Origin of the sequence: Pontibacter mucosus, assembly GCF_003054055.1 — a bacterium.
In the GTDB taxonomy this organism is placed as follows: domain Bacteria; phylum Bacteroidota; class Bacteroidia; order Cytophagales; family Hymenobacteraceae; genus Pontibacter; species Pontibacter mucosus.
The window spans coordinates 230,076-460,761 of sequence record NZ_QBKI01000001.1 but is presented as its reverse complement, the minus strand read 5'-3'; the positions used below and the strand labels follow the sequence as shown (position 1 = coordinate 460,761).

The 230,686-nt window shown below is 53.3% G+C and carries 196 protein-coding genes, 1 tRNA gene and 1 riboswitch (2 of these 198 only partly in view); of the genes, 110 read left to right on the top strand and 87 right to left on the bottom strand.

Annotation, left to right across the window (positions count from 1 at the left end):
• On the bottom strand, nt 1-162 hold the start of the coding sequence (locus C8N40_RS02050; RefSeq protein WP_108210127.1) for a hypothetical protein. It extends 297 nt beyond the left edge of the window; 162 of the gene's 459 nt are visible here — the first part of the coding sequence; the start codon lies at nt 160-162; the stop codon falls past the left edge of the window.
• 203 nt (nt 163-365) lie between these two features.
• On the opposite strand from C8N40_RS02050, the gene C8N40_RS02045 reads away from it, so the two are divergent.
• The gene (locus tag C8N40_RS02045) at nt 366-896 is read left to right on the top strand and encodes an REP-associated tyrosine transposase (protein WP_108210424.1); all 531 of its coding nucleotides are present in this window, start codon (nt 366-368) and stop codon (nt 894-896) included.
• A gap of 197 nt (nt 897-1,093) precedes the next feature.
• On the opposite strand, the gene C8N40_RS02040 is transcribed toward C8N40_RS02045, so the two are convergent.
• Nucleotides 1,094-3,277 carry a prolyl oligopeptidase family serine peptidase gene (locus tag C8N40_RS02040; protein ID WP_108210126.1) on the bottom strand — a complete coding sequence of 728 codons (2,184 nt, stop codon included), beginning with the start codon at nt 3,275-3,277 and terminating at the stop codon, nt 1,094-1,096.
• 259 nt (nt 3,278-3,536) lie between these two features.
• Between C8N40_RS02040 and C8N40_RS02030 the strand changes: the two genes are divergently transcribed.
• The gene (locus tag C8N40_RS02030; RefSeq protein WP_108210124.1) at nt 3,537-4,193 is read left to right on the top strand and encodes a 2OG-Fe(II) oxygenase; all 657 of its coding nucleotides are present in this window, start codon (nt 3,537-3,539) and stop codon (nt 4,191-4,193) included.
• A gap of 141 nt (nt 4,194-4,334) precedes the next feature.
• On the opposite strand, the gene C8N40_RS02025 is transcribed toward C8N40_RS02030, so the two are convergent.
• Nucleotides 4,335-5,336: a sugar phosphate nucleotidyltransferase gene (locus tag C8N40_RS02025; RefSeq protein WP_108210123.1), complete on the bottom strand. Its 1,002-nt coding sequence runs from the start codon at nt 5,334-5,336 to the stop codon at nt 4,335-4,337.
• 220 nt (nt 5,337-5,556) lie between these two features.
• On the opposite strand from C8N40_RS02025, the gene C8N40_RS02020 reads away from it, so the two are divergent.
• The 6 genes from C8N40_RS02020 (at nt 5,557) to C8N40_RS01990 (ending at nt 12,921) form a co-directional block, all read left to right on the top strand.
• The gene (locus C8N40_RS02020) at nt 5,557-6,135 is read left to right on the top strand and encodes a LemA family protein (RefSeq protein ID WP_108210122.1); all 579 of its coding nucleotides are present in this window, start codon (nt 5,557-5,559) and stop codon (nt 6,133-6,135) included.
• Between the two features lie 67 nt (nt 6,136-6,202).
• The gene (locus C8N40_RS02015) at nt 6,203-6,640 is read left to right on the top strand and encodes a TPM domain-containing protein (RefSeq protein ID WP_108210121.1); all 438 of its coding nucleotides are present in this window, start codon (nt 6,203-6,205) and stop codon (nt 6,638-6,640) included.
• Between the two features lie 8 nt (nt 6,641-6,648).
• On the top strand, nt 6,649-7,431 hold the full coding sequence (locus C8N40_RS02010; RefSeq protein ID WP_108210120.1) for a TPM domain-containing protein: 783 nt from the start codon (nt 6,649-6,651) through the stop codon (nt 7,429-7,431).
• 841 nt (nt 7,432-8,272) lie between these two features.
• Complete coding sequence (locus tag C8N40_RS02000) at nt 8,273-8,662, top strand: BlaI/MecI/CopY family transcriptional regulator (RefSeq protein ID WP_108210118.1); 390 nt, start codon at nt 8,273-8,275, stop codon at nt 8,660-8,662.
• Nucleotides 8,659-10,599, top strand: a complete 1,941-nt coding sequence (locus C8N40_RS01995; protein WP_108210117.1) for a M56 family metallopeptidase — start codon at nt 8,659-8,661, stop codon at nt 10,597-10,599. Before C8N40_RS02000 ends, C8N40_RS01995 begins: the two co-directional genes overlap by 4 nt.
• Before the next feature lie 192 nt (nt 10,600-10,791).
• On the top strand, nt 10,792-12,921 hold the full coding sequence (locus tag C8N40_RS01990; protein ID WP_108210116.1) for a T9SS type A sorting domain-containing protein: 2,130 nt from the start codon (nt 10,792-10,794) through the stop codon (nt 12,919-12,921).
• 84 nt (nt 12,922-13,005) lie between these two features.
• Here the strand turns inward: C8N40_RS01990 and C8N40_RS01985 are convergent, their stop codons facing one another.
• The gene (locus tag C8N40_RS01985) at nt 13,006-13,476 is read right to left on the bottom strand and encodes an Hsp20/alpha crystallin family protein (protein WP_108210115.1); all 471 of its coding nucleotides are present in this window, start codon (nt 13,474-13,476) and stop codon (nt 13,006-13,008) included.
• A gap of 614 nt (nt 13,477-14,090) precedes the next feature.
• Between C8N40_RS01985 and C8N40_RS01980 the strand changes: the two genes are divergently transcribed.
• From C8N40_RS01980 to C8N40_RS01960, 5 genes are all read left to right on the top strand, one after another.
• Nucleotides 14,091-14,963 (top strand): DUF3667 domain-containing protein, encoded by an 873-nt coding sequence (locus C8N40_RS01980; protein WP_108210114.1) that lies wholly within the window; start codon nt 14,091-14,093, stop codon nt 14,961-14,963.
• A gap of 25 nt (nt 14,964-14,988) precedes the next feature.
• Nucleotides 14,989-16,362 carry a dGTP triphosphohydrolase gene (dgt, locus tag C8N40_RS01975; RefSeq protein ID WP_108210113.1) on the top strand — a complete coding sequence of 458 codons (1,374 nt, stop codon included), beginning with the start codon at nt 14,989-14,991 and terminating at the stop codon, nt 16,360-16,362.
• Between the two features lie 52 nt (nt 16,363-16,414).
• Nucleotides 16,415-17,005 carry a CDP-alcohol phosphatidyltransferase family protein gene (locus C8N40_RS01970; RefSeq protein WP_108210112.1) on the top strand — a complete coding sequence of 197 codons (591 nt, stop codon included), beginning with the start codon at nt 16,415-16,417 and terminating at the stop codon, nt 17,003-17,005.
• Between the two features lie 219 nt (nt 17,006-17,224).
• Nucleotides 17,225-18,562, top strand: a complete 1,338-nt coding sequence (locus C8N40_RS01965) for a M16 family metallopeptidase (RefSeq protein WP_108210111.1) — start codon at nt 17,225-17,227, stop codon at nt 18,560-18,562.
• 128 nt (nt 18,563-18,690) lie between these two features.
• On the top strand, nt 18,691-20,778 hold the full coding sequence (locus C8N40_RS01960; protein WP_108210110.1) for a M16 family metallopeptidase: 2,088 nt from the start codon (nt 18,691-18,693) through the stop codon (nt 20,776-20,778).
• A 751-nt stretch (nt 20,779-21,529) separates the two neighbouring features.
• Here the strand turns inward: C8N40_RS01960 and C8N40_RS01955 are convergent.
• Nucleotides 21,530-22,438, bottom strand: coding sequence for a DUF72 domain-containing protein (locus tag C8N40_RS01955; protein WP_108210109.1), 909 nt, complete (start codon nt 22,436-22,438; stop codon nt 21,530-21,532).
• Nucleotides 22,439-22,786: 348 nt separating this feature from the next.
• Between C8N40_RS01955 and C8N40_RS01950 the strand changes: the two genes are divergently transcribed.
• The 12 genes from C8N40_RS01950 to C8N40_RS01895 all read left to right on the top strand — a co-directional run bounded on the left by C8N40_RS01950 (nt 22,787) and on the right by C8N40_RS01895 (nt 37,517).
• On the top strand, nt 22,787-23,287 hold the full coding sequence (locus tag C8N40_RS01950; RefSeq protein WP_108210108.1) for a septal ring lytic transglycosylase RlpA family protein: 501 nt from the start codon (nt 22,787-22,789) through the stop codon (nt 23,285-23,287).
• Nucleotides 23,288-23,510: 223 nt separating this feature from the next.
• Nucleotides 23,511-25,157: a TldD/PmbA family protein gene (locus C8N40_RS01945; protein ID WP_108210107.1), complete on the top strand. Its 1,647-nt coding sequence runs from the start codon at nt 23,511-23,513 to the stop codon at nt 25,155-25,157.
• Between the two features lie 148 nt (nt 25,158-25,305).
• The gene (locus C8N40_RS01940; protein ID WP_108210106.1) at nt 25,306-26,622 is read left to right on the top strand and encodes a TldD/PmbA family protein; all 1,317 of its coding nucleotides are present in this window, start codon (nt 25,306-25,308) and stop codon (nt 26,620-26,622) included.
• A gap of 105 nt (nt 26,623-26,727) precedes the next feature.
• Nucleotides 26,728-27,345, top strand: coding sequence for a DUF4159 domain-containing protein (locus tag C8N40_RS01935; protein WP_108210105.1), 618 nt, complete (start codon nt 26,728-26,730; stop codon nt 27,343-27,345).
• A 116-nt stretch (nt 27,346-27,461) separates the two neighbouring features.
• Nucleotides 27,462-28,457 carry an AAA family ATPase gene (locus C8N40_RS01930; protein WP_108210104.1) on the top strand — a complete coding sequence of 332 codons (996 nt, stop codon included), beginning with the start codon at nt 27,462-27,464 and terminating at the stop codon, nt 28,455-28,457.
• A gap of 287 nt (nt 28,458-28,744) precedes the next feature.
• Nucleotides 28,745-29,284: a hypothetical protein gene (locus C8N40_RS01925; protein ID WP_108210103.1), complete on the top strand. Its 540-nt coding sequence runs from the start codon at nt 28,745-28,747 to the stop codon at nt 29,282-29,284.
• Between the two features lie 53 nt (nt 29,285-29,337).
• Nucleotides 29,338-29,736: a DUF1801 domain-containing protein gene (locus C8N40_RS01920; protein ID WP_108210423.1), complete on the top strand. Its 399-nt coding sequence runs from the start codon at nt 29,338-29,340 to the stop codon at nt 29,734-29,736.
• 26 nt (nt 29,737-29,762) lie between these two features.
• Complete coding sequence (locus C8N40_RS01915; protein ID WP_108210102.1) at nt 29,763-30,656, top strand: DUF58 domain-containing protein; 894 nt, start codon at nt 29,763-29,765, stop codon at nt 30,654-30,656.
• A 174-nt stretch (nt 30,657-30,830) separates the two neighbouring features.
• The gene (locus tag C8N40_RS01910) at nt 30,831-32,318 is read left to right on the top strand and encodes a BatA domain-containing protein (RefSeq protein WP_108210101.1); all 1,488 of its coding nucleotides are present in this window, start codon (nt 30,831-30,833) and stop codon (nt 32,316-32,318) included.
• Nucleotides 32,319-34,490 carry a DUF4175 family protein gene (locus C8N40_RS01905; protein ID WP_108210100.1) on the top strand — a complete coding sequence of 724 codons (2,172 nt, stop codon included), beginning with the start codon at nt 32,319-32,321 and terminating at the stop codon, nt 34,488-34,490.
• 735 nt (nt 34,491-35,225) lie between these two features.
• Nucleotides 35,226-35,726, top strand: a complete 501-nt coding sequence (locus tag C8N40_RS01900; RefSeq protein WP_108210099.1) for a DUF1905 domain-containing protein — start codon at nt 35,226-35,228, stop codon at nt 35,724-35,726.
• Nucleotides 35,727-35,735: 9 nt separating this feature from the next.
• On the top strand, nt 35,736-37,517 hold the full coding sequence (locus C8N40_RS01895) for a hypothetical protein (RefSeq protein WP_108210098.1): 1,782 nt from the start codon (nt 35,736-35,738) through the stop codon (nt 37,515-37,517).
• 65 nt (nt 37,518-37,582) lie between these two features.
• Here the strand turns inward: C8N40_RS01895 and C8N40_RS01890 are convergent, their stop codons facing one another.
• Both C8N40_RS01890 and C8N40_RS01885 read right to left on the bottom strand, forming a co-directional pair.
• On the bottom strand, nt 37,583-38,662 hold the full coding sequence (locus tag C8N40_RS01890; protein ID WP_108210097.1) for a site-2 protease family protein: 1,080 nt from the start codon (nt 38,660-38,662) through the stop codon (nt 37,583-37,585).
• Nucleotides 38,663-38,777: 115 nt separating this feature from the next.
• On the bottom strand, nt 38,778-39,689 hold the full coding sequence (locus tag C8N40_RS01885; protein WP_170113998.1) for an alpha/beta fold hydrolase: 912 nt from the start codon (nt 39,687-39,689) through the stop codon (nt 38,778-38,780).
• Nucleotides 39,690-39,787: 98 nt separating this feature from the next.
• Between C8N40_RS01885 and arfB the strand changes: the two genes are divergently transcribed.
• Nucleotides 39,788-40,201 carry an alternative ribosome rescue aminoacyl-tRNA hydrolase ArfB gene (gene arfB, locus C8N40_RS01880; protein ID WP_108210422.1) on the top strand — a complete coding sequence of 138 codons (414 nt, stop codon included), beginning with the start codon at nt 39,788-39,790 and terminating at the stop codon, nt 40,199-40,201.
• Nucleotides 40,202-40,280: 79 nt separating this feature from the next.
• Nucleotides 40,281-40,859 carry a hypothetical protein gene (locus C8N40_RS01875; RefSeq protein WP_108210095.1) on the top strand — a complete coding sequence of 193 codons (579 nt, stop codon included), beginning with the start codon at nt 40,281-40,283 and terminating at the stop codon, nt 40,857-40,859.
• Nucleotides 40,860-40,924: 65 nt separating this feature from the next.
• On the opposite strand, the gene C8N40_RS01870 is transcribed toward C8N40_RS01875, so the two are convergent.
• From C8N40_RS01870 to C8N40_RS22545, 3 genes are read right to left on the bottom strand one after another with little or no spacing between them, the layout of a single operon-like run.
• Nucleotides 40,925-41,104 (bottom strand): hypothetical protein, encoded by a 180-nt coding sequence (locus tag C8N40_RS01870; RefSeq protein WP_108210094.1) that lies wholly within the window; start codon nt 41,102-41,104, stop codon nt 40,925-40,927.
• Between the two features lie 31 nt (nt 41,105-41,135).
• Nucleotides 41,136-41,300 carry a hypothetical protein gene (locus tag C8N40_RS22550; protein WP_170113997.1) on the bottom strand — a complete coding sequence of 55 codons (165 nt, stop codon included), beginning with the start codon at nt 41,298-41,300 and terminating at the stop codon, nt 41,136-41,138.
• 58 nt (nt 41,301-41,358) lie between these two features.
• The gene (locus C8N40_RS22545) at nt 41,359-41,526 is read right to left on the bottom strand and encodes a hypothetical protein (protein ID WP_170113996.1); all 168 of its coding nucleotides are present in this window, start codon (nt 41,524-41,526) and stop codon (nt 41,359-41,361) included.
• Between the two features lie 453 nt (nt 41,527-41,979).
• On the opposite strand from C8N40_RS22545, the gene C8N40_RS01865 reads away from it, so the two are divergent.
• Nucleotides 41,980-42,810, top strand: coding sequence for a cyanophycinase (locus tag C8N40_RS01865; protein WP_108210093.1), 831 nt, complete (start codon nt 41,980-41,982; stop codon nt 42,808-42,810).
• A 631-nt stretch (nt 42,811-43,441) separates the two neighbouring features.
• On the opposite strand, the gene C8N40_RS01860 is transcribed toward C8N40_RS01865, so the two are convergent.
• Nucleotides 43,442-44,335 carry an NAD(P)/FAD-dependent oxidoreductase gene (locus C8N40_RS01860; protein WP_108210092.1) on the bottom strand — a complete coding sequence of 298 codons (894 nt, stop codon included), beginning with the start codon at nt 44,333-44,335 and terminating at the stop codon, nt 43,442-43,444.
• Nucleotides 44,336-44,673: 338 nt separating this feature from the next.
• Here C8N40_RS01860 and C8N40_RS01855 point away from each other — a divergent pair, with 338 nt between their 5' ends.
• Nucleotides 44,674-45,903 carry an OmpP1/FadL family transporter gene (locus C8N40_RS01855; protein ID WP_108210091.1) on the top strand — a complete coding sequence of 410 codons (1,230 nt, stop codon included), beginning with the start codon at nt 44,674-44,676 and terminating at the stop codon, nt 45,901-45,903.
• A 12-nt stretch (nt 45,904-45,915) separates the two neighbouring features.
• Complete coding sequence (locus C8N40_RS01850) at nt 45,916-47,358, top strand: SGNH/GDSL hydrolase family protein (protein WP_108210090.1); 1,443 nt, start codon at nt 45,916-45,918, stop codon at nt 47,356-47,358.
• Nucleotides 47,359-47,537: 179 nt separating this feature from the next.
• Here the strand turns inward: C8N40_RS01850 and polA are convergent, their stop codons facing one another.
• Nucleotides 47,538-50,384 (bottom strand): DNA polymerase I, encoded by a 2,847-nt coding sequence (gene polA, locus C8N40_RS01845; protein WP_108210089.1) that lies wholly within the window; start codon nt 50,382-50,384, stop codon nt 47,538-47,540.
• A gap of 288 nt (nt 50,385-50,672) precedes the next feature.
• Between polA and C8N40_RS01840 the strand changes: the two genes are divergently transcribed.
• The 3 genes from C8N40_RS01840 (at nt 50,673) to C8N40_RS01830 (ending at nt 53,010) form a co-directional block, all read left to right on the top strand.
• Nucleotides 50,673-51,074 (top strand): hypothetical protein, encoded by a 402-nt coding sequence (locus tag C8N40_RS01840; protein WP_108210088.1) that lies wholly within the window; start codon nt 50,673-50,675, stop codon nt 51,072-51,074.
• Nucleotides 51,075-51,127: 53 nt separating this feature from the next.
• Entirely contained in the window at nt 51,128-51,457 is a 330-nt protein-coding gene (locus C8N40_RS01835) for a hypothetical protein (RefSeq protein ID WP_108210087.1), read from the top strand.
• Nucleotides 51,458-51,639: 182 nt separating this feature from the next.
• The gene (locus tag C8N40_RS01830; RefSeq protein WP_108210086.1) at nt 51,640-53,010 is read left to right on the top strand and encodes a sigma-54-dependent transcriptional regulator; all 1,371 of its coding nucleotides are present in this window, start codon (nt 51,640-51,642) and stop codon (nt 53,008-53,010) included.
• 4 nt (nt 53,011-53,014) lie between these two features.
• On the opposite strand, the gene C8N40_RS01825 is transcribed toward C8N40_RS01830, so the two are convergent.
• The gene (locus C8N40_RS01825; protein WP_108210085.1) at nt 53,015-55,648 is read right to left on the bottom strand and encodes an ATP-binding protein; all 2,634 of its coding nucleotides are present in this window, start codon (nt 55,646-55,648) and stop codon (nt 53,015-53,017) included.
• 153 nt (nt 55,649-55,801) lie between these two features.
• Between C8N40_RS01825 and C8N40_RS22380 the strand changes: the two genes are divergently transcribed.
• On the top strand, nt 55,802-55,981 hold the full coding sequence (locus C8N40_RS22380; RefSeq protein WP_211318025.1) for a hypothetical protein: 180 nt from the start codon (nt 55,802-55,804) through the stop codon (nt 55,979-55,981).
• An 849-nt stretch (nt 55,982-56,830) separates the two neighbouring features.
• Here the strand turns inward: C8N40_RS22380 and C8N40_RS01810 are convergent.
• From C8N40_RS01810 to C8N40_RS01775, 8 genes are all read right to left on the bottom strand, one after another.
• Nucleotides 56,831-58,804, bottom strand: a complete 1,974-nt coding sequence (locus C8N40_RS01810; RefSeq protein ID WP_245904953.1) for an OmpA family protein — start codon at nt 58,802-58,804, stop codon at nt 56,831-56,833.
• A gap of 16 nt (nt 58,805-58,820) precedes the next feature.
• On the bottom strand, nt 58,821-59,789 hold the full coding sequence (locus tag C8N40_RS01805) for a PorP/SprF family type IX secretion system membrane protein (protein ID WP_245904951.1): 969 nt from the start codon (nt 59,787-59,789) through the stop codon (nt 58,821-58,823).
• A 4-nt stretch (nt 59,790-59,793) separates the two neighbouring features.
• On the bottom strand, nt 59,794-64,716 hold the full coding sequence (locus C8N40_RS01800; protein ID WP_425440651.1) for a T9SS type B sorting domain-containing protein: 4,923 nt from the start codon (nt 64,714-64,716) through the stop codon (nt 59,794-59,796).
• A gap of 624 nt (nt 64,717-65,340) precedes the next feature.
• The gene (locus C8N40_RS01795; protein ID WP_108210081.1) at nt 65,341-66,300 is read right to left on the bottom strand and encodes a PorP/SprF family type IX secretion system membrane protein; all 960 of its coding nucleotides are present in this window, start codon (nt 66,298-66,300) and stop codon (nt 65,341-65,343) included.
• Nucleotides 66,301-66,303: 3 nt separating this feature from the next.
• Nucleotides 66,304-69,939: an Ig-like domain-containing protein gene (locus tag C8N40_RS01790; protein ID WP_245904948.1), complete on the bottom strand. Its 3,636-nt coding sequence runs from the start codon at nt 69,937-69,939 to the stop codon at nt 66,304-66,306.
• 426 nt (nt 69,940-70,365) lie between these two features.
• The gene (locus C8N40_RS01785) at nt 70,366-71,271 is read right to left on the bottom strand and encodes a DUF2167 domain-containing protein (protein WP_108210079.1); all 906 of its coding nucleotides are present in this window, start codon (nt 71,269-71,271) and stop codon (nt 70,366-70,368) included.
• 304 nt (nt 71,272-71,575) lie between these two features.
• Nucleotides 71,576-71,648, bottom strand: a tRNA-Met gene (locus C8N40_RS01780).
• Between the two features lie 84 nt (nt 71,649-71,732).
• Complete coding sequence (locus tag C8N40_RS01775) at nt 71,733-73,550, bottom strand: BamA/OMP85 family outer membrane protein (protein ID WP_108210078.1); 1,818 nt, start codon at nt 73,548-73,550, stop codon at nt 71,733-71,735.
• A gap of 184 nt (nt 73,551-73,734) precedes the next feature.
• Between C8N40_RS01775 and hemW the strand changes: the two genes are divergently transcribed.
• The 6 genes from hemW (at nt 73,735) to C8N40_RS01745 (ending at nt 78,243) form a co-directional block, all read left to right on the top strand.
• Nucleotides 73,735-74,862, top strand: a complete 1,128-nt coding sequence (gene hemW, locus C8N40_RS01770; protein ID WP_108210077.1) for a radical SAM family heme chaperone HemW — start codon at nt 73,735-73,737, stop codon at nt 74,860-74,862.
• A gap of 101 nt (nt 74,863-74,963) precedes the next feature.
• Nucleotides 74,964-75,371 carry a hypothetical protein gene (locus C8N40_RS01765; protein ID WP_108210076.1) on the top strand — a complete coding sequence of 136 codons (408 nt, stop codon included), beginning with the start codon at nt 74,964-74,966 and terminating at the stop codon, nt 75,369-75,371.
• A 189-nt stretch (nt 75,372-75,560) separates the two neighbouring features.
• Nucleotides 75,561-75,974 carry a hypothetical protein gene (locus C8N40_RS01760; protein ID WP_108210075.1) on the top strand — a complete coding sequence of 138 codons (414 nt, stop codon included), beginning with the start codon at nt 75,561-75,563 and terminating at the stop codon, nt 75,972-75,974.
• Between the two features lie 79 nt (nt 75,975-76,053).
• Entirely contained in the window at nt 76,054-76,824 is a 771-nt protein-coding gene (locus C8N40_RS01755; RefSeq protein ID WP_108210074.1) for a cyclase family protein, read from the top strand.
• Between the two features lie 3 nt (nt 76,825-76,827).
• Nucleotides 76,828-77,772: a citrulline utilization hydrolase CtlX gene (gene ctlX / locus C8N40_RS01750; RefSeq protein WP_245904946.1), complete on the top strand. Its 945-nt coding sequence runs from the start codon at nt 76,828-76,830 to the stop codon at nt 77,770-77,772.
• Nucleotides 77,773-78,243: a GNAT family N-acetyltransferase gene (locus C8N40_RS01745; protein WP_211318024.1), complete on the top strand. Its 471-nt coding sequence runs from the start codon at nt 77,773-77,775 to the stop codon at nt 78,241-78,243.
• Nucleotides 78,244-78,270: 27 nt separating this feature from the next.
• Here the strand turns inward: C8N40_RS01745 and metF are convergent, their stop codons facing one another.
• The 4 genes from metF to rplU all read right to left on the bottom strand — a co-directional run bounded on the left by metF (nt 78,271) and on the right by rplU (nt 84,269).
• Nucleotides 78,271-79,227 carry a methylenetetrahydrofolate reductase [NAD(P)H] gene (gene metF / locus C8N40_RS01740; RefSeq protein ID WP_108210073.1) on the bottom strand — a complete coding sequence of 319 codons (957 nt, stop codon included), beginning with the start codon at nt 79,225-79,227 and terminating at the stop codon, nt 78,271-78,273.
• 241 nt (nt 79,228-79,468) lie between these two features.
• A complete protein-coding gene (metH, locus tag C8N40_RS01735) occupies nt 79,469-83,188 on the bottom strand; it encodes a methionine synthase (protein WP_108210072.1) in 3,720 nt (1,239 codons plus the stop codon).
• Between the two features lie 70 nt (nt 83,189-83,258).
• Nucleotides 83,259-83,363, bottom strand: a riboswitch (SAM riboswitch).
• A 257-nt stretch (nt 83,364-83,620) separates the two neighbouring features.
• Entirely contained in the window at nt 83,621-83,890 is a 270-nt protein-coding gene (gene rpmA / locus C8N40_RS01730; protein WP_108210071.1) for a 50S ribosomal protein L27, read from the bottom strand.
• Between the two features lie 70 nt (nt 83,891-83,960).
• On the bottom strand, nt 83,961-84,269 hold the full coding sequence (gene rplU, locus C8N40_RS01725) for a 50S ribosomal protein L21 (protein ID WP_092101475.1): 309 nt from the start codon (nt 84,267-84,269) through the stop codon (nt 83,961-83,963).
• Between the two features lie 647 nt (nt 84,270-84,916).
• Between rplU and C8N40_RS01720 the strand changes: the two genes are divergently transcribed.
• From C8N40_RS01720 to C8N40_RS01710, 3 genes are all read left to right on the top strand, one after another.
• A complete protein-coding gene (locus C8N40_RS01720; RefSeq protein WP_108210070.1) occupies nt 84,917-85,876 on the top strand; it encodes a ribonucleoside-diphosphate reductase small subunit in 960 nt (319 codons plus the stop codon).
• Nucleotides 85,877-86,244: 368 nt separating this feature from the next.
• Nucleotides 86,245-88,629 (top strand): ribonucleoside-diphosphate reductase subunit alpha, encoded by a 2,385-nt coding sequence (locus C8N40_RS01715; RefSeq protein ID WP_108210069.1) that lies wholly within the window; start codon nt 86,245-86,247, stop codon nt 88,627-88,629.
• Between the two features lie 142 nt (nt 88,630-88,771).
• Nucleotides 88,772-89,530, top strand: coding sequence for an abortive infection family protein (locus tag C8N40_RS01710; protein ID WP_211318023.1), 759 nt, complete (start codon nt 88,772-88,774; stop codon nt 89,528-89,530).
• A 306-nt stretch (nt 89,531-89,836) separates the two neighbouring features.
• On the opposite strand, the gene C8N40_RS01705 is transcribed toward C8N40_RS01710, so the two are convergent.
• The 5 genes from C8N40_RS01705 to C8N40_RS01685 form a co-directional block, all read right to left on the bottom strand.
• Nucleotides 89,837-90,478, bottom strand: a complete 642-nt coding sequence (locus C8N40_RS01705) for an OmpA family protein (RefSeq protein WP_108210068.1) — start codon at nt 90,476-90,478, stop codon at nt 89,837-89,839.
• Nucleotides 90,479-90,595: 117 nt separating this feature from the next.
• Nucleotides 90,596-91,006, bottom strand: coding sequence for a hypothetical protein (locus C8N40_RS01700; RefSeq protein WP_108210067.1), 411 nt, complete (start codon nt 91,004-91,006; stop codon nt 90,596-90,598).
• A gap of 106 nt (nt 91,007-91,112) precedes the next feature.
• Nucleotides 91,113-91,535, bottom strand: a complete 423-nt coding sequence (locus C8N40_RS01695; protein WP_108210066.1) for an STAS/SEC14 domain-containing protein — start codon at nt 91,533-91,535, stop codon at nt 91,113-91,115.
• Nucleotides 91,536-91,620: 85 nt separating this feature from the next.
• On the bottom strand, nt 91,621-92,028 hold the full coding sequence (locus C8N40_RS01690; RefSeq protein WP_108210065.1) for a hypothetical protein: 408 nt from the start codon (nt 92,026-92,028) through the stop codon (nt 91,621-91,623).
• Nucleotides 92,029-92,341: 313 nt separating this feature from the next.
• Nucleotides 92,342-94,009 (bottom strand): T9SS type A sorting domain-containing protein, encoded by a 1,668-nt coding sequence (locus C8N40_RS01685; RefSeq protein WP_211318022.1) that lies wholly within the window; start codon nt 94,007-94,009, stop codon nt 92,342-92,344.
• 457 nt (nt 94,010-94,466) lie between these two features.
• On the opposite strand from C8N40_RS01685, the gene C8N40_RS01680 reads away from it, so the two are divergent.
• A complete protein-coding gene (locus tag C8N40_RS01680) occupies nt 94,467-94,868 on the top strand; it encodes an Hsp20/alpha crystallin family protein (RefSeq protein ID WP_108210063.1) in 402 nt (133 codons plus the stop codon).
• A gap of 52 nt (nt 94,869-94,920) precedes the next feature.
• Here C8N40_RS01680 and C8N40_RS01675 read toward each other — a convergent pair whose 3' ends face one another.
• Together C8N40_RS01675 and C8N40_RS01670 are read right to left on the bottom strand one after the other, a co-directional pair.
• On the bottom strand, nt 94,921-95,187 hold the full coding sequence (locus C8N40_RS01675; protein WP_108210062.1) for a hypothetical protein: 267 nt from the start codon (nt 95,185-95,187) through the stop codon (nt 94,921-94,923).
• A gap of 141 nt (nt 95,188-95,328) precedes the next feature.
• Nucleotides 95,329-95,508 (bottom strand): hypothetical protein, encoded by a 180-nt coding sequence (locus tag C8N40_RS01670; protein ID WP_108210061.1) that lies wholly within the window; start codon nt 95,506-95,508, stop codon nt 95,329-95,331.
• 781 nt (nt 95,509-96,289) lie between these two features.
• On the opposite strand from C8N40_RS01670, the gene C8N40_RS01660 reads away from it, so the two are divergent.
• Nucleotides 96,290-96,595 (top strand): hypothetical protein, encoded by a 306-nt coding sequence (locus C8N40_RS01660; protein WP_108210059.1) that lies wholly within the window; start codon nt 96,290-96,292, stop codon nt 96,593-96,595.
• A 20-nt stretch (nt 96,596-96,615) separates the two neighbouring features.
• A complete protein-coding gene (locus tag C8N40_RS01655) occupies nt 96,616-97,380 on the top strand; it encodes a hypothetical protein (RefSeq protein ID WP_108210058.1) in 765 nt (254 codons plus the stop codon).
• Nucleotides 97,381-97,420: 40 nt separating this feature from the next.
• On the opposite strand, the gene C8N40_RS01650 is transcribed toward C8N40_RS01655, so the two are convergent.
• On the bottom strand, nt 97,421-97,774 hold the full coding sequence (locus tag C8N40_RS01650) for an MmcQ/YjbR family DNA-binding protein (RefSeq protein WP_108210057.1): 354 nt from the start codon (nt 97,772-97,774) through the stop codon (nt 97,421-97,423).
• 110 nt (nt 97,775-97,884) lie between these two features.
• On the opposite strand from C8N40_RS01650, the gene C8N40_RS01645 reads away from it, so the two are divergent.
• From C8N40_RS01645 to C8N40_RS01635, 3 genes are all read left to right on the top strand, one after another.
• Nucleotides 97,885-98,583: an alpha/beta fold hydrolase gene (locus tag C8N40_RS01645; protein ID WP_108210416.1), complete on the top strand. Its 699-nt coding sequence runs from the start codon at nt 97,885-97,887 to the stop codon at nt 98,581-98,583.
• A gap of 24 nt (nt 98,584-98,607) precedes the next feature.
• Nucleotides 98,608-99,045, top strand: a complete 438-nt coding sequence (locus C8N40_RS01640; protein ID WP_108210056.1) for a septal ring lytic transglycosylase RlpA family protein — start codon at nt 98,608-98,610, stop codon at nt 99,043-99,045.
• 169 nt (nt 99,046-99,214) lie between these two features.
• Nucleotides 99,215-99,565, top strand: coding sequence for a hypothetical protein (locus tag C8N40_RS01635; RefSeq protein WP_146173494.1), 351 nt, complete (start codon nt 99,215-99,217; stop codon nt 99,563-99,565).
• Nucleotides 99,566-99,862: 297 nt separating this feature from the next.
• On the opposite strand, the gene C8N40_RS01630 is transcribed toward C8N40_RS01635, so the two are convergent.
• The 6 genes from C8N40_RS01630 to C8N40_RS01605 form a co-directional block, all read right to left on the bottom strand.
• Entirely contained in the window at nt 99,863-100,618 is a 756-nt protein-coding gene (locus C8N40_RS01630) for a ZIP family metal transporter (RefSeq protein ID WP_108210054.1), read from the bottom strand.
• 10 nt (nt 100,619-100,628) lie between these two features.
• Nucleotides 100,629-101,372 (bottom strand): class I SAM-dependent methyltransferase, encoded by a 744-nt coding sequence (locus C8N40_RS01625; RefSeq protein WP_108210053.1) that lies wholly within the window; start codon nt 101,370-101,372, stop codon nt 100,629-100,631.
• A gap of 151 nt (nt 101,373-101,523) precedes the next feature.
• On the bottom strand, nt 101,524-101,823 hold the full coding sequence (locus C8N40_RS01620) for a hypothetical protein (protein ID WP_108210052.1): 300 nt from the start codon (nt 101,821-101,823) through the stop codon (nt 101,524-101,526).
• 110 nt (nt 101,824-101,933) lie between these two features.
• A complete protein-coding gene (locus C8N40_RS01615) occupies nt 101,934-102,521 on the bottom strand; it encodes a hypothetical protein (protein ID WP_245904945.1) in 588 nt (195 codons plus the stop codon).
• Nucleotides 102,522-102,598: 77 nt separating this feature from the next.
• Nucleotides 102,599-103,456 (bottom strand): carboxylating nicotinate-nucleotide diphosphorylase, encoded by an 858-nt coding sequence (gene nadC / locus C8N40_RS01610; protein WP_108210050.1) that lies wholly within the window; start codon nt 103,454-103,456, stop codon nt 102,599-102,601.
• A gap of 65 nt (nt 103,457-103,521) precedes the next feature.
• A complete protein-coding gene (locus C8N40_RS01605) occupies nt 103,522-103,935 on the bottom strand; it encodes a DUF4783 domain-containing protein (RefSeq protein ID WP_092100988.1) in 414 nt (137 codons plus the stop codon).
• Between the two features lie 213 nt (nt 103,936-104,148).
• On the opposite strand from C8N40_RS01605, the gene gpmI reads away from it, so the two are divergent.
• The 3 genes from gpmI to C8N40_RS01590 all read left to right on the top strand — a co-directional run bounded on the left by gpmI (nt 104,149) and on the right by C8N40_RS01590 (nt 107,885).
• Nucleotides 104,149-105,675, top strand: coding sequence for a 2,3-bisphosphoglycerate-independent phosphoglycerate mutase (gene gpmI, locus C8N40_RS01600; protein WP_108210049.1), 1,527 nt, complete (start codon nt 104,149-104,151; stop codon nt 105,673-105,675).
• A 12-nt stretch (nt 105,676-105,687) separates the two neighbouring features.
• Complete coding sequence (locus tag C8N40_RS01595) at nt 105,688-106,266, top strand: hypothetical protein (protein ID WP_146173493.1); 579 nt, start codon at nt 105,688-105,690, stop codon at nt 106,264-106,266.
• Nucleotides 106,267-106,379: 113 nt separating this feature from the next.
• A complete protein-coding gene (locus tag C8N40_RS01590) occupies nt 106,380-107,885 on the top strand; it encodes a M43 family zinc metalloprotease (protein ID WP_108210047.1) in 1,506 nt (501 codons plus the stop codon).
• A 143-nt stretch (nt 107,886-108,028) separates the two neighbouring features.
• Here the strand turns inward: C8N40_RS01590 and C8N40_RS01585 are convergent, their stop codons facing one another.
• The 4 genes from C8N40_RS01585 to prfA all read right to left on the bottom strand — a co-directional run bounded on the left by C8N40_RS01585 (nt 108,029) and on the right by prfA (nt 111,843).
• Nucleotides 108,029-108,460, bottom strand: a complete 432-nt coding sequence (locus C8N40_RS01585; RefSeq protein ID WP_092100979.1) for a secondary thiamine-phosphate synthase enzyme YjbQ — start codon at nt 108,458-108,460, stop codon at nt 108,029-108,031.
• A gap of 138 nt (nt 108,461-108,598) precedes the next feature.
• Nucleotides 108,599-109,972, bottom strand: a complete 1,374-nt coding sequence (locus tag C8N40_RS01580; RefSeq protein ID WP_108210046.1) for a hypothetical protein — start codon at nt 109,970-109,972, stop codon at nt 108,599-108,601.
• 34 nt (nt 109,973-110,006) lie between these two features.
• Nucleotides 110,007-110,627, bottom strand: coding sequence for a hypothetical protein (locus C8N40_RS01575; protein WP_146173492.1), 621 nt, complete (start codon nt 110,625-110,627; stop codon nt 110,007-110,009).
• 139 nt (nt 110,628-110,766) lie between these two features.
• Nucleotides 110,767-111,843 (bottom strand): peptide chain release factor 1, encoded by a 1,077-nt coding sequence (prfA, locus tag C8N40_RS01570; protein WP_108210044.1) that lies wholly within the window; start codon nt 111,841-111,843, stop codon nt 110,767-110,769.
• A 300-nt stretch (nt 111,844-112,143) separates the two neighbouring features.
• Between prfA and C8N40_RS01565 the strand changes: the two genes are divergently transcribed.
• Both C8N40_RS01565 and C8N40_RS01560 read left to right on the top strand, forming a co-directional pair.
• Nucleotides 112,144-112,464: a thioredoxin family protein gene (locus tag C8N40_RS01565; RefSeq protein ID WP_108210043.1), complete on the top strand. Its 321-nt coding sequence runs from the start codon at nt 112,144-112,146 to the stop codon at nt 112,462-112,464.
• A 9-nt stretch (nt 112,465-112,473) separates the two neighbouring features.
• Nucleotides 112,474-112,716 carry a DUF6952 family protein gene (locus C8N40_RS01560; protein ID WP_108210042.1) on the top strand — a complete coding sequence of 81 codons (243 nt, stop codon included), beginning with the start codon at nt 112,474-112,476 and terminating at the stop codon, nt 112,714-112,716.
• An 83-nt stretch (nt 112,717-112,799) separates the two neighbouring features.
• Here the strand turns inward: C8N40_RS01560 and C8N40_RS01555 are convergent, their stop codons facing one another.
• The 3 genes from C8N40_RS01555 to crtD all read right to left on the bottom strand — a co-directional run bounded on the left by C8N40_RS01555 (nt 112,800) and on the right by crtD (nt 115,704).
• On the bottom strand, nt 112,800-113,312 hold the full coding sequence (locus tag C8N40_RS01555; protein WP_245904943.1) for a TetR/AcrR family transcriptional regulator C-terminal domain-containing protein: 513 nt from the start codon (nt 113,310-113,312) through the stop codon (nt 112,800-112,802).
• Between the two features lie 228 nt (nt 113,313-113,540).
• A complete protein-coding gene (locus C8N40_RS01550; protein WP_108210041.1) occupies nt 113,541-114,218 on the bottom strand; it encodes a carotenoid biosynthesis protein in 678 nt (225 codons plus the stop codon).
• Nucleotides 114,211-115,704 (bottom strand): 1-hydroxycarotenoid 3,4-desaturase CrtD, encoded by a 1,494-nt coding sequence (gene crtD, locus C8N40_RS01545; RefSeq protein ID WP_108210040.1) that lies wholly within the window; start codon nt 115,702-115,704, stop codon nt 114,211-114,213. Before crtD ends, C8N40_RS01550 begins: the two co-directional genes overlap by 8 nt.
• Before the next feature lie 145 nt (nt 115,705-115,849).
• On the opposite strand from crtD, the gene C8N40_RS01540 reads away from it, so the two are divergent.
• Nucleotides 115,850-116,944, top strand: coding sequence for a tetratricopeptide repeat protein (locus tag C8N40_RS01540; RefSeq protein WP_108210039.1), 1,095 nt, complete (start codon nt 115,850-115,852; stop codon nt 116,942-116,944).
• A 3-nt stretch (nt 116,945-116,947) separates the two neighbouring features.
• On the opposite strand, the gene C8N40_RS01535 is transcribed toward C8N40_RS01540, so the two are convergent.
• The 5 genes from C8N40_RS01535 to rbfA form a co-directional block, all read right to left on the bottom strand.
• The gene (locus tag C8N40_RS01535; protein WP_108210414.1) at nt 116,948-117,388 is read right to left on the bottom strand and encodes an SRPBCC family protein; all 441 of its coding nucleotides are present in this window, start codon (nt 117,386-117,388) and stop codon (nt 116,948-116,950) included.
• A 409-nt stretch (nt 117,389-117,797) separates the two neighbouring features.
• On the bottom strand, nt 117,798-120,722 hold the full coding sequence (locus C8N40_RS01530; protein WP_108210038.1) for a DEAD/DEAH box helicase: 2,925 nt from the start codon (nt 120,720-120,722) through the stop codon (nt 117,798-117,800).
• A gap of 171 nt (nt 120,723-120,893) precedes the next feature.
• The gene (locus C8N40_RS01525; protein ID WP_108210037.1) at nt 120,894-122,117 is read right to left on the bottom strand and encodes an ABC transporter permease; all 1,224 of its coding nucleotides are present in this window, start codon (nt 122,115-122,117) and stop codon (nt 120,894-120,896) included.
• A 75-nt stretch (nt 122,118-122,192) separates the two neighbouring features.
• Nucleotides 122,193-123,002 (bottom strand): class I SAM-dependent methyltransferase, encoded by an 810-nt coding sequence (locus C8N40_RS01520; RefSeq protein WP_108210036.1) that lies wholly within the window; start codon nt 123,000-123,002, stop codon nt 122,193-122,195.
• A gap of 22 nt (nt 123,003-123,024) precedes the next feature.
• On the bottom strand, nt 123,025-123,420 hold the full coding sequence (gene rbfA / locus C8N40_RS01515) for a 30S ribosome-binding factor RbfA (RefSeq protein WP_108210035.1): 396 nt from the start codon (nt 123,418-123,420) through the stop codon (nt 123,025-123,027).
• 194 nt (nt 123,421-123,614) lie between these two features.
• Here rbfA and C8N40_RS01510 point away from each other — a divergent pair, with 194 nt between their 5' ends.
• Complete coding sequence (locus tag C8N40_RS01510) at nt 123,615-125,015, top strand: hypothetical protein (RefSeq protein ID WP_146173491.1); 1,401 nt, start codon at nt 123,615-123,617, stop codon at nt 125,013-125,015.
• Between the two features lie 59 nt (nt 125,016-125,074).
• Here C8N40_RS01510 and rpiB read toward each other — a convergent pair whose 3' ends face one another.
• From rpiB to C8N40_RS01470, 8 genes are all read right to left on the bottom strand, one after another.
• A complete protein-coding gene (gene rpiB / locus C8N40_RS01505) occupies nt 125,075-125,512 on the bottom strand; it encodes a ribose 5-phosphate isomerase B (RefSeq protein WP_108210033.1) in 438 nt (145 codons plus the stop codon).
• 4 nt (nt 125,513-125,516) lie between these two features.
• Nucleotides 125,517-126,320, bottom strand: a complete 804-nt coding sequence (gene tatC / locus C8N40_RS01500) for a twin-arginine translocase subunit TatC (protein WP_108210413.1) — start codon at nt 126,318-126,320, stop codon at nt 125,517-125,519.
• Between the two features lie 71 nt (nt 126,321-126,391).
• Nucleotides 126,392-127,666 carry a serine hydroxymethyltransferase gene (locus tag C8N40_RS01495; protein WP_211318021.1) on the bottom strand — a complete coding sequence of 425 codons (1,275 nt, stop codon included), beginning with the start codon at nt 127,664-127,666 and terminating at the stop codon, nt 126,392-126,394.
• Nucleotides 127,667-127,845: 179 nt separating this feature from the next.
• Nucleotides 127,846-133,950 carry an IPT/TIG domain-containing protein gene (locus C8N40_RS01490; RefSeq protein ID WP_108210032.1) on the bottom strand — a complete coding sequence of 2,035 codons (6,105 nt, stop codon included), beginning with the start codon at nt 133,948-133,950 and terminating at the stop codon, nt 127,846-127,848.
• A 444-nt stretch (nt 133,951-134,394) separates the two neighbouring features.
• Nucleotides 134,395-135,090, bottom strand: coding sequence for a metallophosphoesterase family protein (locus C8N40_RS01485; protein WP_108210031.1), 696 nt, complete (start codon nt 135,088-135,090; stop codon nt 134,395-134,397).
• Between the two features lie 96 nt (nt 135,091-135,186).
• Nucleotides 135,187-135,423 (bottom strand): hypothetical protein, encoded by a 237-nt coding sequence (locus C8N40_RS01480; protein WP_108210030.1) that lies wholly within the window; start codon nt 135,421-135,423, stop codon nt 135,187-135,189.
• A gap of 81 nt (nt 135,424-135,504) precedes the next feature.
• The gene (locus C8N40_RS01475) at nt 135,505-135,807 is read right to left on the bottom strand and encodes a hypothetical protein (protein ID WP_092100939.1); all 303 of its coding nucleotides are present in this window, start codon (nt 135,805-135,807) and stop codon (nt 135,505-135,507) included.
• Between the two features lie 80 nt (nt 135,808-135,887).
• Complete coding sequence (locus tag C8N40_RS01470) at nt 135,888-136,757, bottom strand: SDR family oxidoreductase (RefSeq protein ID WP_108210411.1); 870 nt, start codon at nt 136,755-136,757, stop codon at nt 135,888-135,890.
• 120 nt (nt 136,758-136,877) lie between these two features.
• Between C8N40_RS01470 and C8N40_RS01465 the strand changes: the two genes are divergently transcribed.
• The 7 genes from C8N40_RS01465 (at nt 136,878) to C8N40_RS01435 (ending at nt 141,128) form a co-directional block, all read left to right on the top strand.
• The gene (locus C8N40_RS01465; RefSeq protein WP_108210029.1) at nt 136,878-137,129 is read left to right on the top strand and encodes a 4a-hydroxytetrahydrobiopterin dehydratase; all 252 of its coding nucleotides are present in this window, start codon (nt 136,878-136,880) and stop codon (nt 137,127-137,129) included.
• A gap of 109 nt (nt 137,130-137,238) precedes the next feature.
• The gene (locus tag C8N40_RS01460) at nt 137,239-137,544 is read left to right on the top strand and encodes a hypothetical protein (RefSeq protein WP_146173490.1); all 306 of its coding nucleotides are present in this window, start codon (nt 137,239-137,241) and stop codon (nt 137,542-137,544) included.
• Between the two features lie 163 nt (nt 137,545-137,707).
• Nucleotides 137,708-138,418: a 16S rRNA (cytidine(1402)-2'-O)-methyltransferase gene (gene rsmI, locus C8N40_RS01455; protein ID WP_108210027.1), complete on the top strand. Its 711-nt coding sequence runs from the start codon at nt 137,708-137,710 to the stop codon at nt 138,416-138,418.
• Nucleotide 138,419: 1 nt separating this feature from the next.
• A complete protein-coding gene (locus C8N40_RS01450; protein ID WP_108210026.1) occupies nt 138,420-139,655 on the top strand; it encodes an Lnb N-terminal periplasmic domain-containing protein in 1,236 nt (411 codons plus the stop codon).
• A complete protein-coding gene (locus tag C8N40_RS01445) occupies nt 139,652-140,455 on the top strand; it encodes an inositol monophosphatase family protein (protein ID WP_108210025.1) in 804 nt (267 codons plus the stop codon). Before C8N40_RS01450 ends, C8N40_RS01445 begins: the two co-directional genes overlap by 4 nt.
• Before the next feature lie 31 nt (nt 140,456-140,486).
• A complete protein-coding gene (locus tag C8N40_RS01440; protein WP_245904941.1) occupies nt 140,487-140,663 on the top strand; it encodes a hypothetical protein in 177 nt (58 codons plus the stop codon).
• Nucleotides 140,664-140,786: 123 nt separating this feature from the next.
• A complete protein-coding gene (locus C8N40_RS01435) occupies nt 140,787-141,128 on the top strand; it encodes a hypothetical protein (protein ID WP_092100927.1) in 342 nt (113 codons plus the stop codon).
• Between the two features lie 49 nt (nt 141,129-141,177).
• On the opposite strand, the gene C8N40_RS01430 is transcribed toward C8N40_RS01435, so the two are convergent.
• The 6 genes from C8N40_RS01430 to C8N40_RS01405 all read right to left on the bottom strand — a co-directional run bounded on the left by C8N40_RS01430 (nt 141,178) and on the right by C8N40_RS01405 (nt 151,625).
• Nucleotides 141,178-142,104: a mechanosensitive ion channel family protein gene (locus C8N40_RS01430; RefSeq protein ID WP_108210024.1), complete on the bottom strand. Its 927-nt coding sequence runs from the start codon at nt 142,102-142,104 to the stop codon at nt 141,178-141,180.
• A gap of 33 nt (nt 142,105-142,137) precedes the next feature.
• Entirely contained in the window at nt 142,138-143,160 is a 1,023-nt protein-coding gene (locus C8N40_RS01425) for an SPASM domain-containing protein (protein WP_108210409.1), read from the bottom strand.
• A 119-nt stretch (nt 143,161-143,279) separates the two neighbouring features.
• A complete protein-coding gene (locus C8N40_RS01420; RefSeq protein ID WP_108210023.1) occupies nt 143,280-144,470 on the bottom strand; it encodes a baeRF7 domain-containing protein in 1,191 nt (396 codons plus the stop codon).
• Between the two features lie 946 nt (nt 144,471-145,416).
• Complete coding sequence (locus tag C8N40_RS01415; protein WP_108210022.1) at nt 145,417-146,832, bottom strand: TlpA family protein disulfide reductase; 1,416 nt, start codon at nt 146,830-146,832, stop codon at nt 145,417-145,419.
• Between the two features lie 416 nt (nt 146,833-147,248).
• Complete coding sequence (gene radA, locus C8N40_RS01410; RefSeq protein ID WP_108210021.1) at nt 147,249-148,628, bottom strand: DNA repair protein RadA; 1,380 nt, start codon at nt 148,626-148,628, stop codon at nt 147,249-147,251.
• 75 nt (nt 148,629-148,703) lie between these two features.
• Nucleotides 148,704-151,625, bottom strand: coding sequence for a CHASE domain-containing protein (locus tag C8N40_RS01405; RefSeq protein WP_108210020.1), 2,922 nt, complete (start codon nt 151,623-151,625; stop codon nt 148,704-148,706).
• Between the two features lie 429 nt (nt 151,626-152,054).
• On the opposite strand from C8N40_RS01405, the gene C8N40_RS01400 reads away from it, so the two are divergent.
• The 3 genes from C8N40_RS01400 to C8N40_RS01390 all read left to right on the top strand — a co-directional run bounded on the left by C8N40_RS01400 (nt 152,055) and on the right by C8N40_RS01390 (nt 156,078).
• Complete coding sequence (locus C8N40_RS01400) at nt 152,055-152,771, top strand: hypothetical protein (RefSeq protein WP_108210019.1); 717 nt, start codon at nt 152,055-152,057, stop codon at nt 152,769-152,771.
• A 1,134-nt stretch (nt 152,772-153,905) separates the two neighbouring features.
• On the top strand, nt 153,906-155,303 hold the full coding sequence (gene fumC, locus C8N40_RS01395) for a class II fumarate hydratase (RefSeq protein WP_108210018.1): 1,398 nt from the start codon (nt 153,906-153,908) through the stop codon (nt 155,301-155,303).
• Between the two features lie 172 nt (nt 155,304-155,475).
• On the top strand, nt 155,476-156,078 hold the full coding sequence (locus C8N40_RS01390; protein WP_146173489.1) for a hypothetical protein: 603 nt from the start codon (nt 155,476-155,478) through the stop codon (nt 156,076-156,078).
• 336 nt (nt 156,079-156,414) lie between these two features.
• Here C8N40_RS01390 and C8N40_RS01385 read toward each other — a convergent pair whose 3' ends face one another.
• Nucleotides 156,415-157,278, bottom strand: coding sequence for an SDR family oxidoreductase (locus tag C8N40_RS01385; RefSeq protein ID WP_108210016.1), 864 nt, complete (start codon nt 157,276-157,278; stop codon nt 156,415-156,417).
• 301 nt (nt 157,279-157,579) lie between these two features.
• Here C8N40_RS01385 and C8N40_RS01380 point away from each other — a divergent pair, with 301 nt between their 5' ends.
• On the top strand, nt 157,580-158,371 hold the full coding sequence (locus tag C8N40_RS01380; protein ID WP_108210015.1) for an SDR family oxidoreductase: 792 nt from the start codon (nt 157,580-157,582) through the stop codon (nt 158,369-158,371).
• 415 nt (nt 158,372-158,786) lie between these two features.
• A complete protein-coding gene (locus C8N40_RS01370; RefSeq protein ID WP_108210013.1) occupies nt 158,787-159,809 on the top strand; it encodes a hypothetical protein in 1,023 nt (340 codons plus the stop codon).
• A gap of 138 nt (nt 159,810-159,947) precedes the next feature.
• Here C8N40_RS01370 and C8N40_RS01365 read toward each other — a convergent pair whose 3' ends face one another.
• Nucleotides 159,948-160,388 carry a hypothetical protein gene (locus C8N40_RS01365; protein WP_092100900.1) on the bottom strand — a complete coding sequence of 147 codons (441 nt, stop codon included), beginning with the start codon at nt 160,386-160,388 and terminating at the stop codon, nt 159,948-159,950.
• 413 nt (nt 160,389-160,801) lie between these two features.
• Here C8N40_RS01365 and C8N40_RS01360 point away from each other — a divergent pair, with 413 nt between their 5' ends.
• The 7 genes from C8N40_RS01360 (at nt 160,802) to C8N40_RS01330 (ending at nt 164,884) form a co-directional block, all read left to right on the top strand.
• Nucleotides 160,802-161,275 (top strand): DUF1905 domain-containing protein, encoded by a 474-nt coding sequence (locus C8N40_RS01360; protein WP_108210012.1) that lies wholly within the window; start codon nt 160,802-160,804, stop codon nt 161,273-161,275.
• Nucleotides 161,276-161,327: 52 nt separating this feature from the next.
• The gene (locus C8N40_RS01355) at nt 161,328-161,873 is read left to right on the top strand and encodes a GNAT family N-acetyltransferase (RefSeq protein ID WP_108210011.1); all 546 of its coding nucleotides are present in this window, start codon (nt 161,328-161,330) and stop codon (nt 161,871-161,873) included.
• 111 nt (nt 161,874-161,984) lie between these two features.
• Nucleotides 161,985-162,761 carry an SDR family NAD(P)-dependent oxidoreductase gene (locus C8N40_RS01350; RefSeq protein ID WP_108210010.1) on the top strand — a complete coding sequence of 259 codons (777 nt, stop codon included), beginning with the start codon at nt 161,985-161,987 and terminating at the stop codon, nt 162,759-162,761.
• Nucleotides 162,762-162,863: 102 nt separating this feature from the next.
• Nucleotides 162,864-163,265: a methionine-R-sulfoxide reductase gene (locus C8N40_RS01345; RefSeq protein WP_092100892.1), complete on the top strand. Its 402-nt coding sequence runs from the start codon at nt 162,864-162,866 to the stop codon at nt 163,263-163,265.
• 7 nt (nt 163,266-163,272) lie between these two features.
• Complete coding sequence (locus C8N40_RS01340; protein WP_108210009.1) at nt 163,273-163,590, top strand: peptide-methionine (R)-S-oxide reductase; 318 nt, start codon at nt 163,273-163,275, stop codon at nt 163,588-163,590.
• Between the two features lie 194 nt (nt 163,591-163,784).
• Entirely contained in the window at nt 163,785-164,165 is a 381-nt protein-coding gene (locus tag C8N40_RS01335) for a diacylglycerol kinase (RefSeq protein ID WP_108210008.1), read from the top strand.
• Between the two features lie 242 nt (nt 164,166-164,407).
• Nucleotides 164,408-164,884 (top strand): DinB family protein, encoded by a 477-nt coding sequence (locus C8N40_RS01330; RefSeq protein ID WP_108210007.1) that lies wholly within the window; start codon nt 164,408-164,410, stop codon nt 164,882-164,884.
• 166 nt (nt 164,885-165,050) lie between these two features.
• On the opposite strand, the gene C8N40_RS01325 is transcribed toward C8N40_RS01330, so the two are convergent.
• Nucleotides 165,051-165,848 (bottom strand): DUF4382 domain-containing protein, encoded by a 798-nt coding sequence (locus C8N40_RS01325; protein ID WP_245904939.1) that lies wholly within the window; start codon nt 165,846-165,848, stop codon nt 165,051-165,053.
• Nucleotides 165,849-166,023: 175 nt separating this feature from the next.
• Entirely contained in the window at nt 166,024-169,032 is a 3,009-nt protein-coding gene (locus C8N40_RS01320; protein ID WP_108210006.1) for an AsmA family protein, read from the bottom strand.
• A gap of 143 nt (nt 169,033-169,175) precedes the next feature.
• On the opposite strand from C8N40_RS01320, the gene C8N40_RS01315 reads away from it, so the two are divergent.
• The 3 genes from C8N40_RS01315 (at nt 169,176) to C8N40_RS01305 (ending at nt 172,042) form a co-directional block, all read left to right on the top strand.
• On the top strand, nt 169,176-170,195 hold the full coding sequence (locus C8N40_RS01315; RefSeq protein WP_108210005.1) for a PorP/SprF family type IX secretion system membrane protein: 1,020 nt from the start codon (nt 169,176-169,178) through the stop codon (nt 170,193-170,195).
• Nucleotides 170,196-170,258: 63 nt separating this feature from the next.
• Entirely contained in the window at nt 170,259-171,485 is a 1,227-nt protein-coding gene (gldJ, locus tag C8N40_RS01310; protein WP_092100880.1) for a gliding motility lipoprotein GldJ, read from the top strand.
• 80 nt (nt 171,486-171,565) lie between these two features.
• Entirely contained in the window at nt 171,566-172,042 is a 477-nt protein-coding gene (locus C8N40_RS01305; RefSeq protein ID WP_108210004.1) for a DUF4265 domain-containing protein, read from the top strand.
• A 199-nt stretch (nt 172,043-172,241) separates the two neighbouring features.
• Here the strand turns inward: C8N40_RS01305 and C8N40_RS01300 are convergent, their stop codons facing one another.
• Both C8N40_RS01300 and C8N40_RS01295 read right to left on the bottom strand, forming a co-directional pair.
• Entirely contained in the window at nt 172,242-173,762 is a 1,521-nt protein-coding gene (locus tag C8N40_RS01300) for a malate:quinone oxidoreductase (protein ID WP_108210003.1), read from the bottom strand.
• 120 nt (nt 173,763-173,882) lie between these two features.
• Nucleotides 173,883-174,569, bottom strand: coding sequence for a ComF family protein (locus C8N40_RS01295; protein ID WP_245904938.1), 687 nt, complete (start codon nt 174,567-174,569; stop codon nt 173,883-173,885).
• A gap of 96 nt (nt 174,570-174,665) precedes the next feature.
• On the opposite strand from C8N40_RS01295, the gene C8N40_RS01290 reads away from it, so the two are divergent.
• The 13 genes from C8N40_RS01290 (at nt 174,666) to C8N40_RS01225 (ending at nt 189,621) form a co-directional block, all read left to right on the top strand.
• Nucleotides 174,666-175,019 carry a carboxymuconolactone decarboxylase family protein gene (locus C8N40_RS01290; protein WP_108210002.1) on the top strand — a complete coding sequence of 118 codons (354 nt, stop codon included), beginning with the start codon at nt 174,666-174,668 and terminating at the stop codon, nt 175,017-175,019.
• A 105-nt stretch (nt 175,020-175,124) separates the two neighbouring features.
• Nucleotides 175,125-175,490 carry a hypothetical protein gene (locus C8N40_RS01285; RefSeq protein WP_108210001.1) on the top strand — a complete coding sequence of 122 codons (366 nt, stop codon included), beginning with the start codon at nt 175,125-175,127 and terminating at the stop codon, nt 175,488-175,490.
• Nucleotides 175,491-175,676: 186 nt separating this feature from the next.
• The gene (locus C8N40_RS01280) at nt 175,677-176,438 is read left to right on the top strand and encodes an exodeoxyribonuclease III (RefSeq protein WP_108210000.1); all 762 of its coding nucleotides are present in this window, start codon (nt 175,677-175,679) and stop codon (nt 176,436-176,438) included.
• A gap of 143 nt (nt 176,439-176,581) precedes the next feature.
• Nucleotides 176,582-179,896, top strand: coding sequence for a DUF4175 family protein (locus C8N40_RS01275; protein ID WP_108209999.1), 3,315 nt, complete (start codon nt 176,582-176,584; stop codon nt 179,894-179,896).
• A 30-nt stretch (nt 179,897-179,926) separates the two neighbouring features.
• Nucleotides 179,927-180,352, top strand: coding sequence for an ATP-binding protein (locus C8N40_RS01270; protein WP_108209998.1), 426 nt, complete (start codon nt 179,927-179,929; stop codon nt 180,350-180,352).
• Complete coding sequence (ybeY, locus tag C8N40_RS01265) at nt 180,336-180,764, top strand: rRNA maturation RNase YbeY (protein WP_108209997.1); 429 nt, start codon at nt 180,336-180,338, stop codon at nt 180,762-180,764. Before C8N40_RS01270 ends, ybeY begins: the two co-directional genes overlap by 17 nt.
• A gap of 64 nt (nt 180,765-180,828) precedes the next feature.
• Nucleotides 180,829-182,691, top strand: coding sequence for a tRNA uridine-5-carboxymethylaminomethyl(34) synthesis enzyme MnmG (mnmG, locus tag C8N40_RS01260; protein ID WP_108209996.1), 1,863 nt, complete (start codon nt 180,829-180,831; stop codon nt 182,689-182,691).
• Nucleotides 182,692-183,579 (top strand): class I SAM-dependent methyltransferase, encoded by an 888-nt coding sequence (locus tag C8N40_RS01255; RefSeq protein ID WP_108209995.1) that lies wholly within the window; start codon nt 182,692-182,694, stop codon nt 183,577-183,579.
• A gap of 75 nt (nt 183,580-183,654) precedes the next feature.
• Nucleotides 183,655-185,268, top strand: a complete 1,614-nt coding sequence (locus C8N40_RS01250; protein ID WP_108209994.1) for an Ig-like domain-containing domain — start codon at nt 183,655-183,657, stop codon at nt 185,266-185,268.
• A gap of 910 nt (nt 185,269-186,178) precedes the next feature.
• On the top strand, nt 186,179-188,257 hold the full coding sequence (locus tag C8N40_RS01240) for a cation:proton antiporter (protein WP_108209992.1): 2,079 nt from the start codon (nt 186,179-186,181) through the stop codon (nt 188,255-188,257).
• Nucleotides 188,226-188,735, top strand: coding sequence for a DUF4385 domain-containing protein (locus tag C8N40_RS01235; protein WP_108209991.1), 510 nt, complete (start codon nt 188,226-188,228; stop codon nt 188,733-188,735). Before C8N40_RS01240 ends, C8N40_RS01235 begins: the two co-directional genes overlap by 32 nt.
• A 190-nt stretch (nt 188,736-188,925) precedes the next feature.
• Nucleotides 188,926-189,099: a hypothetical protein gene (locus tag C8N40_RS22540; protein WP_170113993.1), complete on the top strand. Its 174-nt coding sequence runs from the start codon at nt 188,926-188,928 to the stop codon at nt 189,097-189,099.
• A 63-nt stretch (nt 189,100-189,162) separates the two neighbouring features.
• Nucleotides 189,163-189,621 (top strand): hypothetical protein, encoded by a 459-nt coding sequence (locus C8N40_RS01225; RefSeq protein ID WP_108209989.1) that lies wholly within the window; start codon nt 189,163-189,165, stop codon nt 189,619-189,621.
• A 226-nt stretch (nt 189,622-189,847) separates the two neighbouring features.
• Here the strand turns inward: C8N40_RS01225 and C8N40_RS01220 are convergent, their stop codons facing one another.
• A complete protein-coding gene (locus tag C8N40_RS01220) occupies nt 189,848-190,984 on the bottom strand; it encodes a hypothetical protein (RefSeq protein WP_211318020.1) in 1,137 nt (378 codons plus the stop codon).
• 231 nt (nt 190,985-191,215) lie between these two features.
• Here C8N40_RS01220 and C8N40_RS01215 point away from each other — a divergent pair, with 231 nt between their 5' ends.
• The 5 genes from C8N40_RS01215 (at nt 191,216) to C8N40_RS01190 (ending at nt 198,401) form a co-directional block, all read left to right on the top strand.
• Nucleotides 191,216-192,718 carry a glycine--tRNA ligase gene (locus C8N40_RS01215; RefSeq protein ID WP_108209988.1) on the top strand — a complete coding sequence of 501 codons (1,503 nt, stop codon included), beginning with the start codon at nt 191,216-191,218 and terminating at the stop codon, nt 192,716-192,718.
• Nucleotides 192,719-192,871: 153 nt separating this feature from the next.
• Nucleotides 192,872-193,063 (top strand): CsbD family protein, encoded by a 192-nt coding sequence (locus tag C8N40_RS01210; protein WP_092100847.1) that lies wholly within the window; start codon nt 192,872-192,874, stop codon nt 193,061-193,063.
• A gap of 761 nt (nt 193,064-193,824) precedes the next feature.
• Nucleotides 193,825-197,178, top strand: coding sequence for an isoleucine--tRNA ligase (gene ileS, locus C8N40_RS01200; protein ID WP_108209986.1), 3,354 nt, complete (start codon nt 193,825-193,827; stop codon nt 197,176-197,178).
• Between the two features lie 123 nt (nt 197,179-197,301).
• Complete coding sequence (locus C8N40_RS01195) at nt 197,302-197,922, top strand: lipoprotein signal peptidase (protein ID WP_092100843.1); 621 nt, start codon at nt 197,302-197,304, stop codon at nt 197,920-197,922.
• A gap of 83 nt (nt 197,923-198,005) precedes the next feature.
• Nucleotides 198,006-198,401, top strand: coding sequence for a hypothetical protein (locus C8N40_RS01190; protein WP_108209985.1), 396 nt, complete (start codon nt 198,006-198,008; stop codon nt 198,399-198,401).
• A gap of 25 nt (nt 198,402-198,426) precedes the next feature.
• Here C8N40_RS01190 and C8N40_RS01185 read toward each other — a convergent pair whose 3' ends face one another.
• Nucleotides 198,427-199,032, bottom strand: coding sequence for an HAD family hydrolase (locus C8N40_RS01185; RefSeq protein ID WP_108210405.1), 606 nt, complete (start codon nt 199,030-199,032; stop codon nt 198,427-198,429).
• 135 nt (nt 199,033-199,167) lie between these two features.
• On the opposite strand from C8N40_RS01185, the gene C8N40_RS01180 reads away from it, so the two are divergent.
• From C8N40_RS01180 to C8N40_RS01165, 4 genes are all read left to right on the top strand, one after another.
• Nucleotides 199,168-200,970: an ABC transporter ATP-binding protein gene (locus C8N40_RS01180; RefSeq protein WP_108209984.1), complete on the top strand. Its 1,803-nt coding sequence runs from the start codon at nt 199,168-199,170 to the stop codon at nt 200,968-200,970.
• A 58-nt stretch (nt 200,971-201,028) separates the two neighbouring features.
• On the top strand, nt 201,029-201,793 hold the full coding sequence (locus tag C8N40_RS01175; RefSeq protein ID WP_170113992.1) for a DUF695 domain-containing protein: 765 nt from the start codon (nt 201,029-201,031) through the stop codon (nt 201,791-201,793).
• Between the two features lie 193 nt (nt 201,794-201,986).
• The gene (rnr, locus tag C8N40_RS01170) at nt 201,987-204,236 is read left to right on the top strand and encodes a ribonuclease R (RefSeq protein ID WP_108209982.1); all 2,250 of its coding nucleotides are present in this window, start codon (nt 201,987-201,989) and stop codon (nt 204,234-204,236) included.
• A gap of 7 nt (nt 204,237-204,243) precedes the next feature.
• Nucleotides 204,244-205,218 (top strand): polyprenyl synthetase family protein, encoded by a 975-nt coding sequence (locus tag C8N40_RS01165; protein ID WP_108209981.1) that lies wholly within the window; start codon nt 204,244-204,246, stop codon nt 205,216-205,218.
• Nucleotides 205,219-205,710: 492 nt separating this feature from the next.
• On the opposite strand, the gene C8N40_RS01160 is transcribed toward C8N40_RS01165, so the two are convergent.
• Nucleotides 205,711-206,382, bottom strand: coding sequence for an HAD family hydrolase (locus C8N40_RS01160; protein WP_108209980.1), 672 nt, complete (start codon nt 206,380-206,382; stop codon nt 205,711-205,713).
• A 211-nt stretch (nt 206,383-206,593) separates the two neighbouring features.
• Between C8N40_RS01160 and C8N40_RS01155 the strand changes: the two genes are divergently transcribed.
• From C8N40_RS01155 to C8N40_RS01135, 5 genes are all read left to right on the top strand, one after another.
• On the top strand, nt 206,594-207,223 hold the full coding sequence (locus C8N40_RS01155; RefSeq protein ID WP_108209979.1) for a rhomboid family intramembrane serine protease: 630 nt from the start codon (nt 206,594-206,596) through the stop codon (nt 207,221-207,223).
• A gap of 93 nt (nt 207,224-207,316) precedes the next feature.
• Nucleotides 207,317-207,781, top strand: a complete 465-nt coding sequence (locus tag C8N40_RS01150; RefSeq protein WP_108209978.1) for a fasciclin domain-containing protein — start codon at nt 207,317-207,319, stop codon at nt 207,779-207,781.
• A 140-nt stretch (nt 207,782-207,921) separates the two neighbouring features.
• On the top strand, nt 207,922-208,353 hold the full coding sequence (locus C8N40_RS01145; protein ID WP_108209977.1) for a hypothetical protein: 432 nt from the start codon (nt 207,922-207,924) through the stop codon (nt 208,351-208,353).
• A 354-nt stretch (nt 208,354-208,707) separates the two neighbouring features.
• The gene (locus tag C8N40_RS01140; protein ID WP_108209976.1) at nt 208,708-210,129 is read left to right on the top strand and encodes an FAD/NAD(P)-binding protein; all 1,422 of its coding nucleotides are present in this window, start codon (nt 208,708-208,710) and stop codon (nt 210,127-210,129) included.
• Nucleotides 210,130-210,212: 83 nt separating this feature from the next.
• Nucleotides 210,213-210,953: a DUF2490 domain-containing protein gene (locus tag C8N40_RS01135; RefSeq protein WP_170113991.1), complete on the top strand. Its 741-nt coding sequence runs from the start codon at nt 210,213-210,215 to the stop codon at nt 210,951-210,953.
• A 4-nt stretch (nt 210,954-210,957) separates the two neighbouring features.
• Here C8N40_RS01135 and C8N40_RS01130 read toward each other — a convergent pair whose 3' ends face one another.
• The gene (locus C8N40_RS01130; RefSeq protein WP_425440650.1) at nt 210,958-211,083 is read right to left on the bottom strand and encodes a hypothetical protein; all 126 of its coding nucleotides are present in this window, start codon (nt 211,081-211,083) and stop codon (nt 210,958-210,960) included.
• Nucleotides 211,084-211,278: 195 nt separating this feature from the next.
• Between C8N40_RS01130 and C8N40_RS01125 the strand changes: the two genes are divergently transcribed.
• Nucleotides 211,279-212,118, top strand: a complete 840-nt coding sequence (locus C8N40_RS01125) for a 3-keto-disaccharide hydrolase (RefSeq protein ID WP_245904937.1) — start codon at nt 211,279-211,281, stop codon at nt 212,116-212,118.
• Nucleotides 212,119-212,178: 60 nt separating this feature from the next.
• Here C8N40_RS01125 and C8N40_RS01120 read toward each other — a convergent pair whose 3' ends face one another.
• Nucleotides 212,179-214,029, bottom strand: coding sequence for an ABC transporter ATP-binding protein (locus tag C8N40_RS01120; RefSeq protein ID WP_108209974.1), 1,851 nt, complete (start codon nt 214,027-214,029; stop codon nt 212,179-212,181).
• Between the two features lie 156 nt (nt 214,030-214,185).
• On the opposite strand from C8N40_RS01120, the gene C8N40_RS01115 reads away from it, so the two are divergent.
• Together C8N40_RS01115 and C8N40_RS01110 are read left to right on the top strand one after the other, a co-directional pair.
• Complete coding sequence (locus C8N40_RS01115; protein WP_108209973.1) at nt 214,186-216,819, top strand: DUF3857 domain-containing protein; 2,634 nt, start codon at nt 214,186-214,188, stop codon at nt 216,817-216,819.
• 61 nt (nt 216,820-216,880) lie between these two features.
• Nucleotides 216,881-217,339, top strand: a complete 459-nt coding sequence (locus C8N40_RS01110; RefSeq protein WP_108209972.1) for a hypothetical protein — start codon at nt 216,881-216,883, stop codon at nt 217,337-217,339.
• Between the two features lie 549 nt (nt 217,340-217,888).
• On the opposite strand, the gene C8N40_RS01105 is transcribed toward C8N40_RS01110, so the two are convergent.
• From C8N40_RS01105 to C8N40_RS01095, 3 genes are all read right to left on the bottom strand, one after another.
• Nucleotides 217,889-218,938, bottom strand: a complete 1,050-nt coding sequence (locus tag C8N40_RS01105) for a glutathione synthetase (protein WP_108209971.1) — start codon at nt 218,936-218,938, stop codon at nt 217,889-217,891.
• 38 nt (nt 218,939-218,976) lie between these two features.
• A complete protein-coding gene (locus tag C8N40_RS01100) occupies nt 218,977-220,815 on the bottom strand; it encodes a peptidase MATCAP family protein (RefSeq protein WP_108209970.1) in 1,839 nt (612 codons plus the stop codon).
• 141 nt (nt 220,816-220,956) lie between these two features.
• Nucleotides 220,957-221,763 carry an N-formylglutamate amidohydrolase gene (locus C8N40_RS01095; RefSeq protein WP_108209969.1) on the bottom strand — a complete coding sequence of 269 codons (807 nt, stop codon included), beginning with the start codon at nt 221,761-221,763 and terminating at the stop codon, nt 220,957-220,959.
• Between the two features lie 256 nt (nt 221,764-222,019).
• Here C8N40_RS01095 and C8N40_RS22535 point away from each other — a divergent pair, with 256 nt between their 5' ends.
• Both C8N40_RS22535 and C8N40_RS01085 read left to right on the top strand, forming a co-directional pair.
• Complete coding sequence (locus tag C8N40_RS22535; protein ID WP_170113990.1) at nt 222,020-222,196, top strand: hypothetical protein; 177 nt, start codon at nt 222,020-222,022, stop codon at nt 222,194-222,196.
• A 365-nt stretch (nt 222,197-222,561) separates the two neighbouring features.
• A complete protein-coding gene (locus tag C8N40_RS01085) occupies nt 222,562-223,284 on the top strand; it encodes a head GIN domain-containing protein (RefSeq protein ID WP_108209967.1) in 723 nt (240 codons plus the stop codon).
• 109 nt (nt 223,285-223,393) lie between these two features.
• Here the strand turns inward: C8N40_RS01085 and bla are convergent, their stop codons facing one another.
• From bla to recF, 8 genes are all read right to left on the bottom strand, one after another.
• Nucleotides 223,394-224,116, bottom strand: coding sequence for a subclass B1 metallo-beta-lactamase (gene bla / locus C8N40_RS01080; protein WP_108209966.1), 723 nt, complete (start codon nt 224,114-224,116; stop codon nt 223,394-223,396).
• A gap of 12 nt (nt 224,117-224,128) precedes the next feature.
• Nucleotides 224,129-225,511 carry a M28 family metallopeptidase gene (locus C8N40_RS01075; RefSeq protein ID WP_108209965.1) on the bottom strand — a complete coding sequence of 461 codons (1,383 nt, stop codon included), beginning with the start codon at nt 225,509-225,511 and terminating at the stop codon, nt 224,129-224,131.
• A gap of 93 nt (nt 225,512-225,604) precedes the next feature.
• Nucleotides 225,605-226,162, bottom strand: a complete 558-nt coding sequence (locus C8N40_RS01070; protein ID WP_108209964.1) for an acyl-CoA thioesterase — start codon at nt 226,160-226,162, stop codon at nt 225,605-225,607.
• Between the two features lie 61 nt (nt 226,163-226,223).
• Nucleotides 226,224-227,468 (bottom strand): T9SS type A sorting domain-containing protein, encoded by a 1,245-nt coding sequence (locus tag C8N40_RS01065; protein WP_108209963.1) that lies wholly within the window; start codon nt 227,466-227,468, stop codon nt 226,224-226,226.
• 116 nt (nt 227,469-227,584) lie between these two features.
• Nucleotides 227,585-229,048, bottom strand: coding sequence for a formylglycine-generating enzyme family protein (locus C8N40_RS01060; RefSeq protein ID WP_108209962.1), 1,464 nt, complete (start codon nt 229,046-229,048; stop codon nt 227,585-227,587).
• Between the two features lie 284 nt (nt 229,049-229,332).
• On the bottom strand, nt 229,333-229,701 hold the full coding sequence (locus C8N40_RS01055; protein WP_245904935.1) for a DciA family protein: 369 nt from the start codon (nt 229,699-229,701) through the stop codon (nt 229,333-229,335).
• Complete coding sequence (locus C8N40_RS01050) at nt 229,698-230,186, bottom strand: hypothetical protein (RefSeq protein WP_108209961.1); 489 nt, start codon at nt 230,184-230,186, stop codon at nt 229,698-229,700. Before C8N40_RS01050 ends, C8N40_RS01055 begins: the two co-directional genes overlap by 4 nt.
• Before the next feature lie 50 nt (nt 230,187-230,236).
• Nucleotides 230,237-230,686: the 3' end of a DNA replication/repair protein RecF gene (gene recF, locus C8N40_RS01045; protein ID WP_108209960.1), read on the bottom strand. 660 nt of this gene lie beyond the right edge of the window; only the last 450 of its 1,110 coding nucleotides appear in the window; its start codon lies off the right edge, out of view; the stop codon is at nt 230,237-230,239.

Sequence of the window (230,686 nt, the reverse complement as noted above, 5' to 3'; positions counted from 1 at the left end):
TTGCTGCATAAACAGCCCGAACACCAGCACAAAGCCTGAAAGTATAAACCCAAGTATAGCCAGCACCCTCGCCCACCTGGCCGTGTCGTGGAGGTTGTTCAGCAGCCTTACGTCCAGGTATAGCTCGTCCTGGCCTGCGGTGTTGTTTTGATCTGGTCTCATGGGGCTAATTTATACTTGCAGCTTTATAGCAACCTATAAATATACTAAAAACCCTATAGCGTTTTTGCCTGGCTTATGTTTCGTTTTTGAAAATAGCCAAAGAAGTAACGCTCGCCTCCGGAGAGTGTGCGCTATCCCGGGCCTCTGGCCGCTTTCATACATACTGCGTAATGTTTTTGCATACCGGCCAGTTAGATTATATTATGAGCGAATATCGCAAAACGACACCCGACGACTTATACTTTATTACCCTGACCGTAGTGGGCTGGGTAGATGTTTTCTCCAGAAAGGAATATAAAGACATTCTGGTTGAGAACCTGAGACATTGCCAGCAAAAGGAGGGGTTGGAAATCTTTGCTTATGTAATCATGACAAACCACCTGCATCTGGTGGTCCGAAGGCAGGATGGCAACTTGACAGAGCTTCTTGGCAGATTTAAAAGCTATACAGCCAAAAAGATTTTGGACAGTCTTGAGAACAATCTGCAGGAGAGCAGACGCGAATGGCTGCTATACTTATTTTCATACCTCGCCAAAGCCAACAAGCAGTATGGCAAGTATCATTTCTGGAGCTACAAAAACCACCCTGTCTTGCTACACACTAACGCGATTATCGATCAGAAGGTAGATTATATTCATCAAAATCCTGTGCGAGCTGGACTGGTAACGGAGCCTGAGCATTATGTGTACAGCAGCGCCTGCACTGATAGCCCGCTAAAGGTTTCTGAGCTGTAAGCTTTAGCGGCCAGAGGCCGCATGATAACGCACACTCGCCGGAGGCGAGCGAGAGCTCATTACTCCGTCAAACACTCCGCTCGCGTCCAGCGAGAATAAGGTATCCGGTGACCTCTGGCCGCTTTAAAAAGCAAAAAGCCGCACCACCCAAAATGGGCGGCACGGCTTAAAGTATAAAGGCAGATTTATACTTGAGGTTATTGGTTCAGGTAGGGGTTTACGCCCATGTTCTGGTAGATGAAGGCATAGGTATCCGCCCACTCCTGGATCAGGAGCGAGGTTGGCTTACCGGCACCGTGGCCTGCGCGTACATCCACGCGGATCAGGTATGGGTTGCCCGGAGCGCCTTTGTCCTGCAATTCAGAAATATACTTGAATGAGTGCGCTGGCACCACGCGGTCGTCGTGGTCGGCAGTCTTCACCATCGTGGCTGGGTACTTCACACCTTCCTTGATATTGTGCAGCGGAGAGAACTGATACAGGTTCTCGAACTGGGCAGCGTTATCAGCAGAGCCATACTCCGGCACCCACGCCCAGCCAATGGTGAACTTGTGGAAGCGCAGCATGTCCATTACACCTACCGCAGGCAGAGCCACTTTGGCCAGCTCAGGGCGCTGCGTCATGAAGGCGCCTACCAGCAAACCACCGTTTGAGCCACCGGCTACGGCCAGCTTCTCAGAAGAAGTATACTTCTGGTCGATCAGGTATTCAGCAGCGGCAATGAAGTCGTCGAACACGTTTTGCTTGTTTGGCGTCATGCCGGCTTTGTGCCATTCCTCGCCATACTCACCGCCACCGCGCAGGTTCGGCATCGCGTACACGCCGCCGTTCTCCAACCACAGCATGTTGGCAATGCTAAAGCTTGGCGTCATGGAGATATTGAAGCCACCGTAAGCGTACAGGTACGTTGGGTTGGTGCCGTCCAGCTTCAGGCCTTTCTTGTGCACGATGAACATGGGCACCTTGGTTCCGTCCTTCGAAGTATAAAACACCTGCTTCGTCTCATAAGCTTCCGTGTCCACGTTTACTTCTGTCTTGCGGAACAGGCTCACCTTGTTGTTCGGAACGTCGTAACGGTAAATGGTTGGCGGATAAGTGAAGGAGGTGAACGTGAAGAACGTCTCCTTGTCTTTCTGGTCGCCGCTGAAGCCGCTCACCGTTCCCAGTGTAGGCAGTTCAACCGTGTTCAGCTGCTTGCCGCTCTGGTCGTACACCACTACCTGGCTGGTAGCGTCTTTCATGTAGGTCACGATGATGCGTCCGCCCACTGTGGAGATGCCCCGGATCACGTTCTGCGACTCCGGCACTACGGTTTTCCAGTTAGCCTCCTGTGGTTTTTTCGGGTCGATGAGCACCAGGCGGTAGCGCGGCGCGTTCTTGTTGGTCATCACCAGCAGCTTGTCGCCGAAGTTATCCACCACGTTGTACTCATTCTCGAAGTTGTCCACAATTGGTTTAATGGTGGATTTCGGATCAGCGAGGTCTTTGTAGAACAGGGCGTTGGCTCCGCTCGCGCCTTCCGATGCGTTCAGGATCAGGAAGCGCTCGTCGTTGGTAGTCTGGCCGTAGAAGTTACGCAGCGCGTGTGCCTTGTCCTCGTAAACCAGTTGGTCCTGGCTTTGCGGTGTGCCTATTTTGTGGTAGTATACTTTGTGGTACTCGTTCTTGTTGGCCAGCTTGTTACCCTCGGTTGGGGCATCGTAGCGGCTGTAGAAGAAGCCATCCTTGTACCAGCTTGGCCCGGAGAATTTCACCCACTCCAGCTTGTCGTTCAGCATTTTGCCGGTAGCCGCGTCCATTACCTGGTAGGTGTTCCAGTCGGAGCCGCCGCTGGAGGTACCCACCGCCACGTACTTGCCATCCTTAGAGAAGGCGAAAGCGGTCAGGGCCACGGTGCCGTCCGAGCTCAGTTTGTTCGGGTCGAAGAACACTTTTGGCTCCGACTCCAGGGTTTCCTGCACATACAGCACGCTCTGGTTCTGCAGGCCATCGTTTTTGTAGAAGTAGTATTTGCCGGCTTTCTTAAACGGAGCGCCATACTTTGGGTAGTTCCAGATCTCGGTCAGGCGGCTTTTGATGTTGTCGCGGAAATCGATATCGCCCAGGTAGCTTTGCGTTACCTCATTCTGTGCCTGTATCCAGCTGTCCACCTCCTCGGTGTGGGTTTCGAGCCAGCGGTACGGGTCGGCTACTTTGGTGCCGTGGTAGTCATCCACGTGGTCAACTTTCTTCGTCTCAGGGTAATTTAGCTGTACCTCCTCTGCGGAGGCCGCGGTTGTTTCTGTCGTCATGCCAGTGGCAGTTGTCTCTTTCTGGGTGGTGGTGCATGCCGATGCAGCCGTGAGGCCACCGGCCAGCAGCAATACTGTTGTCTTTTTCATAAAAAGCTTTTACCGGAAATTGTTTAAGGTGCTTTTAGAGCAGTCAGCACACAAGTTACAAAAAATACGCCAACAACTGCGCGCGCCACCTGCTCTTAAAGCGGCTCACGCGCCGGAAATGGCCGATTATAAAAATAATTTCTTCATTTCTTTACAGGAAAACAGCTGGTTTATACTTTTGTCGGCTTTATTCCTGAACTGCAGCCAACAAATACAGTATGCAGGTTGAAAGCATCAATCATAGACCTGATTTTGAAGTATGCGTATGGTGTGGGAAGACGAAGAAATGCTGCAGAAATTTGAACAAATCGCCGACAGGCTGTCGGACAAGGGCTACGCCATCATTGACAACTTCCTGGAGCCGCAGGAGGTACAGGACCTGCTGGGCGTGCTCCTGCTCCATAAGGAACAGGGGGCTTTTAAAAAAGCCGGCATCGGCTCTGCCGACCGGGTGGTAGTAGACAAGGAGGTGCGCGGCGATTATATCCGCTGGATTGAGCCTTCTGAGGCGCTGCCGCCAACCCAGGTATTTCTCGAGCGCATGAACGAACTGCTACGCTACATTAACCGCACCTGCTTCCTGGGTTTGAGAGACTATGAGTTCCATTTCACGGTATACCCGCCGGGCACCGTGTACCAGCGCCACATCGACCAGTTTAAGGAAAGCGACCACCGCCGCCTCTCCTTTATCTGCTACCTGAACGAGGACTGGCTGCCCGAGCACGGCGGCAACCTGCGTTTATACTTGCCCCAGGAGGACGGCACCGAAGAAGAAGTGGATATCCTGCCCATCGCCGGCCGCCTGGCCTGCTTCCGCGCCGACCTGATTCCACACGAGGTGCTGGCCGCCACCCGCCACCGCTACAGCCTCACCGGCTGGATGCTGGACCAACTGAACGAGCTGACATTTTTATAGGAACCGTAGCACGTAGCTCGTATCAAGTAGCACGACTGCAATATTTGACTTATAGACGATGGACTATTTGACAAGGGACCATTGGTCAACACCCGTTATGCAGCTCTTTTGTCCTTTGTCATAATGTCTTTTGTCAAGAAATCACTGTCCGAAATTAATCTCGGTACTGTCGCCGATGTTGAGGCTGTGGCTGAAGCCCTTGAAGGAGGCATCGCTGCCGATGATGGAGTCGTGCATGACGGCAAAGCGCAGCTCGGAGTAGGAGCCGATAATGGAGTTGCTGAGCACGCAGTTGGTAACGGTGGTATTGTCGCCGATGGCCACGTTGGGGCCGATGATGGAGTTGGTGATAACGCAGCCCTCGCCTATACTTACCGGCGGAATGATGATGCAGCCAGGGCAAAGCCGGCTGTAGTCGCGGTCGCGGAACTTGGGGCGGCTGAGCAAGGTGGCATTTGCTTCCAGCAGCGTTTCCTTGCGGCCGCAGTCAAACCAATGATCCACGCTCCAGGGAACCATTTTCTCGCCGTTCTTTATCATGTGCATCAGCGCGTCGGTCAGGTGGTATTCGCCCTGCGTTCTCAGGTCCTCTGTGATAATGTGCTGTAGCGAAACGAGCAGTTTCTGCGGGTGCATGATCTTGTAGAGCCCTACCAGCGCAAAGTTCGACTTGGGGATCTTGGGCTTCTCCACCACTTTCACCACGAACTCATCGCGGCCCATCTCTGTAACCCCGAACAAGGAGGGTTTGGCTACCTTTTTCACGCCCAGCACAGAATAGGGAGCCTCTATAATAGGGGTTAGGTCCACGTCCACAATCGCATCGCCGAGCATGATAAGTATACTTTCTTCCTGCTCGTAGGTATGGCGGGCCACCCAGAGCGCGTGCCCCAGGCCTTCGCGTGGCTCCTGCACTACAAACTCCGCCCTGGCCTGCGGGTACTTCTGCCGCACGTAGCGCTCCACTTTCTCGCCCAGGTAACCGATGATAAAGACAAAGTCCGTTATACCTGCCTCCAGCAGCTTGTCTATAATATGGCCCAGGATGGTGTTATCGGCTACAGGTACCAGCGATTTGGGTTGGGTGTATGTGTGCGGACGAAGCTTAGAACCAACGCCAGCTACAGGTATAATTGCTTTCATCCACTATACATTTCCTGCAATATATTGAATCTAACCTTCAATGTAAAGGCTATCAAGGAGTAACAGCCATACTTTTACACGCTTTTTCACCTCCTGTACATATAGCTGTATTCCAATTATTCGATAATAATCCCGGCTTTCTAACAAGCATTTGCTAAATTCGTACTCATATCGCCCTGGGGGCACACAAAAGCGTATAGTTGAAAAACACATCAAAACCATGAAAAGACTGTTTCTTTACTTTATCGGATTTATCATGATCAGCTCGCTCTCATCGTGCGGCTACAACACTATGGTGCAGAAAGATGAGAATGTGGAGGCACAGTGGGCCAACGTGCAGAACGCCTACCAGCGCCGCGCTGACCTGATTCCTAACCTGGTGAACACCGTGAAGGGCGCCGCCAACTTCGAGCAGGAGACCCTGACACAGGTTATCGAGGCTAGAGCCAAGGCCACCAGCGTCAACATCAGCCCCGACAACCTGACCCCAGAGAATATCGAGCGTTTCCAGCAGGCGCAGGGCGAGCTGAGCAGCGCACTGAGCCGCCTGCTGGTGTCCGTGGAACGGTACCCGGAGCTGAAAGCCAACCAGAACTTCCTGGAGCTGCAGGCGCAGCTGGAGGGCACCGAAAACCGCATTTCCGTGGAGCGGCGCAAGTTTAACGAGTCCGTGCAGGATTACAACTCCTACATCCGCTCCTTCCCGCGCAACTTCATAGCCGGCATGTTCGACTTCGAGAAGAAAGGCTACTTTGAGGCAGAGGCCAGCGCCCAGCAAGCCCCGACGGTGGAGTTTTAATTGCTGATTGTTAGTTGCTGATTGTTTTCGGAGCACTAACAACAATTAACTATCAACAATCAAACCTATGCCTAGAGACGTAATAACGCCCGCCGACGAGAAAATCATAACGGCTGCCATACAGGAGGCTGAGCAGAAAACCTCTGGTGAGATACGGGTGCACGTGGAGAGCAACTGCGATAAGGACGTGCTGGACCGCGCCACCGAGATATTTGCCGAGCTGCACATGCACCAGACCGAGCAGCGCAACGGCGTACTATTCTACATCGCCCTGGAAGACCATCAGTTTGCTGTGCTGGGCGATGCGGGCATCAACGCCTCCGTGCCCGACCACTTCTGGGAGGACATTACGGCCGAAGTGATAAAGCACTTTAAGCAGCAAAAGTATGCCGAGGGCCTGGCGCGTGGTATCCGCATGGCCGGCCAGCAGCTGCAGGCGCACTTCCCCTACGACCGCCACACCGACACCAATGAACTAAGCGACGACGTCTCCTTCGGAGAATAAGTATACTTATGAAGCACTTTCCCCTTTTTCTTTACTTCTGCCTCCTGAGCCTGACTGCCTTTGCGCAAAACAGTGATTTTCCGCCCAAGTCTGACCGCCTCGTAAACGATTACGCGGACATGCTTAGCCCGCAGGAGGAGCAGGCCCTGGAGCAGAAACTGGTAAACTACGCCGACACCACCTCCACACAGATAGCCGTGGTGCTGGTTACCTCCACAGGAGGCTACGACCCGAACCAGTATGCCGCGGAGCTGGGTGAGCGCTGGGGCGTGGGTGCCGGCAAGTATGACAACGGTATTGTTATACTTGTGTCGAAGGACGAGCGCACTGTTACCATCCAAACCGGTTACGGACTGGAGGAGTACATCCCCGACGCGATTGCCAAGCGCATCACGGAGCGCACCTTAAAGCCGGCCTTTTCGCAGGGGCAGTTCTACCAGGGCATCGATCAGGCCACAACCCTTATTATTGAGCTGGCCAGTGGCGCCTACCAGGCCGATCCTTCGCAGATTGGGGAGGGCGGCGGTGGCCCGGGCATACTTTTCTTCATTATTCTGGTGATTGTGGTAGTGATTATACTTTCCAAGATGGGCGGCGGAGGCGGCGGCAGAGGAGGCAGGCGCTATGCCCGTACTTTCGGAGGGCCCGTTATCATACCCGGAGGCTTCGGCACCTTCCGCTCCGGCGGTGGTATCTTCGGAGGCGGGGGAGGCTTCGGAGGTGGCGGCGGCGGCTTCGGTGGCTTTGGAGGAGGCTCCTTCGGCGGCGGCGGCGCCAGCAGCAACTGGTAAAGTATAAGACTAAAGTATAGGCAACCGGTCAGTGGCAAAGTATAAATCCGCCACTGACCGGTTTTCTTTTTGAGGGTGGGCAGTTTGTCTGTTCTCCAGTGGATAGGCTGCAATGCTATGTAGCCTCTAGCTCTACCCGAAAGAGCCTTCAGCAGTACCGGGTCGAACCACCCCTAACCCCTCCTTAGCCAAGGAGGGGAGCCTGTAATTGCTTTAGCTGAAGTATAAGTTTCATAGCCTTGGCTCTCGCGCGGACAGGTCGCGACCTGTCCCTACAAAGTATAAACCCAGCAGGCGATTAACATCCCCCTACCCCCTTCAAAGGGGGACTTTGGCTGAAGCTCCGTCAGCCGTGGCTATCGATTCTGTTCCCAGCCTTTGGGTTGAGCGCCTTCTAGATTTCCGGTGCCGCTGTGGCGGCATTGCGACCGAAGGGTAGCAAAGGAAATGTAGACAGCGCGATGCCCGAAGGCGAGGCCTCCCGGCCTAGGAGGGAGCCAAGTATGAAATGAAACTGTAGCTTATGTAAGGCTGGAGGATGAACAGTGGCTAGAGAAAGGATAGCTTGGTTCAAGTGGAAGGAAGCAGCGGCTATTAGAAGGCACAAGTGGACGCTTGCACCAGTGAAAGTATAAAGCATAGCCGAAGTATAAACAGACATCTGCGAAGGGAGATTTAAACTAAACACCTTATGACTCCCCAATTCCTCACACAAAAAACTGCCTTCCCCGCCATCACTCCCTATAACTACGAAAAATATCGTAAATAAAACTTTGTATTACGAAACTATTCGTATATACTTGTAGTAAACAAAACTGAACCCCCTAATACCCTCAACCTTATGACCTTATCTCAAACCCCCAAACCCACGGAAGCCGAGCTGGAGATACTGCAGGTGCTTTGGCAGTATGGGCCCAGCACCGTCCGCTTTGTGCACGAGGAGCTGAGCCAAACCAAAGACGCCGGCTACACCACTACCCTCAAAATCATGCAGCTGATGACCGAGAAGGGCATGCTGGAGGCCGACAAATCGAGCCGCTCGCACATTTTTAAGCCACTGCTGCAGGAGGAGGATACCCAGCAGCAGCTACTCAGCCGCTTCCTCGACACGGCTTTCCGGGGCTCAGCCAGCAAGCTGGTGATGCAGGCCCTCGGCAACAGCCGCACGTCTAAAGAAGAACTTGATGAAATCCGGGACCTGTTAGATAAACTGGAAGGAGGTGCCAAATGAACCTGATTGAAAACCTGTTGCCCGGGGGGCTGGTAAGCGCCCTGGGCTGGACACTGCTGCACGCGCTGTGGCAGGGCGCCTTTGTGGCGCTGCTCCTGAGCCTGGTATTGGTGCTGTTGCAGCGCCACCCAGCCCAAACCCGCTATGCGATTGCCTGCGGGGCCATGCTGCTGCAGCTGCTGCTGTCGGTGGGCACGTTTGTGCTATACTTTAGCAAGGCCGATGTGGCGGTGGCGCAAGGTATGGCGCTTGTGGTAGAAACACCTACAGCCACGCAAGCAGCCTCTTTCTGGGCCAGCCCACTCGGAACGGCGCAAGTATACTTTGAACAGCACCTGCCACTGCTGGTAACGCTGTGGTTGCTGGGCCTTACACTGATGGCGCTGCGCTTTATGGGTGGCCTGGCCTACTGCAGGCGCCTGCGTTACCATAGAACTTCTGAGCTCGGCCAGCAGTGGCAACAGCAGCTGGACATCCTGCGCCGGCGCCTGGGCGTGTCGCAGGCGGTGCGGCTGGCTGAGTCGGCGCTGGTGCAGGTGCCGATGGCCATAGGCGTGGCCAAGCCGGTTATCCTGCTGCCCATCGGCGCAGTAACCGGCCTGACGCAGGCACAGGTGGAGGCTATACTTGCCCATGAGCTGGCCCACATCCTCCGCAAGGATTACCTGCTGAACCTGCTGCAGTCGGTAGTGGATATGCTATACTTTTACCACCCGGCGATGTGGTGGGTATCGGGAGTGGTGCGTGCCGAGCGCGAGCACTGCTGCGATGATATGGCCGTGGCCCTTTGCGGCGACTCCCTCACCTACGCCCGCGCCCTGACCGAGCTGGAGGCCATGCGCATGCCGGCCGCCCCAAGTATGGCGGTGGCTTTTTCGGGCCGCCAAGGCTCGCTCATGAGTCGCATTAAACGCCTGGTGGGGCAACCGCTAAAGCCGACCTTTACCGAAGGTTTCGCCGCTGGGCTGGTGCTGGTGGTGGGCATGCTGGCGCTCTCGTTGGGGGCGGTGGCCGAGAAAAAGCCGCTGGTGGCAGAACAGCTCAAGCAACCGGAAAATAAAGCAGCCGCAGTTACCGATGAAACTGCCGAGCCTGTCGAAGCTATCAGCTACACCGCACAGGATGGGCAGGGTAACAACCGCAACATCGTCATCATCACCAACAAAAAAGGCAAGGTAAAAGAGCTCTACGTGGATGGGAAGCGCATCCCTAAAAAAGACATAGACCAGTACAAAGACCTGATAGACCAGCGCCTGCAGGCTACCAACAATGCCCCTAAAGCCACACGCGAGGAGGTAGAGGTGCTCATGCAGGAGGAGCGCGAGGCCATCGCAAACACGCCACGGCCAAACATCCGGGAAGAGCGGGTGATCATAAGAAGGCTTAACGGAGATGAAGAGCCGCCGCTGCCACCGCTTCCCCCTGAGCCGCCTTTACCGCCTGTACCAGCTCCACCAGCACCTCCGGCTCCGCCTGCCGGAGCAAGTGAGAAGGAGAAGAAGGCTTATGAGCGCGAGATGAAGCAGTATCAGGAGGAAATGAAGCGCTACGAGAAGGAGGTAGGAGAGGCCATGAAGAAGTATGAACAGGAAGTTGTGGTGAGACGTATAGGGCAGGACAGCCTGAGAATTATGGTCAACCGAGACAAGCACAGAACCGAGGAAATGAGAGCCAAAATGGAAGCGCACCGGCACGAACTGGAGGAGCGCCGCGCCGATCTGGAAGTGCGCAGGGAAGAGTTGGCCGAACGCCGCCAGAAGCACATGGAGAACATGCGCCAGATGAAGGAGGAACTGGTGAAGGACGGGCTCATTGAGAGCGACAGCAGCAACCTCAACATCCAGATAAACAACGGCGAGTTCTTTATCAACGGCAAAAAGCAGCCGCAGAAAGTATACGACAAGTATAAAAAGTGGCTCCACCCCGACAAAGAGTAAGCCACCCTGCCTAACGTATAAATAACCAGACAAAGCCTGCCTTTGAAGACAAAAGGCAGGCTTTGCTTTTTTTAACAGGATGCGGGTTATATCTTACAGCTTGCATATATATCCCTTTACAGGGTATTTTGCGTAAGTAGCGTATTGGCCTAAATGCCGTTTTACAAACTGTCATCACCCATACCTAACTTTATGGCTAACATGTTTCCGCTGCACCAGGCATGGCACCGTATTTTGCGTGTTTTGCTGCTTCTTCTGCTCATTTCTGTCCCGGCTTTTGCCTCCGACACCCAGCACATGATCCCGGTATCGCTGCAGGAGCGGGTGCAGCAGGCTGAGATGGTGGTAGAGGGCGAGGTTATCCGGCAGGAGTCTTTCTGGGACGCCCGCCAGGAAAACATCTATACTTCCAACATCATCAAAGTATACAAGTCCTTTAAAGGGGAGGTAAGGGCCGAGGAGCTGGAGGTAATTACCGAGGGCGGTACCGTGGGCCTGAAGAAGCACGTTTTCTCTACCGCCCTGAAGCTGAAGAGGGGCCAGCAGGGCCTGTTCTTCCTCAAGCGCCAGCAGCTGCTGCAGCGCACCCCCGGCAACCTGCCCCTAAGCACCCGCGCCTACGCCAGCGAGCAGGGTTTTGTCAGGTATAACATCGCAGACCGCACCGCTAACGGCGTGTTCGACAGGTATAGCAGCGTACAGGAGCTTTACAAGGCAGTAAGCGAGAGAACAGGGCAGCAGTTCCGCGTCGTTTCCGAAAACCAGCGGCTGAAGGCCGCCACCACGCAAAACGCGCAGCAGCAGGAGCAGAGCGTGATGGCCCCCGTGGTTACCAGCTTCTCGCCGAAGGTGGCCAGCGCCGGCACAGGCACTGTGCTTACCATAACCGGCACAGGCTTTGGCAGCAGCCGTGGCAATGGCTTTGTGGAGTTCAGAAACGCGGATGACGGTGGCCAGACCTTCGTGAAGCCGCTTCCATCGGAGTATATTTCCTGGAGCAACACCCGCATTACCATGTACATTCCTTCGGTGATGCAGGACGAGGGCACCGCAGGCTCCGGCACAATAAGGGTTACCACTAACGATGGCAGCTCTTTTACCACCTTACAGCCAATTACCTTAGAGTTTGCCTACTCCAACATCGATTTCAATAACAAGTCTTTCCGCCCCATACTTACCAACCAGAACGGGGCCGGCGGCTACACCATCTATTACTCTGAAAGCATGGAAAGCCGCCTGGCCGCCAAGGAAGGGTTCAGAAGGGCGGTCAATACGTGGGTTTGCGTGTCTCAGATAAACTGGACGATAGGCGGGCTCACCAGCCGTAACACCGCCGCCGACGACGGCTTTTCTGTGGTGCGGTTCGCCTCGCAGTCCACGGTGGGGGAGCAGGTGCTGGCGCGCACCATCAGCCGCTACGAGGGCTGCGCCAGCCGCGTCACCAACGACACGCTGTTCTGGGTGTCGGAGTTTGATATGGAGATCAACAGCGACATCGACTGGCAGTACGGCCCCGGCGGGCCCGGCTCTCGCCAGTTTGACTTCGAAACCGTGATATTGCACGAGCTGGGGCACGCCCACCAGCTGGGCCACGTGAACCTGGAGCGCGCCGTGATGTTCTATGCCATCGAGAGCTCCCGGCTTGAGCGCGACCTGAGCCAGCTTGACATCAGGGGTGCCAACCTGATCATGGAAAAAAGCGCCGGTGAGAACAGTTGTAACGAGCCGCCCATGGTGCCCAACCCGAACGGAGAATGTAACCTGGCTCCTGAAATCCTGACACTGGAGGCGCAGTTCAACTCCTCTAACGCCGTACAGGTACTCTGGACGAGCCGGGGGGAGCAGCAGGTGCGGGAATACATCGTGCAGCGCAGCCAGGACGGTGTAACCTGGGAGAATGTGGGCACGGTAGCCGGCAGAGGCCCAAGCAATAACGACCTGGATTATACCTTCACCGACCCGGACCCGTTACGCAACCAATCTTATTACCGCCTGGAGGTCGTCTACAACAGCGGCGACCCTGCCTTCTCGCCCCGGGTGGTGGTGGTAAATTCTGCCGATTTGCGGGTGCTGCGCTACTACCCTAACCCAATCGGGGGCGGCAACACGCAACTCACCTTAAGCTACCTGGTAAGCCGATCGGGCAACATGACGGTGCAGATCTACGATTCCAGGGGGCAGGAGGTGCGAAGTTACCAACTTAGCTTCAGCTCCGGCACCAGCGCCTACAACATAGACCTGCAGGGCCTGGCCGCCGGCATATACTTCCTGAAGTGGAAAGAGGGGGGCAGAAACGGCACCGAGCGCATCATGGTGCTGTAGCAGCTTTGGCAGATACAAAAACAGGGCGGCCGGGGAATACACCCCAGCCGCCCGCTTTCATTTATACTTTGTTATCGGCTTCTTTTAATCAATCTTTATTCTGCGGCCTGGTTTTTCCTGGGTACCGCCTTTTGGCACCATCACGTGTAGCACGCCATCCTTATAGCTGGCCTTTATATCCTGCTCCTTCACAGTCTCTGGCAGCCGGAAAGAGCGGCTAAAGGAACTGTAGTTATACTCACGGCGCATAAAGTTCTCTTCCTCTTCCTTGTTATCCTCCTCCCGCTCGCAGCTGATGGTGAGCATGTTGTTGTGCACGTCGATGTTAAAGTCCTCCTTTTTCATACCTGGCACGGCCAACTCAATGCTAAAGTCCTTTTCATTCTCGCGGATGTTGGTAGCGGGCATATTCGCCATCATCTGCGGGCCCACACGCGAGGGTATACCCCAGAAGTCAGTGTCGAAGAATCGATCCACATCGCTGAATAGATCTGAAAAAACGGAGCGGGTAGGCGTCATGCTTCCCTTGTTTCTCCTGGACATTAAGTTTGCCATAGTTCTTACCTCCTTTACTTATGTTTTAAAACTAAACTTATACCACAAAACATTGGCTTTTGCCATTATTATTTACGGGTACGTATAGGATACGTTGTGCCAAAGCAGGGGTGTTAGAGGGTGCGCAGCTTCCGGTAGAAAAGTAAAAAGGCAGGCAGCTTGTAGTCTGGGGGAACTACTGCTGCCTGCCTTTTCAGGGATTTGGCGCTGGCTTAGGCAGGTGCTTTGTGTAGCACATGGAAGAAATTTCTGCCCGGCCTGTCTGCCACTTTTGTTGGTTGGAGTATTAAGGGTTTTCTAAGCTTGGAAAGACTGTGAACGATAGCACAAAAGTGCATGCATAGTTTATGTAACACAAGGCATTCGAAGGGCCCTTTGTTACATCAGAAAACCGCTTGTTTTAACATTTATCCAAAGTCCGAAATGCGATTCCGGAGTTTAAGCGCACATTACCATGGTCCACCACCCTACAATTTGTCACATCAGCTTATGTCAGGGCGGCGTGATTTTTCAGGAATTTTCATGTGAACAGCTTTCCCATAGCAGAGGAACATTACGGCGAAACCGTATATTTTTAATATAAATTTTAAAATAAACCAGTATGCCAGAGAGCCATGGAAAAGAAACGACGCAAGCTTACCCAGTGCCCCAACTGCGGCTATACTTTTGAGGAGGTAAACAACTACTGCCCCAACTGCGGCCAGGAAAACCATGACCTGAACGTGCCGGTAAAGCACCTGGTGGAGGAGTTTCTGGAGGGCACCCTGCACTACGACGCCAAGTTCTGGGTAACCCTGAAGTACCTGCTGTTTAAGCCCGGCCTGCTGACCGAGAAGTTTATACTTGGGCAACGCGCCTCCTACGTGCCGCCTTTCCGGCTGTATGTGTTCATCAGCCTGGTGTTCTTCTTCATGCTGGCCATTAGCCCCAACACCATGCAAGTGGGCCTGAACCAGGAAGAAGCCATGAAGCAGCTGGGGCCCGAGGAGCGGGAAGCGCTGGCCGAGCTGGACTCGCTGCAGGGAAAGGTGCCCGCCCCTATACCGGCACAACGCCTGAAAGCACTGGTAGACAGGGCCCAGAGCAATGACGTGAACAGGGACGTGCTGCGCGAAAAACTGATTAAGAACACGTCCTTTCTGATGTTCCTGCTCATGCCGCTGTTCGGATACCTGCTCTACCTCTTTTACAGAAAGCTGCGCCGTAACTACGTGGAGCACCTCATGTTCTCCATCCACACGCACGCTTTCTTCTTTATCCTGTTCACGGTATACCTGGGGCTCAAGTTCTTTTTGCCTGAGGGCGTGGATATTTTCGCGGCAGTGGTGCTGGTTACGGCAGTTTATGTTTACTTTGCCATGCTGCGCGTGTACAAGCAGGGCTACCTGCAAACGCTGCTCAAACTTATACCTGTTTCGTTTATTTACCTGCTCTGCCTGGCCATCGCCCTGCTCGGGAATGTGGTGGTAAGCCTGATGCTGAGCTGATTTATACGTGCTATACTTGCCTGCCATGCCTGAAACTATACTTACCTGGGACAAGCTCCTTTCCAAAAAGCGCTTCGAGACAACTGATAAAAAGTATACTTCCGATGAGTCGGTGCGGGGCGAGTTCCAGCGCGACTACGACCGGATTGTGTTTTCCTCGGCCTTCCGGAGGCTGCAGAACAAGACGCAGGTGATGCCCATGCCCGAGAGTGATTTTGTACACACCCGCCTGACGCACAGCTTGGAAGCCTCGGTAGTCGGACGCTCGCTGGGCCGCATCGTGGGCAAAAGTATACTTGAGCGAAACCCTATTCTGGCAGAGGAGAAGAACATTCAGGAAGCTGATTTCGGGGATGTGGTGGCTGCCGCCTGCCTGGCCCACGACATCGGCAACCCGCCCTTCGGCCACTCCGGCGAGGACGCCATCTCCGCCTACTTTCAGAGCGATGAGGGGCAGCCCTACCTGCAAAACCTGACAGATGCCGAGAAAGCAGATTTATTGAGCTATGAGGGCAACGCCGCCGGCTTCCGGGTGCTTACTTATACGTACCCGGCGCACTGCAATCTGCCCGGTGGCCTCAGCCTGACCTACACCACGCTGGCTACCTTTACCAAGTACCCGAAGGAGTCGCTGCCTAAGGTGGCCGGTACCAAAAACACCAGTGAGAAGAAGTATGGCTTTTTCCAAACCGAAAAGGCCTGGTTTAATACCATTGCACAAGAGTTAGGGCTGCTGAAGAAAGGAAACGAGAGCGAGGTGTTTTACCACCGCCACCCGCTGGCCTTCCTGGTAGAGGCTGCCGACGACATCTGCTACCGCATCATCGATTTTGAGGATGGCCTGAAGCTGGGGCTGGTGCCGCAGGAGCAGGGCATGAACCTGCTTCGCCAGATCCTCAACGACGACCCCAACCGCAAATCCAGCCTCACCTTCTTCGATTGGAAAGAGGAAATCGGCTACCTACGGGCACGTATCATTAACAAGCTCATTGAAGAGACCACCGCCATCTTCCTGCAGCACGAGGAGGCGATGCTCGCCGGCACGTACGATAAGCCGCTCATTAATGAGGTAAGCAGCAAACCTGTACTGGATGAGATAAAGGACCTGTCCATCCGGCTGATTTACCAGAACCGCCCGGTGCTGGAAATCGAAGCCGCCGGTTTTGAGGTGCTCGGAGGCTTACTGGATGCAGGCATCAAAGCGGTATTCAAGCCCGAGTCGAGGCACCACCGCAAGCTGGCTGCCCTCATCCCGCCGCACTACCTGCATTTGCAGGAAACCGCCACTGATTACGAGCGCATCCTCCACATCTGCGACTTTGTGACCAGCCTCACCGACCAGGCGGCCCTGAGCCTGTACCGCAAGATAAAGGGTATTGAATTACCTAGGATGTACTAAAGTATCTTTATTTAATCACAATGCGTATGAACTAAGTCTAAAGGTTCAGCGCATGTCACAGTCTCTGTTCAAGTTTAAGACTTACAGGCTGCAGGATTGGCTATCAGCCTACCGGCTGCTGGCGGTTCCATTGCTCTTGTACACGCTGCTCAGCAGGCAGCAGACGCCCTTTTTGGTGCTGCTATCGCTAAGCTTGGCTACCGATGTGTTGGATGGCTTGCTGGCGCGCCGGCTAAAGCAGGAGAACCGGCGCGGCGCCCAACTCGATTCTTATGGCGACCTGCTCACGGTGCCGTTCATGCTGGCCAGCCTTTTTATCTTCAAGCCTGCTTTTCTGGAGGAGCAGGCGGTGCTGCTAAGTGTACTGGTGGGGCTATACTTTCTGGAGCTTGCCTCTTCCATCCTTCGCTACGGCAAACCCAGCAGCTTCCATACGTACCTCGATAAAACTTCCTTTATACTTCTGGGCATCTTCTACTTTAGCCTCTTTTTGTTCGGGTTTATCGACTGGCTGTTTTACGCGGCTATGGCGGTGGCTATACTCGGGGAGCTGGAGGAACTGGTGCTGGTACTGCTGCTACCAAGGTGGCAAAACAATGTAAAAGGCCTTTACTGGCTCTTACAGGAAAAGCAACTCAAGTAGCATTTGCCCTTTCTACCGGCCCTCTTCTGCCTGCCTCTTTTTCGTCTATAAAATCACCGGATTTATCTTTCTCCTCTTCTCATCTGTAGAAAGCGGCCGTCTGTTACCCTGCCACATTCGTTTCTTAGCGGCTTTTGAACTAATTTTAGACGTTGTGGCACCGCTGCAGCAAGGGGGCTGTTGGCCCGATACACCCTTTTTTTAAACAAACAAAAACACATGAAGAGCAAATTAATCATCTGCCTGTTGTGGTGCGTTACCAGCCTGTCGGCAATGGCGCAGAGCAATGGCAACAAGATTGAGTTTACCGAGTACACCCTCCCGAACGGCCTGCACGTTATCCTGCACCAGGATAACTCTACGCCCAACGTAGCGGTGTCGGTGCTATACCACGTAGGCTCCAAAAACGAAGTGGAGGGCCGCTCCGGCTTTGCACACTTCTTTGAGCACCTGATGTTTGAGGGCACCGAGAACATCGGCCGTGGCGAGTATAGCTCATTGGTGCAGAAAGCAGGCGGCGCCCTGAACGCCAATACCTCCTTCGACCGCACGTATTATTATGAGTTGCTGCCCTCTAACCAGGTAGAGTTGGGGCTGTGGCTGGAGGCAGAGCGGATGAAACATGCCAAGATTGACCAGGTGGGCGTGGAAACCCAGCGCAAGGTTGTGCAGGAGGAGAAGCGTGAGCGCATCGACAACCAGCCTTACGGCTCGATGGGCGAGAACGTGTTCTCGCTGGCCTATACCAAGCACCCGTACCGCTTTATGCCGATCGGCTCTTTCGAGGACCTGAATGCAGCCACTATCGAGGAGTTCCGCGACTTCTACAAGACCTTCTATGTGCCCAACAACGCTACCCTGTCGGTGGCCGGCGACATCAACATAGAAGACACCAAGAAAATGATTGAGAAGTACTTCTCGGGTATTCCGAAAGGAACCAAGGAGATTCCGCGCCCTAACATTACGGAGCCCAAGCAGACGGAGGAGCGTCGCAAAACGGTGTACGACAACATCCAGCTGCCCGCCGTTATCCAGGCTTACCACATCCCGGCACAAGGCACTGATGATTACTATGCCTTATCGATGCTGACTACGCTGCTTTCGGGTGGCGAGAGTGCCCGCCTGCCCAAGGCGCTGGTAGACAAGCAGCAGAAAGCCGTGGCCGCCGCCTCTATCCCTTTCCCGACCGAGGACCCGGGCCTGTTTATGGCCTTTGCCATTGCCAACATGGGCGTGGAGGTGGCTGACCTGGAGCAAGCCATGGACGCTGAGATTGAGCGCGTGAAAACAGAGCCGCTCACAGACCGTGAGTTCCAAAAGCTGCGCAACCAGGTAGAGAGCAGCTTTGTGCAGCAGAACCGCACCGTGGCCGGCCGTGCCGAGAGCCTGGCCAATTACCATGTATACTTCGGCGACGCCAACCTCATCAACACAGAGCTGCAGCGCTACCTGAACGTGACCAAGGAAGATGTGCAGCGCGTAGCCAGGGAGTACCTCACCAAAAACAACCGTGTGGTGCTGCACTACCTGCCAAAGTCAGCAGAAGCGAAAAAGTAGAAATTTTGGACAAAGGATGATTCGGACAAAGGACTTGATGACAAAAGACGAAGGATATACCATACATCTATAAGGTCTTTTGTCCTTTGTCACATAATCTTTTGTCAGGTTAAAATCTTAGAAATATCATGATAAAGAAATTTTATAGTACCGCCTTACTGTCGCTGGCACTGCTGTGTGTGATGCCGGCGCAGGCGCAGCAAACCACCCCTCCGGCTCCGGGCCCGGCCCCTAAAATTGAACTGGGCGAGTATAAGCACTTCACCCTGAAAAACGGCCTGAAAGTATACGTGGTGGAGAACCACAAACTGCCCGTAGTATCCATGTCGCTGGTGCTGGACCGCGACCCGATTCTGGAAGGCGAGAAAGCCGGTTATGTACAGGCAGCTGGCCAGATGATGCGTACGGGCACTTCCAACCGCACCAAAGACCAGTTCGACGAGCAGGTAGACTTTATCGGGGCTGATTTGAGCTTCTCCTCTACCGGCTTCACGGCTTCCTCTATGAAGAAGCACCTGCCCACCCTGCTCGACCTGACCACCGACGCCCTGCTGAACCCGAAGTTCACGCAGGAGGAGCTGGACAAGATTAAAAAGCAGATGAAGTCGAGCCTGGCGCAGGCCAAGGACAACCCGGATGCCATCGCCAGCCGCACCCGCAACCTGGTACTGTATGGCAAAGACCATCCGTACGGCGAGCTGATGACCGAGCAGACGGTGGATAACTTTACGCTGGAGGACATCCAGCAGTACTACAACGCTTATTACAAACCAAACATCGGCTACCTGGCCGTGGTGGGCGACGTGACGGAGAAGGAGATGAAGAAGCTCCTGAAGAAGTCGTTTGCCAAGTGGAAGAAGGCTGATGTACAGGAGGTGAAGTATGACCTGCCGCAGCAGCCGGAGCAGACGCAGGTGGTAATCGTGGATCGCCCAAGCTCGGTGCAGAGCTCGCTTATACTTACCAACCCGGTGGACATGAAGCCAGGCGCGGAGGATGCAGTGGCTGCCTCTTTGATGAACAACATCCTGGGCGGTGGCATGGATGCCCGACTGTTCCAGAACCTGCGCGAAACGCACGGCTATACGTACGGTGCCTACTCCTCTATCAACTCTGATGAAATTCTGGGCCGCTTTAACGCCAGCGCCAACGTGCGCAACGCCGTAACCGACAGCGCGGTGGTGGAGTTCATGAACGAGCTGCACAAGATACGTAACGAGCGTGTAACCGACGAGGAATTGCGCGATGCCAAGGCCTACACCATGGGTAGCTATGGCCGCGGCCTGGAGAACCCGGCTACGGTGGCTGTTTACGCCATCAACACGGCACGTTATGGTTTGCCAGCTGATTACTACTCAAACTACCTGAAGAAGGTAGAGGCTGTAACGGCAGAGGACATTCAGCGCGTAGCCCGAAAGTATGTGCAGCCGGACAAGATGTATGTGCTGGCCGTGGGCAACGCCTCTGAGATTGCCGATAAGCTGAAGAAGTTCGACAAGGACGACAGCCAAATCACTTACTACAACACGGTAGGCGAGAAAGTAGACCGTGCGGCCATGGGCGTTCCGGCTGGTTTAACCGCCGAGCAGGTGATCAACGACTATATCCAAGCGATTGGTGGCAAAGCCAACATCGAGAAGCTAAAGGATATCAGCATCACGAGCAATGCCACTATCCAGGGCATGACCTTGGTGTTTAAGCAGCAGCAGAAGGGCAACGACAAGTTTGCTGTGCAGGTGCTGATGAACAACAGCCCGATGCAGCGCGTGGTCATCAACGGCGATAAAGGTAAAATGGAAGCTCCGATGCAGGGCGTGAATCAGGAGATACCGAAAGAGCAGCTGGCCACGCAGAAGCTGGAGGCGAACCTGTTCCCGGTGCTGCTGTACGAGAAACTGGGCATCGAAACGAAGCTAACCGGCATAGAGGATGTAGACGGCACCCAGGCTTACGCGGTGGAGGTGAAGCAGCCAAACGGCCAGAAAGCCACCCATTATTTTGCCAAAGACAGCGGCCTTCGCCTGAAGGAGGTAAACAGCCTGGAGACGCCGCAGGGTGTTATCACCCAAACCAAAACCTACAGTAACTACAAGGAGGTAAACGGCGTGAAGTTCCCGTACGTGGTTGAAACAGTGGTTGGCCCGCAGACGATTAAAGCGGAGGTACAGACCATCGAGGTAAACAAGAACCTGAGCGACGATACGTTTAAGCTGTAAGGTTTATACTTGCTGATAAAGTAGAAAGCGGCTGCCCTTGTTAGGGCAGCCGCTTTTTTGTTTTTTCCCTTTTCCGCTGGGGGCATCTCGCTAAAGCATACTTCTATACTTGTCTTCACTTTCCTGGCTTCCTGCAAATCAAGCTACCCCCCATCGCTGGCGCGGGTTTGTAACCCGTGCCTTTCTATGATGTTGGATTTGCAATCCAACTGGCTTGAAAAGCCATACATTTACTTCGGCTATACTTTTTACACTTGCCAGCTTATACTTCCATAGCCAGCGCTTCCTTCTGTTTGAACTAAGCTATACTTCCATGAGTCACTGCTTCCCGCAACTCGAACCAAGCTATCCTCTCTAGCTGCCGTTCATCCTCTAGTTCGCACTTACCTATCGTTTCATTTCTGGCTTTCTGCCCTCCTAGGCCGGGAGGCCTCGCCTTCGGGTATCGCGCTGTCTACATTTCCTTTGCTCCTGACGTCGCAATGCCCTGAACGGGCACCGCAAATCTAGAAGGCGCTCAACCCAAAGGCTGGGATAAGGTCGATAGCCACGGCCATCACTGTCATCTCGATCTTTGGGAGAGATCTGTTTAGAATTCTAGTCAGATCTCTCACTGCGTTCGAGATGACAAAAAGTGTAAGTATAAATTCCCCGCCTTAGACTACCGAGAACGGGAGTTCGAAGGTAGCGAGCGCAGCTCTGAGGGGTTAGGGGTGGTTGGAGCCGGCAAAGTATAAACACAGAGAGGATATCAAAACAACTCCCCCTGCACCGGCTGCACGTACTTCTTCGGAGGCTTCAGGTCAAAGCCGCATACTTTGTTCAGCTTCTCAATGAGGTAAGTGGCAAGCTCCGGCGCCAGCGTGTTATCGGGCTCGTGCACGAAGAAGTATAACTGGCGCAGGCCGTTGGCAAACCACTCCTGCAGGCGCTCCACCCAGGCATCGATGCGGGTATAGTCTGTCGGGTGCAGGCCATTGCCCACAAAGCGGACCATGGCAGAGGGCGTGGTGAGGCGCATGTGCAGCACGTCACGACGGCCGGCCACATCGGTTAGTACTGTGCCCACTTTATACTTCTCCAGCACCTCGAAAAGCTCCAGGCTGGCCACGTTATCCACAAACCAACCCTCGTGGCGTAGCTCTACGGTAATGGGAATACTTTCGGGGATGAAAGCCAGGAAGGCCTCCAAATCAGGCAGTTGGTTGGGCGCAAAGTATGGCGGCAGTTGCAGGAAGGCTTCGCCTAGCTTATCCTCCAATCCGGCAATGGCGGTGCAGAAGGCGGTGGTTACGTCCTGGGTGCTGCGCAGGGCCGCCTCGTGGCTGATGAGCTGCGGAAACTTAGGACAGAACTTAAAGCCGCGCGGCGCCATGTTGCGCCAGCGGTCGATGGTGTCGGGGCTGGGGATGTGGTAGTGGGTGCTGTTAAGCTCGATGGTGTTAAACTGCTTGGCGTACCACAGCAGCGACTCCTTTTCGGGCATGCCGGCCGGGTAGTACTTGCCCACCCAAGCCTTGTTTACCCAAACAGGTAGCCCCACGTATACTTGCGGCTTTACATAGGAGCCCGAGCGCTGCAGCAGCGGCAGCGTGTCGGGATGGTTGGGGGGCAGCGTGAAATCTACGCGGCTGATGTCTGAAAGCTTTCCAAAGTCCATACTTCTACAAATATGCTATACTATACGTGCACCTGTTTGGCAACGGCAAATTAAGTATGATTTGCGGGTAGGCATGATCCAAAACTGGGGAAAAGTTCCACAATTAGGCCAAAATCGGCTTTGCCATGAAAAAATTTTTAATTATTTTTTATAGTCTATTTTCTATGCCTCGGATGTATGAAAATATAGCCATACGTGCTTTAAAGGGCGATTTCTGCATTATCTGACCTAGGATAAATTTACCCCGCCAGCCTGTACCCCTCCACACCAAACAGGCAATAACGCCGTAAAAGGCCTCGTTTAAAAACTAATTCCGTAATATTGCGGCTTCACCAACTATTAAGTTATATGGACCATAATAGAAAGTGCTTTATTTTTTTAGTAGCCATTTTTCTATTTATCGGCTTTAGTCAACCAACTTTTGCACTAGGCAACAACGCCAGCCAGGCTAAAGTACAGCAAGGCGAGGCATCGTGGTACGGCAGCCGTTACCACGGCAGAAAAACCAGCAGCGGCGAAATCTACAACAAGAACGAAATGACCGCCGCTCACAAAACCCTCCCTTTCGGCACGGTGGTTAAAGTAACCAACCTCGACAACAACCAATGGGTTATCGTGCGCATCAACGACAGAGGCCCCTTCGTGGGCGACCGCATCATTGATGTATCGGAGGCAGCCGCCCAGAAACTCGACTTCCATAGCCAGGGCATTGGCAACGTGAAGGTAGAGGTGCTGGAATCCAAGGCTGATATCGCTGCAGCCATCGGCTTCTCTTTTGAAACCCCGTCTTATGCTCAAAACGAGCTCGGCACCGGTATAGATTCCGGCAACTGGCTAAGTATAAGATAGGCGCACAGCAGCCTTTTTACTTCAGATGTTCGCTTATAGCGTGGTGCCTGCAAGGGCGCTGCGCTTTTTTTGTGCCTTTTTTGTCTAAAAGTATACTTGCTTCATCTATAAAAACCTCTTTTTAAGCTGATAAGCCATACTTATACTTTGAGAAATAAAATCGAATCGCTATACTTAGATAGCAAAACTGAACTCCTTATACTTTATCTAATCTTACAACACCTTGAAAAGACGAAATTTCCTTGAACTATCGGCGCTGGGGCTTGGGGGCTTGATGCTTCCTTCTATCCCGGTTTTCGGCGATGCTGTGTCGCCGGAGCGCTTGCTGGAAACCGTAGACCCGGCCCTGAAGAAGCGCCTTGCCGACGTGGCCCTGAACACGGCCAAATCCAAAGGCGCCTCCTATGCCGACGTGCGCATTGGCCGCTACCTGCAGCAGTACGTGTTTACCCGCGAGAAGCAGGTGCAGAACATCGTGAACGCGGAGTCTTACGGCGTGGGCGTGCGCGTGCTGGCAAACGGCACCTGGGGCTTTGCCGCCACCTCCGATGTAACCGACAAAGGCATTGCCAAAGCCGCCGAGCAGGCAGTTGCCATTGCCAAAGCCAACGCCAAGCTGCAGAAAGAGCCGGTAAGGCTGGCGCCGGTTAAAGGCTTCGGCGAGGTAAGCTGGAAAACCCCCATCGAGAAAAACGCCTTCGAGGTGCCGGTGGGCGAGAAAGCCGACCTGCTGCTGGCCGCCAATGCCAAGGCCCTGGAGAACGGCGCCAACTTCGTCAACTCGGCCCTCTTCCAGATAAACGAGCAGAAGTACTTTGCCTCCACCGACGGCTCTTATATCGACCAGGACATTCACCGCATCTGGCCAAACTTCACGGTAACGGCTGTAGATAAAGCCTCCGGCAAGTTTAAAACCCGCGAGGCCCTGAGCGCCCCGATGGGCATGGGCTGGGAGTACATGATTCCGAAGGCTTCTGAGAAAATAAAAGGGCCGGAGGGAACGGGCTTAACCGGTTACCGCTACGCCTACGATATGCTGGAAGATGCCGCCCTGGCCGCCAAGCAAACCAAAGAGAAACTGACGGCAAAATCGGTGATGGCGGGCAAGTATGACCTGGTGCTCGACCCGAACCACCTGGGCCTGACGATTCACGAATCAGTAGGGCACCCGCTGGAGCTGGACCGCGTGCTGGGCTACGAGGCTAACTATGCCGGTACTTCCTTTGCCACGCTGGATAAGTGGAAGAGCAAGAACTTTAAGTATGGCTCCGATAAGGTGAACATCTTTGCTGATAAGACGCAGAAGGGCTCGCTGGGCTTTGTGGGCTGGGACGACGAAGGCGTGAAGACCAAGCAGTGGGACCTGATCAAAAACGGTGTGCTGGTAAACTACCAGGCCATCCGCGACCAGGCGCACATCATCGATGAAAAAGAATCGCACGGCTGCTGCTACGCCGACAGCTGGAGCTCGGTGCAGTTTCAGCGCATGCCAAACGTGTCGCTGGCGCCGGGCAAGGAGAAGAAGAATGTGGATCAGTTGATAAGTGGTGTGGATAAAGGTATCTACATCGCCGGTCGTGGCTCCTACTCCATCGACCAGCAGCGCTATAACTTCCAGTTTGGCGGCACGGTGTTCTACGAGATCAACAAAGGCAAAATTGTGGGTCCGCTGGAGGATGTGGCTTACCAGAGCAACACCCAGGAATTCTGGAACTCCTGCGCCGACATGTGCGACGAGAGCGACTACCGCCTGTTCGGTTCGTTCTTCGACGGCAAAGGCCAGCCAAGCCAGATCAGCGCGGTATCGCACGGCTCTGCCCACACCCGCTTCAACGGCGTGAACGTGATCAACACAGCCAGAAAAATCTAGCGATTTTTTAGTTTAGAGTTAAAAGTTAATAGTTAAAAGTGGATATGTCGGAGACTGGTTACGCTTACAGCACCTCACTCTCTAACTTTCTAACCTTTTAACTTTCTAACTCCCTTAACTCATAACTCTCAACTCTTAACTTAAAACGATGGCAATATTATCAAAAGAAGAGGCTCAGGCGATACTGAAAAAGGCGCTGGGCTTTTCGAAGGCCGATGAGTGTGAGGTGACACTTAGCGGCAACACAGGCGGCAACATCCGCTACGCCCGCAACGAGGTATCTACCAGCGGCGCGGAAGAAAACACCTCGCTGGCTGTTGAGTCGCGGTTTGGCAAGCGCTCCGGCGTGGCCACCATCAATGAGTTCGACGATGCCTCGCTGGAGAAAGTGATCCGCCGCTCCGAGGAGATCGCGCGTCTGGCGCCCGAAAGCCCGGAGTATGTGGAGTTGCTCGGGCCACAGCAGTACATCACCACTAAAGCGCATTTCGATGCTACCGCTAAAATAGATCCGGCTTACCGGGCCGATGCTGCGGCCAAAAGTATAAAAGCTGCCACCGACAAGGGCCTGACGGCTGCCGGTTTCCTGGAGCACTACACCAACTTCACGGCCAAAATGAACAACAAGGGCCTGTTTGCCTACCATCCTTCCACGGTGGTGGATTTCTCCGTGACCATGCGCACGGAGGATGGCACCGGCTCCGGTTACGTAACCCAGGACTTCTCGGACGTAAGCAAGCTGGATACTGGCAAAGCCTCCGGCATAGCCGCGCAGAAGGCTGCCACATCGCGCAATGCCCGGGCTCTGGAGCCAGGCAAGTATACCGTTATCCTGGAGCCGGCCGCCTCTATAGACCTGCTGCGGAACATGTTCTTTAACATGGACCAGCGCAACGCCGAGGAGGGCCGCAGCTTCCTGAGCAAAGCCGGAGGCAAGACTAAGATAGGGGAGAAACTGCTGGATGAGCGCATCACCGTATACTCCGACCCAACCCACCCGGAGGTACCCACTTCTCCATTCGCAGGCGATGGCCGTCCGCAGAAGAAGATCACCTGGATAGACAAGGGTGTGGTGAAGAATCTGTACAATACTCGTTTCTGGGCCGCCAAAACAGGCGCTGCTTCAGTGCCTTCTCCCGGCAACGTGATTATGGAGGGTGGCAACCAGTCGCTGGAAGACATGATCAAAAACACCAAGCGCGGCATACTGGTAACGCGCCTGTGGTACATCCGCTCCGTAGATCCGCAAACCCTGCTCTACACCGGCCTTACCCGCGACGGTACCTTCTATATCGAGAACGGCAAGATCATGTACCCGGTAAAGAACTTCCGTTTCAACGAGAGCCCGGTTATCATGCTCAACAACCTGGAAGCCTTAGGTAAGCCGCAACGCATCAACGGCAGCCTCATTCCGCCGATGAAAGTACGCGACTTTACATTCACGAGCCTTTCGGATGCGGTGTAATTGCTGCTGATTTATACTTCAGATGCCGTATACAGCTCGCTGTATGCGGCATCTGTTTTCATACTATAACTCATAACTCTACACTCTTAACTCTTCACTAACTAAGTGCAACCCTTCACCTTCGTGCGCCTGCAATACCGCTCCGGCAACTGGGACACCGACCCGCGTATGCCGAGTAACCTGCTGCACTCGCTTATCCAGTACACCACGGTGCCGGTAAACGAGCAGGAGAAGGTGATTTCGTTGGAGAGTGCGGAGCTGTTTAACTATCCCTTCAGCTACCTGAGCGGGCACAAGCTGGTGCAGTTTAACCAAAAGGAGCGGCAGAACTTTGAGACTTATGTGAAGAATGGCGGCTTTGTGTTTGTGGACGATTGCAACCACGACATCGACGGGCTTTTTGCCAAGTCGTTTGAGGAGCAGATGCGGCAGATTTTCGGGGCAGGTGCGCTCAAAAAAATCCCGAACAATCATAAACTCTACCGCAGTTTCTTCACCTTCGAGGAGGGCCCGCCTACGACCAGCTTCGAGCTGAATGGCTGGGGCGACGACCTGGTGCACGACTACCTGAAGGCTATTGAGGTAAACGGACGCATTGCCGTGCTTTACAGCAACAAAGATTATGGTTGCGAGTGGGATTACGACTTCCGAAACAAGCGCTGGCTGGCCGAGGACAACACCAAGTTTGGCGTCAACATCATCATGTACGCGCTGATGAGTTAATTTGTAATGAATAATTATTAATGAGTAATGAATAGTATCTCAGTATAAAAGTCCTTCATTAGTAATCAACCATTGTTTATTACTCATTATTTATTCGTCATTAATAATTAGAACAAGTGACAGAGCAAGACATAAAACACCTGCTGGCAAAGCTGCCCCGGCTAAAGCAGGAGATACAGAAAGTAATTGTGGGCCAGGAGGAAGTACTCGACGAGGTGCTGATTACGATGATGGCGGGCGGACACGGCTTGCTGGAAGGGGTGCCGGGTCTGGCCAAGACGCTGCTCGTGCGCACCCTCAGCAATGCTATGGACCTGGGCTTTCGCAGGATACAGTTCACGCCGGACCTGATGCCGACAGACATTCTGGGTACAGAGGTGCTGGAAGAAGACCACGCCACCGGCAAGCGCTTTTTTAAGTTTAACGAGGGGCCGATTTTCTCCAACATCGTGCTGGCCGACGAGATAAACCGTACGCCACCCAAAACACAGGCCGCGCTGCTGGAGGCGATGCAGGAGCACGAGGTAACCTACGCCGGCAAAACCTATACTTTGCCCAAGCCCTTCTTTTTGCTGGCTACCCAAAACCCGATTGAGCAGGCCGGAACATACCCGCTGCCCGAAGCACAGCTCGACCGCTTCCTGCTCTTCATCAAAATAAAGTATCCCACCGAGCAGGAGGAACTCAACATACTTTCCAGTACCACCGGCACCAGGCAGGCACAGGTACAGCCCATACTTAGTGGCGACGAAGTCCTCATGCTACGCCAGTTGGTGCGCGAGGTAAGTATAAGCGAGGAGCTTCTGGGCTTTGTAAACCAATTGGTCCGCGCTACCCGTCCCGACAGCACAAGTATAGATTTCGTGAGGAACTACTGCCGCTGGGGAGCCGGTCCACGCGCCGGGCAGGCACTGATACTTACTTCCAAGGCAAGGGCCTTACTAAATAGCCGTTTTGCAGTTACTGCTGATGATATCACGACGATGGCCTACCCGGTGCTGCGCCACCGCGTGCTGGTTAACTTCGCCGCCGAAGCAGAGCGCATCACGCCGGACAAAGTGGTAGATGAGCTGCTGCAACGTATAAAGCTGCCTAAGGCGGTGCTAGTGTAAAATATCCAACCACCCCTAACCCCTCCTTGTCTAAGGCGGGGAACTAAAAAAGAATGCTCTTTCGAATTTGCAATCCGAAAGTATGAAAATCGCGGATTTGTAATCCGCAAAAGCAACGGTTATAGCTACTGGCAAGCAAGCGGATTACAAATCCGCTTCTAAACAAGCTCCGGATTGCAAATCCGAAGCAGCAGTAGAGAAAAACTGGCGCGGGTATCGAACCCGTGACGTGGAGTGGGTGCGAGTCTCCAGACTCGCTTGAATAAGTAAATCAAAAAAAGATACAGATGGAAGAGGTAGAAAACATAAAGCTGACGGAGGCTGGCACACAGCTCCTGAAGCGACTGGTGGGAGAACGGATCTGTTATTTCTTTACCGAAAGTATAAAAGTACACGCCACGGATAATAAGGTGCTGTATTGGGCGCCGGAGTTTGCGCTGGGCCTGACGAAGAACAAGCAGGACCAAAGCTTCATCAACATCAGCGCCGACTACAGGCTGTCTGCCAAGTCCTCTACCACTTATTATACTTTCGAGGTGGAGGAAAGCAAGACTCCGCTTCGCTGCGAAAAGCTGCTGCAGTCAGGGAAGCACTCGGAGATAAAGGTGCTGTCTGCGCCGGTACTCATGATTGAGGTGTACCAGGACTGGAACCAGGAGTTCGACGAAACCATCCACTACGACGCCGCCATCGTGTTCTACACCGATGCCCGAAAGTACATGCTGAAAGTGCGCGAGGAGTTAGTTGGTGGTGTGGATATCATACTGGATGAGGCAACTATAGAAGCAGAGTTAATGGACTTGAAGTTGCGGCAGAGCTTGGTGTAAAGCTCAAGACAAAACTTATAGGAGGTATCTATCAGCACGTAATGTTTCAGACTATGGAAAACGGAAGCAAAGAAGTAAGCAATTTTTTAGCAGAGCTGGAGCATCCGCTAAAAGAGCTCATTCTAGAGATTCGCAGCGCCATTACCAAGTCTAATCCTGGTTTGAAGGAGCACATCAAGTGGAACGCCCCGAGTTATGCTATCGACGGGGAGGATAGGGTGACGATGAAGCTGTTTCCGCCCAAAAACATTCAGGTGGTATTTCATACCGGGGCAAAGCCAAAGAAGCAACCCACAGAAAGATTGATAACAGATACAGCAGGTATCCTAAAATGGGTGGCAAATGATAGAGCCGTAGCGACTTTTAAAAGTAAAGAGGAGGTGCAGCGAAAAGCATCCGAATTTCAAAAAATCATCAACAGCTGGCTTAAGGCCTCGGCTAAGGCTGACTAAATTTTAAGTCACATACTTTATACTCCTTGAGCACCCACAAATTCATCGACCCGAAGGTACTGGCGACTATCAAAGACCTGCCGCTGTTGGCTAAAACGGTGGTGGAGGGCTTTTTGGCGGGGCAGAACCAGAGTTTGCGGCGTGGGGCGGGGCTAGAATTTAGCCAGTACCGCAGCTACCAGCCCGGCGATGACCTGCGCCAGCTCGACTGGAAGATGTTTGCCCGCTCCGACCGCTATTACATCCGCGAGGCTGAGGTAGACACCAACATCACGGTGCGGTTTATACTGGATGGCAGTGCTTCGATGGCGCATGAAGATGTGAACGGCCTTAGCAAGATGGAGTATGCACGGTTTCTGGTGGCCTCGCTCGCTTACCTGGCCACGACGCAGGGCGATGCCGTGGGGCTGTACGTGCTCCACGAGAACCAGCTCATCAACCTCACGCCGCGCTCCGACAACATGCACCTGCAGCGTTTCTGGCACCAGCTGGCCGAGGTAAAGCCGCAAGGCAAGTTTCCGGGTATGGAGGTGGCCGCCAACCTATTCGCCGACCGTCGGCAGAAAGAACTCACCGTTTTCCTGTCGGATTTGTACGAGCACGGGCACGAGATAAAAGACCTGCTGTACAAGCTGGGCGCACAGGGGCACGAGCTGCTGCTGGCCCACCTGATGAGCCGCAACGAGCTGGAGTTTTCCTACACCGGCACCCTCACCTTCGAGGACCTGGAAACAGGGCAAACGCTGCAGGTAAGCAGTACTGCCCATCGGCAGTTATACTTGGCCAAGCAACAGGAGTGGCTGCAGGAAATCGAAAAAGACATGCGCAACCGCCACATCGCCTACGACCGCTTCGTGACCGACGAGCCGCTGGATAAGGCGCTGAGGTCTTTCCTGCAAAAGCGGCTGCTTTATGGGTAATTTTGAATGAGCGAATGAGTGATGGAGTGAATTAGTAAATAAAAGCGGCACCTTGTCATCCTGAAAGGACCATGTGAAGGTAGGGCAAGCCATCAAACTTAGCCACCAAGATTCTTCCAGAATGACAGAAAAAACAACTTTTTAACTTTTTAACCTTCTAACTTTCCAGCTTTCTTGACCTTCCTCGCACCATACTTACTCCTCGCAGCGTCGGCTATACTTCTTCCGATTGCCATTCACCTGTGGAATAAACGGCAGGGGAAGACGGTGAAGGTGGGTAGTCTGCGGTGGCTGGAGGCCTCGGCGAGTAGCCGTTGGAGTAGTATAAAGCTCAGTAACTTCTGGCTGCTGGTGCTGCGCTGCGTCATACTTATACTTTTGGCCGTAGCGCTGGCGCAGCCGGTATGGGAGCATAGGGCACCGAAGCAACAGGGAGCAAAAGCAATCGTGGTGGGCGAAGAGTTGCTGTATACTTCAGCCCTTGCCTCTATCAAACCAACCATCGATTCACTGCTGCAGCGGGGTTATACTTTGCACGCGTACACGCCACAGTTGGAGCAAGTCACGCAGGAAGTATGGCAACAGATTAGCACTCGCACGCAGGATAGTGTAGTAACAAGCAAGTATAACTACTGGAGCCTTTTGCCACTGCTAACCAGCAAGTATAAAAACCCGCAGGACAGTGTGCTGCTCTTCACGTCAGACCAGCAGCAGTATTTTGCCGGCACCCGCCCAGAAACAATATTGCAGCACATCCGCTGGATTCCGGTGGCCACCGATAAAAGTATAACCTGGCTCCAAGCTGCCATCCAGACCTCGCCCGATAGCCTGCTGCTTCTGCTTGGCCACAGCTCCCGAGAGGGCACCAGTTATAGCAAGTATAAAGCTGCCGTATCAGCGCAAAGTATAAACCTGTCCGGCAACCAGCAACTGCAACGCCAGCAGGACTCGCTACAAGCCACTTTCTCAGGCCACAGCAGCAAGGTAAGAGTACATACCGAGCCGCTGCAGGTAGCTATACTTTCGGATGAGGCGCAACAGGCAGAGGTACGTTACCTTCGGGCCGCCATCCAGGCCATCAGCAGCTACACCGGCTTACCTATTCAGGTTAAAGCTGATACAGCACAAGCCGACTGGGTTTTCTGGCTTCGCAATGAGCCGCTGCCCCAAAGTATACATCAGCAGGTAAGGCAGGGGCTACAAGTATGGGTGCAGCAGGGGCAGAAACCTGAAAGTATAAAAACCAGCTTTACAGGAGCAGGTGGTGCAAGTATAAAAATGCATCAGCTTAACCAGCAACCGCCACAGCAACAAAACCAGGCATGGACAGCTTCGAACGGAGAGCCTATACTTTATGCTGAAGCCATCGGCCTGGGCAAGGTTTATACTTTCCGCAGCGGCTTTTCACCTGCCTGGAGCGAGCTGGGCCAGAGCGCGCAGCTACCGGAATTACTCTTACCACTGCTTTTGCCACAGCCACAGGCAACCTACGACTACCGCGCCCTGGACGAGCAGCAGTTGCTTCCACAAGCTTATATGAAGGCAGCTCCCGCAAGTACAGCTAAAACGGCGCAAACCCCGCTGCTGAAGTGGTTTGTTTTAGCGGCTTTTGCCTTATTTTTAATCGAGAGAATTATCGCCAGCCGGCGCAGCAATCTATAAATGGCCTTACCAGAGAGCATCCATATCTTACAGCGGATTCGCAGGCAGTACGTGCAGGCGAAACTGTGGCTCTATGCCTTGCAGGCGCTGGCGGCTATGTTGGTGGCAGTGGCCATACTTTGGCGCTGGCAGTTCGGGGCACCATTACTGGCTCTAACGGCCTTTGCTATACTTTCCACTGCTGTTTTATACTTTATACTTCGCTGGAGGTCGGTTTCGGAAGTTTCGCTGCAGCACGTGGCGCGCCACCTGAACCGGCAGTACCCGCAACTCGAGGACAGCACCGAGCTGCTCCTGCAGCAGCCACAAAACCTGCTGCAAAAGCTTCAGCAACAGCGCGTAACAGCAACGTTACAGGAGCTTCATCCCGATCAGCAGCAAACATTCACCCTGCGCAGCTCCGCCACCTATACTTTCCTGGCCCTGGCGCTATTGCTTTCTGTCGGGATTTTATATTTGCCGGCAGCAGCGCTCACCACACCCGAGGCAGAAAGTATACAGGTTGAGTTTCCGGAGGCTCCGGTGGCCGCTGCCGATACTGCCGCGCAGATTCAAAGTATAGACATCACTATCACGCCGCCCCGCTACACCGGCAAACAGGCTTACCAGGCAAAAACTCCGAACCTGCGTGTGGAGGAAGGTGCCACTGTTACCTGGCGTATCCGCACCAGCAAACCCGCACTCCTGCAGCTGGAGCTGAACGAGCAGTCGCCGCAGGCCTTTAAAAAGGGGCAGGAGGGTTATACTTTCTCGCGCAGCTTCACAGAACACGGTCTCTATACCATTAACCTGAACGGGCAAAAATCGGCTTTTTATACGTTAGAAATCATCCCCGACGAAGCCCCGGCCATTCAAATCAGCAAACCAAAGGAGTATACCGAAATCCGGCTGGGAGAGCAGCAGCGCGTCACCCTGCAGGCCAGCCTCACCGACGACTACGGCATCCGCGAAGCCAACATGATTGCCACGGTGGCTAAGGGCAGCGGCGAGGCCGTGAAGTTTCGGGAAGAGAAAATCAAACTGAACCTGAGCGGCAACAGTCGCAGCTACAGCATCAACCAAACACTGGATTTGCAGCAGTTGGGCATGAGTTTTGGCGATGAGCTATACTTTTACCTGCAGGCCTGGGACAACCACCGTGGCTACACCCGCTCCGAAACGTACTTTGTGCAAATCGAGGACACCACCATCGTAGAGGCCGACTTCGACATGACAGCCGGCGTGAACCCGGTGCCGGAGTACTTCCGCAGCCAGCGCCAAATCATCATCGACACCGAGAAGCTGCTGAAAGAGCAGAAAAGCATTCCTCGGGCTGAGTTTGAGGAGCGATCCAACAACATCGGCGTAGACCAAAAGCTGCTGCGCCTGCGCTACGGCAAGTTTCTGGGCGAGGAGTTCGAGAGCGGCATTGGTCCGGGAGGCGGCATCCCCGAGGGAGCGGAGGAGCACGAGGAGGAAACACACTTTGAAGGCGACGGCCACGACCACCCGGAATTCGAGAACCAGAACAGCCCCGAGGCCCTGCTGGACCCTTACCTGCACAAGCACGACATGGAGGAGGCCGCCACGCTGTTTGAGCCCACCGTGAAAGCCAAGCTGAAAGGCGCGCTGGCGCAGATGTGGGAAGCCGAGTTGCGGCTGCGCACGCACAAACCCAAAGAAGCCCTGCCCTTCGAGTACAAGGCCCTGCGGATGTTGAAGGATGTGCAGCAGTCGCAGCGGGCGTATGTGGCCAAAACCGGCTTCGAGGCCCCGCCGCTAAAAGAGCCGGAGCTGCGCCTGACGGGCGAACTGCACAAAATCACGCCGCTAAACGAGCAGCAAAGTATAAACCAGCAGCAGGAGCTGCCAAACACGCGCGCCGCCCTAAACTGGCTGGCAAAGTATAAACAGTCGGGCAAGTATAAACCGGCCGATGCGCAGCTGCTGGAAAAAGCCGGTCAGGAGCTGGCGGAACATGCCCTGGGCAACTCCGGCAAAAACCTACGGGCGCTGCAGGATGTGCGGCAGCTAATAACGGAGATAAGCGCCGGCAAAAAGCTATGTGCTTCGTGTTTGATAGCAGCGGAACAGGCCTGGGCAGAACTGCTGCCGCCGGTCAAACAAACACCACAACCGAGGCAGGCCGTACGAAGCAGGCTGGCAGAGGAGTATAGGAAGCGGATGAGGTAGAGAGTTTGGGAGTTTAGGAGTTAGAAAGTTGGAAAGTTAGAAGGGTAGAAAGTCTGGCAGTGTCGGGTCCAACCACCCCTGACCCCTCCTTGGCTAAGGCGGGGAGCCTGTAGTTACTTTGGCTGAAGCATAAGCTGCGTAAGCGACTGCTCCTTCAAAGTATGAGCCCACTCTTTCCCAAGAGGGGAATTGTCTGCAGCCGATTACACCCCTATTGAGCTTTGCTCGCAAGTTTCGAACTCCCGTTCTCACTTGTCCTCAAGGGGACAGCCTATACTTAGCAAAGGCAAAAGCTATCGAACCCTTTCCCAGCCTTTGGGTTGAGCGCCTCGAGAGGTTCCGGTGACGAGCGACAGCGAGGCAGCCCGAGGCACGAGGGCAGGAAGCGAAAGCAGCGCGATGCCCGAAGGCGAGGCCTCCCGGCCTGGGAGGGCAGAAAGTAGGAGGTGAAACGATAGGTTAGTGCGAACTAGAGGATGAACGGTTGCTAGTGAGGATAGCTTGGTTCAAATGGAAGGAAGCAATAGCTAGGAAAGCATAAACTAGCAAGTATAAGTATGGCTTTCAAGCCAGTCGGATTGCAAATCCGACATCATAAATAGGCACAAGTTGCAAACTCGCGCCAGCTGGTGAAGGAAGCAGCAGCTACAAGGGACACAAGCGGACGCTTGCGCCAGAAAAGTATAAAAGATATTAGCGGCAACAGATAAGTATAGCTGCAACAAAGAATAAAGTATGATAAACTTCCGAACCCACATCGGCTTACTCCAACACCTCCCCGGCATGCACTACCTGGAAGTGCCGCAGGACGTGGTGCAGGCCTTGGGCACGCTCAACATCCGCCTGATTTGCACCGTCAATGGTAAGCTGAAATTTCAGTGTGGCCTAATGGCCCTGGGCGAAGGCAGGGCCTACATCAGCATCAGCAAAAAGCGCATGCAACAGCTGGGAATAAAGCTGCACGACGAGGTAACGGTGACGCTGGAGAAAGACGATAGTACGTACGGCACCGAAGTGCCCGCCGAAATGGAGGAACTGCTGCAACAGGATGAAGAGGGGAACAGACGCTTTTTGCTGCTTAAGCCCGGCATGCAGCGCTACATGCTCAACCATGTGTCGGCGGTGAAGAACCCGCAGCTGCGCGTGGACCGGGCCATTACTTTAATCGAGAACCTGAAAAAGCTGCCGGAGGGCAAAGAGAACTTCCGGGCCATGCTGGGCCTGCCCCCGCGCTAAAGAACAAGTATGATGTACCCATCCTGGCTTTTAGCGATACCTGTCGTCCTGCTGCTTTTGTGGCTGGCCTGGCGCCGACCAAACCGGCAACGGCTAACCTGGCGGCTACTGGCCAGTGCCGTGGCCGGTCTGAGCCTGGTGCTGCTGATGTTTCCGCCTGCTATGAAGCAAGCCAACAGCCCCGGCACGGCTATACTTTTAACAGAAGGATATGAGGCGGATACGCTATCGGCACTGCTGCAAAAGCTGAAAGCCAAACCGCAAATTTATACTTATAAAACCGCTGCAGATAAGGGTGAGACGATAAACTCCCTAGTGGAGCTGCACCAGCGGCAGCCGGGTCTGCAGACGGTGCACCTGCTGGGCTATGGTTTACAAGAGGAAGAGCTTAAGCAAGTAAAGCACCTGCAGCTGCAGCCTCATCTGACGCCTGCTCCGGCCGGGGTATATTCTGTGAGGTGGCCATCAAGTATAAAACTTGGCGAGACCATAGAGGTGGCTGGCAAGTATAAAGCTGGACCCCAAAGTATAAAGCTCTACCTGCACGCCGCCGGCAAGGCACAGGACTCTGTAGAACTTTCTGCCGACAGTAGCCATACTTTCCGCCTTCGCTATACCCCCAAAGCACAGGGCCGCTATACGTATACGTTGCTGGCTAACACCGATACGCTGGGGCAGGTGCCAGTGCAGGTGGAGCCGCAACAGGAGTTGGGCGTACTGCTACTGGCCTCCTCCCCCAACTTCGAGTTCAAGTTTCTGAAAAACCACTTGGCGGAGTTGCAGCATCGTGTGGCACTACGCACCACCATCAGCAAAGATATGAGCCAGAGTGAGTGGTTCAACATGTCCCGCACCGACCTTAGCCGCATCACCCCAAAATTGCTGCAGGCTTTCGATGTGGTGATTACAGAGCCGCAGGCACTGCAACAAATGGGTGCCGCCGAAAGAAATGCGCTGCAGCGAGCTGTATCGGAAGAGGGACTAGGCGTACTGACGATTGCCGCTGCCCCTGTTACCAACCGCAGCACGGCCTTCTTTACCGATTTCAGTGGCAAACGGGTATCGCAGCAAAGCAGCCGCAGCACCCGCGTCCGCTGGACCTCTGAAGCCACTGCAAGCATTACCGCCGCGCCTTATACTTTGAATAACGCCGAAACTATAACAGGTTTGGTAGCCGAGCAGGGGGGGAACGTACTAGCGGGAGCAAAACGCGCCGGATGGGGGAAAGTGGCCCTGAGCCTGGTGCCGCAAACTTTCCCGTGGCAGCTGGAGGGCAAGCCCGAAGTATACGCCAGCTACTGGACTTCCCTGTTATCGGCCATGGCCAAAGAGCAGGTAAAAGAAAAGTTCTGGCAACTCGAAAAGCCGCAGGTGCCACAGCCCAACCAGCCGGTTATACTTGCCTTCACAGATTATACTTCGGATGGCGCCTCTGTGCCCACTGCCTCTGTTACAAGTATAGCTGATTCTATAAGTATACACCTGCCGCTGGCGCAGCATCCGCATCAACCCGAAAAGTATAACGCCAGCTTCTGGCCCCGCCGCAGCGGCTGGCACAAAGCAGAAATAGCCGGTACAGAACCATACTTTTTCTTTGTGCAGGATACTTCAGATTGGAAGTTTGAAAGTATAGCCAGCAGGAGAGCGGCCACCCAGGCCTTTGCCGCGCAGCAAAGTATAAAGCCTGCCGAGGCTTCCATCACTTACAAAGAAGAGCCCCTGCCGCTCATTTGGTTCTTTATACTTTTTGCGTTGAGCAGCGGATTTTTGTGGCTGGAGGAAAAGTTTTAGCGCAATGTCCTGAGTTCAGCGCTAATCTTTCACCCTAAAAACGAATAACGAGCAACCAACAACAACTACTGTGACAGCGCGGATTTAATGATGATAAACTCGTTGATATTATCGTTGTTGATAACGCCGGCCAGGCGGCCGTTTTCGAGCACGGGGTAAAGCGGGACGCGGGTTTTCTGAAGTTCGGTATAGGCGTCTGCGAGCTTGTCTTGCACGTTAAACGTCTTCACGTCCCCCGACATTACCTTGGCTACCGGTGTCTCCATCTGTTCTTCCTTCACAGCCTGTATCAGCTGCGAGCGCGTTAGGGTGCCCACCACCACCCCCTCCTGCTCCACGATAAACTCATGCTCCGATCCGGCAAGCAGCTTGTTCAGCGCATCGCGTACCGTGTCAGTTGGGGTTAAGGTCACAAAGTTGGTCATCATGCCCTCGCGCACGCTGTGGCCGCGCAGAAAATCCAGGTGCTGCACCACCATGTTCTCCGAATAGGCTCCAAAAAACACGAAAGCGCCGATTAGAATAAGGAAGGGGTTATAGAAGAATCCGACAAAGATAAAGAAGATGGCCAGCAGCTGACCCAGGTTTGCCGCAATCTGCGTGGCCCGCACCCGGCCCAGCTTAAAGGCCAGCAACGCCCGCAGCACGCGCCCCCCATCCATCGGGAAAGCCGGGATGGCGTTGAACACCACCAGCACCACATTCACAAAGAACAGCAGGTAAAAGAAGTTAGCGGGCGTAATACGCAGGAAGAATTCTTCGGTAGGCGTACCTTGCAGCGAGGGCAGCACCAGCCAAAGTATAAGCGCAATCACCACGTTAACGGCAGGCCCGGCCAAGGCAACCAAGAGCTCCTGTTTGGGCTTCTCGGGCATTTTCTCCAGGCTGGCCACGCCGCCAATGGGCAGCAGCGTAATCATCTTGGTATTGATGCCGTAATGCTTGGCCGTGAGCGCATGCCCCAGCTCGTGCAGCACCACGCAGAAGAAAACCGCCAGCACAAAACCGATGGCCAGCAGTATCGTCGGGGTGTCGCTGCCGCGCTGCGCCTCGGTAAAGGCCACCCATCCCAGCAAGAGCACAAACGTCCAGTGCACCAGTATTTTTATACCTGCCACCCTGCCTAAGTTCAGCGACCACTTCATGCGTTTACCCTTTGTTGTTCAGTAAATTAACGCATAGGGCACCGGCAATGTTTACGGGCCACTAAAACAGGCGGGGCCGGCTACGTCTGTGCAACCGGCCCCGCCTGTAGGTGTGCTAATCCAGCTTCCTGGCGAATTTGCTCACGTACTTGCGAAACTGCTCCGGCTGCTCCTGGTAGGGGCAGTGGCCGGTGTCCATCACCCGGTAAGTCGCCTTCGGAAACTTAAACGTTTTGTAATGCTCTGGGCCGATGGAGTAATCATACTTGCCTGCGATAACCAGCACCGGCACCTTTATACTCGCGGTTTTGGCTGTGAAATCCTGCGCATACTCCGGGTAGTTCCATACCTTGGAGCCGAACTGCCAGTTCAAGGTGGTGTCCATCACCGCGTTCATGGCGTCGAACATGGCCTTGTCGCGGTACATCATCTTATACATCAGCCCCTTTTCGTTCAGGCGCTGCACCACGCCGCCCAGCGCCTGCCCCACCGGCTCGCCCGGCTTCCGCAGCTCCGACACCGGCACCTGCAGGAAACGCGCCCCCTCGTTCACGTAGCTCTCCAGGGAATTGTTGATGTTGAGCGTGCTGTTCACGTAGATCAGCCCCTGCACCTGCTGCGGATGCTGGTAGGCGTACTCCGTGGCCATGGTGCCGCCAAAGGAGTGCGGCATCAGCAGCCACTTGTCGTAACCCAGGTGCTGGCGCAGCTCCTCAAAGTCCTGCACCATGCGGGCCAGGGAGTAGTTATCAGTTTCGGAGCCGCCCGAGCGGCCACAGCCGCGCTGGTCCACGTAAATCATCTGCAGGTCCTGCTCCACCACGTCACCGCCCAGGGCATAAAAGTATTTGGGCCAGGAGCCGGGCCCACCGTGGATAAATAGGCAGGGCTTGCCCTCGCCGGCGATGCGCACGTATAGCTGCACACCATCGGAAGTGGTAAAGTAAAATTGTTTCTGCTGCGCCAGGGCTAGCTGCGGCAGCACACTGCCAAGTATAAACAGCAGTGCAAGCAAGATTTTTTTCATAAGTTTAGTGTGATAAAGCCGCTCCGGCAGGCAAAACTGGTAGCCTGGCAAGGGATGTAAAATTACATTTTTAGAAGGATATTTTTTACTAACAGAGGATGAATAATTTAGAGGACAGGGGGTTGGAGCGGGAGCTGCAGTTTCAGGCATCGCGGAGCGGCGGGGCCGGCGGGCAGAACGTGAACAAGGTGAGCACCAAGGTGGAGCTGCGGTTTCAGGTAGAGGGCTCCGAGCTGCTGACCGAGGAGGAGAAGGCGCTGGTGCAGGAGAAGCTGGGCAGCCGCATCAACAGCGAGGGCTACCTGCAGGTGGTGTGCCAGACCGAGCGTAGCCAGCTGCAGAACAAGGAGCTGTGCGTGCAGCGCTTTTACGAACTGCTGCGGCAGGCGCTCACCCGGCAAAAGAAGCGCAAAGCCACCAAGCCTACCCGTGCCAGCGTGCGCCGCCGCCTGGAGGGCAAAAAGAAACAGGCCGATAAAAAGGCCAACCGGAATTTTAGAAGCGACTTTTAGTACAATTTTTCACGCACTACCCTTGCTCCTGATGCGTTAGGTAAGATATTTGCAGCATCAGCGTTTTTCACCCTTGTTTATGATAAAGAGAGTACTGTTTCTGATTTGCCTTTTTTGCGGCGTTAGTGTGGCGGCCCATGCCCAGAAGTATAGAACAGCAGCCGGTGTGCGCCTGGATGGCGACCACTTTGGGGTAACCGTGCAACAGAAACTGCACGACCAGGCTACGCTGGAGGGGATTTTTCAGATTGCGGCCCGCGAGTACAGCGGCACCGTGCTCTACGAGTGGCACCGCCCCATCCTGGGCAAGCGCTTTAACTATTACATTGGCGGGGGTGGCCACGTGGGCAACCTGAAGGATAAAGGAGCGTTTGCCGGTCTGGATGCCATCCTTGGCGTAGAGTATAAGATAAACGGCCTGCCTTTCCTGCTCTCCACCGACGTAAAGCCGGCCCTGCACTTCAACCACGACGACTGGGTGCATCTTTCCACCGGCGTGTCGGTGCGCTACGTTATCGTGAAGGAGAAAAAGGAGAAAAAGAAGCTGTGGCCTTTTGGCAAGCAGCAGGAAGACGACACCAGAAAGAGGAAGAAAAATAAGCAGGAGGAGCCTCAGCAGCCTCGCATACTTGATATCTTCAAGAAGAAGGATAATTAAGCCCCTGTTTGTGGCGGCTGAAAGTATACCTGTTTATACTTTCAGCGGAGGGGCAACCAGAGACCTCAGCCTATGGTGTAAGTATAGGCTGAGGCTGGTGCAGTGTTAGCAGAAGCGAGCAGCTGCTGGCGCGCAGCCACCTCCTGCACGGAGCAGTCCGTAGTGGGCCTGGCATCCCGCAGTATGTCTTTCCCGGTTAGGTAGAGGCTCACAAGTATGGCCACAATCAGGAACAGGATTTTCATAGTTTTATACGTTAGGCTGATGGGTTAAACACTAGGCGCGGCTGGCCACTACCTCTACCACAGGCAGCAGGTTTGGCTGCGATTTATACTTGTTCAGCTCCAGTCGCTCGCTGATTTCTTTTGTTTCGCTTACAGACTGTTTGATGGTGGCGCCGATGGCCAGCAGGATTACGAAGATTAGGACTACGATTTTCATGGTTTTATTTTGTTTTAGCGTTTTGGCAATTAGTTAAGTGTTAGCGGGTTGCAGCTCTCTACTTAATAGCGGGGGCTACGATTTCTACTTCTGGCAGCAGGTTAGGGTATTTCTGGTACTCGCTCAGCTCAAGGCGTTTCTGAACTTTCTCCACTTCTTTGGCAGATTGCTTGATGGAAGCTCCCATGCCGGATAACATTGCGAAGATGACGATCACGATTTTCATAGTAGGTATTAATTGGTTTTCTGTTTCGGTTAACTTTCTGACTTAATAGATAGCGCCTTTGGTCGTATGGTTGCTTGGGCTGCTATAATTTTTTTTATTCCTGATTGGGTTATTACACTTTGTGTGCCAACATTACCAACACGCTGATTTACAGTCAATTACATTAAAATAGCCTCTATATAGCGAAAAAATATTGTCCGCCACCGAACACTTTGCTGTGCGACACCGGACAGTTTTTTCCACTGCCCTCAGCTAAATTTCTCGAAAGTATAAGAACAGAGGAAAATTTACGCGCCCGCACCTCCGTGCGGCGGCAGGCAGAAGCATATATGTCGTTTGAACACTAACTTTCTGATACCTGATAATCAAAAAGATAAACCGGGAAGACCGAAACAAATCAACCTCATCTGAATTCTTATAGTATAAGAATTCTATTTAAGTGTGAACGTGCCTATGAGTATGGTGAAAGGAACATTGATAGCATTGGGGGGCGGTGATGACGATTGCCTGATTAAGCTGATAAAGGCCGAGATTTGCAGTTTGAGCGCGCGCATTGAGGTAATTGCCAGCGCCACACCCGAGGCTTCGGAAGCCATCAGGTCCGGCAACGCTTATAAGGAGGCTTTTGAGGAACTTGGCTGCGCGAATGCCCACTTTATGTGCATAGACGAGGACAACCCAGTTGATACGCCCGCAAATCTGGAGCGCATAAGCAAGGCTGAGGTGGTCTTTTTTACCGGCGGGGATCAGGTGCGCCTGGCCAACTTCCTGAACGGCACAGAACTTCTGCGCATACTTCGCCACCGCTACCGCACCGAGAACATCATCATATCCGGTACCAGCGCCGGCGCCGCCATCATGTCCGATAGGATGATTTACGACGGCTATGGCCATTATTCCCTCATCAAAGGCGAGATGAAAACCACGAAGGGCTGCTCCTTTATCAAAAATGTGTACATAGATACCCATTTTGCCGAGCGGGGTCGCTTTGGCCGCCTGGCACACGCCGTAGCCCACGACCCGGAGTATGTGGGCATCGGGCTGAGCGAGGAAACAGGCATCGTTATAAAGGAAGGCGACCAGGTAGAGGTGTTCGGGCCGGGAGTGGTGACCATTATAGATGCCAGCGAGATACGCTTTTCCAATACCCGGGAGGTAGAGGAGAACGAGCCCATAGCCGTGGAAAACCTGAAAATGCACCTGCTGGTGCACGGGTACCGCTACTGCCTCCGCGAGCACCTTTTCCAGGCGGTGCCACAGGAGCAAAACGGGGCAATAGTGTAGAAGGCAAGAGCATAGTTATACTTTGGCTAAAAGCTAAATTATACTTTGGTACAGCCTTACAGGGTTATTCCACAACAGCATATAGCTAGAACCCCACTTGCTGGCGCGGGTTTCCCGAAATGCTTCGGGACAAGTCAACCCGTGCCTTATTTGAGGTCGGATTTGTAATCCGACTGGGCCGGAGGCCCAACGATAGCCCGTCAGGAGCGAGGACGCTCGCGCCATAAAAAGTGAGTTTACCAGCATGCCCCCCTGGATCCTCATAGGGGCCTACCATTAGGATACCAGTATAACCTACCTCCTCTACCGCGCGCTTTCAGCTCGTGGTTATCCATAGCCGCAAGCTTTCAGCTTGCGGGAGCCGCTCTTTATACTTTCGCCAGTTGAAAACTGGCCCCATAAAAGCTCCAAGTTGCAAACTTGAAGCAGCAATGGACTTGGGTCCTAATAGTAGCCTCAGAGGGGACACTCCATAACAGAGCAGGCAGCCCAGATTGGCTATACTTCTTAACCACTCCCAGCCCCCATACTTTCTAACTTTCTAACTTTCTAACTTTTTAACTCTAGGGACGCAACGTATGGCGGCTCTACCACTCTCTAACTCCCAAACTCCTAAACTCTCTAACTCCCCTCACTTCCTGTCCTCCTCCTGCAGCTCCATGTTGATAGCGACACCGGCCTTGGCGCCCTCGGCGGCGGCTACCACCACCATCTGCATGTCGCGGGCGGCGTCGCCGGCTACAAACAGGCCGGGGATGTTGGAGTGCTGCTGCCGCCGGGTCTTAATCACGCCTTTGCTGGTAAACTCGCAGCCCAACTCTTCGCCCAGCGGCGACTGCTGCTTAGTACCCAACGAGAAGAACAGAGCCTGTTGCGGGCGTTTCTCACCGTTGCCAAGTACAATATGCTGCAGCATGCCATCCTCTCCCTCCAGCCGCGTGATTTTCTCCTTCACCACCTTTACCTCGTTTCGCTCCAGCAGCTCCAGGTCAAGCTGGCGCAGGCTGTCGGTGCCGTCGGTGTAGAGGGTCACATTGTCGCTCCAGTTTTTCATGGCCAAGGCCTGCCCGACGCCTTTACGCTCAGGCCCGTAGACGGCAATGGCTTTGTCGCGGTTTTCCCAGCCGTCGCAGTAGGGGCAGTGGTGCACGCTCTTGCCATACATTTCCTCCACTCCTTCCAGCTCGGGCAGCGTGTCCTTCAGTCCGGTGGCCAGCAGTAGCTTGCGCGAGCGGTATACTTTGCCGTGCTCATCGTTTACCACAAACTCTCCTTTCGAGTAGGTGGCGCTCTCTACTTTAATATCTGCCAGCTCGATGTTATACTTTGCTAACTCGGCGCGGCCTTTCTGTATAAACTCACGCGGGTTCACGCCATCGCTTGACAAAAATCCGTTCATGCTCTGCGACCAGCGGTTGCGCGGCTCCCCGCTGTCGAACACAATGACCTTGCGGCGCGAGCGGCCCAGCAGCATGGCTGCGTTCAGTCCTGCCGGCCCTCCCCCTATTATAATTACATCGTACATGTTTTTCCTCTTCGTTCAGGAGGTTTATAACGCAGGGCAGCTAAATAAGATAGCGCCTCAGGAAGGATAATCTTATACTTTACTGCTGCACCCCGGCCTTCTATACTTTTATACTTTGCCTGTTCAGGGGAGTAAACAAAACTGCTGATGCCTGGGAAAATTTTCAGGCGCGGCACCTGAAAAACGACTCATGCAGCTAATTTAAGCGGGAAGTGGGCAGGCAATTACCACGTTTTCGACCCATATCGAAAATTATTTGAAAAAGTATTGTGAGCCGATGTAATAAGTATATATTTGTTTAGAGCAATTATCACCCTACATTAAATTAATCAGACTTTATGAAAAGCAGAATTCTAGCCTTACTCGGTGGCACGCTTCTCTCGGCATCGGCCATGGCCGGGGGCTACCAGGTAAACCTGGCCAGCCAGCGGCAAATTGGTATGGGCCATACCGGTACCGGCCTGGTTACCGGCACATCCAGTATCTTCTTTAACCCGGGTGCCATGAGCTATGTGCGCGAAAATGGCGTGACAATTGGCGCAAGTGCACTTTTCTCTAAAATTGCTTACTCAGCGCCGGAGAGCAATGAGGTTACCGCCAGAACCGACAACCCTGTGGGTACGCCTTTCCAGGTGTACGCGGTGTATAAAATCAATGATAAGCTGGCCGCCGGACTGGGTGTGTACACGCCTTTTGGCAGCACAGCCAAGTGGGGCCAGGAGTGGAGCGGCCGCTTCGGCCTGGAGGAGCTGTCGCTTTCCGCTATTTTCTTTCAGCCTACCCTGAGCTATGCTATTACCGATAAGATTGGCATCGGCGCTGGTCTTACCTATGTAAAAGGCAGCGTGAACCTGCAGCGCGGTATACCGGTGCAAGACGAGGCGGGCAACTATGGCCGTGCCGAACTTGACGGTGACGGAACGAGCCTTGGCTACAACGTGGGTATCTACTTTAAGCCATCTGAGAAGTTGTCTTTGGGTATCAACTACCGCTCCAGAGTAGACGTGGATGTGGAAGAGGGAGATGCTACTTTTACTGTAGCGCCATCACTTAAGTCACGTTTCCCGGACACTAAATTTGGTGCTTCGTTGCCGCTGCCTGCTACCTTGTCGGTAGGTATAGGCTTTATGCCAACGGAGGCCCTGACAATTGCCGTAGACGTGAACCGTGTGGAGTGGAGCGCTTATGAGAGCCTGCGCTTCGACTATAAGGACGCTGTGAACGGCAGCAACTTTACAGAGAACGCCCGTAACTACGAGGATGCCTACATCTACCGTATCGGTGCGGAGTACAAAGCTACGGACGCTCTGGCCCTGCGTGCCGGCGCCTACTACGACAGTTCTCCTGTGCAGGACGGCTACCTAACCCCCGAGACCCCGGACGCTGATGCGCGCGGCGTGTCTGTTGGCCTGGGTTACAGTGTTTCCGACAACATCAAGCTGGATGCTTCCTTCCTGTACATCAACAAGAAAGAGCGCACCGATGCTTCTGATAAATCAGGAGGTATTGGTGGTACCTATAAGGCGGTGGCCTACATCCCTGGTCTTGCTTTAACTTATAATTTCTAATTCCTGACGAATATGAAAAACCTATTTTATAAAACCGGTACATTGGCTCTTTTTGCCGGTGTGCTCCTTACCAGCTGCGACCCAGACATCGATACACCTTCATCAAGCGCAGGCACAGCTGATTTTACTTCTTACGTTGCGGTAGGTAATTCACTGAGCGCCGGTTATGCCGACAATGGCTTGACGCTTCCGGGACAGCAGGCTTCCCTTCCGGCTATTCTGGCCCGTCAGTTCCAGAAAGCAGGTGGCGGGGAATTTGAGCAGCCGCTTTTCCCAGAAGACAAGCCAAACGGCTCCGGCTACCTGAGGCTGACTGGTTTTACCCCACAGGGGCAGCCGATTACACAGCCCGTTACGACCGACCTGGCCGTGCGCGGGCAGAATGAGAAAGGCGCGCCACTTTACACCAAGTATACCGAGAACGTCAACAACCTGGCTATACCGGGCATCAAAACCGCTGATATCAAAACAGCGGGTTACGGCAGCACGCAAGGCAATGCATACTTTGAGCGCCTGACGGACAATGCTGCCCAGACCTACCTGCAGTATGTGCAGGCGCAGGCGGAGGCAGCCAACCATACTTTCTTTAGTGTATGGATAGCTGAGAACGATGTGCTGGGTTACGCTACTTCCGGTGGTGCTTTCGAAACCGATGCCAGATACAAAATCACGCCAATTGCCGACTTTGATGCTAACTTTAAGGAGTTGCTGGATGTACTGACGGCAGATAAGCAGAAAGGCGTGTTGATAACAGTGCCGGATGTTACTTCTGTGCCTTTCTTCACGACTTTAGGCCCATCTATTAAGCAGGTGCTGGCAACGAACAACATCCCGGGCATGGTGGCGATTACGGGCTCAGGCAGAGAGCGTACGCAGTTCGCGGCTACGCAGATTGGCGCTGCAGAAAACGGTATATACTTCCCGCTTACTGCTTCTTCGTACGCTCCATTGATTGGTCAGCCAACAGGCAAATACTGGAGAGACCTGGCCAAGCAGTTAAGCCCAAGCCAGGATCCGCTCGTTGTGAGGCTTACATTGGCAGGAGTGCTGGCTAACTATGGTATAGATACTACTGCGATGTTCGGCCTTTCTGCGGGCAATCCGCTGCCAAGCGCGCTAGTGCTGGATCCGGTAGAGCAGGCTAAAATCAAAACAGCCACTGAAGGATATAACCAGATTATTAAGGCACAGGCTACTGCCCGCGACCTGGCCTTTTTCGACGCCAACGCTTACTTTAAGTCTATACAAGGAGGCTTTGCCGCTAACAACGTAGCTTATTCCCCGGCCTTTATCTCCGGCAACCTGTTCTCGCTGGATGGAATTCACCCGACTCCGAGAGGCTATGCCGTTGTAGCCAACGAGGTAATTGATGCCATCAATTCCAAGTATAACGCTAACATACCAAAAGCAGACATCACCCAATACGATGCCGTGCTTTTCCCGGGCCGCCAGTAAGCTGCCTGAAAGTATAACCCAACAAAAAAGCACCTCCTCCGGGAGGTGCTTTTTTGTTTGATCTGAATCAGAATTTGCAGGCTCTAAGGATAAACAGGGTGGTTATACTTCATATATCGCTTTCTTGAATTTATACTTTTAAAATCCCACCCATCCCCAAATCCTATAAATCCTAGTCCTTAATGCGCTTCCAGCCAGTTGTCACCGATGCCCAGGCCTACTTCCATGGGCACGCTCAGCGGCAGGGCATTGGTCATCAGCTCCACAATTTTAGGCGTCACGACCTCGATTTCCTCTTTCGGGGCATCAAACAGGAGTTCGTCGTGCACCTGCAGGATCATGCGGGTCTGCAGCTTCTCCTGGCGCAGGTACTCGTGGATATTGATCATGGCAATCTTAATAATATCGGCAGCTGTGCCCTGGATAGGGGCGTTGATGGCGTTACGCTCAGCAAAGGCGCGTATGGTCTGGTTGCGCGAGTTGATGTCGCGTAGGTAGCGGCGGCGGTTCAGCTTCGTTTCAGCATACTCCAGCTCACGGGCTTTCTCGATGGTGCTGTCCATGTACTCCTTCACAGCCGGGAACTCGTGGAAGTATGCCTCAATAATATCGGCAGCCTCACGGCGCGCAATGCCCAGGCGCTCGGCCAGGCCAAAGGCCGAAATGCCGTAGATAATACCGAAGTTTACCGTCTTGGCCTTGCGGCGCATCTCACTGTCTACCTGCTCCAGCGGCACGTGAAACACCTTGCTGGCCGTGGAGGCGTGGATATCAAGCCCTTTCCGGAAGGCCTCTTTCATGGTAGGGTCCCCGCTGAAGTCAGCCATGATGCGCAGCTCGATCTGCGAGTAGTCAGCCGAGATGAGCTGGTGCTTGTTGTCGCGAGCCACGAAGGCCTTGCGTATCTCCCGGCCCCGCTCGGTGCGGATCGGAATGTTCTGCAGGTTCGGGTTGGTGGAGCTCAGGCGCCCGGTAGCCGTCACGGCCTGGTTAAAGGAAGTATGGACGCGGCCATCCAGCTCGCACACCAGTTGCGGCAGCGCATCCACGTACGTGGATTTTAGCTTGGTAAGCTGGCGGTGGTCCAGTATAAGCCGCACAATCTCGTGCTCACCGGCCATTTTCGAAAGAATTTCCTCGCCGGTAGCATGCTGTCCGGTCTTGGTTTTCTTGATCTTGCTTTTGCCGTGCAGCCCCAGCTTGTCGAACAGGATCTCGCCCAACTGCTTGGGCGAACCGATGTTGAACTGCTCCCCGGCAATTTCAAAAATGCGTTTTTCGATGTTGATGATTTCACTCTCCAGCTGGGTAGAGAAGTCTGCCAGTGCCTCCGAGTCGATACGCACGCCCTCGTTCTCCACATCGGCCAGCACTTGCACCAGCGGGTTCTCAATTTCCCGGAACAGCTTCATCAGCCCCTGCTCCTGCAGCAGCGGCTCAAAGTATAATTTCAGGCGCAGGGTAATATCGGCATCCTCGCAGGCGTAATCTGCTACCTCCTCCGGCTCCAGATCGGCCATGGTTTTCTGGTTCCTGCCTTTCGGGCCAATCAGGTCGGTGATGGGCACCGGGCTATAGTTAAGGTAGGTCTCGGCCAGCACGTCCATGTTATGGCGCATCTCGGGCTCCAGCAGGTAGTGCGCCAGCATGGTATCGAACAGCGGCCCCTGCACCTCTACCTTATACTTTTTCAGCACCAGGATGTCATACTTGATGTTCTGCCCCACCTTGGCGATGCTCGGGTTCTCCAGCACCGGCCGGAACTCGTCCAGGATACGCTGTGCCTCTTCTAGGTTATCGTGTGGCACCGGCACATAGTAAGCCTCGCCGGGGCGGTAAGAGAACGACATGCCTACCAGCCTGGCCGTGATGGGGTCGATGCCTGTGGTCTCAGTGTCCCAGGAGAATTCATCCTGCTTCAGGAGATACCGTACCAGGCTTTGGCGCAGCTCCGGCGTGTTGATGAGGTAGTAATCGTGCAAAGTGGTTTTTATACTTTGCATGGTGGCAGGAAGCGCCTCTTCGGCTACTTCTACCGCTGCGGCGGCAGGGGCATCAAACAGGGACGTCTGGTTAACGGCGGCGGCTTTTCCCTTCCGGGCGCCTTTGGCAGCGGCAGGCGCGGCCACGGCAGCCTCTCCGAGGCTCTTGCCCAGCACCCGCTGCGTCAGCTGACGGAACTCCAGCTCGGCGAACAGCTCCGCCACGCGCTCCTCGTTGGGGCCGTCGTAGTGCAGGCCTTCCTCGCTAAACTCTATCGGCACATCGCAATGTATCGTGGCCAGCTCTTTCGACATCAGGCCCTGGTCAGCGAATTTCTCTATGTTCTCTTTCTGTTTGCCCTTCAGCTGGTCAGTGTTGGCCAGCAGGTTTTCCACCGAGCCGAAGCGCTGGATGAGTGACTTGGCCGTTTTCTCGCCGATGCCTGGGATGCCCGGTATGTTGTCCACAGCGTCGCCCTGCAGGCCAAGGATATCGATAACCTGTTCCACGCGCTCTATCTCCCACTTCTCCAGCACCTTCTGCACATCCCATACTTCAATGGCGTTGCCCATAAAAGCAGGCTTGTAGAGAAAGACATGGTCTGTTACCAGCTGGCAATAGTCCTTGTCAGGCGTCATCATGTACACGTCGAAGCCTGCTTTCTCGGCTTTGCACGCCAGCGTTCCGATAATGTCGTCAGCCTCATAGCCATCCATCAGCAGCACCGGGATGTTGAAGGCTTCTACTATTTTCTTACAGTAAGGTATGGCAATGGAAATATCCTCGGGCTGGGCCTGCCGGTTGGCTTTGTAGTCTGTAAAGTTGTCGTGGCGGAACGTTTTAGCCGCCGTATCGAAGGCGACACCGATGTGGGTGGGCTTCTCCTTCTGCAGCACCTCTACCAGCGTGTTTGTAAAGCCAAGGGCGGCGCCCGTGTTCATGCCTTTGGAATTGATGCGCGGGTTCTTGCTGAAGGCAAAGTGCGCGCGGTAGATCAGCGCCAGGGCATCTAAGAGGAATAGTTTCTTTCGTGGTTCGCTCATGGGGCTAAGTTAGTCAAATTCGGGCTAAAGCTCAGTTGGCCAGCCTGCGATTTATACTTCAACGGCAGCGCATAGGTTAAGCTGGCCACTGCTGTACCCATTCTGGGGCACCTTGCAGGCAGGCCTCCCCATACTGTAGAAAATTTCAACAATAAAGCAAATATTCGGGATAAATTTTCAAAAACCATAAACCATTGAAAACAAGCCTTTTACAACCAATATCAATTTCTGGCACAGTTATCTCATAAGGGAATGGCACAACAGAACGAAAAATAAACTGACTAAACCATGAAGAAAGTAACCTTACTAGCCTTTGCCTTTGCGGCATTCGGCCTCATATCAACTGAAGCAACAGCACAATCTCAAAATACACCTTCTACGCAGCAGTCACCTCAATCAGAGCAGGCGCAGCAGCAGGGACAGCAGCAGCAAGACGCTAACAAGCAGCAAATTACACAAGAGGAGCTGCCTGAGGGCGTAAAGCAATCGCTGAAAAGTGATGCCCTGAAAGACTGGCAGGTGAGCGAAGTATACAAAGTAGCCCCGGATGCCGCCGCTGGCGCTGATGCCAAGGCTACCTACGAAGTATACTTTACCAACGCTGAGCAGAAGCAGGCTGTCGCTCGTTTTGATGAAACAGGCAAGCCGGTTGCCAGAGCTGCAGCAGCCGAAGGCACAGTTGAGCAGTAAGCCATTATATTTTAACAAACAAGTAAGTATCATCCTGAACAGAGAATAATATTATGAAAAAGATAAGCGTATTAGCACTAGCCTTTGCACTAGCCGGGTTTACTGCCCAGGCTCAAGAAACAGCCACTCAGAACACTGAGCAGACTACACAGCAGGGCCAGGAGAAGGGCAAGCAGAAAATTGCCCCTGATGAACTGCCAGATGCTGTAAAGCAGGCTATCGTTACGAACGAGGAGTATGCCAACTGGACACTGGGCGAGGTACATAAAGTACAGGCTGCCGAGGGTGGCGCTCCGGCTACTTTTGAAGTACAGTTCATTAACGGAGAGGAGCAGCCGGTAGTGGTTCGCTTCGATGAGAACGGCAAGAAAGTAGAAAGCTAAGAACCTGATAGCTTCATAAATGAAAGCCCCTGTTTCGCGACAGGGGCTTTTTCTGTTTTAAGTCCATCAAAAAAGGAGCTATATTGCCATAATAGCAGCCGGGTAGAACATAAAGCAGGCTAAAATCGTTACTTAGTAGCTTCCTGCGATCACCCGGCAGGTAGTAACACCGAAATTCCGATATGCCTAAGATACTTCTTATTGATGACGATCCAGCTTTCTGCCTGATGCTGAGAGGCTTCTTACAGCGCCAACAGTATGAGGTAGTCACCGCTTTCACCGCTAACGACGGACTGCGACAGCTAAAGGGCCAGAACTTTGACCTGATCCTGACCGACTTCCGCCTTCCCGACAAGGACGGCCTGGAACTGCTGACCCAGATACGTGTGCTAACACAGGAAGTACCCGTTATCCTGATGACCACGTATGCGGACATCCGCACCGCGGTAAGAGCCATTAAAATGGGTGCTTACGAGTATATTACCAAGCCCATCAACCCCGACGAGACACTGCTGGTTATAAAGAACGCGCTTACCAAGAAAACCGAGCCGAAGCAGGAGGAAGTAGCTGCTGCGCCGGCCGGCAGCTTTAAATTTGTGCGCGGGCAAAGCGAGCAGGCCGAGAAGATAGAGGAATTTATCACGCTGGTGGCCCCTACCAACCTTTCTGTTATCATTGAGGGGGAGAGCGGTACGGGCAAGGAGTACGTGGCCCGCATGATACACCAGCAGAGCAAGCGCCACAACAAACCTTTTATAGCGATAGATTGCGGTGCCTTATCAAAGGAACTGGCGGGCAGTGAATTGTTTGGCTATGTGAAAGGAGCCTTTACAGGTGCCCTAAAAGATAAAGAAGGCCAGTTTGAGGCGGCTGAGGGCGGCACGCTGTTTCTGGATGAGATAGGCAACCTGCCCTACGAGGTGCAGGTGAAGCTGCTGCGCGCCCTGCAGGAGCGCAAGGTGCGCAAGCTCGGCAGTACTACCGACCAGGATGTGGATGTGCGCGTGTTGGCGGCCACGAACGAGGATTTGGTGCAAGCCGTATCCAACGGGCAGTTCCGCGAAGACCTGTATCACCGCCTGAACGAATTTAAGATCAACATACCGGCACTGCGCGAGCGCGACGGGGATGTGGTGCTGTTTGCCAATCATTTCCTGCAGCAGGCCAACCATGAACTGGAGAAGCAGGTGCAAGGCTTTGACATGGCCGCCGAAGAGGCGCTGCTAAAGTATAACTGGCCGGGTAATCTGCGCGAGTTGAAAAACGTGGTGAAGCGCGCCGTGCTGCTGGCCAAATCTGACTTCGTGACATTGCGGGAACTGCCGGGTGAGATCGTGAACCATACTCCGGCACCGCAGCCGTCGGCCAGCTATACTTCCCCGGCTGACCCGATGGAAACCGATCTGAAAAGTATAAACGAGCGCAACGAGCGGGAGATGATCATGGCGATGCTGGAGCGCGTGAAGTATAACAAGTCCAAGGCCGCCCGCCTCCTCAACATTGACCGCAAGACGCTCTACAACAAGCTTAAGCTTTATAACATAGAAATCTAAGAGCTTAGCTGGCCTCCGCCATGGCATGTATACTTTGCAGTTCCTGCTGCAAGGCTTTCAGCACCTGCCGTACCTGTGGCTGCACCTCCTCCACCGCTTGCTGCAGTTTCAACTCCTCCTGATGCCCCGTATGCAGCACCTGTTCCAGCTGTGCCAGGTGCAGGGTTACGGTGTGGGCTTTCAGGTGGCGGAAGGCGGTGAGCATTTTGTGCGCCATGTTACCGGCAGCTTCCCAGTCTTTAACACTGGCTGCCTCCACTAACTGCTCCAGGTTCTGATCCTGGTCCTGCACCAGCACTTCCAGCACGGCAGCCAGGGCCTGGTGGTCATCCCCTGTAAACAGGCGCATCTCGCTCAGGTCATACAGCTCTTCCTCCGGCTTGGCTGCGGCCGCTGGCTGCTCTGGCCGAGGGGCAGCTATACTTTGCTCAGGCTCAGCCGCCAACGACTCAGACGGCAAGGCCTGTACGATCTTCTGGTGCAGCTCCTGCTCGGTGAATGGTTTCAGCACGTGACCTGTAATTGCCGTGTTGTCGAAGAAGCCGGCATCGTTGCTCAGGATATTAGCCGTGAGGGCGATGATAGGCACCTGCTTGTCGAGTTTGCGGACGTTGCGTGCCACTGTTTTACCGCTCATGCCCGGCAGCTGAATATCGGTCAGCACGATATCGAAGGAATGTTGACGCACCAGTTCCAGGGCCTCACGTCCGTCGTTGGCCAGGTGCACCTGCATGCCCCAACGGCTAAGAATCAGGTTGCAGAGCGTACGGCTGTAGGCATCATCATCCACCACCAGCGCCTTGTAGCCTTTAAAGCCACACGGTACCGGCACGGCATCGGCTGGCTCAGCCATCGCTTCCTCCTGCGATACCTGCATTGGCAATACCACGATAAAGGTAGTGCCCTCATTCGGCACGCTGCTCACGGTAAGGGTTCCTCCCTGCATATCCACCAGCTTCTTGCTGATGGACAGGCCCAGGCCAGTACCGCCATACTTGCGCAGAATCGAATCATCAGCCTGGTTAAACTCGCCGAACACGTGCTGCAAACGTTCCTGCGGTATACCGATACCCGTATCAGACACCGCTATACTGAGCGCCAGGCGGTTGCGGCGGTGGCTACGAAGCCGCACATCCACGGTAACCTGCCCCTGGTGCGTAAACTTAATGGCATTGTCTACCAGGTTGAACAGCACCTGCTTCAGGCGCAGGGCATCTGCGTTGAGGTTGTCCGGTATGGTGGCCTCTACCCGGAAGCTAAGCGAAATATCTTTGCTGGAGGCTTTTAAGGCAAATGCCTGCTCTACCTGCGTCAGCAGCTGGCGCAGGGCAAAGGGCGTGCGGTTTATCTGCAGCTTACCCGCCTCCATTTTGGATAGATCCAGCACGTCGTTCACGATGTGAAGCAGGTGCTGCCCCGCGCCGTCTATCGCCTCCAGGTGATCGGCCTGGTCGGGGCGCAGCGGCGTGTGGCGCAGCTGCTGCGTAAAGCCCAGCACCACGTTTAGCGGTGTGCGCATCTCATGGCTCATGTTGGCCACGAAAGCCTCTTTAGCACGGGCAAGTTTTACAGCCTCCTTCTGCGCCTGTATTAGCCTTGATTTATAGTTGTTGCTGCGCGTCAGGTCGCGGAGGATGATGAGGATAAAGGCAATGCCGCTGCCCAGCCCCAGCAAGCCTATGGCCAGCAGAATAGTGGATGTCTCCTGGGCTACCTCTCTGGCGGTTGCCGAGTTCAGCTGTGCCTTTTCATGCTCATGCCGCTCCAGTTCGTGCATCATCAGGCGTATCTGGTCCATTACCTGCTTGTCCTGCTGCAGCAGCGCCAGCTCCCGGTCCTGCAGTTTCCTGGCCTGCTCATCGGCCTCACGCTGCACATTGTACAGGATGCGGCGCACCTGGTTCAGCGGCGCCACCGACACATCCGTGATGGTCGTGTCGATCTCCACCTCCTGTTTTACCTGCAGCTGTGGCATGATAACTTTGGGCACCTGCACAGGCTCAGCGGCGGGCTTCTCTTTTTTAGTGAAGATTTTTCCGAAAAAGCCCCGCTTGTCCTCTTTCTCCTCTTCCTGTTGCGGCACTTCCTGTGGCTCCTCCTGCTCTATGGTAGTTAGGTTGAGGCGGTCGGAGATGGTGGTGGTGGTGTTCTTCCGGATAGTGGTGGACAGTGGCTTCTGCTCGGCGGTGGACGCTATCTGGCGCATCGCCTTGCTGGAGTACCGATGCTCCTTCTGCTGCCTCTTCAGGGCTACGTACTGGTCCAGGCTCTTGTGCTTTTGCTGCAGCAGCAGCGAGATGGAGTCTACTTGGGCAAGCTCCCTGGGACTGTCTTTCATGAGCAGCTCTAAGGTATCAATCTGGCTCTGAATGGTGTCAAGATGGCCCAGGTACGCTCGAAAGTGCTTCTCCTCGGCGGTAAGGGTAAAGGCACGGATGGCGCTTTCGGCTGTGGCGATAGTGGAGAGGGTTTTCTGCAGCTCCATCAGTTTGTCGTTTGGCTGCGAGAGCACTTCCACAGAATCTAGAAGCTTGGTAAAGCTGGTATACGTCAGGTAAATGGCGGCCGCCACGATGCTCAGCGCCAGCGTGAAGCCCACCACTACTTTAGTCTTAATGCTATCCCCGAATATCTTCATGTAGCTAAAATACAGATTTTTAAGATGCCAGCAGGTGGCTCAGGTCTTTATAACGCCATTACAACAGAAATGATTACAGAAGGGTGCCGATTCGGGGGGTTTAGTGATTTGGATTAGCTGATTGTCCCGGAGAGGAACCTCGACTTGGCTGTCTTGAAAAGCCATACTTTTATACTTCGGTTATACTTTTGTCTGAAGCAGGATTTGCAGGATGAATGGATGAACGGGAGTTTATACTTTGGCGATACTTCCATCACTCCGCTGGCCCTGCTGGCGCAAGTCTTCAGACTTGTGTCCTACTATGATGTCGAGTCTGAGCCTCGACTGGCTTGAAAAGCCATACTTATACTTTGGATATGCTTTTATACTTTGGATATACTTTTATACTTGCTGCTATACTTCCATAGCCACTGCTTCCTTCCATTTGAACCAAGCTATACTTACTAGCCGCCGTTCATCCTCCAGCCCCACTTATCTATTGTTTCACTTCCTACATGGCTCCCTCCCAGGCCGGGAGGCCTCGCCTTCGGGCATCGCGCGGTGTGCCTGAAGCTGCCTCCGCGCTGCTCCGGCTGCCGCATCCGCGGCACCGCAACATGCACAAGGCGCTCAACCCAAAGGCTGGGAACAAGCTCGATAGCCGCTGCCCTTGCCATACATCAAGTATAAACTGTCCCCTTGAGGACAAGTGAGAACGAAAGTTCGAAACTTGCGAGCAAAGCTCAATAGGGGTGTTAATCGTTAACCGATAATTCCCCTCCTCGGAGGGGTTGGGGGTGGGTTTACATGTGTAGGGACAGGTCGCGACCTGTCCGCGAGTTACCCGGAACAATGAAACTTATACCTCAGCCGAAGCAGTTACAAAGCTCCCCTCCTTAGATAAGGAGGGGCAGGGGTGGTTGGACCCGGCATCTCAAAAACTCCCTCTACCCTTATTAGAAGAAGGCTAAAATGTGTATATATACTTTGCCCTCTGTCCATCAAATAGTCTCTCATCTGAAATCTTAGACCAGCTTCCTTCTTTCGCTGAAAGAAGGAGAATGTAGCAAGTATAGCTCTGTTCTTAGGGAAGAGTAAATCCTTCCAGGCAAGTATAAACCAGCTACTAGAAAACAACAGCGCGCCCCGCAGCAACTTGGCTGCGGGGCGCGCTGTGGCTGATTTTATACTTCAATCCTGCTGCTACCTGAGGATCTTGAACTCGGTGCGGCGGTTTTCCTGGTGCATCTGCTCTGAGCAGGATACGCCATCTTTACACTTGTTAATCAGCCTAGTCTCGCCGTAACCTGTGGCCACCATTCTGTCGCGGCTGATGCCCTTGGATACCAGGTAGTCCACGGCGGCCTGTGCCCGCAACTGCGACAGCAACTGGTTGTACTCGTGTGTCTGGCGGCTGTCGGTGTGGGAGCTAAGCTCGATACGGATCAGCGGGTTAACCTGCAGCATCTGGGCCAGTTTGTCCAGCTCCTGCGCCGCCTCCGGCCTGATGTCGAACTTATCCAGATCGTAGTAGATGTTCTCGAGCACGATAGGGATGTTCGGCGTGTTGCGCACAAAAGCCAGCTCTACCTGCACCGAGTCAGTTTTGTACAAGCACTCCGGCGTAAACGTCACGGCTTGGTCCAGGTAACCGGCTTTGCTGCCCCTTATGATATACTTTTCGCCTGCCAATATCGGGAATGTGAATCGTCCTTTCTCATCCGATTTCGCTTCTACGAACTCCTCGCTGCCATCCAAATAGAGCTTCAGGCTAGCATCTGCCACGGGAGCTTTTACAGTTTTAACGGTTCCTTCCTGCGCCAGCCTTTCAAATGTAATGCCGATAAGCACGCAGGGCACCTGGTACTCCTCAAACGTCAGGATGTCGTCGAAACCGCTGTCGGAGAGGCGGCTGGAGGATAACATGCCCTTCTTGCCGGTGCTGTCCACGCGTATGCCGAAGTCGTCCTGGGAGGTGTTGAGCGGGTATCTCAGGTTTTCCACGCTTGTCCAGGCTTTGTGCGAGCCAATGGCCTTGAACAGGTCCAGGCCGCCCATACCGGAGTGTCCGTCGGAGGAGAAGTATAACTGGCCGTCCTCGCCCAGGCTCACAAAGCTTTCGCGGCCGCTGGTGTTTACTACCGGGCCTGCGTTCACCGGAGTTCCCCAGGAGCCATCTGCCTGGCGCTCGCTATAGTATACGTCCGTCTCGCCAAGCCCCCCGGGCATATCCGAAACAAAGTATAGCACCTGGCCATCTTTGGTTACGGCAGGGTGACCGATAGAGAACTCATCCGTGTTGTTATACTTGAATGCCTCTGCCTTGCCCCACTTCTTGCCGTTATACTTTGACATGTAGATGCCGTGGCGGTTGGTGTGCGTACCGTTATCGCTGCCCTTAAACCAGCTGGTCGGGTCGGAGTTATTGCCGGGTATGGATCTTTTCTTCACCACGCGCGTTCTGGTAAAGTATAGCGTCTGCTCCTTCTCCAGGTAATCGGCCGGGCCGTTGTGGTAAGAGGTGTTGATGGCTGACGGGAGCGGCTCCGGATTAGCCCAGGTACTGTCGGTCACTTTTGGGGCAAAGTACATCTGGATAAAGCCATTGCCTGTCCAGTTACTTTTCTTGTTGCTGCCGCCCAGTCTGTCGGAGGAGAAAAACAGCCCGTCCTTGGTGCGCACCGGCCCGAAGTCGGCGCTTTCGGAGTTAATGGCCTCCAGCTGCGCTATCTCATACGGCCTGGGGTAGCGCATCCATTTGATGGCCGAGTCGCAGGAGGCGACCATGCGCAAAGCCGTCTCGCGCTGCTCGGGCACCTTCTCAGCATACTCCTGGAAGAGCTGCTTGGCTTTAGAGTAGTTGGTATTACGCTTCGCCGCCTCGGCGTAGAGGTAAATGTTGGCCGGGTCTGCGTTAGGGAAGGCCACTGCCTGCGCATACCAGAACTCCGCCTCCTTGCTGTTGTTCAGGATGCGGTAGCTGTCGGCGATGCGCTGCACCACCTTCAGGGTAGGCTCTTCCTTCTCCAGCACCTTTTTGTAGGCCTCCAGAGCCAGACTGAACTCAAAGTTGTTAAAGTGTCTATCAGCTTGCTTCATGTCCTGTGCTAGCACAGGCAGGCTCCCGATGCATGCCAGCGAGATCAGCATCAGGGCTAGGGTAAAAATGCGCTTCATATAAGGGTGGTGTAAACTACAGGTTTCGAGGCGTCAGGATACGGCCATACTTCTTCTTGAGGAAGTAGTACCCTACCGACACTTCGTGAGTAGAGAAATCTTTCAGTTCGTTGAGGCTAATATCGTAAGAATATCCGATACGCAGCTTCTTAGTGGCGTAAACTTGTGCAATTAGGGCCACGGCATTTCGCTTGTCGAGCTGCTTCATTTGCTGGTCCACGAACATCGGCACAGCCGTGCGGTAGGAGGCTCCCAGCCATAAACGGTTGTAGAGCAACACAAAAGCGTTTACATCCAGCGCGGTGGGGCTCCGGAAATCCTCTTTGATGAGTATACTTGGCTTCAGGCGCACATCCTGGCTCAGGTCAAACACATAGCCGCTGGACAGGAAGTAGTGGCGGCGCGGCGTGGCAATCTGCGTTTTGCTATCCTTGAACGGAACAAGGTTGGCAGCCGAGAGGCCCACGTAGAAGCGCTCCGTGTTATAAAAGGCACCAATCTTCACGTCTGGCAGCACCTGTGACACGCGTCCCTGCGGAATTGCCTGGTCAGGCATCTCACTGCCCGGGTCGAGGCGGGTACCGTCCAGCACATACTGCGAGGCTCCCACACCAACCCCTAAGGAGAGATCGGAGTAACGGTCCAGTCTGATGCGGGTGGCCAAGGCTCCGTAGGCCGAAGTTTGGCTCTGGGCACCTATTTCGTCGTTTACCAGGTGTACGCCCCAGCCCAGGCTTTTGTGCCCGGTTGGCCCGTCTACACTCAGTGTCTGCGAGGTAGGCGCCCCCGGCAGGCCTGTCCACTGGGTGCGGTAGGTGCCGTTGATGCTCAGGATCTCCTTACTGCCCGCGTAAGCAGGATTCACCACCAGTTCGTTAAAGATATACTGGCTATACTGCGGAGCCTGCTGGGCAAAAGCCGCCGGGGCAAGCGCAATGCCTAGCAGCACGAGTAGTTTCTGTATTGCCTTCACGTTCGTTACCATCTCCTTACCTTACTATCATCACGTAACCTTTAAACATTTTATCCTGACCGTCGCAGAGCTTCACGCGCACCACGTAGAAGTAGGTGCCCTCGCTCAGGTTATCGCCGTCCCAGCTGTTTTTGTAGGACTTGCTGTGGTATACCTGGTTGCCCCAGCGGTTTATAATTGTTACCTCGTTGTCAGGATAGTTGAGGATGTTGCGGATTTCCCACGTATCGTGCGTGCCGTCGTTGTTTGGCGAGAACACGTTCGGGAAGTGCAGCTCGCTGTTCGCAAAAGTAGGGTCAGGAGTATGGTATACCGGCTCGTCGGCACAGCCTCCGTTGCTGGCCACTACCGAGATGCTACCGTTGCCAAAGCCTGCCGTTACCGTGATGCGCGTAGTGCCCTGGCCGGACACGATGCTCCAGCCTGCCGGCACGGTCCAGGTGTAGGTAGTAGCGCCCGGCACCGGATCCACCTCGTAGCTCAGGCCAACGCATGGGGTGCTAAGGTCTCTTATACTTGTAACGCCTTCTGCTGGCATGGCCGCCACGTTCAGGGAAGCCGGCTCTGTGGTACCGCAGCCGTTGGTGCCTTTCACGGTGATAGTTCCCGCTCCCGGGCCCGTTATCACGGTAATCTCTGCCTTGCCCTGGCCGGAAACGATTTGCCAACCCTCGGGCACTGTCCACTCATAAGCTGCCCCCACGGATGGGTTCGGCACGCTGAAGGTAACAGTTGTTCCCGCACATACTTCAGGTGTTCCGACGATGCCGCTTGGCGTGGCCGGCAGGGCAGGGGAAGGTACTACATCCAGTTCAGCTGTTCCGCTAACCTGGCAGCTGTTTTTAGCTGTTACCTTTATTTTGCCTGCGGTTCCATTGGCAATTACCTCGATGGTGCTGGTGTTTTGCCCGGACACGATCACCCAATCCTCTGGTACCTCCCAGAGGTAAGTATCCACGTTGCCTGTAGCTGAGGCCGACACGCTATACGTAGTGGTTACGCCCTGGCAAGGGTTTATTGGGCCAACAGTGATCTCCGGAGTAAGTGGCGCCGTCTGAGACACGACGCTCTTACGGGCTGTACCTCCATTGCCGCAGGCATTCACAGCTGTCACGGTTACCTCGCCCGGCTCAGCGCCTGCTGTTACCGTAATGCTGGTGGTACCCTGGCCGGCTGTGATGTTCCATCCGGCAGGCACCGTCCACTCATAGGCGGTGGCGCCATCAACCGGCTGAATGCTGTACGTTAGCCCAGTGGCTCCCTCGCAGAAGGTTGTAGCCGGACCAGTGATTTCGCCAGGGGCTATCGGGGTGTTGTCTGCCACGTCTACAGCCAGCTTGGCAAGTCCGCTCACGCCGCAGCTGTTGCCGGCCAGTACCGTTACCTCACCGCCGCTCGTGCCTACTTTCACTTCTATGGTTTGCGTACCCTGACCGGAGATGATTTCCCAGCCTGTCGGAACCGTCCAAGTATAAGTAAAGGCTGTGTTGACAGGGGCTATAGTATAGGTGGCGGTGGTGCTGGCACATACCTGGGCTGACCCTGTTATCACTCCCGGTGTGGCAGGAGGGGCTGTGTTCAGGATCAGGTCTCTGGAAATGGTGTCGCTGTCGCCGCAGTCGTTCTTGCTGGTTACGCTGATGGTTCCGGCGTTATTGCCTACTAATACTTTTATACTTGCGGTGCCCTGTCCGGAGATAATGGTCCAGCCTGTTGGCACCTGCCAGAAATAGCCTGAGGCGTTGGAAATCTCCTCCACGTAGAAGGTAGCCTCTGTGCCTTTACATACATCCAGGTTACCAAGTATGGCCGCAGGAGTTGCCGGGGCCGCGTTAGTAGGGGTTACCTGCAGGGTTTGTGCGCCACCCGGTCCGCAGCCGTTTTCAGCTGTTACGCTCACGGTGCCGCCTGTGCCGTTGGTGATGACGCTAACAGTGGTGCCTTTGTTCTCTACTACTTGCCATCCAGCCGGGAAAGACCAGTTATACTGGTACGCTCCCTCTACCGGGTCAATGCTGAACGTATAAGTGCCGCCTGCACAGGTAACGGTGTTACCGGTGATTGGGCCTGGCATGGCCGGCACCTCAGAAGTCATGATAGCCGTCAGCTGAGACTCCCCGGTTACACCGCAGGCATTCTGAGCTCTAACAGAAATGATGGTTGGTGCGGAACCCGCGTTTACCACAATGCTGGTCGTACCCTGGCCGGATACAATTTCCCAACCTGCGCCATTGCCAACCGACCAGATATAGTTCGTAGCAAAGGCTACGGGCTCTATGGAGTATGTTACTTGTTTCTGGCCAACACAAACAGAAGGAGGCCCGCTGATGGCACCTGGCTGTTCTGGTGGTGACGGTACTACGGTTACGGTGATGGCCGCTGCAGTACCCTCCCCGCAGTCATTCTCGCCTTTCACAGTTACCTCTCCGGCCGTATCGCCAGCCGTTACAGTGATTTTTGATGTTCCCTGGCCGGCTGTGATGATCCATCCTGCCGGCACCGTCCAGGTATAAGTGTTCACACCGGCAATCGGTTCCACGCTGAACTCGTAGCCGGCCTGGCCTTCGCATACTTCTCTCGGGCCATGGATCGGCGCCGGAGGAAGCGGAGGCTCTGTCTGAGGCACAACATTCAGCTCACTGGAGGCACCCGTGCCGCAGCCATTTACCGCCGATACGGTTACTTTTCCGCTGTTCGCCCCTGTCTGCACCTCGATGCTGGTGGTGCCCTGGCCTGAGATAATGGTCCAGCCTGTCGGCACTGTCCAGGTGTAAGAGTTTGCTCCTGTTATTGGGTCTATACTATAAGTAGTGGTTCCGCCCACGCAGCCATACTGCGAGCCGGAGATTGGTCCCGGCTGCAGCGGCACATCATCTGCCGGCACTACAGTTAGTCTGCTTGGATCGCTAGGGCCGCAATCGTTCCAGGCCACTACCGTAATGTCTCCACCATTCGCCTTGGCGTTTACAATAATGCTGGACGTACCCTGACCAGACACGATTTCCCATCCGGCAGGCACGGTCCATTCATACCTGGTGGCATTCGGAACCGGCTCTACGGAGTATTTTAAGCCTGTTTGGTTGATACAAGTATTCACGTCGCCGGTTATGGCGCCAGGCGCCGGGCTAGGAGAAGATACCGGCTCTACATGTTTTGTAACAGGCTCGCTTACGCCGCATCCATTCTTGGCCACCACGGCTATGTCAGCGGGGGAGTTGCCCACTTTTACCAACACCTGTCGGGTTCCCTGTCCGGACACTATCGCCCAGCCGGAGCCCTGTGGCGCGGTAATCGTCCAGGTATACTCGGTGGCGGTAGGCACTGCTGGCACCTCATACGGCACGGTGGTGTCCACGCAACCTTGTATGGTACCTATAATTTCTGATGGTGCCAACGGCGATTGGTCATCCACTTGCACATACTTGGTCTGAGGCTCGCTTGAGCCGCAGGCATTTACAGCATGCACCTGTACGTTACCGCTGTTGTCGCCTGGCCTTACCACAATCTCGGTAGTCCCCTGCCCGGAGATAAACTGCCATCCGTTTGGAATTACCCAGTTATAGGAAGTAGCGTTTGCTACGGGAGCGATGCTGAAAGTAGCCTCCTCCAGGCCCTGGCAAATGGCGTCAGGGCCAGTTATAGGCCCAGGCTGGTTTGGTACGTCAGATTGGATGGTTAAATTAATTGTTCTTGAAGGACCAGGCCCACAGTTGTTCCCAGGTGTGACCGTGATCCAGGCAGAGCTGCCAGGGAAGTCTTGATTCCTTGAAACGGTGACCTCTACAGCAAGCGCATCGCTTTCTGTACCAAGCACCCTCAATTCTAACCCATTAGATGCGGTCCACTCGTAATAAGTAGCGCCCGCCACTCTTTCTATTCGAAACGTTAGGACATCACCTCTACATACCTCAGTTGGCCCGCTGATCTCGCTCGTTTCGGAAAGCAGCACGCAGAAATCTACCAGACCAGTATCGTTAGCCCCAACTTCATCTAGATCTTGCCATGTAGCCTTAACTAAGCTGGTCCAAGGGCCTGCTTGATCGGCATGGGCCTCTATTGTTATGGTTACTTCTTCCTGATACTTTAGCTCGGAAACAATTATGGTGCTACTGCTAGCATCATAAGAGGTTCTTTCCGGCATCGAAGAAGAATATCCCGTCCGCGTACCGATTAACTGACCCAGCGGAACCTTCACATTGGGAGCATTTACGGGACCGTTGTTCCGAACTTTTACTATATAAGTTAATTTTTCACCGAAGGCGTACTTATCATCCCCGCTTGCGCTGGGAAGCATAGTAAGTGTGGTAGCTAAATCTGCAGGATGGTTCAAGGTAATGTTTTCGATGTCGATATTCGCCCCTTGACTCGGAGCCGCTATTCGCCCTCTTAATCGGGCTCCATACTTCATCGTGACATTACCCTTCGTGAAGATATTACCTCTGGCTGATCCTCCGCTATTTATTGTGACGTTCCCATCAACCAACCAATACAGGTTAATACCTACGGCATTCTTCAATTCATATTTCTCTACCTGCCCTACGGTTAAATCTCCTTTTACCCTGATGATAAATACAGGATTTGAAACTGAACCACCATCTAGTTTTAATATTGCTCCATCACCTAGCGTCGCCGATCCATTGATGTCGTGCACTCCTGGTGTAATGGTTACCCCATTTAAGCTGCCACTTGGAATAGTGCCTGAAGCCTGCAGACCGTCTATGTAAGCAATAGCTGCCAGTGCATCAGTTACAGCCTGCTTTGCAAGTGCATCACTTTGATGAACTCCGCGCACCGCAACGCCCTCGCCTGCACCAGTACCGAAGCCAGTTACATTACCATTCGCCACACCTACTTTGCCTTGAACAACAGTCCTAGTGTTTTCAGTAGTGGAAACAGTGTTAGTTATCTTATTTGATGCCAAGGCGCCAAACTCATACATAGCACCAAGCGTGGGCGCCGTCTGGGCAACGGCCCCGGCAGCAAACACGCAAAAGCACACTATCAGGAGTATGACTTTTTCTAACCAGCTTACCATTCAGTTATTCGTAAAATTTCTTTATATTTTCCTCGCTTAAGGTGAAACATTGAGTTGTGCTGCGGCATCCAACATTGTACTAAACCAACTGCTTCTGAACAGCTTTCCTCTTTGAGTCAATTTTTCAGGTGCAATAATAGACTATAAAAATTACATTGAAAAATTATTAAATCAGCATTTTATACTGATCAATTACAGTACAACTAAAATTTCACATTTTTTTGTACAATACAAGTTTTGCTCAAAAGTTTAAATATTTTCATTCCCAAACAATATAACTACATATGTATAATCCTATATTATGCACATATTCAGGCCTAATCATCCTTAAATATACTAATCACGAAAGTATTACTTTTTAAATTTCGAGGGCGCAAATTAGAGTGAGGCCACTATATAACATTCCATATAGCGGCTCTTCGGCAGAGGTTTGCTTGCCGGATAGAATAAAACAAAGGCGCCCGGGCAACTGCGACTACAGCTGTCCGGGCGCCTTTCAAAGGGGGCATTGATGGGGTCAGGCTATACTTACCATACCCACTGTGGGCAGATGATGCGCCTGTCGTTTAGCAGTTTGAACCCCAGCACTACCTCATGGGTGCCTGCGCTCACTTTGTTGAGGTCGGAGGTGGTAAAATCGTAGGAGTAGGAGAGGTCGAGCAGCGGGCTGATGTATACACCCACCATAGCAGTCAGGGCGTCGTTGTGGCGATAGGCACCGCCTACCCAAAAGCGCTCAGCGTACATCACCCGCAGGCTGGCGTCTATAGAGGTGGGACTGGGGTCGGCCATTTTCACCATAACGGAAGGGATGACGTCTATACTTTCGGTGGGCTCCAGGCGGTAGCTAGCCGTAATGAAGTAGTGCCGCTGCAGGGGCAGTGTGGCCTCGTTGCTTCTGTCTGCGTTAAAGCTGCCGGCATCTTCCAGCAGCTGCGCCCCCGCCACACCAACCGAGAAGTTGCGCGAGTAGAGCCACAGCCCCAGGTTGAGATCCAGCACGGTATTATTGATGTTGCCTCCGGCCAGCAGCGGGTCGTTATCATTCGAAAAATCAAGGTCGCTGGCGTTGATGGCGTTGCGGATGAGGCCAGTGGACACGCCCCCGGACAGATTTATACTTGTGGTGAGCGGCAGGTGATAGGCATAGGACACACTAAGCCCCGTGCGGCGCAGCGGCCCGGTTTTGTCGGTGTGCAAAATGGCCCCCACCCCATGGTGCGCCAGCGCCTTGTGGTACCTGTTGCTGGCAGCCCCCTTGTTTAGCGGCGTGTGCGCAGACAAATAATAGGTGGTCGGTGCCCCCTCAATACCCACCCACTGCCTGCGATGGCTCAGCCTGATGTCGGCGTAGTCTTCTATACCAGAAATAGCCGGGTTGAGCAGGTAGTTGTTGATCATGTACTGGCTGTGCTGCGGACGCTGTTGTGCCGCAGCCTGCATTGCCACAGCCATTAACGAAAGTATAAGTATAAACGGCTTGGTCATGTCTTAACGGATAATGGTCACGTTCCCGGAAAGCGGCTCCTCGTTGGTGCTGCGCAGGTAGATGAGGTAGTAGTAGGTGGCCACCGGCAGCTCCTTGCCATTATAGGTACCATCCCACGGCACGCCATACCCCTTGGAGCTGAAGACTTTGTTGCCCCAGCGGTTGAACACCTCCACCCGCATGTCCGGGTAATTCTCATAGTTCTTGATCTCCCATACCTCGTTCACATTGTCGCCATTCGGAGAGAAGGCATTGGGCACCTCGACAGCCGGGATTACCTCCACTGTTACGCTGGCTGTGTCGGTACAGCCTTCAGCCGTGGTTACAGTTACAGTATAGGTAGTGGTTTCCTCAGGCCGGGCAATCGGGTTCTGCAGTGTCGGGTCGTTCAGGCCGGTGGCGGGCTCCCAGAGGTAGGTTGCCCCACCAGAGCCACGCAGCTCCACCGGCTGCCCCTGAATGATGGTTACATCTTCGCCTGCGCCCGCCTCTGCGGTTACCACCGTTACCGTGGCCGGGGTGCGGACGGCGCTGGCGCATTGCTGGTTATTCACGGCCTCCACGTAGTAGGTGGCGGATTGCGTCACGTTATCCACCGGGAACTCTGCCCCGATAAATACAGGATTGCCTCCGGAGGAAGCAGTATACCACCTGTACTCCAGGCCATTGGCATTGTTAACCGCCAGCGTAACCGACTCACCGAAGCAGGCGGTGGCATTGCTGACTGTCAGCGTTGGAGCCTCGGGCAGCGGAAGCACGCTTATATTTACCACGTTGGAGGTATCAGAACAAGTACCGGAGAAAACGATCCTACGATACCAGGTATCGCGCAGCAAGGCTCCTGGCTGGTAATTTTGCCCTGTATTCGTTCCGGAAGCCTCTACAAAGCCCATATCAGGCCCCGTGGTGCTGCTCTCCCACAAGTAAGTATACCCTCCGGCACCGTCTGTGGGCAGGCTCCCGTTAATCTGCGGCGGCTCCTGCGCCTGGCAGGCACTGGGTTGTGTGGCGGTGATGGTATTGTTTCGCAGGGCAGGCGCTACCCGAATCTCCAGCACCGCCGAAGTGTCGGCACCGCAGGAGGCAGAGGTCACCACACGCCGGAACCAGGTCGTGGTCGTGAGATTGCCTGCCGAGTAGTTTTGCCCGTTGTTGGTTCCGGCAGCGGCCCTGAAACCGGTAGCAGGCCCCGTGTTGCTGCTCTGCCACAGGAAAGTATAACTGCCGCTGCCACCCGTTGGCTCTGTGCCGTTTAGTATGGAGGGAGCCGTACCGATACACACCTGCGTCTGCTCGGCGCTGATCTCGTTGTTCTCCAGCCTTGGGAAAACCCTGATCCGGATGGCTTCGGAGTAGGAAGTACAACCCGCCGAGGTGACTGCCCTGCGGAACCAGGTATCGCCCTGCCGCAGCGCACCCGCTGGTATGGTATAGTTCACGTCGTCGTTGGTGCCGGGAGCTGCCGCAAAGCCTTCGTCGGGGCTTGTCGTGCTCACCTCCCACAGGAAAGTATAGGGCCTGCCACCGCCGCCAGTAGGCTCAGAACCGATGAGTTCTCCGGGTGTATCGCCCTCGCATATTTCAGTAGGCTCTGCGCTGATGGTATTGGCACTGGCGGGCACGGGCTCCACTGCAATGATGGACACTGCCTCACTGATGTTCTCGGCACAGCTTCCGGAGAATACCACGCGCCGGAACCAGGTATTGCCCGAGACCGCCTGAGTAGGAGTATAGTCTTTGGTGTTGTTTGTGCCAGGAGCCGGCGTAAAACCTGTGGTAGGACTGGTGGTGCTTATCTCCCAGCGGTAACGTGGCGGCGCACCCGGGGCTCCGCCCGTAGGGGTAGAACCGGTTATGGTTGGCGGTACCGCCCCAATACACAGACTGCCTACCTGCCCCCCCTGCAGCTCAATGGTATTGTCCGCAATGGCCGGGACTACGGTGATGGGAATAGGTGTAAAGTCGCTGATACAGATAACGCTGTTAGCCGTGTCTATGGCTGCTACATAGAACGTGATATCGCCTGTTAAAGAAGGCGTGGTAAACGAAGGGCCTGTGGACAGAGGCGTGGCGTTGGGGTCGTTGGTATCGAACCAGGCGAAGATTGGCCCCGGTCCGGATGGCGTGAGCTCGACCATATCGCCTTCGCAGGCCGTGATGGGTGTTTGTATGATAGGTGCTGCGGGTTGCTGCAATATAACCACCTCCTGCACCGGCGCCGGCTGCCCCTGGTAAATGGCGTTGGAGCTACCGCACTCGTTTATCGCCTCCAGCGACACGGTATACCTACCCGGTTGCGTAAACTGGTGCCTGTACTGGAACACATCAGAATTAAAGGTGCGCGTGGTGCTGACAGGGCCGGTAATGGTCAGCCTGACGGTGATGTTCTCCCCCAGGTTTTTATCGACAAACAAGCCGCCGCCAACCCCTCCTCCGGGACCGCTGCTGCTATAGTCTATTTCGGTAGGGCCGCACACGGTTACGCTAGGCGGCAGCTGCACCTGCGGCCAGCCTACTACAATGCCCTGCGAGGTCGTATCCGAGTCGCAGCCGTTAGTCACGATTTGCTCAATAGTATATACGCCCGACTGCGTGAACCGTATACTTGGTTCTGCCGAGGCAGAGTCGCCGGTTTCGAAAGTCCAGCCCTGCGCCGGCTGTATGGACCACTTATAGGACAAGCCTCCTCCTGTGGCGCTGTCAGCCAGGGTGACGATAATGGGCACACAGGGCGGTTGCTGTGCCTCGTCCACCCGTTTCTTTTCGGCAATGGAGAAGTTGGCCTTGGGCTCCTTGCTCACGTTGAAATCCTGTGTAAAGGTTACCTCGCAACCGTTGCCGGCAATGGCCCGGATGGTAATCGGAAAAGTACCGATGGTATCATAAGCTGTCGGGTTGGAGACAGGGAAGTCGCCGCGGCTGTACTGCTGCTCCGGGTCCCCGTTTCCCCAATTCACAAAGTAGGTGCGGATATCAGAGAGATAGGGCTCTGCCACCTCGTTGTTGATTTTAGCAAAGACCTCTATTTCACTATCCTCTATAGTATCCGGCAAGCATACCTGAAAATTGGTCTCCTCTGAGAAGCTGATTTCCGGGAGGCTGTTGATCGTAATCGTTTGACGCACGGTATCGGAGTTACAACCCAGCGCGTTGGAGGCAAAGGCGCTTACCTCAAAATCCACATCTCCCACACCAGTTGAAGTATACGTGTGCTTTACCTCCGGACCGCGGGCAGTGGCCCCATCCCCGAATAACCAAGTATAAGTTACATTTGGATCTGGCACGTTTACCGAGAAGGTGAGCTCCTGGCCGGAGCAGATGGGGTTGGCAGCGGTAGGCGTGGGCGTCACGATAAAGCCAGGGGAGGTAGGCTTGGGGTTTACAGTTATCAGGCGTTGGCTGGAAGTGTTCGTGTCGCAGGTGCTTCCGGAAACCCGCACCTGATAGGCGCCGGACGCTGTTACCTGAAGCGTTCGGCCGTTTTGGTTAGGCAGATCGGTACCATCTTTTATCCATTGATAATTAAACCCTTCAGGCGCAATTAGCTCAGTAGTTTCTCCCTCACAAAGCAGTGTTCGCCCGTTTACGGTAATCGTGGTAGGACAGCTCTGTGCCCGGCCAGTGTGACTAAGTACCAAGAGCAAGAGGAGCAAACCAGGAAACAAATGCCTTTTCAACAGAAGGTGCATCAAGATAGTAGTTAAGGGTGATCTATAGGCTCAGCGTTTTTGTATTACGAAAATCATATATATTAAGATACACAAGCGTGGCCCGGTATCGGCCCAACTATACAATGGGCGAGGGAGAAAAAAGGCACAGGAGCAACCGCAGCGGGAAACAGAGGCCACGCCGCCCTTTACCTCTAGTGCCAAACTCTTTAAAAGGTTACAACACTTCTTTGCTTTTTATAAACCTTAAAAGTATAACGGATTGATAGTGTGAAAATTGCGAACCATGGGCAGACGTTAGAAATGCTGGTTGTTTTCCAGAGCGAGTACTGTGCTTAAAAAAAGCGCCCGGCACGTTTCAGTACCGGGCGCTTTTGCTGCCTTGCAGTAAGACCACTAGCTCACTACTTTTTCCTGCTCTTCCGCTGCAACAGCCACTTCCTCTTCTTTCCTGCCTCTGAACCTCTTCCAAAGCGCGCTGCCTAACCCAACTGCTGCCACGGCTATAATTTTCCAGAACTTCAGGATCATCGTAAAGAAGCCCACTTTTGTGAGCACCTTACCAGCCACAAGGCCCCCGATAGTCCAGCTAGCCACTTCGTCAATATCCGGGTTAAAATCGAAGTAACTGTGCCCCTGCTCAAAGGCAACACTGCTCGTAATCAGCGGAATATTCTGTTTCACCGCCGGCAGGCTCTCCATGTTGGCGATGGCATTCAGCATCAAGACGCCTCTGCGTCCCAATATCCGGATGTTGTAGTTCAGGGTGTTTGTCTCTGACTCTCCAAATTTCAGCTCCTTGGCCCAGTGCAGAATCTTGCTTTCCTTGTCATAGTAGGGGCTCGAGGCCCAGCCAATAAGCTGAATTTCCTCGTAGCCGTTGGCCAGGCGCTCTTTGCTGGCGGCCAGCATGTCCTCCTGCATCGAGGCCAGCAGCTCGGTGTAATCAATATCCTCTGCGTCCTTGTCCTCAACATAGCCGATCTCGTCGAACTCAATGTCGAACACCCATACGTCGTCGTCCAACACGCCTTTGTCTTTGGGAACAAGCATGCCCATCGTTGTGCCAGTGGCGGGGTTCCCCCAAAGCTCTGTCAGCACATACTCTGATTGATCCGCATCCAGGTACTTAAAGCCCTCCGGCACCTTAATCTTAGCCAGGCCGTCCCCCAGCGATATCTCGCCATACTGGTAGTTCAGGGAGTTCTCGATTTCCTGAATCTGCAGCTGCAGGGAATCAGTTTGGGCATACGAAGCGAAGGCGCACAGGAAGAGCGCCAGAAAAGTGTAAAGTTGTTTCATAAAAATGTTGTAAAAGGGTTGGATTGATAATTTAACGAGAGGCTACCTAAAAAATACAAGTATGGCTGCTGTACAAGCCACAGTACCATCAACATAGTACAGCCTATCGCAAGATGAAGTATAAAATAGAGTGCAATATACTGGATACTATATATAGTTACAGCTTGCGGTTAAAATATAATTTCGGGGGTTATACTTTGTGGGTGTGGTTTATACTTCAGAGTCAAGATGGAGGGGATGTACCATCAAAGTATAAAAAAAACAAAAGGCCTGACTCATTTCTGAATCAGGCCTTTCTCTGAGGTAGCGGGGACAGGACTCGAACCTGTGACCTTTGGGTTATGAGCCCAACGAGCTACCAACTGCTCCACCCCGCACTGTTATGATGATGCAAAAGTATACTAAATATATTTGCCAAGCAAGTATGTGTACCCAAAAACACCGAAAATGTTCGGCTTTTTCTAAAATTTACTTGTTATGCCAAAGTGTATCTTGGAATACTTGAATGACAGCGGCTGTTGCGCTGATTGCCCCAGCGAGTAGACGAGCTGGAAGATACCCGCGCCTGTGCTAAAGCTGATACCCGCGCCTACACCGAAGGGATAATCCTCGGCCGAACTTTGCTCCAAATCTCTCCGGTAATATCCCTGGTCGTAAAACAGGAGGGCATAAGAATCGGAGTCTGTGAAGAGGCGGTATTCCAGCGTGCCCACGGCGTAGCTGGAGGCATAGAAAAAGTAATCGTCGAAGCCGCGGATAGAGGAGAGGCCCCCGAGGCGGTACATATCGTTCAGAAAAATCTGGTCGTTCAGGATGGCCTCGCCGCGCAACCTTGCCAGCAGGGAGCTGTTCTTGCTCAGCCGCAGGAAGTTCTCCAGCCGCAGGCCCAGGCTCAGCTGGGAGGTCTTCATGTCGAGCGTGTCATAAAAGCTTTTCTCCAGTTCGGCACTTCGGAGCAGCTTTTTGGTGCCTGCCGCAAACTGCAGCTCCAGCAGCCTGCCCCGGCGCGGGAAGTAAAAGTCGTCCAGGTTATTCCACAGGTAGTTGAGGCCGTAGGTGGTGGTCTGGGCGTCGGCCAGGTCGAGCTGCTGCAGCCGCTGCGGGCTTACCTCCGAGAGCAAGCGCGAGTTCCGCCACTCAGTAAACACACTGAACTTGCCATACTTTAACGTATAGTAGCCTACCTGCAGGCGCGGCTGCACCGTGATGAACGTGGAGTCTTGCTTGAGCAGGCTGAACTTGGTGCCCACCTCAAACGGGCTACCCAGGAAGTTGGGGTGCAGGTACTCCCCGTTAAGCACCACGGAGCCTGCGCTTACCCGCCGCCACTGCAGCCCCAGCTGTTTGCCCGAGCCCCTGATGTTGCGGATGTTCAGGTTTGCCTCGCCGGTTATCAGCAGCTTGCCCTCCCGGTTCGGGTCTGGCAGAAAGCCTACCACGCCATCAATCTGGTTGGCCTGCCTGTCTTCCAGGAAATAGTACACTTTGGCCTTGTCGCTGGTGAAGCGCACCTGTGCCGGCTGCGTCGATTTGATGTAGGGCAGCTGCGTGAGCATGCGCTCAGAGGCATTTATCTGGTCCTGGTTGTAGAGCTGGCCGGGCAAGAGCTGCAGGTAGCGCATCAGAAACTTAGGCTGTGTTTTGGATTTGCCCACAATTTCCAGCGTGTCGTAGGTTACGGCAAAGGCCTTCTCCACCATCAGCGTAGCCGATACTTTGTTCCCCTCTATATTGACCGAGTCGAGCCATACCTGGGCGAAAGGATAGCCGTTGCGCTCGGCGTAGTTCAGCAGGCGTTGCTGCAGCTTCACAAACTCGGCCGGCCGAAAGGGCACGTTGTGGTAAAACTTCTCCCGGAAACCGGCTTCCACCAGCAGGCCTTCGCCCAGGTTGCCGTTGCGCAGCTGCGCCCAGGCAAAAGGCTGGCCTACATGAAGTTTCACGTGGAGCGTATCGGGGCCAAAGTATAAACTGTCGGCTGAGGCAAGCAGGTAGGCGTCCTGCTGCAGCCTGTACACCAGCGCCCGCACCTCCTTCACCGCCTCGGCCGAGTCGGGCAGGGCCTGCCGGAAGTTATACTGCCGCAGCACCTGCGCCCCCTCCTTGTCGGAGGCCTTTACCGAAAGCTGCACCCTGGCCGTCCGCTCCGGCTGTTTCTCCTCCGGCTTCTTGACCTGCTTCTGCGCGGTTGTATCAGGCTGCGCCCCCTGCGCGCGCACCTGCCCCGGCCACAACAGGGGCAGCAGCAGGCAAAGCAGGAAGGCAGCTATTTTGTACATTTGTGCGGTTGAACTGTTAGAGGGCTAAATTGTTAAAGGGATGGATGTATGGTGAAACAACTGCGCCCGGTTTATACTTCATGCCTGCAAAGGTAAAAGCTTCCGGTATACTTTATACTTTGGGGGAGGCACAGTTTACAGACCATCAACAATTTAACCACCCATCAATTTAACGATTTATACTTTGTCCGGCATCTACTTACATATTCCGTTCTGCAAACAGGCCTGCCATTACTGCGACTTCCACTTCAGCACCTCCATGGGCCACAAGGAAGCCACTATACAGGCCATCGCCCGCGAGCTGGAGCTGCGCCGGAACTACCTGCAGGGGCAGGAGGTAAAGACCATTTACTTTGGGGGCGGCACCCCGTCGCTGCTGACACAGGCAGAACTGCAACTTTTGCTAGAAACCATAAAAGGCTTGTTTATAGTTTCGGAGGATGCGGAAATAACCCTGGAGGCCAACCCCGACGACCTGAAGCCGGAAAAGCTGCAGGAGCTGAGGGCTGCCGGCATCAACCGTTTAAGTATAGGCCTGCAGTCGTTTCATGAGCCGCACCTGCGCCTGATGAACCGCGCCCACAACGCCACCGAAAGCCTGCAGTGCGTAAAGGATGCCCAGGCCGCCGGCTTCGACAACATCACCGTGGATCTAATTTATGGCATTCCGGCCCCGGACCATAGCATCTGGCTAAACGACCTGGAAACCCTTTTCTCGCTTAACGTGCAGCACGTTTCCTGCTATGCCCTCACCATAGAGCCCGACACGGCGCTGGGCCGCTGGAGCAAGAAAGGCAAGTTTAAACCATCCGAAGACGACTTTACGGCGCAGCAATTTGAGTTGCTGCTGGCGCAGATGGCACAGCACGGCTTCGTGCAGTACGAGATCTCCAACTTCTGCCAGCCGGGCTATGAGTCGAGGCACAACAGCAACTACTGGCGCGGCGTGCATTACCTGGGCGTGGGGCCGAGCGCGCACTCGTTTAATGGCCACAGCCGGCAGTACAACGTGGCCAACAACCGCAAGTATACCGCAGCCATCAGCGAAAGTATAATTCCGGCCGAAATAGAGGAGCTTACGCTAGCCGACCAGGCCAACGATTACCTGCTGACCACGCTGCGCACCACCTGGGGCTGTGATTTAGCTGTGCTGCGCGATAAGTATGCGTACGACGTGCAGGCATCCCACGAAGTATACCTGCAGGAGCTGCAGCAGAAGGGTCTGGCAAGTATAGCGGCTAATGTTTTATACCTGACGGACAAAGGCAAGCTGCTTGCCGACCAGATTACGCTGGACCTGATGCTGGAGTAGCATGCCTTCTGCCGCCCGGGGAGGGAATGTGGCTGCCACCTGATTTTGGGTGTTCCGTATTTAGCAGATAGGGGTAGCCTCACTTTAAAGCTTTAGGAACCATGTTGCAAACAATTTATCTATCAGATTATCTCAAAATTGAGGCCGATGATGCGCAGGCCTACCTCAGGGCGGAATGGCTGGGGGATGTAGACAATGAGCAGTTTGTGCTTGAGGCAATGAAAGCCCATGCAATTGTCACCGCCAGGAAACCTGAGAAAACGCTGGTAAACGCGCAGCAGGCACCCAGCGTTAGTTCCAAAACCAAGGACTGGCTTGCGAACATCTACTATGATTTGTATAGCCACACGCCTGTAAAAAAGATGGCGCGGGTACTGCCAGAGAACATCTTCAGAAGACTGACACTAGCCTCTGTCCTCTCCCGCGTCAACGCAACCACCGAACTTACCTACGAAATCCGCGACTTTTCCTCCGAAGAGGAAGCTGTTCGCTGGTTACTGGAAGACTAGCAACGAGTATACTTTCAGCGCCCCAAAGCATAGCCGCCATCAGTGAAGGGATTATACCTTCTGAAGCAGGGGAACCCTGCCTGCCCGTCCAGAACGCACCGAAGCTGCTGATGAAGCAGCAGCTTAGCCGTCACTTAAGTTAACTGGCTCCGTATCAACATGTAGCCATACACCGAAACACAAGCGCTCATGCTGCAGTTACGAACGGTTTTCCTCTCAGATGATTTTAAGATAGAGGCTGACGATGCGCTTGCGCTGGTCAGAACGGAGTGGCTGCGCCCGGTGGAAGACGAGCAGTTTGTGGTAGAGTCCATGAGGTCGCATGCGATTGTCACCTCCAGGAAAGCGGAGAAAATGCTGATGAATGCACAAAACGTGTCCGTTATCAGCCCTAAAACAAAGGACTGGCTCTCCAACATCTACTACGATCTGTTCTCCCATACTTCCCTTAAAAAAATGGCCCGCGTGATGCCCGATGACCTGTTCAAAAAGCTGGCCATGGTGTCGGTGGTAACCAGAGCAGATGCTGCAGAAGAGCTTACCTACGAGATTCAGGATTTTGAGTCGGAAGAGGAGGCTGTTAGCTGGCTGCTGGAAGAGTAAGGAACGCACATTTTAAGGGTGGGAACAGAAGCCTCTCCGGATTTTCTGCTATACTTGCCAAAAGCCTGCGCACGAACCTATGGAAGCCACCATCACTTACCACAACCAAACCTATACTTTTAACCTGCTGCTGCCGCTGGACATTTCGATGCCGCTGCACGACCGCCAGCCGCAGCCGGAGTGCTTCTGGGCCGAGCCGGTAGCTTTTGATGTTATCCGGGTGGGGGATTTTGTGGGCTCGGTGGCAGAGGGCGGCAGCACCAACTACAAGCGCGTGCACCTGACACCGCACGGCAACGGCACCCACACCGAGTGCTACGGCCATATCTCCGCTGACGAGAACGCCACCATTCACCATTGCCTGAAACGCTTCCTGTTTGTGGCCCAGCTGATAACCGTGCAACCCCAAAAGCAGGAAAACGGGGATGAGGTAGTGCTGCTGGAGGATGTGCGAAAGCAACTGCAACGTATAAAACCCGAAGCCGTTATACTTCGCACTTTGCCAAACTCCGACGACAAGCTCACCCACCACTACTCCGGCACCAACCCTCCATATTTAGAGCATACCATCGGCCAGTATCTGGCCGAGGAAGAGGTGCAGCATCTACTCTTAGACCTGCCCTCCGTAGACCGGGAGCTGGACGAGGGAAAGCTCTTGTGCCACCACGCCTTCTGGCAGTACCCGGAGAACACCCGCTGCGGCGCCACCATTACCGAGCTCATCTATGTGCCGGATTACATTGCAGACGGTTTATACTTGCTCAACCTGCAGATTGCCAGCCTGCAGCTAGACGCCAGCCCCAGCAAACCCATACTTTATACTTTGTCGCCTGCAATTAGGGCACTGTAGCCTATGGCAAGTATAAAACAGACCACCGATACCATTCTGATGACGGAGCCGACTAACTTCTGCTACAACCCCGCTGCCGCTGTCACCAACAAGTTCCAAAGAGAGGCCGAAGAGATGGCGCCAGCAGAAGTGCAGGCCAGGGCGCTTCAGGAGTTCCGACAGCTGGTGCGGCAACTGCAGCAGGCGGGTGTGGAGGTAAACGTAATTCAGGATGTGGAGAACTCCTGCACTCCGGATTCTATCTTTCCAAATAACTGGCTCTCCACCCACCAAAGCGGCCGGTTGGTAACCTACCCCATGGCACCCGTTAACCGCCGCGGAGAGCGCCGCCAGGATGTGGTCAACTTCCTGGCGCGCAAGTATGGCTATCGGGAGCACGTACGGCTGGAGCACTTCGAAGATAAACCTGAGTCGAAGTTCCTGGAAGGCACCGGCAGCATGGTTCTGGACCGGGTGCATCGAATTGCCTACGCCGCCTTATCGCCCAGAACAGAGCAAGAGCCGCTGCAGGAGTTCTGCGACAGGCTAAAGTATAAACCGTATATTTTTCAGGCTTACGGCCCAACCGGTGAGCCGATCTACCATACGAATGTCATGCTCTGCATCGGCGATACTTTTGCCGTAACGAGTATGGATGTGGTGAATGCTACAGACCGGGAGAAGCTGCGCAGGCAACTGGAGAGTACCGGCAAGGAGCTCATCGAGCTTACCGCCAGCCAAATTCACAACCATTACGCCGGGAACATGCTGCAACTGCGTAATCGGCAAAACGAGAGTATACTGGTCATGTCAGAAGCGGCTTATACTTCGCTAACAGACGAGCAGCTGGAGAAACTCAAAAAACACAGCGACCACCTGCTGCACTCTCCGATACACCTGATAGAGCATTGCGGCGGTGGCAGCGTGCGCTGCATGATTGCCGAGATCTTCAAGCCCACACAAGTATAAATGACCGCGATGCAGATACGTGCCCTGGCGCCTGGTGAACCGTTGCCGGTGCCGTTGCTCCTGCTCGCCGACCCCAGCGAGGAGCTTATACTTTCCTACATCCATCAGAGCCATACTTTTGTGGCGGAAAAGGCAGGAGCGATAGTGGGCGTGCTGGTACTACAACCACAAGGCCAGCTAGCCGAGATCAGAAACGTGGCCGTGGATGCGCAGCACCAGGGGCAGGGGATTGGCAGAAAGCTAGTGGAGTTTGCTGTTGCTTGGGCAAGAGAACAAAGTATAAAACAACTGCTGGTGTGCACCGGCAACAGTTCCTTACCGGCCCTGGCGCTTTACCAGCGCTGCGGCTTTAGGGTAGCAAGTATAGACAAAGGATATTTCCTGCGCACCTACCCGGAGCCAATTTTTGAAAACGGCCTGCCATGCACCGACCGGATAAAGTTAAGGCTGGAGCTACAGCCCCAGCCTTAGGTAGTTTAGTTGTTTAAGGTGTACATGCTAAAAGAGCGCTTCGGCCACTTTTCTGACCGAGTCTGATTTGCCCATGGAGTAGTAGTGCAGGCACGGCACCCCGAACTCCATCAGCTCTTTTGATTGTTGGATCGCCCACTCCACGCCCACTTGCGCTGCGGCTTTGTTATCCGGGCAGTCCTCAATGGCCTCGGCCAGGGCGCAGGGAATCTCGATGTGGAACAGGCTCGGCAGCAAGGTCAGCTGCGTTTTGGTAGTCATCGGCTTCAGCCCCGGGATGATCGGCACTGTGATACCTTCTTCGCGGCAGCGGTTCACAAAGTCAAAGTACTTCTGGTTATCGAAAAACATCTGCGTTACGATGTAATCCGCGCCCAGCTCTATTTTCTTCTTCAGCCAGCGCAGGTCCGATTTCATGTTCGGTGCCTCGAAGTGCTTTTCAGGGTAACCGGCTACCCCGATGCAGAAGTCCGTGCCGTTGTGATAGGCCTGCTCGTCATCCAGGTAAACGCCATTGTTCATGTTCGCTACCTGCTCAATCAGCTCGGTGGCGTAGTTGTGGCCGCCGGGCTCCGGCACAAAGCGCTGCTCACTTTTCACACAATCGCCACGCAGCGCCAGCACATTGTCTATCCCCAGAAAGTGCAGGTCTATCAGCGCGTTCTCGGTTTCCTCCTTGTTAAAGCCCCCGCAAATCAGGTGCGGCACGGTGTCTACCCGGTAGTGGTTCTGTATGGCCGCGCAAATCCCTACCGTGCCGGGGCGCTTGCGTGTGGTGCGCTTCTCCAGCAACCCGTTTTCGCGCTGCTTGTACACGTACTCCTCGCGGTGGTAGGTCACGTCGATAAACGGTGGCTTAAACTCCATTAAAGGGTCGATGTGGTTGAACAGGGTTTTCATGTTCTCGCCCTTCAGCGGCGGCAGTATTTCAAAGGTGAAGAGCGTTTTGCCGTTCGCGTTTTTGAAGTGGTCTGTAACTTTCAAGTTATGTCGATATTAAATTGCCTAACTTTTGACTTGTTGGTTTTACCGGGTCCAACCACCCCTAACCCCTCAGAGCTACTCTTGCTACCTTCGAACTCACGTTCTCATTAGTCTAAGGAAGGAAACTTGTTACTACTTTAGCAACCGTACAAGCTTCATGGCTTCTGCTTAACCTCCCTTCCCGCAAGATCCTTTCAGGATGACAAAAGAAAAGGGTTAGTGTAAGCTCCCTCTCCTGTTTTTAGGAGAGGGCCGGGGTGAGGTTAACCGGCTTTGGCTCGTAGTTGAGGTTTGGCGAGAGCCAGCGCTCCAGCTCCTCTTTGGTCATGCCTTTGCGCTGCGCGATGTCGGCTACCTGGTCTTCGCCAATCTTTCCAAGCCCAAAGTACTTAGACTCCGGATGCGAGAAGTATAAACCACTCACCGATGCCGCCGGGTACATGGCCAGGTTCTCGGTAAGTATAATCCCCGACTCCCTTTCTGCATCCAGCAGGTTAAACAGCGTGATTTTTTCGGTATGATCCGGGCAGCCCGGGTAACCTGGTGCCGGCCGGATGCCTTTATACTGCTCTTTAATCAGGTCTTCGTTGGTCAGGTCTTCCTCCGGTGCGTAGCCCCACAACTCTTTCCTAACCTTGGCGTGCATCAGTTCGGCAAAGGCCTCTGCCAGCCTGTCGGCCAGGGCTTTTACCATGATGGATTTATAGTCGTCGTGCTCGGCTTCATACTTTTCCAGCAACTTCTCAATGCCAAACCCCGCCGACACCACAAAGCCACCAATATAATCCTGAACGCCGGTTTCCTTTGGCGCTACAAAATCAGAGAAGGCCAGGTTTGGCACGTTCGCGCCCTTCTTGCCCTGCTGCCGCAAGGTATGGAATTCGGTCAGCACGTTTCCACGTGAATCATCGGCGTATACTTCAATTGTGTCGTCGGCCGCCACGTTGGCAGGATAGAAACCCACTATCGCGCGCGCTTCCAGCAACTGCTTGTCCACGATTTCCTGCAGCATTTGCTGTGCATCATTAAACAGCTTTGTTGCCTCGGTGCCCAACTCCGGATCGCTCAAAATCCGTGGATACTGGCGCTTCAGCTCCCAGGTATGGAAGAACGGCGTCCAGTCGATGTAGGGCACAATCTCTGCGAGCGGGAAGTTGTGGTATACTTTCTTGCCGATAAAGCTTGGCTTGGTTGGCTTCGTAGCGTTCCAATCCACTTTATACTTGTTGGCGCGGGCTTCTTCTATCGTGGCAAAAGCGCGGTCTTTGGTGCGGCCCAGGTGGTCTGCGCGCAGCTTCTCATACTCTGCCTTTATTTCGGCAATGTAGCTATCGCGCTCGCTGCTCAGCAGGCTGCTGACCACCGTTACGCTTCTGGAGGCATCGTGCACGTGTATAACCGGCCCGCTATACTGCGGCGCAATCTTTACGGCGGTATGCACCCTGGAAGTGGTGGCGCCCCCAATCAGCAGCGGAATCTTCATGCCGCGGCGTTCCATTTCCTGCGCCACGTATACCATCTCGTCCAGCGACGGCGTGATCAGGCCGCTCAGGCCGATGATATCCACCTTGTGCGCCTCGGCCTCTGACAGGATCTTATCCAGCGGCACCATCACGCCCAAATCTATCACCTCGTAGTTGTTGCAGGCCAGCACCACGCCCACGATGTTTTTACCAATGTCGTGCACGTCGCCTTTCACGGTGGCCATCAGAATAGTACCCGCCGTGGACTTGGATGTATCGGAAGCGAGCTTCTCCTTCTCCATGAACGGCAACAGGTAAGCCACTGACTTCTTCATCACGCGGGCGCTCTTTACTACCTGCGGCAAAAACATCTTGCCGGCACCGAATAAATCACCTACTACACCCATGCCTGCCATCAGCGGCCCCTCAATTACGTCCAGCGTTTTAGTTGCCTTCTGACGGGCCTCCTCGGTGTCTTCTTCAATGAAATCAACAATGCCTTTCACCAGCGCATGCTCCAGTCGTGCTTCTACCGGAGCCTCGCGCCAGGCAGTATCGGCTGCTGTGGCTGCTTTGCCTTTGCCTTTTACGGTTTCAGCGTAAGTTACCAGTTTCTCGGTGGCATCCGGGTGGCGGTTAAAGATCACATCCTCTATCAGGTCGCGCAGCTCCACCGGGATTTCGCTGTACACGCCCAACATACCCGCGTTCACGATGCCCATGTCCATACCCGCCTGCACGGCATAGTATAAAAACACGGTATGCATCGCCTCGCGCACCACATCGTTGCCGCGGAAGGAGAAGGACAAGTTGCTCACCCCGCCACTGACCTGCGCGTGCGGCAGGTTGGCCTTTATCCATTTCACTACCTCAATGTAATCTACCGCGTAGTTGTTGTGCTCTTCTATGCCGGTGGCAATAGCCAGGATGTTCGGGTCGAAGATGATGTCCTGCGGCGGGAAGCCCACCTCGTCTACCAGGATGCGGTAGGAACGTTCGCAGATCTCTTTTCTGCGTTCCAGCGTATCGGCCTGGCCTGTTTCGTCAAACGCCATCACCACCACGGCGGCACCATACTGGCGTACTTTCCTCGCAAGCGTCTTAAAGGCTTCCTCGCCTTCTTTCAGGCTGATGGAGTTCACTATACTTTTTCCCTGCACACACTTGAGTCCGGCCTCAATCACGCTCCACTTCGAGGAGTCGATCATGATCGGCAGCTTGGCGATATCAGGCTCGGAGGCAATCAGGTTTAGGAAGTTGGTCATGGCCTGCTCCGAGTCAAGCATGCCTTCGTCCATGTTCACGTCGATGATCTGCGCGCCGCCTTCTACCTGCTGACGAGCAACGGCAAGCGCCTCTTCGAACTGGCCATTCACAATCAGGCGGGCAAACATCTTGGAGCCGGTCACGTTGGTGCGCTCGCCTACGTTCACGAAAAGCGTATCGGAGGTGATGGTGAGGGGCTCGAGGCCGCTGTAGCGTGGGAGAGGGGCAACCGGGGAGGGAGCGTGTGGTTTATACTTGCGCACTAGCTCTGCAATAACCTTAACGTGCGCGGGCGTGGTGCCGCAGCAACCACCCAGTATGTTTACCAGTCCTTCCTTCAGGTACTCCTCCACGATAGCCCCCATTTGCTGGGCCGTCTCGTCGTAGCCGCCGAAAGCGTTTGGTAAACCAGCGTTCGGGTAGGCGCTGATGTAGCAGTCAGAGATGCGCGAAAGCTCCTGGATGTGCGTCTTCAGCTGCCGGGCGCCCAGGGCGCAGTTAAAGCCCACGCTAAGTATAGGCGCATGCGAGATGGAGTTCCAGAAAGCCTCCACGGTTTGGCCTGATAACGTACGGCCACTGGCATCAGTAATAGTTCCGGATACCATGATGGGCAGTTCTTTGCCGCCGTTGTTCACAAACTCCTGAATGGCAAAAAGGGCCGCCTTGCAGTTGAGTGTATCGAACACCGTTTCCACTAACAGTATATCCGCACCGCCCTCTACCAGGCCGCGCACCTGCTCGTAGTAGGCTTCCACCAGTTGGTCGAAGGTGATGGCGCGATAGCCGGGGTTGTTCACATCCGGGGAAAGGGAGGCCGTGCGGTTCGTGGGACCGATGGCGCCGGCCACGAAACGCTTGTGGGCTGGGTCTTTGGCCTCCGCCTCATCTGCCGCCTCCCGCGCAATCCTGGCCGACTCGTAGTTAAGCTCGTACACCAGGTGTTCCAGTTTATAATCGGCCATAGCAATGCTCGTGCCGCTGAAGGTGTTGGTTTCGATAATATCGGCGCCAGCCTCCAGGTACTCGGTATGAATGGCTTTGATTACATCCGGGCGGGTGATGGAAAGCAAGTCGTTATTGCCTTTCAGGTCGGATGGGTGATCTTTAAAGCGCTCGCCACGGAAATCGGCCTCGGTAAGCTGGTAACGCTGAATCATGGTGCCCATGGCGCCATCGAGCACGAGCACGCGCTCCTGCAGCAAAGTATAAATCGGATGTGTTTTGGTCATGGCTGGTGTTCCCCTTCTCTGTATAAGTCTCTCGCATAACTTATCAAGAAGGACACCTAAGGCAGGAGCAATCTTATCTTCCCTGGCAATGCGCCAGGAGGGAGTTAGCACCAAGCTTTATACATGGTTGCTAAGACGTCGTCGGGCCCTATCCCTCAGTCTTTCTTGATAAGAGAATGCAAATATACAGGTTATCCGCAGAAAATAAAGTTTTGTTGCGCCTGCAGGGGCATACTTTGTATACGAGCAGCCTTAAAATGCGAAAAGGGACGCTAATGCATCCCTTTTCTAGAAGAGGTTTAATTTTTTAACTATAACCTCTTTGTCTTCTTATACGCCAGTGATTTTTGATGGTTGCTGTTTCTTTAAATTTAATAAAAAAAGGGACGCCGGCATGGCATCCCTTTTTTTATCTATCAGCAAGGCTTAAAACTAAGCTTCTGCCTCTACTTTAGGAATTACAGAAACGTAAGAACGGTTTTTCACGCTCTTTCTGAATTCTACAACGCCGTCAACCAATGCAAACAACGTATGGTCTTTGCCTATACCCACGTTTTTGCCTGGGTGGTGAGCAGTACCTCTTTGTCTTACAATGATGTTACCAGCAATAATCTCCTGGCCACCGTAAATCTTAACACCCAGTCGTTTAGAGTGCGACTCGCGGCCGTTATTGGAACTACCAACGCCTTTTTTGTGTGCCATTTTCTTTTAACTATTTAATTGGGTTAGTTACCTATCCCAAAAGGTTCTACGATTAATTTCTTCTTACTACTTAACCAATGCTTTCGATAAGAACTTTGGTATACTGCTGGCGGTGACCGCGAGACTTCTTATACCCTTTTCTACGCTTCTTCTTGAAAACAAATACCTTGTCGCCTTTGGCCTCACCCAGGATTTTGCCGGTAACTTTGATACCGTCCACGAAAGGAGCACCAACGGTGATTGTGCCGTTGTCGTCAGTTAGAAGAACATTGGTGAACTCTACGGCGTCACCCTCATTGCCGGAAAGCTTGTTAGCGTAGATGAACTTACCGCTCTCTACCTTGGTCTGTTGACCTGCGATTTCTACAATTGCGTACATCAGCTTCAATGTATGTTTAAAAATATTTAGTCCGCAAAAGTACGGCTTCATTTTGATATTTGCAATGGCTTGTATAACAAATTGTTCCCCGTTATACTTGCCTTACCCAGGTATGTGGAAAAGCATGTGCATATCCACATATAGAACTATGCGCTTCTCCAAGTATTCGCATAAACAGTTTTACCTCAGTCGCTTAACGCATAATCCCGCTTTTACACTTTTCCACAATGCAGCTGAGAGCAACCGTACATCTATAGCGCCACTCCTTATTATGTAAAAACTTAACATGCGTCTTTACACTCGTTTCACCATATTTACACAGGCAAATGAGCCAACGCAGCATGCATTTGTATCCTGCCCGCATGATATTTACCTATACTAATATCATCGATAATATATATATGTTGAAATGAATGTGGATAACCATGTTGGTTACACTTAAAAACGGCCTTTGCAGCGCTGTAGAGGGTTGTGCATAAATTGAACAACTTTCGCCCCGCAAATCAAGTTCATTTCTATATATTTGAAGTCAGGATATTACACGGGAGTCGACCGGCTTCCCGGCTTAGCCAGAATTTTAACGGGGTGTTTTCTAAGCTAAAAGCTAGCTTACCCCTTCAATCAATAAAACACTTATTTAAAAGATTATGGAGCCAATACTGAAAGAGAACCCAAACCGCTTTGTACTGTTCCCAATACAGCATGATGAGGTGTGGCAGATGTATAAGAAGGCGGAGGCCAGTTTCTGGACAGCCGAGGAGATTGATCTGGGCCAAGATCTGAAGGATTGGGAAGGCCTTAACGATGGCGAGCGCCATTTCATCAGCCACGTGCTGGCGTTCTTTGCAGCCTCTGATGGCATCGTGAACGAGAACCTGGCTATCAACTTCATGAACGAAGTGCAGATACCGGAGGCACGCTGCTTCTATGGTTTCCAGATCATGATGGAGAACATCCACGCCGAAACATACTCGCTGCTTATTGACACTTATATAAAGAAGCAAAGCGAGAAGGACTTCCTGTTCAACGCGCTGGAGAACGTGCCTGCCGTGAAGAAAAAAGGGGAGTGGGCGCTGCGCTGGATCGAGAGCGAAAACTTTACCGAGCGTCTGGTTGCCTTTGCTGCCGTGGAGGGTATTTTCTTCTCCGGCTCGTTCTGCTCCATCTTCTGGATGAAGAAGCGCGGCCTCATGCCAGGCCTGACCTTCTCCAACGAACTCATCTCCAGAGACGAAGGCCTGCACTGCGACTTTGCCTGCCTGCTCTACTCTATGCTGCAGAACAAGCTGCCACAGGAGCGCGTGCACGAGATTATCCGCGATGCGGTGAGCATTGAGCAGGAGTTCGTAACCGACGCCTTGCCGGTGGACCTGATCGGCATGAACGCCAAGCTGATGAGCCAGTACATCGAGTTTGTGGCCGATCGCCTGCTGGTGTCGCTGGGCTACAGCAAGATCTACAACTCCACGAACCCATTCGATTTTATGGAGATGATCTCGCTGCAAGGCAAGACCAACTTCTTCGAAAAGCGCGTGGGCGAGTACCAGAAAGCTGGTGTGCTGAGCGACAAAGACAAAAACGTTTTTAGCCTGGACGAAGACTTTTAAGATTAAATAAACCTTTGTAAGTTTAGGTGGCCAAAGGGAGAAAGCTATTTCCTCTTTCCCACCTAAACTTACCTTATTTACCAAAGTACCGGGCGGCAGTAGAAGCATTAGAGGCGACCGCACCACCGCAACCGGAACCTTAGCGGCGTTTCCGCCACTTGAGGGGAGCCTTAATCCCCTATAATTGCAAAAGCATTTGGCTTTACGCATAATTGATTGTACTGCAACGGCTTATACCTATATAGGCGTATAGCCGGAGGTGCACCCTTTTTAAAGTATAACCACCTGCTGCAGCAGCAGCGGCTTTTAATACACCAGTATATTTTATTAACCACCCGGGCATTTGACACCCGCTAATTGTATACGCTATGTTAGTAGTTAAACGCGACGGCAGACGCGAGTCCGTCAAATTCGACAAGATTACCGCACGAATCGAGAAGCTATGCTATGGGCTGCACATGGACTATGTGTCGCCGATTGAGGTGGCCAAGAAGGTGATTGACGGCATTTACGATGGCGTGACCACCGTGGAGCTGGACAACCTGGCCGCTGAGACAGCTGCCTCGCTCACCACCAAGCACCCGGACTATGCTGTGCTGGCTGCACGCATTGCGATCTCTAACCTGCACAAGGTTACGAGCAAGTCGTTCTCCAACACCATGAAGCGCCTGTATACGTACACAGACCCTAAAACCGGGGAGAACGCTTCGCTGATTGCCAAGGATGTGTATGAGATCATCCGCAAGCACGCCGCCCTGCTCGACTCCACCATCATCTACGACCGGGACTACAACTACGACTACTTCGGGTATAAGACCCTGGAGCGCTCTTACCTGCTTCGCCTGGACGGCAAGATTGTGGAGCGCCCGCAGCATATGTTGATGCGTGTGGCCGTGGGTATCCACAAGGAGGACATCGAATCTGCCATTGAGACTTATAACCTCATGTCCGAGAAGTGGTTTACACACGCCACCCCAACATTATTTAACGCTGGTACACCGAAGCCGCAGCTCTCCTCATGCTTCCTGCTCACCATGCAGGACGACAGCATTCCGGGCATCTATGATACCCTGAAGCAGTGCGCGCAGATCTCGCAGAGCGCCGGCGGCATTGGCCTGAGCATCCACAACGTGCGTGCCACTGGTTCTTACATCAAGGGCACCAACGGCACTTCTAACGGTATCATCCCGATGCTGAAGGTGTTCAACGACACGGCCCGCTACGTGGACCAGGGCGGTGGCAAGCGCAAAGGCGCCTTCGCCATTTACCTGGAGCCATGGCATGCCGACATCTTCGACTTCCTGGAGCTGAAGAAGAACCACGGCAAGGAAGAAAACCGCGCCCGTGACCTGTTCTACGCCCTCTGGACGCCAGACCTGTTTATGAAACGCGTGGAGGAAAACGGCGACTGGAGCCTGTTCTGCCCGAACGAAGCACCGGGCCTGGGCGAGTGCTGGGGCAAGGACTTTGAGCGCCTCTACGAGAAGTATGAGCGCGAGGGCCGCGCCCGCAAAACCGTGAAAGCGCAGGACCTGTGGTTCCATATCCTGGAGTCTCAGATCGAGACCGGTACCCCATACATGCTGTATAAAGACCACGCCAACCGCAAGTCTAACCAGCAGAACCTGGGCACCATCAAGAGCTCGAACCTGTGCACCGAGATTATGGAGTACACCAGTAAGGACGAGATTGCCGTGTGTAACCTGGCCTCGCTGGCGCTGCCTCGCTTTGTAAAAGAGGACGAGCATGGCAACAAGACCTTCGACCACCAGAAGCTGTTTGATGTAACCTACCATGCCACGGTTAACCTGAACAAGGTTATCGACATCAACTATTACCCGGTACCAGAGGCTCAGAACTCTAACCTGCGCCACCGTCCGATTGGCTTGGGTGTGCAGGGACTGGCCGATACCTTTATTCACCTGCGCATGCCGTTCGAGAGCGAGGAGGCACGCGGACTGAACAAGGATATCTTCGAGACCATCTACTTTGCGGCCATGACCGCTTCTAAGGATTTGGCGAAGAAGCAGGGCCCATACGAGACCTTCAAGGGTTCTCCGCTGTCGGAAGGCAAATTCCAGTTTGACCTGTGGGGCGTAACACCGGAGAGCGGCCGTTGGGATTGGGACAGCCTGCGCCAGGAAGTGGTGAAGCACGGTGTGCGCAACTCACTGTTGGTAGCGCCGATGCCTACCGCCTCTACCGCGCAGATCCTGGGCAACAACGAATCGTTTGAGCCTTATACTTCCAACATCTACCTGCGCCGCGTACTGTCCGGTGAGTTTATGGTGGTGAATAAGCACCTGCTGCGCGACCTGATTAACCTGGGCATCTGGAACGATAAGATGAAAAATGATATCATCGCGGCTAACGGTTCTGTTCAGGATATACCCAACATCCCGCAGAACATCAAGGACCTGTACAAAACGGTTTGGGAAATCAGCCAGCGTACCGTTATCGATATGAGTGCCGACCGTGGCGCCTATATCTGCCAGAGCCAGTCACTGAACCTGCACGTGATGAACGTAAACTTCGGCAAGCTGACCTCGATGCACTTCCACGCCTGGAAGAAGGGCCTTAAGACGGGTATGTACTACCTGCGCACCAAAGCCGCTGTAGACGCCATTAAGTTTACCGTAGAGAAACAAGCCGCCGAAACCCTTTCGCCGGTCTACAACCAACAAGACCAAAACCGCAACGACATGGCTTGCTCGCTAGACAACCCAGACGCTTGCGAAGCTTGCGGATCGTAAATAACTAAAGAAGGAGGGTAGTGTGCCCTCCTTCTTCTTTTCCCTAACTCTTCTCTTATACTCTCCCTATTACTGCTGGCGCCCTGCTAGCGGATGGAATACTGTTGCTTATACTTTTAGTAAAGGTGTTTAACAGAGTTTTATGCAAAACAACATATTTAATAAAGCAATGAATTTGCGAATGCTTCTAACTAGGTTCGCCACTGGAGAAGACAAAAAAGAAGATGGGGAGAATTACAAGAACCTTCGAAACGAATTTGTTGCTAACAGTTTTACTAAGGCTTTACTACCGGAGTTTGTAGTTTCTTGTAGAGTCCTAAGTGATTTCTGGCCATACATTAAGCGCCGATTTAGCACATATGCCGAAAGGCGAGATTATATTAGAGAGGAATTTGAGCCTCTTCTCGCTTATTTGGAAGGCGACAGAGTGTACCTGCATGACAGTGTGATAGGTAATTCAGTTAAAAAGTTTGACTGTGATACTGTTCATCATTTATGGAGCAAGGCCCTTGATAGAAGAGAGACTGATCCTGATGGTGCTATCACTGCAGCAAGATCCCTAATTGAATCGGTCTGCAAACAAATACTCAGAGAAAGAGACATTGAATATGATGATAGCTTTGACTTACCAAAGCTTTTTAAGACCACTGCACGATGCTTAAACCTTGCTCCACAGCTCCATAACGAAAGTATTTTAAAACAGATTCTCAGTGGAGTCCAGACAACAATTCATGGCTTTGCATCCTTACGAAATGAGCTAAGCGATGCTCATGGGCAGCCAAAAGGTGGATATAAAGTAGGGAAGAGACATTCCGAGTTAGCTGTAAACCTTGCTGGCTCGGTAGCTTCATTTCTTATCCAGACACATCAGGAGACATTACTGAAGAGCCCTATCAATTAGTAAACCCACAGACTACTGGGCTTTGCGAGGTCTTTACCTGCCGTTGTTGGTATTTCACCAACAACTTAACACAGCCACGAGACAGCGCTCCTCTACACCCTCAAGAGCCTTACCTCTGCATCAAGGAAAGTATAAGCAGCTACATTTTACAAGCTTTGTTAATCACCAAGAACGGCAGAAGGAACACCAGCTACACGGTAGGTATAAAGAGCGCTCTCTTTGATTAACATCAGCAAGAACACAAAGCAAAAAGGCTCCTGAAGTATACTTCAGGAGCCTTTTTGCTACGCTATACTTTATACTTGCTTAGCTGTTCCGTACCACGATCTCGACACGGCGGTTTTGCTGGCGGCCTTTTGCGGTCTCGTTAGAAGCTGTGGGCTTGGCTTCTCCAACAGGGTGAACTGAAATACGAGAAGCAGCGATGTTTCCGTTCTTCTGCAACCAGTTCTTCACCGCCTCAGCGCGTTTCTCGGCCAGGTCTTTATTATAGCCGGCGCTGCCCTGAGCGTCTGTATAGCCATAGACGCGTACCTGGCCATCTTTATGGCGCTGTGCAATAGAAGAACTGATCTTTCTCAGATTTTCCTCTGCACCTTTTCTAATCTCCGCTTTGTCGGTATCAAACAGCACATCCTCTCCAACTGAATACACGCTGTATCTGTTGTTACCACGCACCTCCACGTCGCTGCCTTTAAACTCAGGCCAATCCACATTCGGTAGGTTCATGTCAACGTTGTTCCAGTCAGCATCTCCACTGGCATCTACGTCAACTATGGACCCGTCTGCAGCAGAGTCAGGGGAATTTTCGTTCTCAAAAGCAACAGCCGTATCAGCAGTAGCTTCCGAGGCTTCGTTATGTGTTGCTTCTGTTTTCGTGCTCATATTGTCACAGGCACTGAAAACCACAGCTAAGACACAGGTCAGGTATAACAGTGTTTTTTTCATAGTTTATGGGTTTGTTTGGTTAATAGTACGCCATCAGCAAAGCTGAGGCTGACCAAAGAAGGGAACAGCCGTATTAGCTTAGCAGATAAAGGGAGAGAAAAAGCGAGGGGCAGTTATTTAATTTGACAACGGCTCCATTAGCCAGGCCATGGCCTCTTCCTCGCTGGTAAAATCGCGGAACACCATCTTCAGGTCATAAGTATGGCCTTTGTCTATCATGACGCCGATAGCCTCCAGGTTTTCCTCGGATTTGGAGGGCAGGCGCGCCATGCGCAGCAAAGGGCTGTTGGCCATACGCGGGATGTATACTTGCAGGCTCCACTCCAGGTCTTCCGGGCATATAGATCCCATCTCGCGGTCGTCGGCCAGCCAGCGGGCCAGCGAGAACCGGTGTATCATCTCCAGGCAAAGTAAGTAGGCTTCCCTTAACTCTGCTCCCTGCAACCGCCCCCTCCACTGCGCCACTCCGAGCCGCAGCTGCCTGTCGTAAGACAGCGAGAGGAAGTTATTTTTAAAGTATAACTGCATTTTCTTCTCCTACAGAGCCTTCAAAAGTATAATCCAACGACCTCCTCGTCAACAGAGGGGCCAAACGAAACCATCAGTATGATTGTGCTTAAGTATAGGGCAGGGGCTAACCTTGTTCCAGAGAGTGAATCGGCTCGAGAAGCCAGACCATGGCCTCCTCCCGCTTATCAAACTCCATCACCTCCATGTTGCCCAGGCTGGTGGCGCGTTTTACGATCTGATCCACCGCCATTCTGTTAAAGAAGTCTTCGGAGATAAGGATGGCATTACGACGAAGGGAGCTGGCTGCAAGGCGTGGGGTGATTTGCTCTGCAAACCAGTTTTGGTCGGCCTGCCGGATAGCCCGCAGCTTGCGGTTATCGCCCAGCCAGCGCAGGGGCCGGTGCTCTTCTATCAGACGAAGGCAGGTTTCAGAGGCCTCCCTGAACTCTGTACTACTCAAAAAACCATTCCAGACTGCTGCTCCCAGCTGCAGGTTTTCGTCGTAGGTAATGGTGACGACGTGGTTCTGGAAGTATGTAATAGGCATACTACTAATTATTTCGGTTGTAAAGGTAGTAAAGGAAAGCCACGAACCGAAACAAAACCACGCAATAAACCTGGGTAGGGAGGCGCTATAGTTCCATCAGCCAGGCCATAGCCTCTTCCTCACTGCCAAAATCCCGGACAAGCAGCTGCTGCGCATCCAGCTGGTCCTTCTTCTTCAGCATCATGGCTACCGCCTCGCGGTTCTTTTCAGACTCGGAGGGCAGGTTGGCTATGCGGAGCAAAGGGCTGGCCACTGCCTGAGGAACAAACACCTCCAGGGACCATTGCAAGTCTGCCGGATCAATGGAGTTCATCTTGCGGTTGTCCCCAAGCCATCCCCGCAGCTCATGCCGGTCAACCAAATCCAGGCACAGCAACGTCGCCTCCCGAAACTCAGCTCCCTGCACATGGCCTCTCCAAACGGCTTTCCCCAGGCGCAGCTCCTTATCATAGTAGAGACTAACATGGGTATTCCTAAAGTATAGGTTAAACATAAAACGCAAAGTATAAACTACAGCACTGAAAGAAAAAAAGGGAATTGTGGTACCAGAGGGTTAACAGTCTGCCACCTATACGATATAGCTGAAGTAGAAGAGGCAGTTTTTAAGGCCCTTGTAAGGCGACCAGGTAGTAACATTGGGCTTCCCGCCTCAGAATTGCAACCAATGATGAAAAATACGAGGCGTCCCCAAGATAGTTATCAAAAATAGCACTATTTAACCTATAAATTTTCAAATAAAAAACCCCCACACCTAAAACAGGCGAGGGGGCTGCAGACAAACAAAGTAAAAAGGTGTGGCAGGACGACTATTGTTTCACGAAGCGGTGCGTCTCCTGCTGCTGCCCGTTGTATACTTTCACAAAGTATAAACCTGGCTGCAGGTGGGCAACGGGCAATACCAGGCTTTGGCCGGCCACGCTGTGCTGCGACAACTGACGGCCTGCGGCATCAAGCACGGCCACCTGGGCGTTGCCTAAGCCAAGGCTTACGCTTACCTCGCTGGCTGCCAGCGTCGGGTATACTTTCGCGATGCCACCGTTAAGGCCATACTTGCCCTTGATCTGCACGGCTACTATCTTGGAAAACTCCTCGGCCCCGTCAAAGTCGACCTGGCGCAGGCGGTAGTAGTTGGTGCCCGAAGCAGGGTTTGTATCCGTAAAGGCGTAGGCCACTGTTGCGCTGCTGTTGCCCCTGCCCGCTACCTCTCCGATGTTGCTGAAGTTTCTGCCGTCCTGGCTGCGCTCTACCACAAACTTCTCGTTGTTCACTTCCGATGCCGTTGACCAGGTTAGGTGTGTGGCATTTCCTTGCGCTGCACCTTTAAACCAGGCTAACTCCACTGGCAGGGGGCTTGCCGTTTGGTAGCCGTTAAAGTTGCCTATGGAGATGGCTTGCCGGCCCTTATCACGGCCCTGGTTGTAGTAGCTGATGTTAATCTCCTTTATCTCCTCCGTGAATACCACCGTCACATCTCCCTGCTCGGTGCTGTTGTCTACATCGTTGAGGCCCACAAAAGAGCTGGCCTTTGGGTTGAAAGCGGTGTTGGCGGAGTTACGCACGAAGCTGTTCGTGGCCAGTACTACCTTGCCCGCATTGTTCAGGCCGGTAACCACCACGCTGTCTTTGAACTGGTTTGTGGCCAGGGTCCTGTCTATGTCCAAGATGTTGAAAGAAACATCGGCCATCATGGCGCTAAACTGTATCTTGATGTGCGTTCCCTCTGTTTTAGAGGCGCCAGCCTGCACGATGGAAAACGATGGGCTTGTTCTTGGGTGCTGGGTGTTGCTCACGGCAACTGTCTCATGCGTTACGCTGCTTTCCCTGGCCATCGTCCACGACATAGTGGCCTCGTTTAGAAGATAAGCCGTAGCCGCTTTAGGGGCAGAGGTTACAAATGGGTTTTCGCCTAAGGTTCGCGTGCTCCACTTAAACATGTTGGGGAATGCCAGAATCTCCAGGTTATCTATGCGGTAAGAGTACCCCTTAGCGGTAGTCGTTTCGAAGTAGAGGTGCACATTTTGGTAGTTATCAGACAATGGGATGGTTACCTCGTTGTTAACGGCCGTATTAAGCGTGTTGGCTGCGTCTATCTTTACCTTGCGCACCACGCCATTGCTCCCAATCTTATAGCAAAGGAACACTTCGCTGTCGAATTGCTGCACCATGCCGCCGTTTGCCTCGCGGTAGCCGGTCCAGCGCACGCGCAGGTCGGCATCCAGTGCACTTACAGGGCTTGCCACGTTAGCGCGTATCAGGGCCGGTGTCTCGTTTCCGCTGTGCTGCCTCGTGTAAAGCGCTCCGTCTTTTGTAATCCAGGCTCCGGCAGTGGCCGGCACTACATTGACCTGAGAAGGGTTGCTAAAATTCTCTGAAAGCAGTACGTGCTGCGCCTGAGCAGAAGAGGACAGCAGCAGGATGGCGATGATAAGGGTGTAAAGTGATTTCATGGTACTATACTTTGCTTCGTCTGCCAATCTTTAATGAAACAATTATGCCAGCACCAGAATGCTTATACCTATCCTCAATAATACAATATAACAAAAGCCGTACCCCCCTTATACCTTATCAGATAAGTATGCTGCTATACAACACGTTACGGATAAATGGCAAATTGCGCGTATGTTATAAACTAGATGTATATTTTTTATGGTTTAATGCAAAACAGGTCGCCAAATTCCCATTTGCGGAAAACAGAGGTTAAACAAAGAGTTTCCTTCCCAAAAGGGGAAACAATCCCAAACCCCTCCTTTTGACCGTGTGCAGGCCCATGAACAGAACATGAAAAGCACCTCCTGGAGGTGACAGCATGGCACCCGAAAAAGCAGCTAAGCATCTGATTATAGCCATTTTGACACCAAAACCGCAGATTTAATTGCACAAATGACCTGAAAAGCAATTGGCATCAGGTTTGCAAAACACAAAGTGAAAACTATGATGGAGAAAGAGATGAAATTGATAAAGGATAAAGAGTTTTTACGCAACATCGCGCACCAGATAAACCTGCTGAACACCATTGGCGGTGGCGTAAGCGAGACGTATGTGGATATTAAAAAGTATAAAAGAGGCGCAGTTATTAACGTATGGGCAGCGGGTGTGAGCCCGGAGTCTTTTAAAGTGGTGCTGCACCAAAACCAGCTTACCGTGTTCTCAGTTCTTCACAACCCGGAGAACCCGGAAATGGCGGCCCCCTTGTTTAACAGAACATTCATCCTGCCGCCGCAGGTTGACCTGGGCCGCATAGAGGCCGTGCACGAAGATGGCCAGCTGCAGGTAAGGCTGCCATACTTTGAGGACATCAACAAGCCCCGCGAGATAAAAATTAAACAACTGTAAGTATAAAGGCTACCCATTAGCGGTAGCCTTTAATGTTATGCCTGCCCCAGCGCTACTGCCTGAATTTGGCTTTGATAATGGAGGTTAGAAAATCGTGCACCTCCACTGTCTCCTGGTCATAGTCAAACGTATTGAACCCATCGGAGTCGGTTTTCTCCACACTGCAGCCGTTCTCTATCATCATAAAGATAAGCTCCCGGAGGCGGTAGGGGTGGCCGGCGATGTTCAGCACACATTCCATATCATCGTTTACCACGCGCAGAAACATGTGCTGCACATAGTTCTCATCGGCCATTATCTTCTGTTGCGTCTTGTCCATGCTTTCCTCTTTGGCTATACTTCCTTAATAAGTATAAAAAGCCGCAAAAGGTGCCCGGCATGGCAGCAAGTATACTTTACCACTAGCAACTTCTTTAATTTACCACTGTTGCCGCCCGGTACAGTGCAACTATGGACAGACTTACCGGCGCGGGTGCTCCTGGCGCCAGCCTACCACAAAAAGTATAAACCACACCGGGTAGAAAGGCGACACCACGGCGGCCAGGTAAGGATCGAAGGCGATGGACAAAACCAGCTGCAGCAGCAGGCTCAGCACAAAGCCCCAGAAGGCGATTTTATAGTATTTGTTTTTCAGGTGCATCGGGTGGAAAAATATAAAAAAACCCGTCCGGGTTAAGGACGGGTGTTCATTAATCGGAAGGCCTCAGCCCTCGTAATCCCCTTCTCAACAAGTATCGGAGGGTCGTCGCCCTTCGCCACTACCAGCTTAAAATTATTGTTCGCATCCTGGTAATAGATTACTGTAGTCAGGTCTTCGTAAGCTACGCTAAATATCTTTCTGGTGTCTTCACCAGTAAAGAACTTATACTTATCTAATGTTACATTTCGAATTAATCTCATATCCCTACAATCTCCTTGCTGGTTTAAACGTTACATGCACTTGGTTTTGTTTCAAAATCCTGCTGCAGTGCAAGCAATTCCTACTTTTAATACACATCTGATAAACAACTATTTACACCACCGCCGCTAGCATTCAACCAGTTAAATAGTTAGTTTGGCAAGTATAGTTATAGACGTTGTTCCCTGGATACGGTACAAAAAACAGGCCAAAGGAAAACCATAGCGCTATACTTATATACTTTTTTATTTTTATTATTTTTCCGGGATGAGCATACAGTTTGGCCATGTCTGGAGGCGGGGCTGGCAGGGCACAGGTGCTTTTGATGAACCGGAAAAATGCGTAGGTTTAGCCTGGTGATGAGCGACTTGAGAACCGGGAGCAGCAGGCCTGAGGCAGCCAAAGCGAGGGAAGCCCTTATACCAGGTTGCTGCCTGTTTTCGTTTGTATAGCAGAGGTGCCGCTCATGACACTTTTTGCTTTTCCCGGGAAGGGAATATTATACTTATAGCATGGAAAACGCATGAGCAGCGGCAAACACGCCTGGCTAAACTGGCTGTTATACTTTATTATCTTTGAGGTAGTGGTGTTTCTGGGCCTGCAGTGGCTTTTGTCGGGGCTAGGCATGAGCAACCAGTTGCAGCCTGAAAACACGATTGTGCCTAACTGGGTAAAGGCGGTTACGTTTATACTCCTGTACCTGCTTTGCTTGCTGGGAGCCGTAATGGTGGTAAGCAACACGGTGCCGAACAAGCACCGGCAGCACCTGATGCGCTGGGTTTACCTGGCGCTGCTGGGCATGCTGGTCATGCTCTTTTTCCTGTTTTAACCTGAGTTATACTTTCACCTATGATAAAGAAGCAAAACCTTTTATCGCTTATACTTTGCCTGCTGCTGGGCTACACTGCCTACGGCCAGACAGAGTACGGACAGGGCCGCTACTACGTGCAGCTGCAGGACGGGCGCATCTTCCACGCCAACAAGCTGCAGTATAAATCGCCCCTGTTCAAGTCAAGCCACTTCCTGCTCGACGACTCGCTGAAGTTTAACCCCAGCATGGTGAACGTGTTTCAGAACGAGGATGGCTTCTATGCCCGCGTGGAGGCAGGCAACAGCTTTAACTCCTTTGCCAAGCGCCTCACCGACGGCCCGCGCATCGACCGGTACTTTACCACCCGCACCTACTACGACGGCGGCTACGGCTACTCCCCGTTCGGCTACGGGTATGGCTACGGATACGGCATGCCCCGCACCAGCCGCAAGCGCATCTACTTCTTCTCCAAGGATAACGGCCCGCTCTACCACCTCAACTACGACAACCTGGAGGCGGCCCTGGCAGACAACGCCTCGAGCATGGTGCTGCTGCAGCGCCACAAGCGTGATAAGGTAGTTAACACAGGCGTGTCTATACTTGGGGCAGGCTTGCTGGCCGTGGGCGCCGTGAAAACGATAAACAACTCGCAGCAGGACGCCTACGGCAACACCGACCTGAAGGTAAGCCCGCTGGTGTACGCCGGCGCGGGTGTGCTGGGGGTGCAGCTGGTGGTGAACCTGTTCCAGAAAGACAAGCTGACGCAGGCCATCGAAGTATACAACTACCAGCTACAGCAGTAAAGCATAAATCCGGGGCCCGCGGGAGCCCCGGATTTATGCTTTATACTTCCAGGCCAATTTCCTTCCGCACTTTCTTCGGCAGCTTCCCGGCAATCAGGTCGTACGATTTTCTCACGCGCTGTTCCCATTCCTGCGCCTGCATCCGGTTCAGGTCGTCCACCATCACCCACTTGTAGCGGGCCATATAAGGCGCCGGGATAAAGCCGGGCCGGTTACACATTTCCTCGAACTCCTCCTCATTCACCTTAAAGGAGGCGGATACGGGTGCTTTATCAAGTCCTACCACCAGAAACATCTTCTCGGCCACGCAGAAGCAAAGGTCGTGGCCCCATTTTATACTTTCGGTTACGCCAGGTAGCTGCTTGCACAACTCCTGCAGGTTTTCTATCATCATCGTTGCTATGGCTAGTATGTTGGCGGCAATTTATACTTTTCAGGGGGATGGTAAAGGCTATTTTTGTAGTTTTGGGGAGGCACCTTCCATACTTTATCATATTTTACCCTATGGAGAACCTGTTACTGTTACACGGCGCCCTTGGCTCGGCGGCCATGCTGGCTCCGCTGAAAGAAGCGCTGCAGCGCAGCTACAACGTCTATACGCTCGATTTTTCCGGCCACGGGGGCAAGCCCCTGCCGCAGGAACCCTTCACGATGCAGCGCTTTGTGCAGGACATACGGCAGTTTCTGGAGGAGCAGCAGCTGGAGCAGACCCACATTTTTGGCTACAGCATGGGCGGTTACGCGGCCCTCAGCCTGGCACTGGAACAACCTAAGCGCATCCGCAGCATTTATACGTTGGCAACCAAGTTCTCCTGGTCAGTGGAGGCAGCAGAAAAGGAAACCAGGATGCTGGTGCCGGAGCGGGTGGAGGAGAAGGTGCCGGCCTTTGCGGCCACCCTGGCGCAGCGCCACGCCCCACAGGACTGGAAGCAGGTTATGCGCCAGACAGCCAGTATGATGCGCGCGCTGGGCCAAAGCCCCCTCCTGACACCCGACACGCTGCCGCAACTGCAACTGCCGGTGCAACTTGCCGTAGGCGACCGCGACAACATGGTGACGGTAGAGGAGACGCTGTGGGCCTACCGCCTGCTACCTGACGCGCGGCTGCAGGTGCTGCCCAGCACCCGCCACCCCTTCGAAACGCTATCCATTCCAGACCTGAGCCAGCACATCAGGCAATTCCTGGAGCAGGTTAGCCGTTAACCCTATAGTTTTAGTACCCTTATCATGCTTATATCTTTACCCGCATCACCCTTATCCATACTTTCCCGTGCCGCTAAAAGCACCCTGGCAGCGGTTGCTGTGGCGCTTTGCCTTAGTTCCTGCGCCACCACCGCCTCCAACTTTGGCGAGAAAGGCTATACCGAGAAAGGAAAGGCCTCATACTACGCACGCAAGTTCCAGGGCCGCAAAATGGCCAACGGCGAGACATACAGGCGCAGCAAACTAACCGCCGCCCACAGGAGGCTCCCTTTCGGTACCCATGTAGAAGTCACCAACCTGCAAAACAACAAATCGGTGCGCGTGGAGATTACCGACAGAGGCCCCTTCGTGCGTGGCCGCATCGTGGATTTATCAGAGGCGGCCGCCAGGCGCATTGGCATGATGAACAGCGGCGTGGTGCCCGTGAGGCTGGAGGTGATAAAGCGCAGCAAAACCAGGTAAGCAGCTATCCGGCAAATTCAGGACAACGCACACACCTTCAAGCATATATACTCACCCTGTGTTATTGATTTTTCTCTAAAACAATAGCACTTATACTTGTTGCTTATGGGATTTCTGCTTACATTTGTGCATGAGTAAATCTTGGGGAAAAGTGCGCGAATTCTTACCGATGGCAGCCGTTCTGCTGCTGTGCATGCTTGTCATGCCCGCCACCCAAGCTTATGCAGAGGATACGCACAACGGTGCCACCACTACCACTGTTGTTACGGCAGAGCAGCAAACCCAGCCGCAACCAGGCACAGTAGACAAGAAAAGTAACGCGGAAAGCCCTAAGAAGCCTGCTACTTCCAAACCACAAGACAAATCTGTACTGGATGCAGAAGTGCTGGAAAGCCCGCTGGCCTACTTCCGCAATGCCTTCACCCCCGAAGATGAGGAGTCTGACGCGGCAACCGGCACGAGTGCGGTGGTCGTTACCATCAAAGCGCTCATTGCCACGCTGCTCTCCACGGTTATGTAACTAGCTTTTGCAGGAGCGTTTCCAACCTGTATCGCAAAAGCCACAATCTTTTATTCACCTAATCCTTCTTAGTTAATTTGGCAGATACATCCGTGTAGCTGTACTGCTGCACTTGCATGGCTATTGCTGCACCCAAAATCATACTTGATAAAAAATTACCGCCTGCATTAAACCCTTGCCCAAACCCGCTGTCTAAAGCCCTAAAGAAGACTACTACGTTTGTGCAGCAGCAATGCTGTGTGTTTTAAGGTGAGTTTGGCCGGGGGAATCTCCGGCCTTTTTTTATACTTCCGCTGCCTAGATAAAGTCACTGAGCAAGGCCAGCACAAGCCCCAGCAGGGTAGCGATAAGCTTGTTGCGGTTAAAGTGGTGGTCGGGGCTGGTTTCGAAAAGGATGGTGGTGGAAATATGCAGGAAGTTACCCGCCACCAGGCCCGTTAGCGCCGTAAACACTAGGCCATCCGTGGCCTCCTGCGACAGCAGCGTGTTGCTGACGATAATCCCCAGCGGCGAGCCAATGGCAAAGATGAGCAACCACAGAAACGCCTTTCGGAAGTTCTCCAGCCGCGACATCAGTACCGACATCAGGGCGAAGGCAGCCGGAATGTGGTGCAGCGTAATCCCCACCAGCACCATGTAGAAGTTATCCGCCTCGTGCGCATGCCCGTGGCTGTGCCCGTGCCCACCATTGCTTACCAGTATACTTCCCTCCAGAAAAGAGTGCACAAACAAGGAGCCCAGCAGCAGGATCGGCATGGAGTCGGTGCGGCCATGGTGGTGGTGGATGTGCCCGTGCTCCACACCGTGCGAGAACAGCTCCAGCACCAGCTGCAGGAAAAATCCGGCCAGCACCCAATAGCCGACACGGTAAGGGCTGTTGTGGCTGTTAAGCAGCGCCTCGGGCAGCAGGTGGATGATGGTGATGGTGAAAAGGTAGGCTCCGCTGAAGGCCAGCGCCATTTTAAGCCACCGAATATTGGTAGGGGGAAAGATCTTTACCAGAAACCCGGATAATACCACCGTAAAGAAGAGCACAAGTATAGCAATGATCATACAGGGCGCGCTATTTTTTGAGCACAAATATCATTCTGTCGCTTTTTTCCTGGTTGTATGGGTGCAGTTCGTAATCACCAAAGGTATCCACCAACCGGAGCTGCACCATGCCGAAGTACTCCAGAAAGTCCTCCTGCCGCAGCGCCCTCACCCGCTCTACATAAGTATATTCCTGCCCCTCATCGCTGAAGCGAATATGCTTTACAATAAAGCCATTCTCTACGCCGCGCGTTATCTTAAAGTTTATTCCCCCTACCTGCTTCTCCTCTTCGGCCACCAGCTCATCGATAACTTTTTCTGTGTTCATGAAGTCGATTACCAGCTTGCCGCCGGGTTGAAGGCTTTCGGCCGTGGCACGTAGCGCCACCACGTTCTCCGTGTCTGTTTCAAAGTAACCGAAGCTGGTAAACAGGTTGAGGATAAAGTCAAAGCCATTGGGCCGGAACACCTCCCGCATGTCGTGGCGGGCAAAGTGCAGCCGCTCGTTCTCGTACTGCCTGGCGTAGTTTATACTTTGCTCCGACAGGTCGATGCCCGTTACATTATACCCTTTCTGACTGAGGTAGCGTGAATAGCGCCCCTTGCCGCAGGCTAGATCCAGTATCCGCTCGTGTGGTTTTGGGTGCAGGTAAGCCAGTAGCCTGTCCATAAACAGCTGCGCCTCCTGCATATCGCGGTGCTGGTAGAGGATGTGATAGTAAGGTGAGTCGAACCAGGTGCTAAACCAGGCTTCAGGTTCCTGTTGTGCTGCCATGTCGGGGGCTAAAAGCAATTGTGTTGCAAATATAGGTGAAATATTCGAAGTTGAAGTATAGACTTCCAAGTATACAGCTATACTGCTGCCATAAGGGCAAAAAAAAGCCTGCCGCTGCTGATGCAACGGCAGGCCTCAGAAGTATGTTTGCTTATCGTTTTACAGCGCCTGCTTCTGTGTTGGTCTCTGCTTCCTCACGCACGCTGTCGCCTGCCTGGATGGTGTTGGCACCCTGGTCGTGGTTTGGCATTACCTCATCTTTTTTTGCCTGGTCTACAACGGCATCCCCCTCGATAGTACCGGCATCAGACACGTTGAATGTTTTACGTGTTCCCGGCTCTACAATGTCTGTAGAAACTTTCTCGCCCGGTCTCAGGTCAGACGGAGTACCGCAGGAAGCCATAAACAAACCGCATACGGCGGCAAATACTGCTGTTACGTTCTTATTCATTTCTTGTACGTTTTTATACTTTCTACAAAAGCCTTCACCTGCCACCCCGCAGATAAGACGTTATTTTTGAACACTTTACGACAAAGAGCTAAACCCAGGTTGTGGCACTGTTAGGATATCAGGTTTTTGCGGCGCAGGTAGCTATCCATCAGCTTCAGGTCGTTGGGGCTGTTAAAGATACGGAATGGCATGTGAATAAACACCGGCACCTGAAACGTGCGCGCCACCCAGCCTTTCCAGCCACTAGGCAACTGTGCATCGCTCGGCGGCTGCAGCCATAGCATATAGCCCTCATTCTTTTTCTGGGCCCGCTCGATCATATCCCAGGTCAGGGCCATGCCCTCGCGCTCGTTGCGGCGCAGCAGGATCTGGCGTTGGTCTACCTCGTAGGTTAGCTTCTCGAACAGCGGACTGCCCTGCTCCACCTGCGTCACGCTCATGACCTGCGCAGACCGCAGCAGCACGAACAGCAGCGTTATGATGATAGCCCCTGCTACCCACCACCACGAGAAGCTGAACACGGCCGGCAACAGGAACAGCACCAGCGGAATGAGCGCGTGCCACCATGTTTTGCCCCAGGCCTGCACCAGCGCCATTCGGGTGTAATCATTTTTATCCTGCTGGTACTTCTTAGTTCGGATAGCGAGAGGGTTCGGGCCCTGCGCCATCCGGCGGCCTCTTTGATTTGGTTGCTGCATAAATACTATAAATGTAAAATCGTCTTCTTCTTTTCCCTGCGCCTACAGCGCAAACCTTGGTATACTTGGTGCCGGAGCTAAAACGCCTTCAGGCTCAGATCTATACTTCTGTTGGAGTGCGTGAGCGCGCCCACCGAAATAAAGTCTACGCCGCACTCGGCCACGGCGCGTATGGTTTCCTCCGTAATTCCGCCGGAAGCCTCCACTTCATACTTTCCGCCAATCATGGCTACAGCCTGGCGCATGGTGTCGGGCGTCATGTTATCCAGCATAATGCGGTGGATGCCGCCTGTCTCCAGCGCCTCCTGCACCTCCTGCAGGTTGCGTGTCTCTACCTCAATCTTCAGGTTTTTGCCTTTCTCCTGCAGGTACTTTTGGGTGGCCGTTATGGCCTCGCGCACGCCGCCGGCATAGTCCACGTGGTTGTCCTTCAGCATGATCATGTCGTAGAGGCCGAAGCGGTGGTTATGGCCGCCCCCGATCACCACGGCCCACTTTTCCATTATCCGGAAGTTGGGGGTGGTCTTGCGGGTGTCGAGCAGCCTGGCTCCGGTACCGGCTATCAGGCTGGCCATGTAATGGGTGTAGGTGGCAATCCCGCTCATGCGCTGCATGCAGTTGAGCACCAGGCGCTCGGCGGTAAGTATACTTTGCGCCCTGCCTTTCACGGTAAACGCCACATCGCCATACTTCATCCGGTCGCCGTCGTGCATCAGCACGTCCAACTGCAGACTCGGGTCCACGGCCCTGAAGATGTAGCCGGCCAGTTCTACGCCAGCCAGGATGCCATCGCCCTTCACAAGCAGGCGCGCCTGGTTCTGCGCATCGGCAGGTATGGCCGCCAGCGAGGAGTGGTCCCCATCGCCTACGTCCTCAGCCAGCGCCCTGGCAATGAACTCGTTTATACTTTTTTCGGTGAGGTATGTCGGTTTCACGGTGCAAAAATAAAAAAAGGCGCGGTATAAACCCGTGCCTTTGTAAAAATCTGTGTAATATGGCGTTAATCTTTGATAAAGTTCATTGAGTGGATGAGGTATTTGCCGCCGGAGGCCTTCATCCGTATCAGCACCGTATAGGAGCCGCCCTTGGACGAATAGGTGCCGATGGCGTACAACTGTCCCTTGTCCGAAGTGCCATTATGGTTCACACTGAAGTCTACGGGAGCGTTCTTGGCAAAGAAGTTCTTCATCACAAACTCTGCCTGTGTGCTGCTGTAGCTGGTGGCCTCTGCCCCGTCGAGGGTGATCTCCACCATGCTGCCAAAGTTTCTGGAGAGGTCTTTGGCTGAGCCCGCCTTCATTGCCTGCTTCACGCTGCCCATCGCATCGCCCTGCGCCACGGCCTGCCCCGTCATCATAAAAATAGTTACTAACAAAACCGAGAAGGCAACTGTGAGGTGTCTAAAGTTTTTCATAAATGCTGTTGTCATACTTGCCCTTGCATGAGCCAAAACTATGCCAAGTAACAAAGAATTTCAGAGACTCTAATATAAAAGGATTATCCTGATAAAGAAAGCATTGTTGCCTGGCCTCGCGTATACTTTTAAGGGGGCACACACAGTTAAGGCAAAGGGCGAAGCCACTTAAATCGCGCCTGTAGCTTTAAAGATATTAGCTATATTTGCACCATGGACAAGAAGGTACTCTTAGTGATTTTAGATGGGTGGGGCATTGCCACCGATCTGGCGGCCTCGGCCATAGATAAAGCCAAAACGCCTTTTATCGACTCTATTTTTGAGAAATACCCCCACACCACCCTGCAGGCCTCCGGCGAGGCTGTTGGGCTGCCGGATGGGCAAATGGGAAACTCTGAGGTGGGGCACATGAACATCGGCGCCGGGCGCGTGGTGTACCAGGACCTGGTGCGCATCAACAAGGCCATTGCGGAGCGCAAGCTGGCTTCCATGCCTGCCATTGCCCGCGCATTTGCCTATGCCAAGGAAAACAAAAAGGCGGTACACCTGATTGGTCTTGTATCCGACGGGGGGGTGCACTCGCACATCAACCACCTGAAGGCGCTGTGCACGGTGGCCTACGACTATGAGCTGCACGAAGTATACATCCATGCCTTTACCGACGGCCGCGACACCGACCCTAAAAGCGGTGTGAAGTTCATCAACGAGCTGGAGGAACACCTGGAGCATGCCTCCGGCACCATTGCCTCCATTGTGGGCCGCTACTATGCCATGGACCGCGACAACCGCTGGGAGCGCATCAAACTGGCCTACGATCTGATGGTGAAAGGCAAAGGCGAACCGTCGCAAAACCTCATCAAATCGATGTTGGACTCCTACAACGCCGGCGTCACGGATGAGTTTATCAAGCCGATTGTGAAGGTGAATGACCGCCAGGAGCCTATTGCCACCATCAAGGACGGCGACGTGGTGATTTGCTTTAACTTCCGTACCGACCGTGGCCGCGAAATTACGCAGGCCCTCACGCAGCGCGATTTTCCGGAGCACGACATGCACAAGCTGGACCTGCACTACGTGATGATGACCAACTACGACGACACCTTCCTGAAAACAGAGGCTATCTTTGAGAAAGATAACCTCAACAACACGCTAGGGGAGGTGCTCGCCAAAGCCGGTAAGAAGCAGATCCGCATTGCCGAAACAGAGAAGTATCCGCACGTTACCTTCTTCTTCTCGGGGGGCCGCGAGGTGCAGTTTGAGGGCGAGAGCCGCATTATGCGCCCTTCGCCGAAGGTAGCCACCTACGACCTGATGCCGGAAATGAGCGCCTACGACATTCGCGACGCCATCGTGCCGGAACTGGAGCAGCGTAGCGCTGACTTCGTTTGTCTTAACTTTGCCAACCCAGACATGGTAGGGCACACGGGCGTGTTTGAGGCTGCCGTAAAGGCCTGCGAGGTAGTAGACGAGTGCGCGGCCAAGGTTGTCACGACCGCGCTGGAAAACGGCTACGACACTATTGTAATTGCCGACCACGGAAACGCTGATATGATGATTAACCCGGACGGTACGCCCAACACAGCCCATACCACCAACCTGGTGCCGTGCGTGCTGGTAAGCAACGACTTCAAAGGCACGCTGCACCCGGGCAAGCTCGGTGACATTGCCCCGACCATACTGGAGCTGATGCACCTGCAAAAACCGGAGGAAATGACCGGCGAATCCCTGATCAACCATTAACATCACATGCCTGTGGCCAAGTATAAACCTCTCTATCTGATAGGCCTTTTACTGGCCCTGGCGTCCTGTGAGCGGCCTTCCCCACCTGCTACGACGGAGGCGGGGAAGGCTGTTTTTCACCTTACCTCTTACCTGCAGGGGCAGCGGCAAAAGCTGGAGGCCGACAAGCCGATGGTCCTGAAGTCGGTGGCGACGCAGGGCAGAGAGCCGGAGGTGGTCGAAACCATGGATGTGGACTGGGAGGACGAGCTGGCCGTGTTTGAAGAGGCCGACCTGAGCCGCCCCTCCATGCAGGAGTACTATACCCGGCAGGAGCAGCAACTGGAAGACGGCTCTGTGGCGATAGCCTATACCAAACGAGAGGACGCTGAACCACAGGTGCACTTCCTGCGCCTCGTCCTGGGCCCCGACGGAAAACTAAGGCAACTCAATGCCAGCCTTCAGGATAAGAACATTATCTTTTTCTCGCGCCGCACCATCGAACTTCACGCTGACCCTCGAACAGGCGATATTTCCGGATACAGCGTGCTTGGTGTGCAAAAGATGATTTTCGGGGACTCGCTTCGCTATGAAGTAAAAGCCAACCTTTAGAAGTATAAGCGCCTCCTAAGCACTTTTTCCCTTACCACACTCTCCTGATTTTCCTTATCTTGCTATCCGTTCAGGCACACCTGCCTGGACTATAACCCTTTACCCCACAGCACATGCGCACCGTTGCTCTCACGGCTGTACTTTGGCTTTGCGCTACCCTCTCCGGTTTTGCCCAGGCGCTGCCCGGCACGCGCAACTGCGCCACCACGGCCTACCTGGAGCATCAGAAAAAGCAGAACCCGGCTCTGGAGCAGCAACGGCAACAGGTGCAGCAGGCCGTGCAGGAAAGGCTGCAACAGCAGCAAAGCGGATGGCAGAACCTTCGTGCCGTGACCACCATCACCATTCCGGTAGTGTTTCATGTAGTGTACAACGGCGAGGCGGAGAACATCTCCGATGAGCAAATCCTCTCGCAGCTGGAGGTGCTGAACGCTGACTTCAGAAGGCGCAACGCAGACGCCGTGAACACGCCTTCATATTTTGCACCCTATGCGGCCGATACACGCATTGAGTTCTGCCTGGCCTCCCTGGATCCCAACGGCGATCCCACTACGGGCATCACCCGCACCCAAACGTACCGCAACGAGTTTGATTACGCATTCGATTACATCAAGAAGGCTGACAACGGCGGCGTGAACGCCTGGGACACCAACCGCTACCTAAATATTTGGGTAGGAAATATCAAGGACAAGGTGCTGGGTTATGCCAGTCCGCCGGGCACCACGCTGCCACACCTCGACGGGGTGGTGCTGCACTACACCGCGGTGGGCGCCGCGCCTGTCAACAAGTTCGACTCGCCTTACAACCTGGGCCGGACCGCCACGCATGAGGTAGGCCATTGGCTTGGCCTGAGCCACATCTGGGGCGAGGAGGAGGACAGTTGTTCGGACTCCGACGGCATCAGCGACACGCCCAACCAGCAAACCTATACTACCGCATGCAGCGGCGGCATCGAGATTTCCTGCGACAACGGCCCTTACGGCAACATGTACCAGAACTACATGGATTACAGCCACGATGCCTGCATGAACCTTTTCACCCACGGCCAGGCTGCCTACATGAAGGCGGTCATCAGCACCAGCCGCAGCGGGCTGCTTCAATCATTGGCCTGTAGCGCCTCCATCCGCTCTGATTTTGGCCTGGCGCAGCCGGGCGATACCCTGGCAGTGGCCGGAGCAAGTATACAATTTGCCGCCGCCCCCGAAGGAGTACGGGCAACAGCGTGGCTTTGGGAGTTTGAAGGCGGCGTGCCGGCAACATCGACAGTGGAGAACCCTGCAGTTACCTATCCGAGGCCCGGCAAGTATAACGTGAAGCTAACGGTAAGCAACGGCAGCACCAGCGACACGGAAGTGAAAGAGGACTTTGTGCAGGTGACCGTCAGCGACCTGACCGTTTACCCGAACCCAACTGCTGACTTTTTATACATAGAGCAACCCGCGCGCATACTTGTGCGGCAGGTAGAGCTGGCAAACAGCGTGGGCAAAACGGTGCTTTCTGCCGAGATAGGCAAGCGCTACCTGCAGCTGGATGTGCGCCACCTGCCACCCGGAGTATACTTCCTGCGCATTCGCAGCTCTAATGGGACCGATATTAGGAGAGTAAGTATAGTAAGGTAGTTGTTAGTTATTGGTTAGTAGTTGTTAGGGAAATATCCTAAAGTATAAAAGAAGCATACTTGCCGTATACTCCTCTAACTGGACGAGCCTCTTCTCTATACTTATCCAATTCCCCCTAATAACTACTACCTAATAACCAATAACTAAACACCCCTGCCTTTCCCCTGTAGCGTTACCACCACCGTTCTTTTGGAAGCGTGGTCGCGGTGCTCGCAGAGGTAGATGCCTTGCCAGGTGCCCATGTTCAGCTCCCCGTTTTTAATAGGAATGGTGACGGAAGTGCCCAGCAGGGCAGCTTTCAGGTGTGCGGGCATGTCGTCGGGACCTTCCAAAGTATGGCGGTAGTAAGGCTGGTTTTCGGGCACCAGGTGGTTAAAGTGGCTCTCGAAGTCCTGCCGCACGGTGGGATCCGCATCCTCGTTTATGGTAAGACTGGCGGAGGTATGCTTGATAAAGACATGTGCCAGGCCCACTTCTATTTCCTCCAGTTCCGGCAGCTGCGCCACCAGCAGGTCTGTTATCAAATGAAACCCACGTTTCACGGCGGGCAATCTTATCTCTTTCTGAAACCACATAATCTAGAATTTTGAATTTCGAATGAGTGAATTTTTCTTTAGAGTGACGGCATCGGCCTTTATACTTTCTGCTTGGCTACCTATACTTAAAACGTACAGTACTTACATTCACTAATTCGCTCATCCACTCATTCAAAATTAATCTATCGTCCGTTCATACGCGCCTATGTCGGGTCGGGTGCTGCTGCGAGGGGTTCCTTTTAGGTCCTGACGTATGGCTGGCAGCACTTTGGCGGCACCGCTGGCAGGGGAGAGGGTGTCGAGGCTAAAGTCATACTTAGTGGGGGCTTTAAACTTTGGCTCGGTGTTCAGCACATTGCCGTTGCCTTCTAAAAGCTCCTTGTATACTTGCGTGCGCAAGACGCTGTGAGCTATCTCGGTGGCAGCGGAGGCAGGCTCCACCAGTACCTCGTTGGCGGTACTGTATCCATCCGAATATACAATAGAGTTCACCAGGCGCAGCGAAGTGGGCTGGTCTTTGATATCCGTTTCAGGTATAAAATCGGCCACGGCCAGCAAAGGCGTTTCGCGCTGCAGCGGGTTCTGGTAGCTGGCAATGGTGGTATAAAGCAGCTCATACTTGCCTCCACCCAGCCCGCCAAAGCCATACTGCCCGCAGTTATAGATCAGCGTATTCACCAGCTGCACCTCCGAGGTAAAGGCCACCACACCGCCCAGCAACGCATGCGCCACGATACCTCCATCTATCAGTGTGCCCGCCTTGCCCGGGTTGCCGATACGCACGCCATACACGGTGTTTTTGATGTCGGCATACTTTATCTGGTTGCCCCCGCTGGATGCCAGGATACGGATGCCTTCCCACTGGCCCGGCAGGGTGCGGTAGCTTTCCTCACGGCGGTAGCCGCTAAAGTATACCCGCTCCTGCGGCGTGCCCTGCACCTGCAGCTGCCCCGCCACCAACAGGACCGATTTGTTAGCGCCGTAGATGCGCGCGCCGGGTTCTATGGTCAGGATGGCGTCCTCCTCCACCAGCACCGAGTCGAGCAGCACGTGGGGTTTATCGCTGGCCCAGGTAGTGGTGCCGGTGCGGCCTTTGCGGTGGAAATAGGCGTTCTGGCCATACGCCACCAGCTTCACGTTCTGCTGCTGCCCGTTGGTAGTGAAAAGTATAGAATCGGCTACCAGGAACGGTTGGTTCTCTGCGGTGGGGTTGATGTTGGCTTTTACCAGCACGTAAAGGCTGTCGCCGCCCCGTAGCTCCAGGTTGTTGGCCAGCGGCGCCTGCACCCCGTTGATGGTCAGCTGATAAGGCGAGTTTCCTGCGCCCGCCAGGGTCACCTGACTGATGCGCACGGCCTTCTCATTGCGGTTGTATACTTTCAGGCGCTTGGTAATGCTGCCCCTGCTCACGAACACCGTATCAAACAGCAGCGTGTCTGCCGAAAACTGCAGGACCGCATTCGGATCGGTGGTGATTACTTCGTCCTTCGGCTCGCAGCCAAACACCGACAGCAGCAGCAACAGGGGCAGTATGACAAGCAGGTATCTCAAGTATCGTTATTCGTTGTTAAAAGTATAAAACCGCTTAGTTAAGCGATTTCAGAGAGGTTATCACATTAAACTTTTTATACTCGTTGATGCGCGGGTCGAAAAACTCTTCCTCCCGGTAGCCCACCTGCACTTTTCTATCTTTGATCTCTTTATAGTTGCTGCTGTTTAAGCTAAGATCAGTAGTAAAGAACGACAGCCAGTAAAAGCTGGAGGCCTTGCCACTGGCATCTTTTACAGTGAACACGATAAACTGCTGATCGTTTATACCGGTTACCGTTCCCTCAAATGTTTTCTCTTCCACAGCAGTAGCTTCTTCTCCGGTGTAATTCATCATATCCATCAGGGCGAGGAAGGTATCGGGGCATTTAGTAGCTATTTTGACACCCAGCATTTCCCCGAGCTGCTCCCCTTGCCCCGCAATTCGCGAAAGCTCAATACCGTAGTCTTTCTTTAATTGTTTCTCATAAGGGCCGGCAGCCTGCAACACACAAGCGCCAAGCCGCATTTCCAGGTTCTGTTTCTCCCCACTGTTTATAAGCTTGCTGATACAGTCACAGGACTGGCTTGAGATAGCATCCATGTAATTCTGTGCAGACGCCTTAGGAGTGATAACAAGGAGGCAAACGGTAAAGCAAAGGAGTAAAAGTTTGTTCATGAAGTTTGGAATGGTTGGTTAAAAATTGATTTGCTGAATTTAGCAAACCCGGTAGGCAAAACCTATATAGCACAAAAAAAGGATGCAGCGCCGCTATACTTGCTTCGCTACATCCCTTAATTTATACTTTTATACTTGCTTATTCAGCCGTGGCGCCTTCTTTCAGTCGCTCGGCGTTTTCGGCAATGCGCAGTTCTTCTACAAAGTCGTCGATACCGCCATCCATTACAGCAGGCAGGTTGTACACGGTGTAGCCGATGCGGTGGTCGGTTACGCGGCCCTGTGGATAGTTGTAGGTGCGGATTTTATCGGAACGGTCGCCGCCGCCCACCATGCTCTTGCGCTGGGCACCCTCAGCCTCGTTTTTCTTAGCCAGCTCCACCTCGTAAATACGCGAGCGAAGCACCGCCAAGGCTTTGTCAAAGTTCTTGAGCTGCGATTTCTGGTCCTGGCACTGCGCCACGATACCCGTCGGGATATGCGTTAAACGAACGGCCGAGTAGGTCGTGTTTACCGACTGACCGCCCGGGCCTGAGGAACAGAAAAGGTCCTTGCGCACGTCGTTCATGTCGATTTCCACGTCAAACTCCTCCGCCTCCGGCAGCACCACCACCGAGGCCACAGAAGTATGGATACGGCCCTGCGTTTCGGTGGCCGGCACGCGCTGCACGCGGTGCACGCCGGATTCGAACTTCAGCTTGCCGTATACGTCCTCGCCAGACACGCCCACGATAATCTCTTTGTAACCTCCGGATGTACCTTCGGTGGCGTCCATCAACTCCATTTTCCAGCCATGCTTCTCGGCAAAGCGGCTGTACATGCGGAACAGGTCACCGGCAAAGATAGAAGCCTCGTCGCCACCGGCACCGGCACGGATTTCCATGATGATGTCCTTGCTGTCGTTCGGGTCTTTCGGAATCAGCAGCTCTTTCAGCGTCTCTTCCATCACGTCGCGCTGCGGAAGCAGCTCGTCCAGCTCTTCCTTGGCCATCTCCCGGAAGTCCTCATCCTTCTCGGTGGCAATCACCTGCTTGGCGTTGTCGATGTTGCTGAGGATGTTTTTATACTTTTTATACTCGGTTACGATCTTGTCCAGATCTTTATACTCTTTATTCAGCGCCTTAAATTTCTTCATGTCGCTGGCCACATCCGGCTGGATGAGCAGCTGACTTACTTCCTCAAAACGCTGGTTGATGGCTTCTAACTTATCTAACATCGTGTTATTCTGGTTTTAGGCTGCAAAGATACGAAATTGGCCTATAGATTTAGTTATCCCTATTGCCATATAAGTATAATTCTGCCGCCCGTGCTTTTTCCTATGCCTATAACTTTAAAGGCGCGGCTATAGTTTCAGGGCGCACAACAGAACTTGATGAGCACCATTATAGACACAAACTATAAGCGAATCAATTAAATCTATCGGAACTATTGCCCTACTCTCATCCGAAACATTTACTTTTGACAGTAGTTTAACTAGAGATAGCATTAGATCAAGGAAACCATAAAAAGAAGAAATATGGCTGTTATTGTAGCAACTGACAACGATTTTAACGAAGTACTAAGCTCTAACCAGAAAGTGGTGGTGAAATACTACGCCGATTGGTGTGGCAGCTGCCGCCTGTTCTCGCCAAAGTTCAAGCGCCTGTCTGACGACGAGGCTTTTGCCGGCGTGGCTTTTGTGGATGTGAACGCCGAGACCAGCCCGGAGGCCCGCAAGCTGGCCAACGTGACCAACCTGCCTTACTTCGCCATCTTCAAAGACGGCAAACTGGTAGACTCTGTGGCTGCCAGCAAGGAGGAGGCCGTTCGTGAACTGATCCATAAACTAAACGCGTAAAGTATAGCCATGAAGATACCCGCCATTAAGAAACTGGTAGAAAACAACACACTGGAGGAGCTGATGGCCGCCGAGGCAGCTATCGTGGACGAGCAGCCGTTGGCCATAGAAGTAGGGGGCGACGACGAGGGCGAGCAGCTGACGCACGTGCTGGCCGCCATTTGGATCCTGAACGAGATGAACGACAACGGCACCGACTTTAAAACCGCGCTGCGCCAGTACACGCAGAAGGTGCGCGTTTCCATCAGCTAGTACCACCACCTTATACATAACAAAGCGCCGCGGCCAAAGCTTATACTTCGGCCGCGGCGCTTTATACTTTCTATACCTGGCTGCTAGATATTGTTTCTGGAAAAATACTCCTCGGCCAGTTTGCCGCCCTTGTCGGCACAAAGGCCGCGCACATAGTACAGGTACATGCTCCGGAACACTTCGCCCAAGTCGTAGCGGTTGGGCGGGAAAACCTGCGGGTTAATGAGCATGTGAAACTGCTCTATGATGATTTTGGCAACCAGCTGCAGGTTGATGTCCTTGCGGAAGTAGCCCTGCACCACCCCCTCATTTATAACCTGGTAGTTGAGGTCGTAGTTATAGTTGTTGAGGTGGTCGAGGCACGTTTGCCAAACGTCGGGGTAATGTGTCCGCAGGTCGCTGATATAATCCGGGTGGATGGTCTTCAGATCCTGTATACCGTACTGCAGCAGCATGATGATCTTCTCCACGGGGTTGCGGGCCTGTTGCAGCCGCTCCTGATCGCGGTCCTCCTGCTGGTCGAGATCATACTGCACCACCTGCTGCACCATTTCCTTCCGATCACTGAAAATAGCCCTGTATTCCTCTTCCGGCATGCCCAAACGCGCTACCAAGCTTTCGTCTGTGTACCTCTCAATCCCTTCGCTCCTAAAAATATCAAGAAGCTGGCCTAAAACTGTCTCTTGTACAATCATCTGGTGTATACTGCGTATCTCTCCGTCGCAATGCTTCAGTCTGAGCAGCTCCTTGCAAGCATACTTCAGTCCCAACTTTACGCCCGCTAAAGATAGTCAAATTCATAAAGCCTGCGCACACGACACAAACTATAGCAGAACATAGATGCTTACAAAAAAGGTCAATTGCACGAGATAAACATAAGGGGCCAGGTGGTTAAGTTTCTCAAAACGAGCTTGTTGGAAACACAATTGAAGTATAAATGCCACCGCAAACCAGCCTATAAAATTAGAGAGGGGAATCTGGCCGCTGTGCCAGCTCCAGAAATCGAACTGTACCGCTACGGGCTCCATAAAGAAATCGAGCAGCAGCATGAGCAGCGTGCCCAGTATGGCTTTTGCCCACCAGGGCCAGGGCGTATAGTTGCTGATGTGGCCGGTGCTATAAACCAGCATCAGCCAGTTGAGGCCAATGAGCAGGGGCACCTCCCATACTTTGGTACCCAGCGCCTGCCCGTAAGTATAATCACCAAACAGCAGGCCCGTGTGGATGCCGATGACCTCGGAGAAGAAGCCAACGGCAAAGGCAAGCAGGGCAAAAAGTATAAAAGCGCCGTTCCAGCTGCGGTGGAAGGCAAACAGCAGCGCGTTGGTGAGCAGCAGGTTCATGGGCGTCAGGCTCTGGAAACGCTCGGGCTCCCCGCTGAAGAGCAATCCCCAAAAACCCACCGCATGGAAGATGACCAGCACGGCCACTGCCAGGGGCAGGCCATACTTTTTATACTTCGCTTTGCCGCTATGCACTTCTGTTGTGATGGTTTTAAGCATGTTTCGGTGTTTTTACGCAGTTAGCCGCCGGGGCCAGCTCGCCTACTATTTTGGCCGAGAGCAGGCACAGCGGAATGCCGCCGCCCGGGTGTACGCTGCCGCCGCAAAAGTATAAGCCTTTTAGCTTGTTGCTGAAATTGGGGTGCCGCAGAAAAGCCGCCATCCGGTTGTTGGAGCTGCTGCCGTACAGTGCCCCCGCATACGACGAAGTGCGGGCCTCTATCAGCAGCGGGTCCAGCACCTGCTCTTCTTCTATCAGTTCTTCTATACTAGTACCAAGCATTTTTTCGAGTTTTCGGAGCACGGCCTGCCGTGTTTCCAGGGTGAGCTGCTGCCAGTCCTGGCCCTGGTTGTGCGGCACGTTCACCATCACAAACCAGTTCTCGCTTCCGGCCGGGGCATCTGCAGGGTCTGCTTTGGAGGTGATGTTGAGGTACACGGTGGGGTCCGGGCTGATGCGTTTATACTTGAAAATGTGCTCGAACTCGGCCTTGTAATCCTGGCTGAAGAAGATGTTGTGCACGTGCAGCTGCGGAAACTCGCGTCGGATACCCCAGTAAAAGATAAGCGCCGAGCTGGAGCGCGGCTGTTGCAGCGTCTGCTCCGGCGCCTTGTGCTGCGGCAGCAGCCGGCGGTACGTCGGCACGATGTCCATGTTGCTCACCACCACGTCGGTTTTATACTTGCCCTGGCTTGTTGCTATGCCCGTTATACTTTGCCCTGAGGTCAGTATCTGCTCTACCGGTTCGCTATAGCGGAACACCACGCCCAGCTCCCCAGCCAGCTTCACCAAACTTGCCGCTATACTATAAATACCGCCCTCCGGGTAAAAGGCACCGATGCCGTGCTCCAGGTGCGGAATGATGTTGAGCGTGCCCGGGGCCTGGTACGGGTCGGAGCCGTTATAGGTGGCAAACCTGTCGAGCAGCTGCACAAAGCGGCTATCGTTGAACTGGCTGGCATTGGCCTGGTGCATGGTGGTGGTCAGGCCCAGGTCGGGGAGGCAGCCGAGCGCCTTCAGCACGTCCGCGCTCAGGTAGGTATCGAGCCGGTGGAGCGACTTGTGCAGAAAGGTATCGGCCGTGCCTTTATAGAGCCGCTCGCTGCGGGCCAGCGCCGCCAGCACCGCCTCTTCCGGCACGCCCAGCTGCCGGCTTGCCTCTGCGGCAAACCGGGCGGGCTCGGCATAGGCTTTTACCTGGCTGCCGTCAGGCCAGAAGTAGTGCGTGATGGGGTCAAGGCGGGTGTAGCGGAAGTAGTCGGAGGGGGTGCGGCCGGCCAGGGCAAAGAGCTCGTCTACCAGGTGCGGCAGCGTAAATAGCGAGGGCCCGGCATCAAACCTGTACTTGCCCAGCCAGAATTCCTGCATCTTCCCCCCAAACGTATGGCTCGCCTCAAAAACAGTCACTTCATAGCCTTTCAGGGCCAGCCGTATACTTGCCGCGATGCCTCCGATTCCGGCTCCGATGATGGCTGCTTTTGTCATGCTTTGCTATACGGCGTTTTGCTTTATGTGCTGTAAACTGATGGGGTCAGGGAAAGGTTTTGATCATTTATACTTTGCCGGATGCCCTTTTGCAGAATATACTTATTTTGCGATATTTATACTTTAGGATGTAAACTAACCCGCTATGAAACACAAACTTATACTTTTACTAGCCCTGCTGTTTGCCTTCCCTGCCTTCGCCCAGACAGATCGGGTACAGGAGCTTATCCAGGAAGGCATTACACTGATGGACAACGGCGAGCTGGATGCTTCCATCGCCAAGCTGCAAGAGGCCCGCAAACTAGACCCTAAAAACAGCCTGGTTTTATACGAAATTGGCCTCGCCCATTACCTGAAGACGGATTACCAGAAGGCGTTGGAGATAACCGCACCCTTGGTCAAGGGTAAAAAGGCTTTCGACCAAGCCTTTCAGCTGCGCGGCAACAGCTACGACATGTTGGGAGATCCTACCAAAGCTATAAAAACATACGAGGAAGGGCTGAAGAAATTCCCTAACTCGGGCCCCTTATACTTAGAGGCAGGCGTGGTAATGCTCAAAACAAACGCCCCTGATAAGGCCCTCACCTATTTCGAGAAAGGGATAGAAATGGCTCCCCGGCGTCCTTCCAACTACTACTGGGCCGCCAAGCTCTTCCTGGACTCAGACGAGGAAGTATGGGGGATGCTGTACGGAGAGCTCTTCCGGAACCTGGAGCCAAACTCTGCCCGAAGTTCCGAAATCAGCAAACTGCTGTACGACACCTACAAGAGCGAGATTAAGTTTATTTCCGATACGGCTGCTTCCGTGAGCTTTAGCAAGAGCAACGTGATGGGCTTCAACAGCAAAACGAGCTCTTTTAACCTGCCTTTTGGCACCATGTCCTACGAAATGACACTGGCGGTATCGGTGGCAGGCAAAAAGCAGATTGACCTTCCCTCATTGCACCAGATCCGCACAAGCTTCGTCGAGAATTTCTACGGCAACGACATAAACAAGCGCTTCGACAACCTGCTGTTTCAGTGGCACCGCACCCTTCAGGAGGCAGGCCATTTCGAGGCCTATAACTACTGGCTGCTCAGCGCCGGCGACGTAGAGACGTTCAACACGTGGGTGGAGCAGCACGAGCAGCAATTCCAGGCCTTCGCAGACTGGTACACGCAGGATCGTTTCCCGGTTAGTCCGCAGTCATACTTCCACCGAAGCCAACTCAGCAACGTAACTTTATCGACAGAGGAGTAGGTTTTATACTTTGCCAAACACCTTCCGGTACACCGGCCCACGCATGCCGAAGGTTGCCAGCATGAGCGGGTAAAGCAGCCCGTCTAAAAGTATAAAGCCGGTGCTGTAGGTGATGATGTCGTGGATGATGGCGCCGCTGCCATGCCGGGAGACCAAGTGCTTGTGGTGCCATACTTTGAGCGGCGGCGGCAGCTCCTGCCCCTGGTCTATAAAGTATGCTTCGGCACCGGTTATACTTCTCTCGGTAATCAGGCTGGTCCAGCGGAAGGACTTAAGGCCTGTCTGCAGCTCTACCTCCACCACATCGCCCGGCTCTGAGCCATCGAAGCGCAGCAGCTTCAGGCGCGGGAAGGAGGGAGCCAACTGCCGGAACAGCCGCTCATCAAAGGCGCCAAACACCTGCAGGTAGTCCTGGGCAACGGCTGTTTTTAAATGGAGCTGCATAGTTTGATTGTTGATTGCTGGATTGTTGGTTTCTGCAGTGCAGGTGTACTTCAGCTTGGTCTTCGGGATTTGTAATCCCGAAGCACTTACTACCAGGATTTGCAATCCGGCTTTTGGTCCCCTTCGCATCAGTCTACTAAACAGACGAAGTATAGACTCAGCTTACAAACCCTGGCAACAGCACGATTACCGGTTTTAAATCCGATGGTGCCATGCCCTGTAACACACCACCCCTAACCCCTCCTTAACCAAGGAGGGGAACATGTTTAGCTTATACTTTTAACTTCCCTCCGGGCGATAAGTTATACTTTTACCAAAACAAAAGCCGCTGCGTTTATACTTGCAGCGGCTCTTTTATACTTATGCCCAAACCAATATTGAGCAACAATCTAACATTCGGCAGTCAACTTTAACTTAATAGGTTGTCGATATCGTCCCGGGTCAGGCTTTTGATGATGGTCTCATCGATGCTGATCAGGTCGGTTACAAGCTGTAGTTTGCGGCTCTGCAGGGCCAGGATTTTCTCTTCCACCGTGTCCTTGGTGATGAACTTGTAGGTGAACACTGTGTTCTGCTGCCCGATGCGGTGTGCCCTGTCCACGGCCTGCGCCTCCACAGCCGGGTTCCACCACGGGTCAAGTATAAACACATAGTCCGCGGCGGTCAGGTTCAGGCCCACGCCGCCGGCCTTCAGCGAGATGAGGAACACCTGTATGCTTTCGTCTTTCTGGAAACGTTCTACCTGCTCATGGCGGTTTTTGGTGTTGCCATCCAGGTATGTATACTTTATCTCCCGCTTGTCCAGGGAGCGCTTGATGATCTCCAGGTGCTTGACGAACTGACTAAATATCAACACCTTATGCCCCTTGCTCACCACATCCCGGGTTTTGTGGATCACCTCCTTCAACTTGCCTGAACTGCCCTCGTAACCGGGGTCGGTCATGAGCGGGTGGTTGGCGATCTGGCGCAGCTTGGTAAGGCCCTGCAAAAGTATAAACTGGGTATTCCCAGCCCCGTTCTCCTCCAGGCTCGTCAGGATTTTGTTGCGGTAGTAGGATTTGGTTTCCTCGTAGGCATGCTCCTGCTCCTCGGTCATTTTGCAGTAGGTAGTGTGCTCCACCTTCTCGGGCAGCTCCGTGGCCACCTGCGATTTATGCCTGCGAAGTATAAACGGCTTGATGAGCGCGTGCAGCCGGCGTGTCTTCTGCTCGTCCTTGTCCTTCTCTATCGGCTTGAGGAACTCGTTGCGGAAGAAGTGCTGGTTGCCCAGCAAACCGGGGTTGATGAACGACATCTGCGACCACAAGTCCATCGTGCTGTTCTCTACGGGCGTGCCCGTAAGTATAAGCCGGTGCCGCGACTTCAGCTCCCTGACCGAGCGCGAGGTGTTCGAATCCGGGTTCTTGATGGCCTGCGACTCGTCGAGGATGATGTAATCGAAGTAATAGGTCTTGAGCAGCTCCGCGTCCAGGCGCACGATGCCGTAGGAGGTCAGCACCACGTCGTAGTTCGAGAACAGCTCCACGTTCTTCTCGCGGTAAGTGCCGGTATAGTTGAGGATGCGCAGGTTGGGGGTAAACTTCTGGGCCTCGTTCAGCCAGTTGTACACCAGCGAGGTCGGCATCACCAGCAGCGTGGCGCTCTCGGCGCCGTTTTCTTTGCGGTGCTGCAGCATGGCCAGCGTCTGCACGGTTTTACCAAGGCCCATGTCGTCGGCCAGGCAGCCCCCAAATTTGTAGTTCTGCACAAAGTGCAGCCAGTTGTAGCCTGCCTTCTGGTAAGGGCGCAACTCGCCCACAAAGCCAGCCGGCATCGGCTGGTCCTCTATTTCCTCAAACTCGCGCAGCTGCTCCAGCTTGCGGCTCATGGTCACGGTGGCCAGGTTGCCGTTCTGCAAATCGTTTACCAGGGCCATGTGGTGCTTGCGCAGGGTCAGCTGCTCGTCGCCCTCGGCAAAGGCAAACAGCTCGATGTACTGCGTAAACCACTCCTCGGGAATGATAGCCACCTGCCCGTTGGGAAGTATAAACTCGTTGTTCTTTGTAAGGATGTGGTTCCGGAGCTTGATAAACGGAATCTCGAACTCGCCAAACCGAACGGAGCCGTAGATGTCAAACCAGTCGTTTTTCTCGGTAATGCCTACCTCCAGGGCTATCTCGCCTATAAAGTAGTGCTTGCCGCCGTTCTCCGACTGCTTTACCGTCACGCCCAGTTGCTCCAGCTCCTGCAGGTTGGTGTTGAGCCAGGCAAAAGCCTCGTTCTTCTCTACCAAAACTCTGCCGTTCTTCAGATCCAGGCCGCGCTTGCCCAGTTTCCGGGCTACTTCTTTCTCGCGGGTAAGGTCGCGGGTTAGCTTGTAGAAAGTATAGGAGTCTTCTGTTTTAGCCATACTTACGCTAATGCGCTTGGGCTCCTGGGTTTGCACCATGTGCCCGCCATACATAAAGGCCAGCTCAAACAGGATGCTATGGGTGTTGCGCTCCGCGTGCTGTTCTCCGTTTACGGCGGCTCTGGCCGCGGGAGCCTCTGCCGCTATCTCCGCAAACGTCAGGAAAGCACGGGGCTCATACTTTTCCTCCCGCACCCCGAAGCCCTTTACCCGCACGTCAAACGACTCCATGAGCGGCACCATAAACTTGCTGTAGTAGTTTTCTTCTATGGCACGCGGTATGGCAATAAATTTCTTGTTCAGGAAGGGCTGCAGCTTTTTGCCATCTATCGATTTTTCGAAGCTATAAACCACATCGTCGAGCAGCAGCCAGGCCGGCTCGTGGCAAATCAGGGCAGCGCCTTTATACTGAAAGTCCAGCTTTTCGCCGGCATACCTTATTCTCGGGAAGTAGTGGGTGTTGTCCTGGTTGCGCATGAGGTGGAACAGCACCGAGGCCTTCTCCGGAGCCAGCGTGATGCGGCGCCAGGTTGGCTCGCCGTCCTTGCCCATGATAAAGGTGTTTTTACCCTGGCTCAGCAGGTCGAGGATCTTGCTCATGCGCACCTGCATGTGGCGGTTTATCCGCTCCTGCAGCGCCTTGTCTCCTTTCTCCGCATCGTACACCTTCAGGAAGAAATCAGTCGCCGACATTTTCTTGGCCGAGAATTTCTTCACCACAGCGTCCTGCTGAATCTGGTCCATAAGCTGAATGAGCTTAAAGTCATCCGCATCCAGGCGGGCGGCAAACTCGTCGGCATTCTTGGCTGAAACATTCTGGTGCTGGAGGGTAAGCTGACCTTTTGTGTTTACCTGCACCACAAAAGACTCAAACAGGTATCCCAGATACTCGTGTTCGAAGAGAGAATAAACTGCCTGAAAAGGCTGTGTGGTGGAAACTTTCATGCCGGGGTGCAATTAGCAGACTCCAAATTTAACCATAAAAGCGCTCTTTTCCTACTATTTAGGAGCCGGTTTGGCTTGTACTTTAGGGAGCCATTTCTGTCGTTTTCTAGCGAAACAGGCACGTCCCGCGAATGTTTCCGATATATAGAAATTGTATTTGAAGGGGAGAGGCTAGATATTCTCCGTCACCGACATGGCAGCGGCCCTGTTGGCAGGCCTGATGGAGACAAGGAGCGTGATGACGATGATGGCGATACCCGTGAAAACGAAGTCCTCCACCTGCATTTTAACCGGGTAGGCCTCCACCACCGAGGTAGCCATGCCCATACTGATGATGCCGAAGGTTTGCTGCAGGTTGCAGACCAGCATGCCCAGCGTGAGCCCGTAAGCAGCGCCGATAAGCGCCACCAGCGCCCCCTCGAACAGGAAGATGTTGCGGATGGTTTTAGCCGTGGCTCCCATGGAGGCAAGTATGGCTATGTCCTTTTTCTTGTCGATAACCAGCATGGAAAGCGAGAAGAAGATGTTGAGGGAGGCAATGCCCAATATAAACGCAAAGGTGATGAACACGAACAGCTTCTCTACCTTCACGGCACGCAGCAGGCTGGTGTGCTGCTCATCAGAGTTCTGCACCTTAAAGCCTTCGCCCAGTATCTGCTGCAGCGCGCGCTTCACCTGCTCAATTTTAAAACCTTGCTCTACCTTTATCTCCAGGGCCGTGCGGCGTCGGCCGTACTCCAGCAATTCCTCGGCGAAGTTGAGGGGCACAAATACATAGGCATCATCGTACTGGCGCTCGATGGCAAAAATACCGCCGGGCAGGATGTTCAGGCTGTTGAAGGAGGCCTCCGGGTTAAGCGGGTTGAACTTGACGTTGCGCGGGTAGAGGAACTGCAAGGCCACAAACTGGTTGTTTGGCCGGATGGAGAGCTGGTACTGCACCCCGCGCCCCACCAGCGCCCGGTAAGTGTTTTTAAAGTATAAATCGCTGGAGCCCTCCACCACCGACGCACCGATTTCGTTCTGCTCGAAGAAGTTCTCGCTCACGCCCTTTACCTTCACCACCATCTGGCGCTCGTTGTAGCGGAGCAGGGCGTTATCCTCTATCACCTCCGACACCACAGCCACGCCCGGCGTGCGGCGGATGCGGTTCATGAACTCAGTGTCCGTTTCAAAGGACTTACCCTCTACGGCCGATATTTTCAGGTCAGGGTCGAAGCTGGAGTAAATCTCCCGAATCAGGTCCTCCAGGCCGTTAAACACCGACAGCACGATGATGAGCGCCGCCGAGCCTACCGCCACCCCAATCATGGCAATATTGGAGATAATGCTGATGATGTTCCTCTTCTTCCTAGAGAAAAAATACCGCTTCGCTATCAGAAAAGGGACGTTCATTTAGTTCGTTGTTCGTTGACCGTTATCAGTTACCCGAGATCAACAATTAATCAATGTAGCAATTTAACAATTAAACTACTTCCACGCTTTTACAATCAGGCCGGTGCCCGAGGGGTGTTTCCCGTTTACATCCAGCCAGTTGAGCACCAGGCTCACCGGGAAAGTAACCAGGTAGTAAAACGGCAGCACTATAAAGAAAATTTTAGAGGCATTGAGCATCAGCAGCGGGTACTTCATCGATAGGCGCCACGACACCTGCCCCGGCTTGCCGTACGAGTAACGCGCCTGCACCTTGCTGAAGCCAGCTGTCCTCAGTTTACCCTCGATCTCTTTGATGTTATAGCCATCGCGCACGTGCTCCTCTATAAACGAGGCTTCGTCCTCGCCGTGTACGTCAGAGCCTCCCTGGTCGGAAGGGGTGGAGATGAGCAGCATACCGCCCGGGCGCAGCGATGCGTGGAAGTTGCGGAACACCTCCACATCCTCCAGGATGTGCTCCATCACGTCCACCGAAAGTATAAGGTCGTAGCTCTCCGGCTCCCTGTACTTTACCAGGTCAGCAATCTTGAACAGCACGTTGTGGCGGCCAATGGCACGCATAAACCGGTTGCAGTCCGACACCTGCTCCTCCTTCACGTCCACGGCAAGTATACGCCACTTGCCGCTCATGCCGGAAAGCTTATAGGTATACTGCCCAAAGCCAGAGCCGGCATCGAGTATGTGCTGCTCCCCGCCGCGGCGGTTCTCAGCCCACTCGCTCAGCTCTTTATGCACGTGCCAGGCACGCAGCAACAGCAAATCCAGCAGGTTATAGAATACGCGGCGCAGGAACGGTGTTTTATTGAACACGTTGCCCAGCACCCGCTTTATAGGGTCGTACTGCATAAGGGTGATGTGTGGCTAAGGCCTACTTGTTAGGGTATGTTTCGTCGTCCTCGTCATCCTCGCGGGCCGGCGGAATGTCGATGTTCTCGAAAAGCTTGTCGATTTTGGCGGCATACTCGGCGGTATCATCCAGGTAGAAGATGAGCTCCGGGATAATGCGCACCTGGTTTTTAATGCGCTGGGCCAGCTGGTGCCGGATGGTTTTGGCGTTGATGCGCACCTCCTGCAGCACCTCCTCGTTGCTTTTGGCCATCATGATGCTCAGGTATATTTTGGCCACCCCCAGGTCTGGCGACACGCGCACCACGCTCACCGATATATAAGCGCCCCCAAACAGGTGCGGCACCTCCCGCTGGAAGATGTCGGCCAGTTCTTTCTGAATCAGGCGCGAGAATTTCTGTTGTCTTTTACTTTCCATATGAAGATGCAAATATCATATTAATTTCGCATTTTTACCCCAAAACGGCCTTACTCATTTCGGGTGGGGCAATTTGGCAGATGCCTCTCAGGCAAGCGCTTTTGTGAACCTGTATGCGATACCGGACCTCAGCTTATACTTTGCCAGGCGTGTTTTTATACTATAGTACCGTTTCTTCTTAACTCTGTCTTTCCTTGATAAGTTACTTCCGTAGCATACTACCCTCCCGTCTCTTCATGCTGGTTTTGCTGTTTGTAGCCATTCAGCTGCCCCTGGTGCTGCTGGGCATTCGGCCAACTGCGCCTGAGCTGCTGCACATGCTGGTAGGGGAGCGGCTGGCCGACGGCCATGCCATGTACCGCGATATCTACGATAACACGGCGCCCATCTCGGCGCTGGTTTTCTGGCTGATTGACCTGGTGGCGGGGCGCTCTTTTCTGGCCTACCGATTGGTGTCCATGGCGCTTATCCTGCTGCAGGCCTTGCTACTCAACAGCATCCTTAACCGCCACAGCGTGTATGCCACCAAGGACTACCTGCCGGCGCTGCTGTACCTGGTTGTCGGCAGCCTCTCCTTTGAGTTCAACATGCTCACGCCGCTGCTTATCGGCAACACCTTTCTTATACTTTCGCTGCCCTACATCATTACACTTAACCGCGAGGGGTACGAGAACAACCGCTTGTTTGTAGGTGGGTTTATGCTGGGGCTGGCCGCCATGAGCTACTTGCCGCTGGCTTTGTTCCTGCTGGTGGGCATCTTCGCCGTTATCTTCTTCGCTTCCAACACGTTCCGCAGCACCATGCTCATGCTCTGCGGCTTTCTTTTTCCGTATGCGGTGCTGATAACGTACTATATGTACACCAACACCAGCCAGGAGTTCCTGGAGCTGCACTTGCTGCGGCCCTGGCAGCTGAACGTCTCCTTTCTGCGCCCTCCTTCCGATGTGGCCAAGCTCATGGCCATTCCCGGGTTTATACTGCTGCTCTCGCTCCTGAGTGCCGCATCGCAACCGCAGCGCCTGGTTTTTCAGGTTAAGTTTCAGCAGCTCATGTGGGTGTGGCTGGCCGTCAGCATGTTGGTTATCTTCACCCGCGATGAGATTACGATAGCCACCTTCATCATCATCCTGCCGCCCGTTGCCTATTTCGGGGAGTTTTTCTTTACCTCGGGCCGCAAGGGTTGGATTATAAACAGCGTTTTCCTGGCGATGCTGGCCACCGTGCTGGTCATGCGCTACCGGTTGGCGCTGGGTATAAACGAGTATTTGCAGATGGATGAATCGCCGCTGCTGCTGGCTGAGCCACTCCAGCCAACTATCCAAAACAGCACTGTGCTGGTGCTAGGAAACGACATCAGCTATTACATGCATAACAAGCCCCTTACCCCATACTTAAACTGGAGCCTGGCCCAACGGCATTTTGGCAACCTGAGCGACTACCAGGCGGTGTTCGAGCTGCACGAAAACTTCCGGGATGAGATGCCGCAGTTTCTGGTGGACAAGGTGGGGCTGATGCCGGAGTTGTCTTATAAACTACCTGACGTCTTCGGCAAGTATGAGGAAACAGCCGAGGCCGGTATCTACTGCCTGAAATAAAAGCAAAAGAGCCGCTCCGAAAGGAACGGCTCTTTTGCTATACTTTACTTTATTACCCCTTAGCAGGCAGCTATCTTGTTCACTCTGTTCAGGTGGCGGCCCCCTTCAAAGTCTGTGCTCAGGAAAACGCGCACCATTTCCCTGGCTACCTCCTCCGAAACAAACCTTGCCGGAATGCACAGAATATTGGCGTTGTTATGCTCGCGGGCCAGCTTAGCCAGCTCTGGCAGCCAGCATAGCGCCGCGCGTATGTCCTGGTACTTATTGGCCGTTATAGCCACCCCGTTTCCGCTCCCGCAGATCAGGATGCCAAAATCGGCCTCCTTGTTCACCACGGCCTTCGACAGCGGGTGCACATGGTCCGGGTAGTCTACGGATGCTTCTGAGTCAGGGCCGAAGTCCTGCACCTGGTGGCCCAGCTCTTCCAGCAGCCCTTTCAGCATGCTTTTATAAGTATAGCCGGCGTGGTCTCCGCCGATTGCAATTTTTAGTGCCATTACGTTACAGCTCGTTTTGTTCGTTAAGTCGCTTCAGGTCTTTTTTACGTATAGACCTCGAAATGTGGATACTTACCTCGTAAAGCAGCATCAGTGGCAAGGCAATCAATGTTTGGCTTATCACATCCGGTGGGGTGATGATAGCCGCCACCACGAGTATCACTACGATGGAATGGCGGCGGTAGAGCTTCAGGGTCTCCGGCGTGATTAATCCCGCTTTTGTGAGGAAGAACACGATCACCGGCAGCTCAAACATGATAGCACAGGCCAGGCATAGCGTTGTCAGCGTGGAGATATAAGACGATAAATCGAACTCATTCAGAATGCTCGGGTCCACCTGGTAGCCTGCCAGGAAGTTGATGGAAATGGGTGATACCACGTAGTACCCGAACAGCAGGCCCATCAGAAACAGAATCGACACAAAGAAAACGGCTCCCTGTGAGTTCTTACGCTCCTGCGGGTAGAGGCCCGGTCTTACGAAACGCCATATCTCCCAGAACGCGTACGGGAAGGCACAAGCCAAGCCTAACACAGCCGATACCATTAAGTGCATGGTAAACTGCCCGCTCATCTGCCGGCTCTGTATGGTAAAGCCTAAATCATCGAAACACAGGGCATCAGACCCAAAATACTGGCCCACCTGGCACATGACCCTGTAACTTAGAAAGTCCGTGCGCGATGGGGCAAGTATGATGTCATGAAATACAAAGCCCTTCGCCAGGAAAGCGATAGTAGCGAACACAAAGATAGAGCCTAACGCCCTGATAATGTGCCATCTTAACTCCTCCAGATGGTCCACAAAGGACATCTCCTTCGGCTCTTCCTCCTCCAGATATTGCTGATCCAACAAAAGTGGCTCCTCCTATTCTTCAGGTATAATTAATAAGCGAAAAGCGGATACTCGCGCATCCATTTGTTGATCTCGCTGCGCACGCTGCCGATCTTCGCCTCGTCCTCGTTGTTCATCAGCACGTGGTCGATGTACTCAACGATGCGATCCATGTCCTGCTCCTTCAGGCCGCGGGTTGTAATGGCGGCTGTGCCCACACGCATTCCAGAGGTTACAAACGGAGACTTATCATCGAAAGGCACCATGTTCTTGTTGATCGTGATGTCGGCTTTTACCAGCGCGTTCTCAGCCAGTTTACCGGTCAAGCCTTTAGAGCGCAGGTCGATCAGCATCATGTGGTTAACTGTGCCACCGGAAATGAGGTCGTAGCCACGCTCCACGAAGGCCTTGGCCATCGCCTGTGCGTTCTGCTGCACTTGCTTCACGTAGCCCAGGTAGTCATCAGACAGCGCCTCATAGTATGCCACAGCCTTGGCTGCAATCACGTGCTCCAGCGGGCCACCCTGCGTGCCCGGGAATACGGCGCCGTCCAGCAAAGAGGACATCATGCGCGTTTCGCCCTTTGGTGTCTTGATGCCAAATGGGTTCTCAAAGTCCTTGCCCATCATGATCATGCCGCCTCTAGGGCCACGCAGCGTTTTGTGGGTAGTGGTAGTTACAATGTGGCAATGCTCAAACGGGTCGTTCAGCAGGCCACGGGCAATAAGTCCGGAAGGGTGGGAGATATCTGCCATCAACAGGGCGCCAACCTCATCGGCAGCCTGGCGCAGTTTCTTGTAGTCCCAGTCGCGGCTGTAGGCAGAGGCACCGCAGATGATCAGCTTTGGCTTCTCACGACGGGCTGTCTCCACCACTTTGTCAAAATCGATCAGGCCTGTTTCCTGCTCAACGCCATAGAAGGAGGGGTTGTATAACTTCCCAGAGAAGTTTACAGGAGAACCGTGCGTGAGGTGACCGCCGTGCGAAAGGTCAAATCCGAGGATTTTATCCCCTGGCTGCAGCACTGCCAGCATCACCGCTGAGTTTGCCTGGGCTCCGGAGTGCGGCTGCACGTTTACCCACTCTGCCCCGAAGAGCTCCTTGGCGCGGTCTATTGCCAGCTGCTCCGACTGGTCCACGATTTCGCAGCCGCCGTAATAGCGCTTGCCCGGCAGGCCCTCGGCATACTTGTTCGTCATCACGCTGCCCATGGCCTGCATTACCTGCTCCGAAACAAAGTTCTCGGAGGCAATCAGTTCTATGCCATGCGTCTGGCGCTCTCTTTCTTTCGCGATCAGGTCAAATATAGCGGTATCTCTTTGCATCGGTCTTAAAATTGATATGATCCCAAAATTAAAGTATGCGCCCGAATAAACCAATGTTTCAGAAGTTTATCTCCTTTTCGCCGTTTGCTCTACCTTTTTGTTGACCTTGTTCAGAGATAAAAACAAAGGCCCGGCGCTTTATGCACCGGGCCTTTGTGGCTATAGCTTATACGTTATCGCTATTCTTTCACCAGCTTCACCTGGCTTACTTGTCCGTTCAGCTCAACGCTCAGGATATACATGCCCTTGTTCAGCTTTTCGTATACTGGCAGTTGTACCTCATTCGGTCCTTCCTGCAGCTCTACTTCTTTGGCGTATACTTTCTTGCCGGTCATGCTGTACACCACCAGGTTGGCTTTTCCGCTAACTTCAGCAGACACATACAGCTTAGAGTTGTAGTTGATTGGGTTCGGAGCCACCAGCACTTGCTGCAGTACTTCGCGGGCCTTCACGTTCACAGCCACTACTTTGCTGTAGTCCGTCGTTCCGTCAATGTCCACCTGCTTCAGACGGTAGTAGATGGTGCCGGTCAGGTTGCCCAGTCTGTGCGTGAACTCGTAGTCCAGTCGCGTCATGCTGTTGGAACCCTTGCTGTCTACGCGGCCTATCTTCTCAAAGCCGTTCTTCGGATTTCTAGACATCTCCACCTCGAAGTGCGAGTTGTTCTGCTCCGAAGCTGTTGCCCACGTCAGCAGCACGTTGTTGTTCTGCAGCGCCGCGTTGAAGGACATGAGCTCTACCGGGAGAGGAAGCACCTCTGAGTTCAGCCCCATATAGCGTGTAACAGCATCAAAAGAACTATGAGTGATGCGACCTGCCTGATTTGTGTTAGCATCTTCTGCTGGCTGGCTCCTCACATAAATTGTCTGCGAAGTGAATCCAGCAGCATCAGGCTCAATTGCCGGCAATACTTTAACCCAGTTTTCATCACTGGCATCTGCTGCTAAAGCTATGTAGAAGTCGTTCACGGCATCATCTCTAAACATGCCTACTGTGAGATTCTCGCCTATGGCCAGGTTCTCACCTGTTACTGTGTAGGATTGAACCGCTGAAATCTGCCCAGCCTCTACTTTGAACGTTAACGGACCGGCAGGAGTAACAGTGATAGTTGGAGCAGCAATGTAAAGTCGCTCGGAGCTCGTATCATCGCCTCCAGCTGCCGCTATCGTAACTGTATTTTCTCTGGCATCTTTTGGCACTACCACTTCTACTGTTGTCGGGTCGCCTGCTGGTTCGAAGAAGTTCGTCGCATATACACTTCCTATCTGCACCGTACCGATACCCTCCAGGTTGTAGCCTCTCAGCAGTATTCTTTCTTTGATTCGGGCTCGGCTTGTGCTGGTGATAAGGCTACCATCCGCATGCTCAAACCTTACTAGCACAGGGCTGGTAACTTCGAAGTCACTTGTTGTAGTTGCCTCACTCACGGTGTTAGCCACTGTAATTTTACCTGTGATAGCATCCTCCGGAACAGTCACATCTACCCAGGTTCCGCCTTCTGTATCGTAGGCTGTCACAGTTGCCTGCACATTTATCTTATCAGCATCCAGCGCAGGAATAGCAGTGCCTCCGTGGCCTTTAAAGTATACCTTCATAGCACCATCTGGTGAGCTACCTGTACCGAACAGATCCCAAAGGTTTGTACCTGTAATTCTCACCGTTGAACCAGATGGCCCTGAAACAGGCGTGAATCCTGCAATGGTCGGCGCGTATACCACTCTGAAGATACCTGTGCTAGTAAACGTTGTTCCTTCTCCTCCACCGTACGGAGTCGTTACAGCAATCTTTCCAGTGATAGCACCTGCAGGGACCTCCAGGCTAATCTGTGTACCTCCTGCGTTAACTGTATAACCTGTTGTTAAAGTTATCTCATCGCCAGCTGCATCAGTTCCCAGGAAGGTTACCCTAGTTGCTTCATCTAAGTTGGTACCAGTGATTGTGAGTGGAGAACCTACTAATCCCGAATTAGTGGAGAAGCTAGTAATAGTTGGGGAACCAATGATGGTCAATGTTCCGCTTGCCTGGCCTGTACCGCTACCGCTCTGTACTCTTACAGAGCCAGACACAGCATTTTGTGGAACAGCAACCTCCAGCACATCTATGCCCTCCTCTGTAGTACTAAGGCTAGAGCTTACGATTGAGCCTGTCACACGTGTGCTGCTTGCACCTGCGAACGTTACTACCGGTGTGCCTCTGGTTACGGCACTTCCATCATAATACTCATCAAACCTCGAACCGGTAATAGTGACAGTATTCACACCGGCATATACTCTTGTATCGTTTGTCTTGCCAGTCTCAGTTACACTGGTTATCACAGGTCTGTAAACAGTGAGGTCAGTGGTCGACCCTGTTCCGCTTGTCGAAGTTACGCTTAGTATATTAACAGTATTATGGCTTACTACTGGTGCTTTAAATGTAATGGTGCCCGCACCTTCTTCCTCATTTGTAAGTTCTATGGTATACCCTGTTATCTGAATACCACCGTAGCTAACCCCTGTAACATTGATGAAGTTAGTACCTGTGATTACGACCTCTTCCCCTGCGTAAACTGCTTGAGGAGCCACACTATAGATTTCCGGAGCAAGCACATTAAATTGCATTGGCTCACTCTCACCACTACCAGATAGAACTGTTATACTTCCTGTTCTAGCACCATTAGGAACAGTTAAGGTGATCGAGGTTTCGCTATACGTTGTAGCCGTCACTTCTGCTCCATTAAACTTCACAACAGGTGCCTTATTTGCTTCACCTCCTGCTCCATCATTCAAGGTTTCATCCCAATACTGCGTAAACAGAGACCCTGTAATGGTTATTTCGGTTTTATCTGCATAGCCTTCCGTTGCGCTTATAGTTGATATCACCGGCTCTTTTACTGTATAGTCGCCCGCACTTGTACCAGTACCGGCTGGAGTTGTAACGGCTACCTTACCCGTCCCCCCATCGAATGGAGCTTTAACTGTGATTAGCTGGAAGCCTGTCGGCTCACCCTGCTCATCCAGTTCATTTGTAACAGAGCCTACCATGGTGGCCGGATTACTATTGAAGGTAACTTCCGTAGCATTCGTGAAATACTGGCCTCTCACTTCTACTAACTGGTAGGCATAGCTCTCAGCAGGAGTATCTGTATTATTGGTGAAAGTAATGTTGGCTGGAACCGGCACTGTAAAGTCTCCCTCACTTATCGCCTCTCCTGCGTCTGCAGTTACGGTGATTTTACCCGTTGTAGCGGCGTAAGGCACTGTTACACTAAGCTCACTGAAGGTTTCGTTCACCTGTACAGTTCCCATATCGGCAGGCTCACCATTAAATGACACGCCTGAAACATCTCTGAAATTTGTACCGGTAATCGTCACTACTGTTCCGGCTACACCCTGCGTAGGGTCAAAAGAAACAATAGTCGGAGCTGGTATAACCGTAAAGATTTCTTCTGTTGTGTTTACAACCTCTTCGTTTACAGCCAAACTTAACGGGCCAGTAGTAGCTCCTGCTGGAACAGTTGCCACAATTGTACCATCGGTGCTGTTCAGGGTAAACCCAGCAGCCGTACCATTAAAATTCACACCAGTTACCTGGTCCAGCAGCCAACCTGTAATGGTTACCTTGTCACCCGCTTTTCCTTCTGTAGGGTTGAAGCTGATTATTTCAGGAGTTGTCACCACTTCATACGTATCTGCACTTGGCTCGCTGTCTCCGGCTGCGTTTGTTACCATCAGCTTGCCTGTTACAGCGCCTGTCGGTACAGTGGCAGTGATTTGCGTTGAAGAATTAACTGTGAACTCTGCTGTTGCCTCGTCTCCTGCTGTTTCTGTACCGAGGAAAGTCACAACTATGTCGTCCCCGATGAATTCGGTTCCCCGGATAATCACTGTCTCACCTGCTACACCTTTAAGAGGTGAAACACCCGTAATCGTTGGCTTCTGAATGATAGTGAAGCTATTCTCACTGCTACCCGTACCTTCGGCATTCGTGATAGAGATGAGACCTGTGGTTGCATCGGCTGGCACTTGTATGGTTAGCTCTGTATCTGACACAACTGTAAAGCCGCCTGGGTTTGTATCAGCATCATAAGGAGCGACAGCACTGCTTGCTCCAAACGTCACAGCTGTTGCTCCTGTAAAATTATAACCTGTGATGATTACCTCATTCCCAGCTACACCCTCTGAAGGAGTAAAAGCATTGATAACAGGTATAACAATCACCTCATACTCAGCTGTAGAAGTGGTGGTGTTGGCGGGGTTTGTTACGCTTAATAAGCCTGTTTCGGCACCAGTTGGCACAATCACCTTGATTTCTGTATCGCTTTCATGAGGGGCGGTGAAGGTAACTGTTTGGTTATCACCCTCTGTCTCGCTACTACCCAGGAACACAACCTCCGAAACATACTTCAGGTGTTCACCTGTAATTGTCACCTCCTGACCGATTGGTCCCTTAACCGGACTGAAGCTTGCAATAGTAGGAGCATAAATAACGTCAAACGGCCCTTCCCAAATTGCTTCTCCGCCTTGGGTTTTTACTGTTACGCTACCTGATACTGCTCCTTGCGGAATGTTAAATGTGATGGCGTTACCCTCTTCATTTACCACAAAGCCAGCTGTATTGGTGTCGGCGTTAAATGGAGTTAGTGTCGCACTACCGAGCGTTACCGTATGTGCTGTTTCAAAGTTTGCGCCTGTAATGGTTATTTCATCCCCCACCAGGCCATAAGTTCTTCCATCGGTTGCTGTTGTGTTTGCAACGGTGGAAATAACTGGGGCAGGAACAAAATTAAAGATTTGCTCGCTGGTGGCTGTTTTTTCGCCTGGAGCGATAAGCTGGATTTTTCCTGTCTTCGCATCAGTTGGCACTGTTACCACCAATTCGTTGTCGCTCGTTGGGGTAGCAAAAGTAGCTTCTCTGTTATCACTGTCATCGCCTTCTGCTCCCAGGAACACCACGCTGCTTACGCTGGCCAGGTTCACACCATACAGCGTTATCTGCATGTTCGGACCAGCTGAGGTTGGCTTAAACTGAGAGTCAACGTTATCATACGCAACAAACTGAGGAGCCGGCACATTGAAAACTTCCGGGCTAACCCCGTCTCCAGCCGCACTTTGTACTGTGATATAGCCAGTGCTAGCACCAAGCGGCACTGTGGTTGTAATTGTTGAGTTATCAACTATCGTGAAGACAGCCTCAGCTCCATTGAACAGCACTTTATCTACCGCAGTCAGGTGAGTACCGGAAATAGTTACTGTTGTACCTACTGAACCATCTTCTCCCGCCCCCATGGTAAACCCGGTGATGCTTGGGGCAAGCACGTCAAATTCTGCTGTGCTTTTGCCGCTTCCCGCAGGGCTGATTACAGTGAGCACCCCATCAGTTGCATCAGCCGGCACTTCAACTGTAATTTCATTTTCGGCAACCGTTTTAGGGGTTGCTGCTACTCCATTAAACTCTACGCTTGTTACACCTGTAAAATACTGACCGCTGATGATTACCTCATCTCCGGCACCGCCTGAGGCTGGTGTGAAGCCAGAGACAACGGGAGCTGGCACTACGAATTCTGTGGCACCCAAAGCTTCTCCGTATGGCGTAACCACTTTAATAAAGGCGCTCTTGGCACCTGTTGGCACCACTGTTGAAACAGACGTACCTTCTGGATTCACTGTTATACTTTCAGCTGGCACTGCTCCAAAGAATACTGCAGAAGTCTCATTCAGGTGCGTACCTGTAATTGTTACAGGTGTACCCGGCACTCCCCCTGCCGGAGTGAAGCCATCGAGTTCAGGCTGTTGCGATACCTTTACCGCATCCAGGAACACATAGGCATCCTTAACACTTGCCAGCTGGAACCTTACATCTGTCGCAGCGGCAGGTAGGTATAAGTCTATACGGGAGGCTTCTGCCGGCACAGTGCTAGTGACACCATTCCCATAGGCCTGTCCGTCGGTGCTGTAGCTTACCGTCATCTCTGCTGCGCCTGCTCTGGTGGTAGTAGCTACAATGCTATAACTCAGTTTGTAGCCAGTAATTCCATTCCCGTTTAGTTTGATGTCGACATTAGCAGAGGTGGTTCTGAACTGGGCTGAACCACCGGCAGCACTTGGTGAAATCTCAGCGCCATCCGCTACCAAGCCATTAGTCTTTACATTCGAAGACGTTGGTGTTCTCCAGGGACCATGGTATTCAGCTGGGGCCGGATAGGTCTGCGCCACAGCCATGGAGACTATTCCGAGCAAGAAAACACACTGCAAGAGCAGCGACCTGAGGAGTTGTGTAATAGGGGGATTGTAGAGTTGCACCATAGCTCGAACTTAAGTATGTAATAAAAATTTTTGTGCTAATTTATGTTAAGCCTAATTGCCACAAAATAAGATAATTTATCTATCATTTTAGCAATATGTCTATATGTTTTTTTATCTAATTTTAAGAATATAGTATTATATGCCACTAGTAAGGTTTTTCCGGGACAATAATCCCCTGAAAGTTGCATTGCAGCCTGTTTGATAGGCTGAGCAGCTCCTCTGTTTTAAACAGAATGTTAAGACATTAAAAGTCAGCCGCTTGGAAGCACTGAGAGGCAATGCAATTTCCACAGCTTCTTCACTTCTAAGTTTTCAACAGAAAAGTACAAAATAATATATATGGAATAAGGTATATTCCTACGAAAACTAAGTATAAACAGTTCAACTTAGCATCGAACAGGTGTGTTAAATGATTTTGCACCTAAGCCAGTGAGGAGAAAAGGACTACCCTTTGCGGGCTACAGGATACGGGCGATCAATGTTGGGCTGGATGTAAAGCTCCAGGGTATCAAGGTCTAAGGCCACCAGGTTGCCGAAAGCCGCATTCCGGTAGTATACACAGCCAGCGTCGAGGTTTAGCTTTGGCTCTTTGTGCGAGGCTGCTTTTTTAATGCCGTGGAGAGGGGTAGGCGTGTGGCCGTGCAGCAGCTTTTTGTTCCCGAGGCGGCCCCAGTCGGGCTTGTAGTCGCGGATGTTGAGCATGGCTTCCTTGTCGGAGAAGATGTCATCCTGCTTAAAATCGAAGCCAGCGTGCACCAGGAAGTAATCGGGTAGCTCTAAATAGTAGGGGAGACCGTTGAGGAAGGCCGTATACTTGTCGGGGAGGTGCTCAAAACGCGTGATGCCGAAACTCTGCAGCACCAGCCCCCGCTCCGTTGAGGTAAGGTTCAGGGCTTTTTCACCTTTCTCCACCGCCTTCAGCAGCATTTGGTCGTGGTTGCCGCGCAGGCAGTGCACCTGATAGCGCTGCTTCTGCAGATGAAGTATAAAATCAATTACACCCTTGGAGTCAGGCCCTTTGTTTACAAAATCGCCGAGCAGGTAGAGCTCGTCATGCTTGGTGAGGCGGAGCTGGTCGTGCACCATGGCCTTGAGAGTGCGGGCACAACCATGTATATCTGTAATGGCGTAACGGGGCATAGGGTCTTTTTTCCGCGGACAAGGCGAACCGTAAAGGTAATACAGAAATAGCACCCGTGCTACAGGTGCTATTTCTGTTTAGGCCATTTAGGTATTCTAATTATACTTGTTGTTGTCCAGATCAGGCTTGTTGGTGTTGCGGTTCGGGTTGTTGGTCGTGGTGTTTTTACCCGCCGCTTTATCAGGCCCGTCGGTGTGCTTTTTCTTCAATTCCTCGTGCTCCGCGCGGGTCTGGTTTGGGTCTACAGGCTTGCCTGCTGCCTTACTCTTCCCCTCGCCGGTTGGCCTTCCTTTGTTTTCGCCGCCGGGTTGGGTGTGCTTATATGATGGCATAATATCCTCCTTTTTAATGGTTGTTCAACTTCACGGCCAGTTTATACTTTACGGCCTTCTCTTCTTGCTTATACTTTATACTTAGGTGCCACGACCTTCGTCCTCGGTGCGCATGTTGTCTGGCGGCGGAACGCCGTCGTCGGCAAAGTCGTTGACGCCGGTGGCGCTTGGCCCCTCGGAAGCCGTGTCGCTGCCATAGCCCTCCTTGCCATCGCGGTTGCCGAAGCCACCGCGCTGGTGCTCGTTCTTAGGCGGGTCAGCGCCCGGTATAATGTGGCCCGCGCGCATCTCCAGATCACCGGTATCTTCCTCTATCTCACGGAAACCCCGCTTGTTTGGCGGCTGGTTTCTCAGCGCATCCTTGTTTTCTTTATCTTCAGCCATAATTGCATTCTTTTAATTAACACTGCGCCCCGTTGCCAGAGCGCTTATACTTTGTTTTACTCTTTTCAGGCCACTTAGGTTTAACTGCCTACCTGCTCACCGCCGTTTACGTGTATCACCTGCCCGGTTATGTAGGAGCCATCCTCAGAGGCCAGGAACACATAGGCCGGGGCCACCTCAGAAGGCTGCCCGGGACGTTTGAGCGGCACATTCTGCCCAAATTCCTTTACTTTCTCCGCATCAAAGGAGGCCGGGATAAGGGGTGTCCAGATAGGGCCGGGAGCCACGGCATTCACACGTATTTTTTTCTCGGCCAGGTTGGCCGAAAGCGACCGGGTAAAGGCGGTGATAGCGCCTTTGGTGGAGGCGTAATCCATCAGGTGGTCGCTGCCGCGGTAGGAGGTAACGGAGGTGGAGTTGACGATGGCGCTGCCTTCCTTCATGTGCTCCAGGGCGGTTTTGGTCATGTAGAACATCGAGAAAATGTTAGTCTGAAACGTGCGCTGCAGCTGGTCCTTCGAGATGTCTTTCAAGTCGCTTTGCTCATGCTGCTCGGCGGCATTGTTCACCAGTATATCCAGCCCGCCCAGTTCCTTTACGGCCCGTTGCACGGCGTCCCGGCAAAATTTCTCATCGCCGATGTCGCCAGAGAGGATAAGCCCTTTGCGCCCTTCCGCTTCAATCAGCTTCAGGGTGTCTTTGGCGTCTTTATCCTCGTTTAAGTATACAATCGCCACGTCGGCCCCCTCACGTGCAAAGTGCACGGCCACGGCACGGCCGATGCCGCTGTCGCCGCCGGTTATCAGGGCTTTTTTGCCTTTCAGTTTGTCGCTGCCTTTGTAGCCTTCCCGGATGTACTCGGGTTGCGGGGTCATTTCATGCTCTTTGCCAGGCTGCTGCTCCTGCTCCTGGGCAGGTAGCTTGGTTGGTTTGTTTGCCATAGTTTTCATAGTTTTAAGTAGGATTGCCGCTTTGGGCAGTTCCCTACTATACGCCTGCGTTTTGGGGTGGTTATCCAATAAAGTCATCTTATACCTGCCGCAGCCGTTTATACTTTATACTTATACTTTATGTGGAGAGAGGAAGAAGACAAATTAAAGCGCAGCCTTACGTTTAAGGACTTTAAGCAGGCGCTGGCCTTTATAAACACGGTAGGCGAGGTGGCCGAGGAAATGGACCATCACCCATGGTGGAGCAACGTGTACAACAAGGTAGAAATAGAACTTACTACCCACGACGCCGGCAACACCGTTACGGAAAAAGACCTGGAACTGGCCCGGCGTATTGACGAAATTTATGACAAGATGATGGCCGAGGGGTAAGGCTATACTTGGCGAGGTTATACTTTGGGGAGCCATACTTTGGCACAGGCTTCCTGAAAGGCAGCAGCAATCAGTAAAGAAAATCAGATAAACTTAACGTGCTATAAGTATGGCTTTATTCGGGCACGTTACCTTGATGCTTTGTTTCTATGTGCTCTACAGCCGCGCGCTTCGGGCACCGTTCGAAAGGTTCATGGGGACTCCCTCCAATGCGACTGACTGGGTGTGGGTATACCTGAAGAGCTTGCTGGTGTATGTGCTTGTGCCCTATAGCTGTGCAGAACTGGTACTGATGGCTTTGCTGGACAAGGCTGCCTGGGGTAATAACAGAACGATAATGCTGCTGCCGCACTTTGCCAGCCTTCTATCCGATCGCAGCATTAACCGGTTGCTGAAGACTGTTCTGAAAGTATAAACTGCAGAAGGGCGAGTCTTAGCACAGGTTTATACTTTGCCTGCACGCCACTCAAAGTATAAAATGGTTTAGTTTATACTTCCGCAGCACCTGTCTAAAGTATAAAAGTATAAGTATGGCTTCCCTTTTCACCTTTCTCCCTTATCTATAGTATCTTTACGCCATGCAGGAACAGGAAAAAACAAGTTTATACCTGGTGCCGACGCCCATCGGCAACTTAGAGGATATTACACTGCGGGCCATACGCATTTTAAAGGAGGTGGACGTGATACTGGCCGAGGACACGCGCACGAGCGGTAAGTTGCTGCAGCACCTGGGCATCGAAAAGCGCATGCACAGCCACCACCTGCACAACGAGCACAAGGCCACCGCCCACCTCATTGATCGCCTGAAGGCAGGGGAGGTGATGGCGCTCATCTCGGACGCAGGCACGCCCGGCATCTCGGACCCCGGTTTTTACCTGGTGCGCGAGTGCCTCAAGCATGATATTAAAGTGGAGTGCCTGCCTGGGGCCACGGCCTTTGTGCCGGCGCTGGTAAAATCGGGCTTCAGTACCGACCGCTTTACGTTTGAGGGGTTCCTGCCCATCAAAAAAGGGCGCCAGACGCGCCTGCAGAGCCTGGCCAACGAAGAGCGCACCATGATTTTCTACGAGTCGCCGCACCGCCTGCTCAAGACGCTTGCGCAGTTTAAGGAGGTATTCGGGGGAGAACGCGAGGCCTCTGTTTCACGTGAAATCTCCAAGATGTTTGAGGAAACCATCAACGGCACCCTGGAGGAGTTGCTGCAGATTTTCAACAACAAAAGTATAAAAGGGGAGTTTGTAGTAGTGGTTTCCGGAGCCGCCAAAGCAGGCAAAGCCGATAAAGAATAAGATGAAAGCATTTGTAAAGAAACTCGCGCTGGCGCTGCTGCTCAGCGTGTTCACCCTGCCGGCCTGGGCGCAGTTTGAGGGCGTGCAGCTCTCGCCTGAGGCCAGAATCAGCCTGATCACCTGCTCGCCGGGGCCGGATTTGTACGCCATTTTCGGGCACAGCGCCGTGCGCGTAAACGACCCCATAACCGGCATGGACGTGGTGTTCAATTACGGCACTTTCGATTTCGACGAACCCAACTTCTACCTCAAGTTCGCGCAGGGCAAACTGCGGTATAAGCTATCGGCGGCGCACTTCCGCGACTTTGTGTACAGCTATACCATGGAGAACCGCTCGGTGTATGAGCAGGAGTTCAACTTCACCGAGGAGCAGAAGCAGCAGTACTGGGGTTTCCTGACGCACAACTACCTGCCTGAGAACCGCTTCTACCTCTACGACTTCTTCTTCGATAACTGTGCTACCCGCATCCGCGACGGTGTAGAGGCCACGTTCCCTAACCAGCTGGCCTTCAACATCAGCCACTTCGACAAAGGCTACAGCTTCCGTAACCTCATCGATTTATACTTGGGCCCTCAACCGTGGGGGGATTTCGGCATCGACATCGCCCTGGGCGCCCGCATCGACCAGAAAGCCACGCCATATGAGTACATGTTCCTGCCGGATTACCTGGCCAAAGGACTAGCCAGCGCCACCATCGCCCAGAACGGCAAAACGGCGCCGCTGATGTTGGAGCAGAAGGTGATATTTGAGCGCGATCCTTCCCAGCCATTGGAGGCCGGCTGGCTGACGCCGCAGCTCGTGTTCTGGACTTTCCTGGTAATAGTCGTGGCGCTTACGGTGATGGATTTCATCAAGCGTCGCCGCAGCCGCGTGTTCGACATGGCATTTTTCTTTATGCTGGGCGTGCTGGGTATCGTGGTGCTGCTGCTCTGGTTTGCCACCGACCACCAGGCTACTGCTTATAACTTTAACCTGCTTTGGGCCATCCCGACACACGCCATAGTAGCCTTTTTCCTGGGCCAGACGGTCCTTGCAGAGTGGGTGCGCAAGTACATGCTCTATACTACCATCCTCACCTTGGTGGCCCTAATTGGCTGGCCGCTGTGGCCGCAAATGTACCATGCCGCTTTCCTGCCCATCATGGTGGCCGCCATACTTCGAGGCGCTTACGCCGTATGGTTCTCTAAAAAGGCACAAGCCCTGGCACATCCACAAAGTATAGCACATAAAATATGAACCTGAACCAACTGGCCAACAACCTGAACATACTTTGCCGCAGCGTCGGCGCTTTTATACGGAAAGAAGGAGAGACCTTCGAGCGCTCCAGCATCGAACAGAAGGGCTTCAACGATCTGGTGTCTTATGTAGACAAGGAGGCGGAGAAGAAACTGGTGGAAGGCCTGCGCCAGCTGCTGCCCGAGGCCGGCTTCATCACCGAGGAAGGCACCGACACCACCCGCGGCGAGCGCTTTAACTGGGTGATTGACCCGCTGGACGGCACCACCAACTTTACCCACGGCCTGCCCGCCTACTGCGTAAGCGTGGGCCTGCTGGACGGCGACGAGGTAGTGGTAGGCACCATCTTCGACCCGAACCGCGACGAGTGCTTCTGGGCTTACAAAGGCGGCGGCGCTTTCTGCAACAGCTCACCCATAAAAGTATCCGACGCCCCGGCCCTGAAAGACAGCCTCATCGCCACCGGCTTCCCTTACTATGACTTTGGCCTGACGCAGCAGTACCTGCAGGTGCTTGGCGCGTTTATGTCGCGCTCGCATGGGGTGCGGCGCATTGGCTCCGCAGCGCTGGACCTGGCCTACGTGGCTTGTGGCCGCTTTGAGGGCTTTTTCGAGTTTAACCTGAACGCCTGGGATGTGGCTGCCGGCATTGTGATTGTGCAGGAGGCGGGCGGCAGGCTCAGCAGGTTTACCGATGAGGGCGACTACATTTTTGGGCGGGAGATCGTGGCCAGCAACGGCCACATCCACCCGGAGATGCAAGAAACCATCGGTGAGTTCTGGAAAAAGCCATCCGCCTAAACTTTTTATACTTTCACACGGTTTCTAAAGTATGATTCAGCAAGTCCTCATTCTGCTTATTTTTCTGGTAGCCATCGCCTACATGGTGCGCATGCTTTACCAGACGTTCTCGGCCAAGGACGGTTGCGCCAAAAGCTGTGGCGCCTGCTCCACTATCGACTTTAAAAAGATACAGAAAGACCTGGAGAAACAGCAGGCGAAAGCGTAGTTTATACTTCCGCACAGCCTCAACACCGGCTCCAAGGGTATTCCGGGCACTTGGATCGTCCCTCTACTTTGATTTTGCGTATAGGTCTATACTTAAAGATAGAACCACTTAACACGACATACTATGCAAGATAAAGTTGAAGAAAGATCTTTAGTAAACGTGCTCAACCGCCTGCGCAAGGACGGCTACAAGTACGACTTCAAGGTAGGGCAGGACGGAAGGCTCTGCACCATGGAGGAAAGAGAAACCTATTTCACCCCGGACCAGGTACGCATCGTGGACCACTACCGCTTTGAGGGCGAGAGCGACCCGGATGACATGTCTATACTTTACGCGCTGGAGACAAAAAGCGGCCTGAAGGGCACCATCTCCAACTCCTACGGCCCTTACGCCGACGAGAACGTGGATACCTTCCTGAAGCAGGTGGAGGACCTGGGCAAGAACCTGGACAAAAAAGACAAGTAAAACAGAAAGGGCCGATACTGCATCGGCCCTTTCTGTTTGAAAAGTATAACTAGCTGTTGTCGCGCCAGCTTGTTCCCGTGCCGTCTCCACGCATACGTTGCAGCTCGTCGCCCAGCCTCCGGTTGCCCTTCTCGCTGAAGTTGAGGCTGTGTATAGGGTAGGGGATGATGATGTTGTTGGCGTCGAAGGCTTTTTTGATGCGGACAATCGCGTCGCTCTTGGCTCCCACGTAGTCGACCTGGCGGTTGTAGGTAATCCAGAACCTGGCCTTGAACCGGATGGAACTCTCCTCGAAGGCATCAAACATCACCTCAATCTGGCGGGCTTTTACCCGGTTCTTCACATCTTCCAGGGCCTCTATCACCAGCTTCTGTATCCGCTCCAGGTCTTCTGAGAAAGACACGCGCACTTCCAGGTCCACGCGCCGGGTGCCGTGGAAGGAGAGGTTGGTGACCGGGTTCTCGTATACCATCTTATTGGGCAACCGGACCAGTTCCCCCGTTGGTTTCCGGATATCCACTGTGCGTAACGAGATGCGCTCAATCACGCCAAAGTAGTCGTTCGTCTCAATCATGTCACCCACACCGATAGGCCGCTGCACGGCAATAATCACTCCTGCAATGAAGTTGGCCGCAATATCCTGAAAGGCAAAACCCAGCGCCAATCCCAGGATACCCACACCGGCCAGCAGCGAAATGACTACCTTATCGAGGCGCAGCACGCTCAGCACAAAGAAGAGCCCGATGAGCAGCAGCGCCAGGTATAGCAATGTAGAGATCAGGTTGTTAAGCGCCACACTGTGCGAAAAGCGGCTGATCACGCTATCAAGGCCCCTGCGTATCAGCTTGGCCGTGTAGAAGGTAAGAATAAGCAGGATGAGCGCCACAAACAGGTTGGGCAGCAAGAGCACAATGTGGTTCCCCCACGACTCCAGCTTATTCAGCAGCAGGTCGAGAGCGTTGTTGATGTCTTCCATAAAGTACAGGGTGTATGATACTTTGTCAATCCCTTAGGCCCATACTTTGGTACCCTCGGTGCAGTTGCGGCACATCTCCACCTCGCTACGGGAGCGCAGCACCTGCTGCCTGAACGTGTTATACTTTTCGCCGCGCCATACCTGGGCAAAAGACTGCTGCTGCAGGTCGCCCTGGCGGTATTCGGCATCTTTGTCAAAACAACAGGGCACCACCAAGCCATCCCAGGTAATCACGCAGGAGTGCCACATCCGCCAGCAGTGGTTGAGCAGCTTGTTCTTAAGGCTGTAGCTGCCGTCACCGTTATTGTGGTACCTGGAGTAATAGTCTATGGTCGGGATCAGGGGCGAACCCTGCTCGTAGTCGTAGATCTGTGCCGTTTTAAACACCACCTCATCCACGCCCAGCTCTTTGGCCAGCTTTTGTACGTCCTCGAGCTGGTGCTCGTTAGGCCGCACCACCAGAAACTGAAACATGATGTGCGGCGTGCGCGACTTGAGCTCCTTCTTCCACTTCACCACGTTGCGCGTGCCCTCCAGCACCTTCTCCAGCTTGCCACCCACGCGGTAAGCCGCATACGTTTCCTGCGTTGTCCCGTCTATGGACACAATCAGCCTGTCCAGCCCCGACTCCACGGTTTTGCGGGCGGTGGCGTCGTCCAAGAAATGGGCGTTGGTGGAGGTGGCCGTGTAGATACCCCGGTCAGAAGCATACTTTACCAGCTCCAGGAAGTTCTTGTGCAGGTAAGGCTCGCCCTGAAAGTAAAAGATCAGGTACAGCAACCGGCGGTGCAGCTGGTCAATGGTGTCTTTGAAAAGCTCGCCTTGCAGCATGCCCGTGGGGCGGGTAAAGGATCGCAGGCCGCTGGGGCACTCGGGGCAGCGCAGGTTGCAGGAGGTGGTGGGCTCGAGTGAGATGCTGAGCGGATACCCCCAGTGCGTAGCCCGCCCCGTAAACTTGGAGTACAGGTAACTGCTTACCACCTGCAGTGCATTCAGGGCACGCAGCGGCGTCAGTTTGGATAGAAAGTTGAGCCCATCGGCTATTTGAAGTGCCATACCAGGTTTAAGGGAGCTACGGCAGCAGCCACACACAGCCAACTGCCAGAAAAAAGGGGCAGCCTCGCTGGCCACCCCCTAAATTATACTTTCTGCCACTAACGGCCAAACAAGTCAGGCTAGTACCTGAACAGCGCCTTGACAGCGCCCTGGCCATCGGGGCTCACCTCGCTCAGGCCATTGTAGCTGCTCACAAACACTTTGCCTCCCTGCGACAGCGTTTTAATGGCTGCCAGGTTAATCAGGTCGTCGTCGCCGCGTTTGTACTCGTTGTGTATCTCGGCTGTAGCGCTCTTGGCGTCGTACTTGCCCCAAACCGGTTGGCTTGGCGTGATAAACAGGGTATCCACGCGTCCATGCACGGCCTCTGCCGCCACGGTGGCAACATCCTCGGAGGTCACGCCTGTGCCAGCCACGTTCTGGTAGCGCGTCAGCGAATCAGTATGCGCCTGCTGCATCAGCGGCTTCACAACAGCCAGCGCCTTCTCATGCAGGGCACTCATGTTTACCACGTCCGCGTTCTCGTTGATGTTGATGTTCTGCGGCACGATGTTTTTATACTTGCTGTGCTGCTTGTAGAGGCTGCAGTAATGGTCTACGCCGGCCAGCACCAGCGGCTCGTGCGCGTTGTGCAGTAGCTGCTGCATGCTGTTGTCTATCTCAAGCACAAACTCGCGCACCCGCTCATGCTCCTCGTCGCCTTTGGTGCTGCCGGGGCCGTGCACAATGTTAGAACCGTTTACGGTAGTGGTGGAGTGCGTGAAGTCCTGGTCGTTGCCCTTGACGTCGAACTTGAGCGCCTGGGTCATGGTTTCCGGCACAAAGGAGCTGATGTCAACCTGCCTGATCTTGTCGATGGTTGCCTCATAAAAAGCCACTTTCTCGCGGTACAGGCTCAGGATGAAGAAGCGCCCGTTCTGGCTCAGGATAGGCAGCACAGGGGTGAGGTAGAACTGGTCCAGCACATACACTACCTCAGGCATGGTGATGGGCAGCGTGTAGTGGGCCGAGAACCCTTTGGTGATGAACAGGGCAAGTCCCTCGGCCTGGTGGCGCCAGAAGCCACCGTCGTTCAGGAGGTCTTCGGCTGGTCTAAGGTACTCTGTAATCTCTGCCTCCGGCACATCGTGCCTTGCCAGCAGGCTGCGGGTTTCTTTCAGTTTGTTTTTGAACAGTGTCTGATCCTGGCCATTCAGCGTTTCGTGGCCAGCACGGTGCGTAGGTATGTAGAGAGAAATAAACAATGCGTTTTGTGTGTTGCTCTGCACATTCAGCAGTTTCTCAATGTCATTCTTATTGATTAATGCCATATTGTTTTGGGATTAAAAGTATGGTATTTATAAATTCTAGTATGCTTTCATAGCACCTCTACAACTTACAGGGGTGTAGGATTTAAGTACGCAGCAATACATTTAACGGTTATTTTGAGTGGGTAGGGCAAACTGCTTCCCGCTGTTTATACTTGTTGGTGACGGCGGCTATACTTTATACTTTTATTGGCGCGAGTTTGTAGCTCGTGTCTGTTAAAACCATTGCTGGCGCGGGGTTGCAACCCGTGTCTTGCTATCTACTCGGATTTGCAATCCGAATGGCTTGAAGCGCCATACTTATACTTTAGCTATACTATTTAAACTTGCCGGTTTATACTTTCTGCTGTTCCGGACATCCCTGTCCGGAACCAATCTTCTGCGACTTCCGAGTCCGCGTAGGCCATCCTTTATACTTTAGCCATACTTCCCATAGCCCCTGCTTCCTTCCACTTGAAGCAGGCTATCCTTTCTAGCTTCTGGTCATCCTCCAGACTTACATAAGCTACTGTTGCATCTCCTACTTTGGTGCTCTCAAGCCCGAGAGGGCTCGCCTTCGGGCATCGCGCTGTCTACATTTCCTTTGCTCCTGACGTCGCAATGCCTGCGGCACCGGAAATCTAGAAGGCGCTCAACCCAAAGGCTGGGATAAGGTCGATAGCCGCTGCCCTTGCTATGCAACAGGTACCAACTGTCCCCTTGAGGACAAGCAAGAACGAGAGTTCGAAGCTTGCGAGCAGCGCTCAATAGGGGTGTTTATACTTTGGCAACGAAGCTTATACTTCAGCTAAGGTAATGACAGGCTCCCCTCCTTGGCTAAGGAGGGGTAGGGGTGGTTGGACCCGGCATCTCCTATACTCCCGATGACAAGCTTGCGAATGCCTACAAAAAAAGCCCGGCTCCTGTCATAGGGAGCCGGGCTGGGGGTATAAGCTGTGAACGATATAAACTATTTCAGGGAGACCTGCCGCACCTGCAGGTGTTGCAGAATGTCGTTGGCGGCCTCGTGGTCGCTGGGGCGGCGGGCTTTCAGGGAAATGAAACGCCCCTCTTCATCCAGCAATATGTATGCCGGCACCTCCTTCAGCCCAAACTGCGTGGCGACCTCTGCGGGTGTGGCCCTGGCCAGGGTTTGCTCGCCCTGCAGCTCTTTTTTCTGCACCAGTTGCCGCCACTGCTCCTCGTTGTCTCCCACGGCCACATTCAGGAAAACAACCCGGTGGTTGCCTAGTTTGCTGGTTAGCCGCTGCAGGTGCGGGAGTTCCACGTGGCATAAACCACAATCGCTCCGCCAAAAGTTCACGTAAATCAAATTTCCTCTAAAATCACTCAGCGAAACGTCCTCACCAGAGAGGGTGGTCAATTTAAGGTCGGGGGCCAGGCCGCCGGCTACCAAGGTGCTGTTCTCGCTGAAGAGCTTTTCCAGGTAGGCATTGGCAGCTTGATCTGTACTTTTCTGCTTGAAGTTGTGCAGCAGCTGCGTGGTATACTTCAGGTGGCCCTGCTGTATGGATTGCTTTAGCACCTGGGCCTGCGCCACCAGCCTCACCTGCCCCTGCAGCTCCTGCTCGGCAACATCGTAGCGCACCTGAAAGTAGGCGGGGCTTTTTTCTGTGTAGCCGCTCTCCCTGGCGTAATAGGTCGTATAGTTGCGCAGGAAACTCAGAAACGAAGGACTTATCAGGTTATCGGGGTTGTCAAGGTCTAAGTCGTAAAGATAGCTGTAGAAATCTGCGGAGGGTTTGGAGAGCAGCACCTGCAGCATCTGCTGCCGCATGGGGTGGTAGTTCAGAATATCCAGTGCGTAGCTATAATCGATCTCTGCCTGCAGAAATGCCCGGAAGGAAGGCGACAGCTCATACCTGGAGGCATACTTCTCGAGGTTGCTCAGCTGATCGGCGCGGCGGTAGTCGAGAAACTCGGTAAAGCCTTTTTCGGGCAGCTTCACGTTGTCGGGCAGGGCCTGGTACTCTTCCTCCTCCTCAAAGCGTAAAGTATACTTTGCCAGGCAGTTGTTTTCGTTGGCGCCTTTTCCTTTATACTTCAGCGATTTCAGGAAGCTCTTGCCACTGGTTTTCAGCTCCAGCTCGTAGCCGGACTCCAGGTATACTTGCGCTACTTCCTCGCCATGCTGCAATTCGGCTACCATCGCGCGCTCCACCGGCACCTCAATCCGGAAGGTTTTGCCGTTCAGGGGCACGGCTGTCTTTACTTCCTCCGAAAGTAGGGGGTTGGGGTAAGTTATCAGCTCAACGTGGTCGGAGAGGGGGGCAGCGATGCTGCCAACGATAACGGCCTTGCCCTGGGCGAGGAGCTGGCTAAGGGGCAGCAGCAGGGCGGACAGCAACAGGTAAAATTTTCTCATCTGGCAGGTGCGGTTCTTTGGCTAAAAAAGGAATCGTACTATTCTTCCGCCCTTTACACATCAAGAGCATCGGCAGGAGTAAGTATACAACATTGAACAATAATGTCCTATAGCTTAATTCCTGGCAAGACTCACTTTTTATCATTTTATCGGAATTCCTGAAGTATAGCTACATTTAACGCACCTGTTCCACCTGATTTAACTTATACTTAACATTCCGTTTTAGAGCATACAGGTAAATTAAGCATCAAACAAAGCATAAACCTCAATCGCAAAGCCACTAATTTATACTTGCACTTTGCCTGACCTATACATTACAAACCCGCAGAAACCTTACACGAAACAGCACAAAAAAAGCACAGGCTCTCGGCCTGTGCTTTGCTATACTTTATACTTTGTAAATTTATACTTTATGCTTACCCAAACAGGCTGGAAAACACTTCCTCCAGGCGGCCATAGGCGTGTATGTTGATGGAGAACTTGCTCAGGTCTACGCCCTTTTTGTTGTACTTGGAGATGTAAATGTCGGTAAAGCCAAGTTTCTCGGCTTCGGTGATGCGGTTCTCTACACGGTTCACGGCCCGCACCTCACCGCCCAGGCCAACTTCGGCGGCAAAGCAGGTGGTGCTCGGAATGGGCATGTCCTCGAAAGAGGAGAGGATGGAGGCGCACACGGCCAGGTCCAGGGCCGGGTCTTCTACCTTCAGGCCGCCGGCAATGTTGAGGAACACGTCCTGGGTGCCGAGGCGGTAGCCGCCGCGCTTCTCCAGCACGGCCAGCAGCATGTTCAGGCGCTTGCCGTCGAAGCCGGTGCTGGTGCGCTGGGGCGTGCCGTACGTGGCCGGGCTCACCAGGCTCTGCACTTCTATCAGCAAAGGGCGGTTGCCCTCCAGCGTGGCGCCTATACTTATTCCGCTAAAGGCATCCTCGCGCTGCGAAATCAGGATTTCGGACGGGTTGCTCACCTCGCGCAGGCCGGAGCCCATCATCTCGTAAATACCCAGCTCGGAGGTGGAGCCAAAGCGGTTCTTGGTCGTGCGCAGGATGCGGTAGGTCATGTGGCGGTCGCCTTCGAACTGCAGCACCGTGTCCACCATGTGCTCGAGTATCTTGGGCCCGGCCAGGTTGCCCTCTTTGGTGATGTGGCCTATCAGAAAAACGGGCGTGCCGCTTTCTTTGGCGAACTTAAGCAGCTCGGCGGTGCACTCGCGCACCTGGCTTACGCTGCCCGCCCCGGCCTCAATAAAGGAGGAATGCAGGGTCTGAATGGAGTCGATGATGAGCACCTGCGGCCGCACCAGCTCTATTTGCTTAAAGATGTTCTGCGTACCGGTCTCGGTCAAGATAAAGCAATCGGCGGTTTGGGCCATAAGGCGCTCGGCGCGCATCTTTATCTGCTGCTCGCTTTCCTCGCCGCTCACGTACAGCACCCGCAGCCGGCTCAGGCTCAGGGCAATCTGCAGCATCAGCGTACTTTTCCCGATGCCCGGCTCGCCGCCAACCAATACCATAGAGCCGGGAACAATGCCGCCACCCAGCACCCGGTTCAGCTCCTGGTCCTGCGTGATGATGCGTTGCTGCTCCTGGTAGCTGATGTCGGCGATGGGCTTGGGCTTGTTGGCCACCTGGGCCGAACTGCTGCCTACCTTCCAGACGCTGGTGGGGGTCACCTCCTCGCGCTGCACCACCTCCTCCACGTAGGTGTTCCACTCGCCGCAGGCCGGGCACTTGCCAATCCACTTAGCCGATTGGGCGCCGCAGTTCTGGCAGAAGTAGGATGTTTTTATCTTAGCCACTTGGATAATTTTGAATGAGTGAATGAGTGAGTAGGGAATGAGCTATCTGCCAATCCCTCATCTTCAAATCTGAAATTATACTTCCTGCTCTACAGGTACTTGCCTGAAATATACTTTAAAGGTGGTGCCTTTGCCGTGCACGCTATCTACCTCTATCCTGCCGCCGTTGTTCTCTATAATGCGCTTGACGATATACAGGCCGATGCCGGTGCCCTCCACGTGCGTGTGAAGGCGCTTGAACATGGTGAACAGCTTGTGCTGCTGCTCTTTCTTAATACCAAGGCCATTGTCCTGCACCTCCAGCACCACATACTCTCCCTGCTCGTAGGTTTTCAGGTGGATAACGGGTGGGCGGTTCGGGGATTTATACTTGATGGCGTTGCTGACCAGGTTGTAGATGATGCTGCGCAGGTTCTTGCGGGCATACACGATGCTTCCTACCTGCAGGTCTGTCTTCAGCACGGCGCCGGTTTCTTTCATGGGCTCTTCCAGGTCAGCGCCGATATCCTGCAGCATGCTTTCAAATGAGAGCGGCTCGGCGGCCGACTGCAGCTCCTTCTGCACTTTGGTAATCTCGGCCAGGTCGGCGATGGTGCCTTTTAGCTTGTTGATAGAGCTCTGCACCATGTCCAGCACCTGCATGTCCTCAGCCTCCAGCTTGCCCTGCAGGATGTCGCGCAGCAGCGTTACCAGGCCCTCCATGTTGGCTATCGGCGACTTGAGGTCGTGGGAAGCCGTATACACGAAGTTGTCCAGGTCGTTGTTGATGCGCTGCAGCTCGTCGTTTTTGCCGCTCAGTTCCTCGTTGGTGTGCAGCAGGGCCTTTCTGGCATTTACCAGCTCGGTTACCTCTACGGCAAATATTAGCACGGCCTCTACCGCTCCGTTGGCGTCTACCAGCGGCTGGTACACCAGGTTAAAATAGCCATGAGCAAGCTCTCCGTTGTTGCCGCGCTCTACAGCAGGTATCGGAATCTCGTTGCCCACAAATGGTTTCGCTGTCCGGAACACCTCATCCAGACGGTTAATAAGCTCGCGGCCTTCCTCCTCCGAATGAACCTCGAAAACTGTTCTGCCCACCAGCGGGCGGTTGCCGTAGAGTTTGCGGTAGCCCGGGTTGGCCAGCACATACTGGTAATCCTGGGCGCGCACCAGGCCTACTACAGCCGGCACCTCCAGGAACAGCTTCTGCAACAGCTCGGCGTTCTGCTTTACCTTGCGCTCCGCCTCTTTTATCTCCGTGATATCGATGATGGAGCCGATGTAGCCCTGAAACTCCCCGTTGGCACCGAAGCGTGGCGTGTTGGAGGCCACCACCCAGCGGTACTCCCCGTCGAAGCGCCGCATCCTGTACTCCAGCCGGAAGGGGCTGTGGTCTTCTATGGCCTGCAGGGTTACCTGCTCCTTGCGGTCTATATCGTCGGGGTGCACCAGCTCCTTCCAACTCATGTTGATGGTCTGCTCAAAGGTATGGCCCGTGAAGTCGAGCCACTGCTTGTTTACATACATGAAGTTGGTGGCGTCGTCCATGATCTTGATCATCACCGGGGCGTTGTCGGCCATGGTGCGGAAGCGGGCCTCGCTTTCGATGATAGCCTGCTGTGCCTGCTTCTCGTCGGTAATGTCGCGCACTTCTATAATGGTATAGTTATCGCTGCCGCTCTCCACCATGGGCTGCACCGAGCACGACACGTTAAAGAAGGTGCCATCTTTGCGGACGAAGGTGTCCTCGTAGCCCCTCAGGGGCTTTATGTTGGTCAGGGCATTGTGCATGGGGCACTCCTCTGCCGGGAAAGGCGAGCCGTCCAGGTGCTTGTAGTGCACCATGTCGTGCAGCGGCTTTTTGCGCATTTCCTCCAGCGTATAGCCTGTCATCTCCTCTGCGGCGGGGTTCATAAACGTGCAGTACCCCTTCGAGTCAAGTATAAACAGAGCCGCGGTGGCGTTGTCGGTGATGGTTTGCTTGAGGCTGTTGGAGCGCCGTGTGTTAGACAGCGACCAGATAATGAAGAACATCAGCAGGCTGATGATGCTGCCGCCTAAAAGTATGTAGTATGGTAGCTCGGACTCGGTGGTGCGCCCGAAACCTTCCTTTGCTGTTATATAGAGCCGCCAGGTATGGTTGCCGATGGTGATGGTACTCAGGCTGCCGTACTCTCTGGCCTTGCTGCCATAGTATAACTGGGGGCTGGTGCTGTAGAGCAGGTTCTCTTTCGAAGGCTCGGCCCCATCGTAGATCTCGACGTCAATGTCTTCAAACTCGTCTGCCAGCACGGCCTTCATCAGGTCCTTCACCCGGAAGGGGCTGTACACAAAGCCCTTTATCAGGCGCTGCCGCTCCTGTATAGACTCCGGCTCCACGTTATCCTGGTACACGGGCAGGTAAATCAGGAAGCCTAATTGCTCGTCCTGGCCTGTTTCCTGCACCAGCCGCACCTTACCCGACATGGTGGGTTGCCTGGTGTCGCGGGCGATGCGCATGGCCGACTGCCGCACCGGCTCGCTGTACATGTCGTAGCCGAAGGCGCGCAGGTTACGGTCAGAGAAGGGCTCCAGGAAAATGATGGCGGTATAGAGGTCGCGCGGGGTCTCGGGGGTGATGCGGTAGTTTTCAAAGCCCTCGCTCCGAATCTGCTGCTCGTGCTTTTCTTTCTCATGCGGCCTTACCACATGGGTATAACCAAAGCCCTGCATGCCGGGGTAGTTCTTCTCCAGCTTCAGGGCTTCGTAATAGCGGGCCCAATCCTGGCGGGTTACCGAGTCCGAGGAGGTGAACATGGCCTTGCCCCCAATCAGAATCTGGATATAGTCCTTCATGCGCTTGTCTAGGGCATCGGTTACCTGCTCGGTACGCATGGCGAACAACTTCGCATTCCGCTCTTCTGATTTCTTCCTGGTTTCTGAGTAAGTAAAAAGGGTAAGCAGGAAAATAAGCAGGAAAGAGAAGATTGCAATGAAGTAATCCCTTATAAAAGAAGCCAACTTGGCAAGTTTCATGTGGTTTAGGTTAAAGCCGGCAGGTGGCAGACATAGTCTCTAGTAAACCGCTGCTCCGGCTATGGTATTCCTTTTCAAATGTATAAAATTCTAAGCCTTCAGCCAACTCAAAAAGTTCAACGGCATGCCTTAAAACTTCAGAATATAGTACAAACGGCGTTATTTTTGTACCTGTGGCTGCAGTATAGCTTTATATTATTTTTTTAATACCCCTGCCGCCTCCGCCAACCTAAACAGGCTTTCGGCCTGCACGCCTGCCCGAACGCCGCATGGGTTAGGTGAACGGCCCCTGCCTGTGGAACGTTATTTTGCTGCAATTTTGTTGTATTTTGGATCCAACAAGCTACCTGGCAGTTTGGTTATCCTGTTATACAGTCGGAAAATGAGGAATAGGGTGTTACCTTTGCTGCAGCATTACCCTTTTTACCTATGTTTGAGATTCTTGAGAGCCTGTTGATTGCCTTACTGGCAGTAGCCGTTCTGCTACCGGTAATACGTTACGCGCTGCGCCGCCTTTCGCCGGCCGTAAACCTGGAGCGCTTAACCGCCGACGAGGAGAAGTATATGCAGAAACAGGAGCTGAAGCTGATGTTGGCTTACTTCTTCTTTGCCTGCGTGTTCTCTGTTTTCTTTTCCGGCGCGCTTGCTTTGGTCTCCAGCATCATACATGCCTCCGGCGAGCACCTGCATGTGCTTACGCCCAACTTCAGGGCCTTTTTCGCGCCCGGCCTGCTGCTAGGCCTTACGCTGGCCCTTATACCGCTATACATGATCCAGAGCTCGCTGCTTGGGCAGGACTATGAGCTGTACAGGAAGTACCTAACGCAGGTAGAGGGCCAAAATACACTCCACGTCTACAAGCTGCTGTTTGCCGTGATGCTTGTCGTTTCGGTGGTGGTGAACTGGTACGCCATGCGCTGGCACGTAAACATCGATGCAGACAGGATAGAAATCACGAACCTGCTGCAGGAGAACCGCACCTATAACATGAAGGAGATCTCAAGTATCCATTACCTGGGAACGGAAGGGGAGTACCTGATAGCGTTTCGCGATGGCACCCAGTTAAATACAACTTACCTCAAACAGGTTCAGTTTGAACTGATTGCGCTGATGTCGGAGCGGTCGGGGCACCGGGTTGTACGGTAGGGCAGGGTTTATACTTGTCTTGGGCTCGCAAAGCCATACTTTATACTTGCTGCTATACTTTATACCCGCTGGCGCGAGTTTGTAACTCAACTGGCTTGAAAAGCCATACTTGCTTCAGCTATAATTTTATACGTTGGCTATACTTTTATCCTTGCTGTATTGCCGCTGTTCCGGACTTCCTAATCCGCGTAAGCCATAGTTATACTTGCCAGTTTATACTTCCTTTAGCCACCGCTTCCTTCCACTGGAACCAAGCTATCCTTACTAGCTGCCGTTCATCTTCCAGACTTACATACCTACAGTTGCACCTCTGGCTTTAGTGCCCTCCTAGGCCGGGAGGCCTAGGAGGGCATCGCGCTGTCTACATTTCCTTTGCTACCCTTCGGTCGCAATGCCGCCACAGCGGCACCGGAAATCTAGAAGGCGCTCAACCCAAGGACTGGGAACAGAATCGATAGCCCCTGCCCTTACTGTCATCTCGACCTTCGGGAGAGATCTGATTAGAATTCCAAATAGATCTCTCACAGCTACGCTGGCTCTCTTCGGCTCCCGCCTCGAGAGTACTCGAGATGACAGGGAATGTGGCAAGTATAAACTGTCCCCTTGAGGACAAGCGAGAACGAGAGTTCGAAGCTTGCGAGCATCGCTCATTAGGGGTGTAATAGCCTGCTAGGTTTATACTTGTAGGGACAGGTCGCGACCTGTCCGCGCGGGAATAGCGGCGACGAAGCTTATACTTCAGCAAAAGCAGTAACAGGCTCCCCTCCATAGCCTTTGTCGAGGGCCCCTACCCCCAGGAGGGGTCAGGGGTGGTTGGCCCCGGCACTGCAGCCAGACGCTCGCGGGACCTGCGGACACCGCGAGGTCTTTAGGTTAAGATAACGCGGGCTCGAAGCTTGTAAGGGTGGCCAAGTATACTCAACCTGTTTTCGAAAGAAAGCAGCGCAGTTACGCATTAGCACAGACTTCCCCGAAAATCCATACTTCCCGCACACCGTAACCTTACGCCCCGTTTGCTGTTCATAAGTAGCATCGTATAAGCTTGCCGGCCCGAAAGTATGCGCAGCGCAGGAGTATATTTTTTAGTAGTTTTACCGCAGTTAGTTAGATCCTTTAAATAAAACATAAATCGATATGCAAGTTCGCGTAGAGAAAGACACGATGGGCCCGATCGAGGTGCCTGCAGACAAGTACTGGGGTGCTCAGACACAGCGCTCCAAGGAAAACTTTACCATCGGTGGCCAGCAGATGCCGAAGGAAGTAATCGAAGCTTTTGCTATCCTTAAGAAATCGGCGGCCCAGGCCAACGCACAGTTGGGTGTATTAGCGCAGGACAAGGCTGACATCATCTCGCAGGTGTGCGACGAGATCCTGGAAGGCAAACTGGCCGACGAGTTCCCGCTGGTAGTGTGGCAGACCGGCTCGGGCACACAGTCGAACATGAACGTGAACGAGGTGGTGGCTAACCGTGCGCACGTACTGCTGGGCGGCAACCTGCTGGACGAGAAAAAGAAGATCCACCCGAACGACGACGTGAACAAGTCGCAGTCCTCAAACGACACCTTCCCGACGGCCATGCACATTGCCGCCTACAAGAAAGTGGTGGAGCACACGCTGCCGCTCGTGCAGAAACTACGCGACACGCTCAACAGCAAGGCAGAGCAGTTTATGGATGTGGTGAAGATCGGCCGCACGCACCTGATGGACGCCACGCCGCTGACACTGGGCCAGGAGCTTTCTGGTTACGTAGCCCAACTGGACTATGGCATGAAGGCGCTTCGCAACACGCTTCCGCACCTGAGCACATTGGCGCTTGGTGGTTCTGCGGTAGGTACCGGCCTGAACACACCGGCTGGTTACGACGTGCTGGTTGCTGAGAAAATTTCCAAGTATGCCGGCCATGAGTTTATCACGGCCCCTAACAAGTTTGAGGCCCTTGCCGCGCACGATGCTATCGTGGAGACGTCTGGCGCGCTGAAGCAACTGGCCGTGGCGCTGATGAAGATTGCCAACGACATCCGTCTGCTGGCTTCCGGCCCTCGCTCCGGTATAGCGGAGATCCTGATCCCGGAAAACGAGCCAGGTTCTTCTATCATGCCAGGTAAGGTTAACCCAACGCAGGCTGAGGCCATGACCATGGTTTGCGCCCAGGTGATCGGTAACGACGTGGCTATCTCGGTGGGCGGCATGAACGGCCATTTCGAGCTGAACGTGTTTAAGCCAGTGATGATCTACAACCTGCTGATGAGCGCCCAGCTGATCGGTGATGCCTGCGACTCGTTCGACAAGCACTGCGCGGTGGGTATCGAGCCAAACACAGCCCGCATTAAAGAGAACCTGGAGAACTCGCTGATGCTGGTAACGGCCCTTAACCCGCACATCGGTTACGACAACGCCGCCAAAATCGCGAAGAAAGCCCACAAAGAAGGCACCACCCTTCGCCAGGCAGCTATCTCTCTTGGCCTGCTCACCAACGAGCAGTACGACGAGTGGGTGCGCCCCGAAGACATGATCGGCAGCTTGAAGAAGTAAGGTGTTAGAATTTAGACACAAGACTTTATACCTGTGTTATAGATAAAGGAAAAGCAGCTCCGGTTGGGGCTGCTTTTTTGTTTTATAGAACTTAGTGTAATTTCTGATATCTTGTACTTACGTGGGTATAGCAACAATTACCCTCATCTAACTATGTTTCAGAATAGAGACTATGAAGATAATATTAGCTCTGGCTTTTATAATGAGCACTACACAAGCAATGGCTTGTATTTGTTTGAGTCCAGAGCCAATAGATTCAGCATATAAGCGCGCTTCTACAGTCTTCATTGGCAAAGTGAAGGAAGTAGTAGATGATAAGTTCTATTTAGGACAGGGAGAAGGAATCCAAGTTGTGATATTTGATGTAATACAGGGCCTTAAAAGTTCGGAAGCTGGAAAAGGGCCTATATCTGTCATAGAACAGGTTGGCTCCTCTTGTAGCTTTGGTTTCGAAGAAGGTCATACTTACGTTGTTTTTGCTTATAGTGACTACACTGGTGTCCATTTAACTGACCAATGTACCAGAACTAAGCTTTTAGAGAGATTTGATGCAGCTAATTTGCAAAGGCTTGAAGCTATCTCGGCTAACTATACAGGCAACTCCCGTGATATTGGAATAGTTAGGATGCTTGTTCCCAAATATCACGATATGGTTAACAAAATTAATCAGCTTGAAGAAGCTAGTGCTTCGTCCAGAACCCTTACCATTGCCTTGATCACTTTGTTACTTGTAAGCGCAGGGCTAAACTTTTATCTGATTACAAACAGAAAATAATTCTCTATACCACAACTCCAATCCCGCAAGTTTAGCGACCGCGCAACTTGTGGTTATACTTTGCGGCCAGTTTGTAACTGGCTTTTCTCCAGGTTTATACTTCCGCAAGTTGAAAACTTGCGGCCATACTTTCCCACAAGTTACCGCTTCGCTCAAACTTGCGGGATAAATATATCGCCCGCGCCAGCAAGCTGTGGCAACCGGACACCACCACGACCTACAGTTATACTTCTCAGTCACCGGCAGTTCCCAAAATCTATACTTTCCCATCAGCTATAAAACAACAAAAGCTACCGAAGTAGCTTTTGTAAACATGGTGTGGCAGCAAAGTATAAACTACGCTGTTTTGGAAGCTCCTTTCAGTGCCTCGGCCACTGTCTGTTTCAGAGGCGTAGTAGGGTGGCCGATAAGGGCGGAAAGCTGGCGGCTGTCGTCGTACAGGTCGCCTTTTGACGCGGCTGTGTCCCAGCTGGCAATGGCCTGGGCCAGGCCCTCCGGCAAACCGAAGCTGGCAAGCGCGGCAGCATAATCAGCCTCGGGTAGGTTTTTGTAGGGGATATCTTTCCCTGTTTGGCGGGAGATTTCTGCAGCCAGGTCGCTGAGCGTGTAGGCCTCGTCTCCGGCCAGTTCGTATACTTTGCCTTCGTGTCCTTCTCCGGTTAAAACAGCCACCGCCGCATCGGCAAAGTCGGCACGGGAGGCCGAGGAGATTTTGCCCTCGCCTGCACTACCTATAAAAGCACCACCGGCAAGCGCCCCCTGGATAGAGCCTGTATAGTTTTCGGTATACCAACCGTTTCGCAGGATGGTGTGCGGAATACCGGATTGCTTCAGCTCTGCCTCTGTAGCGCGGTGTTCGTCTGCCAGGCTCAGCGTGGAGGTATCAGCGTGCAGCAGGCTGGTGTAAACGATCCATTTTACGCCGCCTTTCTTCGCTGCCTCAATGATGTTATGGTGCTGCGCGGCACGTTGGCCAACCTCGCTTGAGGAGATCAGCAACAGCGTATCAATTCCTTTCAGGGCGGCTTCCAGCGTCTCTGGTTTGGCATAATCAGCTTCGCGGGTTTCCACGCCCAAGTCAGCGCCTTTTTCTGGCGAACGGACAAGCGCCACCAGGCTGTCGGGGGATACTTTACTTTTAAGTTTGCCAACTACAAGGCGGCCAAGCTGCCCTGTGGCTCCGGTTATTTCAATTTTCATATCACTTACTAATTTAGTTTCTCGATTGAACGGTACTTATACAACCGGGGAGGGTGGGGAAAGTTATCAGGCCACAGGCACCTTGCCTTTTTAGCGGCAACTTATCTTGCCCCCATACTTCGTAGCCGTGTTTAGCTCGGCTTTGCCGGAAATCCGGCCCCATCGTATAACCAAGTAGTTTTATACTTCTTGGCTCACCCTCCAAGCCTTTGCCTTGGCTCCGACACCGGACACTAAAAGGCAGATCAGAGCTACCGTGAGCCTGCTGTCATCCTGAGTTTTATACTTTACAATAGCCATTATGAAAGCATTCGATCAGAAATCCATCATTATCACGGGGGCTGCCATGGGCCTGGGGCTGGCGGCGGCGAAGGAGTTGGCGAGTCAGGGAGCAAACCTTACCTTGATGGATTTCAATGAAGCCCAGCTGTCTGATGCCGCCGATAACTTAACCAAAGAATTCCCGTCCGTTAAAATCATCACCGTTGTGGGCGATGCCTCGAACGAGGAAGACGTTAAAAAGTATGTCTCCGAAACTGAAAAAGCATTTGGCCGCATAGACGGCTTGTACAACAACGCCGGCATCGAAGGTCGCCAGGCGCCTCTGATTGAATACGACATCCATGTTTTTAAGAAGGTAATCGACATTAACCTGATGGGGGTATACTACGGCATGCGCTATGTGATTCCGGTGATGCAAAGGCAAAAGTATGGGCGCATTGTAAACGTGGCCTCTGTGGGAGGCATCCGGGGCGTGCTGCACCAGGTAGCCTACGTGGCCAGCAAGCACGCCGTCTCGGGCATGACGAAGAACGCGGCGCTGGAGTATGGCAAGGATGGCATCATTACGAATGCCATTGCGCCGGGAGCCATCCTTACGCCTATGGTGGCCGAGGCTTTCAGGGAAGTGAACCCAAATGACCCAAAAGCCGCAGAAGCTGCGTATGCCCAGCGAAACCCCACCCGGCGCCTGGGCCTGCCCGAAGAGGTGGTCAGGGTAGTGGCCTTCCTGCTGAGTGAAGCGGCTTCCTACGTAAACGGCCAGACAATCGCCATCGACGGGGGCGAGTCCAACATGTATGGAAACCCTTAATCTTAAGCCCCAAAGAGTTTGGTTGATTGCCCTAAGCGGTAAACTTATACTTTAAGAGCAGCTCCTGCCGGTGCTGCTTCTTCTTTTGCACTCTTTTCACCGAACCCAGGACGTACTTCTGAAGGGCAATTTCACCAGTTTTTAAAATAGCACTCATTTTAAGTACAAATTTTTCAACTAATCCTAAGCATCCGCCGTATCTACACATCAGCTGAGTCATCTATCTAATTTTATACTTTTACCCATGAACACCCTGTTATTACGCTCGTTCAAAAAAGCCTCAAATCTGAGTTCGCAACGTATTTTATAATTATTTTCCAATCTATGCTGCAAGTATAACTCCGCCACCTCATCGGGAATATGCTAATTACCACGCGGTACTCTTATCTTTTTTATATACCCTAATTACGTTCCAATGAAAACAACAAGTACAAAAACGTTCGCAGTTGCCATCGCATCTGTTTTCCTATTTTCCTGTGAGCAAATCAACGAGCAGGATCCAGTAGAGCCCATGAAAGTATCGCAGGAAGAGAAGCTCGTGGGCTACGACCCTACCACCTGCAACCTGGTGCAGACGTTCGGCTCCGGGGAACTTCCGCGCCACGTAAGCATGATAGAAGAGAATCGTGCGGTGATGACTGTAACCGCCCAGCGAAGAGGGCATAACGGCAAGTACCTCGAGGAGACCAAGGGTTTGCTGCTCGATCCAACCGACCCAGCGACAGACCTCACCAACCCGTTTGACCGGCAGATGCTGGGCATGTTCGGCGGAATCCTGACCGTGCCGGATGAAACAGGCACGAAGGCGAACCGCGCAGGCGGACGCGTGACGCTCGATTTCTCACCCGTAGGCTCCGTTACAATGAAACAAATGCTCTTCACCGACATCGCGGAAGAAGACAGGGGCTCTAAGGTGGAGCTGTACAGCGCTTCCGGGTACCTGCTGTATCAACAGGAGATTCCGGTCAGGGGTAAGAACGAGTCCATCTTTGTCTCGTTTGACAACGTTCCCGGTGTAGTGAAAGCAGTAGTGACATTTGGTGCCGAGCGCAAGAATGTAGGCTCGGGTTCCATTGCCCGCCTGCAGCTTTGTAAAGAAGGAGAGGGATACAACGATTACGCACGAAGCTATAATGTACACTCCTTATGGCTGGAATATACCGGCTCACAGCCTGCCAATGTCGATATCACGGCTAAGAGCGGCAACTCCGGTAAGGCGATATACTCAGCAAAAGGCATGAAGCCCGGTACCGTGTTTAAGCTGGCTTCTTCAGGCGAAGTATCATTGGGTGAAGAGCTTGAGATTACAACCAACCGCAAAGAAAAACAGGTTATACCTATGAACGGAGACCATACTAATCCGCTTAAGAAACAGTATGGCAACTTTAGGATTGTAGGAGCCCGTGATGGCTTTTATCCTCTGAAACTGGAGGAGTAAGAACTGTCATTTAACGTATACTGGAAAAGCAGCTCCGTTTGGGGCTGCTTTCCTCTTTTGTAAGTTGTGTTAAATATAGTTATACCCAGGGCATGCCTGTGTTTTTTACTTCTGTTTCTGAACCTGATTAAATCCCGTTTACCAACTGTAGAGGTCGGAGTGCACGACCTTCCATTCGGTCTGCTCTGTCGCTCTTACCTGCATGGTACCGTTAGAGGTCACTTTAACGTTTTTCAACATGTAGAGTCCCTCTTTCAGCTCTCTGGGTATAGCTAAGTCCTCTACTATCACCTGGTTAGGAATGCTTCCTCCGTCACCGGCAGAAAGTGTTTCGAGTACTTCCATCGATTTCATGGGGCAAAAGTACAGCACCATCTTGCCGCGGCTTTTCTCTAAGCGCACCGGGGATAAGTTTGCCATCACTGTCTCTCCGTGAGATAGCTTTTCTTCCCGCATCACTTTCTGCAGCACCTCTGGCTGCGAGGAGGAAGTTACCACTACCCGCCGTGGGTCTCTGGATCCTGAAGGTTGATCCTTAAGGCCAAATAAATTGTTGAAAAAAGAAGTGAAAGAGCTCATAGTATTAAAATTTGATATGAATAAATAATATAAAAGGATCATCCTCTCAGGCAGTCCGCGGAGTGCCCATTTCATTCACCAACTCATCTATATTGATTTATTGCTTCTATTGTAGAAAACGAGTCTGCCGCTGCTCTTGTTCTCGAATTATGCATAAAAATTATACGTTTGATATAATCCAAAAGTGATCCGCCACTGCCCATTTCTTGTCTTTATGCAGTTAAATGACACGGGCAGCAGGTGTTGTAGCGATCGCTTGCTGTTGCTTTTAAGCCGGGGCAATACTATACTTATGGAGAAGACAGTCACGGGTATAGGTTCTGCAGGGGACACATCGCACAAGCGGCAGTTATACTTTGCAGTTGTTTTGTGACCGGCGCCTTATACTTTTAGGAATCATTAACTCAAACAACATGGCTCATTCCCTGACAGACAAAACCTACCTACTGGAGAAATTCCCGGGCAAAGGAGGCTGGACCTACGCGGCCATACCTGAGATTCTGCCAGACAAGCACGCCTATTTCGGGTGGGTGCGGGTAAAGGGAAGTATAGACGGCTACGAGCTAAAGGGCATCCACCTGATGCCGATGGGCAACGGGCAGCTGTTTCTGCCGGTAAAAGCCGAGATTCGGAAGAGGCTAAAGAAGCAGGCCGGTGATTGGGTGCAGGTTATACTTTATGCCGACAGCACCCCGCAGGAAGTGCCCGAAGAACTGCTGCTGTGCCTGCAGGACGAACCGGCTGCCTACGCGGAATTCCGGAAGTGCTCTGACCGGGAGCAGAAGGCCGTGGTTGACTGGATTTACGCAGCCAAAACCGACGAGACCAAGGTGGAGCGCATCGTGCAGACAATAAATAAGCTGCTTACCAAGCAAAAGCTGCCTTAAAAGTATAGCCATAAGCCTTACCTTTGCATCTCTTTACAAACCGCATCCCGGTATGAATTTCTTAAGACTTACAGATACCTCACATAGCCATTTCGGGCAGGCCTGGGCCTTGTATGAGCAGGCTTTTCCGCTGGAGGAACGCCGCCCGCTCGCATGGCAGCGCGACATTATGCCACATGCCCCTTACCACTTCGAGCTTATACTTCAGGAAGAGGCCCTGGTAGGTATACTTTTGTGGTGGGGCTTTGAGGAGGTGCGCTACATAGAGCACCTGGCTACTGCTCCGGCGCAACGGGGCAGGGGCTATGGCAAACGCATCCTGGAAAGCTTCACTAACCGTGATGCACGCCCCATACTTTTAGAGGTGGAGCCGCCCCGTGAGGAAATCCAGCAGCGCCGCATCCGGTTTTATGAGCAGGGCGGCTTTACCTTAAACCACCACTTTTACCAGCAACCGCCCTACCACCCCGGCCTGCAGCCGCTCACGTTGCTGCTCATGTCCTTCCCTGAGCCTCTCACCCCTGAGGCTGTGGCGCACTTTGTGAACACGCGGCACCCGCTCATTTACCGGCTGCACACCAGCCCCGCAACAACCTGATTCCTGCTATTCATAAACTACTTTCCGAGGCAACCATAACCATCCGCCTAAACCATAAGTATGATTACAAGCGCCTTCAGCGTAAGGCGGCCAAAACCTAAACATACTACTATGGACAAACTTAAAGGTAAAATCGCCTTGATTACGGGCTCCGATTCCGGCATTGGGCGGGCCACGGCCATTGAATTCGCAAAAGAAGGGGCAGACGTGGTGATCTGCTACCGTTCGGACAAAGAAGGCGCTGAGGAAACGCTGCAGGAGGTACAAAAACACAACCGCAAAGGCATCGTGCTGCAGGTGGATATCACCGATGAGCAGAAGGTGGATCAGCTCTTTGAGCAGGCCCTGAAGGAGTTCGGCACCCTGGATATACTCGTCAACAACGCGGCGGTAAACGGCTCGGGCATCAACGTGGCCGACATGGACACCGAGGTGTTTGACCGCACCATCCGCACCAACCTCTACGGCACCTTTTTCTGCTCCCGCGCCTTTATCCGCCACCGTCTGCAAAAAGGCGGCAAGGGCAAGATTGTCAACGTGTCGTCGGTGCACGAGGAGATCGTGTCGGCGGGCACGGCAGACTACTGCGCCTCCAAGGCCGCTGTGCGCAACCTGACCCGTACGCTGGCACTGGAACTGGCCGAGGACGGCATCAACGTAAACAACATCTGCCCCGGCATGATCCTGACACCCATGAACCAGAAGGCCATCGATGACAAGGAGGCCCGCGAGGAGAGCGAGCAGAACATCCCGATGAAACGCGCCGGAAAGCCCGAGGAGATTGCCAAGGTGGCCTTGTTCCTGGCCTCCTCAGACGCAGACTACGTAACCGGCTCCAGCTACTTTATGGATGGCGGCCTGTCGCAGCACGTGGGGCAGGGGGCATAGGAATGTATAATGTATAAAGCCAGCCATCCTGTCACTCCAAAACCCTTGCGGTGCGTTATTTGTTAAGCCAAGTATACATCACCATTAAGCCAAGTATAACCCATGAAAATAGCGAAAGACCCATCAGAGTATAACAAGCTTACCCCGGAGGAGGAGCGCATTATCGTGCACAAAGGCACTGAGTACCCGGGCACCGGCAAGTATAACAACTTTAAAGCCGAGGGCGTGTACCTGTGCCGCCGCTGCAATGCGCCGCTGTATACTTCGGAGTATAAGTTCGAGTCGCACTGCGGCTGGCCTAGTTTCGACGACGAGATAACCGGAGCCGTAAAGCGTCTGCCTGACCCCGACGGCCACCGCACCGAGATTGTCTGCGCCAACTGCGGCGCCCACCTGGGTCACGTGTTCGAGGGCGAGTACCTGACGCCTAAAAACATCCGCCACTGCGTTAACTCCCTCTCCATGAAGTTTGTGCCGGTAGAGGAACTGGAGAAGGAGGGATAGCCGCCCGATGTTCAGGCACAGGGGCAAGGTAGGGGAGGCCCAGCAGGAACAAGGTGCTTATACTTGCTCCGGCTGTGGGCAAGTGCTGTTCCGGGCAAAGTATAAATTCGAGGTGGGTTCCGGCTTTCCGAGCTTCTGGCAGCAGGTAGGTGAAAGCGTGGTACATTGCTCACTGGACACATATGGTCGCCATCGGGTGCAGCTGTTGTGCAGCCGCTGCCGCCAGCACCTAGGGCATTTGTTTGAAGACAGCCGCACCCCCACCGGCGTGCGCTACTGCATTAATGCCACTGCGATTAACTTAGACCCGGAGCAGCCATCGTAACCGCCAATTATATAGCTTATTAAGTTGCGGTTTACGATTTTGGTGTAAAGGTGAAAATCCACCCCCGCCTATGGGTTTACTAAAATTCCCCTCCCTGGAGGGGTTAGGGGTGGGTTAGTCGTACCTTAGAATTTTAAAGTATAAACCGTACCTTACCCTGAATTTATACTTCGGCCTATAAAACAGCTTTATACTTGCGCGCCTACTTCAAAAAACGCTACAACAGCTTCCGCTTTGCCTTCAAGGGCATCAACGCAGCCGTCAGGTCGGAGCCGCACATGCGCCTGCACGTGCTGTCGGCCATAGTAGTGGTGGTGCTGGGCTTTGCCTTTGACGTGACCAAAACAGAGTGGTGCCTGCTGGCGGCAAGTATAGGGCTGGTGGTAACGGCCGAGATCATGAACACAGCCATTGAGACGGTGGTGAACCTGGTATCGCCGGAGTATAACCCTTTGGCTGGCAAAGCGAAGGACCTGGCTGCGGGCGCTGTACTTATCGCCGCCGCCACGGCCGCAGTGGTGGGTACCATCATCTTTCTGCCCTACCTGCTGGCGTTTGCCGGCGCAGACTTCTAAAGGCTCACGGAAAGTATAAAAGCCTCCTGTAAAGCGCTTGTACTCAAAAACAATGTCGCAACATGCTTGCTACAGCTAAAATCCTTAACTTGCGGCTGCTATAAAAGTATAGCTGTACCAGAGGCAACCGGCACAACTACTTAGTTGCTGTAGCCATAGTTAAAGGTAAAGCGTTAAGTATAGCAGGGGAGGTGTCAGCACCTCTTGATATCAGAAAACATTAGAGCAAGTTTAGATTAACCATGACCGGAAACGACGTACTGAAAAATCTCGCAGATTATAATATCTGGGCCAACAAAACCATGCTGGACGTGTTCAGCGACCTGCCGGAGGTGCCTGCCAACGCAGCCCGCCTGTTCAGCCACGCCCTGAACGCACAAGCTATCTGGATTGCCCGCATCACCGGCACCGAAAGCCCTGTTAAAGTATGGCAGGAGCACACGCTGGAGGAGCTGAAGAACCTGCACGAATATGCTTCTTATAAGATTAAGGAACTGGTGGAGAACGCGGATGAGGCCGAGTTTAACCGCCTGATTGACTACACCAACAGCCAGGGCCATAAGTATAGCACGCGCGTACTCGACATTCTGACGCACGCCTTCAACCACGCTACTTACCACCGCGCCCAGGTAGCCACCGACCTGCGCAAAAACGGCCATACCCCACCCAACACCGACTACGTAACCTACGTGCGCGAGCTGATGGGGCAAGTGTATTAGGTTTTTGACAAAGGATCTTTAGACAAAGGATAATAGAGCAAGTATAAAGTCTCCCTCCAGGGAGGATTTATACTTGGTATAAAAGAAAAGGAGCCTCCCGAATAGAGAGGCTCCTTTTTTGTCTTTTGTCTAACAGTCTTTTGTCAGACAGTCCTTTATCCAAAGATTACTCCTGCGGCAGCATTACCACCCCCAGGTCTTTGATCTGGTTCTGCGATACGCTCACGTTTTCGATCGTTTTGTTGTGCTGGCCGTACTGCGTGATGAACTCCACCCGGTAAGTTCCGGCCGGAACACCTTTGATCAGGAAGTCGCCGCTCTCGTTGGCAAAACCGCCAATAGTATCGTTGGCAGCGGAGATAACGTAGATGCCCGGTTTATACTCTGCCGGTGTCACCTTTCCTTTTATGCCGCCGGCAATGGCCTGCGTGATGGTGCGGATTACCGGTTTCAGGTTATAGCCACCGTTGCCTTTCGGCACCACCGACCTGGCTGCGTCGAAGTCGAGCAGCACCATGTAGGTCACGTCATCCTCCAGGTGGGCATCGATTTTCAGCTTTACGCCAGATGTCTGTCCACTCGGGGTTTTCAAGGCTATTTCGTCTCCGTTTTTCAATTTCACGGAGTTGTTGTCGCCAAGCACAAGCCTGATTTGGGAAATGTGCCCCACCGGCAGCTCGGCACTAGCCAGCAAGGTATCGCGGCCATTGGCGAAGTCCAGCAGGTTGTAAATGCCCGGGTGAATCTCGTCCAGCGTAATCCAGCCGCTTTCCGTGTCTCCATCCTCCCTGTGAATCTGCACCGATTTGATCTCCACGTTCACCTCCTCGTAATCGCCGGGTGCGTCGGTCATGCGCACTTCCATGCGGGCGGTGCCCGTGCCGTTGTCGTCGTTGCTGTCGCATGAGCTAAACCATACCAGGCCGCTCAGCATCAGAGGGAGAAAAAATTTCTTTTTCATCATGTAAAATTGCATTGGTTAATAACACTATGCTTTGGGGAAAGCCCCTTTTACATTCTATAACGGGGAAAAGTTGCACTCCTATATATAGCGCTAAAAAAATAAATTCCGGCAGGAGCAGCTACTCTTGCCGGAATTATGCTATTTCGCTGATTCCCCAGCGCTTATACTTTACAACTTACTGCTGGTTCTTGGTGGTGTCCTGCTGCGCCGGTTTGGTGAGCCCTTTCAGGAAGCCGCCCACCTTGTCGGTAGCCTGCTTTTTAATCTGCTGCTCAGCCTCCTGCCGTTTCTTCGCCAGCTCTTCCTGGGCCTTGCGCTCCAGCTCTTGCTTGCGGCGGTCTACCTCCGCGTTTACGCTGTCCTGCAGCTGCTGCTTGCGGGCATCGGCTTCCTGTTTCACGATATTCAGTTTCTCCTGCACCACGTTCTCTACAATGTCGGCGGCCTTCTCTTTTACAGAGCCTCCCGCCAGCGCTACTTTCGGGTCGCTGAAGGTGCCGCCCACACTCAGGTTGAGGGTCACGCGCTCGGTGTTCACCAGGTTCTGGTTCGCGCCTAGTAAATTGGTAAGTCTGGAGCCAAGTTGCTGGCCTACTTTGCCGGTTGGCACGTTCAGGGCCGTGGTGAAATCCATGTTACCGGTTGCGGCCGTGCTGCCTCCCACCGACATGTCGATATCGCCGATCTTCAGGTGGAACGGTTTCACCACGAGTTTGCCATCAATAATCTGGGCATCTATCTTCTTGTTCTCAATTACAAAGCTGCGCAATTCCTCAAAGTGGGTCAGGCTGCTGATTTTGTCCACTATCGGCACGTCGCGCACGGCGGCGTGCAGCACGTTGATCACGCCTTTGCCATCCAGCGTCTGGAAAACCGGCACCATGTCCTGGCCCAGCTCCCCGGCAAAGGCAAAGCTGGTGTTAAACTTACCCTCCAGCAGCTTGGCGATAGGGGCAAAGACCTGCACGGTGTTAAATGCGTTGAAAGCCTCCTTGAATCCCAAATCCTGGATGTCGAGCTTCATATCGAAGAGCGGTTTCTGCAGGCTCTTGGTATTATAGCTACCGCTAGCCGCAAAAGTGCCGCCCAGGGTGTTGAAAGTAACTTTGTTTAGCCTGGCCACCTGGTCCTTTACCTGCACCTGGCCATTCACGTTACTCAGTTTCAGGTTAGAGTAGAGCACCTGCTTGGCATCAATGTTCAGGGCCAGGTCAAGGTTGGCAGGCACTTCCACCACGCCTTCCTCTGCTTCTTCCACCGGCTGCCCCGAGGTCTCATCCACCATCCACTCGTTCACGTCGAACACGTTAGAGGTCAGGTTGAAGCTGCCGCGCAGCGGCTGGTCGTCGGCCAGCGCATAGCCAATGTAGTTGGATACCGAACCGTTTGCCTGGAAGTCGCTCTTGCCCAGGTGCCCGCTCATGTTCTGCAGGTTCACGCGCTCGTTGTTGAAGGTAGCATTGGCCTTCGCGATTTTAAAGCCCTGCGGCAGGTCGGTGCTCACAAAGTTCAGGTTACTGATGGCCATGGTGCCGTTTGCCACCACGTTGTTATACTTCTCGGCCTCGATGTCGCTGAGCTTGCCCTTGGCTGTCACGTCCGCATTGATGCGGCCGGCCACGGTCATGCCTTCCTGCGGGAAGATCTTCGTCAGCTTCTCCAGGTCCAGGATGCCTTTGATGCGGCCGTCGAAAGCGGGCTTGTCGATCCCCGTGATCAGCATGCGACCTTCCAGCGGCTCGCCGTCCAGGGTCATGTTAAAGCGCTCGATGTTGATGCGGGTGTCGTCGGTGTTGCCGGTGGTGTTGCGCACGTTGGTCACCATGTTCAGGTTCTGGATGGGCGCCGGGAAGTCTTTGGACTTGATGTAGCCGTTGGTCAGGTTCAGGTCGGCGTCTATCACCGGCATGCTGGTTTTGGAGTAGGTGCCCTTGGCGTCGGCGTCTACTTTCAGCAGGCCGCGCAGGGTCATTCCCTCCACCGGGTATACTTTGGTCAGCTCGGCCAGGTCCACGTTTGCCTTCACGTTGCCATCCACCTGCATTGTCTCCAGGCCGTTGATCACTACCTTGGCGTCAATCGGGTTCTTGCCCAAATCCATGTGGAACTGGCGGATGTTGATGTTGGTGTTCTGCGGGGTGCCGTCCTTGCTGGCCACGCTCATATCCACGTTGATGTTGCGGGCAGCCTCCGGCAGGTCCGGATACTTGAAAAAACCTTCCATTACTTTCAGGTCCACGCCATAGCCCGGCATCAGGGTATCGATCATGCGGCCCTTGAAGTAGCCGTCAAAGCTCAGCTTACCCTCTGTCTTGATGTTTTCGAACTCCTCGCTGTACATGCCCGGCACCACCGACAGCACGTTACGGAAGTCGGTTTCGGTGGCGCTGAAGGTCAGGTCGAAGTCAATCGCCTCATCGGGCATCAGGATAGAGCCGGCAAACTTAAACGGAAACTCGTTGATGCGGATGTTATTGTCTTTGAAAGTATACAGCGACTGGTTCAGATCCATGGCCATGGTCACGTCAGCGTCCAGGCGCGCGTTTTCCAGGTAGTTCACGCCATCATAGGTCATGACGAAGCGGTCGGCCGTGGTTTTGGAGTCCATGTCGAAGACGTCTTTCTCGAAGTCGCCGCTGCCGCTGTGCTGCACGTTGTAGGCCGCAAAGCCAAACGGAATGCTCAGGTCGTCGTAGTAGATGGTGCCATTGTTCACTTTCCAGCCCTTGATGGCCATGTTAAAGTCGGAGGCGGTGGTATCGGTAGGTTCGGTCACGGTGGTGTCCTCCTTCATGATGTCCCAGTTGGCCTTGCCGCTCTTGAGCACCAGCAAGCGAATCACCGGCTCATCCAGCGTGATAGAGTTCACTTTCAGCTCGTCCCCGAAAACGCTCAGCAGGTTCATGCCCAACCGGAAGGAGGGGACACGGGCCAGGGTATCGGTGGCAAAGGAGTCCACGCCTACCACAGAGAGGTTCTCCACGCCCAGCGACAGGTTGGGGAAATCGCGGAAGAGCGAGAGGCTCACGTCGTCAGTTTTATAGATCACCTGCGCGTTTATGTTCTCTGCTATCTGCTGGTCGAGGGCGAGTTTGATTTTATCTTTAAACAACACTGGCACCAGCGCCGCCGCTATCAGCAACAGGACCAGAAAGATACCAAAGCCAATGGCAATTTTTTTCATGAGTAGTAGTTTTGGAGTATGTACGGAATGTAAAAGCTAAACTATAGCAATTATAGCTAAAATCGTGCTACTTTATACTTTGGTTGGGGCACAGGTAACCTAATGAATAACTTAACTGCCGCATTGGGCGAAAATTGTAAGGCATGGGTGCTGGTTTAAAAAAGATATTGCTGCTAAGCATGGCCTGCCTGTGGATGTATACTTCCGCGGCCCAGGATGTGCAGCACACGCAGCAGTACGCCAACCGCCTGTTCCTCAACCCGGCCTTTGCCGGCCTCGACCACAGCTGGAGCGTCGGGGTGTCGCACCGCAAGCAGTGGCCTACGCTCAACGGCTCCTTTATTACCAACTCCCTGGCTGCTGCCTTCCGTATACCCGATTCGAAAAGTGCAATTAGCTTGATACTCCAGCAGGACCGCGCCGGGGTAGGGGGGCTCAAAAAACTACAGGCCGGGCTAGGCTATGCCTACCACACCAACCTGAGCGACAATTGGGCCCTTTCGGCGGGGCTGCAGGCAAGTATAAACCGCCTCAACCTCGACTATGACAACCTGGTCTTCGGCGACCAGTTGTCGGACAACGGCATGGTAGCCGTGAGATCGGCGGAAGTGCTTGAATTTAATCCCAATACCTATGCAGATTTTACCGTAGGGGGTCTGCTATACGCTGCCCAGGCCTGGGTAGGACTTACCGCCGCCCACCTTAACCAGCCCACGTATGAGCTGAGCCAGTCGACAAAACTGCCCCTGCGCTTTACGGCGGTTGCCGGGTATAAATTTTACGCCAGATCGTATGAAGAGCGCGGCCAGTTATTTGAGCTGAGCTTTACGCCGGCAGCCACATTTATACATCAGCAAAGTTCTAAAAGATTAGATTTAGGGCTCTATACTAAATACACACCCCTGACGTTAGGGATAATATACAAAGGAGTACCTGCCGTAGGTGGAACTAACCAGGACCAATCCTTGTCCCTTATGGCGGGCCTGCAGCTAAAGCAGCTAAGGGCAGGCTTCAGCCACGATGTGGGGCTGAAGGGAATTAGCAGGGAAATGGGCGGCACAAACGAGGTTTCGCTGGTTTTTGAAGGGGCTGATTTTAACAATTTGTTTAGGAGCCGTTTAAACCGCAAAATTAACAGAGGCATTGTTTGTCCGGCATTCTAATATTATTTATAATTGCACATTAATTTACGTTACAAGAACCTTATCTAAATTAGGTACTATTTTATGAAGTTAATCAAGTATTTATCGGCTGCGGTTGTAGGAGGTATGCTGCTCACTGCCTGTGGTAAGGGCGGCCAGCCAACCAGCACAAACCCTGGCGCTTACAGTTCTGCCACTGGCGCTGAGTACGGCGAAGACGAGAATGCTTTCGACGTGGCTGATTACGCCGAGTTCCCGCAAGGCCCAGGATTGGTCTTTATTGAGGGTGGACGTACCGTACTTGGCTCAATGGAGGAGGACATCGCCATGACGCGCGACAACGTGGAGCGTACCGTGACTGTGGCTTCTTTCTATATGGATGAAACCGAAGTGGCCAACATACACTGGCTGGAGTACCTGCACGACCTGAAGCGTGACTCGCTGCCGGAAGTATACCAGGCTGCCCTGCCGGACACGACTGTTTGGTCTCAGCAGCTTTCCTTCAACGACCCGTATGTAACGTATTACCTGCGCTACCCAGGCTTCCGCTTCTTCCCGGTGGTGGGTGTAAGCTGGCTGCAGGCAAACGACTTCGCTATCTGGCGTACCAATAAGGTAAACCAGATTCTGGCACAGCAGGCAACTGGCGGTGGCAGAAGAGGTCTGTTTGGTCGTAACAGAGGTGGCGAGACTACTGAAGGCGAGAAGCCATCTATCGAATCTGGCTACGTGCTGCCGAACTACCGCCTGCCCACAGAGGCTGAGTGGGAGTATGCAGCGCAGGCTATGATCGGTACCCAGTACACAGAAGACGAAAACCAGAATAACCGCCGTATTTACCCATGGGACGGCCACCAGGTACGTAACCCGTATGGCAAGCAGATGGGTAAATTCATGGCTAACTTCAAGCGCGGCCGTGGTGACTATGCCGGTATTGCAGGCTCCCTGAACGACGGCGCCATGATCACTGACTACATCTACGCTTATCCGCCAAACGACTTCGGCCTGTACAACATGGCTGGTAACGTAAACGAGTGGGTGCAGGACGTATACCGTCCGCTTTCTTTCCAGGATGTGGAAGACCTGAACCCGTTCCGTCGTGACGGCTTCCTGGATGAGTCTACCAACTATGACTCTAGCGAAGGATACCACTCACTGGTGAGCGATGAGGTTCGCGTTTACAAGGGCGGTTCCTGGAAAGACGTAGCTTACTGGTTGTCTCCTGGCACACGCCGCTTCATGGCTCAGGATTCTTCTACAGCTACCATCGGCTTCCGTTGCGCCATGATCAACGCTGGTTCAAACAGATAGAACAATATCAGTTACACATAGTAAAAGTAAAAGCCCGGGCTAAGGTTCGGGCTTTTACTTTTTTATACTTTATACTTCAGATGAACGAGAAGGAGCAAGGCTATAAGATCATCTTCCGTTTCTACAGCGATGTTTTTGAGCGCGAGATGACAGAAACCCTATGGGCACAAAAGGTGGACGAGGCACAAGATCTCTACCGGATTGACAGCATCCCGTACTATGTGCCGCTAATTGCCACGGAGGATGTGGTGCGGGCCACCTACAACGCGATGGAGGAGGGATTGCTGTATAAGGAAACGGTGCAGCCATCGGGCAACTCCACCATACAGGTTATCCGCCAGAATGAGGAAACACCCCTGCTGGACATCCGCCGGAAGTTTGCCGAGCTGGGCTGCGTGTCGGTGGAGGTGAACGAGGATTTCTTTGTGCTGGAAGTGCCGCTCAACATTAACTACGCTGTCGTAAAGGAACTGCTGGATGATCTGGAAGCGGCAGAGGAAATAGAGTATGCGGAGCCTTCCTTATCGGATGTGCACCGGGAGCAGACAAGCAGCTGAGAAGGACAAAGGATTTTTAGACAAAAGACAAACGGCTCTCCAAGTATAAATCCGTTTGGCTAATGGATCTCTGTCTTTTATACTTCTGCCTGACACTGTCCTTATACTTTTGTAGTCAGCTGCAAGCCATACTTCATACCCCATAGCGGTGGATGCTTATACTTCATCTCCTGCTATGGGGTATACTTTATTATAGGCTCTATCGCTTCGCTGTAGCAGGCACCAGCCCTAATACCTCGCTGGTATAAGAACGCACCTGGTCCAGCAGGGCAGGGTTCCCGGCAAGTGACTGGCCATACGATGGGATCATCTCCTTTAGCTTTACCTGCCACTCCTCGGTGTTAATACGGTGCATGAAGCAGCGCTCTAACAGGCTCAGCATAATGGAAACAGCCGTAGAGGCCCCCGGAGAAGCCCCCAAAAGCGCCGCCATGGTACAGTTAGCACCGCTTACCACCTCTGTGCCGAACTCCAGCACTCCGCCCTTGTCAGCATCCTTTTTGATGATCTGCACCCGCTGCCCGGCCACCTCCAGTTTCCAGTCCTCCGGGCGGGCATCCGGGTAAAAATCCTTCAGCGCCTCAATCCGGTCCAGCGGCGATTGGCGTACCTGGTCTATAAGGTATTTGGTGAGGGACATGTTCTGCAAACCAGCCGAAATCATGGGCCGCAGGTTGGTAGGCTTAATTGATTTGGGAAGGTCCATGAACGAGCCACGCTTCAGGAATTTGGTGGAGAAACCCGCATATGGCCCGAACAGCAGCTCGCGCTTCCCGTTGATGTACCGCGTATCCAGGTGCGGCACCGACATGGGCGGCGAGCCCACGGCTGCCTTTCCGTAGACTTTGGCTTCGTGTTTTTCAATGACCGAGCGGTTGATGCAGCGCAACCACTGCCCACTCACCGGGAAACCTCCGTAGCCCTTTCCCTCGGGTATTTTCGATTTTTCCAGCAGTGGCAAGGCGCCGCCTCCGGCTCCGATAAATACATAGCGGGTATACATTTTGCGTTTCTCACCCGTCTGCAGATCCTTCACGGTGATGCGCCAGCGGCCGTCCCCCATCTGTTTTAACTTCCGCACCTCATGGCCGAAGTGCGTCTCCACGCCGCATTTCTTCTGTAAATAGTCGAACATGCTGCGCGTCAAAGCGCCAAAGTTCACGTCTGTGCCCAGGTCCATGCGGGTGGCGGCCACGGGCTCCGAGGTATCCCGGCCCTCCATCACCAACGGAATCCACTCCTTCAGTTGCTCGCGGTCCTCCGTATACACCATCTCATCGAACAAGTGGCACTGTACCATAGCCTCGTAGCGCTTGCGCAGGAAATCCACGTTGTCGTTGCCCCACACAAAGCTGATGTGCGGGATATTCCGGATAAAGGAATTGGGCAGCTCGATGATGTTGTTCTTGATGAGATAGGCCCAGAACTGCTTGGAGATCTCGAACGACTCGGCAATGCGCACCGCCTTGGAAATGTCGATGGAGCCGTCGGGTTTTTCGGGCGTGTAGTTGAGCTCGCAGAAAGCGGAGTGGCCCGTTCCGGCATTGTTCCAGGCATCGGAGCTCTCGGCGGCGGCCCCGTCCAGCCGTTCCAGCACTTCAATTTTCAGGTCCGGGTTCAGCTCTTTCAGCATCATGCCCAAGGTGGCACTCATAATGCCTGCCCCAATCAGTACCACATCTGTACCATTATTTTCAGCAGTGTTGTTGTTCATCACCATAGTCATTCATCCGTTTTCTTAAAAACTGCCTCTGAAGCAGCTTCTCTGACTACGAAAAAATAACCGCACAGGGCGAAAAACCAACGGCATCCGGTCCGCCTTTGTTGCTGCAAAGTATAGCTATGCCGCGGCAATGGTGGCTATACTTACCTCTGTGGCGCCTGCCGCCAAAAGGGCGCGGGCACAGGCCTCCAGAGTAGCGCCGGTCGTCAGCACATCATCCACCAGCAGCACATGCCGGCCTTGCACCTGCTCCGGCCGGTCTACCTCAAACACCTGCTCCACGTTGTGCCAGCGGTCGAGGCGGCTTTTGCGGGTTTGGGTGCCAGTGTGGGTAGTGCGCAGTATAACCTTGCCGTGGTAGGGCAGGCGCATACTCTTGGAAAGGCCTTTGGCGAACCACTCCGCCTGGTTGTACCCCCTTCGGCGCAACTTATACTTGTGCAGCGGCACTGGCACTATCACATCAAAATGGCTGTTGTACTGGAAATCGGAGAGGAGGGAGCCGTAGCGCTGCCCCAGGTGCTCGCCCAGTTCCTTGGCGCCTTTATACTTTAGCTGGTGCAACAGCCGCTGCACCCGGCCCTTCGGCCTGAAGTATAGATAGGAAAAGGCAAAGCGCACCGGCACCTTGCCCCAGAACCTGCGCTGCAACAGATTGAGCTCAGTGGCACCGTGCACATGAAAATCGGTGTAAGGCAACTTTACGCTGCAGTTGGTGCAGATATACTTTTCGCCGCGCGCCAGGCTGCCGCTGCAGGCATAGCAGGTTTCCGGGAACAGCAGACTCAGCAGGTCTTCGAACATGGGTTGGCAAGTATGGTTTAAGGTATTCTGATGATTTTGCCGTAACTTTATACTTGGACTCCTTACACAGTCATCCTTCATAAGAATAACCTAACAATGAGCTTAGTAGAAGAATTCAACGACTACCGTACGCGCATGAACGAGCGCATCATGTCTTACGACAATAAAGTAATCAAGCGTTTTTTTAACCTCGACACCAACACCTACGCGGCCGGCGCTTTGGACGTAAAAACAAAGGAGATGCTGGGGCTGGTGGCCTCGATGGTGCTGCGCTGCGACGACTGCATCAAGTACCACGTAGGCAAGTGCTACGAGGAGGGCCTGACCGACGACGAAATCATGGAGGTGTTCTCCATCGCCAACCTGGTGGGCGGCTCCATCGTGATCCCGCACTTCCGCCGCGCCGTGGAGTATTGGGAAGAGCTGAAGGAGCGCGGCTCTGCCGAGTAAACTGTTAATTAAATGGCTGCATGGTTATTTAGCTGGATCTTAACTTGCTCGTTTATACTTTGATGGGTTTAACCATACAGCCATTTTTACATTTAAGCTAATCGAATGATATACGACAGCGAAAACTTAGACCATAACTGGACACAGCTGCGGGCCGACCTGATGAAGCGCTTCGGTAAAAAACCGGACCTGAATGCCATCCTTTTCCTGATCGGAATTCAGGAACTGGGCATGGGCGTACGGGAGTTTACCAAGGAGGAGAAGCAGGATTTGATGCATATCGCCACCTGCCGCGTCTTCGCCGAATCGGGCTACTACGAGTTTACCGGCCGCGACGAAGAGGGCTGGCCGCACTTTAAGGCTGCCAAACCCATTCCCTTTGCCAACCTGAAAGAGCAGGAGCAGATGCTTAAATGGCACGTGATCGAGTACTTTAACCGTGCCGACGATATCCGTAAACCTAATCCGTAACGCCACGATCGTATCAGGTAGCCCGACCTTCGGCAAAGTATAAACTTAAAGTATAAGCCCATGAAGAAGTATAAAATCCTTCGGTTCATACTTGTTTCATCACTCTTACTCCTTACTAACGACTCTGGTAAGAGGAAAAGTCGTGATACTTGATACGAAGTACGTGCTACGCCACACAATTCACCCATGAAAATTATTACCTATAACGTAAACGGCATCCGTGCCGCCCTTACCAAAGGCTTTGACACCTGGCTTCAGGCCGCCAACCCCGACGTGCTGTGCCTGCAGGAGATAAAGGCTGATGAAACGAAATTCGACAGAACCCGCTTTGAGGACATGGGCTACCATGTGTACCTGCACCCGGCGGTAAAGAAAGGCTACAGCGGCGTAGCCATCCTTTCCAAAGAGAAACCGCAGCACGTGGAAGTGGGCTGTGGCATAGAATGTTATGACTTTGAGGGCCGCGTTTTGCGCGCCGATTACGGCGATGTTTCCGTGATGAGCGTATACATGCCTTCGGGCTCCAGCGGCGAGGAGCGGCAGAAGTTCAAGTTCCAGTGGATGGACGACTTCCACGGCTACATCGGCGACCTGAAACAAACATTGCCGGGGCTGGTGGTGAGCGGCGACTACAACATCTGCCACAAACCCATCGACATCCACAACCCGAAGTCGAATGCGAACAGCTCGGGCTTTTTGCCGGAGGAGCGCGAATGGATGGGTAAATTGGTGGACAGCGGCTTTATCGACACGTTCCGCCACTTTAACCAGGAGCCGCACAACTATACCTGGTGGAGTTACCGCGCCGGGGCACGCAACAAAAATCTGGGCTGGCGTATTGATTATAACATGGCCACCGAAAACCTGCGCGACCGCCTGAAGCGCTCCGCCATACTTACCGAGGCCAGGCACTCAGACCATTGCCCGGTGTTGCTGGAGCTGGAGTAGGGCAGGAGTATACTAAAATGCACCCGAACACAGTTATACTTTCAGGTATTTATACTTTTTTACTACCTGAAGTATAATGCGTTAGAGGGATTTGCTTAACTTACAACTATAGCCGCCATGCCTTAGTTTAGTAACAGAGAGACATGAAACATACCGATGCACTCGATCAGTTGCTGCATCAATTGCAGGAGTTCAAGCAGAAATTCTACCTCAACATGCTGTTGCGGGGCGGGATTTTCGCGGCTGGGCTCCTGCTTTCTGTTTATATCGTCTACAGCCTGCTGGAGTACATGTTCTATTTCCCGGAGTATGTGCGGGCTTTCTTGCTGTTTTCGTTTGTGGCGGCGGTTATCTATGTGTTTGTGCGCTGGATTGCCCTGCCGGCCTCGGCGCTGGTGCGGTTACGGCGCATTCTTTCCGACGAGCAGGCGGCACAGCAGGTGGGAATGCACTTCCCGGAGATACGCGACAAGCTGCTTAACGCCATACAGCTGCAGCAGCAGGACCGCAGCAACGAACTTATCCGTGCCAGTATAGCCCAGCGGAGCCAGCAACTGCTCTCCTTCAAGTTCAAGGAGGCCGTATCGTACCGCGAGAACAAGCCGCTGCTCAAGTACATTGCCCTGCCCACCCTTGTTGCGCTGCTCATTCTGCTGGTGTACCCTACCATTTTTGTGCAGGGCACCGAGCGCATCATCAACTATAAAACACACTACACGCCCCAGGCCCCTTTTGATTTTGTGGTGCAGAACCAGGCGCTGCAAACCTACCGGGGCGAGGACTTTACGCTGGATGTGGCGGTGGAGGGAAAGTCAGTGCCCAGCGAAGTATACATTAACTATAACGGCCGGCGGCAGCGACTGACGCCAAACGCCAGGGGCGGAGGCTATACCTATACGTTCAAGCAGCTGCAGCGCCCCGTGAATTTCCAGCTCGAAGGCTCAGGCTTCTTCTCCGACAGCTATACGTTAAACCTGCTCTCCCGCCCCAACCTGAAGGATTTCCGGATGCTGGTGCAGTTCCCCAAATACCTTAACCGTAAGCCGGAAGAGGTGCAGAACACTGGTAACGCCTCCGTGCCCGAGGGCAGCACCATTACCTGGAACTTCGCTACCTCCGAAACAGATAGTATAAAACTGGCCTTCGAGGAGCCAACCGAAAGTATAACCGCGCAGAAGGACGGCAACAGCTTTACCGCCAGCAAAGACATCAAGCAGAGCCAGAACTATAGTATAAGCCTGCGCAACGAGCATAGCGCCAACAAAGAGCAGATCAGCTACCAAATCACCGCCATCCCGGACCGCAACCCGCAGATCAGCCTGGAGCAGTTTCAGGACACGGCTCTGTTCTCGTACATGGTGCTTGGCGGTGATGTATCGGATGACTACGGCCTAACCCGGCTATCGCTCCTCTACCGCATCAGCAACGACCAAAATCCGCAGGCAAAGTATAAAAGTATAAACCTGCCCCTGAGCAAGCAGCAGCTCAGCCAAACGTATTACTACCAATGGAACACCGCTGCCCTGAACCTGCAGCCCGGCGACAGGCTGGAGTACTTTGTGCAGGTGTGGGACAACGACGGCATTCGCGGCCCCAAGAGCGCCCGCACCCGCAGCTTTGAGTTCAAGGTGCCGGATAAGCGCGAGCTGCAGAAAGAGCTGGACAGCAACTCGCAGTCGGTGGCCAGTCAGATGAGCAAGACTTTGGAACGCGCCACCCAGCTGGAGCAGGAAATATCGCGATCTGAGGAGAAAATGAAAACCCGCCGCGACATGAACTGGCAGGACCGCAAGCAGCTCGAGGATCTGGCTGCCAAGAAGCGCCAGTTGGAGCAGGACATCAACTCGATGAAGGAGCTTTTTGAGGAGCTGAACAAGAAGCAGAACATGCTCAACGAACCGAGCCAGCAGCTGGCCGAAAAAGCGCAGGAGCTGCAGAAGCTCATGAACGACCTTCTCGACCCGGAAACGAAGAAGCTTTACGAAGAACTGGAGAAACTCCTGCAGGAGCAGCAGCCAAACGATGCCGAGCTGCGCCAACTACTGAGCAAACTCGATAACCGGGAGAAGAACCTGGAGCGCGAGCTGGAGCGGGCGCTGGAGCTGTTTAAGCAGCTGCAGTTTGAGCAAAAGCTGGAGAACGTGGCCAGCAAGCTGCAGGAGATGGGGGAGAAGGAGCAGGAACTGGCCCAGAAAACGGAGCAGAAACAGGAGAGCAATGAACAGCTGCAGGAGCAGCAAAAGCAGCTGCAGCAGGAGTTTGAGGATGTGAAGCAGCAGTTGGATGAACTGAATGACCTGAACGAAAAGCTGAGCAACCCCAACCAGCTGAATGAGGAGCAACAACAGCAGGACCAGCAAAGTATAGAGCAGGACATGCAGCAGAGCCAGGAGCAGCTGCAGAAGAACCAAAATAAGAAAGCCAGTGAGTCGCAGCAAAAGGCAGGGCAGAAGATGCAGCAGATGGCCAAGCAGATGGAGGAAATGAAGAGCAGCATGGGCATGGCAGGTATGCAGCAGAACCTGGACAACCTGCGCGACATCCTGGAGAACCTCATCACGCTCTCCTTTGACCAGGAGGACCTGATGAAGCAGTTCCGCAGCGTGCACCAGAGCGACCCGCGGTTTGTGGAGCTATCCCAGCGCCAGCTCAGCCTGCGCGACAATGCCCAGGTGATAGAAGACAGCCTGTTCGCCCTGGCAAAAAAGGTATTTCAGATAGAGTCGTTTGTGACGCGCGAGGTGGCTGCCATGAACCAAAGCATGGATAACAGCATGCAGCAGCTCCGCGACCGCAACGTGGGCAGGGCCACCGCACAGCAGCAGCTTGCTATGACCAGCATGAACAACCTGGCCCTGATGCTCAACGATGCCCTGAAGCAAATGCAGCAGGCGATGCAGCAAATGCAGGGCGGTATGGCCGGCAAACAGAAGGGCAACAAGCCCATGCCCGGAAATTTGGGAGAATTGCAGCAGCAATTGAACAAAAAAATAGACGATTTGAAAAAAGGAGGCAAGTCGGGCAAGGCTCTTTCTGAAGAATTAGCTAAATTGGCTGCGGAGCAGGAGGCTCTTCGTAATGCCTTGAAAGAATTGGAGAAGCAGGGTGCCAAACCGGGCGAAAAAGGGCAGAATGGCAATCTCGGAAATATTAGCAAGATGATGGAACAATCCGAAACTGATCTCGTTAATAAACGTTTGACCGAGCAGACCATTCAGCGGCAGCGCGAAATCCTGACACGTTTACTGGAAGCAGAGAAATCCGCAAGGGAACGGGAATTGGACAATAAACGGGAGGCAAAGACCGCACAGGATATTGCACGCAAAGTCCCCCCTTCGTTTGAAAAGTATATAAAAGCAAAAGAGAAGCAAACCGAACTGCTCAAAACCATACCTCCTGCGCTTACACCATACTATAAGCAGAAGGTAAACGAGTACTTCAACAACATAAGCAAGTAATAAAGCACTTATTTACACTTAGCGATTAATATGAATCAGGTTAAAATTCAGATTCCTTCCCTAATTGAAAACATTAGAGTTATTGAGAGCTTCATTGATAACTCTAAAGACGAATTTGAGTTTGAAGACGACATCTATGGCAACATCATGGTTGCTGTTACGGAATCTGTAAACAACGCCATTCGCCACGGCAACAAATTTGACAAGGACAAGAACGTCTACCTGACACTTCAGGTAGAGGAAAACAAGCTGCTCTTTGAGGTGGCCGATGAGGGCCCTGGCTTCGACTACGAAAACCTGCCAGACCCTACCGCGCCTGAAAACCTGGAGAACCCCGGCGGCAGGGGCATCTTTCTGATGCGTAACCTTTGCGATGAGGTTAACTTCCTCGATGAGGGTAAAAGAGTACAGTTGATTTTTAACATCCCTAACCTGGAGAATGGATCACCCAATTGAGTTCTTTAGCGAGGACATTGATTTTGAACTGAGCAACCCGGCTCAGGTATCGGAGTGGATTTCAGACGTCATACTGCACCATGGCCAGGAGTTGGGCGGCCTTACCTATATTTTCTGCTCCGACGATTACCTGCACGAGATTAACGTTGAGTACCTCGACCACGACACACTCACTGATGTTATCACCTTCAACAATGCCGACGAGGAAGGCATTATTGAAGGTGATGTCTTTATTAGCATAGACCGTGTCCGCGATAATGCCAAAGACTTAGGCCTTCCGTTTGAGGATGAACTGCACCGTGTTTTGATTCACGGCGTGCTTCACCTGCTTGGCTTCAGAGATAAGACCCAAGAGCAGGAGGCCCTTATGCGTAAAGAAGAAGATTCTTCCTTATCTTTGCGCAAATTTTAGTCTTAAAAGGAATTACCTATCCGCTGCTGATGTTTCACGTGAAACATCTCAAAATTCAGAATACATGTTTCCAGAATACGATATTATAGTTGTTGGTGCTGGGCACGCAGGCTGTGAAGCCGCGGCGGCGGCGGCAAAGATGGGCTCGAAGGTTTTGCTGGCCACCATGAACATGAATACCATCGCGCAGATGTCGTGTAACCCGGCGATGGGTGGCGTGGCAAAAGGCCAGATTGTTCGTGAGGTGGACGCCTTAGGTGGCATGAGCGGTATCATCACAGACCAAACCATGATACAGTTCCGCATGCTCAACAAATCGAAAGGGCCAGCCATGTGGAGCCCGCGCGCGCAAAGCGACCGCATGCGGTTTGCCGAAGCCTGGCGCCTGAGCTTGGAGCAAACGGAGAACGTGGACTTCTGGCAGGAGATGGTAACGGGCATCGAAGTAGAGCAGGGCAGGGCTGTGGGCGTTCGCACCAGCCTGGGGATAACTATCCGCGGAAAGGCCGTTATCTTAACGAACGGCACGTTTTTGAATGGCATTATCCACATCGGAGAGAAGCAATTGGGTGGTGGCCGCGCCGCAGAAAAATCAGCAAAAGGCATAACCGAGCAGCTGAAAGAACTGGGCTTTGAGGCAGGCCGCATGAAGACAGGAACCCCTCCACGGGTGGATGGACGCTCGCTGGACTACAGCCGCATGGAGGAGCAGTTTGGTGACGAGAACCCAAGCAAATTCTCCTACACCGACACCGAGCCACTGAAACAACAGCGCAGCTGCTACATCACCTATACCAACCCGGAGGTACATGAGATCCTGAAAACAGGCTTTGAAAAATCGCCGATGTTCCAGGGACGTATCCAGGGATTAGGGCCACGCTACTGCCCAAGTATAGAAGATAAAATTAACCGCTTCTCGGAGCGCGATCGCCACCAGATTTTCGTAGAACCGGAAGGATGGAATACCGTGGAAGTATACGTGAACGGATTCTCCAGCTCTTTGCCAGAAAACGTACAGTACGAGGCACTGCGCAAAATCGAAGGATTTGAGAATGCCAAGATGTTTCGCCCGGGTTATGCGATAGAGTATGACTTCTTCCCGCCGACGCAGCTTAACCTGACGCTGGAGACAAAGCAGGTACAGAACTTATACTTTGCCGGCCAGATAAACGGAACTACCGGATACGAAGAAGCCGCCTGCCAGGGATTGATGGCAGCCATAAATGCGCACAACAAGATAAACGACAAAGAACCGTTTATCTTGAAACGTTCGGAAGCGTACATCGGCGTATTGATTGATGACCTGGTAAACAAAGGGACCGACGAACCTTACCGCATGTTCACCTCGCGTGCAGAACACCGCATTCTACTGCGTCAGGACAACGCCGATATCCGCCTGACCAGGATGGGTTATGAGCTGGGGCTGGCCGATGAAAATCGCCTGAAAGCTGTGGATAAGAAGATAGCGGAAACAGCAGAAATCATCTCCTACTTGAACAGCAAGCCAGTTGAGCCAGGAGATATCAACAGACTTTTAGAGGAATTAGGGTCTGCTCCGATAGCAGAAAAGCAGCGTGCAGGGCAGCTCATCAAGCGGCCGAATGTAGAGATAGAACATATCGCCAAAGCAGTGCCGGCAGTAGCGGAATTCTTGAGCAAGTACGGGAAAGAAAGCGTGGAGCAGGCAGGCATTCAGGTAAAGTATGAAACCTATATTGAGAAGGAGCATGCGATGGCCGCTAAGGTAAGCGAGCTTGAGAACTACAATATCAAAGGTAAAATCAATTACCGCGACATACCTGCCTTGTCGAAAGAGGCAAAGGAAAAGCTGCTGAAGGTACAGCCTGAAACAATAGGCCAGGCCTCCAGAATCAGTGGTGTGTCACCGGCAGACATATCGGTGTTAATGGTATACCTCGGAAAATAAATGAGCTACGAAAGACTGGAACAATGCCCCATCTGTGGCAAAGAAGCCTTTAAGAACTTTTTAGTCGTTAAAGACAACTCCGTGTCAAAAGAGAGTTTTGTGATTGTGGAATGCGAGAACTGCTCGTTCAAATTCACCAATCCAAGACCAGATGCCGCGAGCATTGGCCAGTACTATGAATCAGATGAATACGTCTCGCATTCAGATACGAAAAGTGGAATTATCAACAGGGCCTACCATGTAGTGCGGTCCATTACCACCAAGCAGAAAGTAGAACTTATCAACAGGTATGCACCCGTGAAAGGAAGTATCCTGGACTATGGATGCGGCACCGGCGTATTCCTGGCGGCCTGTAAAAAAGATGGCTGGGAGATAAGAGGCATTGAGCCAAACGCCAAAGCACGCCAGAAAGCAGCCGAAGAAACAGGGGAGATAGTAGCTGCCAACCTGGAAGATATAGAAGGCGAAAAGTTCGAGGTAATAACGCTTTGGCATGTGCTGGAGCATATCCATACCTTAAACGAAACGATGGAGCAATTGCTGGACCACCTGCAGGAGGATGGTACCATGGTGATAGCCGTGCCCAACGCTGACTCGCACGACGCACAGGAGTACAAGGAAAACTGGGCTGCCTACGACGTGCCACGCCACCTGTACCATTTCACGCAGCCAACGATGAAGCGCTTTCTGAAAAAACATAAAATGCAGTTGGAGGAGGTGCTGCCCATGAAGTTTGATGCCTACTACGTCAGTATGCTAAGCGAGAAGCACAAGCAGGGCAAAACAAGCATGCTCAGTAGTGTAATGAACGGCTACCGATCCAACAGCTACGCCGAGAAGAACGGCAACGATTACTCGAGTTTGATTTTTGTAGCAAAAAGAAAATAATAGCGCCAAATTTGCGTGAAAGATAAGATAGGCAAGCGGAAGTTTGCCTATTTTGATTTAAAGACAACACAGCCAATGAAGCTACTTAGAGCACTGATAGCGGCAGGCATTACAACCGGGGTGGTAGCCTGCGCCACTCAAAGCGCCCCGCAGGGCGGACCACGGGATGAGGAACCACCAAAGCTGTTGAGAAGTAACCCAACAGACCAGCAACTAAATGTGGATACCCGCACCGTCACGTTGGAGTTTGATGAAGAGGTTCAGCAAAATACGTTAAACCGCGAACTTCTGATTACACCAAATATCAACAATCCCTACAAGGTAGTGATAAACAAAACCCAGCTTGTACTGGAGTTCGAAAAGCCCTTGCAGGATAGCACCACCTTCACGTTCAACTTTAGAGAAGGAGTAACCGATATTACGGAAAAGAACAAAGCGCAGGACCTTATCCTCTCCTTCAGTACTGGATCTTATATAGACTCGGCACGCGTAGCAGGCAATGTTGTCAACCTGATGAAGCAGACCCCGGAGAAGGGAGCCATGGTGCTATTATACCAGGCCGGGGATACCATGAGCGTAAGAAAAAACCGCCCCTATTACCTGACCAATGCCGACGACCAGGGCAACTTTAGCCTGCGCAATGTCAAGGAAGGCAGCTACCGCATCTACGCCCTCCTCGATAAGAACAACAACAGCTTCTACGACTCCGAGGAAGAGCGCATCGCCTACCTGGCCAAACCCATCACCATTACCTCCACCACAGACAGCGTGCTGCTGCAGACAGTAAGAATCGATACCAAGAAGCCTATCCTGATGAACAGGGGCAGGTTTACCGATCGATTTGTGGCAGGGTACAACGAGGGGATTCAGCAATTCACGGCGGTGTCCGCGGATAAGAAAGACACGCTTCTCTCCAAAGCACTGCCGGATGGGAAAACGATAGAGCTGTTTAAAACAGATGCTTTCAGCGGTGGAAGGGCTATACTTGCAGCTGTGGATTCTGCGGGAAATATCACGTCAGACTCACTGCAAATAGCGTTTGAGGGAAAACCATCCACACGTGTGAGAGGGGCAGCGCTTAAGGTTATGAACACCGGAAAGAACGAAGGATACCGGGCAGGACAGGAGGTAACCGTAGAACTTCAGGCGCCCGTACGCATTGCAGGTAAAACCCCAGTCACACTGATGGCCGACAGTATTGTGGTAGAAGAACTACAGTACCCGGAGGAAGTAAGACTCGACCGCACCAACACCGAACTAAGCTTTACGCTGCCCAGCCTCAGCAACAACATCAGGCAGCTGACCCTGCTGCTCGATAGCACTGCCATACTTCCGCTACAAGGCGATCCGATCTCGTTCCCGCCACTGCAGCTAAGTATAGCAGAAGGAAAAGGATCGACGGGAAGTTTCAGCGGTTCTATCACAACGGAGTATAAATCCTATACTTTGCAGCTACTCACCAATGACTATAAAGTGGTAGAGGAGCGCGGCCCGGGCAAAACGTATCGGTTTAGGAACATTGCACCCGGCACCTATTACCTCCGCATTCTGGTAGATGAAAATAACAACGGCAAGTGGGATGACGCCGATCCTAAGTTGGAGCGGGAGCCTGAGCCCGTGTTCCTATACCCCAACCTGATCGAAGTGCGGGCCAACTGGGAACTGGAAGATCTGGACATTGAATTCTAAGGTCCTCGGAGTATAGCCCGTCAAGTATAAAAACAGCAAAGTATAAACCACGAAGGAGAGGCTTTCACCTCTCCTTTTTTTGTGCCCATGCATTCCTGCGCCCTACACAAAAAGCATATTCGTTAAGTAAGGCTTGAACCAGACAACGAATGGGCGATTCAACTTCCCCCCAGTCACAAAGTATACTTCCTAAAAAAATAAAGCACTGTGTAATGCGCCCGCTAGGGAACACATGCGTAATAAATTCAAACAACACCACAAGTATAACAACCCAGGAAACGGTAACAGTTAGGGAGTATCAAAAAGTATAAATCAATGAGTAGAGGCGGCTAAAAGTGTCCGTGAGCCGAAGGAAAAATGCGGATGGGAAAAATTTTTTGTTAATCCACAAAGATGTGTTTAAATGTGTGGATAAAGGTGGGTAAGGGTAGGGACAACTTACACGCACATATCTTACACACCCAAACAAAGGCTTACACAGAGGGTAAAAAGTGGATACCAGTGTATAACCAGCCACCCTTTCAGACCTTTTCCACGTTTCTGTTTCGTGTTTATAAAGAAATACACACAAACGGGCAAAAAGTGGAAAACACAACTAAGGTATTCTAGCTTAGAGAAATAAAATTCACAGTGTAACCCGGAAACTGGTGATAAGTAAAGCTGCAGTACACAAGTTATGGGCAGTACGCAAACTTGAGTAGAGTTGTCCACTTATAAACAGCCCTAAAAACAAAAGATGATTCTTTTTAAAAAATCATTTTATAAAAGTTATTAGGTGTCGTAAAGTGTGGAAAGCTTGGAAAAAGGGGCCTGTGAAACAGGGCAGGGGACTTACACAAGCAGGAGACACAGAAGAAAAATGTGTATATTGAAACTCCAAAAAACGGAAAGCTACACAAGAGAATAAGAAATGCTTTTAAAAATTGACCTGACACTCCCGTTCGAGGCACCGGTGCTCATCTTCACGCTCGTACTACTCATCATCCTGATCGCGCCCATTGTTCTAAACAAGTTCAAGATACCGGGCATAGTGGGGATGATTCTGGCGGGGGTGATCATCGGACCCTATGGATTTGGTATACTGGAAAGAGACGCCAGCATTGAACTGTTCGGAACGGTGGGCCTGCTCTACATCATGTTCCTGGCGGGGCTGGAGGTCGATATGATCGAGTTCAAGAAGAACAAGAACAAAAGTCTTGGCTTCGGAGCTCTCACCTTTTTAATACCCATAACCGTAGGCACTGCCATATTTTACTACATCTTTAATTACGATTTAGCCCCGGCCATACTGCTGTCAAGTATGTTCTCCACTCATACCCTCATCGCCTACCCTATAGCCAGCAAGCTGGGCATTAGTAAAAACGAGGCGGTGACGGTAACCATTGGCGGCACCATTATCACAGACACGGCGGTACTGCTGGTGCTGGCGGTGGTGGCAGGTTCTGCGGAAGGCGATCTGGATATGGCGTATTGGATCAGGCTGAGTATCTCGCTGGCCATTTTTACGGCCATTGTCACCTACATATTCCCCATCATAGCCAAGTGGTTTTTCAAGCAGCTGGAGAGTGAGAAAGGAGCCCACTACATCTTTGTGCTGACGATGGTATTTGCGGCGGCCTTTTTAGCGGAGCTGGCGGGCGTGGAGGCAATCATTGGTGCGTTCCTGGCGGGGCTGGCGCTAAACCAGCTTATCCCGCACACCTCGCCGCTGATGAACCGCATCGAGTTTGTGGGCAACAACCTGTTCATCCCGTTCTTCCTGATAAGCGTGGGCATGCTGGTGGATGTAAGGGTGCTGCTGAGGGGGCCGGAGGCACTGATTATTGCAGGCACCATCGTAGTGGTGGCCCTGACAACAAAGTACCTGGCAGCCTGGGCAACGCAGAAGATTTATGGTTACACCAGCATCCAGCGGAACCTGATCTTTGGCCTGAGCAGCGCGCACGCTGCAGCTACCTTGGCGGTGATACTGGTGGGCTATAACCTGGGCATGATAAACGAAGAGGCCCTGAACGGCACGATTGTACTTATCCTGGTTACGTGTTTGGTGAGCTCCTTTGTAACGGAGAAATCGGGCAGGGCGCTGGCAATAGTGGAGAGCCAGAAGAAACCGGACCTGAGCCAAAAGCCGGACAGAATACTGGTGCCAATCGCCAACCCGAAGAACATCGAAAGCCTGGTGGACCTGGCCATCATGATGAAGAACCCGGACTACAACGAGCCCATCTACCCACTGGCTGTGGTGATAGACGATGAGCGCGCCGAGGAGGAAATCTACAAGAAGAACAAAATGCTGCAGGAGGCTATAAAGCATGCTTCCGCCACCGACAGCGACGTACAGCTGGTAGCCAAAATAGACATTAATATCGCCAGCGGCATACTGCGCGCCATCAAAGAACTGATGATCACAGAAGTGATTATAGGCTGGAACGCGAAGATCACGACCAGCGGCCGCATCTTCGGAACGGTGCTGGATAACCTGCTGGAGAACACCGAGCAGATGATCCTGGTATGTAAAATCATCAAACCGATAAATACCACGAGCCGCCTGGTGGTGGTGGTACCTAATAACGCAGAACTGGAGAGGGGATTCCTGAGATGGATTAGGGCAATTAAGATATTGGCCCAGCAACTCGGGGCCAGGGTAGTGTTCAGAAACCATGAGAGCACGGTGGAGACCCTGAAGCAGGCGGTGCAGCAAACCAAGCCAGCCATCGATGCGGAATACCTGCCCTATAAGAACTTCAGGGAGTTTGACGGAATGCACAGCGAGCTGAGCCCGGATGACATGGTAATCGTGATATCAGCCCGCATGGAAACGATCTCCTACAGCAGTAACATGGACAACGTGCCGCGTATACTTGCCAAAAATTACAAGGATAACAGCTTTATCATTATCTACCCGGAGCAGTATCCGTTTGTCGAAGAGAACCCGGTAACCGGAATACCCGCGCTTTATGGCTCCGACAGGGAAGAAGGAATCATTTAACTACGGCCTCGACTTTAAAAGTATAGATTTCCGGCAGCAGCCGGAATTGTACCGGGTGGGCAAGGGCGAGCAGGGCGTGCTGCTGGTAGAGCCTTACAAATCGGAGATACTGCCTTACTGGCGGTTTAAAACCCCCGAGGTGGCCCGCGAGTCGAGCGAGAAAATTTATACCTTGTTTCTGGAGTACCTGCAGCAAGACGACTTTGTGGGGGCGGACATGGCCCGGAAGTTTCTGCAGATGGGCTACACCCGCAGCCGGCGCTATGCCAACCACCGCAGCGGCCAGAAGTATAAAGGGGCCGTGCCCGACGACAAGAAAGGCCAGAGCGGGGCACACGGGCGCCCGCAACTACCCCTGGACCCCGATCCCGTAAAAGCAGCGTCCGCAGCCATATTTAAGGAGAAATGGGAGCAGGCCAGGCAGCATGAAAAGTATAAAAGCATGAAAGCCGCGTTTGAGGCAACGTATAAAGTATGAAGAAGCCCTACCTTGTGGCCGCTGTGCTGCTGGTTTTTATGTTCATGCTTGGTACCAAAACTCTGTAAAGGAAAGGGGGAGGCAGGATTCGGAGCTATTCTATACTTCTGCTATCAACGGTAAAATAACCTATCTATCTTCAAACGTAGGAGCAGTATACTTTGAGGTGGAGAACAGCGAGGCAAAATATATGTTTATCCCGAAACCCGTATCTGGTAACCAAAAAGAGCGGTTTTCAGCATTTGCCACCAGGGGCGACAGCATCAGCAAACCGGCATACGCTACGTACCTGAAGCTCTACAAAGACGCCAAAGTTTATACTTACAGCTTTAGGATCCTGCACCAAGACGCAGTATCAAAATAAAAAGAAAAACCTTACAGAAGGTAAAAACCGTATCTTTGCAAATATAAAATCACTTAATTGAACATGATCAATAAAGACATCAGGTTAGGCAAGGGGCTTGGTAAGATCAAGTTTGGCCTGACAATGGACGAAGTTGAGGAATTGATTGGCGAACCGGAGGAGGTTGAAGAGTCTGATGAGGAGGATGAGTTCGAGCATCAGGCCTGGAACTACTGGGAGGAGGGCTACTCCTTATACTTCGACAAAGAGGACGATTACCGCCTCAGCTGCATCGAGACCGCCAACCGCGAAGTGCAGATTTTCGGGGAGCGCGTGTTTGAAATGAGCCGCGACCAGATCATCCGCCTCTTCGCCGACCACGACATCACCAACTACGAGGAGGATGAAACCGAAACAGGCGAGAACCGCCTCTCCTTCGAGAAAGAGATGATCGATTTATACTTTGACGAGGATCAGCTGATCGCCATAAATTTCGGCGTGTTCATTAACGATGACCTGGAAGTGATTTGGCCTGAGAAATAAGCCAGACAAGAGTATAAATTCATTCAGGAAAGCCCCGGCTATACTTTATAGCCGGGGCTTTTTTATGAACCACAAAGTATAAATGCCCGCGTGGATAAGTATACGCAAATGTGGCTTTGCAGCAAGTATGGAGGAATTTTTAGGTACGCGAATCGCTGAAATCTACAGCCCCCGCACATAAAAAAAGCCCGGCCTAGACCGGGCTTTTAAGGCAGTAAACCGAAGCCTACTCAAAAAAGAAGTTAAGGAGCTCCTGCTGTATAACCGGGTTGATGGCGATGGCAAGTATAACCGAGATGATAAGGCCGATGGCAACAGAGAGGATATCCTTACCAATCAGGTTAAACGTCTTGGCAAACTTAATAGAAGAGTCGTGGGCGCGCAGGCGCATACCGAGCTCGCGGCCGGCCAGAAGACCAACGAAAACCCAGGTCGTGCTCATCGGGATGTTGTTCACCTCCTTGAAGAAGTATAGGATGATGGCATACACAAGGTCGATAATGGTGGCACTGCGCACATCGCGCACCTCCGACTTCTCGTTGATGATGTTCTGGATTTTGTCGCCCTTCTTATAGAAAAGGAAGCCAAGGCCAAAGAAGATAAACCCTGTGAAGACGAGGAATTCGTAAATGTTTAGCTGGCGTGGCAAGTATACCGCGATGTTGGCCAGGTCCTGCGCCAGCCACGTGTACCAAAGAAAGCCACTGATTACCCACTGGGCAACCGTCCAGGATACGTGTGCCTCCCCTTTGATAAACCGTTTGATGACCTTGGTAAGGACCAGGTAAATAACCAAAGCTGAGAAAAAGGCGACGAAGTAACCGGCCACACTTTTGTTTATCATGCTCAGGATGGTGCCCGAGGTGGCCGTGAAGACGCTGAGCAGCATGAACGTGGTGGAAACCGGAATACGGAACCTTGTCAGGAGCAGCAGGATGATTGGGGAGGCCAGCTGCAGGTATACAAAATTGGTTGGTGTTTTATCCAGGCCCGGGGTGGCAAGGCGCTGGTAAGAAACATCGCCTTCAAAAACAACCCAACTGTAGGTAACCGTGAACACGAAGATAAGGCCCATAAACAGCCATTGCCAGTACCATTTCTTATCTTCGTTAGAGCCAATGAATGTACCTATTGTCTGGATACTGTCGTTAGCAATGGCAGAGTACCCAGCAAAGGCAAAGCCTACCCACATGGCAATGGAAGGATAGGGATAGAGCAGGCCTGCTGCAATCAGGGAGAAGGCAATGAAGTATAAAAACTTCTTTTCTTTACGTAGCAGAACATCCGCCAGACTGTAACGCTTTGTGAACTTGTGCGGCTTGGCGAGCACTACGGGGCTTGGCTTTTTCTTAGTCTTAGCCATCTTTTAAGTATGAGTGAGAAATAAAAACGGTGCAAAGGTAGGTTATACCAATGTTAAGTTTTATTGCTCAATGTTAACAAATTGTTAACACGCAGGCGGAAGGGGAGAGCCCAACCAGAAAGTACGAACAGGCAGACATAGGGGGCAGCAGCGCGGAAGGGGGAGCGGTACGCGGTTAAAAGTATAGGCAGGCAAATAGTATTATCACACACTAAAAGCTATATTTGCGCTATGGCGACACAAGAAAAAACACCTGTAGAAAACGCTCAGCTGAAAGATATTATCTCGCACGCGAAGGAGTATGGTTTCATCTTCCCCTCCAGCGAGATCTATGATGGCCTGCAAGCCGTGTACGACTACGGCCAGATGGGCGTGGAGCTGAAAAATAACATCAAGCAACTGTGGTGGAAAAGTATGACGCAGCTCAACCAGAACGTGGTTGGCCTGGACGCGTCCATCTTCATGCACCCGCTGGTTTGGAAAGCCTCCGGCCACGTGGACAGTTTCAACGACCCGATGATTGACAACAAGGACTCGAAGAAACGCTACCGCGCCGATGTGCTGATAGAAGAGAAAGCCGCCCAGTACGAGAAAGACGGCCACTACGAGAAAGCCAGCGAGCTTCTGGTAGAAATGGGCAAGCTGCTCGGAGCCGAGGATCTGGACGGCGTGCGCGAGCTTATCATCAAAGAAAATATCAAATGCCCGGTTTCCGGCACCACCAACTGGACCGAGGTGCGTCAGTTTAACCTGATGTTCTCTACCCAGGTGGGCTCCGTGGCCGAGGATGCGAGCACGATTTACCTGCGCCCCGAAACAGCCCAGGGTATCTTCGTGAACTTCCTGAACGTGCAGAAGACCGGCCGCATGAAAGTGCCATTCGGTATCGCCCAGATCGGTAAAGCTTTCCGTAACGAGATCGTTGCGCGCCAGTTCATCTTCCGCATGCGCGAGTTCGAGCAGATGGAGATGCAGTTTTTCGTGCGCCCTGGCACCGAGATGGAGTGGTACGAGAAGTGGAGAGACACGCGCCGCCAGTGGCACGAGGCCATCGGTGTGCCAACCGACAAGCTGCGTTTCCACAACCACGAGAAACTGGCCCACTACGCCAACGCCGCCCTGGACATTGAGTTCGAATTTCCGTTTGGTTTTAAAGAAGTAGAGGGTATCCACTCCCGCACCGACTTCGACCTGACACAGCACCAGGAGCTGAGCCGCAAAAAGCTGCAGTACTTCGACAACGACCTGAACGAGGAGGGCAAGCCTTATGGTAACTACGTGCCTTACGTGGTGGAAACATCCGTAGGCGCCGACCGCCTGTTCCTGATGGTGCTCTGCAGCGCCTACACCGAAGAGGAAATCACGGAGGGCGATAGCACCAAGAGCCGTACTTTCCTGAAGCTGCACCCGGCGCTGGCCCCTGTAAAAGCCGCCATCCTTCCGCTGACCAAGAAAGACGGCCTGCCGGAGAAAGCCACAGAGATCTACAACGACTTGAAGTTTGATTTCAGCCTGATCTACGAAGACCGCGACAGCATCGGCAAGCGCTATACCCGCCAGGACCTGATCGGTACGCCATTCTGTATTGCCGTAGACCACCAGACGCTGGAGGACAACACCGTGACCGTACGCGACCGCGACACGCGCGAGCAGGTACGCATGCCTATCAGCGAGCTGAAGAGCCACATCGACAAAGCCGTTAGCTTCAAGACCATTCTCCAGAAGCTGGCCTAAGTATAAAGTATAAGTATAAAAAAGCCGGGGTGCAGCAGCGCTTCCGGCTTTTTTCATGCCCCACCAAAACGATGAAAAGCCAACCGTTGCCTAACTCTTTTATTTACAAGACCGTTTATAAAAGTATAATCAACTATAAACAAGTATAGAAAAATGAGAGAAGAAGAATATAGAGCCCGCGGCAACTGGAATGAGCTGAAGGGCAAGATCAAAAAAGAGTATGGCGACCTGACCGATGACGACCTGACCTACGAAGAAGGAAAACAGGATGAGTGGCTGGGCAGGCTTCAGCAAAAGATCGGCAAAGGAAAGCACGAGCTAAAAGAGTGGATAGACCGTCTCTAAAGCTCGAGATAACATAAAAAATTCCCTCTGTAGGGACAAGGTTCATCGCCCCATACATAGCTTGTATTGGGGCGATTTCTTTTAAGGTATCCGGCGCCGTTTCTTATACTTTGACTAAACCGAAGTATAGAGTGGAGTCAGAAGCGATTTTAAAAGTGTCTTGAAGTGTAAAAGTTATGTAAAGTATAAATTCGAGTTTTCTACACAGTTGCATGTGTAATCAAGGGGGAGAAAAGAGTGCTTAGCGTGTGTAAGAAAAAAATGGGAGGAGTTATACACATCTGTGGAATGTAATCAAGAGGAGAAAATACACAGTGCCTGGCTGAAGCCTCACATTTATACTTGCAAAGGGAGCAGCTGTGAAAAACAAGTATGGAATCTGGCCTGGAAGTATAAAAAAGGAAGATTTTACTTCTTTTATCCACAGCAGGAAATCAAGTATATGGAACGAGCAATAAAGTAAGGTTCCAGTCAGAGCTTGCAGAACCATAGGGACTTAGATCGCCTGAAAACATGCAGCTTTATGCGTTTGCAGACTCCGGGAGCCGCAAAAAATCTGTACCTTTACCAAACCAAAGCAGAATCAGCGTGTTGGATAGCAGTGGAAGCTGGTTTTCCTAATTGAAATCTGCCCAATCCTGATTAAATTGCCATCTTGCTACCCGTGGTTTTAGAAGCTATAAGGGGCTATAACAAGCCATTGAAGGCAGCAGAGCAAGAAACAGAAATAACGCTTGAGGAAGACATAAAACCTGTAGACGGTGAAGTACAACGAGTATAAGAACCTTAATTACGCCAAAGTAGGCGAGGAGGTGCTGTCGTTTTGGAAGCAGCACAACATCTTTGAGAAATCGGTGGCCACACGTGAGGGCAATGCGCCTTACGTGTTCTACGAGGGCCCACCATCAGCCAACGGTACGCCGGGTATTCACCACGTAATGGCCCGCGCCGTAAAGGATATTTTCTGCCGCTACAAAACCATCAAAGGCTTTCAGGTAAACCGCAAAGGCGGATGGGATACCCACGGCCTGCCTGTGGAGCTGCAGGTAGAAAAAGAACTGGGCATCACGAAAGAGGATATCGGCAAGACCATCTCGGTAGAGGAGTATAACCAGCGCTGCCGCGAAACGGTGATGCGTTTTAAAAACCAGTGGGACACCCTGACCGAGCAGATGGGCTACTGGGTGGACCTGAACAATCCCTACATCACGTTCGAGGATGAGTACATCGAGTCTTGCTGGGCCCTGCTGAAAAGGCTATACGACAAAGGCTACCTCTACAAGGGCTATACGATCCAGCCATTCTCGCCGGCCGCCGGCACCGGCCTGAGCTCGCACGAGCTTAACCAGCCGGGCTGCTACAAGATGGTGAAGGATACAACCGTTGTGGCGCAGTTCGAGGTGAAGAAGATTACCCGCAACATGTTCCTCTTCGAGAGTGAGGAGGAGAAGGTATACTTCCTGGCCTGGACCACCACGCCCTGGACGCTTCCTGCCAACACGGCGCTGGCCGTGGGTAAGTACATCAAGTATGTAAAGGTTAGAACCTACAACCAGTATACGTACGAGCCTATCTCAGTGATCCTGGCCAAGGACCTGGTGAACCGCTACTTCAACCCGAAAGCGGCTGATGTTCCGCTGACAGAGTATAGCTCCGGCGACAAACTGATCCCTTACAAAGTAGTGGAAGAGTTTGATGGCGCTGACCTGGCCGGAGTGGAGTTTCACCAGCTGATGCCATACGTGCAGCCGGACAAGCCCGCCTTCCGCGTAATCATCGGCGACTACGTGACCACAGAGGACGGTACCGGTATCGTGCACATCTCACCGACCTTTGGTGCAGATGACGCCCGCGTGGCCGCCCAAAACGACATCCCGGCGCTGCTGGTGCTCGACGAGAACGGCAAACCGTCCCCTATTGTGGACAGGCAGGGCCGCTTCGTGAAGGAGATTACCGACTTTGCCGGCATGTACGTGAAGAACTACGCCAAGGAAGACGAGTCCTCTCCGGAGTACAGGCCAACCGACGTGAAGATCGCCATCAAGCTGAAGGAGGAAGGCAAGGCCTTTAAAGTAGAGAAGTATGAGCACACCTACCCGCACTGCTGGCGCACCGATATGCCGGTGCTCTACTACCCGCTGGATAGCTGGTTCATCAAAACCACCGCCGTAAAGGATCGCCTGATCGAGCTGAACAAAACCATTAACTGGAAACCGGAGTCTACAGGCACGGGCCGTTTCGGCAACTGGCTCGAGAACCTGGTGGACTGGAACCTGTCGCGATCGCGCTACTGGGGTACCCCGCTGCCTATTTGGCGAACAGAGGGCGGCGAGGAGGAAATCTGCATCGGCTCTATCGCGCAGCTGAACGAGGAGATCGAAAAAGCCGTGCGTGCCGGGGTGATGGATGCCTCTGTGGAGGTGAAAGAGCTGCACCGTCCGTATGTGGATAACATCGTGCTGGTAAGCGACTCGGGTAAGCCAATGTACAGAGAACCAGACCTTATCGACGTGTGGTTCGACTCAGGCGCGATGCCTTATGCACAGTGGCATTACCCAATCGAGAACAAGGAAATCTTCGAGCAGAACTTCCCGGCTGACTTCATTGCCGAAGGAGTGGACCAGACGCGCGGTTGGTTCTTTACGCTGCATGCGCTGGCAGTGATGCTGGAGGACAGCGTGGCTTACAAGAATGTCATCGCTAATGGTCTGGTGCTTGACAAGAACGGCAACAAGATGAGCAAGCGCCTCGGCAACGCCATCGATCCGTTTGAGATGATCGGCACTTATGGCCCGGACGCCGTGCGCTGGTACATGATCTCCAACGCGCCGCCTTGGGACAACCTGAAGTTTAACCCGGATGGGGTGGTGGAGACGCAACGCCGCTTCTTCGGAACCTTGCAGAACACCTACTCGTTCTTCGCGCTTTACGCCAACCTCGACAACTTTACTTATGCTGAGGCGGATGTGCCGATGGCGCAGCGCACCGAGTCAGACCGCTGGGTAATTTCTAAGCTGAACACGCTGGTGCAGGACGTAGACGCATACTATGCCGACTACGACCCGACCCGTGCCGCCCGTGCCATCCAGGATTTTGTGGTGGACGACCTGAGCAACTGGTACGTGCGCCTGAACCGCAAGCGTTTCTGGAAAGGCGAGTACAACACCGATAAGATTGCCGCCTATCAGACACTTTATACTTGCCTGGAGACGATTGCCATACTGGCCGCCCCGATTGCACCGTTCTACACCGAGCAACTCTACCGCGACCTGAACGCCGTGAGCAACAGGCATCAGGAGGAGTCGGTGCATCTGGCGTACTACCCGGAGGTAAACCACGAGGATATCGACAAGGATCTGGAGGAGCGCATGCAACTGGCCCAGACGATTTCGTCTCTGGTGCACTCGCTGCGCAAGAAAGAGATGATAAAGGTACGCCAGCCGCTGCAGCGCATCCTGATTCCGGTGCTTAACCCGAAGATGAGGCAGCAGGTAGAGGCCGTGGCCGACCTGATCATGAGCGAGGTGAACGTGAAGGCCATCGAGTACATCGATGACACGTCCGGCATCCTGGTGAAGAAGATAAAGCCAAACTTCAAGAAGCTGGGCCAGGTTTTCGGGCCGAAGATGAAGCTGGTGGCTGCCGCTGTACAGCAGATGGACCAGAAAGACATTGCCGAACTGGAGCGCGAAGGCGGCTTCAAGGTGATGCTCTCAGAGGATGAGTCGGCGGTGCTGACACCGGAGGACGTGGAGATTTCCTCAGAAGACATCCCGGGTTGGCTCGTAGCCAGCGAAGGCAAACTGACCGTGGCCCTGGACATCACCATCACCGAGGAATTGAAGCAGGAAGGCATCGCCCGCGACCTGGTGAATCGTATCCAGAACCTGCGCAAAGACGCCAACCTGGAGGTGCAGGACAAGATCCACATCGCCCTGCAGGAGTCGGCGCCCGAGGTGAACGCGGCCGTGGCCAACTACGGTGCCTACATCCGCACCGAAACGCAGGCCCTGTCGCTGGAGTTGGTACCGCAGCTGGCAAGCGCCACCATCCTCGACATAGACGAGTATCAGGTGCCTATCCAAATCCAGACGGAAGAGCGGGCGACTATCTAAATAGGGAAAGCACCAGGGGCCAAGCGTATCCTGGTGCTTTTCATACTTTCAAGAAGTATATTGCAGCGAAATTGAGGAAAGCATAGCAGTCGGGCTTTGCAGAAGCTGCTTAAAGAACACATAATGAAATACGGAAAATACTACCTGCTTGCCCTTGTCGTGATCATTATCGATCAGGTGGTGAAACTGATCGTGCATTACAACATGGAGATGGGCATGCCGGGAGAGATTCATTTGATCGGGGACTGGCTGAAGCTGCATTATACGCTCAACCCGGGGATGGCATTCGGCGTGGAGCTGGGCTCGGAGTACGGTAAACTGATGCTGACCCTGTTCCGCCTGGTAGCCATGTTTGGCATAAGTTACTACCTGTACTACCTGGTAAAGCACAAAGCGCCCACCGGTCTTATCTGGTGCATTGCCCTTATACTTGGTGGTGCCATCGGCAACCTCATCGACAGCACGTTCTACGGGGTGTGGTTCGACAACGCCCCGTATGGCTCCTCCACGCCGTGGTTTCATGGGCAGGTAATCGACATGTTCTACATCGATATCTGGGAAGGCATCGTGCCCAACTGGGTGCCTATACTTGGCGGCAAGCCTATGTCGCTGTGGCCAATCTTTAACGTAGCGGATTCGGCTATCTTCATTGGCGTGCTGCTGATCCTGTTCAACCAGAAGCGTTTCTTCGGCGAGCACCACGAAGAGCAAAAGCAAAGACCAGTAGAGCAGCAGGGGCTGTAAGAAAAGTATAAAGTATAAAGCAAAAGGCTGCCCCAACCGGAGCAGCCTTTTGCTTTTAGCTAGGGCTGGTTATCTTTAACAGGATGATAAAAGACCTGAACAAGCTCGACCTGATGATTGCTGCGCTGTACTTGCGTTACAGGCGTAGGGATGACCACTGGCTGAGCGCATTCTGGACAAAGCTATTTTTTGGTTTTCTTGCGATGGTATGGAGTTGGAGCTTATTCGAATGGAGCTTATACTTAATAGGGTTACCTCGCCCTGAATTCATTCATGAACCATACTTTCTAGGTGTTGTCTATGGGCATTGGATCTTAAGCGGCTTTGTCATTCACAAATTCACTTTGTCCTTCGAAGATTTGTCAACTATAGATCTTTATCCGGAAGATTATGTCAGAGGCAACAAACTAGCTTTTTATCTCACGATAGTAACAATAGTGGTAGTTCCTGCTTCACTGATGTGGCTGGATAAACAGTAAGTCGCGCAAAGCAAGGGGATAGCTATTATAAAACCTTTCGATCTTCCAAAGCCCTTCTCAATGCTTCCGGAGAAGTGAAATGTATAGACGTGATGCCCAGTTGTTGCGCAGCGTTGATATTATTCAGATTATCATCAATGAAGAGGGCGTCGGAGGGAAGGATCTCGTATCGGTTGAGAAGGGTGTGGTAGAAGGAACTGGAAGGTTTACGGTCTTTCTCCGTGCCAGACACCACAATGCCGTCGAACCAGCCCAGGAATTCAAAGCGCTCCTGCGCCACCGGAAACGTTTCACCCGACCAGTTGGTCAAGGCATAGAGGTTATACTGGCCACCCTCCTTTAGCTCACGCAGAATTTGCACCGTGCCTTCTATCGCTCCGCCCAACATTTCCTCCCAGCGGCCATAAAAGGCTTCAATGTTTTCGCGGTGCTCTGGAAATTGGGCTAGCAGCAGGTCGGTGGCTTCCTGCAGGGGACGTCCGGCGTCCTGCTCTTCATTCCATGCCGGGGTGCAGATGTTCTCCAGGAAGTAGAGCATCTCTTCTTCTTTCTCGAACAGCTTACGGTACAGGTAGTGCGGGTTCCAGTCAATCAACACAGCACCGAGGTCGAAGATGATCGTTTTAATCATGGCCATAAAGGGTAAGCCGACAAAGGTAACCGGTAATTAGCTTCATAAAAAGGTATCAGGTTATAAACACTGTTGGCGGTGATGCCTTGTCCTTAAAAAACCTTATTTTTACCTGAAGCCAAATCTTCCTCACCCTTGCCAAACCCCATACTTCAGGTCAGAGACTTAGAGACGGTTTTCTCCACACGTAGCGGCACAACCAAAGCGGTGGATAGGATATCATTTGACGTATATCCGGGCGAGGTAGTGGCCATTGTCGGGGAGTCAGGTTCGGGTAAGTCGGTAACGGCCTTATCGCTGATGCGGCTGCTACATGCTGATGACGTTACAACTGAGGGAAGTGCCGTTTTCAGCTCTACAAAGTATGGCGAGGTTGATTTGCTGCAGCTACGGGAGCAGCAGTTGCAACGGGTAAGAGGCAGTGAGATCAGCATGGTTTTTCAGGAGCCCATGTCGTCGCTGAACCCGGTTTATACTTGTGGAAAACAGGTGGCGGAGGTGCTGCTGTTACATACGAAGCTTTCCAAAAAAGAGGCCAAAGAACGGGTATTACAGCTTTTTGAGCAGGCAAAGCTGCCACAACCCGAAAGGATTTACAAGGCTTATCCACATGAGCTTTCAGGGGGGCAAAAGCAGCGCGTAATGATTGCCATGGCCATGGCCTGCAGGCCGGCACTGCTCATTGCCGATGAACCCACCACGGCCCTGGACGTAACGGTGCAGGCGCGCGTGCTGCAACTGATAGACGAGCTACGGGTACAGGAGAACACGGCTGTGCTGTTCATCTCTCACGACCTTGGTGTGGTGGCCGGCATCGCTGACCGGGTGCTGGTGATGTACCAAGGTAAGGTGGTGGAGCAGGGCAAGGTGCTGGGCATTTTCACCAATCCGCAGCATCCCTACACCAAAGGCTTGTTGGCTTGCCGTCCCCAACTCTCTACTCCACCGCAGGCCATACTTCCTACCATCTCGGATTTTCTGCCGGAAAGCAAGTATAACGATACTACTGGCGAACCTGAAAAGAAAACGCGCACCGCAGGCGTAACTGCCACTAGCTCCACTTACACTGCTGATGCCGCGAAACACCAGAAACCGGTACTGCTGCAGGCGCAGGATCTGAAAGTATACTTCCCGGTGCAGAAGGGCTTTTTCAGCCGTACCGCGGAGTATGTGAAGGCTGTAGACGGCGTGAGCTTTGAGGTGAAGTATGGCGAAACACTTGCGCTGGTCGGTGAGTCGGGAAGCGGGAAAACGACCCTGGGGCGGGCGCTGTTGCGGCTGGTGGAGCCAACAGCGGGGCGCATCCTTTTCGATGGGCAGAACCTTACCTGCCTGAGTCCGGAGGAACTGCGCAAAAGCCGTCGCCATTTCCAAATGGTTTTCCAGGATCCTTATGCCTCGCTTAACCCCATGCACACCGTGGGGGAGGCTATCATGGAGCCGATGCAGGTGCATAACTTCTACAAAAACGACAAAGAGCGCCGTGGAAAAGCCATGGAACTGCTTGGTAAAGTGGGACTTCCGGAGGAAAGCTTTCAGCGTTATCCACATGAGTTTTCGGGTGGGCAGCGGCAGCGGATAAGTATAGCCCGGGCCCTGGCTCTGAAGCCCAAGTGCCTCATCTGCGACGAGTCCGTGTCATCGCTTGATGTGTCGGTGCAGGCACAGGTGCTGAACCTGCTCAACAGCCTGAAGCAGGAGCTGCAAATAGCCTGCATTTTTATTACCCACGACTTGGCCGTAGCAAAACATATGGCTGACCGTATACTAGTGATGAACAAGGGCAGGATAGTGGAAAGCGGTACGCCTGACATGCTGTTTGAGCAGCCCCGGCACGCATATACACGTATGCTGATTGATGCCATTCCGAAAGGTGAGCCGGAAGACATCAAGGCCGCACAGCGGCAACGAGCGGCCCTGAAGGCAGGCATGCTGTAGCGGCTCCCGCAGCACCATGGCCCGACTTGTGCAATCAAAAAAACGTAGGATAAGGAATATGGAACAAACAGCGCATGAACCGGATTGGGAGTTTCATTTCAGGAGCGTCGATAACAAGCCTGGGTCTATAGCCGTGGACCTGGGCCTGGCCAAAGTCGCGCCGCTCGCCCACCAGCCCAACCTCCTGAAGGTGTCTATCAAAATGACGAACCCCCGGCCGGACGGGCTCTCCTCCTTACAGGAAACTATCCTGCTGCAAAACATAGAAGACGACCTGGAAGATGCCCTGGGGAAAAAATGCGGGGCCACCTACGCCGGCCGTCTCACCTGTGGCGGGCACCGCAAAGTATACTTCTACCTTGGTGAGCCCAACGGCTACGCCGAGCATGTGCAGGAAGTGATGCAGCAATACAACAGCCACGCCTATACCCTCAAGCTGATACCGGACAAGGACTGGAACCGCTACTTTAATTTTCTGTACCCCGAGCCGGAGCAGCTGCAAAGTATACAGAACCGAAAGGTGGTAGAGGAATTGGAGAGTAACGGCGATGACCTGAGCAAGGCGCGCCAGGTAGACCACTGGATCTACTTCAAGACCGAGGCCGACCGGGCCGCTTTCCTGCAAAGCATAGCAAAGGAGAACTACAGCCTGGTGACTAGCGACTACCTGGCCTCCTCAGAGGATTACCCGCACCGGCTGCACATCAGCCGCACCGATAAAGTGGATCATCAAAGTATAGATAAAGCTGTGATGTACCTGCGGCGGCTGGCACAGCGGCACAACGGCGATTACGACGGCTGGGAGACCTCCATCGAAGTATAAACCTGCCATCTTCCTTTCTTAATTGCCTGCCAAACCCGCTTATATAGAAAATTCTCTATAAATTGACTCCGATTTACAGCCTGCTTTAGCCAAAGAGCCGTTGGTGGCGTATAGTACATCTACATCTAGTGAGCTAAAGATATACAAGTGGCTGCGGCGGCTGCACAAGCCGCCCCATACCTACAAAGCATTCATGAAAAATAAGAGAGACAAGAAAGGCGGCAGAGACGAAAGCCGCTCCCGCAGAAGAGGCGGCGACTCGCCGAGAAGCCGGAAAGAAACAGCCAGAGAGGCCTACGCACGCAAAGAACCATCCAGCCCCAAAGGAGCACCCAAATCGGCCAAGGCCATTGTGCTGGAGGTGTTCTCCAACAGCCCCGACACCGTTTTTACCATGCGTCAGGTTACCCGCCGCCTGGGCGTGGCAGACCAGCACGGGCGTGAGCAGGTACAGAAGCTGGTAAAGGCCCTGGTGCAGGAAAACAAACTGCTGGCCGTGGACGAGGACAAGTACATGATGAACCTGAAAGTGGAGATCATAACGGGGCGCGTGGACCTGGCCAACAGCAAGTATGCCTACATTGTGTCTCAGGAGCGCGAGGAGGACATCCGCGTGCACGTGGAGCACCTGCAGTATGCCATGGACGGCGACCTGGTAAAGGTAGAGGTGCTGCCCTCAGTAAGAGGCGGCCGCCAGGAGGGTGTGGTGGTGGAGGTGCTGGAGCGTTCCCGCACCGAGCTGGTGGGGCTGATGGAGCTGTCGAAGAACTTCGGCTTTGTGGTGCCCGATTTCAAACGCTTATACTTTGATATTTTTGTGGGCGAGCGCCACCTGAATGGCGCGGAGTCCGGAGACAAGGTGCTGGTGCGCATCCTGGAGTGGCCCGACAGACCGGGCAAGAACCCGACCGGCGAGGTAGTCCGCGTGTTTGGCCCTGCCGGCGAGCACGAGGCCGAGATCCACTCCATCATGGCAGAGTTTGGTCTGCCCTTCGAGTTTCCGGAGGGAGTGGAGGAAGAGGCAGAAAGTATGTCCGAAAATATACCAGCCGGTGAGATCGCCAAGCGCCGCGACTTCCGTGACGTGACCACCTTTACCATTGACCCTGCCGACGCCAAAGACTTCGACGACGCCCTTTCGATCCAGAAACTGGAGAATGGCAACTGGGAGATTGGCGTGCACATTGCCGATGTAACGCATTACGTGCACCCGAGAAGTGTGCTGGAGAAAGAAGCTTTCCACAGGGCCACTTCGGTGTATCTTGTGGATAGAACCATCCCGATGCTGCCCGAGCGCCTTTCCAACGGGCTTTGCTCGTTGCGCCCGCAGGAGGAGAAGCTGACCTTCTCGGTAGTGTTTGAGATAGACGACAACGGCAAGCTATACGATACCTGGTACGGCCGCACCATCATCTACTCCGACCGCCGCTTCAGCTATGAGGAAGCCCAGGAGCGCATCGAAACCGGCGAGGGCGACTTTGCCGAGGAGATCAACACCCTCAACAACATCGCCAAGAAGCTGCAGGCCAAGCGCTTTAAGAACGGCGCCATCTCCTTTGAGACAGTGGAGGTGAAGTTTAAGCTCGATGAGAACGGCAAGCCGCTGTCGGTTTACGTGAAGGAGCGCAAGGATGCCCACAAGCTCATCGAAGAGTTCATGCTGCTGGCCAACAAGCGCGTGGCTGAGTTTGTGCACGGCTTGGGCAAAGGTAAAAAGCGCCCGACTATGGTGTACCGCACCCACGGTGCTCCCGATCCCGACAAGCTCAGCACCTTCTCTATATTTGCCCGCAAGTTTGGCTACAAGGTAGATGTGGAGGGCGATATCTCCGAAGAACTGAACCACCTGACCGCTGAGATAGAGGGCAAGCCGGAGCAGAGCGTGCTGCAGAACCTGGCCATCCGTACCATGGCCAAGGCCAAGTATAGCACCGAGCCGGAGGGCCACTTCGGCCTGGCTTTTGCGCATTACTCGCACTTTACCTCGCCTATCCGCCGCTACCCCGACATGATGGCGCACCGCCTGCTGCAGCACTACCTCGACGGGGGCAAGTCGGAGGACAAGGAAGCCTACGAGGAGCGTTGCCGCCACTCTTCCGAAATGGAGAAACGCGCCGCCGACGCCGAGCGTGCCTCTATAAAGTACAAGCAGGTGGAGTTTATGAAGGATACCATCGGAAATCAGTACAAGGGAATTGTGTCCGGTGTCACAGAATGGGGTATCTTTGTAGAGATCGAGGAGAACAAGTGCGAGGGCATGGTGCGCCTGGCCGACATCAACGACGATTACTACGAGCTGGACGCCGACAACTACCGCATCATCGGCCGGCAGACCAAGCGTATTATCTCGTTCGGGGATGAAGTGCTGGTGGAGGTGAAAAGCGCCAACCTGGCCGACCGTACCATCGATCTGGAACTAGTCGAGACACTAAAACAACACTAAATATCCTGTGGATATCAGCATCCTTTCCGAGAAGTTAAACCATACCTTGTCCACGCTCCGCTACGGCGAAAATCCGAAGGAGCTTTACGAGCCGATCCGCTACATCATGGCGCTGGGCGGCAAGCGCATTCGCCCGTTGCTGGTGCTGCTGGGCGCCAAAATGTTCGATGACGATGTGGAGAAGGCACTTTTGCCGGCAGCGGCAGTGGAGGTTTTCCACAACTTCACGCTCATGCACGACGACATCATGGACAAGGCCCCACTGCGCCGCGGCCAGCAAACCGTGCACGAGAAATGGGATGCCAACACGGCCATACTTAGCGGCGATGTGATGCTGGTGCGTGCCTACGAGCTGCTGCTGAACGTGGAGCCGGAGAAGCTGCCGCTGGTGCTGCGCCTGTTCAGCCGCACCGCCTCGGAAGTATGCGAGGGCCAGCAACTGGACATGACCTTTGAGCGCCGCGAGCAGGTGAGCATACCCGAGTACATCCACATGATCACACTGAAAACGGCCGTGCTGGTGGGCTTTAGCCTGGAGCTGGGTGCCATCCTGCAAGGGGCGCCCCAGGCCGACGCTGAGCACCTGAAAGCCTTCGGCGATAACGTTGGCATTGCCTTCCAGTTGCGCGACGACCTGCTGGACGTGTATGGCGACAAGGCCAAGTTCGGCAAGCAGGTGGGCGGCGATATTTTATCCGATAAAAAGACTTTCCTGATGCTGACGGCGCTGGAGCAGGCAAACGCGCAGCAGCGGCAAACCATCATCGGCTGGCGCGATAAAACCGACGAAAGTATAGCCGGGGAGAAAGTGAAGGCCGTGACCCAGGTTTACGACCAACTCCACATCCGCCAGCAGACCGAGCAGCAGATAGATTTATACTTCCAGCGAGCCCTGCACCACCTGGATGCCGTGCAACTGCCTGATGAGCGCAAAAGTATGGTCCGCAACCTGGCCCTGCAGCTGATGGAGCGTGACAGCTAATCATTAAAAAAGCCCTCTGCTGAAGAGGGCTTTTTCTTTGTGGCTGCTATACTTGAGGGTATGTTGTTTTGCTTTTGCCCTCGCTCGCCTCCGGCGAGTGTGCGGTATCGCGTGGCGTCTCGCCGCACTACGCCGCAAATATTGTTGTAGCGACCACAACAAGTATAAAACTCAAGTGTCGTGGTTTGCTACTAAAGTGAAGGTGTAAACCCTCCCCCGATAGCTACGCTCGCTAACTCAAAACTCGCGTTTTGGTTAGTCCGGAGGAGGGGAATTCCTACATGTGTCATATGATTCCATTCCTCGGGGGATAATCGCAAAAGTATAAGCTTCACCGCTTAGAGACTGTGGAATTTATACTTGCCTTCAAACCATCTGTCATTCTGTAAAGAAACTTGGTAGAAGGGAGGTTAAGCCTCTACTACACGCTACCAAGATCCTTTCAGGATGACAAAATAAAGAGAATGAAATGGTCTTGCTAGTTTGAGAGGTTTATACATTAGCAGCGTCCTTGCGTAGCCTTTCGAAATCCTCCAGGCGCAATCGGCTAAAATCCTCTGTTACCAAATCGGCCAGGGAAAGGTCCTGATTGCCGGAGTTAGCGGATTTATAGCCGATGCACTTCATGCCGGCGGCCCTGGCGGCTTTTACACCGTTGCTGCTGTCCTCTATCACAATAAACCGGCTCGGTGCTACTTGGTAACGCTGCGCCACTTCCAGAAAGATGTCCGGGGAGGGTTTCCCGTCGCGCACGTCCTCGCTGCTCACCACATAGTCGAAGTAATGCCTGAAGTCCAGCTTCTCTAGAACCAGGTCGATGATGAGGTGGGGGGAGGAGGAAGCCACGGAGAGGCGGTAGCCGTTCTCCTTCAGGGTAGCCAACAGGGTATCTACGGCCGGGATGCATTGGATTTGCCTGGCCTGCAGCTCGGCGTGCTTCACCTCCTTTTCGAGCTGGAAAAGCTCCTCCACGCTATGAGTCAGGCTGAACTCCTGGATCAGCTTTTCCCATACTCTTTTAGGCGCCATGCCCACGAAACTATGGTGCAGGGTGGTGGATACATCTATGTTCAGTTGCTTAAAAAGCAGTTTCTCTAGTTCCATGTGGATGGGCTCGCTGTCTACGAGGACGCCATCCATGTCGAAGATTACAAATTTTTCCATAGGGTGATGTTAGTGCCTTTCGGCAGGCATGAATAGGGGTTTGTGGTAAGATAAGCAATATTTTCGTCAACCGGGTTTCATACTTCCGGAGCCGGTTTTGGTGACCTGTAAAGTATAAACGCAGCGAAAGCGGCAATATTTAGTAGGCAGCATTCGGCTTTGTCTTTTATCTTTGTTCTGATTCATTCCACCACCTCTTCAGAAGAAAAGCATGAGCGTTACCATTATCCTGATCATTATCACTGTTGGCATTTCGCTGTACGCCTGGCAAAACCAGGGCCTGATGCACAAATGGATCTTCCATCCCTATGCCATACAGCGCGACAACTCCTGGTACCGCTTTATTACCTCCGGCTTCCTGCACGCCGATTTCATGCACCTGCTGTTCAACATGTTCACGCTGTTTTTCTTCGGCGATGTAGTGGAGTATGTGTTTAAGTCGGCTTACGGTTCTACGACTGGCCTGCTGTTATACTTGCTCGTTTACCTGGGCGGCATCATCATATCGGATATCCCAACTTACTTTAAGCACCGCAACGACCCGCCTTACCGCGCGCTGGGTGCCTCGGGCGGTGTGGCCAGTATTGTGTTCTCCAGCATCCTCTTCTTCCCGACGCTGGACATCTGCCTTTTCGCTTTCCTGTGCCTGCCAGGCTTCATCTTCGGCATTCTGTACATGATTTACTCCTACTACTCCGGCAAGCGCATGGGCGACAACATCAACCACGACGCCCACTTCTATGGGGCGGTATACGGCTTTGTGCTGAGCCTGGCGCTGGTGCCGGCAGCCCTGCCAAACTTTTTCAGGCAGATAGCGGGCTGGCAGTGGAGCATCTTCTAGGAAATTGCACTATAAACTGCAGTCAAGTATAAGGTAAAGCCAGCGTTTAGGAGGTTTGCTACGTATAACATAGCAGATACAACCCTATTCGCCATGAGGCTGAAACTGAAGAACCGATTTATTGGCATCCTGCTAATTGTACTGTATATAGCCTGGTTTCCGGCTGCACAGGCGCAGGAGAGCCAGACGATAATGGAGTACCTGGTGCGGGAGCGTCCGGTGCTAGCCGGCCTGGTTACCAAGGCCGGTTTTTCGCCGCTGCTGTCAGGCGATGAACAGATTACCTTTTTCGCCCCCCCGGAGAGTGCCCTGCAAAGTATAAGTAACGAGTCGCCGGAGCGCCTGCGCGCCATACTCTCCAGCCACATTGTGCGGGGTGCTTACCTGGAGCAGGACCTGAAAGATGGCAAACCTTTTAAATCGATATGTGGTACTGCGAGCATCAAGTTTTTCCGCCAAAAAGACGGCGTACTCGCTAACGGCATCCGTGTAGAGCAGCCCAACCTCCGGCTTAAAAACGGTGTGGTGCACGGGCTGGGCGGCCTGATGCGCAGCTAGCCATCTGTAAGTATACTTCCTATCAATCTGATAAAGAATTTCGAGCCGTACTATCCGTGCAATCAGAAAGCACTTAAGTTTATACTTTACCTTAGAAAGTATAAAGTATAGCATGCGTGTTATGCGTATGTTATCAAAGCATGTACAGCACCGACGATAAGGACCTAGTTAAGGATAACGCGCACACACTGATTGCCCAAAACCAGTGCTACACGCTGCTGTACATTCCGCATAAAAACAGCCTGCACTTTATCATCAAAGGCTTTTGGAAGAACCTGGCCCTGGTGCCCGATTACCTCCCGGACCTCAAAAAGGCAAAGGCTGCCGTGAAACCGGGCTTTAAGCTACTGCTGGATCTAAGCACCCTCATTACCCATCCGCAGGCTGTTATGAGCCTGCACATAGAGGCTTTCGAGTTGCTGCAAGGAGCAGGGCTAAGCAAAAGCGCCTTTGTGTGCCCCACCGACCGCATTGCCAGGCTGCAGGTAGAGGAAACGCTGTCGCAGAGCCACCTGCTGTCGAAAAGGTTTGACACTTACGAGGAGGCCGTAGCCTGGTTAGATCAGGAGTAAAAGTATAAGTACAGAAAAGTATAAGCATAGCTGTCAGGTCTGTTCTAGCTTCCCCTAAGCTTACCCCATACAGTTGCCTCTCCCTTGTAGCTGAGGATGTTCCACGTGGATAACGCAAAGAAGCTGGCACTTTTGTAGCGCAAGTATAGCTGCATGGCCTGCCCCTGAATTGGCCGGGCAGAACAAGGCCGCGCACCAACCCTGAAAGACGGCTCCCGTAAAACGAAGGTACTTTTTAGCTAGGGTGAGTGGTGCAAACCTGCGCTACCTCCCAGATTCCCCGGAGCAGAAGGCCGCCAAGCAACAGGTCTTCTGGCAGCTCAGAATATTTTCAGGCAATTAACAACAGCAACCATGGTGATTGGGATTATAGGAGGGGGGCTAAGCGGCACGCTGACAGCCATCCATTTGCTACAAAATGCCCCTGGCGGCACCACAATATGCCTTGTAGAGCAAGACAGGTACAGGATGCACCGGGGCATAGCCTACGCCAGCCAGTTGCCCTTTCAACCCTTGAACGTTCCTGCAGCCTCCATGAGCCTTTTTCCTGATAAACCCGATGACTTCTATACCTGGCTGGCAGAACACCAACACAAGTATAGCCGCCACCTCAGCTTGCCCGTAAGGGAGACAGATTTTATACCCCGGCATATTTTCGGCGATTACCTGAAGGCGCGCTTGCTGGAGGCAGAGGCGCGTAAAGGCAAGGGCGTAACGTTTAGCCGGGCGTACGACGAGGCTATTGCCGTAAAAAGAGAAGAAGCTGCTTTTCGGATTGAGCTCGGAAGTGGCGAGGCGATACAAGCCGATAAGGTCGTGCTGGCATTCGGGAATTTCCCGCCGGCCAGCCTGCCCATCCCGCATCCGGAGTTTTACCAAAGCGACTTATACGTTGCCTCGCCCTGGTCAGCGAAGGCGCTGGCAAACCTGCCTGCAGAGGCCCCGGTACTGCTCATTGGCTCCAGCCTGACCATGGTAGACCTGGTGGGTAGCCTGCAGGCGCAGGGGCATAAGGGGACGATTTACGTAGTGTCGCGGCATGGATTGCTGCCCCAACCGTGCGACGTCGGTACGGCGCCTTACCCTCTTAAAATCAGTTTGCCGCTGCATGCCGGGCTGTCGGCCTTGGAAACCTTCCGCTTCATCAGAAGAGAGATAACCCGGGCTGAGGCAAACGGCTATACCTGGAGGGACGTGCTGGATGCGCTCCGCGACGACATCCCCGTTATCTGGCAGGCTTTCTCTCTTCAGGAAAAAAAGGCTTTCCTTCGCCACCTCCGGCCTTACTGGGAGACACACCGCCACCGCATGCCTGCCAGCTCGGCGGCGCTCCTGCAACAGCTCCAGGCAGAGGGGCAGCTGGAAGTAATCGCAGCAAGTATTGTGGATATACAGCAGCTAGGGGAAGGGGCCTGCGTTACGCTGAAGCGAAGAAAGCATGCTCACCAGGAACAGTTAACAGTAGCCCGGGTCATTAACTGCACCGGCCCGCAATCTGACTTTGCCAAAATACAGGCTCCGCTGGTCCGGCAACTACTGGCGGATGGCATGGTAGTGCCCGACGAGCTGAAGTTGGGCCTGGTAACCACCCCTGGCGGCGCGCTGCTGGGCAAAGCGGGAAAGCCCATTGCCGGCTTGTATACTTTGGGCCCTTCCCGGAAAGGTATGCTGTATGAGTCCACCGCGCTGCGCGAGATACGGCAGCAGGCGCATGACCTGGCGCAAGAGCTCACTCGCAGTAATAGTGCCTGGGTGAAGGCGCAACAGGCAATCTGATGCCTGCCACAGAGCAAAAAAATCTCAGGACAGCGGAAAACAGGATGGTGTGTTCATACTTAGCATATGGCCTTTGCTTTGTCATGGCGTATTTGCTGGCTGTTTCCTGTGCTCTTTCTCAGGGCACTGCCAAGCAGGTGACGCATCAGCAATTGATATGGTATGGGTACCACAACACGCTGGAACTGCACCCCAGATGGGTGGTAAACACCGAGGTGGAGGAGCGGCGGTTCATGAACCCCGATGCGCAGCACCAGTTTCTTGTCCGGAGCCAGTTGCGGCGTACGCTGGGAAACAGCTGGGATGCCTCCGTTGGCTTTACCTACTTCCTGCAGAGCCCGCAAGACCCGGCATCTGCCGAAAACCTGGTGGTGCCGGAGCTTCGGCCACACCTCCAACTCGATTACAGGCAGGCGCTAAACAAACTGACCATTGCCCACCGGTACCGCGCAGAAAGGCGCTACTTTAGAAACACTGCCAATGGGGATCTGGCCGAGGGCTACCAGGCCATCTACCGCTTCCGGTACCGTTTAACGCTGGAGTACCCGCTCTTCCTCATCCGGCAGCAGGCTTTGAGGGTTCGGGTAAACGATGAAATCATGATTAACGCCGGAAAGCGAGTGGCCAATAACAGGTTTGACCAGAACCGTATTTACCTGGGCCTGAGCTATCCCGTTCATAAAAGTATAAACCTGGAAGCAGGGTATTTAAAGTGGTTTCAGCAGCGGGCTTCCGGAAGCCAATTCTATAGCCGGGACATCATTCGCCTGATCGTCAGCCATAAAATCAACCTGAGAAGAAAGGAGACGGACGCGGCAGAGTAACGCCTTACAGGTACCTCTTCGCCTGCAGGTGGTACAACCCGGTATACTTGCCGTTTTGCCCCAGCAGTTCCTCATGCGAGCCCAGTTCCTTTAGCTGCCCCTGCTCCAGAAACAGAATCCGGTCAGCCATGCGCGCGGTGGAGTGGTGGGAGATGATGCGGACTTTCCATACTTTTTCCGTTCTGAAAGAGAATCTTACAAAAGACGTAAGTGTAGATAATAGGGCTGATTTAACAGAAGCTACCTATATTAGCAGATTCAGGGCCTTTGCTGCGAGTAAATAGCAAGCCATTGTTTACATCATACTTTCTTTCACGCTTACATCATGTCAAAAGAAATCACCTTTTGGAAACGCACGGCTAACCGGATAATGTGGGTTTTCCCTTTCATGCTGCTGGCCTGCACACCTTCAGCACCGGAACAGGCAAATACTGACACCGTAGAGAAAGAAAAGAAAGCGGAATGGGTGTCTCTTTTTAACGGGAAGGACATGGACGACTGGATTGTGAAGATCCATCACCACGAGGTGGGAGAAAACTTCGGCAATACGTTCCGGGTAGAGGACGGAATCCTGAAAGTGCGCTATGACCAGTATGGCGACTTCAACGACCAGTTTGGGCACCTGTATTACAAAAAACCGTTTTCCCGTTACCATCTGGTGGTGGAGTACCGCTTTGTGGATGAATGGCAGGAAGATGCTCCCGGGTATACGAAGAGAAACAGCGGCGTCATGTTCCACTCCCAGGATCCGAGAACAATGCCGCGTGAGCAGGACTGGCCTATATCGGTGGAGATGCAGTTTCTGGCAGCTTTGGAAGACGGCAAGCCGCGCCCCACGGGCAATATGTGCTCGCCGGGCACCGAAGTGGTGTTTGAAGGAGAGATAGCCCCCGTACATTGCATCAACTCCAGCTCTAAAACCTATGGCATAGACGAGTGGGTACGGGCGGAGCTTATCGTTTTAGGGGATTCGCTGGTGAAACACATCATCAACGGCGATACGGTGCTGCAGTATACCCAACCGCAGATTGGCGGCGGTGTGGTCAATAACTTTGACCCGGCCATAAAACAGGACGGTAAACTCCTCAGCGAAGGATTTATCGCCTTGCAAAGCGAGGGCCAGGCCATCGACTTCCGGAAGGTAGAAATCAGGGAGTTGGATTAGCCCGGCGAGGCAAAGCCCTAAGCAGGCAGCAAATGACGTATAGTTCTAAGTATAGCCGGCTTACAAATACCCCTTCGCCTGTAGGTGGAACAGCTCGGCATACTTGCCGTTCTGCGCCAGCAGTTCCTCATGCGAGCCCAGTTCCTTTAGCTGCCCCTGCTCCAGAAACAGAATGCGGTCGGCCATGCGCACGGTGGAGAAGCGGTGGGAGATGAGCACGGCGGTGCGGCCCTCTATCAGCTCCGAGAAGCGCAGGAACACCTCATGCTCGGCGCGGGCATCCAGGGCGGACGTAGGCTCGTCGAGGATGAGCAGCTGCGCGTCGCGCATGTAGGCGCGGGCCAGGGCCACCTTCTGCCACTCGCCCCCCGACAGCTCCACGCCTTTGTTAAAGCGCTTGCCCAGGACCTGGTCATACTTGTCCGGCAGGCGCTGAATAACCAAATCGGCCAGGCTCTTTTGGGCAGATCCCTGTATCCGCTCTTTATCCCCGATGTTGCTGATTTGCCCGATGGCGATGTTGTCGGAGGCCGTCATCTGGAAGCGCACGTAATCCTGGAAAATAATGCCCACCTGGTGACGCAGGTCATTCAAATCATACTCGCGCAGGTCTACCCCGTCTAAAAGTATACGCCCCTCGGTGGGTTCGTACAGGCGGGCCAGCAGCTTCACCAGCGTCGTTTTTCCAGCCCCGTTCTCGCCCACCAACGCCAGTTTCTCGCCAGCCCTTAGATGGAAGGACAGGTGCCGCACCGCCCATTTCTCGGAGTTATGGTACTTGAAGCCGACGCCCTCGAAGGTAAAACCCTGCTGAATGGGCCGTGGCACGGGCAGCGGATTGGTGGGAGGCGTGATCAGCGGCTGCAGCTCCAGGAAATCAAACAAATCCTGCAAGTATAAGGCACTCTCGGCTATCTGGGAGAAGCGGGTCATAATGCCCTGCAGCAGGCCCCGCATGTTGCTGAACGAGCCGGCCAAAAAGGTGAGGCTACCCACCGTAATAGCACCCGTTACCGTAGCGGAAAGTATAAAAATGTAGGCTCCGTAGTAGGCCAGGGTACCCAGCGCGGAGAGGGCACTGCCCCAAACGGCCCGGCGGATGGTGAGGTTCTTGTTGAGCAGGTAATACTTATCTGACAGCTCCTTAAAGCGCTTCGCCAGAAAACCCGAGAGGTTGAAGGTCTTGATCTCCTTGGCCGTCTCGTCGGAGGCGCCGATGTAGCGCAGGTAATCCAGCTCGCGGCGCTCGGGCGTCCAGGAGCGGGAGAGGGAGTAGCTGCGCTCGTTAAAGTGCGTCTCGCCCAGGAACGAAGGTATAACGGCTACCAAAAGTATAAGGATGAGCCAGGGGTTAAACGCAATCAAACCCACCGCCAGAAAGCCAATCGTCACGATGTCCTGCCCCTGCGAGAGCACCTGCGACATGAGCACCACCCGCGTGACTGTCTGCCGCCGCGCCCGCTCCAACTTGTCGTAAAAGGTGGCGTCTTCGAACTGCGCCAGATCTAGTTTGGCAGCGTGCTCAATCAACACCACCGACGTGCGGTTGGAGAACAAATCGCCCAGCAGGCTGTCCACCAGCGTAATGCCCCGGTTAATCAGGTCCGAAACCACGGCCAGACCCAGCTCCAGCGCCACCAGCGTCCAGAGGTAGGTCAGGTTCCGCTCCCCGGTCACGTCGATCAGGTGGATGACCTCGTCAATGATGAGCTTACCCACATAAAGCATGGCCAACGGCAAGGCAGACTTCACCAGGCGCAGCAGCAGGTTGGCAATCGTCAGGCCAGGGCTTGTCTCCCAGATTAGTCGGAAGAACTTGGGCAGGTTCTTCAGTGCGCCCATCTGCTCGCGCAGGCTTTTTTTATCTTGTTGGTTTGTCGTGTCTCTCGTTCCTTTTCGCTCCTTGTTCATAGGCATACTTTGGGCAGGGCCATATAACTATACAGGCAGCAGCGGGAATTGTTTAAGCGGACCTCGCTTTGGGACATCGTTTTTCACCTGGCGGCTTCTGCTCATAACATAAATTGTACTATATTTAACGCGCAAATTATTAAAGCTTAGTACTATATGACGCACTTCTACAAAGAAAACAAACTTAACAGAGCCCTTACGCTGCTGCTGCTTGTGTGCTGCCTGTGGCAAAGCGCTGCCGTGGCTGCCCCCAGGGGCGTGTCTGTTACTCCTGAGCCAGGCTGGGTGAAGAAACTACCCCTGCGCAACGCTACCAGCATCACTTCTAACGACGTGAACGGCGGCTTTCATTACCTGCTTCTGAGCCTGCAGCACGAGGTGGAGCGGGAGGAGGTATACCGCCAGAACACCTACAAACTCCTGACCGAAGAGGGCGTGCAGTACTCCTCCGAAATCAGACTGAGCTTTGACCCGAGCTACGAGCAGCTGCAGCTGCACCGGGTGCAGGTGTGGCGCAACGGGAAGGCGATTGATAAGCTCGACCTGAGCAAAGTAAAGGTTATCCAGCGCGAGGCGGGTATGGATGCGGGCATCTACGACGAGAGCCTGACTGCTATCCTGGTGCTGGACGACATCCGGGTGGGCGACGTGGTAGACTATGCCTATACGTTGAAAGGGCGTAACCCCGTGTTCGACGGCAAGTTTTTCGCCTCCTTTAACCTGCAGCAGTACGACCCGGTGGATGAAATGCTGGTGAACATCATCGTACCCCAGGCCCGGAAACTGCACTTCAAGTACCACCGCGACGCGCCCAAGCCCACCGTTACCTCTGCTAACGGAGCCAAAACCTATACTTGGCACCTGAAAGACCTGCCCGCCACCCACGTGGACAACAACATCCCCGTATGGTACGACCCATACCCCGGCGTGTATGTGTCGGAGTATGAAAACTGGCAGGAGGTGGCCACGTGGGCGCTCCCACTCTACGAGGTGAAGGAAAAACCAAATAAGGGCCTTCAGGCAAAGATAGACAGCATCAAGGCAGTGGCTGGCAGCGACGAAGGGCGGGTAATAGCCGCGCTACGCGTGGTGCAGGATGAGGTGCGCTATCTGGGCTTTGAAGCGGGTATAGGAGGCTTTAAGCCACGCCAGCCAAACGAGGTGTTCCAAAGCCGCTTCGGCGACTGTAAAGACAAGGCGCTGCTGCTGGTGTACATGCTGCGGCAGATGAATATTAAGGCAAGCCCGGCGCTGGTGAACACCACGCTGCAGGGCCACATTCAGGATTTGCCTGCCTCTCCGTTTGCCTTTAACCACTGCATTGTGCGGGTAGAAATGCTGGGCGGGGCGCACTTCTGGTACGATGCCACCCTAAGCAAGCAGCGCGGCGATTTTGCCAGCACCTACCTGCCGCCCTATGGCCAGGCGCTGGTGCTGGAGCCGGGGGCAAAGGCGCTTACCCCTGTGGAGCAGCCCGTGGCGAAGGCGCCTACTGTAAAGGTGCGCGAGATTTACCACATCCAAAGTATAGAGGAGGATGTGGTGCTGGAGGTGCGCACCGAGTACACCGGAGCCGATGCCGATCGCCAGCGAAGCAGCTTTGCCACTACCAGCATCCAGGACATCAAGAAGAATTACCTCGACTTCTACGCCAACATCTACCCCGAAATTGAGATAGCCGCAGATCCGGTTGTGGAAGACTACGAGTACGCCAACAAGTTTATCGTAGTGGAGAAGTATAAGATTCCGGGTTTCTGGCAGCCGCAGCATAGCAACGACCAGGTGCTGGAGGGCTGGTTCTCGCCCCTGGCTATGACAGGCTACATCAACCAGCTGCAGAGCAGCAAGCGCACCATGCCGATGGCGCTGGGCCACCCCGTGCACGTGGAGCTAAGTATACGGGTGCTGCTGCCACAGGCCTGGCCGGTGGATAACGCCACGCAGCGGATAGAGGACGATGCCTTCCTGTTCACGAAGAAGGTTACCTATAGCCCCAACGGCACCGAGCTGGATATCGACATGATGTACCAGACGAAGGCAGACCATGTCACTGCCGAGGCAACGCCTACTTACCTGCGCAACCAAAAGGCCATGCTCGACAACATAACCTACGGCCTTACTTATAACAAAGGCTTCGTGGAGAGCGTGAGCAACTTTAAAGTGAGCTGGGGTATGGTTTTGGCCTTGGTGGTGCTGCTGGGCACTTTTGGCTTTGCCGCCTACAAGCTATACTTCTGGGACCCGGAGCCGCTGGCCGATGTGTCGGCCTACGATGCCGAGAGGATAGGGGGCTGGGTTATCGCACCGTTGATCGGGCTGATCCTCTCCCCATTAGGCATTCTGTCTGCTTTCCTTACGAGCGGTTTCCTTAACGGCAACCTGTGGCAGGGCCTGTTGGATACCGGCTCGGGGGCCTACTCGCCTGCGCTGGCAGGCCTGCTTTTTCTGGAGTTTGTCATGAACATCGCCTTTCTGGTGTTTAACGCGCTCCTGCTAACGCTCTACCTCAAACGCCGCACCAGCGTGCCAAGGCTGATGGTTGTCTTCTATGGGAGCGCCCTGGGCTTTGTGCTGTTCGAGCTCTTGGTTGTCTATGCGTTTTCCATCAGCCTGCCGGGCGGCGACATCGGTTCCGCTTTGTTCCGCTCCCTGGTGGGCGCCTGTATCTGGATTCCATACTTTTTGGTGTCCTCGCGGGTGAAATGCACGTTTGTGGAGCGTCTCCAAGCGCCAAACCACGAGCAGGCAGAAGAGCAGCCCGCGGCAGAAGAAGAGGCACAGGTTTCATAAAGTATAGCTTAGCAGAACTTCCGGTATCCGAAAAGGCCTTTTTAAAGTATGATACCCTTATATGACGCGGTATCTGCTATACTTTCTCACGGGCGTTGCCATGGCAACGGTTATACTTTTTTTCAGGGGCTATGTAGCGGCGCAGCACAATGTGTACTCCGATACGGCCCTGCTGGCGGGGATGACGCTATTTGGGGTTGCCTCCTGGATTACGTTGTTCCGGATTAAGGTGGGCACGTTGCTGGCTCTGCTGTGCTCGCTGGCCATGGTGCCGTGGCTGGTGCGCGTGGGCCTGCGGGTATGGGCCGCCGGCGCCGAGGTGCCCCAGGTGCTGCAAATACTGCATATCCTGTTGGCTGTGCTGGTGCTCTTCTCGCTGGTAGTAAGCGGCCGTTATACTTTCAGCAAGGGCTCCTGGCGCTCGGGCACGGCAGCTCCGGGCGTGGTGCTGAAGCTGGTGCTGGCCGTTCTGCCGCTGGCTGTGCTGGCAGGCTGGCTGCTGGTGCAAGACGAAGTATAAAATGAAGTATAAAGTATAAAATGAGAAAAGCCCCGCCATTTAATGACGGGGCTTTCTCTCACCTTAAAACAAACTAAACTAATCTAAACTTTATCTAACCTTATCTTTTGTGTACTAACGTCTCTTTAAGTGGAGGCCCTGCTATTAATGCTTGCTGCCTCTTGAATTGATGTTGCGGCATCAAAAAATTTTTAGAAAAAAATCGCAACAAGGCTTGTATGGTAAGTATATGTTGTACTATATTAGCCCTCCGGTAAAGTACCTCTCTCAATTCGGGTGCAAAATTACCCCTTAATTTCTTCTTTCAAAAGGAAAATCAGAAAAGATTTTTCCAAATCCGCTATTCTCTCCTCTTAATCATAATAAGTCTCTAAAGCACAGTTGTTTACAGTTTGGAGGCGCTTCTAATAAAATAAGAAGCGGCGCAAACTAAGGTATGCTCTGGTTGAATAACGTTATAACACCGGCTGAAGTATAAGAAATAGTGCCTCAGAAAATAAAAAAGCAGGAGCTGCCTCCTGCTTTTAAAGTATAGCACCTGTAGGTGTGCTAGATCATAGCCACCGTCTTGTTGCTGATTTGGGTATCGTAGGTTTTCTTGTAGTGTACCTTTCGCTCCAGGGCCGCTATAATCGGCTCCGAGAAGTCCACTCCCTCCAGCTCGCTGGCATTCACCAGGCCGCCGGGGCTAAACACGTTTATCTCCATCAGCTTGTCGCCCACAATGTCGAGCCCCACCAGGAACATCCCGTCCTGTATCAGCTTGGGCCTTACGAGCTCCACCAGATCCAGCATGGGTTGGGTAATCTTGGCTGCCTGCGAGGAACCACCGGCGTGTATGTTGCTGCGGATGTCGTCCTTGCCCGTAACGCGGTGTATGGCGCAGTATTTTCCCTTGTACTGCAGCGCCTCTCCGTTCACTACAATCAGGCGCACGTCGCCTTCCACGGCCTGGGGCAGGTACTCCTGGGCAATCACGTAGCCGTCGCGGCTGATGGCCTCCACGATCTGGTTCAGGTTGGTGGCGTCATCCTTTTTTACCAAAAACACACCCGACCCGCCCGAGCCTTGCAGCGGCTTGAGGATGATGTTGTTCTTCTGCGCCTCGAAAAATTCCCGTATCTCGTTTTTGTCGCGGGTGATGAGCGTGTGCGGCCGCACCTCCTCCGGAAAGTGCTGAAAGTACATCTTGTTCACCGCATCGGAAAGCTTGGTCGGGTCGTTGAGCACGATGACGCCGTGGCGCAGGGCCAGCTGCCCGAAAATGATACCGGCGCTCTGGGCCCAGGCGCGCCCTTCCCCTTCCGAAGAGGGGTCGTTGCGGAGCATGAGCACATCCAGCTCAGGAGCCGTAACACGTACTTTCCGGGCTTTCTCGCCTTGGATGGCCTCCAGGTAAGTGGCTGGCGATTTGTACTTATGGTTGGGGTCAGCGTGCACGGCCTCGGCGCCCATGTAGCCGTCGGGGTAGTAGGCCAGGTCGCCTACGCCCATCAGGTATACCTGGTGCCCTTTGTTGTGCATGCGCTGCGCCAGGAAAATGGTGGAGTACCCCGGCTTCTCCGTCTCTATGTTGTTTACTACAAATCCTATTGTCATGTGGGTGATAATGAATGTTGGTTGAACTGGTCGGAAGATTACAGTAGGTTAAATACTGAAATACCGGCTTTTAGTTGTTCGAGCTTGGGTTGGAGCTGCGGGTCGAGGAGGTAGCGCGGCCGCAGGGGCATGGGGCGCAACACCCGGCGGTAGATGAGCTCCTGCACGATGGGGATGTAGTCCTGCCGGATTTTGCCGATAAGCAGCGGCTCCAGCTCGTTTCCAGCCTTCAGGTACTCGAGCAGGTGCACCAGGCCGCGCAGGTAGACCGCGTCTTTCGTAAGGCCGCCGCCGCGGTGCACGCGCATGGTCACGTTCCAGGCTGCTTCGTCGTCAAAATGGTACTCCTCCTTCAGCCGCCGGAAGTTGTCGGTAAAGCTGCAGCCTTTGGTCAGGTGGTACACGGCCACTACGCGCGCTGCCAGGGTGCGCATCCGGGCCTGATCCAACCCGCCCACCAGCCACTCGCTCAGCACGGCCAGCCCCTCCTGCAACTCCTCGTAGCCGGGGCTGCCCACGTAGAGCTGCTGCAGCGGCTGCGCTTTGCCGTTATAGTAGGTCAGGATGTGGGTGCCTACCTCGTGCTGGATCAGGGCCTGGGCGCGGTGGCGCGGAATCCTGGCGTCGGTGCCCACGTTAAGCCTGCCCTTGGATACGATTAGCCCCACCACGTCGTCCCGCACATCCACGCCGGAGTCGAGCGCCGGGTACTGCTCCCGCAAAAAAGCAATCTCCTGCTCGGCCTGCGCTACAAACTCGGGTACAGGCATAAACTCAGTTTTTATACTTTGATCGGGCGCGGGTACGGCGGCCAGGATGCCTTCGGCCACTTTTAGCAGCTGATCGTCCACAGTGCCATAGAGCTGCATGCTGCTGTACAGAAAATCAGGCGTGTTGCGGTCCGAGAGCATGGTGATCATCTTGTCCAGCTCGTGGCGCTTGTCGCGGAAGAGGTAGCCCAGGGTGGGATCGTCTACCTTCTCGATGGGGATGTTGTAGAGTTTGCGCTTGAGCTGGTCGGCATCGATGGGCATGAGGCGGTAGTGGAAGGTAGGCGCCTTGTTATACTTTGCTTTCCTGAATTCTTCCCAGGCCTCGTTGTTGTTGACGGGCGTCACCAGCAGCAGGAACCGGAACTGGTCGCTTATACTTGCCAGCTGTTGGTCGATACGCCACGCCACCCGGTTGACCGCATGCCGCCCCAGCGCCTGGAAATGCACCGGCTTATGGGTAGTTTGCACGCTCACGAAGTTAAAAACGGTCTTCATGAGGGCGTTGGTCAGCTTCTGGCGCAGCGCGCGCAGCAGCAGTGGGTATACGGTTCCGTCGGCGTTTTTGTAAATAGGCTTCAGCTGAAGCCCCAGCATTAGGATACTATATTTCTTCAGCTGCTCCTCGGGCAGCAGGCAGTGCGGCTCCTGCAGTAGCGGCGCGTTACTGGCAACCTCCACAGAAGTGGGTATGCCGGTCAGCTTTATACTTTGCAGCTCTTTCTCCAGGGTCTGGGTGGTGGTAGGCAGCTGCTCCTCCGGCCCCAATACTTTGAACAACGGCGCATCCGGGGTAGGGGCAGCCGTCAACTCTATAATCATAAAAGCCCCAAACTTGCCGGCCATGGCCTGCGCTATACTTTGCACCAGCGGGCGTAGCTCTTCGGTGCGATCCTCATGCGAGATGATGTAGGAAGCAAAGGCTTTGAGAAAGTTGGCTGTGGCGTGGTCGGGCTGGCCTGTGGGGTGGCGGAAAAGTATAAGAAAGGGCAGGGGGCGGTCGATGTAAAGCAGCCCGCCGTCGGGCAGGCGGCGGTGCACCTGCTTGCCCCGCTTCAGGCTCCGGGTTGTTTTCCTGATGAAATCTTCGGTTATACTTTCAATCATGGCTAAATGTGCTCAGCCGGTTAGGGTGAGGATTGTATGAGGTCTTAGATAGAGGCTTCTTCGTATCACGTAGCACGAATCACGACTTAAACTTAAAGATTCATACATCGTGCTACGTGATACGTGCTACGACATACGCAATTACACCTGGCATACCTGCGCCAGCGCCTCCAGTACGGGGCGGGTGCTTTGCTGCAGTGCCTGCCGTATCTCCTGCACCTGCGCCCGGTCGGGCTCGCCGGTCCATTCATCCATAAAGAATTTCTTGAACTCGATACTCATCACGCACACCCTGTCGCCGAAGGTGTCGTGAATCCAGCGCATGAAGTGGCCCCCTTCAAACTTAACATTCTCGCGCACGTCCAGCCTCCGGCCGCGGTAATTGTAGTTGCCGAGGCTGTGCATGAGCGCCTCCACCACCGGTGCCCACTTCTCCCGGTTCATGTTGCCGGTGCCGATGTTCACTTCCGGGTTGCCTTCAGGGTCGGCAGCGGGGCCGTTGGGGCCTTCGCGGCGGTGGTTGTAAGTATGGAGGTCATAGATGACGAGGCAGCCGTGCTCGCTCAGCAGTTCGCCCAGCATCTGCTTTACGTCCTCATAAAATTTATCGTAGCGCATCATCGACTCCTTGGCCAGCTCCTCGGGCAGCGTCTCCTTCCAGACCTGCAGGCCCCAGGCGTCCTCGGGTTTGCGGTAGATGGCCTTTTCGGGTGGGCGGTTCAGGTCCAGCTCAAAACGGGAGTAATGGCCCACAATCTGGTTGTCGGTGACATCCACCCACTCGCCTGTAAAAGGGTCTTCCTCGCGCAGTCGTTCTGCAGGGGTAAGGTTGAACAGGGGCCGCAAGTTGTGGCGTACCTCGTGCCCGTTGTGGATGGCTGTGGCTACCAGGGGGCTGTCGCCGCGGGTAATGCTATAGTATACCGTGTCTACTTTGGTCTGTGTCATGGCTTTTTATTCGTGTACCATTTTACCCTTTCCGTTGGTTGAAGGTTATGCGGTGGTGATCCGACAGCACGATTTCACCTGATAGCATTTTTTTGTGCCTATGTGGGGCAGAATAACACCTGTTATAACCTGGTTTGCATCTTTTTGAAAGCGCTGTAAGTATGTGCAAACATTATTTGCTTTTCGAGTTAACTTTTTGGTAACTTATTGAAAGATAATAAAGTATAGGTATTGTATAATATTCTATCTTTTGCCTATGACGAAGCTTTACAAATCCATCCTGTTTGCTTGCGGCACTTTTCTGATAGGTCTGCTGATGTACTGTCTGCGGCACGATACTGCAGTGGTAGAAATAGGGCAACTGCTGCCCCTGGCGCTGCTGTACCTTACCGGGCTGCTTGCCGGCCTGCTGCTGAAACCTGCTATAGAATAAGCACCGTACTTTTGCGGGCGGCAAGCTCTTATTCGGGCATGTATCTCTCAGGGCGCCCCATTGCTAAACCCTGCCGGAACTGCAGTGCTACTACCTGGCAGTGAACCCATACTTTCTGTCACCCCCGCCTTGACAGCGACTGTCGTTTCAAGAGCTGCCTTTGCTACCCGCGATTTATACTTCCAGCCTATACATGATGCGGCCAACTTACTGCTTTTGGTAAGTAAGGAGCTGGAAAAGACGTTGGAGAATAAGGCGATTCAAAAAAAGTTGATTCTGCAAGCAACCTTCTTCGAAAAATCACATCTTTAGGGAAACGTAACATACTTCATCATCTTAATCTACTAACGCTTAAAGTCGGTACTATGGAAAATTTTAATCTGAAAAAAGTGGTTTTGGGGCTGATGTGCTTCTCGCTACTGCTGCTGGGCGCCACCGTAAACGCGCAAGACCTGCGGGGCAGCGGAGAGATAAAGTCTCAGAACAGAAATGTTTCTAACATAAGGGGAATACAGGTCAGCGGCGGCTTTGTGGTGGAGCTCACGCAGGGCAACAACGAGGGCGTTCGCCTGGAGGCGCAGGAAAACCTGCTCGACAACATCAAGACGGAAGTGCGCAACGGTGTCCTGCACATCTACAACGACAAGAGCATCAGCACGAGCAAGAGTATGAAGGCCTATGTTACGCTGAAGAGCCTGGAAAGTATAAGCATCAGCGGCGGCGTGAAAGTGGTGGGTAACTCCAGCTTTAAATCGCCGGGTCTGAAACTGGAGATGAGCGGCGGCTCTAACCTGAAGCTAACCATTGCCACAGATCAGATAAAAGGCAACCTGAGCGGCGCCAGCAAGGTGGAGCTGTTGGGCAAGGCCGGGGATGTGAACATGCAGCTGTCGGGAGCCTCTAAGCTGGAGGCCTCGGAGCTGGAGGCGCAGCAGGTACAGGTAAATGCCAGCGGCGCCAGCAACGTAAAGGTGTTTGCCAAAGAAGGGCTGGACATCAATGCCTCGGGGGCATCATCGGTATACTACAAAGGCTCGCCGTCCATTACCTCTGACGTAACCTCCGCAGCCCGGGTAGGCAAACTATAAGCGCAGAGAATACAACTGCTTATATAAAAAATCAGCCCTGCCTCGGGGTTGATTTTTTTATACCCATACTTGCCGGTGCCCAAAGCGGCCTGGCCTCTCGTTTTATACTTTACCGTTTTTGCAGCAGCTCCAGTGTATGGCTCAACAAGGCTTTGTCGCCCCAGGGACCGTGGCTGGGCACTACCGTTTTTGCTTTGGGGTAGCGCTGCTGCAGGTTTTGAATGGCAAAGGGCCAGCTTTTCAGGTCGGCGTCGGCGGTGTTGCCCAGCGTGGTTGCCTGCAGGTCTTTCACCAGGCAGCCACCGAACAGGATTTTTTGCTGCGGCAAGTATACCACCACGTTATCGAGGGTATGCCCGCCGCCGGGGAAGTATACTTCAAACTGCTGCACACCGATGGTAAACGTTGTGTCTGTGGCGAAAGTAACGTCCGGGGTGCCTTTGCCATTTTCAGCGGCAAGTATGGCCGTCAGCGCAGAAGTAACCACCGGAATGCCCTGCTGCTGCACCACTTTCATGCCGCCTATCTTATCGTCGTGCCAGTGGGTGGGCAGGCATACTTTTACCGGCTGCTTCAGGTTGGTTTTTACCCAGGCCAGCAGCTGCTCGGTGGGTTCGTTGCCCCAGCCGGTATCCACCAGCACCGCGCCCTCTTTGGTAGCAACCACCAATCCATGCGAGGGGACTGAAACGCCCTGATACGTGCTATAGGAGGTATGCACCCATACGTTAGGCGCTAGCTTGGTTACCTTTATCTCCTGCTGTTGCGCCTGCAACGTATAAGCGGGCATCAGCAGGAGCAGGCAAAGTATAAAATACAGTAATCGCTTCATGTTGAGGTATACTTAGCGCACGGGCACCGGAAACACAGGCAGGCTTTCGTGGCCCTCGGCGTCTACGGCCTGCACGGCAAAAAAGTAGTTGTCCTTAGAGTAAGGCAGCGTTACGTTCGTATCCTGCACAAAGAATTTTTTCTCCCACACCGGGCTGCTGGTTTCGCGCATCAGCACATAGTAGCCCGCCGGGCGCTTTCCTTTGGCCGGTGCTTCCCACTGCAGATCGGTTTTGTTTGTCAGGTTTTTGATGTTGACGCCCACGTTAGCCGGCGCGTACGGGGCCCAGGCCAGGTTGGCCAGCGAGGCCAGGTTAAGCGCCGCATTCTTGCGCATGTACTCGTAGTCGATAAACTCAGGCAAATCGCCGTACTGGACGCCATTCTCCACGCGCACATCCTGGTGCTGGTGGCGGTAGTTCTCGTTCATCTCGCACACGCGGATGGCCGGGAAACCATTCTGGCTGAAGGGGGTGTGGTCGCCGCCACGCAGGAAGCGGTCGTTGCGGTACACCAGTTTCACTTCGAGCTGGTCTACGTAGCGTTCGCCGATCTCTTTCATGTAACGGGCCAACTGGCGGCTCTCGCTGTCGTTTTCGCGGTTGGTGGCGCGGCGCATGCGGGCCTGCTCTTCGGTCTCCACAGCCGGGATGCCTTCGCTGAAAATGCGTACCTGCATGTTGTTGCGCAGTTCTGTCTCATCAGAGGAGGAGTTGCCGATCATGTCGTTGTTGAGCATGGCGATCAGGTTCCAGTTCTGGGCCTTGGCCTTCTCGGCCAGGTGGCGGGCACCCAGTAAGCCTTGCTCCTCGCCGGTAACAGCTACAAAAATGATGGTAGCCGGAAACTGGCGCGAGGCCATGATGCGGGCCAGTTCCATCACGGCTGCTACCCCGGAGCCATCGTCGTTTGCACCAGGGGCCTTGCCTTTGGCATCCATGATGTCGGTGTTGCGCGAGTCGAGGTGCCCGCTGATGATGAGCACGCGGTCGTCGTTGGGGTCGGTGCCTTTCAGGGTTGCCATTACGTTGGCCAGCTCCACATCCTGCGGAATGCGCTGCCCGTTTGCCTTCACGTTATACTTGTCCAGCTCCACGGTCATGCGCCCGCTCGACGCCTGTGCATACTTTTCGAATTCAGCTTTCACCCATTCACGGGCCGCACCAACGCCTTTTTTCTTGTCTTTCAGGGTGCTCAGCGAGTGGCGGGTGTCAAACGAGGCTAGTTTGCGTACCAGTGCCTCCAGGTTAGCGGCAGAGATTTCCTCCACCATCTTTTTGATTTCCTCGTCCTGGCGCACAATGGTCTGGGCTGTGCCGGTTGGTAGGTTGGTGAAGTATAAGCCGGCCATCAACACCACGGCCAGCAGGGATGTAAGGGTAGATCTTGTAATCATGTATCTGTTGTAAAGTATAATCGGAGATACAAGGTACAAAGGATATGGGAATAATGGGAAGCACGGCTACTGCTCGTCACCGGACACGCCGGGCTAAAACGCCACTTTGCAGCGTTCTTTCTGCAGCAGGTGCAGCTCCTTCTCTACCTGAAGTATGGTCTTGGAGGTGGCAAGTTCTGCCTGGTAACGTTGTGAGAGTTCACGCCGCTTGATGGCTTCCAGAAAACGGCGGCCGTCTTCGCGGGTCTCCAGGATCAGGCCGGGTACCGGAGTGGGTTTGTCGTCCTCGCCTTTGGCTACCATGGTGAAGTAAGAGGTGTTTGTATGTTTTATTTTGCCTGTTTTCACGTTCTCCGCTATCACCCGTATCCCCACCATCAGCGAGGTATTGCCCACATAGTTTACCGAGGCCTTCAGCGATACCAACTCGCCCACCTCCACGGGCTGCAGAAAATGTACCCCCTCCACGGTAACCGTTACGCAGTAGTTGCCGGCATGCTTGGCAGCGCAGGCGTAGGCGGCCTTGTCCATCAGGGAGAGAAGTATACCGCCGTGTATTTTGCCGCCAAAATTGGCATAGCTCGGGATCATAAGCTCGGTAAGAGTGGTACGGGAGTAGGAAACAGGGCGGAAGTGCAATGCATCGGTCATAGAACAAAGTATAGTCTATCAGGAATATACGGAGAGGCCACCGCCCTGAGATACAAAATCCTTAAGGCGCCTTCATTACCTTAATAATAGACGGAGACTGACCTGCCTGAAAAACATGCAGGAAGTATAAACCAGAGGGAAGATGGCGCAGGTCCAGCTCGGTTTTGTTGGTGAACTGCCTTTGCAGCAGCAGGCGGGCGTCGGCGCTGTAGAGCTGCAGCGAAGCTGGCTGTGCTACGTCGGGTGCCTGCACGGTCAGGTAATCATCGGCCGGAATAGGCCATGCAGCGGCCGTTCTCCGGCTAAAGTCCGCGCCAGCTGTAGCCACTGTTTTGGAGAAGGTGGCCGTGCCATCATGGTCAATCTGCCTGAGCCTGTAATAGGAGGTGCCGGTATGGGTATTGTTATCCCGGAAAGTATAGCGGCGGGTAACGACTGAGTTGCCGGCCCCTTCCACAAAAGCCAGCCGCTGCCATGCCTTGGTTGTGTTGTCGCTGCGCCATACTTCGAATCCGGCGTTGTCCTGCTCCGAGGCGGTCGTCCAGCGCAGCTCCACCTGCTCGTTATTGAGGCGGTGAGCACTGAAGAAGGCAAGCTCCACGGGTAGGGGAGTAGCAGGAGCTTGAGAGATGAACACGCTTGTATGGTAGCCATCGCCCATCCCTCCCTTAAACAGCACCAGGTCTTCCTGCGCCCCGTCCAGCGACTGGCTTTTGGAAGTATAAAGCGCCCATCCGTCGCCCTGCCCGCCCTGGTACAGCGATAGTGGCAGTACTTCGCCCTGCAAGGTCTGGTCTTTGGAGGCCGCCATTGCCCAGCCATCGGAGACTCCCCCAAAAAACAGGGTAGGAGTATAGGCGTTGCCATCCAGTGCTTTTTCCGCGGCTAATGTAGCCCGCCCCCACCCGTCGCCGTCGCCGCCTTTGTACAGGGTCAGGTCCAGGGTGCCGCCCCCAAGCGTTAACACCCTGGCTTCGTCAGCGGCTGCGCCGTCGGCTATTCCTCCCTTAAAGATCGGAATATTGCTTGTCTGGCCGGATAAGGTTACGGCCGTGTCTTTGGTTGCAGAAGTATAACCATCGGATGGCCCGCCCTGGTAAAGTGTTTGGGCTACCGCCTGGCCGGAGAGGGTGGCAGGCGTTTGTTGCTGTGCGGAACTGCTCCCGTGGCCGTTGCCCCCCTGGTAAACAGGCAGCGAAAAGGGAGAACCGGCTAAGGTAAGCGGAGCAGTTGATTGTGCAGACGCGGAGCCACCACCTTCGCCGCCTGTAAATACCGGCCCACCCTGCGCTATACTTTGTGCCAAGGTTGCAGCACAAAGTATAGCGCAGGAAAGTAGGAGCACTATAACTAAAGACAGGAAACGCACCTTTGGCAGGAGGTTTAAGGATGACAGGCAAGTATAGATTCAGCCTTTGTTATTTAGGGAGCCGTACGCACGGCCCGGAAGCCGAAATCGTTGCGGCGGATATTGTAGTTGTATGTTGCCCAGAATCGATCCGAAATGCGCAGTTCTGCAATAGGTGTAACCCAAGAGCCCCCTCTAAAACCGGCTCCTGCTGCGGTTGTTACTTCGTTGATAGCGCCTGAGGCACCGGGCCAGTTGGCTACCGTGGCATTGCCATCGCCGCTCAATTCCCCGTCGCCGTGCCTGCCGTCGAAAGGATGCGCCGTTGTATGGCCTACACTTACCGCGCGCTCCCACACGTTGCCGCTCAGGTCCATGATGCCCCAGTAAGAAGCACCGGCCTTCTCGCGGTCGGAGGTGGCGGTGGCAAACATGCCTACCCGAACAGGGCCCAAAAGTCCGGTATTACCGTAGTTGGCGTTGGCCCCCTCTGTGTTGCTGCCTTCAGCGGGAGTGCCATCATTTTCTACGGCTGTTACATTTGTGATGTAGTCGCCATTGCCCCAGGCATACTCTCCGCCAACGGCATCCATGTTACCGCGGGCGGCCTTTTCAAACTCCAGTTCCGTCATGGGGCGTAGGCCGGCCCAGTCGGCATAGGCGGCGGCATCCATCCAGCTCAGAAAGCCGCAGGCGCGGTTTGGGGCCTGTGTGGTGGCGTCTCCACTTCCTACTGTCCAACTAATGGTATTACGATTTGCCACTGCGCCAGTAGTTTTGATGCTGCGGGTGTTTTTCTGCGGGGTGGTGAGGGTGTTAAAGAAGTCCACCCACTGCTCCTCCGAGATTTCATACTTCATGCAGTAGAAAGCCTGGAAACCCTTTGGAAATGAAGCCGGAATAGAAAAGGTGGCACCATTAGCCAAGGTAGTATAAGAGGTAGCCGTGTAGTAATATCCGTTTGATGCAACGTTAGCAACAGAGATAGCCGCCTCGCTTGTTATATCCCATGGGCGGGTATCGCCTGAGCCCTTTTTGAAAGCACCGCGGGAAGTACCGAAATCCCCGGCGTAAAAAGCGCCCTGCGGTACGTACACCATTTCGATGGCAAACACTTTCACGGTTACCAGGGCACCGTCTGTGAGGCCGCTGGCGGCGTAGTCCCACTTCAGGCCCACATCCGTGAGCGAGAAAGTGCCCGAGCCAGGGCCGGCGCGATAAATAAAGGCGCCCATACCATCGGCAGGCGCGTCTATCGTGGAGCCGGTGGGGGCGGTGTGGCCGCTCGGTTTCAGTTTGGCGTGGTACCACTGCTGGCTGCCGCTGGGCTGATACTTTACAAATACCCAGGCTGCGTCCCAGTTCTGCTGGCCCACAGAGAGGCGCCAGGAGTTGTCCCAGCTGATGTTGAAGTTGACGGTGGTGGTTTTTTCGGTGGGGTTCTGGTTGCTCAGTGCAACATTGCTTACCCGGATGTTGTTTGCAGAAGCTGAAAAACAAACCAGAAAGCTAAAAAATAAAAGTAAAAACCGGTACATGAGCTAAAAGCTTATTGCTGAAATCGGTGCAAAAGTATAGCAATCAGCCCATATAACACAGGTAAAATATTGTAGTACAATTAAATAATTATACTATATGGTTTTTGCTATATATTTTAAATGCCAATAGTACAAGTCTTTAAAGAGGAGTGTCTTTGAGTATATGTTTAGCTGCCAGGTGATTATCGAAGGCTGATTTTGAAATGTCTGGATGATAGTATAATTGCGCTGTGCTGAAAGCGATAACAGTGTCGATACAGAAAATAAGTAAAGGAGTGCAATTTTTACAGGAACACGATGTCCTTCACCACGTTGCTGCCCGCCTCTGTATTCAGGATTTCCACCACCTTGCTCTTCGACATATTGAGCTCGTGCTTGAGCGGGGCAGAGGTGAGCTTCACGAACAGTTTGCCTTCCTTAAAGTATAACTGCTGCGTTTTCAGGGCAATGGGCTTGCCCATGATCTTTTCCCAGTTCTGCACCAGCTGCACCTCGCTCAGCTTGCCGTCCAGCCGGTAGGCCTGCATCAGCGCCTTCAGGCTCTCTCCAATCGGTTGGATGTCAGCCTTGCGTTTGTCAATCGCCTCTTTCTTCTTGTAGTAGCGCATGGGTTTAATTTTGAATGAGTGGATGTTGTTAAAGGTAGCGGTCAAAAACTGAGTAAAAGACCTAACCCATTAGTAGCAGAACTTAATATATATTCCTTCTGGTTTGGCTTTACCCATGCTGTCTCAAGCCCTTCATTGTAAAGTTTGACAGCAGCTTTTACTTCCTTGTTATACTTAATAGTAAACGGAACTGTCAAAAGACATAATCCTGCGCCGACACCAGCTAGATTCCAGTTTGGCTCTTTTCCCGAAATATGCATGCCTAAAGAATAACCAACGATAAACCCGCCTGTACCCGCCATAACAGATGTTATAGCTCTTGTTTTGTCAACACCTCTAAAGCGTTCATAAGCTTCAGTATTGGTCTTTAGTAGGTTTTTAACCTCACCTTTAGAAAGACGGTACCCGTTATTGGAGAAGACGAGCCCCCTGGCCGAATCATATACTTCTATTTCTTTAATTGGCGCCTGTGCCTGAAGATCCAAAGCCAGAGCCAGCATGGCGGCAAAGGCAAGTATAAGTTTATTCATTTTGTTAATGGTCTGTGGGGCGCAAGTATTTTTATAGCATTAAATCACATTTAGTCGCTAATCACCTTCACCACTCCTTCCTTCACCTCAAATCTACGGATACTTTCCGAGAGGCCTTCGAGAATTCTGTCGGTGCGCTCCAGGTGGGTGTCGGTCAGGAAGATCTGGCCGAAAGTATGGGCGGCCACCATTTGCATGAGCTTGGTAATGCGTTTTTCGTCGAGGCGGTCAAAAATGTCGTCGAGCAGGAGCAGGGGCTTGTGGTGCTGCCGCTGGTCCATCACCTCGAAGTGCGCCAGCTTCAGGGCGATCACATAGCTTTTCTGCTGCCCCTGCGAGCCGAAGCTCTTCACCGGGTTGCCGTCCATCAGAAACACGAAGTCGTCCTTGTGCGGTCCCACGGTGGTGCGCTGCAGGGCCAGGTCCTTGCGCTCGGCCTGCTGCAGCCGGTAGGCAAAGTCACTGCCCTCCAGCTGGCTTTTATAAGTGAGCGTTACCTC

Bases quoted from the DNA above. Each gene is read 5' to 3' on its own strand.
- C8N40_RS22535 (WP_170113990.1), top strand. From the start codon at position 222,020: ATGACGAAGCTTTACAAATCCATCCTGTTTGCTTGCGGCACTTTTCTG.
- C8N40_RS01475 (WP_092100939.1), bottom strand. From the start codon at position 135,807: ATGGCTGAAGATAAAGAAAACAAGGATGCGCTGAGAAACCAGCCGCCA.
- C8N40_RS01320 (WP_108210006.1), bottom strand. From the start codon at position 169,032: ATGAAAAAAATTGCCATTGGCTTTGGTATCTTTCTGGTCCTGTTGCTG.
- C8N40_RS01220 (WP_211318020.1), bottom strand. From the start codon at position 190,984: ATGGCTAAGACTAAGAAAAAGCCAAGCCCCGTAGTGCTCGCCAAGCCG.
- C8N40_RS01715 (WP_108210069.1), top strand. From the start codon at position 86,245: ATGTTAGTAGTTAAACGCGACGGCAGACGCGAGTCCGTCAAATTCGAC.
- C8N40_RS01355 (WP_108210011.1), top strand. From the start codon at position 161,328: ATGAATTTCTTAAGACTTACAGATACCTCACATAGCCATTTCGGGCAG.
- C8N40_RS01340 (WP_108210009.1), top strand. From the start codon at position 163,273: ATGTTCAGGCACAGGGGCAAGGTAGGGGAGGCCCAGCAGGAACAAGGT.
- C8N40_RS01705 (WP_108210068.1), bottom strand. From the start codon at position 90,478: ATGAAAAAAACACTGTTATACCTGACCTGTGTCTTAGCTGTGGTTTTC.
- C8N40_RS01890 (WP_108210097.1), bottom strand. From the start codon at position 38,662: ATGAAGTGGTCGCTGAACTTAGGCAGGGTGGCAGGTATAAAAATACTG.
- C8N40_RS01160 (WP_108209980.1), bottom strand. From the start codon at position 206,382: ATGGAAAAATTTGTAATCTTCGACATGGATGGCGTCCTCGTAGACAGC.
- C8N40_RS01255 (WP_108209995.1), top strand. From the start codon at position 182,692: ATGAGCTACGAAAGACTGGAACAATGCCCCATCTGTGGCAAAGAAGCC.
- C8N40_RS01960 (WP_108210110.1), top strand. From the start codon at position 18,691: ATGATAAAGAAATTTTATAGTACCGCCTTACTGTCGCTGGCACTGCTG.
- C8N40_RS01415 (WP_108210022.1), bottom strand. From the start codon at position 146,832: ATGAGAAAATTTTACCTGTTGCTGTCCGCCCTGCTGCTGCCCCTTAGC.
- C8N40_RS01280 (WP_108210000.1), top strand. From the start codon at position 175,677: ATGAAAATTATTACCTATAACGTAAACGGCATCCGTGCCGCCCTTACC.
- C8N40_RS01840 (WP_108210088.1), top strand. From the start codon at position 50,673: ATGAAGAAAGTAACCTTACTAGCCTTTGCCTTTGCGGCATTCGGCCTC.
- C8N40_RS01390 (WP_146173489.1), top strand. From the start codon at position 155,476: ATGAAGATAATATTAGCTCTGGCTTTTATAATGAGCACTACACAAGCA.
- C8N40_RS01235 (WP_108209991.1), top strand. From the start codon at position 188,226: ATGGCTCCGACAGGGAAGAAGGAATCATTTAACTACGGCCTCGACTTT.
- C8N40_RS01645 (WP_108210416.1), top strand. From the start codon at position 97,885: ATGGAGAACCTGTTACTGTTACACGGCGCCCTTGGCTCGGCGGCCATG.
- C8N40_RS01950 (WP_108210108.1), top strand. From the start codon at position 22,787: ATGGACCATAATAGAAAGTGCTTTATTTTTTTAGTAGCCATTTTTCTA.
- crtD (WP_108210040.1), bottom strand. From the start codon at position 115,704: ATGACAAAAGCAGCCATCATCGGAGCCGGAATCGGAGGCATCGCGGCA.
- C8N40_RS01660 (WP_108210059.1), top strand. From the start codon at position 96,290: ATGAGCAGCGGCAAACACGCCTGGCTAAACTGGCTGTTATACTTTATT.
- C8N40_RS01830 (WP_108210086.1), top strand. From the start codon at position 51,640: ATGCCTAAGATACTTCTTATTGATGACGATCCAGCTTTCTGCCTGATG.
- C8N40_RS01445 (WP_108210025.1), top strand. From the start codon at position 139,652: ATGAACCTGAACCAACTGGCCAACAACCTGAACATACTTTGCCGCAGC.
- C8N40_RS01635 (WP_146173494.1), top strand. From the start codon at position 99,215: ATGGCAGCCGTTCTGCTGCTGTGCATGCTTGTCATGCCCGCCACCCAA.
- C8N40_RS01775 (WP_108210078.1), bottom strand. From the start codon at position 73,550: ATGTACAAAATAGCTGCCTTCCTGCTTTGCCTGCTGCTGCCCCTGTTG.
- C8N40_RS01755 (WP_108210074.1), top strand. From the start codon at position 76,054: ATGGAAGCCACCATCACTTACCACAACCAAACCTATACTTTTAACCTG.
- C8N40_RS01980 (WP_108210114.1), top strand. From the start codon at position 14,091: ATGGAAAAGAAACGACGCAAGCTTACCCAGTGCCCCAACTGCGGCTAT.
- C8N40_RS01290 (WP_108210002.1), top strand. From the start codon at position 174,666: ATGAGCTTAGTAGAAGAATTCAACGACTACCGTACGCGCATGAACGAG.
- C8N40_RS01850 (WP_108210090.1), top strand. From the start codon at position 45,916: ATGAAAAACCTATTTTATAAAACCGGTACATTGGCTCTTTTTGCCGGT.
- gldJ (WP_092100880.1), top strand. From the start codon at position 170,259: ATGAAGTTAATCAAGTATTTATCGGCTGCGGTTGTAGGAGGTATGCTG.
- bla (WP_108209966.1), bottom strand. From the start codon at position 224,116: ATGAAGCGATTACTGTATTTTATACTTTGCCTGCTCCTGCTGATGCCC.
- C8N40_RS01465 (WP_108210029.1), top strand. From the start codon at position 136,878: ATGTGGAGAGAGGAAGAAGACAAATTAAAGCGCAGCCTTACGTTTAAG.
- C8N40_RS22550 (WP_170113997.1), bottom strand. From the start codon at position 41,300: ATGAAAATCGTAGTCCTAATCTTCGTAATCCTGCTGGCCATCGGCGCC.
- C8N40_RS01550 (WP_108210041.1), bottom strand. From the start codon at position 114,218: ATGCTTAAAACCATCACAACAGAAGTGCATAGCGGCAAAGCGAAGTAT.
- C8N40_RS01485 (WP_108210031.1), bottom strand. From the start codon at position 135,090: ATGCCCCGTTACGCCATTACAGATATACATGGTTGTGCCCGCACTCTC.
- C8N40_RS01140 (WP_108209976.1), top strand. From the start codon at position 208,708: ATGGTGATTGGGATTATAGGAGGGGGGCTAAGCGGCACGCTGACAGCC.
- arfB (WP_108210422.1), top strand. From the start codon at position 39,788: ATGAATAATTTAGAGGACAGGGGGTTGGAGCGGGAGCTGCAGTTTCAG.
- C8N40_RS01720 (WP_108210070.1), top strand. From the start codon at position 84,917: ATGGAGCCAATACTGAAAGAGAACCCAAACCGCTTTGTACTGTTCCCA.
- C8N40_RS01700 (WP_108210067.1), bottom strand. From the start codon at position 91,006: ATGCAGTTATACTTTAAAAATAACTTCCTCTCGCTGTCTTACGACAGG.
- C8N40_RS01210 (WP_092100847.1), top strand. From the start codon at position 192,872: ATGAGAGAAGAAGAATATAGAGCCCGCGGCAACTGGAATGAGCTGAAG.
- C8N40_RS01270 (WP_108209998.1), top strand. From the start codon at position 179,927: ATGAATCAGGTTAAAATTCAGATTCCTTCCCTAATTGAAAACATTAGA.
- C8N40_RS02000 (WP_108210118.1), top strand. From the start codon at position 8,273: ATGACCTTATCTCAAACCCCCAAACCCACGGAAGCCGAGCTGGAGATA.
- C8N40_RS01900 (WP_108210099.1), top strand. From the start codon at position 35,226: ATGATAAACTTCCGAACCCACATCGGCTTACTCCAACACCTCCCCGGC.
- C8N40_RS01530 (WP_108210038.1), bottom strand. From the start codon at position 120,722: ATGAAAGTTTCCACCACACAGCCTTTTCAGGCAGTTTATTCTCTCTTC.
- C8N40_RS01365 (WP_092100900.1), bottom strand. From the start codon at position 160,388: ATGAGCTCTTTCACTTCTTTTTTCAACAATTTATTTGGCCTTAAGGAT.
- C8N40_RS01805 (WP_245904951.1), bottom strand. From the start codon at position 59,789: ATGGTAACGAACGTGAAGGCAATACAGAAACTACTCGTGCTGCTAGGC.
- C8N40_RS01825 (WP_108210085.1), bottom strand. From the start codon at position 55,648: ATGAAGATATTCGGGGATAGCATTAAGACTAAAGTAGTGGTGGGCTTC.
- C8N40_RS01745 (WP_211318024.1), top strand. From the start codon at position 77,773: ATGACCGCGATGCAGATACGTGCCCTGGCGCCTGGTGAACCGTTGCCG.
- C8N40_RS01875 (WP_108210095.1), top strand. From the start codon at position 40,281: ATGATAAAGAGAGTACTGTTTCTGATTTGCCTTTTTTGCGGCGTTAGT.
- C8N40_RS01215 (WP_108209988.1), top strand. From the start codon at position 191,216: ATGGCGACACAAGAAAAAACACCTGTAGAAAACGCTCAGCTGAAAGAT.
- gpmI (WP_108210049.1), top strand. From the start codon at position 104,149: ATGGACAAGAAGGTACTCTTAGTGATTTTAGATGGGTGGGGCATTGCC.
- C8N40_RS01870 (WP_108210094.1), bottom strand. From the start codon at position 41,104: ATGAAAATCCTGTTCCTGATTGTGGCCATACTTGTGAGCCTCTACCTA.
- C8N40_RS01540 (WP_108210039.1), top strand. From the start codon at position 115,850: ATGAAACACAAACTTATACTTTTACTAGCCCTGCTGTTTGCCTTCCCT.
- C8N40_RS01175 (WP_170113992.1), top strand. From the start codon at position 201,029: ATGGAACAAACAGCGCATGAACCGGATTGGGAGTTTCATTTCAGGAGC.
- C8N40_RS01985 (WP_108210115.1), bottom strand. From the start codon at position 13,476: ATGGCAAACTTAATGTCCAGGAGAAACAAGGGAAGCATGACGCCTACC.
- rnr (WP_108209982.1), top strand. From the start codon at position 201,987: ATGAAAAATAAGAGAGACAAGAAAGGCGGCAGAGACGAAAGCCGCTCC.
- C8N40_RS01675 (WP_108210062.1), bottom strand. From the start codon at position 95,187: ATGGACAAGACGCAACAGAAGATAATGGCCGATGAGAACTATGTGCAG.
- C8N40_RS01785 (WP_108210079.1), bottom strand. From the start codon at position 71,271: ATGAAACAACTTTACACTTTTCTGGCGCTCTTCCTGTGCGCCTTCGCT.
- C8N40_RS01640 (WP_108210056.1), top strand. From the start codon at position 98,608: ATGCTTATATCTTTACCCGCATCACCCTTATCCATACTTTCCCGTGCC.
- C8N40_RS01800 (WP_425440651.1), bottom strand. From the start codon at position 64,716: ATGTATGAGTTTGGCGCCTTGGCATCAAATAAGATAACTAACACTGTT.
- C8N40_RS01450 (WP_108210026.1), top strand. From the start codon at position 138,420: ATGAAAGCATTTGTAAAGAAACTCGCGCTGGCGCTGCTGCTCAGCGTG.
- C8N40_RS01195 (WP_092100843.1), top strand. From the start codon at position 197,302: ATGAAATACGGAAAATACTACCTGCTTGCCCTTGTCGTGATCATTATC.
- C8N40_RS01385 (WP_108210016.1), bottom strand. From the start codon at position 157,278: ATGAAAATTGAAATAACCGGAGCCACAGGGCAGCTTGGCCGCCTTGTA.
- C8N40_RS01925 (WP_108210103.1), top strand. From the start codon at position 28,745: ATGGAAGAGGTAGAAAACATAAAGCTGACGGAGGCTGGCACACAGCTC.
- C8N40_RS22540 (WP_170113993.1), top strand. From the start codon at position 188,926: ATGTTTATCCCGAAACCCGTATCTGGTAACCAAAAAGAGCGGTTTTCA.
- C8N40_RS01855 (WP_108210091.1), top strand. From the start codon at position 44,674: ATGAAAAGCAGAATTCTAGCCTTACTCGGTGGCACGCTTCTCTCGGCA.
- prfA (WP_108210044.1), bottom strand. From the start codon at position 111,843: ATGTTAGATAAGTTAGAAGCCATCAACCAGCGTTTTGAGGAAGTAAGT.
- C8N40_RS01430 (WP_108210024.1), bottom strand. From the start codon at position 142,104: ATGGAAGACATCAACAACGCTCTCGACCTGCTGCTGAATAAGCTGGAG.
- C8N40_RS01400 (WP_108210019.1), top strand. From the start codon at position 152,055: ATGTTTGAGATTCTTGAGAGCCTGTTGATTGCCTTACTGGCAGTAGCC.
- C8N40_RS01765 (WP_108210076.1), top strand. From the start codon at position 74,964: ATGTTGCAAACAATTTATCTATCAGATTATCTCAAAATTGAGGCCGAT.
- C8N40_RS01110 (WP_108209972.1), top strand. From the start codon at position 216,881: ATGACGCGGTATCTGCTATACTTTCTCACGGGCGTTGCCATGGCAACG.
- C8N40_RS01920 (WP_108210423.1), top strand. From the start codon at position 29,338: ATGGAAAACGGAAGCAAAGAAGTAAGCAATTTTTTAGCAGAGCTGGAG.
- C8N40_RS01695 (WP_108210066.1), bottom strand. From the start codon at position 91,535: ATGCCTATTACATACTTCCAGAACCACGTCGTCACCATTACCTACGAC.
- C8N40_RS01135 (WP_170113991.1), top strand. From the start codon at position 210,213: ATGGCGTATTTGCTGGCTGTTTCCTGTGCTCTTTCTCAGGGCACTGCC.
- C8N40_RS01690 (WP_108210065.1), bottom strand. From the start codon at position 92,028: ATGTTTAACCTATACTTTAGGAATACCCATGTTAGTCTCTACTATGAT.
- C8N40_RS01650 (WP_108210057.1), bottom strand. From the start codon at position 97,774: ATGATGATAGAAAACCTGCAGGAGTTGTGCAAGCAGCTACCTGGCGTA.
- C8N40_RS01940 (WP_108210106.1), top strand. From the start codon at position 25,306: ATGGCAATATTATCAAAAGAAGAGGCTCAGGCGATACTGAAAAAGGCG.
- C8N40_RS01620 (WP_108210052.1), bottom strand. From the start codon at position 101,823: ATGAATAAGAACGTAACAGCAGTATTTGCCGCCGTATGCGGTTTGTTT.
- C8N40_RS01520 (WP_108210036.1), bottom strand. From the start codon at position 123,002: ATGCAGTACGACCCTATAAAGCGGGTGCTGGGCAACGTGTTCAATAAA.
- rbfA (WP_108210035.1), bottom strand. From the start codon at position 123,420: ATGGAAAGTAAAAGACAACAGAAATTCTCGCGCCTGATTCAGAAAGAA.
- C8N40_RS01585 (WP_092100979.1), bottom strand. From the start codon at position 108,460: ATGTGGTTTCAGAAAGAGATAAGATTGCCCGCCGTGAAACGTGGGTTT.
- C8N40_RS01895 (WP_108210098.1), top strand. From the start codon at position 35,736: ATGATGTACCCATCCTGGCTTTTAGCGATACCTGTCGTCCTGCTGCTT.
- C8N40_RS01680 (WP_108210063.1), top strand. From the start codon at position 94,467: ATGATGGAGAAAGAGATGAAATTGATAAAGGATAAAGAGTTTTTACGC.
- C8N40_RS01860 (WP_108210092.1), bottom strand. From the start codon at position 44,335: ATGTACGATGTAATTATAATAGGGGGAGGGCCGGCAGGACTGAACGCA.
- polA (WP_108210089.1), bottom strand. From the start codon at position 50,384: ATGAGCGAACCACGAAAGAAACTATTCCTCTTAGATGCCCTGGCGCTG.
- C8N40_RS01295 (WP_245904938.1), bottom strand. From the start codon at position 174,569: ATGTTCGAAGACCTGCTGAGTCTGCTGTTCCCGGAAACCTGCTATGCC.
- C8N40_RS01470 (WP_108210411.1), bottom strand. From the start codon at position 136,757: ATGAAAACTATGGCAAACAAACCAACCAAGCTACCTGCCCAGGAGCAG.
- mnmG (WP_108209996.1), top strand. From the start codon at position 180,829: ATGTTTCCAGAATACGATATTATAGTTGTTGGTGCTGGGCACGCAGGC.
- C8N40_RS01655 (WP_108210058.1), top strand. From the start codon at position 96,616: ATGATAAAGAAGCAAAACCTTTTATCGCTTATACTTTGCCTGCTGCTG.
- C8N40_RS01250 (WP_108209994.1), top strand. From the start codon at position 183,655: ATGAAGCTACTTAGAGCACTGATAGCGGCAGGCATTACAACCGGGGTG.
- C8N40_RS01150 (WP_108209978.1), top strand. From the start codon at position 207,317: ATGAGGCTGAAACTGAAGAACCGATTTATTGGCATCCTGCTAATTGTA.
- C8N40_RS01710 (WP_211318023.1), top strand. From the start codon at position 88,772: ATGCAAAACAACATATTTAATAAAGCAATGAATTTGCGAATGCTTCTA.
- fumC (WP_108210018.1), top strand. From the start codon at position 153,906: ATGCAAGTTCGCGTAGAGAAAGACACGATGGGCCCGATCGAGGTGCCT.
- C8N40_RS01075 (WP_108209965.1), bottom strand. From the start codon at position 225,511: ATGATTACAAGATCTACCCTTACATCCCTGCTGGCCGTGGTGTTGATG.
- C8N40_RS01120 (WP_108209974.1), bottom strand. From the start codon at position 214,029: ATGAACAAGGAGCGAAAAGGAACGAGAGACACGACAAACCAACAAGAT.
- C8N40_RS01535 (WP_108210414.1), bottom strand. From the start codon at position 117,388: ATGCAGCTCCATTTAAAAACAGCCGTTGCCCAGGACTACCTGCAGGTG.
- C8N40_RS01905 (WP_108210100.1), top strand. From the start codon at position 32,319: ATGGCCTTACCAGAGAGCATCCATATCTTACAGCGGATTCGCAGGCAG.
- C8N40_RS02020 (WP_108210122.1), top strand. From the start codon at position 5,557: ATGAAAAGACTGTTTCTTTACTTTATCGGATTTATCATGATCAGCTCG.
- C8N40_RS01405 (WP_108210020.1), bottom strand. From the start codon at position 151,625: ATGAAACTTGCCAAGTTGGCTTCTTTTATAAGGGATTACTTCATTGCA.
- C8N40_RS01460 (WP_146173490.1), top strand. From the start codon at position 137,239: ATGGCTTTATTCGGGCACGTTACCTTGATGCTTTGTTTCTATGTGCTC.
- C8N40_RS01275 (WP_108209999.1), top strand. From the start codon at position 176,582: ATGAAACATACCGATGCACTCGATCAGTTGCTGCATCAATTGCAGGAG.
- C8N40_RS01225 (WP_108209989.1), top strand. From the start codon at position 189,163: ATGATCAATAAAGACATCAGGTTAGGCAAGGGGCTTGGTAAGATCAAG.
- C8N40_RS02045 (WP_108210424.1), top strand. From the start codon at position 366: ATGAGCGAATATCGCAAAACGACACCCGACGACTTATACTTTATTACC.
- C8N40_RS01190 (WP_108209985.1), top strand. From the start codon at position 198,006: ATGATAAAAGACCTGAACAAGCTCGACCTGATGATTGCTGCGCTGTAC.
- C8N40_RS22545 (WP_170113996.1), bottom strand. From the start codon at position 41,526: ATGAAAATCGTGATCGTCATCTTCGCAATGTTATCCGGCATGGGAGCT.
- C8N40_RS01625 (WP_108210053.1), bottom strand. From the start codon at position 101,372: ATGGCAGCACAACAGGAACCTGAAGCCTGGTTTAGCACCTGGTTCGAC.
- C8N40_RS01050 (WP_108209961.1), bottom strand. From the start codon at position 230,186: ATGAATAAACTTATACTTGCCTTTGCCGCCATGCTGGCTCTGGCTTTG.
- C8N40_RS02015 (WP_108210121.1), top strand. From the start codon at position 6,203: ATGCCTAGAGACGTAATAACGCCCGCCGACGAGAAAATCATAACGGCT.
- C8N40_RS01995 (WP_108210117.1), top strand. From the start codon at position 8,659: ATGAACCTGATTGAAAACCTGTTGCCCGGGGGGCTGGTAAGCGCCCTG.
- C8N40_RS01575 (WP_146173492.1), bottom strand. From the start codon at position 110,627: ATGAACAAACTTTTACTCCTTTGCTTTACCGTTTGCCTCCTTGTTATC.
- C8N40_RS01100 (WP_108209970.1), bottom strand. From the start codon at position 220,815: ATGATTGAAAGTATAACCGAAGATTTCATCAGGAAAACAACCCGGAGC.
- rsmI (WP_108210027.1), top strand. From the start codon at position 137,708: ATGCAGGAACAGGAAAAAACAAGTTTATACCTGGTGCCGACGCCCATC.
- C8N40_RS01345 (WP_092100892.1), top strand. From the start codon at position 162,864: ATGAAAATAGCGAAAGACCCATCAGAGTATAACAAGCTTACCCCGGAG.
- ybeY (WP_108209997.1), top strand. From the start codon at position 180,336: ATGGATCACCCAATTGAGTTCTTTAGCGAGGACATTGATTTTGAACTG.
- C8N40_RS01420 (WP_108210023.1), bottom strand. From the start codon at position 144,470: ATGGCATTAATCAATAAGAATGACATTGAGAAACTGCTGAATGTGCAG.
- C8N40_RS01350 (WP_108210010.1), top strand. From the start codon at position 161,985: ATGGACAAACTTAAAGGTAAAATCGCCTTGATTACGGGCTCCGATTCC.
- C8N40_RS01095 (WP_108209969.1), bottom strand. From the start codon at position 221,763: ATGACACAGACCAAAGTAGACACGGTATACTATAGCATTACCCGCGGC.
- C8N40_RS02030 (WP_108210124.1), top strand. From the start codon at position 3,537: ATGCGTATGGTGTGGGAAGACGAAGAAATGCTGCAGAAATTTGAACAA.
- C8N40_RS01760 (WP_108210075.1), top strand. From the start codon at position 75,561: ATGCTGCAGTTACGAACGGTTTTCCTCTCAGATGATTTTAAGATAGAG.
- C8N40_RS01835 (WP_108210087.1), top strand. From the start codon at position 51,128: ATGAAAAAGATAAGCGTATTAGCACTAGCCTTTGCACTAGCCGGGTTT.
- C8N40_RS01615 (WP_245904945.1), bottom strand. From the start codon at position 102,521: ATGCAGCAACCAAATCAAAGAGGCCGCCGGATGGCGCAGGGCCCGAAC.
- rpmA (WP_108210071.1), bottom strand. From the start codon at position 83,890: ATGGCACACAAAAAAGGCGTTGGTAGTTCCAATAACGGCCGCGAGTCG.
- C8N40_RS01990 (WP_108210116.1), top strand. From the start codon at position 10,792: ATGGCTAACATGTTTCCGCTGCACCAGGCATGGCACCGTATTTTGCGT.
- C8N40_RS01865 (WP_108210093.1), top strand. From the start codon at position 41,980: ATGAGTATGGTGAAAGGAACATTGATAGCATTGGGGGGCGGTGATGAC.
- C8N40_RS01315 (WP_108210005.1), top strand. From the start codon at position 169,176: ATGGGTGCTGGTTTAAAAAAGATATTGCTGCTAAGCATGGCCTGCCTG.
- C8N40_RS01670 (WP_108210061.1), bottom strand. From the start codon at position 95,508: ATGCACCTGAAAAACAAATACTATAAAATCGCCTTCTGGGGCTTTGTG.
- C8N40_RS01490 (WP_108210032.1), bottom strand. From the start codon at position 133,950: ATGGTGCAACTCTACAATCCCCCTATTACACAACTCCTCAGGTCGCTG.
- C8N40_RS01480 (WP_108210030.1), bottom strand. From the start codon at position 135,423: ATGCCATCATATAAGCACACCCAACCCGGCGGCGAAAACAAAGGAAGG.
- C8N40_RS01370 (WP_108210013.1), top strand. From the start codon at position 158,787: ATGAAAACAACAAGTACAAAAACGTTCGCAGTTGCCATCGCATCTGTT.
- C8N40_RS01285 (WP_108210001.1), top strand. From the start codon at position 175,125: ATGATATACGACAGCGAAAACTTAGACCATAACTGGACACAGCTGCGG.
- C8N40_RS01425 (WP_108210409.1), bottom strand. From the start codon at position 143,160: ATGGCACTTCAAATAGCCGATGGGCTCAACTTTCTATCCAAACTGACG.
- C8N40_RS01495 (WP_211318021.1), bottom strand. From the start codon at position 127,666: ATGCAAAGAGATACCGCTATATTTGACCTGATCGCGAAAGAAAGAGAG.
- C8N40_RS01795 (WP_108210081.1), bottom strand. From the start codon at position 66,300: ATGACCAAGCCGTTTATACTTATACTTTCGTTAATGGCTGTGGCAATG.
- C8N40_RS01300 (WP_108210003.1), bottom strand. From the start codon at position 173,762: ATGGTGATGAACAACAACACTGCTGAAAATAATGGTACAGATGTGGTA.
- C8N40_RS01145 (WP_108209977.1), top strand. From the start codon at position 207,922: ATGTACAGCACCGACGATAAGGACCTAGTTAAGGATAACGCGCACACA.
- C8N40_RS01060 (WP_108209962.1), bottom strand. From the start codon at position 229,048: ATGTACCGGTTTTTACTTTTATTTTTTAGCTTTCTGGTTTGTTTTTCA.
- C8N40_RS01115 (WP_108209973.1), top strand. From the start codon at position 214,186: ATGACGCACTTCTACAAAGAAAACAAACTTAACAGAGCCCTTACGCTG.
- C8N40_RS01085 (WP_108209967.1), top strand. From the start codon at position 222,562: ATGGAAAATTTTAATCTGAAAAAAGTGGTTTTGGGGCTGATGTGCTTC.
- rplU (WP_092101475.1), bottom strand. From the start codon at position 84,269: ATGTACGCAATTGTAGAAATCGCAGGTCAACAGACCAAGGTAGAGAGC.
- C8N40_RS01955 (WP_108210109.1), bottom strand. From the start codon at position 22,438: ATGGACTTTGGAAAGCTTTCAGACATCAGCCGCGTAGATTTCACGCTG.
- C8N40_RS02040 (WP_108210126.1), bottom strand. From the start codon at position 3,277: ATGAAAAAGACAACAGTATTGCTGCTGGCCGGTGGCCTCACGGCTGCA.
- ctlX (WP_245904946.1), top strand. From the start codon at position 76,828: ATGGCAAGTATAAAACAGACCACCGATACCATTCTGATGACGGAGCCG.
- C8N40_RS01330 (WP_108210007.1), top strand. From the start codon at position 164,408: ATGACCGGAAACGACGTACTGAAAAATCTCGCAGATTATAATATCTGG.
- tatC (WP_108210413.1), bottom strand. From the start codon at position 126,320: ATGTCCTTTGTGGACCATCTGGAGGAGTTAAGATGGCACATTATCAGG.
- C8N40_RS01885 (WP_170113998.1), bottom strand. From the start codon at position 39,689: ATGAAAAAAATCTTGCTTGCACTGCTGTTTATACTTGGCAGTGTGCTG.
- rpiB (WP_108210033.1), bottom strand. From the start codon at position 125,512: ATGGCACTAAAAATTGCAATCGGCGGAGACCACGCCGGCTATACTTAT.
- C8N40_RS02010 (WP_108210120.1), top strand. From the start codon at position 6,649: ATGAAGCACTTTCCCCTTTTTCTTTACTTCTGCCTCCTGAGCCTGACT.
- metH (WP_108210072.1), bottom strand. From the start codon at position 83,188: ATGACCAAAACACATCCGATTTATACTTTGCTGCAGGAGCGCGTGCTC.
- C8N40_RS01105 (WP_108209971.1), bottom strand. From the start codon at position 218,938: ATGACAATAGGATTTGTAGTAAACAACATAGAGACGGAGAAGCCGGGG.
- C8N40_RS01240 (WP_108209992.1), top strand. From the start codon at position 186,179: ATGCTTTTAAAAATTGACCTGACACTCCCGTTCGAGGCACCGGTGCTC.
- C8N40_RS01325 (WP_245904939.1), bottom strand. From the start codon at position 165,848: ATGATGAAAAAGAAATTTTTTCTCCCTCTGATGCTGAGCGGCCTGGTA.
- C8N40_RS01810 (WP_245904953.1), bottom strand. From the start codon at position 58,804: ATGAAGCGCATTTTTACCCTAGCCCTGATGCTGATCTCGCTGGCATGC.
- C8N40_RS01560 (WP_108210042.1), top strand. From the start codon at position 112,474: ATGAAGATACCCGCCATTAAGAAACTGGTAGAAAACAACACACTGGAG.
- C8N40_RS01565 (WP_108210043.1), top strand. From the start codon at position 112,144: ATGGCTGTTATTGTAGCAACTGACAACGATTTTAACGAAGTACTAAGC.
- C8N40_RS01605 (WP_092100988.1), bottom strand. From the start codon at position 103,935: ATGAAAAACTTTAGACACCTCACAGTTGCCTTCTCGGTTTTGTTAGTA.
- C8N40_RS01125 (WP_245904937.1), top strand. From the start codon at position 211,279: ATGTCAAAAGAAATCACCTTTTGGAAACGCACGGCTAACCGGATAATG.
- C8N40_RS01440 (WP_245904941.1), top strand. From the start codon at position 140,487: ATGATTCAGCAAGTCCTCATTCTGCTTATTTTTCTGGTAGCCATCGCC.
- C8N40_RS01630 (WP_108210054.1), bottom strand. From the start codon at position 100,618: ATGATCATTGCTATACTTGTGCTCTTCTTTACGGTGGTATTATCCGGG.
- C8N40_RS01305 (WP_108210004.1), top strand. From the start codon at position 171,566: ATGAACGAGAAGGAGCAAGGCTATAAGATCATCTTCCGTTTCTACAGC.
- C8N40_RS01185 (WP_108210405.1), bottom strand. From the start codon at position 199,032: ATGATTAAAACGATCATCTTCGACCTCGGTGCTGTGTTGATTGACTGG.
- C8N40_RS02025 (WP_108210123.1), bottom strand. From the start codon at position 5,336: ATGAAAGCAATTATACCTGTAGCTGGCGTTGGTTCTAAGCTTCGTCCG.
- C8N40_RS01590 (WP_108210047.1), top strand. From the start codon at position 106,380: ATGCGCACCGTTGCTCTCACGGCTGTACTTTGGCTTTGCGCTACCCTC.
- C8N40_RS01155 (WP_108209979.1), top strand. From the start codon at position 206,594: ATGAGCGTTACCATTATCCTGATCATTATCACTGTTGGCATTTCGCTG.
- C8N40_RS01525 (WP_108210037.1), bottom strand. From the start codon at position 122,117: ATGAACGTCCCTTTTCTGATAGCGAAGCGGTATTTTTTCTCTAGGAAG.
- C8N40_RS01970 (WP_108210112.1), top strand. From the start codon at position 16,415: ATGTCACAGTCTCTGTTCAAGTTTAAGACTTACAGGCTGCAGGATTGG.
- C8N40_RS01555 (WP_245904943.1), bottom strand. From the start codon at position 113,312: ATGCCGGAAGAGGAATACAGGGCTATTTTCAGTGATCGGAAGGAAATG.
- dgt (WP_108210113.1), top strand. From the start codon at position 14,989: ATGCCTGAAACTATACTTACCTGGGACAAGCTCCTTTCCAAAAAGCGC.
- C8N40_RS01360 (WP_108210012.1), top strand. From the start codon at position 160,802: ATGGCTCATTCCCTGACAGACAAAACCTACCTACTGGAGAAATTCCCG.
- C8N40_RS01435 (WP_092100927.1), top strand. From the start codon at position 140,787: ATGCAAGATAAAGTTGAAGAAAGATCTTTAGTAAACGTGCTCAACCGC.
- C8N40_RS01965 (WP_108210111.1), top strand. From the start codon at position 17,225: ATGAAGAGCAAATTAATCATCTGCCTGTTGTGGTGCGTTACCAGCCTG.
- C8N40_RS01070 (WP_108209964.1), bottom strand. From the start codon at position 226,162: ATGACCGATGCATTGCACTTCCGCCCTGTTTCCTACTCCCGTACCACT.
- C8N40_RS01380 (WP_108210015.1), top strand. From the start codon at position 157,580: ATGAAAGCATTCGATCAGAAATCCATCATTATCACGGGGGCTGCCATG.
- C8N40_RS01130 (WP_425440650.1), bottom strand. From the start codon at position 211,083: ATGGCTGACCGGATTCTGTTTCTGGAGCAGGGGCAGCTAAAGGAACTG.